The 230,081-nt window shown below is 58.2% G+C and carries 215 protein-coding genes, 4 tRNA genes, 4 pseudogenes and 1 CRISPR repeat array (2 of these 224 only partly in view); of the genes and pseudogenes, 127 read left to right on the top strand and 96 right to left on the bottom strand.

All coding sequences use genetic code 11. The features are described 5' to 3' along the window. The 3 genes in view from hemB to E2N92_RS02250 are tightly spaced (at most 26 nt apart) and all read right to left on the bottom strand, a layout consistent with a single transcriptional unit that may run on beyond the window. A protein-coding gene (gene hemB / locus E2N92_RS02260; RefSeq protein ID WP_220682083.1) for a porphobilinogen synthase crosses the window boundary here: on the bottom strand, positions 1-338 show its start. The gene continues 649 nt to the left of window position 1, outside the view; only the first 338 of its 987 coding nucleotides appear in the window; it begins with the start codon at positions 336-338; its stop codon lies off the left edge, out of view. Then, the gene (hemA, locus tag E2N92_RS02255) at positions 317-1,561 is read right to left on the bottom strand and encodes a glutamyl-tRNA reductase (protein WP_220682917.1); all 1,245 of its coding nucleotides are present in this window, start codon (positions 1,559-1,561) and stop codon (positions 317-319) included. The genes hemB and hemA overlap by 22 nt, the downstream gene beginning before the upstream one ends. Before the next feature lie 26 nt (positions 1,562-1,587). Next, positions 1,588-2,208: a precorrin-2 dehydrogenase/sirohydrochlorin ferrochelatase family protein gene (locus tag E2N92_RS02250; protein ID WP_220682082.1), complete on the bottom strand. Its 621-nt coding sequence runs from the start codon at positions 2,206-2,208 to the stop codon at positions 1,588-1,590. 111 nt (positions 2,209-2,319) lie between these two features. Here E2N92_RS02250 and E2N92_RS02245 point away from each other — a divergent pair, with 111 nt between their 5' ends. Together E2N92_RS02245 and E2N92_RS02240 are read left to right on the top strand one after the other, a co-directional pair. Beyond that, positions 2,320-3,294 (top strand): DUF7544 domain-containing protein, encoded by a 975-nt coding sequence (locus E2N92_RS02245; RefSeq protein WP_220682081.1) that lies wholly within the window; start codon positions 2,320-2,322, stop codon positions 3,292-3,294. A gap of 405 nt (positions 3,295-3,699) precedes the next feature. Beyond that, positions 3,700-3,771 (top strand) — tRNA-Gly (locus tag E2N92_RS02240). Between the two features lie 62 nt (positions 3,772-3,833). Here the strand turns inward: E2N92_RS02240 and E2N92_RS02235 are convergent. Then, positions 3,834-3,989 carry a hypothetical protein gene (locus E2N92_RS02235; protein ID WP_220682080.1) on the bottom strand — a complete coding sequence of 52 codons (156 nt, stop codon included), beginning with the start codon at positions 3,987-3,989 and terminating at the stop codon, positions 3,834-3,836. Positions 3,990-4,064: 75 nt separating this feature from the next. Here E2N92_RS02235 and E2N92_RS02230 point away from each other — a divergent pair, with 75 nt between their 5' ends. Beyond that, complete coding sequence (locus tag E2N92_RS02230) at positions 4,065-4,232, top strand: hypothetical protein (RefSeq protein WP_220682079.1); 168 nt, start codon at positions 4,065-4,067, stop codon at positions 4,230-4,232. Between the two features lie 585 nt (positions 4,233-4,817). Here the strand turns inward: E2N92_RS02230 and E2N92_RS02225 are convergent. The 3 genes from E2N92_RS02225 to E2N92_RS02215 all read right to left on the bottom strand — a co-directional run bounded on the left by E2N92_RS02225 (position 4,818) and on the right by E2N92_RS02215 (position 7,543). Next, positions 4,818-5,060 carry a hypothetical protein gene (locus tag E2N92_RS02225; protein ID WP_246589284.1) on the bottom strand — a complete coding sequence of 81 codons (243 nt, stop codon included), beginning with the start codon at positions 5,058-5,060 and terminating at the stop codon, positions 4,818-4,820. 358 nt (positions 5,061-5,418) lie between these two features. After that, the gene (locus E2N92_RS02220; RefSeq protein ID WP_220682078.1) at positions 5,419-6,825 is read right to left on the bottom strand and encodes a hypothetical protein; all 1,407 of its coding nucleotides are present in this window, start codon (positions 6,823-6,825) and stop codon (positions 5,419-5,421) included. Next, positions 6,818-7,543, bottom strand: a complete 726-nt coding sequence (locus tag E2N92_RS02215; RefSeq protein WP_220682077.1) for an ABC transporter ATP-binding protein — start codon at positions 7,541-7,543, stop codon at positions 6,818-6,820. The genes E2N92_RS02220 and E2N92_RS02215 overlap by 8 nt, the downstream gene beginning before the upstream one ends. A 699-nt stretch (positions 7,544-8,242) precedes the next feature. Here E2N92_RS02215 and E2N92_RS02210 point away from each other — a divergent pair. Then, on the top strand, positions 8,243-8,389 hold the full coding sequence (locus E2N92_RS02210; RefSeq protein ID WP_220682076.1) for a hypothetical protein: 147 nt from the start codon (positions 8,243-8,245) through the stop codon (positions 8,387-8,389). A gap of 77 nt (positions 8,390-8,466) precedes the next feature. Here the strand turns inward: E2N92_RS02210 and E2N92_RS02205 are convergent, their stop codons facing one another. From E2N92_RS02205 to E2N92_RS02155, 11 genes are all read right to left on the bottom strand, one after another. After that, on the bottom strand, positions 8,467-8,934 hold the full coding sequence (locus E2N92_RS02205) for a YbhB/YbcL family Raf kinase inhibitor-like protein (RefSeq protein ID WP_220682075.1): 468 nt from the start codon (positions 8,932-8,934) through the stop codon (positions 8,467-8,469). 68 nt (positions 8,935-9,002) lie between these two features. After that, on the bottom strand, positions 9,003-10,181 hold the full coding sequence (locus E2N92_RS02200) for a hypothetical protein (RefSeq protein WP_220682074.1): 1,179 nt from the start codon (positions 10,179-10,181) through the stop codon (positions 9,003-9,005). 677 nt (positions 10,182-10,858) lie between these two features. Beyond that, the gene (locus E2N92_RS02195; RefSeq protein WP_220682073.1) at positions 10,859-12,196 is read right to left on the bottom strand and encodes a pyridoxal phosphate-dependent aminotransferase; all 1,338 of its coding nucleotides are present in this window, start codon (positions 12,194-12,196) and stop codon (positions 10,859-10,861) included. Positions 12,197-12,509: 313 nt separating this feature from the next. Further along, positions 12,510-14,129 carry a thiamine pyrophosphate-binding protein gene (locus tag E2N92_RS02190; RefSeq protein WP_220682072.1) on the bottom strand — a complete coding sequence of 540 codons (1,620 nt, stop codon included), beginning with the start codon at positions 14,127-14,129 and terminating at the stop codon, positions 12,510-12,512. A gap of 45 nt (positions 14,130-14,174) precedes the next feature. Then, positions 14,175-15,818, bottom strand: coding sequence for a histidine kinase N-terminal 7TM domain-containing protein (locus E2N92_RS02185; protein WP_220682071.1), 1,644 nt, complete (start codon positions 15,816-15,818; stop codon positions 14,175-14,177). Between the two features lie 1,384 nt (positions 15,819-17,202). Continuing rightward, positions 17,203-17,601: a 4Fe-4S binding protein gene (locus E2N92_RS02180; protein ID WP_220682070.1), complete on the bottom strand. Its 399-nt coding sequence runs from the start codon at positions 17,599-17,601 to the stop codon at positions 17,203-17,205. 7 nt (positions 17,602-17,608) lie between these two features. Continuing rightward, entirely contained in the window at positions 17,609-18,688 is a 1,080-nt protein-coding gene (locus E2N92_RS02175; protein WP_220682069.1) for a hydrogenase large subunit, read from the bottom strand. Next, positions 18,673-19,053 (bottom strand): NADH-quinone oxidoreductase subunit C, encoded by a 381-nt coding sequence (locus E2N92_RS02170; protein WP_220682068.1) that lies wholly within the window; start codon positions 19,051-19,053, stop codon positions 18,673-18,675. Before E2N92_RS02170 ends, E2N92_RS02175 begins: the two co-directional genes overlap by 16 nt. Next, complete coding sequence (locus E2N92_RS02165) at positions 19,043-19,492, bottom strand: NADH-quinone oxidoreductase subunit B family protein (protein ID WP_220682067.1); 450 nt, start codon at positions 19,490-19,492, stop codon at positions 19,043-19,045. Before E2N92_RS02165 ends, E2N92_RS02170 begins: the two co-directional genes overlap by 11 nt. A gap of 4 nt (positions 19,493-19,496) precedes the next feature. Beyond that, positions 19,497-20,357, bottom strand: a complete 861-nt coding sequence (locus tag E2N92_RS02160) for a respiratory chain complex I subunit 1 family protein (RefSeq protein WP_220682066.1) — start codon at positions 20,355-20,357, stop codon at positions 19,497-19,499. Further along, positions 20,354-22,216 carry an NADH-quinone oxidoreductase subunit 5 family protein gene (locus E2N92_RS02155; protein ID WP_343222853.1) on the bottom strand — a complete coding sequence of 621 codons (1,863 nt, stop codon included), beginning with the start codon at positions 22,214-22,216 and terminating at the stop codon, positions 20,354-20,356. The genes E2N92_RS02160 and E2N92_RS02155 overlap by 4 nt, the downstream gene beginning before the upstream one ends. Before the next feature lie 377 nt (positions 22,217-22,593). On the opposite strand from E2N92_RS02155, the gene E2N92_RS02150 reads away from it, so the two are divergent. Both E2N92_RS02150 and hisH read left to right on the top strand, forming a co-directional pair. Then, entirely contained in the window at positions 22,594-24,003 is a 1,410-nt protein-coding gene (locus tag E2N92_RS02150) for a phosphoadenosine phosphosulfate reductase domain-containing protein (protein WP_220682064.1), read from the top strand. Further along, on the top strand, positions 23,981-24,583 hold the full coding sequence (hisH, locus tag E2N92_RS02145) for an imidazole glycerol phosphate synthase subunit HisH (protein WP_220682063.1): 603 nt from the start codon (positions 23,981-23,983) through the stop codon (positions 24,581-24,583). The genes E2N92_RS02150 and hisH overlap by 23 nt, the downstream gene beginning before the upstream one ends. A 1,181-nt stretch (positions 24,584-25,764) precedes the next feature. Here hisH and E2N92_RS02140 read toward each other — a convergent pair. From E2N92_RS02140 to E2N92_RS02125, 4 genes are read right to left on the bottom strand one after another with little or no spacing between them, the layout of a single operon-like run. Continuing rightward, complete coding sequence (locus E2N92_RS02140; RefSeq protein ID WP_220682062.1) at positions 25,765-26,385, bottom strand: ArsR/SmtB family transcription factor; 621 nt, start codon at positions 26,383-26,385, stop codon at positions 25,765-25,767. Continuing rightward, a complete protein-coding gene (alaS, locus tag E2N92_RS02135) occupies positions 26,378-29,119 on the bottom strand; it encodes an alanine--tRNA ligase (RefSeq protein WP_220682061.1) in 2,742 nt (913 codons plus the stop codon). Before alaS ends, E2N92_RS02140 begins: the two co-directional genes overlap by 8 nt. Before the next feature lie 54 nt (positions 29,120-29,173). Beyond that, positions 29,174-29,500 carry an SWIM zinc finger family protein gene (locus tag E2N92_RS02130; RefSeq protein ID WP_220682060.1) on the bottom strand — a complete coding sequence of 109 codons (327 nt, stop codon included), beginning with the start codon at positions 29,498-29,500 and terminating at the stop codon, positions 29,174-29,176. After that, positions 29,497-30,204 carry a Nif3-like dinuclear metal center hexameric protein gene (locus E2N92_RS02125; RefSeq protein ID WP_220682059.1) on the bottom strand — a complete coding sequence of 236 codons (708 nt, stop codon included), beginning with the start codon at positions 30,202-30,204 and terminating at the stop codon, positions 29,497-29,499. Before E2N92_RS02125 ends, E2N92_RS02130 begins: the two co-directional genes overlap by 4 nt. 89 nt (positions 30,205-30,293) lie before the next feature. Between E2N92_RS02125 and E2N92_RS02120 the strand changes: the two genes are divergently transcribed. From E2N92_RS02120 to E2N92_RS02100, 5 genes are all read left to right on the top strand, one after another. Then, a complete protein-coding gene (locus E2N92_RS02120; protein WP_220682058.1) occupies positions 30,294-31,802 on the top strand; it encodes a homocysteine biosynthesis protein in 1,509 nt (502 codons plus the stop codon). Next, on the top strand, positions 31,799-32,185 hold the full coding sequence (locus E2N92_RS02115) for a 4Fe-4S binding protein (RefSeq protein WP_220682057.1): 387 nt from the start codon (positions 31,799-31,801) through the stop codon (positions 32,183-32,185). Before E2N92_RS02120 ends, E2N92_RS02115 begins: the two co-directional genes overlap by 4 nt. A 760-nt stretch (positions 32,186-32,945) precedes the next feature. Beyond that, on the top strand, positions 32,946-33,122 hold the full coding sequence (locus tag E2N92_RS02110) for a hypothetical protein (RefSeq protein ID WP_220682056.1): 177 nt from the start codon (positions 32,946-32,948) through the stop codon (positions 33,120-33,122). 16 nt (positions 33,123-33,138) lie between these two features. After that, positions 33,139-33,867, top strand: coding sequence for a UPF0280 family protein (locus E2N92_RS02105; RefSeq protein ID WP_220682055.1), 729 nt, complete (start codon positions 33,139-33,141; stop codon positions 33,865-33,867). Between the two features lie 618 nt (positions 33,868-34,485). After that, complete coding sequence (locus E2N92_RS02100; protein ID WP_220682054.1) at positions 34,486-34,623, top strand: hypothetical protein; 138 nt, start codon at positions 34,486-34,488, stop codon at positions 34,621-34,623. A gap of 61 nt (positions 34,624-34,684) precedes the next feature. Here the strand turns inward: E2N92_RS02100 and E2N92_RS02095 are convergent, their stop codons facing one another. After that, positions 34,685-35,083 carry a hypothetical protein gene (locus E2N92_RS02095; protein WP_220682053.1) on the bottom strand — a complete coding sequence of 133 codons (399 nt, stop codon included), beginning with the start codon at positions 35,081-35,083 and terminating at the stop codon, positions 34,685-34,687. A gap of 67 nt (positions 35,084-35,150) precedes the next feature. Here E2N92_RS02095 and E2N92_RS02090 point away from each other — a divergent pair, with 67 nt between their 5' ends. From E2N92_RS02090 to E2N92_RS02070, 5 genes are read left to right on the top strand one after another with little or no spacing between them, the layout of a single operon-like run. Beyond that, positions 35,151-35,444, top strand: a complete 294-nt coding sequence (locus E2N92_RS02090; protein WP_220682052.1) for a MarR family transcriptional regulator — start codon at positions 35,151-35,153, stop codon at positions 35,442-35,444. Then, a complete protein-coding gene (locus E2N92_RS02085) occupies positions 35,441-35,968 on the top strand; it encodes a tRNA (cytidine(56)-2'-O)-methyltransferase (protein ID WP_220682051.1) in 528 nt (175 codons plus the stop codon). The genes E2N92_RS02090 and E2N92_RS02085 overlap by 4 nt, the downstream gene beginning before the upstream one ends. Next, a complete protein-coding gene (locus E2N92_RS02080; RefSeq protein WP_220682050.1) occupies positions 35,965-37,038 on the top strand; it encodes an ATP-grasp domain-containing protein in 1,074 nt (357 codons plus the stop codon). The genes E2N92_RS02085 and E2N92_RS02080 overlap by 4 nt, the downstream gene beginning before the upstream one ends. Next, positions 37,038-37,556 carry a transcription factor gene (locus tag E2N92_RS02075; RefSeq protein ID WP_220682049.1) on the top strand — a complete coding sequence of 173 codons (519 nt, stop codon included), beginning with the start codon at positions 37,038-37,040 and terminating at the stop codon, positions 37,554-37,556. The genes E2N92_RS02080 and E2N92_RS02075 overlap by 1 nt, the downstream gene beginning before the upstream one ends. Continuing rightward, the gene (locus tag E2N92_RS02070; protein ID WP_220682048.1) at positions 37,549-38,043 is read left to right on the top strand and encodes an HDIG domain-containing metalloprotein; all 495 of its coding nucleotides are present in this window, start codon (positions 37,549-37,551) and stop codon (positions 38,041-38,043) included. The genes E2N92_RS02075 and E2N92_RS02070 overlap by 8 nt, the downstream gene beginning before the upstream one ends. Before the next feature lie 1,766 nt (positions 38,044-39,809). On the opposite strand, the gene trpY is transcribed toward E2N92_RS02070, so the two are convergent. Continuing rightward, positions 39,810-40,310, bottom strand: a complete 501-nt coding sequence (trpY, locus tag E2N92_RS02065; protein WP_220682047.1) for a TrpY family transcription regulator — start codon at positions 40,308-40,310, stop codon at positions 39,810-39,812. 180 nt (positions 40,311-40,490) lie between these two features. Here trpY and E2N92_RS02060 point away from each other — a divergent pair. Both E2N92_RS02060 and E2N92_RS02055 read left to right on the top strand, forming a co-directional pair. Beyond that, positions 40,491-40,575, top strand: a tRNA-Leu gene (locus tag E2N92_RS02060). A 112-nt stretch (positions 40,576-40,687) separates the two neighbouring features. Then, positions 40,688-41,773, top strand: coding sequence for a DMT family transporter (locus E2N92_RS02055; protein WP_220682046.1), 1,086 nt, complete (start codon positions 40,688-40,690; stop codon positions 41,771-41,773). Positions 41,774-42,708: 935 nt separating this feature from the next. Here E2N92_RS02055 and E2N92_RS02050 read toward each other — a convergent pair. From E2N92_RS02050 to E2N92_RS02040, 3 genes are all read right to left on the bottom strand, one after another. After that, positions 42,709-43,632 (bottom strand): NAD(P)/FAD-dependent oxidoreductase, encoded by a 924-nt coding sequence (locus tag E2N92_RS02050; RefSeq protein ID WP_220682045.1) that lies wholly within the window; start codon positions 43,630-43,632, stop codon positions 42,709-42,711. A 745-nt stretch (positions 43,633-44,377) separates the two neighbouring features. Beyond that, positions 44,378-44,533, bottom strand: a complete 156-nt coding sequence (locus E2N92_RS02045) for a hypothetical protein (protein WP_220682044.1) — start codon at positions 44,531-44,533, stop codon at positions 44,378-44,380. A gap of 472 nt (positions 44,534-45,005) precedes the next feature. Then, a complete protein-coding gene (locus tag E2N92_RS02040; RefSeq protein WP_246589283.1) occupies positions 45,006-45,566 on the bottom strand; it encodes a CDP-alcohol phosphatidyltransferase family protein in 561 nt (186 codons plus the stop codon). 137 nt (positions 45,567-45,703) lie between these two features. Between E2N92_RS02040 and E2N92_RS02035 the strand changes: the two genes are divergently transcribed. Together E2N92_RS02035 and E2N92_RS02030 are read left to right on the top strand one after the other, a co-directional pair. Next, positions 45,704-45,946: a hypothetical protein gene (locus tag E2N92_RS02035; protein ID WP_220682042.1), complete on the top strand. Its 243-nt coding sequence runs from the start codon at positions 45,704-45,706 to the stop codon at positions 45,944-45,946. Between the two features lie 18 nt (positions 45,947-45,964). Next, entirely contained in the window at positions 45,965-46,525 is a 561-nt protein-coding gene (locus E2N92_RS02030; RefSeq protein ID WP_220682041.1) for a hypothetical protein, read from the top strand. On the opposite strand, the gene E2N92_RS02025 is transcribed toward E2N92_RS02030, so the two are convergent. Then, on the bottom strand, positions 46,526-46,708 hold the full coding sequence (locus E2N92_RS02025) for a hypothetical protein (protein ID WP_246589282.1): 183 nt from the start codon (positions 46,706-46,708) through the stop codon (positions 46,526-46,528). It abuts the gene before it with no gap. An 88-nt stretch (positions 46,709-46,796) separates the two neighbouring features. On the opposite strand from E2N92_RS02025, the gene E2N92_RS02020 reads away from it, so the two are divergent. After that, the gene (locus tag E2N92_RS02020) at positions 46,797-47,351 is read left to right on the top strand and encodes a diacylglycerol/polyprenol kinase family protein (protein WP_220682039.1); all 555 of its coding nucleotides are present in this window, start codon (positions 46,797-46,799) and stop codon (positions 47,349-47,351) included. Here the strand turns inward: E2N92_RS02020 and E2N92_RS02015 are convergent. Then, entirely contained in the window at positions 47,329-50,289 is a 2,961-nt protein-coding gene (locus E2N92_RS02015) for a PAS domain S-box protein (RefSeq protein WP_246589280.1), read from the bottom strand. The genes E2N92_RS02020 and E2N92_RS02015 overlap by 23 nt on opposite strands. Positions 50,290-50,469: 180 nt before the next feature. Here E2N92_RS02015 and E2N92_RS02010 point away from each other — a divergent pair, with 180 nt between their 5' ends. Continuing rightward, positions 50,470-51,261 carry a heparan-alpha-glucosaminide N-acetyltransferase gene (locus E2N92_RS02010; RefSeq protein ID WP_220682037.1) on the top strand — a complete coding sequence of 264 codons (792 nt, stop codon included), beginning with the start codon at positions 50,470-50,472 and terminating at the stop codon, positions 51,259-51,261. Between the two features lie 511 nt (positions 51,262-51,772). On the opposite strand, the gene E2N92_RS02005 is transcribed toward E2N92_RS02010, so the two are convergent. The 21 genes from E2N92_RS02005 to E2N92_RS01905 all read right to left on the bottom strand — a co-directional run bounded on the left by E2N92_RS02005 (position 51,773) and on the right by E2N92_RS01905 (position 75,568). Continuing rightward, positions 51,773-52,198: a hypothetical protein gene (locus E2N92_RS02005; RefSeq protein WP_220682036.1), complete on the bottom strand. Its 426-nt coding sequence runs from the start codon at positions 52,196-52,198 to the stop codon at positions 51,773-51,775. Positions 52,199-52,313: 115 nt separating this feature from the next. Then, positions 52,314-53,945 (bottom strand): serine/threonine-protein kinase, encoded by a 1,632-nt coding sequence (locus E2N92_RS02000; RefSeq protein WP_220682035.1) that lies wholly within the window; start codon positions 53,943-53,945, stop codon positions 52,314-52,316. Positions 53,946-54,040: 95 nt separating this feature from the next. Continuing rightward, positions 54,041-54,823 carry an FHA domain-containing protein gene (locus E2N92_RS01995; protein ID WP_220682034.1) on the bottom strand — a complete coding sequence of 261 codons (783 nt, stop codon included), beginning with the start codon at positions 54,821-54,823 and terminating at the stop codon, positions 54,041-54,043. A 42-nt stretch (positions 54,824-54,865) separates the two neighbouring features. Beyond that, entirely contained in the window at positions 54,866-56,068 is a 1,203-nt protein-coding gene (locus tag E2N92_RS01990; protein ID WP_220682033.1) for an ABC transporter permease, read from the bottom strand. Beyond that, entirely contained in the window at positions 56,068-56,742 is a 675-nt protein-coding gene (locus E2N92_RS01985) for an ABC transporter ATP-binding protein (RefSeq protein WP_220682032.1), read from the bottom strand. The genes E2N92_RS01990 and E2N92_RS01985 overlap by 1 nt, the downstream gene beginning before the upstream one ends. A gap of 15 nt (positions 56,743-56,757) precedes the next feature. After that, positions 56,758-58,008, bottom strand: a complete 1,251-nt coding sequence (locus E2N92_RS01980; protein ID WP_220682031.1) for a COG1361 S-layer family protein — start codon at positions 58,006-58,008, stop codon at positions 56,758-56,760. Positions 58,009-58,110: 102 nt separating this feature from the next. Continuing rightward, on the bottom strand, positions 58,111-58,959 hold the full coding sequence (locus tag E2N92_RS01975) for a methanogenesis marker 8 protein (RefSeq protein WP_220682030.1): 849 nt from the start codon (positions 58,957-58,959) through the stop codon (positions 58,111-58,113). Next, on the bottom strand, positions 58,959-60,620 hold the full coding sequence (ade, locus tag E2N92_RS01970; protein ID WP_220682029.1) for an adenine deaminase: 1,662 nt from the start codon (positions 60,618-60,620) through the stop codon (positions 58,959-58,961). Before ade ends, E2N92_RS01975 begins: the two co-directional genes overlap by 1 nt. Positions 60,621-60,622: 2 nt before the next feature. Further along, entirely contained in the window at positions 60,623-60,988 is a 366-nt protein-coding gene (locus E2N92_RS01965; protein WP_220682028.1) for a hypothetical protein, read from the bottom strand. 190 nt (positions 60,989-61,178) lie between these two features. Beyond that, complete coding sequence (locus E2N92_RS01960; protein ID WP_220682027.1) at positions 61,179-61,679, bottom strand: GTP-binding protein; 501 nt, start codon at positions 61,677-61,679, stop codon at positions 61,179-61,181. Between the two features lie 1,261 nt (positions 61,680-62,940). Then, positions 62,941-63,138 carry a hypothetical protein gene (locus tag E2N92_RS01955; RefSeq protein ID WP_220682026.1) on the bottom strand — a complete coding sequence of 66 codons (198 nt, stop codon included), beginning with the start codon at positions 63,136-63,138 and terminating at the stop codon, positions 62,941-62,943. Between the two features lie 28 nt (positions 63,139-63,166). Beyond that, on the bottom strand, positions 63,167-63,418 hold the full coding sequence (locus E2N92_RS01950; RefSeq protein WP_220682025.1) for a DUF7123 family protein: 252 nt from the start codon (positions 63,416-63,418) through the stop codon (positions 63,167-63,169). A gap of 130 nt (positions 63,419-63,548) precedes the next feature. Continuing rightward, positions 63,549-64,577 (bottom strand): DUF3821 domain-containing protein, encoded by a 1,029-nt coding sequence (locus E2N92_RS01945; RefSeq protein WP_220682024.1) that lies wholly within the window; start codon positions 64,575-64,577, stop codon positions 63,549-63,551. Between the two features lie 170 nt (positions 64,578-64,747). Next, complete coding sequence (locus E2N92_RS01940; RefSeq protein ID WP_220682023.1) at positions 64,748-66,613, bottom strand: DHH family phosphoesterase; 1,866 nt, start codon at positions 66,611-66,613, stop codon at positions 64,748-64,750. Between the two features lie 28 nt (positions 66,614-66,641). Then, entirely contained in the window at positions 66,642-67,832 is a 1,191-nt protein-coding gene (locus E2N92_RS01935; RefSeq protein WP_343222852.1) for a potassium channel family protein, read from the bottom strand. Between the two features lie 2,134 nt (positions 67,833-69,966). After that, on the bottom strand, positions 69,967-71,166 hold the full coding sequence (locus E2N92_RS01930; protein WP_220682021.1) for a magnesium transporter: 1,200 nt from the start codon (positions 71,164-71,166) through the stop codon (positions 69,967-69,969). 21 nt (positions 71,167-71,187) lie between these two features. Next, on the bottom strand, positions 71,188-72,126 hold the full coding sequence (gene rnz / locus E2N92_RS01925; RefSeq protein WP_220682914.1) for a ribonuclease Z: 939 nt from the start codon (positions 72,124-72,126) through the stop codon (positions 71,188-71,190). Next, positions 72,123-72,899 carry a sugar phosphate isomerase/epimerase family protein gene (locus E2N92_RS01920; RefSeq protein ID WP_220682915.1) on the bottom strand — a complete coding sequence of 259 codons (777 nt, stop codon included), beginning with the start codon at positions 72,897-72,899 and terminating at the stop codon, positions 72,123-72,125. The genes rnz and E2N92_RS01920 overlap by 4 nt, the downstream gene beginning before the upstream one ends. Next, complete coding sequence (locus E2N92_RS01915; protein ID WP_220682020.1) at positions 72,896-73,444, bottom strand: AAA family ATPase; 549 nt, start codon at positions 73,442-73,444, stop codon at positions 72,896-72,898. Before E2N92_RS01915 ends, E2N92_RS01920 begins: the two co-directional genes overlap by 4 nt. Beyond that, a complete protein-coding gene (locus tag E2N92_RS01910) occupies positions 73,441-74,187 on the bottom strand; it encodes an anaerobic ribonucleoside-triphosphate reductase activating protein (protein ID WP_343222873.1) in 747 nt (248 codons plus the stop codon). Before E2N92_RS01910 ends, E2N92_RS01915 begins: the two co-directional genes overlap by 4 nt. A gap of 82 nt (positions 74,188-74,269) precedes the next feature. After that, positions 74,270-75,568 (bottom strand): sensor histidine kinase, encoded by a 1,299-nt coding sequence (locus E2N92_RS01905; RefSeq protein ID WP_220682018.1) that lies wholly within the window; start codon positions 75,566-75,568, stop codon positions 74,270-74,272. 404 nt (positions 75,569-75,972) lie between these two features. Here E2N92_RS01905 and thiC point away from each other — a divergent pair, with 404 nt between their 5' ends. Continuing rightward, positions 75,973-77,247, top strand: a complete 1,275-nt coding sequence (thiC, locus tag E2N92_RS01900) for a phosphomethylpyrimidine synthase ThiC (RefSeq protein ID WP_220682017.1) — start codon at positions 75,973-75,975, stop codon at positions 77,245-77,247. A gap of 392 nt (positions 77,248-77,639) precedes the next feature. On the opposite strand, the gene E2N92_RS01895 is transcribed toward thiC, so the two are convergent. Continuing rightward, complete coding sequence (locus E2N92_RS01895; protein WP_220682016.1) at positions 77,640-78,413, bottom strand: hypothetical protein; 774 nt, start codon at positions 78,411-78,413, stop codon at positions 77,640-77,642. Positions 78,414-78,529: 116 nt separating this feature from the next. Between E2N92_RS01895 and E2N92_RS01890 the strand changes: the two genes are divergently transcribed. From E2N92_RS01890 to E2N92_RS01850, 9 genes are all read left to right on the top strand, one after another. Then, positions 78,530-78,922 (top strand): carboxymuconolactone decarboxylase family protein, encoded by a 393-nt coding sequence (locus E2N92_RS01890; protein ID WP_220682015.1) that lies wholly within the window; start codon positions 78,530-78,532, stop codon positions 78,920-78,922. Positions 78,923-80,150: 1,228 nt separating this feature from the next. Continuing rightward, the gene (locus E2N92_RS01885; protein WP_220682014.1) at positions 80,151-80,744 is read left to right on the top strand and encodes a 5-formyltetrahydrofolate cyclo-ligase; all 594 of its coding nucleotides are present in this window, start codon (positions 80,151-80,153) and stop codon (positions 80,742-80,744) included. Positions 80,745-80,815: 71 nt separating this feature from the next. Continuing rightward, on the top strand, positions 80,816-83,263 hold the full coding sequence (locus E2N92_RS01880; protein WP_220682013.1) for a CDC48 family AAA ATPase: 2,448 nt from the start codon (positions 80,816-80,818) through the stop codon (positions 83,261-83,263). Positions 83,264-83,485: 222 nt separating this feature from the next. Next, positions 83,486-84,274, top strand: a complete 789-nt coding sequence (locus E2N92_RS01875) for a tetratricopeptide repeat protein (protein ID WP_220682012.1) — start codon at positions 83,486-83,488, stop codon at positions 84,272-84,274. Between the two features lie 104 nt (positions 84,275-84,378). Continuing rightward, positions 84,379-85,296: a beta/alpha barrel domain-containing protein gene (locus E2N92_RS01870; RefSeq protein WP_220682011.1), complete on the top strand. Its 918-nt coding sequence runs from the start codon at positions 84,379-84,381 to the stop codon at positions 85,294-85,296. An 83-nt stretch (positions 85,297-85,379) separates the two neighbouring features. Beyond that, complete coding sequence (locus E2N92_RS01865; RefSeq protein ID WP_220682010.1) at positions 85,380-86,285, top strand: class 1 fructose-bisphosphatase; 906 nt, start codon at positions 85,380-85,382, stop codon at positions 86,283-86,285. Continuing rightward, a complete protein-coding gene (locus E2N92_RS01860) occupies positions 86,282-87,103 on the top strand; it encodes a fructose 1,6-bisphosphatase (RefSeq protein WP_220682009.1) in 822 nt (273 codons plus the stop codon). Before E2N92_RS01865 ends, E2N92_RS01860 begins: the two co-directional genes overlap by 4 nt. Before the next feature lie 500 nt (positions 87,104-87,603). Next, entirely contained in the window at positions 87,604-87,840 is a 237-nt protein-coding gene (locus E2N92_RS01855) for an LSM domain-containing protein (protein WP_220682008.1), read from the top strand. A 6-nt stretch (positions 87,841-87,846) separates the two neighbouring features. After that, positions 87,847-88,191: a helix-turn-helix transcriptional regulator gene (locus tag E2N92_RS01850; protein ID WP_220682007.1), complete on the top strand. Its 345-nt coding sequence runs from the start codon at positions 87,847-87,849 to the stop codon at positions 88,189-88,191. An 11-nt stretch (positions 88,192-88,202) separates the two neighbouring features. Here the strand turns inward: E2N92_RS01850 and E2N92_RS01845 are convergent, their stop codons facing one another. After that, positions 88,203-89,342, bottom strand: coding sequence for a WD40 repeat domain-containing protein (locus E2N92_RS01845; RefSeq protein ID WP_220682006.1), 1,140 nt, complete (start codon positions 89,340-89,342; stop codon positions 88,203-88,205). 183 nt (positions 89,343-89,525) lie between these two features. Between E2N92_RS01845 and E2N92_RS13760 the strand changes: the two are divergent. Together E2N92_RS13760 and E2N92_RS01840 are read left to right on the top strand one after the other, a co-directional pair. Next, positions 89,526-89,624 (top strand): annotated as a pseudogene (locus E2N92_RS13760) (archaellin/type IV pilin N-terminal domain-containing protein); the annotation flags it as partial. 6 nt (positions 89,625-89,630) lie between these two features. Continuing rightward, positions 89,631-90,122 (top strand): hypothetical protein, encoded by a 492-nt coding sequence (locus tag E2N92_RS01840; RefSeq protein WP_246589278.1) that lies wholly within the window; start codon positions 89,631-89,633, stop codon positions 90,120-90,122. Positions 90,123-91,445: 1,323 nt separating this feature from the next. Here the strand turns inward: E2N92_RS01840 and E2N92_RS01835 are convergent. Then, positions 91,446-92,036, bottom strand: coding sequence for an endonuclease dU (locus E2N92_RS01835; protein WP_220682004.1), 591 nt, complete (start codon positions 92,034-92,036; stop codon positions 91,446-91,448). Between the two features lie 38 nt (positions 92,037-92,074). Here E2N92_RS01835 and aglJ point away from each other — a divergent pair, with 38 nt between their 5' ends. After that, positions 92,075-92,998, top strand: coding sequence for an S-layer glycoprotein N-glycosyltransferase AglJ (gene aglJ / locus E2N92_RS01830; protein WP_220682003.1), 924 nt, complete (start codon positions 92,075-92,077; stop codon positions 92,996-92,998). On the opposite strand, the gene E2N92_RS01825 is transcribed toward aglJ, so the two are convergent. The 6 genes from E2N92_RS01825 to E2N92_RS01800 all read right to left on the bottom strand — a co-directional run bounded on the left by E2N92_RS01825 (position 92,965) and on the right by E2N92_RS01800 (position 98,339). Continuing rightward, the gene (locus tag E2N92_RS01825) at positions 92,965-93,510 is read right to left on the bottom strand and encodes an aldolase (RefSeq protein WP_220682002.1); all 546 of its coding nucleotides are present in this window, start codon (positions 93,508-93,510) and stop codon (positions 92,965-92,967) included. The genes aglJ and E2N92_RS01825 overlap by 34 nt on opposite strands. Then, positions 93,483-94,082, bottom strand: coding sequence for an endonuclease III domain-containing protein (locus E2N92_RS01820; RefSeq protein ID WP_246589276.1), 600 nt, complete (start codon positions 94,080-94,082; stop codon positions 93,483-93,485). Before E2N92_RS01820 ends, E2N92_RS01825 begins: the two co-directional genes overlap by 28 nt. A 77-nt stretch (positions 94,083-94,159) precedes the next feature. Further along, the gene (gene trxA / locus E2N92_RS01815; protein WP_220682000.1) at positions 94,160-94,438 is read right to left on the bottom strand and encodes a thioredoxin; all 279 of its coding nucleotides are present in this window, start codon (positions 94,436-94,438) and stop codon (positions 94,160-94,162) included. Further along, on the bottom strand, positions 94,416-94,733 hold the full coding sequence (locus E2N92_RS01810) for a thioredoxin family protein (RefSeq protein ID WP_220681999.1): 318 nt from the start codon (positions 94,731-94,733) through the stop codon (positions 94,416-94,418). Before E2N92_RS01810 ends, trxA begins: the two co-directional genes overlap by 23 nt. 1,294 nt (positions 94,734-96,027) lie before the next feature. Further along, positions 96,028-97,482, bottom strand: a complete 1,455-nt coding sequence (locus tag E2N92_RS01805; protein ID WP_220681998.1) for a preprotein translocase subunit SecD — start codon at positions 97,480-97,482, stop codon at positions 96,028-96,030. Next, a complete protein-coding gene (locus tag E2N92_RS01800) occupies positions 97,479-98,339 on the bottom strand; it encodes a protein translocase subunit SecF (RefSeq protein ID WP_220681997.1) in 861 nt (286 codons plus the stop codon). The genes E2N92_RS01805 and E2N92_RS01800 overlap by 4 nt, the downstream gene beginning before the upstream one ends. A gap of 173 nt (positions 98,340-98,512) precedes the next feature. Between E2N92_RS01800 and E2N92_RS01795 the strand changes: the two genes are divergently transcribed. From E2N92_RS01795 to E2N92_RS01730, 14 genes are all read left to right on the top strand, one after another. Next, the gene (locus E2N92_RS01795) at positions 98,513-98,827 is read left to right on the top strand and encodes a DUF2551 domain-containing protein (protein WP_220681996.1); all 315 of its coding nucleotides are present in this window, start codon (positions 98,513-98,515) and stop codon (positions 98,825-98,827) included. 48 nt (positions 98,828-98,875) lie between these two features. Next, a complete protein-coding gene (locus E2N92_RS01790; protein ID WP_220681995.1) occupies positions 98,876-99,139 on the top strand; it encodes a hypothetical protein in 264 nt (87 codons plus the stop codon). A gap of 2 nt (positions 99,140-99,141) precedes the next feature. Beyond that, positions 99,142-99,549 (top strand): archease, encoded by a 408-nt coding sequence (locus tag E2N92_RS01785; protein WP_220681994.1) that lies wholly within the window; start codon positions 99,142-99,144, stop codon positions 99,547-99,549. Between the two features lie 10 nt (positions 99,550-99,559). Continuing rightward, a complete protein-coding gene (locus E2N92_RS01780) occupies positions 99,560-100,993 on the top strand; it encodes an RtcB family protein (protein ID WP_220681993.1) in 1,434 nt (477 codons plus the stop codon). Then, positions 100,990-101,574 (top strand): type 1 glutamine amidotransferase family protein, encoded by a 585-nt coding sequence (locus E2N92_RS01775; RefSeq protein ID WP_220681992.1) that lies wholly within the window; start codon positions 100,990-100,992, stop codon positions 101,572-101,574. Before E2N92_RS01780 ends, E2N92_RS01775 begins: the two co-directional genes overlap by 4 nt. A 30-nt stretch (positions 101,575-101,604) precedes the next feature. Beyond that, a complete protein-coding gene (locus E2N92_RS01770) occupies positions 101,605-102,027 on the top strand; it encodes a DUF2111 domain-containing protein (protein ID WP_220681991.1) in 423 nt (140 codons plus the stop codon). A 5-nt stretch (positions 102,028-102,032) separates the two neighbouring features. After that, positions 102,033-103,013, top strand: coding sequence for a biotin--[acetyl-CoA-carboxylase] ligase (locus E2N92_RS01765; protein WP_220681990.1), 981 nt, complete (start codon positions 102,033-102,035; stop codon positions 103,011-103,013). Between the two features lie 9 nt (positions 103,014-103,022). Beyond that, positions 103,023-103,532 (top strand): biotin transporter BioY, encoded by a 510-nt coding sequence (locus tag E2N92_RS01760; protein ID WP_220681989.1) that lies wholly within the window; start codon positions 103,023-103,025, stop codon positions 103,530-103,532. Continuing rightward, positions 103,529-104,212, top strand: a complete 684-nt coding sequence (locus E2N92_RS01755) for an ATP-binding cassette domain-containing protein (protein ID WP_220681988.1) — start codon at positions 103,529-103,531, stop codon at positions 104,210-104,212. Before E2N92_RS01760 ends, E2N92_RS01755 begins: the two co-directional genes overlap by 4 nt. Next, entirely contained in the window at positions 104,196-104,894 is a 699-nt protein-coding gene (locus E2N92_RS01750; RefSeq protein WP_220681987.1) for an ATP-binding cassette domain-containing protein, read from the top strand. Before E2N92_RS01755 ends, E2N92_RS01750 begins: the two co-directional genes overlap by 17 nt. Beyond that, positions 104,876-105,520 (top strand): hypothetical protein, encoded by a 645-nt coding sequence (locus E2N92_RS01745; RefSeq protein WP_220681986.1) that lies wholly within the window; start codon positions 104,876-104,878, stop codon positions 105,518-105,520. Before E2N92_RS01750 ends, E2N92_RS01745 begins: the two co-directional genes overlap by 19 nt. A 54-nt stretch (positions 105,521-105,574) precedes the next feature. Next, positions 105,575-107,317 (top strand): sodium-extruding oxaloacetate decarboxylase subunit alpha, encoded by a 1,743-nt coding sequence (oadA, locus tag E2N92_RS01740; protein ID WP_220681985.1) that lies wholly within the window; start codon positions 105,575-105,577, stop codon positions 107,315-107,317. 26 nt (positions 107,318-107,343) lie between these two features. After that, complete coding sequence (locus tag E2N92_RS01735; protein WP_220681984.1) at positions 107,344-108,822, top strand: acetyl-CoA carboxylase biotin carboxylase subunit; 1,479 nt, start codon at positions 107,344-107,346, stop codon at positions 108,820-108,822. Between the two features lie 70 nt (positions 108,823-108,892). Next, positions 108,893-109,002 (top strand) — tRNA-Met (locus tag E2N92_RS01730). 293 nt (positions 109,003-109,295) lie between these two features. On the opposite strand, the gene E2N92_RS01725 is transcribed toward E2N92_RS01730, so the two are convergent. Both E2N92_RS01725 and E2N92_RS01720 read right to left on the bottom strand, forming a co-directional pair. Next, positions 109,296-109,466: a hypothetical protein gene (locus E2N92_RS01725; protein ID WP_220681983.1), complete on the bottom strand. Its 171-nt coding sequence runs from the start codon at positions 109,464-109,466 to the stop codon at positions 109,296-109,298. Between the two features lie 3 nt (positions 109,467-109,469). Next, the gene (locus tag E2N92_RS01720) at positions 109,470-110,828 is read right to left on the bottom strand and encodes a hypothetical protein (RefSeq protein ID WP_220681982.1); all 1,359 of its coding nucleotides are present in this window, start codon (positions 110,826-110,828) and stop codon (positions 109,470-109,472) included. A 741-nt stretch (positions 110,829-111,569) separates the two neighbouring features. Here E2N92_RS01720 and E2N92_RS01715 point away from each other — a divergent pair. From E2N92_RS01715 to E2N92_RS01665, 11 genes are all read left to right on the top strand, one after another. Next, on the top strand, positions 111,570-112,940 hold the full coding sequence (locus E2N92_RS01715) for an MATE family efflux transporter (RefSeq protein WP_220681981.1): 1,371 nt from the start codon (positions 111,570-111,572) through the stop codon (positions 112,938-112,940). A 228-nt stretch (positions 112,941-113,168) separates the two neighbouring features. Continuing rightward, entirely contained in the window at positions 113,169-113,450 is a 282-nt protein-coding gene (locus E2N92_RS01710) for a DUF7557 family protein (protein WP_220681980.1), read from the top strand. Next, on the top strand, positions 113,410-113,682 hold the full coding sequence (locus E2N92_RS01705) for a type II toxin-antitoxin system RelE family toxin (protein ID WP_220681979.1): 273 nt from the start codon (positions 113,410-113,412) through the stop codon (positions 113,680-113,682). The genes E2N92_RS01710 and E2N92_RS01705 overlap by 41 nt, the downstream gene beginning before the upstream one ends. Positions 113,683-114,395: 713 nt before the next feature. Next, a complete protein-coding gene (locus E2N92_RS01700; RefSeq protein WP_220681978.1) occupies positions 114,396-114,650 on the top strand; it encodes a hypothetical protein in 255 nt (84 codons plus the stop codon). Next, entirely contained in the window at positions 114,647-114,982 is a 336-nt protein-coding gene (locus E2N92_RS01695) for a hypothetical protein (protein ID WP_220681977.1), read from the top strand. Before E2N92_RS01700 ends, E2N92_RS01695 begins: the two co-directional genes overlap by 4 nt. Next, positions 114,979-117,807 carry a hypothetical protein gene (locus tag E2N92_RS01690; RefSeq protein WP_220681976.1) on the top strand — a complete coding sequence of 943 codons (2,829 nt, stop codon included), beginning with the start codon at positions 114,979-114,981 and terminating at the stop codon, positions 117,805-117,807. The genes E2N92_RS01695 and E2N92_RS01690 overlap by 4 nt, the downstream gene beginning before the upstream one ends. Beyond that, entirely contained in the window at positions 117,804-118,010 is a 207-nt protein-coding gene (locus E2N92_RS01685) for a hypothetical protein (RefSeq protein ID WP_220681975.1), read from the top strand. Before E2N92_RS01690 ends, E2N92_RS01685 begins: the two co-directional genes overlap by 4 nt. Before the next feature lie 207 nt (positions 118,011-118,217). Then, positions 118,218-119,243, top strand: a complete 1,026-nt coding sequence (locus tag E2N92_RS01680; protein WP_220681974.1) for a helix-turn-helix domain-containing protein — start codon at positions 118,218-118,220, stop codon at positions 119,241-119,243. Beyond that, positions 119,244-119,756 carry a PIN domain-containing protein gene (locus E2N92_RS01675; protein ID WP_220681973.1) on the top strand — a complete coding sequence of 171 codons (513 nt, stop codon included), beginning with the start codon at positions 119,244-119,246 and terminating at the stop codon, positions 119,754-119,756. Between the two features lie 198 nt (positions 119,757-119,954). Beyond that, positions 119,955-120,305 carry a type I restriction-modification system subunit M N-terminal domain-containing protein gene (locus E2N92_RS01670; protein WP_220681972.1) on the top strand — a complete coding sequence of 117 codons (351 nt, stop codon included), beginning with the start codon at positions 119,955-119,957 and terminating at the stop codon, positions 120,303-120,305. Beyond that, positions 120,295-120,585, top strand: a complete 291-nt coding sequence (locus tag E2N92_RS01665) for a hypothetical protein (RefSeq protein WP_220681971.1) — start codon at positions 120,295-120,297, stop codon at positions 120,583-120,585. The genes E2N92_RS01670 and E2N92_RS01665 overlap by 11 nt, the downstream gene beginning before the upstream one ends. Before the next feature lie 40 nt (positions 120,586-120,625). On the opposite strand, the gene E2N92_RS01660 is transcribed toward E2N92_RS01665, so the two are convergent. From E2N92_RS01660 to E2N92_RS01650, 3 genes are all read right to left on the bottom strand, one after another. Continuing rightward, positions 120,626-120,805 carry a hypothetical protein gene (locus E2N92_RS01660; protein ID WP_220681970.1) on the bottom strand — a complete coding sequence of 60 codons (180 nt, stop codon included), beginning with the start codon at positions 120,803-120,805 and terminating at the stop codon, positions 120,626-120,628. Between the two features lie 167 nt (positions 120,806-120,972). Continuing rightward, positions 120,973-121,959: an AAA family ATPase gene (locus E2N92_RS01655; protein WP_220681969.1), complete on the bottom strand. Its 987-nt coding sequence runs from the start codon at positions 121,957-121,959 to the stop codon at positions 120,973-120,975. A 67-nt stretch (positions 121,960-122,026) separates the two neighbouring features. Beyond that, a complete protein-coding gene (locus tag E2N92_RS01650; RefSeq protein WP_220681968.1) occupies positions 122,027-122,272 on the bottom strand; it encodes a hypothetical protein in 246 nt (81 codons plus the stop codon). A gap of 119 nt (positions 122,273-122,391) precedes the next feature. Here E2N92_RS01650 and E2N92_RS01645 point away from each other — a divergent pair, with 119 nt between their 5' ends. Together E2N92_RS01645 and E2N92_RS01640 are read left to right on the top strand one after the other, a co-directional pair. Further along, positions 122,392-122,895 (top strand): hypothetical protein, encoded by a 504-nt coding sequence (locus E2N92_RS01645; RefSeq protein WP_220681967.1) that lies wholly within the window; start codon positions 122,392-122,394, stop codon positions 122,893-122,895. Between the two features lie 143 nt (positions 122,896-123,038). Beyond that, positions 123,039-123,284 (top strand): hypothetical protein, encoded by a 246-nt coding sequence (locus E2N92_RS01640; protein WP_220681966.1) that lies wholly within the window; start codon positions 123,039-123,041, stop codon positions 123,282-123,284. A gap of 222 nt (positions 123,285-123,506) precedes the next feature. On the opposite strand, the pseudogene E2N92_RS01635 reads toward E2N92_RS01640, so the two are convergent. Next, a pseudogene (locus E2N92_RS01635) lies at positions 123,507-124,384 on the bottom strand (IS5 family transposase). 147 nt (positions 124,385-124,531) lie between these two features. On the opposite strand from E2N92_RS01635, the gene E2N92_RS01630 reads away from it, so the two are divergent. Then, positions 124,532-124,924 carry a hypothetical protein gene (locus tag E2N92_RS01630; RefSeq protein WP_220681965.1) on the top strand — a complete coding sequence of 131 codons (393 nt, stop codon included), beginning with the start codon at positions 124,532-124,534 and terminating at the stop codon, positions 124,922-124,924. Positions 124,925-125,056: 132 nt separating this feature from the next. Then, a pseudogene (locus E2N92_RS01625) lies at positions 125,057-126,188 on the top strand (IS630 family transposase). Between the two features lie 459 nt (positions 126,189-126,647). Here the strand turns inward: E2N92_RS01625 and E2N92_RS01620 are convergent. The 7 genes from E2N92_RS01620 to E2N92_RS01590 form a co-directional block, all read right to left on the bottom strand. Next, positions 126,648-129,305, bottom strand: coding sequence for a GAP1-N2 domain-containing protein (locus E2N92_RS01620; protein ID WP_220681964.1), 2,658 nt, complete (start codon positions 129,303-129,305; stop codon positions 126,648-126,650). Between the two features lie 34 nt (positions 129,306-129,339). Continuing rightward, entirely contained in the window at positions 129,340-130,485 is a 1,146-nt protein-coding gene (locus E2N92_RS01615) for a TRAFAC clade GTPase domain-containing protein (RefSeq protein WP_220681963.1), read from the bottom strand. Between the two features lie 61 nt (positions 130,486-130,546). After that, the gene (locus tag E2N92_RS01610) at positions 130,547-133,558 is read right to left on the bottom strand and encodes a hypothetical protein (RefSeq protein ID WP_220681962.1); all 3,012 of its coding nucleotides are present in this window, start codon (positions 133,556-133,558) and stop codon (positions 130,547-130,549) included. Between the two features lie 41 nt (positions 133,559-133,599). Beyond that, positions 133,600-135,774: an Hsp70 family protein gene (locus E2N92_RS01605; RefSeq protein ID WP_220681961.1), complete on the bottom strand. Its 2,175-nt coding sequence runs from the start codon at positions 135,772-135,774 to the stop codon at positions 133,600-133,602. Between the two features lie 46 nt (positions 135,775-135,820). Continuing rightward, positions 135,821-137,413, bottom strand: a complete 1,593-nt coding sequence (locus E2N92_RS01600; protein ID WP_220681960.1) for an Hsp70 family protein — start codon at positions 137,411-137,413, stop codon at positions 135,821-135,823. Between the two features lie 10 nt (positions 137,414-137,423). Continuing rightward, positions 137,424-138,236 (bottom strand): nucleotide exchange factor GrpE, encoded by an 813-nt coding sequence (gene grpE, locus E2N92_RS01595; protein WP_220681959.1) that lies wholly within the window; start codon positions 138,234-138,236, stop codon positions 137,424-137,426. 7 nt (positions 138,237-138,243) lie between these two features. Next, complete coding sequence (locus tag E2N92_RS01590) at positions 138,244-139,671, bottom strand: hypothetical protein (RefSeq protein ID WP_220681958.1); 1,428 nt, start codon at positions 139,669-139,671, stop codon at positions 138,244-138,246. A gap of 443 nt (positions 139,672-140,114) precedes the next feature. On the opposite strand from E2N92_RS01590, the gene E2N92_RS01585 reads away from it, so the two are divergent. From E2N92_RS01585 to E2N92_RS01560, 6 genes are all read left to right on the top strand, one after another. Continuing rightward, the gene (locus tag E2N92_RS01585; RefSeq protein ID WP_220681957.1) at positions 140,115-140,690 is read left to right on the top strand and encodes a carbohydrate kinase family protein; all 576 of its coding nucleotides are present in this window, start codon (positions 140,115-140,117) and stop codon (positions 140,688-140,690) included. Positions 140,691-141,081: 391 nt separating this feature from the next. After that, complete coding sequence (locus tag E2N92_RS01580) at positions 141,082-141,321, top strand: DUF7557 family protein (RefSeq protein ID WP_220681956.1); 240 nt, start codon at positions 141,082-141,084, stop codon at positions 141,319-141,321. Continuing rightward, positions 141,318-141,590, top strand: a complete 273-nt coding sequence (locus E2N92_RS01575) for a type II toxin-antitoxin system RelE family toxin (protein WP_220681955.1) — start codon at positions 141,318-141,320, stop codon at positions 141,588-141,590. The genes E2N92_RS01580 and E2N92_RS01575 overlap by 4 nt, the downstream gene beginning before the upstream one ends. Positions 141,591-141,735: 145 nt before the next feature. Next, on the top strand, positions 141,736-141,933 hold the full coding sequence (locus E2N92_RS01570) for a Fic family protein (RefSeq protein WP_220681954.1): 198 nt from the start codon (positions 141,736-141,738) through the stop codon (positions 141,931-141,933). A gap of 449 nt (positions 141,934-142,382) precedes the next feature. After that, positions 142,383-143,021 carry a DUF4062 domain-containing protein gene (locus tag E2N92_RS01565; protein WP_220681953.1) on the top strand — a complete coding sequence of 213 codons (639 nt, stop codon included), beginning with the start codon at positions 142,383-142,385 and terminating at the stop codon, positions 143,019-143,021. Further along, a complete protein-coding gene (locus E2N92_RS01560) occupies positions 143,018-144,454 on the top strand; it encodes a Fic family protein (RefSeq protein ID WP_220681952.1) in 1,437 nt (478 codons plus the stop codon). Before E2N92_RS01565 ends, E2N92_RS01560 begins: the two co-directional genes overlap by 4 nt. Before the next feature lie 157 nt (positions 144,455-144,611). Here the strand turns inward: E2N92_RS01560 and E2N92_RS01555 are convergent, their stop codons facing one another. Further along, entirely contained in the window at positions 144,612-145,925 is a 1,314-nt protein-coding gene (locus tag E2N92_RS01555) for an NCS2 family permease (RefSeq protein ID WP_246589274.1), read from the bottom strand. Positions 145,926-146,054: 129 nt separating this feature from the next. Between E2N92_RS01555 and E2N92_RS01550 the strand changes: the two genes are divergently transcribed. Further along, a complete protein-coding gene (locus E2N92_RS01550; RefSeq protein WP_220681950.1) occupies positions 146,055-148,196 on the top strand; it encodes a thioredoxin domain-containing protein in 2,142 nt (713 codons plus the stop codon). A 21-nt stretch (positions 148,197-148,217) separates the two neighbouring features. After that, positions 148,218-148,961, top strand: coding sequence for a fasciclin domain-containing protein (locus E2N92_RS01545; protein ID WP_220681949.1), 744 nt, complete (start codon positions 148,218-148,220; stop codon positions 148,959-148,961). A gap of 434 nt (positions 148,962-149,395) precedes the next feature. Here the strand turns inward: E2N92_RS01545 and E2N92_RS01540 are convergent, their stop codons facing one another. Beyond that, complete coding sequence (locus E2N92_RS01540; protein ID WP_220681948.1) at positions 149,396-150,784, bottom strand: MBL fold metallo-hydrolase; 1,389 nt, start codon at positions 150,782-150,784, stop codon at positions 149,396-149,398. A gap of 556 nt (positions 150,785-151,340) precedes the next feature. Here E2N92_RS01540 and cas10 point away from each other — a divergent pair. The 7 genes from cas10 to E2N92_RS01505 are packed head-to-tail and all read left to right on the top strand — an operon-like array spanning position 151,341 to position 158,375. After that, positions 151,341-153,770 (top strand): type III-A CRISPR-associated protein Cas10/Csm1, encoded by a 2,430-nt coding sequence (gene cas10, locus E2N92_RS01535; RefSeq protein WP_220681947.1) that lies wholly within the window; start codon positions 151,341-151,343, stop codon positions 153,768-153,770. Positions 153,771-153,772: 2 nt separating this feature from the next. Beyond that, entirely contained in the window at positions 153,773-154,282 is a 510-nt protein-coding gene (csm2, locus tag E2N92_RS01530; RefSeq protein ID WP_220681946.1) for a type III-A CRISPR-associated protein Csm2, read from the top strand. After that, a complete protein-coding gene (gene csm3, locus E2N92_RS01525; RefSeq protein ID WP_220681945.1) occupies positions 154,283-155,038 on the top strand; it encodes a type III-A CRISPR-associated RAMP protein Csm3 in 756 nt (251 codons plus the stop codon). Further along, on the top strand, positions 154,932-155,975 hold the full coding sequence (gene csm4 / locus E2N92_RS01520; protein WP_343222851.1) for a type III-A CRISPR-associated RAMP protein Csm4: 1,044 nt from the start codon (positions 154,932-154,934) through the stop codon (positions 155,973-155,975). Before csm3 ends, csm4 begins: the two co-directional genes overlap by 107 nt. Further along, a complete protein-coding gene (gene csm5 / locus E2N92_RS01515; protein ID WP_220681943.1) occupies positions 155,972-157,153 on the top strand; it encodes a type III-A CRISPR-associated RAMP protein Csm5 in 1,182 nt (393 codons plus the stop codon). Before csm4 ends, csm5 begins: the two co-directional genes overlap by 4 nt. Then, positions 157,147-157,647, top strand: coding sequence for a hypothetical protein (locus E2N92_RS01510; RefSeq protein ID WP_220681942.1), 501 nt, complete (start codon positions 157,147-157,149; stop codon positions 157,645-157,647). Before csm5 ends, E2N92_RS01510 begins: the two co-directional genes overlap by 7 nt. A gap of 2 nt (positions 157,648-157,649) precedes the next feature. Further along, complete coding sequence (locus E2N92_RS01505) at positions 157,650-158,375, top strand: CRISPR-associated endonuclease Cas6 (protein WP_220681941.1); 726 nt, start codon at positions 157,650-157,652, stop codon at positions 158,373-158,375. Here E2N92_RS01505 and E2N92_RS01500 read toward each other — a convergent pair. Next, on the bottom strand, positions 158,316-159,059 hold the full coding sequence (locus E2N92_RS01500; protein ID WP_220681940.1) for a CRISPR-associated protein Csx14: 744 nt from the start codon (positions 159,057-159,059) through the stop codon (positions 158,316-158,318). The genes E2N92_RS01505 and E2N92_RS01500 overlap by 60 nt on opposite strands. Before the next feature lie 79 nt (positions 159,060-159,138). Between E2N92_RS01500 and cas1 the strand changes: the two genes are divergently transcribed. From cas1 to E2N92_RS01485, 3 genes are all read left to right on the top strand, one after another. Further along, the gene (gene cas1, locus E2N92_RS01495) at positions 159,139-160,137 is read left to right on the top strand and encodes a CRISPR-associated endonuclease Cas1 (protein ID WP_220681939.1); all 999 of its coding nucleotides are present in this window, start codon (positions 159,139-159,141) and stop codon (positions 160,135-160,137) included. Beyond that, on the top strand, positions 160,137-160,448 hold the full coding sequence (gene cas2 / locus E2N92_RS01490; protein WP_220681938.1) for a CRISPR-associated endonuclease Cas2: 312 nt from the start codon (positions 160,137-160,139) through the stop codon (positions 160,446-160,448). Before cas1 ends, cas2 begins: the two co-directional genes overlap by 1 nt. 128 nt (positions 160,449-160,576) lie before the next feature. Continuing rightward, a CRISPR array of direct repeats spans positions 160,577-161,365; the repeat unit is 36 nt; unit sequence GTTGCAGAATTGTTCCATGAAAAAAAGGATTGCTAC. Positions 161,366-161,723: 358 nt separating this feature from the next. Beyond that, positions 161,724-161,957 (top strand): hypothetical protein, encoded by a 234-nt coding sequence (locus E2N92_RS01485; protein ID WP_220681937.1) that lies wholly within the window; start codon positions 161,724-161,726, stop codon positions 161,955-161,957. A 1,412-nt stretch (positions 161,958-163,369) separates the two neighbouring features. Here the strand turns inward: E2N92_RS01485 and E2N92_RS13535 are convergent. Further along, positions 163,370-164,260 (bottom strand): transposase, encoded by an 891-nt coding sequence (locus E2N92_RS13535; protein WP_246589273.1) that lies wholly within the window; start codon positions 164,258-164,260, stop codon positions 163,370-163,372. Positions 164,261-164,716: 456 nt separating this feature from the next. Here E2N92_RS13535 and E2N92_RS01470 point away from each other — a divergent pair, with 456 nt between their 5' ends. Beyond that, complete coding sequence (locus E2N92_RS01470) at positions 164,717-165,364, top strand: OST-HTH/LOTUS domain-containing protein (RefSeq protein ID WP_220681934.1); 648 nt, start codon at positions 164,717-164,719, stop codon at positions 165,362-165,364. Positions 165,365-165,756: 392 nt separating this feature from the next. Here the strand turns inward: E2N92_RS01470 and E2N92_RS01465 are convergent, their stop codons facing one another. Both E2N92_RS01465 and E2N92_RS01460 read right to left on the bottom strand, forming a co-directional pair. After that, a complete protein-coding gene (locus E2N92_RS01465; protein WP_220681933.1) occupies positions 165,757-166,068 on the bottom strand; it encodes a YbjQ family protein in 312 nt (103 codons plus the stop codon). Between the two features lie 232 nt (positions 166,069-166,300). Further along, entirely contained in the window at positions 166,301-166,858 is a 558-nt protein-coding gene (locus E2N92_RS01460) for a hypothetical protein (protein WP_220681932.1), read from the bottom strand. A gap of 299 nt (positions 166,859-167,157) precedes the next feature. On the opposite strand from E2N92_RS01460, the gene E2N92_RS01455 reads away from it, so the two are divergent. Next, complete coding sequence (locus tag E2N92_RS01455; protein ID WP_220681931.1) at positions 167,158-167,520, top strand: hypothetical protein; 363 nt, start codon at positions 167,158-167,160, stop codon at positions 167,518-167,520. A gap of 907 nt (positions 167,521-168,427) precedes the next feature. Further along, entirely contained in the window at positions 168,428-169,129 is a 702-nt protein-coding gene (locus tag E2N92_RS01450) for a winged helix-turn-helix transcriptional regulator (RefSeq protein ID WP_220681930.1), read from the top strand. A gap of 28 nt (positions 169,130-169,157) precedes the next feature. Here E2N92_RS01450 and E2N92_RS13755 read toward each other — a convergent pair. Beyond that, a pseudogene (locus E2N92_RS13755) lies at positions 169,158-170,152 on the bottom strand (IS256 family transposase); the annotation flags it as partial. Between the two features lie 338 nt (positions 170,153-170,490). On the opposite strand from E2N92_RS13755, the gene E2N92_RS01430 reads away from it, so the two are divergent. The 10 genes from E2N92_RS01430 (at position 170,491) to E2N92_RS01385 (ending at position 180,970) form a co-directional block, all read left to right on the top strand. After that, a complete protein-coding gene (locus E2N92_RS01430; RefSeq protein ID WP_220681926.1) occupies positions 170,491-170,970 on the top strand; it encodes a hypothetical protein in 480 nt (159 codons plus the stop codon). A 44-nt stretch (positions 170,971-171,014) separates the two neighbouring features. Further along, on the top strand, positions 171,015-172,058 hold the full coding sequence (locus E2N92_RS01425) for a hypothetical protein (protein WP_220681925.1): 1,044 nt from the start codon (positions 171,015-171,017) through the stop codon (positions 172,056-172,058). Between the two features lie 715 nt (positions 172,059-172,773). Then, complete coding sequence (locus tag E2N92_RS01420; protein ID WP_220681924.1) at positions 172,774-174,081, top strand: transglutaminase-like domain-containing protein; 1,308 nt, start codon at positions 172,774-172,776, stop codon at positions 174,079-174,081. Positions 174,082-174,123: 42 nt separating this feature from the next. Next, positions 174,124-175,047 (top strand): hypothetical protein, encoded by a 924-nt coding sequence (locus tag E2N92_RS01415; protein ID WP_220681923.1) that lies wholly within the window; start codon positions 174,124-174,126, stop codon positions 175,045-175,047. A gap of 682 nt (positions 175,048-175,729) precedes the next feature. Further along, positions 175,730-176,887 (top strand): iron ABC transporter substrate-binding protein, encoded by a 1,158-nt coding sequence (locus E2N92_RS01410; protein ID WP_220681922.1) that lies wholly within the window; start codon positions 175,730-175,732, stop codon positions 176,885-176,887. Positions 176,888-176,909: 22 nt separating this feature from the next. After that, entirely contained in the window at positions 176,910-178,037 is a 1,128-nt protein-coding gene (locus E2N92_RS01405; protein WP_220681921.1) for a FecCD family ABC transporter permease, read from the top strand. Next, entirely contained in the window at positions 178,031-178,786 is a 756-nt protein-coding gene (locus tag E2N92_RS01400) for an ABC transporter ATP-binding protein (RefSeq protein WP_220681920.1), read from the top strand. The genes E2N92_RS01405 and E2N92_RS01400 overlap by 7 nt, the downstream gene beginning before the upstream one ends. Before the next feature lie 38 nt (positions 178,787-178,824). Then, on the top strand, positions 178,825-179,316 hold the full coding sequence (locus tag E2N92_RS01395; RefSeq protein WP_220681919.1) for a hypothetical protein: 492 nt from the start codon (positions 178,825-178,827) through the stop codon (positions 179,314-179,316). After that, on the top strand, positions 179,313-180,323 hold the full coding sequence (locus E2N92_RS01390) for a PIN domain-containing protein (RefSeq protein ID WP_220681918.1): 1,011 nt from the start codon (positions 179,313-179,315) through the stop codon (positions 180,321-180,323). The genes E2N92_RS01395 and E2N92_RS01390 overlap by 4 nt, the downstream gene beginning before the upstream one ends. A gap of 5 nt (positions 180,324-180,328) precedes the next feature. Further along, positions 180,329-180,970 (top strand): HAD family hydrolase, encoded by a 642-nt coding sequence (locus tag E2N92_RS01385; RefSeq protein ID WP_220681917.1) that lies wholly within the window; start codon positions 180,329-180,331, stop codon positions 180,968-180,970. A gap of 365 nt (positions 180,971-181,335) precedes the next feature. Here E2N92_RS01385 and E2N92_RS01380 read toward each other — a convergent pair whose 3' ends face one another. Next, on the bottom strand, positions 181,336-181,668 hold the full coding sequence (locus E2N92_RS01380) for a DUF1622 domain-containing protein (protein WP_220681916.1): 333 nt from the start codon (positions 181,666-181,668) through the stop codon (positions 181,336-181,338). Between the two features lie 97 nt (positions 181,669-181,765). Here E2N92_RS01380 and E2N92_RS01375 point away from each other — a divergent pair, with 97 nt between their 5' ends. From E2N92_RS01375 to E2N92_RS01360, 4 genes are all read left to right on the top strand, one after another. Beyond that, a complete protein-coding gene (locus E2N92_RS01375; protein ID WP_220681915.1) occupies positions 181,766-182,044 on the top strand; it encodes a glutaredoxin family protein in 279 nt (92 codons plus the stop codon). Beyond that, complete coding sequence (locus tag E2N92_RS01370) at positions 182,041-182,544, top strand: ferredoxin-thioredoxin reductase catalytic domain-containing protein (RefSeq protein WP_220681914.1); 504 nt, start codon at positions 182,041-182,043, stop codon at positions 182,542-182,544. The genes E2N92_RS01375 and E2N92_RS01370 overlap by 4 nt, the downstream gene beginning before the upstream one ends. Before the next feature lie 640 nt (positions 182,545-183,184). Continuing rightward, positions 183,185-183,769, top strand: a complete 585-nt coding sequence (locus E2N92_RS01365) for a hypothetical protein (RefSeq protein WP_220681913.1) — start codon at positions 183,185-183,187, stop codon at positions 183,767-183,769. Between the two features lie 334 nt (positions 183,770-184,103). Continuing rightward, a complete protein-coding gene (locus E2N92_RS01360; protein ID WP_220681912.1) occupies positions 184,104-184,484 on the top strand; it encodes a hypothetical protein in 381 nt (126 codons plus the stop codon). A 231-nt stretch (positions 184,485-184,715) separates the two neighbouring features. Here E2N92_RS01360 and E2N92_RS01355 read toward each other — a convergent pair whose 3' ends face one another. Then, positions 184,716-185,504 (bottom strand): DNA-methyltransferase, encoded by a 789-nt coding sequence (locus E2N92_RS01355; protein ID WP_220681911.1) that lies wholly within the window; start codon positions 185,502-185,504, stop codon positions 184,716-184,718. 108 nt (positions 185,505-185,612) lie between these two features. Between E2N92_RS01355 and hxlB the strand changes: the two genes are divergently transcribed. The 7 genes from hxlB to E2N92_RS01320 all read left to right on the top strand — a co-directional run bounded on the left by hxlB (position 185,613) and on the right by E2N92_RS01320 (position 190,772). Next, positions 185,613-186,212: a 6-phospho-3-hexuloisomerase gene (gene hxlB, locus E2N92_RS01350; RefSeq protein WP_220681910.1), complete on the top strand. Its 600-nt coding sequence runs from the start codon at positions 185,613-185,615 to the stop codon at positions 186,210-186,212. A 5-nt stretch (positions 186,213-186,217) separates the two neighbouring features. Beyond that, entirely contained in the window at positions 186,218-187,330 is a 1,113-nt protein-coding gene (locus E2N92_RS01345; RefSeq protein WP_220681909.1) for a pyridoxal phosphate-dependent aminotransferase, read from the top strand. Positions 187,331-187,356: 26 nt separating this feature from the next. Further along, a complete protein-coding gene (locus tag E2N92_RS01340; protein WP_220681908.1) occupies positions 187,357-188,394 on the top strand; it encodes a M42 family metallopeptidase in 1,038 nt (345 codons plus the stop codon). Positions 188,395-188,463: 69 nt separating this feature from the next. Then, on the top strand, positions 188,464-189,036 hold the full coding sequence (locus E2N92_RS01335; RefSeq protein ID WP_220681907.1) for a flavin reductase family protein: 573 nt from the start codon (positions 188,464-188,466) through the stop codon (positions 189,034-189,036). Positions 189,037-189,465: 429 nt separating this feature from the next. Then, positions 189,466-189,789: a hypothetical protein gene (locus tag E2N92_RS01330; RefSeq protein WP_220681906.1), complete on the top strand. Its 324-nt coding sequence runs from the start codon at positions 189,466-189,468 to the stop codon at positions 189,787-189,789. 55 nt (positions 189,790-189,844) lie between these two features. Beyond that, positions 189,845-190,261 carry a hypothetical protein gene (locus tag E2N92_RS01325; protein ID WP_220681905.1) on the top strand — a complete coding sequence of 139 codons (417 nt, stop codon included), beginning with the start codon at positions 189,845-189,847 and terminating at the stop codon, positions 190,259-190,261. A gap of 130 nt (positions 190,262-190,391) precedes the next feature. Beyond that, a complete protein-coding gene (locus E2N92_RS01320) occupies positions 190,392-190,772 on the top strand; it encodes a hypothetical protein (RefSeq protein ID WP_220681904.1) in 381 nt (126 codons plus the stop codon). Between the two features lie 274 nt (positions 190,773-191,046). On the opposite strand, the gene E2N92_RS01315 is transcribed toward E2N92_RS01320, so the two are convergent. Both E2N92_RS01315 and E2N92_RS01310 read right to left on the bottom strand, forming a co-directional pair. After that, entirely contained in the window at positions 191,047-191,451 is a 405-nt protein-coding gene (locus E2N92_RS01315; protein WP_246589271.1) for a type II toxin-antitoxin system VapC family toxin, read from the bottom strand. After that, positions 191,436-191,696: a hypothetical protein gene (locus tag E2N92_RS01310; protein ID WP_220681903.1), complete on the bottom strand. Its 261-nt coding sequence runs from the start codon at positions 191,694-191,696 to the stop codon at positions 191,436-191,438. The genes E2N92_RS01315 and E2N92_RS01310 overlap by 16 nt, the downstream gene beginning before the upstream one ends. Before the next feature lie 326 nt (positions 191,697-192,022). On the opposite strand from E2N92_RS01310, the gene E2N92_RS01305 reads away from it, so the two are divergent. Next, positions 192,023-193,639, top strand: coding sequence for a putative manganese-dependent inorganic diphosphatase (locus tag E2N92_RS01305; RefSeq protein ID WP_220681902.1), 1,617 nt, complete (start codon positions 192,023-192,025; stop codon positions 193,637-193,639). A 1,486-nt stretch (positions 193,640-195,125) separates the two neighbouring features. Here E2N92_RS01305 and E2N92_RS01300 read toward each other — a convergent pair. The 4 genes from E2N92_RS01300 to hypD form a co-directional block, all read right to left on the bottom strand. Continuing rightward, positions 195,126-196,838 (bottom strand): CHASE4 domain-containing protein, encoded by a 1,713-nt coding sequence (locus E2N92_RS01300; RefSeq protein WP_220681901.1) that lies wholly within the window; start codon positions 196,836-196,838, stop codon positions 195,126-195,128. A 1,124-nt stretch (positions 196,839-197,962) separates the two neighbouring features. After that, positions 197,963-199,651, bottom strand: coding sequence for a CHASE4 domain-containing protein (locus tag E2N92_RS01295; RefSeq protein WP_220681900.1), 1,689 nt, complete (start codon positions 199,649-199,651; stop codon positions 197,963-197,965). Positions 199,652-199,913: 262 nt separating this feature from the next. Further along, a tRNA-Arg gene (locus E2N92_RS01290) sits at positions 199,914-199,985 on the bottom strand. Positions 199,986-200,031: 46 nt separating this feature from the next. Continuing rightward, entirely contained in the window at positions 200,032-201,063 is a 1,032-nt protein-coding gene (hypD, locus tag E2N92_RS01285) for a hydrogenase formation protein HypD (RefSeq protein ID WP_220681899.1), read from the bottom strand. 45 nt (positions 201,064-201,108) lie between these two features. On the opposite strand from hypD, the gene E2N92_RS01280 reads away from it, so the two are divergent. The 10 genes from E2N92_RS01280 to E2N92_RS01235 all read left to right on the top strand — a co-directional run bounded on the left by E2N92_RS01280 (position 201,109) and on the right by E2N92_RS01235 (position 213,332). Then, positions 201,109-202,140 carry a mechanosensitive ion channel family protein gene (locus tag E2N92_RS01280; RefSeq protein ID WP_220681898.1) on the top strand — a complete coding sequence of 344 codons (1,032 nt, stop codon included), beginning with the start codon at positions 201,109-201,111 and terminating at the stop codon, positions 202,138-202,140. 376 nt (positions 202,141-202,516) lie between these two features. After that, positions 202,517-203,050: a small multi-drug export protein gene (locus E2N92_RS01275; protein ID WP_220681897.1), complete on the top strand. Its 534-nt coding sequence runs from the start codon at positions 202,517-202,519 to the stop codon at positions 203,048-203,050. A 130-nt stretch (positions 203,051-203,180) separates the two neighbouring features. Further along, entirely contained in the window at positions 203,181-203,717 is a 537-nt protein-coding gene (locus tag E2N92_RS01270) for an HdeD family acid-resistance protein (protein ID WP_220681896.1), read from the top strand. A 50-nt stretch (positions 203,718-203,767) separates the two neighbouring features. Next, the gene (locus E2N92_RS01265) at positions 203,768-206,119 is read left to right on the top strand and encodes an arylsulfatase (RefSeq protein WP_220681895.1); all 2,352 of its coding nucleotides are present in this window, start codon (positions 203,768-203,770) and stop codon (positions 206,117-206,119) included. 34 nt (positions 206,120-206,153) lie between these two features. Beyond that, positions 206,154-206,708: a DUF1269 domain-containing protein gene (locus E2N92_RS01260; protein ID WP_220681894.1), complete on the top strand. Its 555-nt coding sequence runs from the start codon at positions 206,154-206,156 to the stop codon at positions 206,706-206,708. A 33-nt stretch (positions 206,709-206,741) separates the two neighbouring features. Continuing rightward, positions 206,742-208,289 (top strand): MFS transporter, encoded by a 1,548-nt coding sequence (locus E2N92_RS01255; RefSeq protein ID WP_220681893.1) that lies wholly within the window; start codon positions 206,742-206,744, stop codon positions 208,287-208,289. A gap of 554 nt (positions 208,290-208,843) precedes the next feature. Beyond that, positions 208,844-209,536 carry a PIN domain-containing protein gene (locus E2N92_RS01250; RefSeq protein WP_220681892.1) on the top strand — a complete coding sequence of 231 codons (693 nt, stop codon included), beginning with the start codon at positions 208,844-208,846 and terminating at the stop codon, positions 209,534-209,536. Positions 209,537-209,617: 81 nt separating this feature from the next. Continuing rightward, positions 209,618-210,991, top strand: a complete 1,374-nt coding sequence (locus E2N92_RS01245) for a DUF1254 domain-containing protein (protein WP_220681891.1) — start codon at positions 209,618-209,620, stop codon at positions 210,989-210,991. An 81-nt stretch (positions 210,992-211,072) separates the two neighbouring features. After that, a complete protein-coding gene (gene cooS, locus E2N92_RS01240) occupies positions 211,073-212,977 on the top strand; it encodes an anaerobic carbon-monoxide dehydrogenase catalytic subunit (RefSeq protein ID WP_220681890.1) in 1,905 nt (634 codons plus the stop codon). Between the two features lie 16 nt (positions 212,978-212,993). Further along, positions 212,994-213,332 (top strand): cupin domain-containing protein, encoded by a 339-nt coding sequence (locus E2N92_RS01235; RefSeq protein ID WP_220681889.1) that lies wholly within the window; start codon positions 212,994-212,996, stop codon positions 213,330-213,332. Positions 213,333-213,341: 9 nt separating this feature from the next. Here the strand turns inward: E2N92_RS01235 and E2N92_RS01230 are convergent, their stop codons facing one another. Beyond that, on the bottom strand, positions 213,342-214,757 hold the full coding sequence (locus E2N92_RS01230; RefSeq protein WP_220681888.1) for an MATE family efflux transporter: 1,416 nt from the start codon (positions 214,755-214,757) through the stop codon (positions 213,342-213,344). A 744-nt stretch (positions 214,758-215,501) separates the two neighbouring features. Continuing rightward, positions 215,502-216,959, bottom strand: coding sequence for a GNAT family N-acetyltransferase (locus E2N92_RS01225; RefSeq protein WP_220681887.1), 1,458 nt, complete (start codon positions 216,957-216,959; stop codon positions 215,502-215,504). A gap of 104 nt (positions 216,960-217,063) precedes the next feature. On the opposite strand from E2N92_RS01225, the gene E2N92_RS01220 reads away from it, so the two are divergent. Continuing rightward, the gene (locus E2N92_RS01220; RefSeq protein WP_220681886.1) at positions 217,064-217,867 is read left to right on the top strand and encodes an epoxyqueuosine reductase; all 804 of its coding nucleotides are present in this window, start codon (positions 217,064-217,066) and stop codon (positions 217,865-217,867) included. 90 nt (positions 217,868-217,957) lie between these two features. Here E2N92_RS01220 and E2N92_RS01215 read toward each other — a convergent pair whose 3' ends face one another. After that, complete coding sequence (locus tag E2N92_RS01215) at positions 217,958-218,128, bottom strand: CxxC-x17-CxxC domain-containing protein (protein ID WP_220681885.1); 171 nt, start codon at positions 218,126-218,128, stop codon at positions 217,958-217,960. Positions 218,129-218,273: 145 nt separating this feature from the next. After that, positions 218,274-218,936 carry a hypothetical protein gene (locus tag E2N92_RS01210; protein WP_220681884.1) on the bottom strand — a complete coding sequence of 221 codons (663 nt, stop codon included), beginning with the start codon at positions 218,934-218,936 and terminating at the stop codon, positions 218,274-218,276. A 117-nt stretch (positions 218,937-219,053) separates the two neighbouring features. Between E2N92_RS01210 and E2N92_RS01205 the strand changes: the two genes are divergently transcribed. Beyond that, complete coding sequence (locus E2N92_RS01205; protein ID WP_220681883.1) at positions 219,054-219,401, top strand: DUF5518 domain-containing protein; 348 nt, start codon at positions 219,054-219,056, stop codon at positions 219,399-219,401. 284 nt (positions 219,402-219,685) lie between these two features. Here the strand turns inward: E2N92_RS01205 and E2N92_RS01200 are convergent, their stop codons facing one another. The 3 genes from E2N92_RS01200 to E2N92_RS01190 form a co-directional block, all read right to left on the bottom strand. Next, entirely contained in the window at positions 219,686-220,501 is an 816-nt protein-coding gene (locus tag E2N92_RS01200; RefSeq protein ID WP_246589270.1) for a ZIP family metal transporter, read from the bottom strand. A 6-nt stretch (positions 220,502-220,507) separates the two neighbouring features. Beyond that, the gene (gene dps / locus E2N92_RS01195) at positions 220,508-221,059 is read right to left on the bottom strand and encodes a DNA protection during starvation protein (RefSeq protein WP_220681882.1); all 552 of its coding nucleotides are present in this window, start codon (positions 221,057-221,059) and stop codon (positions 220,508-220,510) included. A gap of 72 nt (positions 221,060-221,131) precedes the next feature. Then, entirely contained in the window at positions 221,132-222,235 is a 1,104-nt protein-coding gene (locus tag E2N92_RS01190) for a TolB family protein (RefSeq protein WP_220681881.1), read from the bottom strand. A 407-nt stretch (positions 222,236-222,642) separates the two neighbouring features. Between E2N92_RS01190 and E2N92_RS01185 the strand changes: the two genes are divergently transcribed. Together E2N92_RS01185 and upp are read left to right on the top strand one after the other, a co-directional pair. Beyond that, positions 222,643-223,845, top strand: a complete 1,203-nt coding sequence (locus tag E2N92_RS01185) for a uracil-xanthine permease family protein (RefSeq protein WP_246589269.1) — start codon at positions 222,643-222,645, stop codon at positions 223,843-223,845. Then, positions 223,842-224,471 carry a uracil phosphoribosyltransferase gene (upp, locus tag E2N92_RS01180; protein WP_220681879.1) on the top strand — a complete coding sequence of 210 codons (630 nt, stop codon included), beginning with the start codon at positions 223,842-223,844 and terminating at the stop codon, positions 224,469-224,471. The genes E2N92_RS01185 and upp overlap by 4 nt, the downstream gene beginning before the upstream one ends. A gap of 98 nt (positions 224,472-224,569) precedes the next feature. On the opposite strand, the gene E2N92_RS01175 is transcribed toward upp, so the two are convergent. Next, a complete protein-coding gene (locus tag E2N92_RS01175) occupies positions 224,570-225,358 on the bottom strand; it encodes a winged helix-turn-helix transcriptional regulator (protein ID WP_220681878.1) in 789 nt (262 codons plus the stop codon). Positions 225,359-225,651: 293 nt separating this feature from the next. On the opposite strand from E2N92_RS01175, the gene E2N92_RS01170 reads away from it, so the two are divergent. Next, the gene (locus tag E2N92_RS01170; protein ID WP_220681877.1) at positions 225,652-225,981 is read left to right on the top strand and encodes a PadR family transcriptional regulator; all 330 of its coding nucleotides are present in this window, start codon (positions 225,652-225,654) and stop codon (positions 225,979-225,981) included. 18 nt (positions 225,982-225,999) lie between these two features. Then, complete coding sequence (locus E2N92_RS01165; RefSeq protein ID WP_220681876.1) at positions 226,000-226,596, top strand: HAAS signaling domain-containing protein; 597 nt, start codon at positions 226,000-226,002, stop codon at positions 226,594-226,596. A gap of 51 nt (positions 226,597-226,647) precedes the next feature. Here E2N92_RS01165 and E2N92_RS01160 read toward each other — a convergent pair whose 3' ends face one another. Further along, positions 226,648-227,640 (bottom strand): hypothetical protein, encoded by a 993-nt coding sequence (locus tag E2N92_RS01160; protein WP_220681875.1) that lies wholly within the window; start codon positions 227,638-227,640, stop codon positions 226,648-226,650. 323 nt (positions 227,641-227,963) lie between these two features. On the opposite strand from E2N92_RS01160, the gene E2N92_RS01155 reads away from it, so the two are divergent. The 4 genes from E2N92_RS01155 to E2N92_RS01140 form a co-directional block, all read left to right on the top strand. Further along, positions 227,964-228,818 (top strand): bile acid:sodium symporter family protein, encoded by an 855-nt coding sequence (locus E2N92_RS01155; protein WP_220681874.1) that lies wholly within the window; start codon positions 227,964-227,966, stop codon positions 228,816-228,818. 68 nt (positions 228,819-228,886) lie between these two features. Then, positions 228,887-229,408, top strand: a complete 522-nt coding sequence (locus E2N92_RS01150) for a DUF1269 domain-containing protein (RefSeq protein WP_220681873.1) — start codon at positions 228,887-228,889, stop codon at positions 229,406-229,408. Positions 229,409-229,478: 70 nt separating this feature from the next. Then, entirely contained in the window at positions 229,479-229,937 is a 459-nt protein-coding gene (locus tag E2N92_RS01145; protein ID WP_246589268.1) for an LURP-one-related/scramblase family protein, read from the top strand. Between the two features lie 131 nt (positions 229,938-230,068). After that, a protein-coding gene (locus E2N92_RS01140; protein WP_220681871.1) for a PHP domain-containing protein crosses the window boundary here: on the top strand, positions 230,069-230,081 show its start. Its footprint extends 839 nt past the window's final position; only the first 13 of its 852 coding nucleotides appear in the window; its start codon is at positions 230,069-230,071; the stop codon falls past the right edge of the window.

Genomic DNA, 230,081 nt, shown 5'->3' with positions numbered 1-230,081 from the left:
ACCACCATTTTCGGGCATACGGCCTTGACCGCCGCCACGGCCTGCTGGACCACGCCGTTCTCGGCATAGGCCGAGTGCGCCCCGGCGTCTTTCGAGGCCGGGATGCCGAAGAGGATGACCGCCCGCACCCCGGCCTTCTCCAAGCGCCGCGCCACGGCGGCGGCGGCGTTGATGGGGTAGCGCCACTGGCCAGGCATCGATGCGATGGGCACGGCCTCTTCAATCGTCTCGTCGAAGAAGACCGGCATGATCAGGTCTTCTGCCGTCAGCCTCGTCTCCCTGAACAGGGGCTGGAGGTTTCTCTTTCTCAGTCGTCTCAGTCGTCTCTCCGGGAACATAATCGGTCACCTCGTGTGATCGCTCTCACCAGCTGCTCCGCGTCTTCGATCCGTCCTTGCTCCGCACACGACCGGATCGAGAAGGTTGCGTCGATGAGGAGTTTTTTGGTCAATACTCTCGAGAGGTCGTCGATGACGGCCTCGGTCTCCGGGCCGTATCCCTGCAGCCGCGCCAGGGCCCGGTCGCGTTCTCTGGTCCTGACGGCCTCGGCCCAGGTGTACAGGCCGCGGAGCACCTCGTCCGCGGAGGCGCCGTTGATCTGCGAGAGGAAGCGGTCGAGTTCCTCCTCGATGAACGCCTCCGCCCTGGCGGCCTCCGTCCGCCTCGTCTCGATGGTATGCTCGTTGACGTCCCTGAGGTTGTCGATGGTATAGAGGCTGACGCCGTCGACCTCCGCGGCACCCTCCTCGACGTCCCGCGGCTGGGCGATGTCGACGACGACGAGGGGACGCGGGTGGCCTTCGGTGGGCCAGCACCGGTCTCTCATCGCTCGGGCCAGGATCTCCCTGGTGAGGACCGGGTGCGGGGCCGAGGTACAGGTGATGACGACGTCGGAGAGGGTGATATATCTGGTGAGTTCGCTGAAATTTACCGCTTTCCCCCCGATCTTCTCGGCGAGGACGAGGGCGCGTTCGTAGGTCCGGTTGGCTACGTAGATCGCGGTCAGGTCCCTGGCGGCGAGGGCCTTGGCCACGAGCATCCCCATCTCGCCGCTGCCGAGAACCAGGATGTGGCGTCCGTCCAGGCTGCCGAGGAGATCTTCTGCCAGGGCGACGGCCGCCGAACCGATCGAGACCGCCCCGCGGTTGATCTCGGTCCTCCTGCGCACTTCGACCCCCACATGCACCGCCTTCTTGATGCAGAGGTCGATGATCGGGTCGCAGGCGCCGCTCTCCTGTGCGAGTGCCAGCGCTCGTTTCAACTGTCCGAGGATCTGGTCTTCGCCGATGATCATCGAGTCGATCCCGGCGGCCACCTCGAGGAGGTGACTGAGCACCTCGACGCCCTCGAGAATATCGAACGCTTCTCTCCCCTGTTCGTGGAGGAAGGCGGTGAGGCCCTGTGCGTCGCCATGGACCAGCACCTCGATCCGGTTGCAAGTCTGGAGGAGGAGGGCGCCCTTGAACCGCTCGCGGGCCGCGGCGAGGAAGGTCTCCTCGTCGGGGAACCGGAAGGTCTCCAGGTCGCCGAGGGCCGCGGTATGGTGGTTGAGCCCGGCCATGGCCAGGTCGGTATGGAGAAATCGCGTCACATGTACCGCTCCTGTATTCGTTCATATGCCCGGTCCTCGCCGTCGGCAAGCCATGTCCAGGCGTCGGGATCGTGGAGGACCGCCCTGAGCACCGCCGCACGTTTTGCCTGGTCGGGGACGGTCTGCTTGAGGGCGTCCCGCAGCCTGGCCTCGACCCTGATCATCGCGTCGAGATAGGGGTATGCCGCTTCGAGGTGCTCGCGCAGGAACCTGGGGACGGCCGGGCTCGCGCCGCCGGTGCTGACGGCGATGAGGTATTCTTCGCCCCTGACCACCGAGGGGATGAGCGTGTCCCCTCCGTCTCCCCTGGCATTGTTGAAGAGGGCGCCGGCCTCCCGCGCCGTCCGTCCGATGTGGTTGTTCGTCTCCTCGTCTGAGGTGGCGGCAACGACGAGGAACGCACCGTCGAGCAGGACGGCAAGGGCGTCGTCGTCCATATCGGAGAGGTCGGCCTCCAGGCATCTGACGTCGAGTCCTGAGAACTCCGGGAGAAACGATCTGCTGACGACGGTGACCTCTGCTTCACGGCAGAAATAGGTCGCTTTCCGCAGGCCCACCGCTCCGCCCCCGAAGATGACGACATGCCGGCCGGCGAGGTCGATGATGAGGGGGACCATCACTGATCAGTTGGAGGCGGCCGCAGATTAAGATTATGTATTATCCGGCACTCTCGATCGTAGCACCGGAGGGCCGCCTGCTATATATCGTCCGTCTCCCCACCCATGGGCATGAGTAATGACCTGTATGCTTTCAGCGCCATCGACGCGGCCATTTCGCGGACAAAGTCCCTGCTCTGGCCGTTCAACGCGGGAGTCTGGCTGAGGCTCGCCGTCATCGCCCTCTTCATCGGGGGGGCCGGTGGTTTCAACCCATTCTCCTACAACTTTGGAGGTGCCGACCAATTCGATCAGGCCGCGGTTCCGGCCGATCTCGGGCTTTCAGACCCGACCATTCTCCTGATCGTCGGGGCCGTCCTTCTCCTGAGTCTCCTCTTTCTCTATCTCGGGTCGGTCTTCCAGTTCGTCTTTGTCGATTGCCTCAGTTCGGGAGAGATCTCGCTCTCCCGTACCTTCGGGATGCGAACCGGGAAAGGTCTGCGCCTCTTTCTTTTCCAGCTCCTGCTCATTCTTCTCCTCATCGCGGCCATGGTTCTCCTCGTTATGCTCTTCATCGTGCCGGCCGCGACGGTTGGGAATGCGTCCATCCTTGTCGGGTTGATCGTTCTCATCCCGGCTATCCTCCTCCTCGCCATCCTCTTCGGCGTGGTCTTTCTCTTCACGACCGACTTCGTCGTTCCGGTGATGGTCGCCGAGGACTGCGGGGTCATCGCAGGGTGGAAAAAAGTCTGGGGTTTCCTCGTCGCCGACCTGAAAAACGCGGCGGTGTATCTGATCACCAGGTTCGTCCTCGGCATCGTCGTCGGGATCGCGATGTTCATCCTGGTGCTCCTGGTCCTGCTCATCGTCGGCATCCCCCTTGGCGGCATCGCGCTCCTTGCGATGGCTCTCGTGGGGGACGCGGCCCTCGCGCTCTTCATCCTCCTCCTGGTCATCGGCATGCTCATCGCAATCCCCCTTCTCCTTCTGGTGCAGGTGCCGTTCGTGACGTTCTTCCGGTACTATGCCCTCCTCGTCCTCAGAGAGTTCAGCCCGGAACATGATCTCCTCGCGGCCCCGGAGGGTTCCGAGGTGCCTGAGGCCTGAGATGGTCACACCTTTTTTTGTCGCAGGTGGGGTGGCGCGCCTCTTTGCCACCGTGATCATCGCCGACGCTCTCGCTCTGCGCGGTGCCGGGCGCCCCTGACCTCCTCTCTTCGGTCTGCGGCGGGGTGTGAGTCGGGGAGGAGTCACCGGATCGGCGATGAAGAAAAAATGATCTCCGCCCGCATTTGCTGAAAATATCTCCAATTGTCGCGACGATCCGGCGCTCTGCACTCCATGCCCGCGGCGAATATCCGTCATTTGGGAGATCGACAGGATGGCAGTGGCGGCCACCCATGAGTGGACCTCAGGGGTCGACGCCCCCCTCGGGCCCCCTCGACCTGGAAAACCCTTATATGTGAGTATAGCAAATATTGTAGAGCACTGCGGTGATACAACACCAGCAGAGCGCCGATAGTGTAGTGGTCATCACTAGGCGTTGCCAACGCCTAAACCCGGGTTCGAGTCCCGGTCGGCGCACTTCTTATTCATCCTTGATCGGTGAACTTATTTTTTGAATTTTTTTCAGGTTTTTTTGGATTCTAGAGTTTTGATTTTGGTTTTTCCAGAGCGCGAATATTGATCTGGTATTTTTCTGTGAGGTCATCCCAAAACTCTTCAGTCCTCCACCTCTCAGAAGATAACGGTGGATGTGGAGAAAATATCCTCCCCTTTTCGTTGAGCACCCCTGCATTCATGCCTTCCCACACCATCGCGCCGGGGGCTAGCACCCCGGACCCCCGGGATTGCGATTGGAGCGGGAAGGCAGAGCGATGATCGTGAAGACCGGATGCGATCCCCCGCCAATTTTCTGGAAGGAAGCGCTTCGGTTCGAGGAGAGGGCCACCCCGGAGGAGTTTTGGGATATGCTCTTTGTTATTGTGGATTCCCTACAGGCTTTTGTCACCGTGATGAGTCAGGATGGCGTCAGTTCTCCTTAAGGGGCTTTTTAAAAGCCCTCACTCTTTCCGCGTGTGAACGTGATTGGCGGTGACAATCTCTGGAATGTCGACGTTGATGAAATCATCTTGACGGGTATCTTAGCGGGAGGCGTTGCCCCCAGAACCCCTCACGGATGAAGATAGCCCGGGGGCGGCGATGAAACCAGATCTTCAAGATGCCCTGTCGCGAGGTAGGGATCCCCACACCCCCTGAAACGCTGCTTGGAGTAATTTTCATCGCGTATGCTTGAAACGAAGGTTCATGCAAAATTACCATGAAAATGATCCTGACGATCCTCTCTTCAGGTTTTCATGAGAGTTTGAACTCGCCATATCCCTTTGAAGCCTATACGCAGAGGATAGAAAATTCCTCTGATGGATCGGCCGCCCCGAATCGTCAAATCTTTCCCGCAATCTCGCGCCGGGGGAAACCTCGGACCCCCACGACGAAGATAGGTGGGGGCGGCGATGGAACACGATCCCCCCAGATTCTCCTGTCTTGAATAGAGAGAGCGATCAAACGACGAGAAATTTTCATCCCGTATGCTTGAGCCAGGGATTCATGCAAAATTCTACAGAGTCGAGTTATGATCTGATCTCTTCCATCGCCTTCTCAAGTGCTTCGACTCTTCTCTTCAGGTCCTCTATATCCATGGAAATTTCGGAGAGCGTTTTTGCCTTTGTCAGTTCACCGATGAGCGCCTGGTTCAGGTTTGGATAGTTCCGATCCGGGTGTTCCGAATCGCAGACCATTCCCTCCAGCCAGCGGTAGAGATGGAGGGGCAGTCTTCCTGATATCTGTCCTCTTTTGTCGTCGTTTGCCGGCACAATACAAAATTGACCGATACTCGATATGAACACTCCGAATTCCAGATGATGCAAATAGAATATCTTTTATGCTGTTGTGTCGCAGGGTGGATCATGACTCGATTGCGCGGCAACCTCTGTATGTCCGGCGGTGTGAAATGAATCCTGAAGAGGGGAGGTGTGCTCCTGTCTCCTCTGTCCGCCATGACACTCCCGGGGCGAGTAAGGAAGAAGGATCTCCCCCTCCCATTATAAAGCCCCGTGCAACGGCGATCGGTGAGACTCTCTCGGATATTATTCTTCGCGCACTGGACGAACGTCATCGCAATCGGGATGAAAGGGGGAGGTAGGAGAGACCTATAAAGTCCAATTTTTATTCTCAGAACGTCATCTGCTCTCTCCCTTCCCACTTCCGATATCCCCGCTGCACGAGCCACCGCGCCGGTATGAGGAGGAGCACCGACGCCGTCACGTACCAGGGGTTCATGAAGGAGAGAACGATGAGGAGGAAGACCGGCAGGCCGAGCGCCAGGAGATAGAAGGCGAGAACCCTGGTGTCATAGAGGAGGACATTCGGCGAGAGTCCGGTCAGGAAAACTGTCACCGCCAGTCCGTAGCATGAGACCGAAGAGCAGAGGATGAGTGCGGGCAGGAGATAGACCTCTGACCCGATCGCCAGGGTAAGGAGGGCGATGAGGGCGATCGGGATCATCTGCAGCACGGCAAAACTGCAGACCTTGCTTTTTATGACCATGGCGACGCTCACCGGGAGGCAGGCGTATGGGCCGAAGGAGTCGAACATGGTGAGCCAGACGTACATCGTCGAGGCGACCACGCCGGTGATGATCGCAAAGAGGAGGAGGATGCTGTGCTGCGGGAGGAAACCGCCAAGCACCGAGAGAAAACACCAGATGAGTCCGAGCGGGACGAGGAAGGAGAAGATGGTCTGCCCGACGGCGCTGCCGCTCCGGGAGAGATCGATGATGTCCTTTGCGGCGAGGACGGGGTACGGGAAGGGGGACAACCGGTTTGCCAGGGGTGCGAGTCGGTTGCGGTAGTATTTCGTCGTCGCGGCCGATTCGGGAGTGAGGAGCGCGATGGCGGCCGCGCTGAGGATGAGGATCTCAACACACGCGGCGAGGAGCGTCCACCATGAGAAGGCGTGGAAGAGTGTTAGCGGGAGGAAGAGCACTTCGGGACCGGCGCCGATGGTCACCGATGCCGCCGCTCCCGTGCCGAGGAAGAGGACGCAGACGAGTGCAAGGAGACGCTTCGAGCGGGTGTAGATCATCGAGAAGAAGAACGCGGCCGAGAGCCCGGTGAGGAACGAGAGGGAGAGGGTGAGCAGGAGGAGGAGCACTGTCTCGAACGGGACGCCGACCGAGGGTGCGGCGAGCGCGAACCCCAGGACGAAGGGGAGCACCCAGAGGAGGATGTAGTAGACCGTGTCCTTCACGACGAAGTTCAGGAAGATGAACCGCTCAGACAGAGGGAAGATCCGCGCCGAATAGGCAAGACTGCTCGACTGCCCGAACCTCCTCTCCATCACCTCGTTCATCAGGAGCCCGAATGCACCGACCATGAGGCCGAGGAGGAGGAAGACCGCGTGGATGACAAGGGCGAAGTCTCCGAAGGGGAGGATGGGTTCGAGGTAGGGGAGGAGGAACGAACCCATGAAGGCGATGGCGCAGATCAGCACCGGATAGAGGGCAAAGCTCAGGCTCCCGAACATCGTGGAGTGGATACGCCACTCCTCTTTCATCATGGCCCTGAAGAGTTCAAGCATGGACACCCGTCCTGACGAGCGAGAGGAAGTACTCGCCGAGGTGCCGACCGCTCTCCGTGACCTCGGAGATCCCGCCGGTGGCGAGGAGTTTTCCGGTATGGAGGACGGCGAAATCCGAACAGATCTCCTCGGCGATCTCGAGAATGTGGGTGGAGATGAAGACGGTGTTGCCCTCCTTCACATATGCCCCCAGATAGTCCTTCACCTTCTCCTGCATGATGGGGTCGAAGTTGATGAGCGGTTCGTCGATGAGGGCGAGGACCGGCCTGTGGAGAAATGCCTGGGCAAACATCAGTTTCTGCCTGGTGCCCCGCGAGAGGTCCTTGCAGAGTACGGTGCGTTTGTCCCCGAACTCCAGGAACTCAAACCACCATGCTTTCTGCTCCTCAATGTCGGGGATCGCTCTGACTTTCCCGACAAAGTCCAGGTACTCCTCTGCGGTGAGGAAACTGGGCGGCGTCTCCTGCTCGGGGATGATCCCCACCTGCGACCGCACGCCGACCGGATCTTTCTCCACATCGAGACCGAGGACCGTCGCCGATCCCGCCGTCGGCCTGATCTGCCCGGTCAGCATCTTGATCATCGTGCTCTTCCCCGAACCGTTGGGGCCGAGCAGCCCGAAGAGCGAACCCTGTTTGACGGACAATGTTATTTCGTCCACTGCTCTGGTCTCCCCGTAGACCTTCGTGAGATTGTGCACCTCAAGTATCGCGCTCATCGGATATCTCCGGGTGAAGATGGAGTCTCGCGGGTTATCAGTTTTTTTAATTTCTCTGGATTCTGATCGGGTAGAACAGATAGGATGCTTTATTTATGGGTCTGGAATCCTGGATCCCGCGCCGCCCCCTCCCCATGCCCGGGACCTCGCTCTCTCTCCTGTCCGGCCGCAGACTATGATTCATCGCAGAGAATGGCTTATGAAGCGAACGCACACCTCAAGCATACTGGATGAAAATTTCTCGTCGCTTGCTCTCTCTTTTTCAAGACCAAAGAACCGGTGAGGATCTCGTTCAATCGCCGCCCCCATCTATCCCCGTCGTGGGGGGTCCGGGAGGTGAAGATTCGACGATTGGGGGCGGCTGATCACTCTGAAGAATTTTTTTATCCTCTGCGTATTAACTTCAACGAGATCTGGTGAGTGCGAATTCTCATGCAAACCGAAAGAGGTGATCTTCAGGATCATTTTCATGGAGCATATCCCAAAAGTATCCTGTGCTCTCTCCCGCCGGGGGGAGACCCTCCGGACCCCCTACAACGAAGATAGGGGAGGGGCGGCGGCAATCTCGTGAACGATGCCGTACTTCAGAAACACATCTTCAGGTCACATATCAAGCCCGGAAAGTTTTGGGATGACCTCATGGTAATCCAACCAGAAAAATTATGCGATATTAATACACGGAATAGTTTGACTGAGTCCATGCGAAACGACTGGATTATCTTTGGCACCTGGCTCCTCATTATGGCTGTCTTCTTCTTCGATTTCCACGCACAGTTCTCGGGGGTCATAGGAGTTGTCGGGTTTGTGTCGGTCATCGTCGGCGCCCATGCCGAGGAGAAGACATAGCCGTTTCTTTTCTCGCCTTCCAGAGGGGCTCAGGATCTGAAGAAGACACGGGGCCCCGAAGGCCCGCCCCTCCCTCTTCACCGCGCCCTCAGTTCCGGTACCTCTCGGCGATACCCTGCCACCGTGCTTCCGCTGTACTGGATGGTATGCCCCTTGAGCGCCTCCTTCAACTCCGCTCCGCTCGCGCCGCCGGGAAGGTCGAGCGGTGCGTCGGTGCCGTAGAGATTGAAGTAATACTCATGGGCCGCTCCCTCGGGCAGGCACGGCCCGCTGTACCCGATCTTCCCGAGGTCGTTTTTTCCCTGCCGTGCAGAGATAGGGGACGAAACATCCGGCATCCCGGGAATCCCTTCAGGGATCAGGTCTGTTGCCGGGATATTCCAGATGAGCCAGTGATCGACCTTTGCACCGGGGTCTGTGAGAATGATCGCGAAGTAGGGCGACGCCAACCGGGAAATATGGATTTCTGGTGAAATGTCCTCGCCGTCACAGGTATGTCTCTTCGGAAAGACGTCGAATCCGATCTCTACAATAGGGTTTTCCATTCCTCGATACCTCCGCAGGAGATATCGTATGTACTATATGAAAGGAGGGTGCGGACCGGAACTGCTCTTCAGATCCTGATATCTTCCACACCCGAATTGTCGATGTGACGGTACACCCCCTCGATGTCGTAAGGGTGCTCGGCGATGTAGTGGTAGACCTCGAGATAGGTGTTGTACTTCTCGACATAGTCGTTGTGCTCATCGATGAGTTTGAGATAAGCCTGATGGTCCCGGTCCCACTCTGCACGAGACTCATAGGTCCCGCCGGTGAGTTTCCTCTCCATCTCTCTGATCTCGTCTTCCCATTCCTCCATCCTGTCATGCATGAAGGGGAGGCGCTCCTCGATCTTCTGATAGGTCCCGGTGATCCGGGATATGTAGTTCACCCGGTTGAAGCGACCGGTGCCGTCGCCGATAGGGACAACGACCGCCTCCGCACTCCCGAAAGGTTCGGTGTAAAGCCCGATGTAGGTCGGTTCGGTGCTCTCGATGTAGAAATACTTGCCCGTTTCAGGCCCCTCGAAGACCCGGAAAGACGGGGTGCCGCCGGTGCTGATCCTGATGCCGGCCGCTGCATGATGTTCATCGGGGAAGAGGATGAAGGCGGTGTCGTACCCCTCGTGGGCCAGGAGGCCGAGGAGAAGGAGACTTTTCTCGTCGCAGTCGCCGGTCCGGTCCCGGACCACCTCGACCGGATAGCGGGGATGGGCCGGGGCGTTCGGGTCGTACGGGATCTGCTGGACAAAGGTGATCAGAAACTCCAGGTACTCGCCGTCATTGAGCCCTTCCCGCGCCTTGACCGCCCTGAGTCCCCTGGCCATATCATCGAAGAAGATCGTCATCGCCGGGTCGTCGATGAACCGCCGGTAGTATGCCGTCATGACCGTGGGGTCGTTCCAGCCCGCGCCCGCCGGTAGGCCCTTGTCGACGCTCCGTGCCCCGGCATAGACGCTGCCGTTCACCTCCACCTCGACCGTATAGGTCTTCCTCTCGAACTTCGTCTCGAAGACCTGCGTCACCGTCGGTTGCCCGGCCACCGGCACGATCGTCTGGACGGCGACGCTCTCCCTGACCGGTGCCTTTTCGATGGTGAGTCGATCGGCAGACCCGGCCAGTGCCCCGGAAATGTCCGCCTGCTGAGGATGTTCTCCTCCGACTGCGTTCGTGCCGGTATCGGTGCACCCTGCGGCTAGAGAGAGGAAGAACAGGACGCAGAGAAGGAGAGAGATGATGCTCTGTCTGTTCATAGGGGGTACCTCGGGATAGACCCTTCTTGCATCGAGTATCTGCCTGCCGATGGAAAAGGTTGTCCTTCTTCGGTCAACCCCCTGTCGCCACACGGCGGGGATCTTGCCTGGTGTGCGTGAGAAGGCGTGATGATCAGGCGTGCCGCCCCTGATCAGAGAATCTTCACCGCCATCTCGCCGCGGCGGGCCGACTCGAAACACTCTGTGTTTCTCCTGATCGTTATCACTCGCATCTCGGCTGTGTAGAATCGCTCATGAAGTGAGAGCACGCTTCAAGCATATCTGATGAAAATGTCTCGTCGCTTGATCGCTCTTTTCAAGATTGGAGAATTGGTGGAGGCCGTGTTCCATCCTTCGGGTGATCTGTCGCGAGGAGAGGGAATCGATCTTTCCACGCCTCGAAACACATTCAGAATAATGTTCATCGGGCTCTGTAGAAAACCTCACCTTTTCTTGGTTCATGCATGATTCAGCTGCCTTCCCCCATGCTCGTGCCGGGGGCTCTGCCCCCGGGCCCCCGGGATGAAGATAGGGCCGGGAAGGCAAAATCAATCGCCATGAAGATCGTAATGCCGTCCACCGCCTATCTTCGCGCGGGGGGACCGGGGGGCGGCTAGCCCCCCGCAGAGATATTCAGTAAGAGGTTTTGCCCCTGAACAAAAAAATCGATATATTTCTCACCGCGCCTCCTTGCGCACCTCCTCCACAAACCGCCGCATCGCCCCGACGCCCTCGACCATCAACGGCGCCACCTCGTGGACGAAAGCCGTCTCGTCGAGGCTGGTGGCCGGGCGCTCCTCGCGGTACAGATCGAGGGCCCGCCGGCCGTCATAGTCGACGCAGGCCACCCTGATCCCGAACCGGTCCTGCGGGAGCATGACGGCGTCCCCGCCGATCGTCGCCACATGATGCGGATGGGCGAGGAGGGCGGTGCTGAGATCGTTCGAACGGGTGACCCCGTACTGTCTGAGGTCGTCGGCAAGGAGGTTGAAATCGGCGAGGAAGTAGAACCCGCCCTCCGGCACCGTCGCCATAACCCCGTCGATGGTGGAGACCGCCTTGCTCATATACCGGCAGATGATGCGGTGGACCCCCCGCGCCGCCTGCATGTACTCCTCGACCGCCGGATCTTCGGCGTACGCCGTGATCGCGGCGTACTGGACCGGGGTGGCGACCGAGGTGTACATCGTCGCCGCCACCTTGGTGAAATCGGCGATCAACTCTTCGGGGCAATCTTCCGGCAGGATGCATGTACCCAGGCGGTACCCCGCCGCCGAACGGTCCTTCGAGAGCCCGCCGGTGACGAAGGTCCCCTCAGGGTACACCGTGCCCATCGAGGTGAAGCGATCGAAGTCGTAGGTCGTGAGCGCGTAGATCTCGTCGGCGATTACCAGGCACCCGTACTCCCGGCAGACCTCCGCGATCGCCTCCAGTTCCTGTTTCGTGTACAGGGCGCCGGTCGGGTTGTTGGGGTTGTTGAAGATGAGGATATGGCGCTCGGCTGGGTGGGCGGCAAGCACCGCCTTCAAGTCGACCGGATCGAGCCGATAACCCCGCTCTGGCCTGGGCGGAAGCGTCCTGTACTCCTTGCCGAGCAACCTGATGATCGGGGCATACCCGATCCATGCCGGCGACGGGATCACCGCGGTCGCCTCCATCATCGAGAAGATGATGTAGATGAGTTCCTTGGAGCCGTTGCCCACGACGACCCGCTCGGGATCGGTCTGGATTCCAAAATGACGTGCATAAAACCCGGCCACCGCTTCGCGCAGTTCCCCGGTCCCGGCGGCCTCGGTATAGTGCCCGAGTGCGGCCTCCCGTTTCAACGATGTCACCAGTTCGGGCGGCACCGGGAACGGTGACTGCCCGAAGGCGAAATTAAAGAACCTGGCCTGACACCCCATCGCACTGCACCGTTTTCTCTGCTCCGCGACCATCAGGCCGACCCGCAGGTTCTCAGGGACGGCGACCGCATCGATCCGTGGATCTGTCCTGATCGCATACATCTGCTGCATTGCTCTCCCCCCACTCCGGCATCCTATGAACGACCCTCGCTATAAATCCCTTCTGTTGGGTCTGGAGAATTGGACATGAACATGGGGCCCAAGCATATGGGATGAAAATCGTTCAGAGAATGTTTCTTATCGCGACGGCGCACTCGGAGGACATTGCTCAATCGCCGCCCCTGCCGATCCTCGGTCCGTGGGGCAACCCCCCCGGCGCGAGATGACGGTGAAGATTCAACGATTGAGGGCGGCTGATCAAGATCGACGTGTCTTCCCACATCCTTGTGCCGGGGGCTCTGCTCCCGGAACCCCTCTCCTCCTCTCAGAACCGCTTCGGATCGGTCTCCACGTCGACGATCGCCGGGACGCCTGCGGCAAGCGCCTCCGCGACGGCAGGGGCCAGATCGTCGGGCCGCTCCACCCTGAAGCCCTGCCCCCCGCAGGCCTGTGCATAGTCCACGAAGTCGGGGTTGTGCAGTTCGGTCCCGAAGTTTGGGTAATGTTCCATCCGCTGCTCCACCAGGATCATCCCGAGTTCATGGTTGTTGAGGACGATGACCGTGACGGGAAGATCGTACTTGACCGCGGTGAGGAACTCAGCCATCGCCATCGTAAACCCGCCGTCGCCGGTGATGCAGACGGCCGGACGGTTCGGGTATGCCAGTCGGGCGGCCAGCGCCGCCGGGAGGGCGAAGCCCATCGTCGCCAGGTACCCGGACATCACGAACTTCTGGTGGGGTCGCATCCTGAAGTTCCGGCCGAACCACCATCCGTTCTCACCCACATCGATGGAAATGACCGCGTCCTCGGGGAGGATCTCAGAGAGCACCTGCATGATATAGGGCGGGCGGATCGGCACGGCGGTTGGGTCGGCCTCGGCCGCCGTCTGTGCCAGCCACTCCGCCTTCTGGCCGGCGATCCGCTCCTTCGCCCCGTTTTCCTCCCGTTCCTCGAGATGCTGCAGAAGACGCGGGAGCACGACGGCGCAGTCCCCCCAGAGGGCGATCGTCTCCCGGTTTTTCCCGAGTTTGACCGGGTCGAGATCGACCTGGACGAGCGGGGTCTCCGCCGGCACCCGCGTCTGACTGGAGAACCCGACCCCGCAGGTGAGGATGAGGTCGGCCCCGGTCGCCCACTCCCGCGCCGCAGGCGTGCCCACGCTCCCGAGCACCCCGAGATGCCAGGGATGGTCCTCAGGGACCAGTCCCTTGGCCCGGTAGGTGGTGAGGACCGGGGCCCGGATCCGCCCGGCGACTGCAAGCAGACTCTCCGTCGCCCCTCGTGCGCCCCACCCGGCGATAATCACCGGCCGCGTGGCGGCGTTGAGGGCTCTCGCCGCCTCCCGCACCTGGGTATCGTCGGGTGCGATCCTGACCGACGGCGGCGGCCCCTCCCGCGGGCAGCAGGTCGGGTCCAGGACCTCCTTCTGGATATTGTTCGGGACCGAGAGTTGAGCGACGCCTCGCTCCACGATGGCCCGGCGCACCGCCATATCGACGAGTTTGAGGGCGCGGGTCTTCTCGTGAACCGTATTGTTGAAGACCGTGACCGGCCTGAAAAAAGCGTCCTGATCGATCTCCTGAAACCCCCCCGGCCCGACATACTGACCCGCCACCTGCCCGCTGATGGCCAGGACCGCGGCCCGGTCCTCCTTTGCGTCGTAGAGCCCGGTCGCCAGGTTCGTCGCCCCCGGCCCTGCGATGGTCACGCAGGCCGCCACCTTCCCGGTCAATTTGTGGTAGGCCGACGCGGCCATCGCCGCGTTCTCTTCATGCCGCACCTGGATGAACCTGGCGTCAGGATGCTTCCTGACGGCGTCGATGATCCCGAGCGACGAGGTTCCCGGCACCCCGAAGTACAGGTCGATCCCCCACCTCGCCAGTTCCGCGACCATCACTTCGGCGACGGTCTGTTCGCCGGCAGGTGTACTCTTCTCGTCCATCGTAGCGTCCCCCCATGCTGCTGATCCTCCCTCTCAGATATATCTCTATCCCGCGTCTTCTCCCGCAGGGTCGGCCCGACGAGATCTCTCTGGCGGGACCAGGATCTCAAACCTCGCCCCCTTCCCGGGTACCCCGCACTCCCGGATCGAGATGCCGGTTGCCGAGAGGATCTCCCGGGTCAGGAAGAGGCCGAGGCCCGAGTGCGAGCCGTACTCTCTCTCGAAAATCTTTTCTTTCTCTGATGTGGCCACGCCTCTACCGTCGTCCTCGACGACGATGACCACCTGCCCGCCTGCATCCGAAGCGCTCACCCTCATCGTTGTGATGCCGCCGCCGTGCCTGATGGCATTCTCGTAGAGGTTGTAAAAGACTTTTTCGAAGAGAGGGTCGGCATGGATCTCGAGGTCTCCGGCCTCCACCTCAAGGGCGACGCCGTGGTTCTCGAGGATCCTGCCCGCCCTGGCTGCCCCCTCCGCCACCGACTGCCACTCGGGCGTCCTGATCCCGAGATCGCGGCAGTCCCTGGCGGCAGCGATGTGCTCGGCGATAATCTCCGAGGCGTCGAGGATCCGCCTGACGTATATCTTCTGATCCGAGTCGTCGGGTGTGATATCGTCGAGAACCCCACCGTACCCGGCGATCACCTCGAGTTGGTTTTTGATGTCGTGCTGCGAGATCTCGCTGAGGATCGAGACCTTTTTGTGGGCCGTGCGGAGGGCGTCCTCGGTCTCCTTGAGTCTGCTGATGTCCCTGACCAGGAGAAAGTGGCCGGTGGTCCTGGAGCACCAGTCGGTGATGGGAGAGATGCGCAGTTCGAAGTGTTCTGTGCTCCCGTCCGGCTTTTTCATGCTCTGGATATAGGTGGCCTCGTATTCACCTTCGTATCCCTTCTGGAGTTCAGGGAAATGATTGATGAACTCGGCCGCCGGCAGTCCGGTCAGTTCTTCCGAATGGTGCCGCACCATCTCCTCGCCCTTTCTGTTCGCCTCAACGAGCCTGAACTGCGGGTCGAGGACGAAGATGCCGTCGGTAAGGTTGTTGAAGTACCGGTCCTTGGAGAGGGGGATCGTGCCGAAGAGCCCGGCCTTGAGCGCCCCGGCCGTGGCGGCGAGGGCGGCGGTCATGATGCAGAGGACACACCAACTGGCGGTTGGTTCGAGGAGGGACGTCGTGAATGGGGGGGAGAGGACCACCACCCAGGGGATGAGGGCGCCCATCAGGACAAACCCGATCTGGCGTCTGTACGTCGCCGGCGCCGCGAGGAGCATCGCCACCAGAAAGATGACGCTGATGATGACGACGAGATACACCGAAGCCATCACGAGGAGGTACGGGGTGCCCTCCATGAGTTCGGTGACCGGCACGCTCTCAGAGAGAGAGAGCACGGCGGCGGCAGCGGGAACGACGGCAGCGGCGATGGTCGCGACCAGGGTGACCGTCCGCTCCTTGCCGGTATATTGCATGACAAATGCCATCCATGCCGGGACCAGCACGGCGATGCCGACAAACGCCGCCTTGACCCAGAAAACCTGCCAGTCAGGGCCGAGCGGGAGGAGGGCCGAGCCCTCGCCGAGCGACCAGACCAGGACACCGAGGGTGAAGACGAAAAACGCCCGTGCACCTGCCGCGTCGCGGCGTTTCCAGCTGACGCCGGCGATGACTGAGGCTATGACGAGTGATGCAATCATAACCAGAGTGCCGGGGATATAGGTGTACATTGTTGATCGCTGGTGGTGTGGTGTGCTGACTGAAAGCCCGTGACGGCACGATGCAACCGTCCGGAAGGCCCGGAGCGTGATGAATGATCTTTCTCTGATGAGATGAACTAGTTTTGGGCTCTGTAGAATCCGCCGTGAACCCCGGGTTCAAGCATAGGGGATGATAATTCTCCTTGGTCTCCGGGTTGTGAATCCTTGCTCTCCCTTCGGAGCAGGACACCATATGTGACCACCACTTCACGGACCCCCGGGAAGAAGAGAGGGGTGGGAAGGCAAAGTCCCTGAAAGTTTAGAGAGCGTTTTGGTCTCCGCATATTCGTTACGATGGCGTTCTATGCGGCCAGATCTCCATTCAAATCGATAGTGCCAATATTGGGGCTCTGTAGAATCGGGCATGAGCCTCGGGCTCAAGCATACGGGATGAACATTTCTCGTCACGTGCTCTCTCTCTTATCAAGACAGGAGAACTGGTGGAGACTTCGTTCCATCGCCGCCCCCACCTATCTTCGTCGTGGGGGGTCCGGGGGGTGCAATCCCCCGGTGCGAGATGGCAGGGAAATCTCGACGATGGGGGCGGCCGATCCATCAGAGGAATTTTCTATCCTCTGCGTATCGGCTTCAACGTGATATAAAGAGTTCAGACTCTCATGCAAACATGAAGAGAGGGTATTCTGGATCATTTTCATGGTAAACCATCCTCTTTTCATCACCTCACCTCCCCTGTGACCTTCATCCATCGCCTTCCCTCATCCTTATGCCGGGGGCTCCGCCCCCGGACCCCCACGACGAGGATAACCGGGGGGCGGCGATGAAACCAGATCTTCCAAAGGTTCTGTCGCGAGGATTGGGGTCCCGCCCACACACCGTAAAGCAACTCAGAAAATTTTCATCCCGTATGCTTGAGCCCAGGGTTCATGCCCGATTCTACAAAGCCAATATTGGAGATCATTTTCTTTGTGGGAGGCGGGTGATCTGAAGCCCTGAGCCCGGGAGGTGCCGCACCTCGCGCCGCACTCTCAGGATCTCTCCAGGATTGCAGGCCATTCCCGGGTGGCCTCGGGACCTGGTGCGAGGGGTTGGAAATACGCCTGAAATGGCCCGGAAAATCTCCCTATTGCGAGGAGATCGCGGAATTAAGCAAAGATATGACACAAGGTTTAAACCCGGAGATACGAATCTCTGATCAACGCACTCACAGGAGGTGAGGCACCATGGCAAAGAAGGGTGGCAAGAAGCAGCCGAAGGAACCCAAGCAGTGAACTCCTGTTCACAAAACCCCTATATTTTCATTTTTCGATGCTGCTCATCCGCGGCCGACGAAGCGGCCAAAAAAATAGGATGAGTCTTGCCCCATCTACTCTTCGGACTTATCTTCAGCCGGCTTTTTCACGGCCTTCTTCTCGGGCTTGACATAGGTGATCTTCACCACTTGCACGCCCTCGTGCTCGGCGAAAGCCGGGCGGTACTCCGTCTCCATCGTGAGGCAGTGCACCGGGCAGACCTCCACGCAGCAGTTGCAGACGTGGCACTTGAAGAGGTCGATCTCCCAGAGTTTCTCGTCGCGCCTGACGCAGATCGCATCGGCCGGACACTTGCGCATGCACATCCCGCAGGAGATGCACTTCGAGGGGTCGATGGTCACGTGCCCGCGTGAAGTCGGGTACTGCTTTGCCGGTTCGGCCGGGTACCGGATGGTGGACGGGCCGTGGATGAGCGACTTGATCGCCGTCTTTGCCATCTTGAAATAGACCATCTCTCACTCACCTCTCCAGGCACCCGATGCACGGGTCGATGGTCAGCGTGATCACCGGCACATCGGCGAGTTCGCAACCCTGCAGCATCTTGACCAGGGGCGGGATGTTCGCCATCGTCGGCGTCCGCACGCGGTGGCGGGCAAGGTTTCTGGTGCCGTTGCCCTTGACATAGTGGATCACCTCGCCGCGCGGCTGTTCGGCCCGCGAGAAGTACTCACCCTCGGGCTTGCCGGTCACCTTCACCTCGATCGGGCCGTCCGGGATCTTCTGGACCGCTTCCTTGATCAGGTCGATGGATGCGAAGAGTTCCTTCGCCCGCACCGCACACCTGGCATAGCAGTCGCACCCGTCCTCGACGACCGGTTCGAAGTGAAGGCGGTCGTAGGCGGCGTACCCGTTCATCCTGACATCAGAGGCGACATTGCTCCCGCGCAGCGTCGGGCCCACCGCGCCGAGTTCGTAGGCGTCCTCGGGGGAGAGCATCCCGATGTTTCTGAGCCTGGACTTCACCGAACTGTCGAAGAGGAAGACGTCCATCATGTCCTTGAGTTCGCCCCTGATCCCCTCCAGGCCGGTGACCATCTCGTCGAGTTTCTCGCTGCTGATATCGCGGCGGACACCGCCGACCTTGGCGCTCCCCTGGATCACCCGACCGCCGGTCGTCGCCTCCATGTCGTCGAGCACATGCTCGCGCAGGCGCCAGGCGTCCATGAAGAGGTTCTCGAAGCCCATGCCGTCGGCGAAGAGCCCGAGCCAGAGGAGGTGCGAGTGCATCCTGGAGTACTCCGACCAGATCACCCGCAGGAACTCGGCACGCTCCGGCACCTCGACGTTCATCATCGTCTCGATGCCCTGGCAGTAGGTCATCCCGTGGATGAAACTGCAGATCCCACAGATCCGCTCGGCGATATAGACATATTCAGGATATTCCCGCTTCTGCACCAGCGTCTCCAGCCCGCGGTGGATATAGCCGACGCCGGGAATCGCCTCCTTCACCTTCTCGTCCTCGACGACGAGGTCGAGATGGAGAGGTTCGGGGAGCACCGGGTGTTGCGGGCCGAAAGGCACGACTATTTCTTTTGACATGGTTCCTCCCCCCTGAAGGTGACGTTTGCAAAGGGAAACTTCTTCGCGGTCTTGAAGAGCGTGCCGTTGTAGTCAAGGCTCATGCCCTCGAACTCAAGACCGAAGAAGTCGTGGATCTCGTTCTCGTAGATGAAGGCCGCCCAGTAGATCCCTGAGATACTCTTCACCGTCGTCCCGGCCGGGACCATGACCCGCAGGCTCTCGAAGTGGTAGTCCTTGTCAAAGCTGTAACTGAGTTCAAAGGAGTCCTCGACCATCGAGCAACTCACCTGGACCAGGCGGAAGCCCCGGTTATGGTAGACCTGCACCTCCTTGTGCAGGTCTGCGAGGGCGGTCTCTTTGAGCACCTGTTCTTCAATTGCCATGCTGTTTCTCCTTTTCTTTCATCGCGGTCCGTTTCTCTTCAAGGATCCCCAGGGCCTTGACGACCCCGTCGATGATCGACTCAGGCCTCGCGGCGCAACCGGGGACGTAGACGTCGACCGGGATGACCTGGTCGACGCCGCCGGCCATGTTGTAGCACTCCCTGAAGACGCCGCCGGAGCAGGCGCAGATCCCGACGGCCACCACGACCTTGGGGTCGGGGATCTGTTCGTAGGTGTTCTTGACGACCTCGCGGTTGATCTCGTTGATTCCGCCGGTGATCAGAAAGACATCGGCGTGTTTCGGGTTTCCGGTATTGATGATCCCGAAGCGCTCCACGTCGTACAGCGGGGTGAGGCAGGCGAGCACCTCGATGTCGCAGCCGTTGCAGCTGGACGCGTCGTAGTGGAGCAGCCAGGGTGACTTTTTCAGATATGCCATGCTCTCAGACCCCCACATAGAAGTAGTATACAATGACGAGGTTTAGGAACCCCAGGGTCGCGGCAACGCCCCACCCGCTCTTCATGGTCCACTGCCACTTCATCCTGGAGAAGGTGTTGTCGATGAAGATCTCCAGGAAGTAGGCGAGGGCGATGACCACGATGGCCAGCACCGGGTTGAACCCGAAGAAGAGGTAGATCATCCCGAGGAGGACGACGTTCTCGTACCAGTGGGCGATCTCGACCTTGCCCAGCACCGGGCCGGCGAACTCGGTGGTCAGTCCTTTCACCAGTTCCTGGTGGGCGTGGTGCGAGGTCGAGATGTCGAAGGGCGACTTGCGCAGTTTGATGGTCAGGATAGTCAGGAAGCCCAGGAAGACACCGGGCAGGTACAGGATCGCCGGGACCGTCGAGGTGGCGATCTCGCTGATGTAGAAACTGCCGGTGACCAGGTACAGCCCGACGGCCGTGAAGATCACCATCGGTTCGTAGGCCATCAGGGTGATCAGTTCGCGCTCGGCGCCGATGTAACTGTACGGCGAGTAGGCGGCGTACGCACCCAGCACGATGAAAACGTGGGCCAGGGTGAAGGCGAAGATGACGAGCAGGAAGTCGCCTCCGGCGAAGAAGTACGCCCCGCTCACGACCATGAAGACGAGGTAGGCTATGATGTAGAGGTTCTGCGAGGGGGTGACGGTGACGTCTTCCTTCTCGAAGAGTTTGGCCACATCGTAGAAGGGCTGCAGAAGCGGCGGGCCGACCCTGCCCTGCATCCTTGCGGTGACCTTCCGGTCGATCCCGGCGACCAGCCCGCCGAGGATGGGGGCGAGGATGACGAAGGCGATGGCCGTGATGATCGAGGTCACATGACCACCCCCATGCTCATGCCCCACGCAACCAGGGCCGCAGCCGCCAGGATGAGGAGGATGCAGATCGGGTCGCCGAGGCGCAGGAGTTTCTTCTCGCCGAAGTACTCGTCGAAGTAGTAGTTCCTGGTGGTCATCTCGCGCTGGATGCCGAGAGACCCGGCGAACTTGAGGTCCGGTGTCGTGGCCCGGCCGCTCATGTAGACCGGCAGTTTCCGGCTCTCCTTACTTGAAGTGTACAGGGAGAGCGGGAGGAAGAGCAGGAGGAGGATCATCAGCAGCATGATAATGATGTTGTCCTGTGCAAGCCGCGCCGTCTCGCCGTAGACGCCGAGCACGTAGGGCTCGATGAGCACCGAGGAGACCAGCGGGAAGAGGAGGGCGGCGAGCACTGTGAGTGCGGCGAGCGAGGAGAGGACCACCCACTTGCCACGGGAGACCGATCCTTCGAGGTTCTCGCCGAACGGCGTCACCGAGAGGACTTTACCCATCCACTTGGCCCAGAAGAAGACCGTGACGGCACTGCCGAAGGCGAGGATGGTGACAAAGACGATGCCGAAGGGTGCGTCGATGAACCCCTCGATTGCGGCCCACTTGGAGATGAGCATCCCGAAGGGTGCGAGGAACATGCCGGCGATCCCGATGGCGATCATCACGGCGATCTTGGGGAACTTGACGATCAGGCCGTCCATGTCCTCGATGTCCCTGCTGCCGGTGCGGTGTTCGACCGTCCCGACGCAGAGGAAGAGGAGTGACTTCGCGACGGCGTGGAAGATGATGAGCATGATCGCGGCCCAGACCAGTTCGGGCGTCCCGACGCTGGCACACGCAACGATGAGCCCGAGGTTGGCAATGGTCGAGTAGGCAAGCACCTTCTTTGCGTTGGTCTGCGAGATGGCGATGGCCGAGGCGAGCAGGAAGGTCACGGCGCCGACCATGCCGAGGGCCACGCCGGCGAGGGTGCCCAGGAGTACCGGAGCGAACCTGACGATGATGTAGACGCCGGCCTTGACCATGGTGCTCGAGTGGAGCAGGGCCGAGACCGGAGTCGGGGCGACCATCGCGCCGACCAGCCAACTGGAGAAGGGCATCTGTGCCGCTTTGGTCAGGCCTGCGAAGCAGATGAGCACCGCGGGAATGATCGCGACGGACTGACCCGAGGCGATGAGGGCGTCGAGTTCGAAGAGCCCGCCTGAAGGGTCGACGGTTGCGAGGTACAGGAACGAAGCCGCAAAGGCGATCCCGCCGAGCAGGTTCAACTTCAGGGCGAGGAAGGCGTTGTTCGTCGCTTCTTCGGTCTCGGAATAGCCGATGAGCAGGAAGGACGAAAGCGTCGTGATCTCCCAGAAGAAGAAGACCCAGAGCAGGTTGTTCGAGAAGACCAGCCCGAACATCGCGGCCAGGAAGACAAAGACCACGAAGAAGAACATCCGTCTCCGGTCCCGTATCTCGGGGTGGTGCTCGTGGTAGGTGTTCATGTAACTGGTCGCGTAGACGGCGATAAGGCTCCCGATGATCCCGATGATCAGGGCCATGATGATGGAGAACTCGTCGATGAAGAGGTTCTTCACCGGTTCGAGTCCGCCGGCCATGGTCATCTCAAAGTAGAGCGTTATGGCGGTCTGTACAAGTACGAGCAGGACAGCAACGTACTGCTTGAACTTCATTCCCAGGTACAGCAGCAGGAGGGAGATGGCCACCTCGATGACAAACATCACCTGCGCCGTCGGTTCAAAGGGGAAGGAGAAGTAAACCGACCCTCCGGTGAAGGAGGTTGCGAAGAGGTAGATGGAGCCAAGGGAGATGACCAGACCTGCTAATGCAACGATTGCATCTTTGATCCGGTTATTAGGCAACAATAACAGGATGAATGCAATTATACAGGGAAAGAGTATCAGGAATATTAGTTCATTCATCCATATCCCTCACTCATTCGGTGGATTCTAAGGGTTTATTAACCATCCGAATCACGCACTTTGATCAGTAAAAAACCTGTCGATATTACGGGTTCTTGCATCTATTCTTGTGTTCTCCGTCTTCTGGCACAGTTTGAATCTATCGGTTTTGTGATATTCAATGGATTTTTTATGCAATATTTGAGCTTATTTTTCATTAGTCTCAATCCTGCGCGGTCCGATCTGCAAATAACCTTCATGATTAATATTTTACATGATTGAATCCGCGGTTCCTGCTCAAACCCTGGGCTTTTATTCTCTGTGCCCCTACGGTACATGCAATGCGTCCGTCATATCTGGGAAAGATCGCGTTGCACTGGTGTGACCGTTGTCATACACCGGTCCTCGGCGAGCAGTGCGCATGCGGGGCCGAGACGCGGCCGGTCGCCATCACCCCTCCGGGTGACGCCCGGCCCGCGATGGCCGCCGACGTCGAACTGGTTAATGCGATCTTTCAGGAGCACTTCGGGGTCCCGCTCATTCCCGGGGGACACCTCGCCGTTCTCAACAAAGTACCTGAGATCGACCGGATGGAGGAGGTGGTCCTCGGCGGGACCATCGTCGCCGCCATCCGTTATCTCCCCGAGGAAGGGGTCTGGGAACCTCTCCCACGGCCCGCGGCCGCCAGGTACTGTACGCCCACGAAGCGGTACGTCGTCGTCGACGACGGCGCCGTCTCCTTCGTGAAGGACGGGGCAAGTCTTCTCGCTCCTGGACTCGTCGAGATCGAGGACTCGGTGAAGGCGGGCGACGAGGTATTCATCCTCTCGCGTTCAGGCGAGTGCATCGGCGTGGGCCGGGCCAAGGTCGACGCCGCGGAGGCGCGCACGATGGAGCGGGGCCAGGTGGTGCGGACGCGCAAGACCGCTCCCGCGGAGGTCGTGCCCGGCCCGGCGACCTGGGACGATGCGGTGACGGCGAACCAGCGGATCCTCGACGCCTACGAAGGCGCCTCCATTGAGTTCATCAAGAAGGTCTGCGCCGATCACGAGGCCCTCCCGAAAAATACCTCGTACTCGGGCGGCAAGGACAGTCTTGCCACGCTCCTGCTGGTCCTCAAGGCCATCGGGAAGGTGCCGCTCCTGTATGCGGACACCGGCCTGGAGTTTCCCGAGACCGAGGAGAATGTCGCGACTGTCGCCGCGCGCTACGGCCTGGATGTGGTGCGGGCCGAGACCGGGGAGGCGTTCTGGAAACACTTCGCGGTCGAGGGGCCGCCTGCGGTCGACGCTCGCTGGTGCTGCCGGGTCTGCAAGCTCGAACCTGTCGGCCGGGTCATCGCCGAGCGGTGGGGCGAGTCGCTCTCCTTTATCGGACAGCGCAAGTACGAATCGCTGAACCGGAAGCGGAGTCCCAGGGTGTGGCGGAACCGTCGGGTGAGAAATCAGCTCTCCGCAGCGCCGATCCAGCACTGGACGGCCCTCCATGTCTGGCTTTACCTTTTCAGGGAGAAGGCACCGTACAACGTGTTGTACGACCGCGGCCTGGACAGGATCGGGTGTTTTATGTGCCCGTCTAGCGACCTTGCAGTGCTGGAAGAGATCAGGAGCGGTTACCCGCACCTCTGGCAGAACTGGGAGGAGCGCCTGCGGGCCTGGCAGGAGGCGCACGACCTGCCCGAGACCTGGGTGACCGGCAGCGAATGGAGAAAACGGGGGTCTGGCAAGGATGAAGAAGATAGTTATAATTGATTACGGCCTCGGGAACCTCCGGAGTGTCAGCCGCGGGCTTGAGAAGGCGGGCGCTTCGGCCGCCATCTCATCCGATCAGGACGCGATCGCCGCGGCCGACGCCCTCGTCCTCCCCGGTGTCGGGGCGTTCAGGGACGGGATGGAGATGCTCGGCCCTCTTGAGAGGACGGTGCGGGAGCAGGTCGGCGAGGTGCCGGTGCTCGGGATCTGTCTCGGAATGCAGATGTTGATGGAGAGTTCAGAGGAAGGCGGCCTGCGGGCGGGCCTGGGCCTGGTGCCCGGCACGGTGCGGCGTTTCCCGCGGGTGCCTGAGATGAAGGTGCCGCATATGGGGTGGAACACCCTCTCGGTCCCGGCCGACGAACCGCTCTTCGACGGGGTGGCGGACGGGTCGTACGTCTATTTCGTCCACTCGTACTATGCCTCGGCCCCGACGGAACATACGATGACGACGACCGAATACATCCACGAGTTCGCGTCCTCGGTGAAGAACGGGATGGTCTATGGGGTTCAGTTCCATCCTGAGAAGAGCGGGGAGACGGGGCTGAGGATCCTGAAAAATTTTATCGAGTTTGCGTGAAGGAGCCGGCGGGTCCTTTTCTATTTTTTTCTGCCGGCGCGGTGTGATGAATGCTCGGCTCGATTAAATCGCTTATGAAGCGAAAGCACGTCTCAAACATATGTACATAAATTGGGCTCTGTTGAATCGGGCATGAACGTGGGTTCAAGCATACGGGATGAAAATTTCTCGTTGCTTGATCGCTCTTTTTCAAGAGAGGAGAATCGGTGCGGATCGTGTTCACTTCGCCGCCCCCACCTATCTTCGGTCCGTGGGGGGTCCGGGGGGTGAAACCCCCCGGCGCGAGATGGCAGGGAAATCTCGATGATGAGGGCGGCCGATCCATCAGAAGAATATTCTATCCTCTGTGTATCGGCTTCAACGTGATATGACGAGTTCAAACTCTCATGCAAACCTGAAGAGAGAATCTTCTGGATCATTTTCATGGTAAACCCTGACTTTTTCCGGATGCGAGCGCGATTCAACCGCCCTCCACTATTTTCTTGCCGGGGGCTCTGCCCCCGGACCCCCGGGATTGCGATGGGGGTGGGAAGGCCACGCTAGAGATCCCGATCATCTCTCAAGACGGTAGAGCAGATTTAAGAATACAGCACCTTGCCGCTCCCCGGTTATCTTCGCCGTGGGGGTCCGGGGGCAGCGCCCCCGGCGTGAGATTAAGGAAAGATTCTCCGAACGGAGCGGCACATCCGATCACCATAGACCTGAGCAGTGATCAAATTTCAACTGCGTGTCCTTGAACCCGGGGTTCGTGCCCGGTTTACTATTTTGCACCACCTTTGCACCCGGGTGTGTAAAGAAATGAAGTGGGCGGGATGACGGCCGATCCGGCTATTCGCACAGGATATAGTACCTAACGCGCGTATATATTGATCTTTACACCAGAACAAGAAAACACAGAGCGTGACCAACGAAGAGGATCACATGGGTGTGTGTCTGTGTTTCCCGGTCGGGTGCAAACGATTCGATGAACCCTCATGAATAGGCGTGAAATCCCGGATGACAGGAGTGACGGCGGTGGATTGGTTTGCACACCCTGGTGAAAGATGGCGGAGACCGGGTGGAAGATGAAAGAGCGGTCTTCTTGCGACAGGGCGACGGCCAGAAATCTCTCCGCCTGCCGCCCCCGATCTGATCCTCAGTGAGGATGAAACAGGACGCCCTGCAAAAAATGGAAATTTCCTTCAGGCCCGCTCTTCTCTTTTCCGGTAATACGAGAAGTACAGATAGATCTCGTAGAGCAGGAGCAGCGCGATCACGCCGGCCCCACCAAGGAAGAAGGCGACGACCCGGGCATCTGGCACCGGGCCTGGCGCTACGCCGGCCTCGTCCATCGCCTCCATCCCACCGCCATAGTCGGCGGGCTCGGGGGCCATCATCACGCGCGGCATCGCCGGCGCCACCTCCGGCGCCGGTGCGAGGACCGGCAGGAGGAGCGCAGCGGCCAGACTCGCAACGACGACAAACCCGAAGAGAGACGCATATTTGAGAAGGATCGACTTGATGTCCTTCACCGGCGGCGCGACGATCAAAAGCCGCTCGGTGAGGCCGTAGACCTTCACCTCGCGCCCTTTCGTGCTCCACCTCGTCTTCACGATCTCGATCAACCCCGCATCCGCGAGGTTCTCGATATGATATTTGAGGGTGGTGATGGGGATGGAGAGACGCTCGGCGATCTCGGCGGCGCTCCTCGGGCCGTCCTTGAGCGCACCAAGGATGTCGTTGGCCGTCTGACTCGCCATGGCCTTTGCGATCTTCTTTGCCCGCTCGTCTCCGGGCTCCAGCACCACGATCTCTTCAGACATTGAGCTTCGATGCGATCAGTGCCCGGCCGCGGGCAAGGGCCTCGTCGATCATCGAGGCGTCCTGGCCGCTCCCCTGGGCAAGGGTTGGTTTTCCGCCGCCTTTCCCACCGAGTGCCGCGCAGACCTCACGGATGATCTCGGCGGCGTTCAGGTCGTCGGTCGGCGAGGCCACGACGGCGTGGACCCGGTCGGTCCCGCCGGCGAGCACGGCGACCTTCCCGCTCTCCGCGACCCGCGAGGCAAGGGCGACCAGTTCCTTGGGCGGGAGGTCGATCTCCTTGATCACGGCCTCGAACCCGCCGATCTCCTCGCCCTTGAGCTGGTTCACCTCGAGTTCGACGACCTTCTCCTGCAGCCGCTCGATCTCCTTTCTCTGCTCCTTCCACTCGGTGAAGAACCTGGTCACGCTGGAGGGGAGGTTCTCCTGCTGGACGCTGAGGGTCTCGGCCGAGGCGCTGACGAGATCTTTGAGGTGCTGCATCGCGTAGATCGCCGCGATGCCGGCCGAGAACTCCAGACGCTCGAACCCGTCCTGGATGTGCTCGACCCTGAGGACGGCGATCGGCCCGACCTCGCCGGTGGACCGGCAGTGCGTGCCGGCGCAGGCCTGGACGTCGCCGGCCATCTGGACGACCCTGATCTCCTTGCCGGGCGGGACACCCCCCTGGTAGAGCCCGAAGCCGTATTTCTGCTCGGCCCTGGTCCGGTTCTCAAGGCTGATGTAGACCGGATAGTTCTCCATCACGATCTCGTTGGCGCGGACCTCGATCCTGGCCAGTTCTTCGGGCGTGATGTGCTTGAAGTGCCTGATGTCCAGGCGCGAAGTCTCGCTCCCCTTCTGGGCGCCGGCCTGGTGGATGTGGGCCCCGAGCACCTCCTGTGCGGCGCGGAGGAGGATGTGGGTGGCGGTGTGGTGGCGCATCAGCGACCGTCTCCGCTCCTCGTCCAGGATCCCCTTCACCCGCTCGCCGCGCTTGAGGGGCGCGCCCTGCACCTTGTGGAGGATCACGTTGCCGAGTTTGACGACGTTCTCCACCCTGGCGACCGTCTCGGCGGTGACGAGGGTACCGGTATCCGAGGGCTGACCGCCGCCTTCAGGATAGAAGAGGGTCTGGTCGAGGACCACATACCCCTCGAAGGCGTCGATGACCATCGCCTCGAACTCGAAGGAGGCGGGCTGCTCGTAGTAGAGCGGTCTCGTCTCCGGCAGGCCGCCGGCCCGCTCGCGGAACTTCGCCATCGGGTCTTCGGCCTTCTCGGGCCGGTTCTCAGAGTGGATGTCGGCGATCTGCGAGTAGAAGTCGTCCGGGATCTCGACGACCGCCCCTTCCTGGGCGGCGATCTCCTTGATCATCTCGGGCGGAATACCGTGGGAATCGTACAGGGTGACGACCTCCTGGAGGGGGATCCGCTCGCTCTTCTTCTTGTACGACTTTGCGAGACGCTGGACCGTCCTGGCGCCGCGCGCGAGGGTGGCGGCGTACTTCTCGGTCTCGCGGTCGATGATCTCCCTGACCACGGCCACGCTCTGTTCAAAAGAGTCGGGGCCGATGGTCCGCATCTGCATCTCGACCAGGTCGGCGAGGGTGTCCTTGAGGTCCAGGTCGCTCATCATCCGCAGGGTCCGCCTGATGACGAGACGGGCGAGGTAGCCCTCTTTGACATTGGACGGGACGACGCAGTCGCCGAGCATGTAGGCCAGGCAACGGGTGTGGTCGGCGATGGCGTAGATCTTCTCGATGGGAGTGATCATCCGGTCGAGTTTGTCGAGGGGGACGTCGATGGCGTCGGCGACCTTCCGGCGGAGCTGGTAGAGGTTGGCGCCGCTGATGTCCATGAGCCCGGCGAACTTGGCGTTGAGCCCGAGGATCTTGGTGAACTCCTTGTTGTCCAGAAGGTGTTCGAGCCCTGCCGACTGCATCAGGTGGCTGACCATCGAGGGGAAGACGGCGTCGTAGACGGTCGGCGAGCCGCGGGAGGCCCAGGTGATCCGTTCCAGTCCGTAGCCGGTATCCACGATCCGCATCTTCATCGGGTAGTAGAGTTCGCCCTCGAGTTCGACCGGTTCCTGGTCGTTGGGCTCCCTGGTGTAACTCATGAAGACGAGGGTCGCCACTTCGAGCCCGGCGATGAGCACCTCGACCGATGCACCTGCGTTGCCGCCGCCGATCCAGGGGTGCTCTTTGAAGGTGACCATTTTCAGGTCGGCACCGATGGAGGCGAGGAACTGGTCGCAGAATTCGACCGTCCGGTCCTTCCAGTAGATGTCCTCGGTGGGTGAGTTGAAGGCATGGTGGGCCATCATCTCAAAGAGGGTGAGGTGCCTGCCTGACCGCCCGACCGAGTCGAGGTCGTTGAGCCTGATGCATGGCTGGGAGATGGTGAGCGGGTTGGCCGGGGGCGGCACGAGCCCGCTCGTCACAAAGGGCTGGAAGTCGGCGATGGATGCGATGGTCAGGTAGATGTCGTCTCTCCAGCGTGCGACGACAGGATACCGCTCGATCCTCGTATGGCCGTGGCGCTCGAAAAACGAAAGAAACGCCTCTCTCATCTCGTCAAGGGTGTGCGGTTCGAAGACCGGGTTGCCGATGAAGGAGTACGGCTCGCAGGGGGCGTCGCCGCAGGTCTCCCTCTCCGGGTCCCGTGTCCAGTATGCTGCACCGCACTTGGTACAGATCTTGCGCACAAGTCCCTGGGATTTAAAATAATCAAGTTGATACTCTTCTTCGAGCATTCAAAACCACGTCTTGGTATTCTATTACTCGCCAATGATTCATAATAGTGTTTATCAGGTCCACCGATTCTGCCCCAGGGTGTCGAGATACCAGGCGTCTTTCGGGGTGTATTGGCCGGTAAGGGCGGCGATCTGGACGGCCAGGATATGCCAGCAGCACCGGCCCCGGTAGGTGAAGTCTTTGCAGGTGCAGAAGTCGTCTTCCACGATGTAATCTTCGTTGCGTCCTTTGACCACGAAAAAGTCGTTGTATTTCTCGACTCTGCCGCTTTCGACCGCGTCGAGGGCTTTCTGTCCGCGCATCCGGTAGCGCTTGCGAAGGCCCTCGCGGATCTCGGGGGTGAGGCCGGCCTCCTTCACCGCTGCCCAGAAGTCGTTCATGGGAGGGTGGTGAGGCGGGGTGCGTCCCCGATATATTCCCAGCCTTCGCGCAGGGCGAGCGCCTCCATCGCCGGGGCTTCGAGGGCGTAGTGGGTCGACTCGATGCAGGGGACGGGGGCGGTCCTGGCCACGTGGTGCTTCAACTCCGCGGAGAGGAAGGCGTCGGCGCCAAGGGCGACCGCCTCCTCGATGAGGTCGGGGTCGAACCCGCTCCCGCCGACGACGCCAAGACGCCCGGGATCCTTTGCCTCGCCCCAGAACCGGACGTTTCCGCCGATCCGTTCGACCATCTCTGCGAGCGGGAGGGTGCACCGGCCGACGACGCCAAGCGACATCCGCTCCGTCTCTTCGAGGCCGAGGATCTCCGCGAGGGTGTCGTTCACCCCGCCGGGGGCACGGTCGAAGTTGGTGTGCATCACGTAGAGGTTGATGCCGTGACCGAGGAGAGGGGCGAGCACCTTCGCGTCCTGTCCCCGCACGCCGGTCACCGGCGTCCAGAGAGGGGTGTGGTGGACGACGAGGAGGTCGGCGCCCATGGCTGCGGCGTTTTTCGCTACGGCGGGCGTGGCGTCGAGGGCGCAGCAGACCGTGTCGATCTCCTCTCGCCCTTCGACGATGAGGCCGATCCGTCCCTCGTCGAACTCTTCCGCAAGGTCTGGCGGTGCGATCTCTTCGAGACGCGCAACAAGGTCTGCGATATGCATACCCAGGAGTCGCCGTCTCCGGTAATGAAACGATGTATTACTCGAGGTAATTGGAAAGACCTATTAATATGCTCAATCAATATCACGATATGGAGAAGTCCATCGAAGAGATCAATACGAGAATACGCGATGGCAATGCCCGGGTCGTCACGGCCGAGGAGATGCCGGAGATCGTCGCGGAACTCGGCGAGGAAGAGGCCCTCAGAGAGGTGGACGTCGTCACCACCGGTACCTTCGGTGCGATGTGCTCATCAGGTGCCTTCCTCAACTTCGGCCATGCCGACCCCCCGATAAGGATGGAACGGGTCTGGCTCAATGATGTGGAGGCCTACAGCGGACTGGCGGCGGTGGACGCCTATCTCGGGGCGACGAGCGAGTCGACGACGCAGGGGAACGCCTACGGCGGCGCCCATGTCCTCGAAGATTTTGTCTCGGGCAAATCAATCGAACTGCGCGCCATCTCCAAGGGCACCGACTGTTATCCGCGCCGGACGGTGACGACGACCCTGCTCCTCGAAGACCTCAACGACGCCGTCATGGTCAACCCGAGAAATTCTTTCCAGTGTTATGACGCCGCCACGAACATGACCGAACGTGTTCTCCATACCTATATGGGGATGCTCCTCCCCCACAGCGGCAATGTTTCGTTCTCGGGTGCCGGCGCCCTCTCCCCGCTCGCAAACGACCCCGCATACCGGGTGATCGGGAGCGGCGTGCCCATCTTCCTGGGCGGCGCCCAGGGGATGATCGTGGGCCAGGGGACCCAGTCCTCGCCGGCGACCGGGTTTGCCAACCTGATGACCACCGGGAATCTCAAGGAGATGAGCGCGGACTTCCTCCGCGCCGCGACGTTCACGGGGTACGGCGTGACGATGTACGTCGGCGTGGGTGTGCCGATCCCGGTCGTGGACCTGGATGTGGTGCGGAGCACGGCGGTGAGAGACGAGGAGATCATGACCGATATCGTCGACTACGGTACGCCGAGCAACAACCGTCCGACCATCGCCCGCGTCAGTTATGCCGAACTCAAGAGCGGGAAGGTGGAGATCGACGGCGAAGAGATCAGAACGTCCTCGCTCTCCAGTTACCGGAAGGCACGGGAAGTCGCCGAGAGCCTCCGCACCTGGGTGGAGGCGGGTTCGATGGAACTCGCACTCCCGACCCGCCGGTTCAACGCTGCGAAGCGGACCGGACCGATGCGGGAGACGAAGGTGGTGCCCAGGGTGCGCGAGATCATGGACACGCGGGTCGTGGCCGTCACCGAGGACGAACCGATCAGTACGGCCGCGGCGAAGTTGCTCAAGGGCGAGACCAACCATCTCCCGGTCCTCAACGGGGACGGGCAACTCGTCGGGATCGTGACCACCTACGATGTCACCAAGGCGGTCGGGAGCACCCGCGACCTCACGGTGGTGCGGGATATCATGACCAGACGGGTGGTGCGGACGACGCCCGAAGAGGCGGTGGACATTGCGGCCCAGAAACTCGAACGGCACAATATCAGTGCCCTGCCGGTGGTTGACCCGGCCAACCGGGTGATCGGGATGCTCTCGGCGATCGATCTCGGAAAGCTTCTCGGCGGGAGGTGGCAGGCATGAAACTGCTGGTCTCGTTCTCCCGCAAGAAGGTCAGCGAACCGATCATCGCGATGGTGGTCAGGGAGACCGGCGTGCTCATCAATGTCGAGCGGGCGCGGATCGAACCGAGCGAGGGAAAGGTCCTGATCGACGTCCCCGACGAGAGTGCGAGGACGGTCTGCGAGAGGATGCGCGAACTCGGGGCCGCGGTCGAGGTGCTGGAGCACGCCGTCATGCACGACGACGACGAGTGCGTAGACTGCGGGGCGTGCGTCAGCGTCTGTCCGCAGGAGGTCTTCTCCTTCGACGAGGAGTGGAAACTCACCCTCGACCAGAGCAGGTGTGTCCTCTGCGGCCGGTGCGTGCAGGCCTGCCCGCACGGGGCGTTGACGGTGCAGAGGTAACTCTCATACTTTTTTTGTCGAGGCAATCCCCGTGCGAGAGGGCGGTGTGGAATTTTTCATGAGGGGAAAGCACGCCTCAAGCATACGGGATGAAAATTTCTCGTTGCTTGATCGCTCTTTTTCAAGAGAGAAGAATCGGCGGGGATCGTGTTCCATGGCCGCCCCCACCTATCTTCGTCGTGGGGGATCCGGGGGGCACTTGCCCCCCGGCGCGAGACGCCGGGGAAGATGCTGCAATTGAGGATGGCACGTCTGATCATCACGCCTTCCCACATGGTTGTGCCGGGGGCTCTGCCCCCGGAACCCCCGGGATTGCGATTGGGGCGGGAAGGCCACGTCAGAGATCTGATCACTTATCTCACAACAGAACAACGTACGAGAAACATCACCCCTCGCCGCCCTTGCCTTCCCTCTCTCCGAGGGGGGTCAGGGGGCAACGTCCCCAGTGGAGGCGGCACATCTGATACCGGTCAGATTTATGTTTGAACGGCCCTGTAGAAACCCTCACCTTTTCTGGGTGTGAGCGTGATTCAACCGCCTTCCCCATCTTCTCGCCGGGGGCTCTGCCCCCGGACCCCTGGGATGAAGAGAGGGCTGGGAAAGCGAAGAGATGATCATGAAGAGGGGGTGCCGTCCACCGCCTATCTTCGCGCGGGGGGACCGGGGGGCGGCTAGCCCCCCGCAGAGATATTCAGCAAGAGGTTTTCTACAAAGCCGTTTGAACACACCGAACACGAACCATCAACGGGAGGCACCGGTCATGCCGACACCATTCGAGATCTATCATGACGGCCAGTGGTGGTGTGCCCGTGGCGTAGGAGCGGACATCTTCACCCAGGGCGTCACGCTCGACGAACTCATGAAAAATATCGACGAGGCCGCGGCCCTCCACGGTGCGTCCCCAGACTTTTTTGAAGAAGAAGACCCAACTCGGTGATCGAGAGAGATTTCTCATGATCAGAGAGCACTTCGAGTACAAACAGACGATCACGACCGTCCTTGCCGACGAGGAGGCGCACGTCGCCGCGGCAAAGGAGGGGATGCTCCGCGCGCGGGAGGAACTGGAACGTTTCATCGCCGCCGACCCCTTCTTCGGGATGACCTTCGAGCCCTATGCACCCGATGCGGAGAGTCTGACGGTGCGGCGGATGGGCGCCGCCTCCCTGGAGGCGGGCGTCGGGCCGATGGCGGCGGTGGCCGGGACGATCGCCTGGGCCGGGGCCGAGGCGATGCAGGAGGCCGGGGCGAGGTTCGGGGTGGTGGACAACGGCGGCGACATCGCCCTCTTCTCGAATCGCGAGGTGCGGGTCGGTGTCCATGCCGGGGCTTCGTCCTTCTCCGACAGACTCGCCTTCGTCGTCCCGCCGCAGGAAGAGATCCTCGGCATCTGCACCTCGTCGGCGACGGTCGGGCCTTCCATCTCCTTCGGGGTCGCGGACGCCGTCTCGGTCTTCTCCCGTGACGTCTCGCGCGCCGACGCCTGGGCCACCTCGCTCTGCAACACCTTCGCCCCCGGCGACGAGCGTTCTTTCGCCGCGCTCAAGGGTACGGCGGTGGAGGGGGTGCTGATGATCATCGGGGAGGAGGTCGGCATCTGGGGGGAGGTGCCCGAGATCGTCGGGGCGACGGTCGACCCCTCTCTCATCACCAGGGGTGAGTCGAGACCGGAAGGTCGCCGATAAAGTGCGATCTCGGGGGCGGCGCCCCCCCGCTGAAAAGAGATCGACTCTCTCCGGTCCGGGATCTATCTTCGGGGCCATGACGACGAGAATGCGTAATGGTCCGATAGGCCGTCCCCGATCACTGAATCTTTTCTGTTCTTTCGCGAGAAGATAGAAAAGGGGACAGCATCACGCGTGTTCCCTCCGAAAATAGATCAACTCTCTCCGGTCCGGGTTCTATCTTCGGGGTCATGAAAACGGGACGGCGTGATGATGATCCAACGTGCCGTCCTCCGTCACCTGATCTGTCTTGCCGTTTCGCGAGAAGATAGGATGGGGGACAGCAAGGTTTGGTGTGCTCCCGCTGAAAAAAGATCAACTATCTCCCGTCCAGGTTCTATCCTCGGGGTCATGACAACGGGACGGCGTGATGATGATCCAACGTGCCGCCCCCCATCACCAGGTCTGTCCTGTCATCTCGCGAGAAGATAGGGTGGGGGCGGCACGGGCGGCGTGATCCTGCTGGATAAAGATCAACTATCTCCCGTCCAGGTTCTATCTCCGGGGTCGGGACGACAGGACAGCGTCGTGATCAGCACATGCCGTCCCCTCATCATGGAAACTGTTCTGCCGTCTCGCATGAAGATCGGTTGGGGCACGGCACGGGGTGATGTGCTCCTCCGCTGTTCTGTTGGAAGAGCATGGATCTGGATCGCCGGCGTGGCCGCTCCCCTCTATCTTCAGGGTTTTGGATCGTGGGCGGCGTCCCTGGCGTGACGAAAGGAGAGGTGGGGGGGGTCAGAACATGCCGCCCCGATTCACCGGATCGGTTCCGCCATCACGCGAGTTTTTCGTAGACGTAATCGACCGCCCGGTCCCGCGCTCCCTTCCCGGTGAAGCGTTCGTAGGTCTGCTCCCCGTCGGTGACCTCCACCACCGCCCCGTCCTTCCCGACCAGAAAGACCAGTTCGAAGATATCGGCCTCGTCGAAGAAGACTCCTCTGAGGGTCTCGGAGGCGGGAGTGAGCATCAACCGTTCGGCCTGGAGTTCGCCGCCCGGTTCTTCCCTGAAGAAATAGAGGTATGCCTGGTAGGCATTGAGGAGGTCTGAGGTGAGGAGTTCGAGTCTCAGGTCTTCGGAAAGACCGTCGAGGAGGCGGACAAGTCGTTCGTCGTCTTCGTCGGCCTCTTCGAGCAGTCGGTCGGCGATCTCTGCAAGTTCCTGGTAATCGGTCATACTCTCACTCCTTCTCTCCTCGTCCTTCTGGATAAAGTATATTGTGGCATCACGCACAAAATATGGTGTGAAAACCGAAGAATTCGACTGGATGGTCTACCACGTCATCGTCTGGGGCCAGGCCGCGACCATCCCCGATCTTGTCGAGCACGCCGGGGGGGACGCAAAGGCCGTCAAGGAGTCGGTCGACCGACTCGTCTCCTATCTGCTCCTCGAGAGGGACGGCGAGAAGGTGCGGGCGCTTTCGGTCGAAGAATCGATTCTGAAATGTCAGTTGAAAAATACCGCCGGGATCCCGCTTGAGATCGAGAACGGCGTGATTAAGATACCAGATTTTGCACGGAGCGGTGACAAACAATGAGAAAAGTATGCATCCTCAGGCTCGGTCACCGGCCTGAACGTGACCACCGGGTCACCACCCATGTCGGGCTCACCGCGCGCGCCCTCGGCGCCGACGGGATGTACCTCGTGGGCGAAGACCCGGTGATCGTCGGGTCGATCAGAGACGTCGTCGAACGCTGGGGCGGAGAGTTCTTCATCGAGGACAAGGTGAAGTGGAAGCAGTGCATCAGGCAGTGGAAGGAGCGGGGCGGGATCGTCGCTCATCTCACGATGTACGGCCTTGAGGTCGGTGAAGTTGTTGCCGAGATGCGGGAGCGGACCGAAGACCTGCTCATCATCGTCGGTGCCGAGAAGGTGCCCGGCGACGTCTACGGGATGGTCGACTACAACGTCTCCGTGACCAACCAGCCCCATTCCGAGATCTCAAGCCTTGCCATCCTCCTGGACCGCCTCTTCATGGGTCAGGAGATGGATAAGAAGTTCGAGGGGGCAAAGATCCGTGTCGAGCCCTGCGAGGCCGGCAAGCGGGTGATCGAGCTGTGAAGCGGGTCCTTGTGGTCGGCTTCGCCACCAGGCATGTGGTCCAGTCGGCACGCCGGGCCGGATACGAGGTCTATGCCGTCGACCATTTCTGCGACCAGGACCTCTGCCGGGACGCTGAGCGGCACCTGAAGTTCGAGGAACTCGACGAGATCCCTGACCTGGTCTCCGAGATCTGCAACGGGCACACCGTCGACTGGCTGGTGACCACGTCAGGAGCCGAAGAACTCTCGGTCCCGGTCCCGCATGCCGGTCCATCGGCCGAGTGCTCGGCGAAGTTCTTGGACAAACTCGAAATCCAGCATTTCCTCGAAGATGCCGGGATCCCGACTCCCCCCCTTGCCGACGGGCGTTTCCCGGCGATGGTCAAGCCCAGGCACGGAGCCGGAGGCTGGCGGAACCGGCTTGTTCGGTCGGCAGCGGAGTTGCGGGCCTGGGAGGAGGAGTGGCCCGACGTCCCGGCGATAACCCAGCAAGTGGTCGAAGGCGTCCCGGCCAGCGTCTCCTGTGTCTGCGACGGGAAACGTGCCGTGGCGCTCGCGGTCAACGAGCAACTTCTCAGGGGCGGCGACGGAGACCGGGCGTACGGGTTCTCGGGCTCGGTTACCCCCTTCGTCCACCCGCTCGCCGCGCGGATGATGGGGATCGCCGAAGAGGCGGTGGCGCGGAGCGGGTGCGTCGGATCGGTCGGCGTGGACTTTGTCGTCGGTCCAGACGGCCTCTGGGCGATCGAGATCAACCCCCGTTTCCAGGGCACCCTCGACACCGTCGAGGCCTCGATCGAACAGAGCGTCTTCCTGCATCATCTCAATGCCTGCACCGGCCGTCTCCCGGCGGCCCGGCCCGCGCCCTGCCGGGTGGCGGCACGGGGGATCCTCTTTGCCGACCGTGACCTCGTGGTGAAGCAAGACCTATCCTCGCTCTCCTCCTGCATCGCCGATATTCCATGGCCGGGCACCGAGGTGGAGGAAGGGAGTGCGGTGGTCAGCGTCTACGGCTCCGGGCCCGACCGGGCCACCGCCCTTGCGTCGCTGGATAGAAATATAACACGCGTCCGTCAATATATGTCCTGATGGTTGGCATTGGCGAAATGTTGGGGGATCCGGCGGTCCGAGCCTATCTTCTCCGCCTCATCGAGGCGGACGGGCTCGAACTCCTGGAGAAGTTCCCGCCTGAGGGCGAGTACTCGGACGAGGAACTCGCGGAGAAGACCGGGATCAACCTCAACACGGTCAGGCACACACTCTATACGCTCTACGAGAGGCGGCTTGCCGAGTACCGGCGGATCAAGGACCCGGACACCGGATGGCTCACCTACCTCTGGACCCTGCGCTCCGACCACTTCTATCCGGTCATCGGCCAGGAACTCGAACGGGTCCTTGAGATCCTGCAGAAGCGTGCAAAATACGAGGAAGAGAACGATTTTTACATCTGCGACGAGTGCGGGATTTTCACGTTCAACGACGTCTCCGACACCAACTTCACCTGTCCGGTCTGCGGAGGCGAGGTGAAGCACTTCGACAACGAGATGTTGCTTGTCGCCCTGAAGCACCGGATCGAAGAGATCCGTTCGATGATAGGGCATGCATGAGGATATCCTGAGAAAAGCGGGATGCGACGAGGGGGTCGTCGCCCATTGCCGCGCGGTGACCGCCGCCGCTCAGGAGTACGCAGGGTCGTCGGCGGTCGACTGCGATCTCCTCCTCGCCGGCGGGATGCTCCATGACCTGGGGCGGTCGAAGACCCATGCCCTCGGGCACGCGCGGGTCGGCGGCGACCTTGCGCGCGCCCTCGGTCTCCCCGACGACGTGGTCAGAATCATCAGGCGGCATATCGGGGCCGGGCTGACGGTGGAGGAGTGCGCGCTCCTCGGTCTCCCGCCCGCGGACGCCGTTCCGCAGAGGCTCGAAGAACGGGTCGTCGCCCATGCCGACAATCTCACGAAGGGGACCAGGCAGATCACGATGGAGGAGCGGATGGACCGTTCGGTCGTTCTTGGACGGAAGGCGGCGGTCCGGATCTTCAGGCTAGGCCTCGACCTCGAACCGCTGAAACACCTGCCCGGCAGGGAGTCATAAAAGATGATGGCCCTCTTCTCCTGACGGAACGGCAGGAAGGACCACCACTCTTTTCAATTTTTGGGCTCTGTAGAAAACATCCTCTTTTCATCACCTCAACCCCCTTGTGAACTGAATCCATCGCCTTCCTTCATCCTCACGCCAGGGGGAGAGTCCCCGGACCCCCAGGATGAATATCGGGGCGGAAGGCGGAGCAATGACCCTGAAAGGGGGGTTGCAGTCCGCCGCCTATCTTCGCGCGGGGGGTTCGGGGGGCGGCAAGCCCCCTGTCGAAGAGAACCATCACGATGATTTACCATGAAAATGATCCTGACGATCCTCCCTTCAGGTTTGCATGAGAGTTTGAACTCGCCATATCCCTTTGAAGCCGATACGCAGAAGATAAAAAATTCCTCTAATGGATCGGCCGCCCCGAATCGTCAAATCTTTCCCGCAATCTCGCGCCGGGGGGTTTCACCCCCCGGACCCCCACGACGAAGATAGGTGGGGGCGGCGATGGAACACGATCCCCCCAGATTCTCCTGTCTTGAATAGAGAGAGCAAACGACGAAAAATTTTCATCCCGTATGCTTGAGCCAGGGGTTCATGCCTGATTCTACAAAGCCAATTTATGTGGTTCCGGAGAATTTCGCCGGGTCTTTCCTCGGTGGCGAGCGGGCCGGGTGCATGTTAGAAAAACGATCGCTTCTTTCACAGCAGAGGGGCAGACCGCTTCATCGCCGCCTCATTTCTATCTTCTCACGATATGACGAAAAGGTTCTACAAAAGGGGACGGCACACCTGATCATCACATGGGTCTGTTTTCATGACCCCGAAGATTAGGGTGGGACGGTAGAGGGCCGATCATTCTTCAACGGGATCACGCGTGATGCCGTCCCCTCCCTATCTTCTCGCGAGACAGCAGAACCGTTCCCATGATGAGGGGACGGCATATCAGGATCAGTACGCTGTTCCGTCGTCATGACCCCGAAGATAGATCCCGGACATGAAAGGGCCGATCATTCTTCCGAGGAGCACACCGCCCCGTGCCGTCCCCCGTTCTATCTTCACGCGAGACGGCAGGACAGATCATGTGAGGTGGGACGGCACGTTAGATCATCATCCCGCCGTCCTGTTTTCATGACCCCGAAGATTGGAACGGAACGGAAGAGCGGAGATCCCTCTTCTGAGAGAGCACGCGTGGTGCCGTCCCCCGCACGATCATCTCGCGAAATACCAGAACAAATTCAGTGATCGGGGACGGCTTTTCTGATCACCATGCCGTCCCGTCGTCATGACCTCAAAGATAGAACCCTGATGGCAGTGAAGTCATGCACCCTCCGTCCTGTCCTATCTTCTTGCGAGATGGCAGAAAAGATCCAATGATGACAGGGACGGCACATTTGGATCATTACGCCATCCCGCATTCATGACCCTGAAGATTGGAGCAGGACGAGAGAAGGGCGATCAATTATTCTGACACGAAAACCACCCCGTGCCGCCCACCGCCCGGGGATAATCACTCAGAATTCCGAAGGAACCGTTTCCATTTCGGTCCGGGTGGAGGGGCGGGCCGCCGAGCGTTTCGGGAGATGCTCCTGATGAAAATTTCGTCTCGCCGTAGATCCTGAGATGGGAATGGGATCGCACCGTCCCTGTCTATCCCCCGGGGCCGGGAGGCGATTATGAAAAGAATAATCTCGATCCCGACGACCCCTTCACGCAAGATGATGAGATTCCCTCCTTCGAACGCATCGCGGTGGCGCCACCGTATTCCTGACCCGCCCCTAAATAACCAGTTTCTGCACCTGCGGGAGAGCCCGCAGTTCCTCGATCACCCCGATCGGGAGGGGGTCGTCGAGGATGATGACCAGTCTGGGTGACTCGGCGAAGTAGGGGTCGGTCACGAAGATCTGTCTGATCGCAAGGTCGTGTTCTGAAAGTACCCTGACCGCGGCCCCGACGATCCCCTTCTCATGGGCATCGGTCGGGAGGATGGTGATGACCGTCAGGCCGAGGGCCTCGGCGACCTTTGAGAGGTCGGGGGTCGCCCGCATGGAGGAGAAGACCTTGCTGGTCCAGTCCATGCTCAGGATGCGGCGCGCCGTGGCGTCGACGACCCGCCGGTCGGTCCCGATGGTGCGTGCGATATGGGTGGCCGGGATCTCGATGTCATTACAGGTGATACGCCCTTTTTCCGAGACGCCAAAGCCGTTTTCAAGTAAAAATTTCACGACTCTGACCTGTGCAGGCGAATCGGCAAATTCCTGCATGAGTGCTGCCCACATATTCATGAAGAATACACGCATACCCTTTATTATCCTTGGGGTCCGGGATCCCTGCGCTCGCCCCTGGATCCTGGGCATTTTTCCGGTTTTTCGGATCGTCCCGGAGAAAGAGGGGGCGGGACGGGCCATGATTGAGCGATAGATTCAATTACTTTGATATCCTTCTTTATAGGGTAACAGGCGAGGGTTGCCGAGCCAGGTCAAAGGCGCAAGGTTGAGGGCCTTGTCACGTAGGTGTTCGAGCGTTCGAATCGCTCCCCTCGCACTCACTTTTGAAAATTCACTCAGGGATGAGCCCGGGCGCTTTGTTCTCGCCGTCCCGGCCCCGCAGCTATAACTGCGTGCAGGGCACACCTGTATATTCATCTCAGAGAACCATGACCCGCGAAAATCTTCTCCCTATCCTGTATGGGTTGACATCGGCGCTGCTCTTCGGCATCACGGCGCCGTTCTCGAAGCTGCTGCTCGAGGGTGTCGGGCCGATCACGATGGCCTCGCTGCTCTTCCTCGGGAGTGGGACGGGTCTGTGTCTTTATCTGCTGGGAGGATCGCTTCTCGGGCACGGGCGCGACGGGGTGGAGGCCTCTCTCGCCCCGACCGATCTCCCGTGGCTTGCAGGAGTCGTCCTCTTCGGCGGGGTGCTCGCCCCGGTCGCCCTGATGATCAGTCTGGCCCAGACGCCGGCGGCGACAGCGTCCCTTCTCCTCAACTTCGAGGCGGTGGCCACGACGGTGATCGCGGTGCTCTGGTATCGTGAGCCCGTGGGAGGACGGATTTGGGGTGCGCTTTCCCTGATCACGCTCTCGTGCGTCATCCTCTCGTACGTGCCCGACCAGCCGTTCGGCCTCTCGGTCGGGGCGCTCGGGATCATCCTGACCTGCACCTTCTGGGGGATGGACAACAACTTCAGCAAACAGATCTCAGCGAAGGATCCGATCCCGATCGTGATGATCAAGGGGTTCGGGGCGGGCGCGGTCACCTTCGTCATCGCCCGCCTCTTCGGCGAGGCGATGCCCGACCCGGCCACCTGTCTTGCGGCGATGGCGATCGGGTTCCTGGGGTACGGCGGAATGATGAGCGTCTTTTTCATGATGGCGCTGCGCGGGATCGGGTCGGCGCGGACGAGTGCGCTGGTCTCGACCTCGCCGTTCTTCGGGGTCTTTGTCTCGTTCCTCCTCTTCACCGAGGAACTGCGGCCGGCTTTCTTCGTCTCCCTGCTGGTGATGGCCCTCGGGGCGTGGCTTCTCATCTCGGAGCGGCATGCCCATCCCCACCGGCACGAACCGATGGCTCACGAGCACCGGCACCGGCACGACGATCTCCACCACGACGGCCACGATCATCCGCCGGGCACGCCGCCGCTCGATGCGAAGGGCTACCACTCTCATCCCCATGCCCACCCGGAGATGGTCCACGACCACCCGCACTCGCCCGATCTCCATCACCGGCACGCCCATGACTGAACGGTGAGTGCCGTGGAATCGCCGATGAAATGGCTGTGAAAAATTTTTGATCACTCCTCTCACCACAGGGCGGCAGGTGTGAACACCGGACTTCGCCGTCCCCCCGGACTCGAAGACCTCCGGTCTTCTCGAACTCGCTGATGTTCGTTCCCCCCACTGACGAAGATAGCCAGGGGGCGGCGATGAAACCAGATCTTCCAGATGCCCTGTCGCGATTGAGGGGGATCCGCCCACATGCTGAAACGCTACTCAGAATATTTTCATCGCCTATGCTTGGGCCCAGGGTTCATGCCTGATTTTACAGAGTCCGATTTTCGGCTATGTAGAAATGCTCTGGGTGGCTATTTCTTCGGGGGGCTGGCCGCCCCACAAACCCCCCGCGCGAAGATAGGTGGCGGATTGCACCCCCCTCTTCAGGTCATCTCTCCACCTTCCGACCCAATCTTCATCCCGGGGGTCCGGGGGCAGCGCCGCCGGCGGGAGGATGGGGGAAGGCGTGCTGATCAGGCGTGCCGCCCCCCCTATCGCACGATCGTTCCTGCCATCTCGCGAGAAGATAGGGCGGGGCGGCGATGGAGCGGGGTATCAACCAGTTCTCCTGTCTTGAAAAGGAGCGATCAAGCGACGAGAAATTTTCGTCCCGTATGCTTGAACCTCGGGTTCATGCCTGATTCTACAGAGTTCTCTGAAAGACTATCTCTGGCCTTGATCGGCGAGTGGAAAAAGTTTCTGAAGCACGGTGTCGTTCAAGAGATTGGTGCCGCCCCGCCCCCACGGCCGAAGATTGCGGGGGGGCGGCGATTGAATGATCCCTCCCTGCAGCAAGGAGAGAGAGCCGTCCAAACCCTGAAACGCTGCTCCGAGCACTATTCACCCGCGTATGCTTGAGCCCGGCGTTCATGCCCGATTCTACAGGGGCCAGGCCCCCCTCTTTTTCACCGGGCAAGGATCTTGAGTATGAGACCGGCAGCTGAGGCCATGCCCACCCTGATGCCGAGGCGGGAGGTGTCGACCTCGGCAAGCCACGCTGGTGAAGGCCGGCGTCCTCCCTTCATCCTTTCCAGGAGCGCGCGTTCTCTCTGCATCGCGGGGAAGGCGTCGAGGACAGCCCGGGTGTAACCCGCGGGGTCTTCGAAGTGGTCGAGGAGGAGGCGGGCGGAGACGAGGGCCGGGACGATCCCGTCGCCGACCAGGGGATAGGTGCACCCGATCGCCTCGCCCACCCCCCAGACCTTCCCGGAGACGAACGGCAGCGCTCTGTACGGCGAGGTGACCCGCAGCCTGCTTCTGCACGCACAGAGCCGTTCGCCGTCCAGAAATCCGGTCTTCCCGATGAGCCCGGACGGGTCGGCGAGATGGCTGAGGCACCCGACATGCCGCTCGTCGGAACCGAGCGGGAAAGACCAGGCATACCCGCCGCGGACATAGCGCACCGCAGGAAGAACCTCGCCCTTCCCGCCGCGCACCCTGAACTGGACGCACCTGCAGAGGTCGTCCCCCCCTATCGGCGGGAGATAGGCCCGCGCCGTCCCGGTGGCGTCGACGATCCGGTCGTATCCTGCCGGGTCAAGTGGCCCGGTCCTCACCCCGGCTCCCTCCCGGAGGTCGGCAATAAGGGCAGGTTTCTGAATGGTCATCAGGTCGGCCGTCACCCGCTGCCCCTGGAAGAGGAAGGCATCGAAACGTTCGGTCACATAGTCCTCAGGCTCCAACCCCTCGCCCTCCAGCACGGCGGGGAAGTCCCGTGTTGCCATCCAGGCGCACGGAGCGGCCCCGCACGCCGTCTGCACCGGGCGGTCATAGAGGTCAACCGCATGCCCTGCATCCGAGAGTCGGGATGCAAGAAAACTCCCGGCCACACCTGCACCTGCCACGGCCACTCGCATAACCCCTCATACGCCGCAGGTCTCATCAACATTGCGCCCTGTCCGGTCCCGGGGAATTCTTCTCTCTGAATGATCACGGGTCTGCCTTCCCGTCCCAATCGCTATCCTAAGGATTTGGAGAAACGAGCGCCAGCAAGTTGGAGAAGATCTTTGATCTTCGATGTGCAAGCGTGGGGAGCTTGAGAATACGGAAAATCGGGGGGGGATCGTGTTCCGTCGCCGCCCCCACCTCTCTTCGGTCCGTGGGGGGTCCGGGGGGTGCAACCCCCCGGCGCGAGATGGCAGGGAAATTTCGACGATGGGGGCGGCCGATCCATCTGAAGAATTTTCTATCCTCTGCGTATCGGCTTCAACGTGATATGACAAGTTCAAACGCTCATGCAAACATGAAGAGAGGATCGTCTGGATCATTTTCATGGTAAACCATCCTCTTTTCATCACCTCAACCCTCTGTGACCCTCATCCATCGCCTTCCCTCATGCTTATGCCGGGGGCTCTGCCCCCGGACTCCCAGGGTGAAGATTGGGGCGGAAGGTGGAGGAGTGACCCTGAAAGGGAGGTTGCCGTCCACCGCCTATCGCCCGTGCGGGGTGTTCGGGGGGCGGCAGGCCCCCCCGTCGAAGAGGAACCATCACGATGATTTCTACAAAGCCTTTCAGAGCATTTTTTCAAAGCCGGGGCTCGAAATATCTGGAGAGTGGATATATTGAATAATTTCTCAAAAGAGTTCTCTGACCTCGATCTCCTCGGCACGGATGCCGTCCATCTTCTGCATGACGGCGTGATAAAGGTTGACGTTGCGCATGCACTCGCGGAACTCGCCGTTGTACCACTCTTCGAGGGACTCCCGGTACATCATCATCTTGGTCTGCATGGTGCTGTCTTCGCGTTTGGCCGAGGGAGATAAAGATGTTCTGAATTCGATCCGCGGAGTTATTGACGATCTTTCATGATAATCTGCACAGTGTGAGGACGGGTTTTCCCCTCTGCAGTTTTTCTAAGACACCGTCCCGACCCGACATCTCTCGCCGTGGGTTCTTTGAAATCCTGATGGTTTCGATGGATTACGATCCCCTCGCCTCTGTCGGGGGGTGCGTCGACAGAGGATGAAATACGCCCATATCGGCTTTAATCCCGGGGATCAGGCTTATGATCCGGGGCCGGAACGGGGATATTTAGAACTCTCGTGAAAATGGGAGAGGATCGCCAAATGCAGGAAATATCGCGGAGTCTCCTGGCCGAATGCCGGCCTGTATGACCGGGAGAGATAGGAATGTGCTCCCCCTCATGGAGCGCCGGTTCTCGGCCGGGATAAAATGGCGGAAAATGACGCGATTCCGGGCGTCTCACCCTTCTTTCGTCACCAGCCAGACATGCCACATTCGCTGTACGGCGGTAAGGTTGGTGAGAACGGCGAGGATCCAGAGTGCCGGAACCAGAAAACCGGTGAGAAGGCCGAGGATGAGGACGAGCATCCGTTCGATTCGGGTGAAAAGCCCGGTTTTGCACTCTGCACCCAGCCCCTCCGCCCGCGCACGGGTGTAACTCACCATCAGGGAGCCGACCAGGGCCGCGAAGGTGAGGGCCCGGGCTGTCTGGTCGCCGGAAAAATAGAGGAAGAGCCCGCCGAAGAGGAGAGCCTCCGCATATCGGTCCAGCACCGAGTCGAAAAACGCCCCGAAACGACTTGCCTGCCCGTTGGCCCTGGCCACCGCCCCGTCGAGCGCATCGAAGAGGCCGCCGAAGGCCAGCACCAATCCCGCGCTTATGAGACGCCCCGAGGCGATGAGCCCGGCGGCGACGGCGGTGATAAGAAGCCCCATGGCCGTCAGAGCATTCGGAGTGACCCCGGTTCTCCCCAGGACCGCAGCCGCCCGCGAAAGAACTCCATCAGTCCGTTCCCTCATCCACCCGTCGATCATGCCGCCTCAGATCAATCTGATATCTGAATGGAACCGACATCAACTTTTCTTCGCTGTACCGTCCTGATTTATATATTCGTCTGCCAATAGAAGATCTGCACATACGCACAGGGGGGAATTTCGTGAAACGTGTAGGCATCAGGCTGGAGAGCCTCGCAGCGATCATCGAGGACCTCAACAACAGCGAGGAACTCAGGGCCATCTTTGGCGATCCCGTCACCGGGCACCTCGCCATCGTTGCCGAGTACGCCGACGGCGCCGTCGACCTCAGGATCGAGGAGATCAGAGACGTCCCGCTCAACGACGACGAGAACAGCAGATTTGTGGAAGTCACCGACCGCATCGTCTACGCAAACATTCTCTGAAAAATGGGCAGGATAGGAATGCATCTCGTATCCGCCTGTCTCCTTCTCATCTCTCTCGTCGCCGCGGTCGCCGCCGGGGCGGTCATGGGGGAGGAGGTGGAACTCATGGGCACTGCGACCGAAGGAGAAACCGTCTATCTCTTCTTTACCGGCCCAAACCTCCCGGCAGGAGGAGTCAACCTTGAGAACGCCGCTACGGTCGAGACCGGCAACCCGGACACCTTCACCACTGTCACCGCCGACGATAAGGGAAGATGGCGATACCGCTGGAAGACCGCCGGCCTCGGCATCGATCCCGGCACCTACACCGTCTACGCCTCCGACCATCCGGCCGCACGAGACGACCTTAGTGCGAGCGGGGCTGTCTATTCCATGCTCTCCGTCACTCTCCGGCGCCCCGGACTCTTCCTGGAGACCGGAGAGGAAGAGAGAACAGAGACCGAAAAACAAGAGACTCCTGAGGATCTGGAACCGGAACCCCGGGAGCCCGGAGAGCAGGAGACCCCGACCACCCGCGCGGCACCCTCGATCATCGGCGTCGCGGCCGCCCTCGCCCTCCTCATCAGGCGGTGCGTTTGATCAATCGTACTTCCCTTTTACCCCGGCCCACCCGGTGTAGCCGCAGTAAATACACCCGATCCCATCGCACCGCTCGCAGAGTCGGGCAGGTTTTCTGACCAGCACCTTCCCGGTCTTCTCGCAGTACATACAGCCCGCACCCTCGCAATGGTTGCAGACGACCTCCTCGTATTCAATCTCCATACCCTTCATTTGCCTCAGATGAGGGATTAACCCTTCGAAGAAGAGAGATACCGCAAGAATATATCAGATCACCCCCCCATTCTCCCGCATGCGCGAACTCGGGCGCCAGGCCGTCCACCTCCTCTTCGGTCTCGGCATCGCCTCAGTCCTCCTCATCCCGGTGCCCGGGGTTGCGTCGAAGATCTATGCCGCCTTTCTCATCGCCGGACTCGTCATCGCCGAAGCGCTCCTCCACGGACGACACGTTCCCATCTTCTCCGAGGTTGTCGGCGCCTTCGAGCGCAAGGAGACCTTCCCGGGCAAAGGCGCGGCGTACTTCGTGGCCGGCGCCCTCTTCTCGTCCATCTTCTTCACTCCCGGCACCGCTTTCGTCGCCGTCCTCTCCCTCGCCGTCCTCGACTCCGCTGCCACCGTCGTCGGGATCACCTGCGGCCGACATCCTCTCGTCAACGGCCGGACCCTCGAAGGCTCGGTCGGAGGATTTCTGGCACTCGCCGCCGTCCTCCTTTTCATCATGCCGCCGCTCCCCGCCCTCATCGCCGCGGCCGCCGCCATGCTCGCCGAACTCCTCTCGCCGGTCGACGACAACCTCGTCATACCCCCCGTCGTCGGGGCCGTCCTTACGCTCCTGCCCTGCTCCTGAACTTCCCCTCAGGCACCGAGATCTCGAACCTCGCTCCCTCACCATCGCACCCGGTCTCGACGATCGCCATCCCCGTGATATCCAGGATCTCTCTCACCAGAAAGAGCCCGTATCCCGTATTCCTCCCGAAACCCGCATCGAAGATGTTGGGCTTGTGCTCGACCGGCACCCCGGCCCCGTCGTCCTCGATGACCAGGGTGCCGACCTCGCCGTTCTCCCTGAACGAGACCCTGATCTCCGAAACACCATTCCCGTGCCGCACCGAATTTTCGAGCAGATTGAAGACCGCCATCTGGAACATGGGGTCGGCATAGATCTCCATCGGTCCGGCGGCGACCGTCAGAGCGATCCCGTCGAGCGCCAGGTCGCTCGCCGCCCCCCGCACCACCGTCTCCACGTCCTGCCACTCAGGGGCCTTCACGCCCATGTGCTCGTAATCCCTCGTGAACGAGATCTGTCGCTTGATCTTCTCGGTGAGGCCATTACACGAGTCGACACGACCGGCGAGCGCCCGGTCGGCCCCGGCGGACTTTTTGATGAGGTACAGGTACCCCTGGAGTGCCACAATCTGGTTGACAATATCGTGCCTGGTTATCCCGTTGAGGATATTCAGTTTCTTGTTCGCCTTCTTCAGCGCCTCCTCGTACTCGCGGACCTCGGTGATGTCCTGATGGATCCCGGTCATCCTGAGCGGCATATCCACGCCGTTCCTCTGCACCACCTTCCCCTGGCTCCGGATCCATGCCCAGCGGCCGTCTTTTCTTCTCATCCTGAACTCGGTATGATAATACGGAGTATCCCCGTCGAGATGGATTTGCATGGTCTCATGGACACGCGGATAGTCCTCCGGATGGATGAGGCGCGACCACAGGAGATCGTTCCTCTCCAGTTCGTCGGGATCATATCCGAGCATCTCCTCATAGATCCCGTTGAAGAGCAGTTCGCCGGTGAGAGGGTCCCAGTCCCACATGCCCAGGTCGGCCCCCTTGATGACCAGGTTCATCGTCTCCTCGTTCTCCTTCAGCGCCCGCACCGCCTCGTTGCGCCGGGTGACATCCCTGGAGATCGCGGAGAAACCCATGATGGAACCATCTTCATCCCTGACCGGCGAGATGGTGATGGAGACCTCGAGTTCTTTCCCGTCCTTTTTCACCCGCCTGCTTTCATAATGACCTGTCGTCTCTCCCTTCTTGATCCGTTCGACGACCCCCATGAACTCGTTCTTCCGGTCTTCAGGGGCGAACATCGAGACATGACGACCGATCACCTCTTCGGGAGCATACCCGTAGATCGCCATAGCGGCGGAGTTCCAGCTCGTGACAAACCCCTCCAGGTCGGTCCCGAAGATCGCGTCCTCCGACGACTCGACGATGGCCGCAAGCCTGAGACGATCGGCCTCAGCCTCTTTTTCCGCGGTCACATCACGGAAGACGAGCACCACCCCGATGATCCCACCGTCCCGGTCCCTGATCGGTGCGGCGCTGTCCGCGATCAACCGTTCGCTCCCGTCCCTCGCGATGAGTGCAGTGTGGTTTGCCAGGCCAACCACCCGTCCGGTCTCGATCACCCGCCTGACCGGGTTCTCGGTCGGTCTGCGGTTTTTCTCGTTGACGATGACGAAGACCTCGTCCAGGGGCCGCCCGGCGGCCTCTTCTTCAGGCCACCCCGTCAACTCCTCGGCTACCGTATTGAGCATCACCACCCGTCCTTCCGCATCGGTCACGACCACCCCGTCGCCGATGGAACGGAGCGTGACGTTCAGGCGCTCTTCGCTCTCCCTGAGTGCCTTCTCGGCCTGCTTCTGCCGGGTGACATCGCGCATGATGCTCTGAATCCCATAAATCTCCCCGTCTGTGGTATAAACCGGGCCGCCGTTCATCTCGATATCGATAAAGTCTCCGTCCTTTTGCATCACCTGGACCTGCAACCCTTCAAAGCACTCCCCTCTGACCGTCTTCCTGAAATGTTCCTGGATCCTCTCGATATCCGGGCCCCTGATAAATTCGGCATATGACCGTCCGAGCATCTCCTCAGGACGGTAGCCGGAAAGCCGTTCCATCGAAGGGGATGCGAAGATGATCGTCCCGTCCGTCCCGCCCACCGTGACACCGTCGTAGATCCCCTCGGCGATGATCTGGTACCTGAACTCCACCTCTCCGAGAGCTTCCTGTGCCCTTTTTCTCTCGGAGATATCGACCGCAATTCCCTGGAGACCGACGAACTGATCCTCACTGTCCCAGAGCGGCGTGAAGGTGAGAAGGGCCGGGAACGCCTTTTTTTCGTCTCTTTGCGGCAGAACTCTGGCCTCATGGTTGATCACCGGTTTGCCGGTCCTGACCATCTCGACCCCCCGTTCCCACGCCGCCTTCCGGTCGTCAGGGTGGAGGTAGAGGTTCCAGTTCTGACCGACCGCCTCGGCGTCGGTCACCCCCAGCGCTTCGAGGCCGCAACTGTTGAGATAGGTGATTTTTCCTTCCCGATCGGCCTTGAAGAGGATGTTCTGGAGATTCTCCACCAGGTCACGGTAGTTCTTCTCGGACTCCCTGAACGCCCGCTCGGCCCTCCTCCTGTTCACCGCCTGCCTGACCTTATGGGTTAGTTCGGTGAACTGGGCCGCCGCGTCCCCGCCCTTCTGGAGATAAAAATCCGCGCCGCTGTTCAGCGCCTCGATCACCACCTCCTCCCGTCCCTTCCCGGTGAAGAGAATGAACGGCATCGCGGGACAGAACCGTCGGACTGCCTTGAGAAACGTGATCCCGTTAGTCTGCGGCATCTCGTAATCGGAGACGACGACATCGTACTTGCAGGATCTGAGGAGGTCCATCCCCTCCCCGGCCGACCCCGCAACATCGACACATATTCCTCCTTGATCTTCAAGGAACACCCTGCCCACCTGTAAAATTGCGGGCTCGTCGTCAACCAACAGCAGATGAATCATATATTTTCACCAACCCCACCGGATTCAGATCGACCATTCTGCCAATATAATATATTATTTGTTCGATACGATTCCATCGAGATTCTATCCTGACGAAGAGGATGATTTGAGGATATTTTTGATATTTCAAAGCCGTGTGAAAAGAGTCATCACCCTTCGGTACCTATCTATCTCCCTGACATGCGCCGCCCGCACCGCACCCCATACCCGGAACTCGTGACAGGAGCTTTCTCAACTCATAGTGCAGGCCGACGTTTCCTGGAGATCGACCTCCTGCGCGGCGTCGCGATCCTGATGATGGTCCTCTTCCACTTCCTCTTCGACCTCTCCTTCTTCGGGATCGCCGACGTGGAGGTGCACACCGGGTTCTGGAAACTCTTCGCCCTCGCGACCGCTTCGCTCTTCATCGCCCTCGCCGGCATCTCGCTTCCGATCAGCTATGCCCGCCGGCGGGACCGACTGTCGGGGAAGGCGCTCTGGGCCGACTACGCGCACCGCGGCGGGAAGATCTTCCTGTACGGCCTCCTCGTCACCCTCGCCACCTGGCTCTTCCTCGGCGACGGTTTCGTGGTCTTCGGGATCCTCCACCTCATCGGCTTCGCGATCATCGTCGCCCCCTTCTTCCTCAGGTTCGGCCGCTGGAACCTCCCCATCGGCGCGGCGTTCATCCTCGCCGCCGTCCCGCTCAGCGGAATCAACGGTCCGTACTGGCTCCTCTGGCTCGGCGTCCACCCGGCATCCTTCTACAGCGTCGACTACGTCCCGGTCATCCCGTGGCTCGGCGTGGCCCTCATCGGGATGGGGTTCGGGTTCTGGCTCTACCCTGAAGGAAAGCGGCGCTTTTGTTTCCCGGAGATGAACGGCTGGTGTGCGGGCCTTCTCTCGCTTTTTGGCAGGAACTCGCTCTTCATCTACCTCGTCCACCAGCCTGTGATCCTGGGGCTGCTGATGGCCCTTGGGCTTGTATCGTGAGAGGATGAAAGCCGTGATATCTGGGGCTTCGTCGTCACTTGAGATGAATGGCTCTCTTAGAGCATAGCCCGGAACTCTCTGAGGATTGAACCTTCCCTCTAACCGAAGCACTTAGAATTCCTCTGGATAACTATCTCTGTGCAGGGCTAGCCGCTCGAAGACCTGCCGTTCTTTTCATGTTCGCTCCGCTCACACTCGAAAATCGGAGATTGTCTCGACTCCCTTCGGTCTTCAGCGAAGACTTCGTCTTCTCGAACTCGCTAGCGCTCGTTCCCCCACGGATCGAAGATAGGTGGGGGCGGTGATGGAGCGAGGTCTCCACCAGTTTTCCTGTCTGAATATGGGAGAGCAAGCGACGAGAAATATTCATCCCGTATGCTTGAGGCGTGATCTCGCCTCATGCCGAATTCTAAAGAGCTAAAAAAATGTACTTCTGTCCTGGTGAATGAGCAAACCCGGCATACTTCCGGGACGCTCTCTCAGAAAAATAGGGGGAGGGCTCTCTCCCCACTCAGGCAGACCTGAAGCAGTGGCCGTGCTTGAAACCGCACCTCTCAAAACCCACTGCAATGCCGCTTTCATCGACGGCGGTCTTCAATTCGGTTCTGAACTCCTGCATCGTCTCGAATGCCGTCTCGCAGTCTCCGTTCTCACGGGCCTCCTGTGCGGTGTCGAGGAGGGCCTGCAGTTCTGAGGTGTCGTACCCGCTCTCATCGAGGGCGGCGAGGACCGGGGCCGCAGGGTGTGCGCCGTGGTTGCCCGCACCGAACCCGCCGAACCTGTTCTCCTCGCATGCAGCACTCAATGCACCCCCCTGGGCATAGTGCATCCTGGGGGCATGGCCGGAGTCTCCGCCGAAGAATGCGCTTGCCGGCATGGCCAGAAACGCACCGACACAACAGAGGCATATGATGCCGATGATGCCGATCTTTCTCATCTTCTTCCTCCAGATATCGGGTGCCGGATGGACACCCTGATCACCAGTCTGCAGGTGCGGATAAATATTCCCGAAATACCTGGAGTGCAATGGTTGAACCGATTGGTTCAACGATTCACTCCTCCTCCACCTCGTCCAGGGCAGCGAGGAGGTCTGCGACCGAGCGGTACCGGTGCTTCGGATCTTTTGCCAGACACCTCTCCACGACCCTGTCCCAGCAGGCAAGGGAGGGGTCCAGCGTTGAGGGGAGGGGAGGGTCGGCAGTGAGGATCGCCATGCTCACCTCGCCGATCCCCTCACCAGGGAACGGGCGCCTGCCGGTGAGAAGTTCGTACAGCACCACCCCGAACTGGAAGATGTCGGTCTCCTTGCCGGGAGACCCGAACTGCGAGGGCGAAACCTGTTCGGGGGCTGCGTAGTCCAGGGAGAAGGCGACCACCGTTGTCGTCCCGGTATCGGCGACCTCCTTGCCCAGGCCCCAGTCGGTGATCTTCGGGACCCATCCGGGTGCGATGAGGAGGTTTGCCGGTTTGATGTCCCGGTGGATCACTCCCCTCTCATGGGCGTAGCCGAGTCCTGCGGCGACTCCTCTCGCGATCTTCAGGGCCACCGTCGGGCTCACCGGTTTCTCGATCTCCTGGAGCGACTGTTCCACATATTCCATCTCGACGAAGGGGACGGGCAGGATGTTGAGGGCGTACAGCCTCACGATATTCGGGTGGTCGAGCCCCTCCCAAATCCGCATCTCCTTGAGGAAGTAGCGGCCGGTCAGTTCGTCGGTCCCGAGGGGGATCTTGACCGCGACCACCTCGCCGTCGGTACGGCGGACCGCCCGGAAGACGCTCGCGTTCCCACCTCTGCCGACGTACGTCACATCGGCGTACCGCCCCGAAAACCCCGCGGGAAAACCGGACGGCGATCTCGGAGGCACCGCCTCTTCGTCCCCGACGACCGTCAGAGGCCCTTCGTCCCCGCCGGTGATCGTCGCGGATCCCCGCTCCGTGACGGTGAGACCCCGCATCTGGAGAACCGGAAAGATCGCAGACGCAAGGAGCACCGGCACCGCGAGGAGATCGCCGCCCGGCCCGCGGAAGAGCGGCACGGCTCCGACCAGACCGACCAGGAGAAGGGTCAGGGCCGGGAGCGGGTGGGCCCTGAGAAGGTAGATCACCGGGAGACGCCTGAAGGATGCATACGCGAGGGCGAAGGAGGAGAAGGCAAGGTAGACAAGACAGATGCCCACGAAGGCGACAGTCAGGTCGGGCGCTCGTCCCCCGCCGGAGATGGAGTTCATCGTCACCAGGTTGAAGGTCGAGAGAGCACCGACGGCAAAGATGGCGGAGAACGATCCGGAGATACCGTACGCCGTTGCGAGAAGCCCAAAACCCCCTCGGGGGAGGGCATATCGGTAGCCCCGAGACGTCCCCCTGCCAAGGGTGAAGAGCACGGCGACGACCAGGATGGAGAGGCCGACGCTGAAGAAGGCGGTGAAGTAGGCCATCACCGTCGTTGCCAGGGCTGCCTGATTCGCCGCCGGATGGAACCCGGCCCTCGCCGGCTGGAAACCTCCCGCGTCCCCGGTGACATTCCCCTCCCTCCAGGGGTGCTGCATCTCCTGGACGTCCATATGCGGCCCTTCGACGGGGATCATCACCTCCGCCGCTCCCATGACCGGAGCGACCACTCCGACGAGGAAAAAAAGGAGCAGACACCAGATGAGGGCCTCAGGGGATCGCATGCATGTCATCGTCGGGGTACCCCCGGAGAGAGCGGGGATATTTTGACCAGAAAAAGTATGGGAGAGAGGAGGGTATGAAATCGACGGAATGCGACCCTGCCGCCTCAGGCCCCTGGCAGGGTGACGACGAGACGTGCGCCCTTCATGCCCTTCCCGAGACCGATGAGGTCTCCGTCACTGAGGGCGACCTTCTGTTTCCCTTCGAGCGGGACACTGTTGAGCACCGTCCCGCCGGTGCTCCCGCAGTCCTCCAGGTACCAGGTACCCTCCTCCAGCGTCAGCAGGGCGTGCGGGCGCGTGACCCTGGTCACCGCGGCGTAATGCTCGGCGAGGACGATATCGACCACCTCGTCGTACTCTCCCGCCCCGGCAGGGTCCTCGCGGCCGACGGCGACCCGCTCCCCATGGAGGGGGAAGACCTTCCCGTCGTCTGGACCGCCGAGGAGCATCAGCACCGGCACGGCCGTCGCCAGTTCCTCCGAGACCTGCTCCTGCACCGCAGCAAGACGTTCGGAGAGCACGGCGTCGGAGGGCATGAGCCCGATATTGCCAAAAAGACTGAGACTCCTGACAATCCCCTCCATCCCGCCGGGAACCACCGAATACTTCCAGACCGGATGCACCCCTTTCACCGTCGGCCTGCTCATCCCGGCCTCCTTCCTGATCACCCCGATCCTGAGCAGTTTGTCGATGTGCTTCTTGGTGTTCTCATAACTCGTCTCGATCTCGCGCGAGATTTCTCTGACATCTTTGGGCCGCCGCTCGATTGCCTTCAGGATCTTCAGGCGCGTCCCGCTCCCGAGCACGTCGAGATACTCGGAGAGTTCGGCGAGGAAGTCCTCGTCGCGCTCGACCAGGAGTGTGTGAGTCCCTTCTTCGTCCTCCATCATCCACCTCATTCCTCCATGCGCCTTGAGAGTATGAAACCTTCACTCCGCCGCCAGGGCCATGACCGGATCGAGGTCGGCCGCCTTCCATGCCGGATAGAGCCCTGAGAAGACACAGACCGCGACTCCGATGCACATCCCGTACGGAACATAGATCAGAGCTTCAGGCGTGAAGAAGTACGCCGCATCCCCGATCATTACGAGCACCGCGAGGTACCCGGCGACCAGACTCAGCACTCCGCCGATCACCGCACCCACGCCGCCGAGGATGAACGCCTCGTACAGGAACATCCTCCTGACGATGGTTCGTCTCGTCCCGATACTCCGGAGGATCCCGATCTCGCGCGTCCGCTCCGTCACCGACATCATCATCACATTGAAGATACTCACCGCCGCGACCAGCAGCGAGATCCCGCCGATCGCCATGATAAACCCGGTCATCGTATCGAGCGTCGAGGTGATCGACTCAAGCATCTGCCCTGAGTCCCAGATCCTCACCTCGTCATCCTTCTTGTTCAGGTGCCGGTCGATATCGTCCTTGACCTGATCGATATCCTCGATCGCCCCGACAACCACGTTCACCTGGTCGTACTCCCCCTCACCGCCGAAGACGGAGGTGAACCACCGGTCAGATGCGATGACGGCATTGTCGGTGTTGAGGTCCATCGACATGCCCCGCTCTTCCAGGATCCCGTTGACCCTGACGGTGTGCTGGCCCTCGTCGTCCGGATCGCCGATCTTGATCCTGGTCCCCACCTTCAGGTCCAGGTTTTCGGCAAGCGTCGGACCGACGAGCACCCCCGAGGTGCTCCTGGGATAGTCGCCCTCGGCGACCTCGAAAAGGTCAGGGAGTTGGTCGGTGTCGAGGCCATAGATGGTGGCCCGTCTCTCCTCCGAACCCGCCCGGATCTGCTCGGTCTCTGAATAGATCGGGACGACCTCATTGGAACCCGCGGCCCTGACGATATCCCTGACCTGATTCTCCGAGATGTACTCGTCCTCGTCGCCCCCTGACGGCCCGCCCATCTTGCCGCCGCCGTCCCCGCCTGAGTCCGGATAGATCACCAGCACATTTCCGGTCTCGGTGAGCGAGTCGGTCACCGAGAGACTCATGCTCGTCCCCATGATCCCCATCGAGGTGATGGCGACCACCCCGATGACGATCCCGACGGCGGCGAGGAGCGAGCGGAGGAAGTGACGCCGCACACTCCTCACCGAGAGGTCGAAGAAGATATCGGCGGCCATCACTCGACCCTCCCGTCCCTGATGACGATCGTCCTGTTCGCATACTCGGCCGTCGCCGGGTCGTGGGTGACCATCACCACCGTCTTGCCGCGCCGGTTCAGGTCGGCCAGGATCTCCATGATCTGGGTGCTCGTCTTCGAGTCCAGGTTCCCGGTCGGTTCGTCGCAGAGGAGGATCTTCGGGTCATTGACCAGCGCCCGTGCGATGGCCACCCGCTGCTGCTGCCCGCCCGAGATCTCGGTCGGGGTATGCTCGATCATCGCCCCTTCGAGCCCGACCATCTTCAACAACTCCGTAGCCCGTCCACTCTCGTCCCGCTTCCCGTACTTCAGGATGAGCGGATACTCCACGTTCTCATAGAGCGTGAGGAGCGGGATGAGGTTGAATTTCTGGAAGATATAGCCGATGGAGTCCCGCCTGAGATCGGTGAGTTCGTCGTCGGTCATCTCCCTGGTGTTCCTCCCGTCGATGAAGAGGTCGCCTGAGGTCGGGACGTCCAGGCTCCCGATCTGGTTGAGCAGGGTGGACTTGCCCGAACCCGACGGCCCCATGATCGCCACGAACTCTCCTTCCATGATATCGAGGGAGACATCGTCGAGGGCCACCACGTCTCCTGCAGGGATGGAGTAGACCCTGGTCACCCCGTCCAGTCTGATCACCGGAAGATCGTTCATTGTCCTGACCCCGGTTCAGTCCTCGTCCCGGTCCCGACCCAGACGCGCCCTGCCCTTCCGTACGGCGGCGGCAAAGAGCCCTTTCCGCCAGGCGACGAGGGCACCGACGACGACCAGGAGACCGACGAGGATCTCGGTGATCGGAAGGTTTTGCAGCCCTCCGCCGAAGGTGCCCATCGGGTTGCGCCCGCCTGACTTCGAAGCCGCCATGTTCTCGACATCGCCGTTCGCCGGCGCCGCGGTCCCGGCCCCCCTGAGATCAACCGAACAACTCGTTTCATAGGCATTCCCGTCCCCGTCCTTGTACTGGACCAGAAGAGGGACCGGTGAGGTGCCGGACGCCGTGAAGGTCACTTCGAAACTGGAAAAGTCGTCAGGCTCGAGGGCCCCGACGACATAGGCCGGGTAGGCGCCAGAGGGGATCGCAGGCTCGGCGACGGTCACGACGACCGACTTCGCTTCCTCAAGGCCGGCATTGTTCACGTCCCCGCTGACCGTGAACTGTCCGCCACTCTGTACTACGTTGATGTTGTTGACCACCGGTTCGGCGCGGACCTTCCCCTCGCCGACCTCCACCGGCACCGTCGTCGCGGCGGTGTGAGAGTTCATCCCGTTCCGGTAGGTCGTCTCGAAGGTGAGGTCGGTCGACTGCGAGGCGCGGAGGTCGAAGGTCACCTCGGCCGAGCCGCCCGGCTGGAGGTCGCCGACAAAGGCGCTGGTCTGGGTCGTCTCGATCCCCTCCCCCACCGGCCTGACGGTGACGCCGCTCACCATGTTCTCGCGCGGGTTGCCGATCAGGAGCGTGACGGTCTCGGTCCTCTCCTCGGCATAGACCTCAGGCTGCTGAAGCACCGAGACCTCGAGTCCGCTGCTTTCCACCTTCACCGGCACCGGATAGCGCAGGCTTCCTGCGTCCCGGTAGTCGAGATAGAAGGAAGGATAATAGATCCCGTCGGCGGTATCGGCCTGCACGGTGAAGGTGAAGTCCATCGAATTTCCCGCACCCAGGTTGCTCACCGACGAGTAGATCCCCGAGTCCTGGACCGAGAGGTCGTTGCCCAGGAGGGCGGCACGCGCGATCGGGACGCTGGTCTGGCCATTGTTGGTGACCGTGACGGTGACCGTCCCGGTGTCGCCCTTCATGAGCACACCCGGATCGACGGCAACCCCGGTGATCGCAACCTGGGCCGCCGTGTTCTCCTCCGCCGTCACCGCACCGGTACATACGGCGATGAGGAGGAGCATGACATATAGTCTGATTCTCATGGTATCGTTTGGAGAATAAGAATGAAAAAAAGATAAATTGGAAAAATTGCAGGGGTTCGATGGTTGAACCCCGGAGATAAACCCTTGAACCCTCTGGTTATCTCACACCAGCGGCTCGGGCCCCCGCGTTCCCGCGACCGGGAGATGCCCGCCGGTGACCAGCACCTGCCGGTCGGTCTCCCTGATCTTTGCCAGGATGATCTCTTTGCCTGCTTGCGTCAGGGCAAAGACCGGGACCACGGTCCCGGCCTGAAGGAGAGCCCGCCGTCCGGCCGCCTCGCGGAGGTGTCGTGAGGCGCAGACCGCCACGATATCAGCCACCGCCGCGATCCGTTCGGCCTCCTCGGCCGACAGCCCGGTCAGGTGCACCCCCACGATGAGGGCGTCGGGGTAGCGTATCCTCACCTCCTCGGCCATGTCGGGCGAGGCGACGGTCACCGCCACCGTCCGGTACCCGGCCTGCACCGCCGCTTCGACCCCGGCGACCGGATCGATCCGCGCCGTCTCGGGGTCGAGCACCATCCCGCCGTTCTCCTCGATCCTGCTGATCACTGCGGGGATGGGCGAGGTCTTCACCAGTCCCGACATCCGCCCGCCTATCCCCTGGACCAGCCGCGGGTTTATGGCGACGACCGTCCCGGCCCCGTCGCAGGCGACGACTGCGGCGTCGAGGTCGCCCCGCCGCACCGCTGCGCTCATCAGTTCCGAAGCCCCGAAGAGGACGAAGTCCGGGTCGGCAAGTACCCTGCGTTCAGGCGTGCACATCCCGAAGGTGCGGATCCGCTCCTCGATGTTCTTCTGGATCTCTTCTCTCGTCATCTCCATGACCGGATAGGAGAACCGTTCGGCGAGCGGGCATGACCGGATCACCGGTTCGCCCACCTCGACGACCTTCCCGTCCCTGACGACGACTCGCGCCTTCCCGGCGGCCTCGATGATATGTTCGTCCATTACTTTCCCTCCTCACAGAAGAGCGGGACATCGGCGAAGGCCGCCGCATCAAAGACCCCGCGGTCGGTCACCCGGAGGTGCGGGATGACGGTCAGCGCAAGGAACGAGAGGTACATGAACGGGTGCTCGACCGCCCCCATCGCCCTGGTCTCCTCCGTGAGGGCCTCGAGCCTCCGGCAGACCTCCGGGTAGGGCTCGGTTGCCATCAACCCCCCGCACGGCAGGGGAAGGACAGTCACCCGCTCGCCCCTCACCGTGACCATCGCGCCCTGATGGGCGATCACCGACCTGATCGCCCGGCAGATCTCCTCGTCCGAGACCCCGACGGCGACGATGTTGTGGGTGTCGTGGGAGACGCTTGCGGCGATCGCACCCTCTTTCATCCCGAAACCGTGGACCAGGCCAACCCCGCACCCGCCGTTCCGGTACCGGTCGCAGACCGCGACCTTGAGGATGTCATGCTCCAGGTCAGGGACGTCCTCCACCCTGCACCGCAGGTCGTCGGTGACGATCTGCCCCTCGGTCAGGCCGATGACGCGGGCGATGCCCTTGCCCCCGATCGCAAGGTCCTCAGGGACGGGCGGGCGGCACCTGAAGACCGGCGGCGGGCACGCCGGCGTCTGATAGCCGGGATCTTCGTAGTGTACTCCCTGTACGTAGGTCGTCTCCACCTCGAACTCCGGCGAACCCCTGAGCACGCAGAAGTCGGCCCGCCGGCCCGGTGCGATCGCACCCCGGTCATCAAGCCCGAACCGCCGGGCGGAGGAGAGGGTCACCGCCCTGAGCGCCAGTTCCAGGGACACCCCGCACCTCACCAGTTTCCTGATGCAGTCGTCGATATGCCCCTCCGAGAGGAGCATGTCGGCGTGCCGGTCGTCGGTCGCCAGACAGCAGCGCGACGAGGTGCAGGGCGTGAGCAGGGGCGCGAGGGCCCGGATGTTTCGCTCGGTCGAGCCCTCCCTCATCATGACGTACATCCCGAGGCGGAGTTTCTCCTCACCCTCCTCAAGCGTCGTGGACTCGTGGTCGCTCTGTATCCCGGCGAACACATAGGCGTTGAGGTCTTTTCCCGAGAGCATGGGTGCGTGCCCCTCCCTGACCCGGAAGAGCCCGAGCTTTTTCCAGACCTCGGGATCGCCGTTCAGGACGCCGGGGACATTCATCACCTCGCCCAGTCCCACCACTTCATCTCTCCCGACAAATTCCGCAAGGTCGTCTGCCGTGAGCACGGCCCCGCCCTCGTCCAGGGGAGTGGCCGGGACACAGGAGGGGAGGGTGACCAGGACCGAGAGGGCTGAGCGCGATCCCTCCGAGAGGACGAACTCGATCCCCTCTTTCCCTGATACATTGGCGATCTCGTGGGGGTCGGCGACGACCGTCGTCGTCCCCCGCGGCAACACTGCCCGCGCGTATTCGCCGGGTGTGAGCAGAGAACTCTCGATATGCACATGAGCGTCGATAAGGCCGGGCACGACCCTCGCGCCCTCCAGGTCGACGGTCTCCAGGGCCTCGTAACCCTCGCCCACCCCGACGACCGTTCCGTCCTTCACCGCAAAGGAGGTCTCTTCCCAGGTGCAGGTGAAGGGGTTGTACAGGGAGAGGTGGGTGAAGAGACGATCGGCAGGTACGCTCCCGCGTGCGGCGTCCAGACATTCGTTCATGGTCACACCTGCAGGTCCCTGATCACGGCGGCCGTCCGTTCATCCCCTTTCAGGAGATAGAGATAGAGTTTATAGGTGCCTGGTTCGAGGGCCACCGGGAAGGAGAAGATATTGGTGCCTTCCTGAAAGTGTTCGATTTTGACAAAGGTATCGACCTGTTCCTGTCCGAAACCGCTGGTCTTCACAACCGTCACCTGGAGGGTGGCCTCCGTGGGTTCTGACGGGTTGTCCACCTCGAGCTGGAGGGCGCCGTCTGTGTAGGTCGCCTCTCCAAACCCGATGCCGGTACATCCTGCGGTCAGAGCGAGAGCGAGGATGCAGAGGCAGGAGAGCCCGATAAAAGGTGTGGTGGGGGGAGTTGCTGCCATTACCAGAGTGTGACCATTAAGAGAAGATATAGTATTTGTTTCCGGTTTCCTGGAGAAGATCCGGGGGGTTGAGAGGTAAGGGATTGATCTGAAGGGAGGGGTTATCGATTGGGTGAGTAGAGGCGGTGTTATAGAAAAGGATCGATATCTTTGCGGGGGGCAGCGCCCCCGGCGCGACGTGTGAGGCCTTCTACAAAACGGGATCGGCGTCCTCGACGATGCCGCTGACAAAGGAGACAAGCGCTTCATGCACATTCTCGCCTGTCCGGGCGGAGACGAGGTGGACCGAGGCGTCGCCGATCACGTCGGCATAGAGCGAGGGCCTGGACTCGGGGAGGTCGCACTTGTTGAGCATGAAGACGACCGGCAGCCCGGTCCCCTTCAGCCACGAATACAATTCACGCGTCATCTCGTCGGGTGCATAGGTCGAGTCCACTACGATGATCGCTCCGTCCATCCCCCTGGAGAGGATCTTTCTGGCAAACTCAAACCTGTCCTGCCCTGGTGTCCCGAAGAGATAGACCTGCTGCTCCCCCACCTGCACCCGGCCGAAGTCGAGGGCGACGGTCGTCGACCCGCCGTCGCAGTCGGCCTCGACATGCCTGGAAGAGGGATCGAGGGCGGTGATAAGAGAAGTCTTCCCTGCATTGAAGGACCCAAATACGCAGAGTTTGAGTTTCTCGCGTGCCATCACCAGTGTATATGGTATATCGGTATTTTATCATTACGATGTTGATTTTTCACGAAATAACTTCATTTTGTCGAAATTGGGAGTATTTGTAAACCTCCATGGGGATTTTGATCATTTGTCCTGAGATGGAGAGGTGCAGGGCTTTGTAGAATCGGACATGAACCCTGGGCTCAAGCATACGGGATGAAAATTCTTGGTGGTCTCTAGTGAGTGGATCCTTGCTCCCTCTTCGGAGCAGGACACCACATAGGGCGACCACTTCATTGCCGCCCCCACCGATCTTCGTCGTGGGGGGTCCGGGGGGTGAAACCCCCCGGTGCGGGATTCCAGGAACGATTCTACGATGGGGGCGGCACATCGGATCATCACGCCTTCCCAAACATCGGTGCCGGGGGCGCTGCCCCCGGACCCCCGGGACGAAGATAGGGCCGGGAAGGCAGAGGCCCGATCATTCAGGAGATGCATCTGCAATATCTGTATCTGTCCTGAAGGCGGGTGGTGGATTCAAACCATTATGGAAACCTGGAGAGATGATCGTCAGGATCATTTTCATGGTAATTGCTCATGAGGCGAGATTACGCCTCAAACATACGGGATGAAAATTTCTCGTCGTTCGATCGCTCTTTTATTCAAGACTGAAGAACCGGTGGGGTCTTGTTCCATCGCCGCCCCCGTCTATCCTCGTCGTGAGGAATCAGGGGTGCAACCCCCCGGCACAAGACAGCGGTGAAGATTCAACGATTGGAGCGGCTGATCACTCTGAAGAAGATTTTATCCTCTGTATATCGGCTTCAGCGAGATTTGGTGAGTTCGAATCATCATGCAACATCTATAGACACAATTTTAGCGATCATTTTCATGGAGCATATCCCAAAAGTATCCTGGGCTCGGCTCTGTAGAAAACATCCTCTTTTCATCACCTCAACCCCCTGTGACCTTCATCTATCGCCTTCCCTCATGTTTATGCCGGGGGCTCCGTCCCCTGACCCCCAGGATGAAGATTGGGGTGGAAGGCGGAGCAATGACCCTGAAAGGGGGGCGGCCAGCCACCCGTCGAAGAGAACTATCACGATGATTCTACAAAGCCGAAGGAGGATTGATTTCTTCAGGGCAGAAAAAAGGGCATTGTTTTTTCTGAAGAATCGCTCATGAAACGTCTGTTTCAGGCGGTTCTTTGAAATCCACCGTCACCGATGGTTTTCATGATCGATTCCGATCGCGCCTTTGACACCGGCACACCGGAACCTCGCTCTTCATCAGTTCAGATCTTCTCGACGGTGATCCGCACGCGGTCGCCCGCCTTGAGTCCGTGGCCCTTCGGGATATCGATGTTGAACCAGAGTTGCTCGGGATCCTGTTCTCCCCCGCTCTCCGGGCCCTGCTGCATGATGCAGTCCTTGAACTCGTTGATCCTGGCGACAAATTCGATCTCAGACTCGAAAGAGACGATCGGTTCCATACCTAAAAATTGTGGCCGTGTATATTAATCATGCCGCCCTGGGGCTGACCATCCATGTCGTCGAGTTCGAGTAACTCCACCTCTTGATCTCGAGTTCTTCACAGATCTCTGAGAGGATAGCGAGGTTGGTGCCGACCTCTTTTGCCGAGAGTCCAAGGTCGTGAGCGATATACTTCGACTTGAAGTAATGTTTGCCTTTTCTTAAACCCCCCATGAGATATTTGACAATCCGGTTCTGTGTATCGTTATAGTTTTCCCGGATACTCTTATTGTTACTCATATCGATACCTCGGCTTGTTAGACCTATCAGCACTTCTTTATATATATCTTGTGTTTTTCCCTGCTTCTCTCCCTGTAAATGAGTATTTCTGGCTTCTAAGTCGGTTATAGTTCCATAAAAAAAGATGATTCTATTCTCTCGTCATCACAAGGATGCCGAGCAAAAGTGCGGCGAAAACGGGGATCAATGTCAGCGGGGTCGGCGCAGGCGTCGTGGCCGGGACCGTCGTGGTCGTCTCCGGAACCGAAGTTTCAGACACTGTTGTTTCGGCTGTAGTCTCCGTTGGTACAGCCGTTGTCGGTGCCGCCGTCGGGGTTCCGGTGACGGTCGTGGTCGGCGTTGTCACCGTCGTCACCGTCGGCGTCGGCAGGGGGGTATTGACCCCGATCCTCTCGCCCGAATAGATGGTAATGATATTCGAGTCCTCCGCATAGTCGGCAAAACCCTGCGGAGAGTGCCACCGTGCCTGGACTTTATACTTCCCTTCCTCAAGTCCTTCGAGTCTGATCGGACCCGGCATTCCCGGATCGTCGGTGTAGAAGTTTGAGGCAGTGAGCGGGAGATCCGTAAGATCGCGCCCTTCGAACGTCGTCAGTTCGGCTCCGCCAGGTGTCGTGACCACGATGTCGACCGAGGCGTGCTCGTCGCCGGCGACGTACTGGGTGCCCACATAGGAACCGATCACCTTGAAGGCGATCGCCGTCCCGGTCGGGATGGTGATCCCCTCGATCCGGTCGGCATGGTTCGGGGCGGCGAGGACGGGTTCGATCCTGACCTCGGGGTACCTGACCATGATCCTCTTCCCGGTGCGGGCGTTGTCTTCCTTGCTGTAGGCGTAGTACAGTCCGGTGTATTCACCGACATCGGCATCGTCGAGGTCGAAGTCGGTCTCGTCCGGGACCGAGATGCGGTTTATCTCACCCTTATCGAGGTCGTCGTCCGTGTACTTGACCAGCGCGGTCACCGGGGTATCGGTCGTTTCGTTTCTCAGGGCCGAGAGGTCCAACCCTTCTTCATAGACAAAGACCGTGTCTCCAGATTCGATCTCGGCGATCGTATCTCCCCGTGCCGCGGCCGGTGCGATGACGACCAGGGCCAGCAGGAGAAGAGCGCAGACGATGCCGACCCCGGAGATCCTGGCATATATGCTTCGTACCATAGCAATCCCTCCGATGAAGTACTACCTCAGGGCCGCCGCATATATCCCTTTCGCCGGAAGTGAGCGTTAGGAGAAGACGGCACGACAGGAGAAGAAAAGAGTACCAGAAGGGTACTGTATGACCCCGACCTCTTGTTCCGTGCGAGGGAAGAAGAGGGCCTGAGCCTTATTCAGTCCTCGGATTGTGCGGGCAGGGACGATTCCACCGGCACGCGTCCGATCTTCTCGACCAGACCGGCGAGCGCCGCCTCGCGCATCCCTTCGACGAACTTGATCGACCCGACCACCAGGTGGCCGCCGCCGCTGATCCCGCCGCCCCGGATCTCCTCGTGGAGTTCCCGGACCATCTGCGGGATGTTCATCATCACGCCGCGGGAACGGAGCACCGCGAAGTCCGGGCCGAACCCGAGCGTGACCACCGGTTCGCCGGGGTGCTGCTTGCAGAGCCGGTCGTGGATCTCGCCCGACGTCTTGCCCGGGGGCGGGAAGGTGAAGCGGTGGGCGAAGATCTCCACGTCGATCCTGAAGAGATGAGCGCCGTTCGGGAGGATCTCCTCGGTGACATGGGGCATGGAGGCTTCCATCTGGCCCTCGATGGCGGCGTTCGCCTCGTCGACCAGGAGGTTGACGAACTTGTCCTGCAGGTCCCGCTCGCCGTCCACATTCAGGATGTCCTTGACGATCTCCCTGCCGTCGTTGAACCGGAGCCAGAACTGCTCGTAGTCCAGGGCGAGGGCGATGTCCTTGCACACGTCCTCGGAGTACTCCTCGGCGATGAGATCAAGGTAGCGCTGTCTCTCCGGCGCCTCGCTCCGGTCGCCGACCGCGGCGACCGCCGGGAAGTGTTTGATCCGGTCGCTCACGCCCGGGAAAATGAGCCGGGCTACCTCGGTCCCGAGCATCCCGGCCGTGATCCCGAAGTCGGCACCCACATGGTAGGGGTTGACATGGGCGACCAGGTAATCGTCGACGATCGCGTCCGGGTGGTGGTGGTCGACGACGATCATCGGGATGTCGTAGACACGGGCCACCTTCATCGCCGGGATGTCCTCTTCGGTGGATCCGTTGTCCATCAGGACGATCAGCGGCATCTTCTGCCCGAACCGCACATTGTCCTTCAGGGCGAAGTCGAGGTCCCTGGTGATGTCCTCGATCTCATAGAAGGGCGCCTTCGACGGCGAGCGCTTGAAGAGATAGTACGCCGTGTCCAGGTCGTTGCCTTCCTCCTTGATGAGAGAGACGACCGCCTGCTCGACCGCGACCGCCGCGCTGATCCCGTCGGCGTCGGCGTGGTGGCGGAGGATGATCGGTTGGGCTTCGAAGACCGCACGCCGGATCCGCTTGGCGACCTTTCTCATCTCAGGGCGCAGCTGTTCCATCGCCTCGCTCTCGATGAGGAGCGGGATCTCTTCGGGCTCTGCGCGCGCGTCGAGTGCCGCCTCGATCCGGTCGTGGACCCTTTGAGCGTCCTCGCCGGTGAGGGCTTCCATGGCGCTGACCTCGATCTGGAGCTGGTTCTGCCGCCGCATCACCTCGCCGACGACAAAGACCGAGTCGCCGAGTTCGACCTCGGGGTAGGCGCGCACGCCGGCCTCGACAAAGGCCGCGGCGTTCCCGCTCCCGGTCGCGTCGACCAGGGTGAAGATCGTCGGCCCGCTCGTCTGCTTGATCTGGGCGACCGTCGCCTCGAGGGTGACGTCGCGCCCGACCCGCGAGGCCAGTTCGCCAAGTCCGGTCACCTTCGCCCGTCTGGTCACGGTCTCCAGACGGAAGACGGTGGGGGCGACCTCGGCAAGGTCGATGTTGCCGTTGTTCCTGATGTTGATGACCTGCACGAAGATCTGCTCTTTCTCCTCGTGGGTGCCGATGATGTTGCTCTTGTGGACCAGACCCTTGAGCCTGGCGTTCAACTGGACAAAGGTGCCGAAGTTTGCAAAGCCCTGCACGATCCCGGCGTAGACCTTGCCTTCTTCGACCTCCTCCAGCCCGCAGCCCGGGCCGAGGGAGTACACAATCATATCTTCCTGGTTCGCCATTTCCTTAACTCACTTGACTGTACAGTGTTTATGTATTCTCACCTGAACAAAGGGAGGCAAGCCGTTCTTCGCCGTCTCGTCTCCCTTTTGCGATGATGCGATCGCCTGCGTGAAGCCGTTCGTCGCGGCCAGGACGGTACTTCCAGCGTTCGCCGCCGCGTTTGACCGCCAGCACCACCATGCCGGTGACGGTCGCCAGCGACGCCTCCTTGAGGCTCCGGCCGGAAAGGGCCGAGCCTTCTTCCACCGTGAGGTGGGTGATGATCTCGTCGGACTCGCGCACGATCATCCTGAAGACCGGCGGAACTTCGATGTCCCTGAGGAGCACCTCGGCGATCGCGGAGGCCGCCCCCGAGATGGTCTCGGCAAAGGAGGAGAGGTAGAGGAGGCCGCGGAGATATTCCACGTTCTCGATGCGCTTGGCGGCCTCGAGCACCCAGAGGTCGAACTGGTAGCGCATGTCCTCCATCTTCTCGTCGAGGGCGACGACCTGCTGGGCCACGTCCTCGTTGGTGAAGAGGAGCGAGGTGTATGCAAGCCCGACCGCGAGTTCGGAGAGGTTTTTCATCTCGATCATCAGGGCGACGGCGCGATCGAGGTCGTCGACGCATCCGGCCTTTGCCGCTTCTCTTTTCGCTTCCTGGACCACTCCGGCCATGATGCGGAAGGGGGGGATGCCGGCTTCAAGTCCTTTGGCAAGGAGGATGTCGCCGGCGGCGACCCGGGAGTACTTGTCCGGGTCGTAGATCCATCCGTTCCCCCGCCTGATCGCGATGACGCGCATCCCGGACCTGCTCTGGAGTTTCACCTCGCCCAGGGTCTGGCCGTCGAGGACCGAGCCGTTCTGGACCTCGACGCGCGCCGTCACCTCTTCAGCCGCGGGGAGAGCGTCTCTGAGTTTCTGCGGGAACTTGGCCCCTTTGAGGATGAGTTTTGCAACCTCTGAGGCTGAGTTCGAGATCCGCTCGGCCGACTCCGCAATCTGCAGCAGCCCGCTCATCGACTCGGCTTCCTCTACCCTGCGCGCCCCGAGCATCGCCGAGATGCGGGCCTGGTAGACATGCCGGTTCATGATCTCTTCGAGGTTCCCCACCTCGCCGGCGATGTCCCGGCTTTCAAAAAGAATGGCAGAATAGGCGAGGTCAACCATCAGTTCAGAGATATCCTTCATCTCGATGAGGACATCCTTGAGGCTGGTCGGCTGATATTCGACTTCCATCATGGTCAGTACCGTCTTCCCTTTCGATATTGTCCCGAGGGTATATTAACTCCTAGTTGGGCGCACCGTCATGAGGTACGCGAAGGGTTCCATTACCCCTCGGCCTGGGGAGCCCGGGCAGCGGTGAGGGAAGGACATGATCTTCTTGCGGTGGAGGGGATGTCGGTTTCTTTCGGGGTGGCGACCGGGATGGGAAGGCCCCACCAGCGATCCCGACCGTTTATCACGACAGATCAGCGGACCGGGATCACCTACGCCGCCGCCCCCCGGCTATCTTCGCGCGAGACAGCAATACCGTTCTGCGATGGGGGCGGCACGATCGTGATCCTCGCGCCATCACGAAGCCCCTCACCGGGGACATCGCCCTCGATTCCAAGCATGAAGATAGGAACAGGGTCGGCACGTCTGATCGTCACACCGGCCTGTCATCGTGACCCCGAGGATTGAACCAGGATGGGAGAGGGCCGATTATTATTCAGCAGAGGAGCACAACGCCCCGTGCCGTCCCCAACTCTATCTTCTCGCGAGATGGCAGAACAGATCCTGCGAAGGGGGACGGCACACCTGATCACCACGCCGTCCCCTTGTCGCGACCCCGAAGATAGAACCGGGAAGGCAGAGGGCTGATCTTTTTTCAGCAGAAGCATCCCCAACCCGTGCCGTTCCCCGTCCTATCTTCTCGCGAAATAACAGAACAGATCAGGTGATGGGGGACGGTATGTTTGGATCATCACGCTTTCCCCCTCGTCGTGATCCCGAGGATTGAACCCGGACGGGAGAGGGCTGATCTTTTTTCAGCAGAGGCACCCCAATCCGTGCCGTCCCCTGTCCTATCTTTTCGCGAAATAACAGAACAGATCAGGTGATGGGGGGACGGTATGTTTGGATCATCACGCTTTCCCCCTCGTCGTGACCCCGAGGATTGAACGAGGACGGGAGAGGGCTGATCTTTTTTCAGCGGGAGCACACCACCCTGTGCCGTCCCTGCTCTATCTTAGCGCGAAACGGCAGAACAGATCAGATGATGTGGGGGACGGCATTTTCTGATCACCACACCTTTCTCGTCGTCATGACCCCGAAGATAGAACCCAGACACAAGAGAGTTGATCTATTTTCTGAGGGAACACGCGTGATGTCGTCCCCCGTCCTATCTTCTCGCGAAATAACAGAACAGACCCGGTGATGGGGGGACGGCACGTTGGATCATCATCACGCTGTTCTGTCGTCATGACCTCGAAGATAGAACCTGGATCGGAGAGAGCCGATCACATTTCGGAGGGATCACGCGCTCCGTGCCGTCCCCCATCCTATCTTCTTGTGAGATGACAGAACAGACCTGGTGATAAGGGACGGCACATTCTGATCAGTACGCTGTCCTGTCGTCATGACCCCGAAGATAGAACCCGGACGGGAGATCGTTGATCTTTTTTTCAGCGGGAGCATACCAACCCCTGCCGTCCCCCGTCCTATATTCTCGCGAAATGGCAGAACAGATCATGTGAAGTGGAACGGTATGGTTTGATCACGACGCCTCCCTGTCGGCATGACCCCGAAGATTGGAGCGGGACGAAAAGGAGGTGATCTATTTTCGGAGGGAACACGCGCCCCGGCCGCCTCCCGTCCTATCTTCTCGCGAGACAACGGGAAAGACTCGATGATCGGGGATGGCACATTCGGATCGTCACGCCACCCCATTTTCATGACCCTGAAGATAGACCCAGGACAGAAGAGCGCCGATCTTTTTTCAGCGGGAGCACACCATCCCGTGCCGTCCCCCGCTCCATCGTCTCGCGAGACGGCGGGACAGGTTCTGCAATAGGGGACGGCACATCAGATCATCACCCTTGTCCTGTTATCATGACCCCGAAGATAAATCAAGGACAGGAGAAGGGCACGTATTCTCGCCGCCCCCTGCCCTATCCCCTCGCGAGATGCCGGAAAAGATCCTGCGACGAGGGGGCGGCCGATCTGATCGTGACGCCGTCGCGTCATCGCGACCCCGAAGATAGAACCCGGACGGGAGAGAGTTGATCTTTTTTCAGCGGGAGCACATCGCTCCGTACCGTCCCCACCTATCTTCGCGCGAGGGGACCGGAGGGGACGAGCATCAGCACGATCAGGGCAGCCGTTCACTTCACAGAAACAGGTTGATCACCGAGATGAGCACCACCGCGCCCAGCAGGTCGATCACCGAGGTGATCACCGGGATCCCGAAGTTGTCCGGGTCGAAGCCGTACCTGAACGAGATGCTGGCCGTGAGGTAGGCAATCCCGTTGACGATGCTCATCACGACGACCCCCGCGCCGAGGGCGATCCCGACCATGGTGAGCAGGCCCGGCGAGGCCGCCCCGAGGAGGAGGGCGGCGCCGTGGGCGAGGGCGGCCATCAGCGGGAGGAGGAGGAAGGTGAAGAGGTAACTCTGGACGAACTGCACCCCCACGGCGCGGGAGGGGCGGATCGACGGCTCGATGAGGCCGAGGTGCATCCAGGTGCCGAGGCGCGAGCAGAGGATCCCCCCGATCGATCCGCAGATCCCGGCGAAGGGCGGGATGAGAATGAGCAGCGCCCCGACGGCGACGAGGCGGTCGAGGTCCATCGTATAGGTGACGCCGGCGACGGTGCCGAGGACCGAGAGCCCGACCAGGAGGGGCAGGATCTCAGAGACAATATCTCTGGCCCGCGCCCCGTGCATCCATGAGTACACCGACGCACCCGCGGCGATGACGAGGACACCGGCGAGGAGGGTCATCCTCCATCCCATGGGAAGAGCGGTGACCGTCACCGCCGTGACGGCCAGCACCGGGATGGTGACCAGGTCGCCGAGGGTCGTCACCGCCGGCGCGGCGATCATGTCCATATCCACCCCGCGCCGGTACGAGAGGACGGAGACCAGGACCGTGAAGCCCATCACGATGAGGCCTGAGAGGATCCCGGCGATCACCGAGATGAGAACAAGATCGCCGGCCGCGATCACCTCGATCCCGAATGCCCAGGCTGCAAGCTTTGCAATGAACCCGAGGGCAAGGGCGGTGGCGACCGTGAGGATGAACGCCGCGTGCAGATTCTCGGTGAGGACGCCGCCCCGGCAGTCGGGGGCGAACTCGCCCAGGTGCATCGAGGAGGAGAGACGGGAGGCGAGCACCCCGGAGATGCTGCCGCGCATATTGATCGTCGGGGGGACGAGGACGAGCAGGCCCGGGATGAGGGCGAGGGTCTCACGGATCGAGGAGAGGTACGATCCGGCGACGACGGCGATGGCTGTGCTGACCAGGAGTGCCAGAAGGCCCGTCAGGAAGAGGCGCTGCTCGCGCCCCAGTCCGTTTCCCGCACTCATCTTCGCCCTCCGCCATTGTCATCACTCTCTGAAAGGAATCTCGACCATTGTCAGGTCGGGTGGTGCGATCACTTCGCCTTCAAATCTCTTTCGTGCATCCTGTATATGGTTTGCCGTCGATGTGTAGCGCGAACTGATATGGACGAGGGCCAGCATGTGCGCCTTCAGCGCCGCCGCCGCCTCTCCGGCCTCCCCCGAGGTGGAATGGTAGACCTCGGCCGCCCGCGTCCGTTCGGTATCGTCGAAGGTGGCGTCGTGGATAAGCAGGTCGGCGTCTTCCAGGCCGTCGAGCGGGCCGTGGTGGAGGGGTCTCGTGTCGCCGGTGTAGATGAGCGTCCGGCCCGGGCGCGCCCGGCCCATGATCTGGTCGGGCGTGACCGTCACCTGTTCTCCCTCGCGCTCCACCGTCACCTCGCCGCCCCGCTGGAGACGGCCGAAGAGGGGACCGGGGGGTACGCCGAGTTCGATCGCCTTCTCCCGGTTGAACCGGCCCGGCCTTCCGTCCTCCCTGAGCACATACCCGAGACTCGGCATCCCGTGGCAGGTGGCGAAGGCCTCCACCCGGTAACCGTCGTAGCGCACCGTCGAACCGGGCCCGAGTTTCACCGGCTGGAGGTCGAACCCGAGTTTGGTCTTGCCGAGGTGCTGGGTGTGCTCCACGAATTCGTGGACGCCTTCAGGGCCGTAGATGACGAGCGGTTCGGTCCTGCCGTTGAACGACATCGTCTGGACCAGACCGAGCACGCCCAGGAAATGATCGGCATGCCAGTGGGTGATGAAGACGGCGTCCACCAGGAACCCGGTCCGCGCCCGCATCATCTGCTGCTGCGCACCCTCCCCGCAGTCGAAGAGGAGGGTGTCCGAACCCCGCCTCACCATGATGCAGGGTGGGTTGCGGTTCGGTGTGGGAAGCGCCCCGGCGGTACCGAGGAAATAGATCTGTAGTGTTTCGCCGGCTATACGAACCGCCTCCTGAAGACTGCAAGGCTCCGGGCCGCCTCTTCGAGGTTGCGCCCCTCGACGACGGCGACCTTTCCCCGATACCCTGCTGCGACGGCATGCCCGACCTTCTCCCAGTCGATGATCCCGTCGCCGAGGGCGAGGTGCTCGTCCGAACTGCCGTGATTGTCGTGGATGTGGATATGGTCGGCGGCGCCGATCTGCTTGAGGAAGCCGTCGACCGCCCTGACCGTGTTGGCGTGGCCCAGGTCGAAGGTGACGCCGACGCCCTCGATCCCGTCGGTGATCCCGAGGAGTTCGTCGGCGTCGTGGCAGAGGAACTCGGGGATATTGATCATATTTTCAAGGCAGGCCTTCACCCCATGTTCCTCGCCGCACGCCCCGATCAGACGGAGCGCCTCCTTCTGCAACGCCCAGGTTTTGCCTGGCAGGAGTTTGCCTGCGGGCGAGAGATACCCCGGGTGGAGGGTGACGCGGTCGGTGAGGTCGGCGGCGTGCTCGATGCATGCACAGATCTGGCGCACCGACTCCCGCCAGATGGGGTCGTTGATGGAGGCGAGGTTGAGGTCGGCGTAGGGCGCGTGCACGGTCACGTCGAGGTGCGTGCTCTCGACGACATCGAGAATCGCGCGTTTGTTCTCCGGCTTCTCGAGGCGGTAGTTGCCGTCGGCCGAGATCTCCCACCCGGTATACCCGACCTCTTCGATCCCGAAGACCCACTCGATCGATTCCCAGACCGTCGAGGATGAGGAGAAATAGGGGACGACGCTCACCGGCATCCCTCCATCGCCCCGATAAGTCTGGCGACCTTTGCTGCGTATTCTTCCATGCCGCCCTCGTTTGCGATCTCGACATCGGCCATGGTCATTGCCTCGCCCAGGCCCCACCCGAGTTCGCGCTCGTCGCGTGCACGGAGGGCTTCGGCAGAGTCGACGTCGTCGGCGCGGCCCCGGTTCTTCAGGCGCCCGAACCTCGTCTCGAACGAGGCCGTGACGGCGACGAGGAGAAAAGTGGGGAAGTGTTCCCTGAAGATCTCGACTTCCGCGCTCCCACGGATCCCGTCGATGATCACGACGGGTGCGTCCTGTTCCTCGACGAAGGGGATGCTCTTGAGGGCGATCGCCCCCATGCCGTGTTCCGCGCGGAGGTCCGAGGAGACCTTCCCCATGTTGGCGTCGGTCATCTCAAGTCCGGCCTCGACGACGGCGGCCCTGATCACGTCGCCCATCACCACGACCGGGATGCCCCTGGCCTCTGCGATCTTTGAGAACTCTCCTTTTCCGCTCGCCGGCATCCCGACGATCCCGATGACCTTCATCTCACGTGCTCCTGCTCGATCCTGCTGACATCAATGCTCTCTGCTCTGACGATCCGTCTGCCCTCGTAGACGACCTCGCCGTCCTCTCGCGTCCTGATCTTCACGGTTCGGCCCAGGCCGTCGGCGATGGCCGCAAGTTCGGTGAAGGTGAGGGGGGCGACGCCGGCGATGACGCCCTGCTGGAGGACGAAGTCGACGCCTTTCGCGTCCTGTGCGATATACCGGATCTCGTCCTCGCATCCCCTGAAGGTCGTGACCACCACCTCGAACTCAGGAAGGGCGCCCCGACGGTATGCCTCGGTGCAGAGTTCGAGCGACTCCTGCACGCGCTCCTTGAAGTCCTGTTTGAGGAGGTTGTTGTACCGGCGCCAGGTGGTCTTGACGTCGAGGGCGATGTGGTCGACGAGGCCGTTTTCGAGGAGGGCCCGGATGGTTCCCGGATAGACGCCGTTGGTCTGGAGGCCGACGCCGAGGTCCATCTTCTTCGCACCGGCGGCCAGGGCGAGGAGGGCCTCCTTCTGCATCGTCGCCTCGCCGCCAGAGAAGACGACGCCGGTGACGAGGAGAGTGGACTCGCGGACCATTCCGAGCACCTCTTCGATCTCCCGCTCGTCTTTTCCTTCGAGGATCGCGGTGTTCTGGCAGTAATGACACCGTACCGGACAGCCGCGCAGAAAGACCGTGCAGACGGCCTTTCCTCTCCAGTCCACTGTGCTGAGCGGGACAAAGCCCCCGAAGTTCACCTTCAAAAAATCACCGTTGTGTATTATGGGCGAGCGGTTTTATAGAAACTATCGAACATTCCATCAAGGGGGCGGGCGGCCCCTACCGGTGGTCGGCCCTGAACGCTCCGGCGGGCACGACGATCTCGAACCTCGCGCCCGCCCCCTCTTCCCCGGTCTCTTGAATGGTCATCCCGGTGATCCCGAGGATCTCCCTGACAAGGAAGAGGCCGAGCCCTGAGCCTTCCCGCCCGAAACCCCGGGAGAAGATATGTTCTTTGATGCCGGAGGGGACCCCCCTCCCGTCGTCCTCGATGACAAGGATGCCCTCGTTGTTCTCATTATGGAACGAGATGCAGACCTTTGTCGCTTTCTCCCCGTGGCGGATAGTATTGTCAACGAGATTGAAGATGACCTTTTCGAAGAGGGGATCGGCGAAGACTTCCAGTTGGCCGGTGCGTACGTCGATCGACAGGTTCCCCCGGGATGCCTTTGCCCCGGCAACCCTGGCGATCTCTTTTACACACAGCCATTCCGGCGCTTTCACGCCCATGCTCTCGTAGTCCTGCATGAAGACGATCTGGTCCCTGATCGTCGCGGTTGCGGTGGTTACGTGTCCGGTATATTCCCTGAGCCTCCTGTTTTCCACCGTTTCCTCCTCGATGAGTCCTGTATATGCGGCAATGATGCTGACCTGGTTGAGGAGGTCGTGCCTGGTGATGCTGTACAGGAGGTCGAGTTTTTTGTTCGCCTCTTCGAGGGCCTCTCGGGTTCGGTGCACCTCGGTGACATCCCTGGTTATACCGGTCGCTCTGACGGGACGGCCCTCCTCGTCGCGGGCCGTCACCTTCCCGATGACATGCACCCATCGCCATGTTCCGTCCTGGCGCTGTTCCCGGCACTCGGCCTCATAGTACGGCATGGCATCGTCTCTCACCTCTTTCATTTTTTGTATCAGGAGGAGGTGGTCGTCGGGATGTACGCACTCTTCGAAGATCGAGACGTGCGTCTCCTCCGGGTACGGGGCGGTCCGGTCATGTATCCAGTCATGAATGATCGACAGCTTACCGGTTGCGACGTTCCAGTCCCAGACCCCGAGAGAACCACCTTCGATGGCGAATTTCAATCGCTCCTGTATTTCTTTCCGTGCCTGTACCTCGGTCTTGAGTTCATTCCATCTCCTCAAGGAGAATATGGTAAACCCGCCCGATAGGAGGAGAACCGCGGTGAGGAATTCGTCGATCTCCCATTCTTCGTATGTTCTGGTGAACCCCACCAGTATCTCGAAGGCGTCCGTGAACGAGGCGATCAAAAAGAGCGCGGCTCCGACTATGAGAAGGACCAGCGCATCGCGTCCGGTGGGTGTACGGCAGATATTGGATTGGAGCGAGGGGATGTTCACGTAAGATAACTATGTTCATGACAATAAATATAAAGATTTTTAATTATCATATCTTTTAAAAGAAGATAATAATGAAAAATTTGTATTTATAAATGCATTAATCTTATTTAGTAGGCCCTGTAGAAATCTTCACCCATTCTCGGGCCTGACTCATTCCTTCTCTCATCTTCACGTCGGGGGCGCCGCCCCGGATCACCGGGATGACAATTGGGCAGGAAAGGCACAATTGATGAACATAAAGAGGGTGTTGCCGTCCCCGGTCCTTCCCGGATCCGGGGGCGGCACGCCCGGGTAATCCCACTTGTCCAAACGTAAACAAATTTACTTGTTCGCAAAACAAGCAAAATTTAACGGGGGTTTGGAAAACAGAGGGTTTATCTTGGTGCTTCTCCAAGCTTAAAGGCATGGGACTAATTGAGGACGCAAAACGCGGCATCGTCACCGAAGAGATGAAGATCGTCGCGGAGAAGGAAGGCGTCACCGAGGACTTCGTCCGCCGCGGCGTGGCCGGCGGCCACATCACCATCCCGGTCTCCCCGTACCGTGAGATCAAGATCTGTGGTATCGGCGAAGGTCTGCGGACCAAGGTGAACGCCTCCATCGGCACCTCCTCCGATATCGTGGACATCGAGCAGGAGATCGAGAAGGCGCGGCAGGCCGAACTCGCCGGCGCCGACACCCTGATGGAACTCTCCACCGGCGGCGACTTCATGGAGATCAGGCGCCGGGTCATCGCCAACACCACCCTCTCGGTCGGGAGCGTCCCCCTGTACCAGGCCTTCATCGAGGCGGCGAGGAACAAGGGCGGCGTCGTCTTCATGGACCCCGACGACCTCTTCAGGATCACCGCCGAGCAGGCGAAGGCCGGCACCAACTTCATGGCCATCCACACCGGCATCAACCTGGAGACGATGAAGAGGCTCCAGAACCAGGGCCGGCACGGCGGCCTTGTCTCCCGCGGCGGTGCGTTCATGACCGCGTGGATGCTCCACAACGAGCAGGAGAACCCGCTCTACGCCGAGTTCGACTACCTCCTGGAGATCCTCAAGGAGCACGAGGTCACCCTCTCCTTCGGCAACGGCATGCGGGCCGGCGCCGTCCACGACGCCACCGACCGGGCGCAGCTCCAGGAACTGATCATCAACGCCGAACTCGCCGACAAGGCCAACGACTTCGGCGTCCAGACGATCATCGAAGGGCCGGGCCACATCCCCCTCGACGAGGTCGAGGCAAACGTCATCGTCCAGAAGCGCGTCACCAACCGCAAGCCCTTCTACATGCTCGGCCCCCTGGTCACCGACATCGCCCCGGGCTACGACGACCGGGTCGCCGCAATCGGTGCTTCCCTCTCCTCTGCCTGCGGCGCCGACTTCATCTGCTACGTCACCCCGGCAGAGCACCTCGCCCTCCCCACCCCCGAGGAGGTCTACGAGGGTGTGATCAGCTCGCGGATCGCCGCCCACGTCGGCGACATGATCAAACTCAAGAAGCGCGGCGACGACCTCGAGATGGGCCATGCCCGCCGCGACCTCGACTGGGACCGGCAGTTCGCGGTCGCCATGAACCCCGAGCGTGCGAAGAAGATCAGGGACGAGCGGATGCCCGCCGACACCGACGGCTGCACGATGTGCGGCGATTACTGCGCCCTCAAGATCGTCAACAAGAACTTCCACTTCTAATTTCTTTTCTGAATCTTTTTTTCGGGCCGTGTAGAATTTTGCATGAGGCGGGAACACGCCTCAGGCATACGGGATGAAAATTTCCTGTTGCTTGATCACTCTTTTATAAGACATGAGAATTGGTGTGGATCCTGTTCCATCGCCGCCCCTCGGCTATCTTCGCCGTGGGGGGTTCCGGGGGGCAAAGCCCCCCGGCGCGAGACGGTGGTGAAGTTTCTACACAATCGAGGGCGGCACGTCTGATCATCATGCCTTCCCAAATCCTCCCGCCGGGGCCCCTGCCCCCTGACCCCCGGGATGACGATAGGGGGGAAGGCATCTTTGATGATCCTAAAAAAGGGATTGTCGTCCTCCTCCCTATCTTCTGCGGGGGAGAGTCCGCGGTGCCCTCCTCAACCGGCACCGGACTCTCGAAAATATGGACATGCCGTCAGGCACCGGCTGCAGACCATCTCTGCGTCCCAGGCCATGCAGTTGATCAGCCACTCCGCCAGGGGTGCTCCGGCGCGACTCTTGAACAGGACGCCGAACAGGGGTCGCACCGGCGCCGGGATCGCATGGGTTACATTTCTGCAGCGGAGGACATCCACTCCCTCTTCAGTCAGCGCCCCGGTGGGGCAGGCCTTGATGCACCGGTTGCACCGGCGGCATTGGGGCGGCGGCACCGCCGGGCCCTCGAGGTGCAACTCCTTCTCTGTCACCACCGCACCGAGCGCCACGCGATTTCCAGACCGCGCGGTGATGAGGAGCGTGTTCTGCCCGATACTCCCCAGACCTGCTTCTGCGGCCAGATGCTTCAGGGAGAGATACCCCCCGATCCTCCTGTCCCGTACCCGCACCGGGAAGAAAGACGGGACGGCGATGGAAGAGTATCCCTCCTCCTCAAGTGCTTTCACAAGCAAAATAGCGATCTCGTCAAGGCGTCCGATGACGCGGTGCAGTCGCTCGGTCTTCTCTCTGCTCGCGAGTGAGAATGTCTCCGCCGGGATTTCGAGTCCGAAGATTATGACGGTTTTTGCGGAGGGCAATACGTTCCTGGGATGATACCCCTCCGGTGCAGAGCATTCGGCCACGGCCAGGGTGGCGGAGAACTCTACTCCTTCGGTGTGAAGGATGTACTCGAGGGATTTTCTGGATTTCTGGAGGGGAGGGGATCCGGAGTGCATGGTGGTATCAGGATCGGCATGTGTTTTTGTTTGTTTGGTCTGGACGGTGACACGGGAAGTCCCTATCGCACGGCCAAAAAGACAGAAACATAACTCCCGCTCTCCAATATCCTCTCATGAAACCGACGACACAGAAAACCATCGACGACTTCCTCTCCCACGCCGACGAGATGGCCGACGACGTCCTTGCCGGGACCGAAGAATGGCTCGGTACCGTCCCCTTCATCTTCAAACTGATGCGCGAACGCCCCGAGGCCTTCGTCTTCTCGGCCCTCGGCGACTACAAGACCGCCCGTCCTGCGAGCCTTGACGCCAGGACCGCCGAACTCGTGGCCATCGCCGCGGCCGCCGGTGCCGGCGCCGACAAGTGCGTGAGGGTCCACATCGGTGCGGCCCTCAAGGAAGGCGCCACCCGCGACGAGATCCTGGACACCATCCTCATCGCCGGCATCCTCGGCAAGACCAAAATCCTCGCCGACTCCCTCAGGGTCTTCAAGGATTCGTTCTGAACGGCGGGTCTGAAAAAAATCCCTCAACTTTTTCCTGGTTGCGGATGATTGGGATGCCTTCACCCATCGGTTGTGCGTGGTAGGCGCCCTCGAAGGATCTGAGAATCATTCCTCACACGAAGAAAAAAGCGATCATGATGGGCATCATGTGTCGCTTCCACTCTTTCCTCTCGCGATACTATAGAACACTTCACTCTCGCGAGACGATAGAACAGGTTCTACACGGGGGGGTGGCACACCTGGATCGTTACGCCGTCCCGTTGCCATGATCCCGAAGATAGAACCTGGACAGGGAAGGGCCGATCATGATTCAGTGGGAACACGCCAACCCGTGCCGTCCCCCGCCCTATCCTCTCGCGAGGCTGCGGGACAGATTCGATGATGAAGATGAGAGGGCGGCATGGGCTGATCATCATGCCTTTCTCGACGGCATGACCCTGAAGATAGAACCCGGACGGAAGTGTGGTGATTGATCCCCTCTCAGCGGGATCATATGCGGTGCCGTCCCCCACCCTATCCTCTCGCGAAATACCAGAGAAGATCCGTTGATGAGGGGACGGCAAGATATGATCGTCACGCTGTTCTGTTTACATGGCCCCGAAGATAGACCGCGGACGGGGAAAGGCCGATCATTACTCAACGGGATCACCCCTCCTCGCCGTCCCCATCCTCTCCTCTCGCGAAATACCAGAACAGATTCGGTGATGAGAGGACGGCACGTTCGGATCATCAGGCGGTCCTGTTTTCATGATCCCGAAGATAGAACCGGAAGGGAGAGAGTACACCAAATCGTGCCGTCCCCCGCCCTATCTTCTCGCGAAATACCAGAACAAATTCAGTGAAGGGGAACGGCATCTTTGGATCACGACGCCGTCCTGTTTTCATGACCCCGGAGATTGGAATGGGATGGAAGAGTCGCGATCATCGCTCCGCGGGAACGCCGCCCCCAATCCAAAACCCTGAAGATAGATGCGGACCGGTGCCGCCGGAGACAGAGATCATTTCTTTCGGAGTAGAACCGCAGGGGAGCACGTCACTCCCTGCCGTCCCCAACCGATCCTCTCGCGAGACGACAGGACCGTTCTTCGATAAGGGGACGGCAGATCTAATCTCCAGAGGCAGATTTGAAAAAATCTCCGGAGATCTTCATGGCACGCTCCTGACTCGTGCCCGATTTTTTGCAGCCTGAACAACGGATTTATCCCGGTTCTCATCCAACGCCTCAGTGATGAGCGCTGTGCCGGAACCGGAGAGACGGGCCGTAGAGAAGAAGGAGTTGAGAGAGCAGGTCAAGGGACGCAGGGCCGCCCTCTCCACCGACGAGATCAGAGCGATGAGCGGGGCCATCGGAGAGCGCCTCTTTCCCCTCCTCGACGGAGCCGGGACGGTGATGCTCTATGCCTCCAAGCCCCCTGAGGTCGAGACCGCCGGACTCATCGACGCCCTCATCGCGGAGGGCAGGAACGTCGTGCTCCCGATCATCGAGAAGGAGACCCACACCCTCCGCCTCTCTTCCATCCCCGACCGGAGCGTGTTGGTCGAGAGCACCTTCCATGTCCCCGAACCCATCGGCCACGAAGTCCCGGTCGACCCCGCCGACCTCGACGCCGTGGTCGTCCCCATGGTCGGGTTCGACCGTGCCTGCAACCGCCTCGGCTATGGCGCCGGGTACTACGACCGCTTCCTCGAAGCCAACCCCGACCTGACCGTCATCGGGATTGCCTTTTCCTGTCAGGAACTCCCGTCCATCCCGAGCGAACCCTTCGACCGGCGGATGGACTGGATCATTACCGAAGGTGAGTGCATCGCCTGTCCTCCCTGAAAAGGGCTGCCACAATTTTTAAATATTGGTTGCACTAACTTGTAGTAAATCGCTCTCAACGAGGTGCAACTATGCCGAAAGACCAGGTTGAAGTCATCGTCAAAGAAGCATATCACGAGGACGCAGGTCGGGGGATTGCGCGCGTCGGGATCGACGTGATGAAGGCCCTCAACCTCGTCTCCGGAGATGTGATCGAGATCCAGGGCCGCGAGAAAGCCGCGGCCATCGTCTGGCCCGGCTATCCCCAGGATACCGGCCAGGGGATCGTCAGGATCGACGGCAACATCAGGAGCGACGCACGGGTCGGGATCGACGACACCGTCAGGATCAAAAAGGTCGAGGCAGGCTACGGCCAGAAGGTGGTCATCCAGCCCACCCAGCCGATCCGGCTCGTCGGCGGCGAGCAGTATCTCCGCCGGTTGATGGCCGGCCGGCCGGTTTTCGAGGGGCAGACCTTCAGGATCAACGTCCTCGGCAACCCCCTCACCTTCGTCATCTCCAAGGTAACCCCGCGGGGGATCGCGATCATCACCGACACGACCGAGATCGAACTGAAGGAGACCCCGTACAAACCGGAGGAAGGAAAACGCAAGCCGGTCTCCGACGTCCACTACGAGGACATCGGTGGGCTCGGCCGGGAACTCGACATGGTCAGGGAGATGATCGAACTCCCGCTGCGTCACCCCGAGATCTTCGAGCGCCTCGGGATCGAGCCCCCGAAGGGCGTGCTCCTCTACGGCCCACCCGGCACCGGCAAGACGCTCATCGCCAAGGCCGTCGCGAACGAGGTGGACGCCCACTTCATCTCGATCTCGGGCCCCGAGATCATGAGCAAGTACTACGGCGAGTCTGAGGAACGGTTGCGTGAGGTCTTTGAGGAGGCCCAGGAGAACGCCCCGACGATCATCTTCATCGACGAACTCGACTCCATCGCCCCCAAACGGGAGGAGACGAAGGGCGAGGTGGAACGCCGCGTCGTCGCCCAGCTCCTCGCCCTGATGGACGGGCTCGAAACCAGGGGGCAGGTCGTGGTCATCGCCGCCACCAACATCCCCGACGTCCTCGACCCGGCGCTGCGCCGGGGCGGACGGTTCGACCGCGAGATCGAGATCGGGATCCCCGACAAGAAGGGGCGGCACGAGATCCTCCAGGTACACACCAGGGGCGTGCCCCTCGCCGAGAACGTGGACCTCGAACACCTGGCCGAGATCACCCACGGTTTCGTCGGCGCCGACGTCGCCCTCCTGGTGAAGGAGGCGGCGATGCACGCCCTCCGCAAGGTGATCCCCAAGATCAAGGCCGAGGAGGAGATCCCGGCCGAACTGATCGAGGAACTGAAGGTGACTGGCGAGGACTTCGACGAGGCCCTCAAGCACGTCGAACCCTCGGCGATGCGCGAGGTGCTCGTCGAGGTGCCCGACGTGAAGTGGACCGACGTCGGCGGGCTCGAGGAGGTGAAGGCCGACCTCACCGAGGCGGTGGAGTGGCCGCTGAGATACCCGGAGGTCTTTGCCAGGATGCAGACCAAACCACCCAAGGGCATCCTCCTCTTCGGCCCGCCCGGCACCGGCAAGACTTTGCTTGCCAAGGCGACCGCAAACGAGAGCGAGTGCAACTTCATCTCGGTGAAGGGGCCCGAACTCCTCTCCAAGTGGGTCGGCGAGTCTGAGAAGGGCGTGCGGGAGATCTTCAGGAAGGCGAGGCAGGCGGCGCCGTCGATCGTCTTCTTCGACGAGATCGATTCCCTGGTGCCGCGGCGCGGCTCGTACGCGGACTCGACGCATGTCACCGAGAGCGTCGTCTCCCAGCTCCTCACCGAACTCGACGGCCTGGAGGAGCTCAAGGACGTCGTGGTCCTCGGTGCGACGAACCGGCCCGATATGCTCGACGAGGCCCTGATGCGCCCGGGCAGGCTCGATCGCATCGTCTATGTCCCGCCGCCCGACAGAGAGAGCAGGAAGAAGATCTTCGACGTCTACCTCCGCGGCACCGAGGGACTCCTTGCCGCCGACGTTGACGTCGACGCCATGGTGGACCGGACCGAGGGCTTTGCCGGTGCCGATATCGAGGCGCTGGTGAGAGAGGCGAAGCTGGCGGCGATGCGCGAGTTCATCGACGCGATGCGGGAGAAGTCGCCGCAGGAACGCAACGACGCCGTGGCGAACGTGCGGGTCACGACGAGACACTTCGACGCGGCCTTTGCGAAGGTGAAACCCTCCCTCCCGAAGGAGCGGCTCGAAGAGTTCGAGCGGCTCTCCTGGGAGATCCTGTACCCCGGCGAGCAGCGGGCCGCACTCGAGAAGGCCTCCTCCCTCGTCAAGCGTGCCGGCCTGGTGAAGGAGGCCGGGAAGGATGAGGAGATCAAGGACCTGGTTCAGGCACTGGAGACCGCGACCTTTGCCAGGAAGAAGGACTTCGCCAGGATCCGGCAACTCACCGAAGACCTGGAGACAAAACTCGAAGCGGTCAGGAAGAAACCGATCATTACAGGCATCCCGACCCCGCTGAGCGGAGCCTGAAGGGCACCCGCCAGATCCTCCTTTTTTCAGGTGTTTTTGATCGGGATATACCTCTCCAGGCGATGGTCCCGAGGCGAAACTCGCACCACGAAGTACTGCGCCGCATCAATTCGGCCATATGGCACAACCCCGAGCACTGAATTGAAAATATCATATAATGCCGCTTAAAAATTGATTTAAAAACACTAAATCTATAAATAGTATTGTTTGTGATTACTGGGTATGAAGGTGAAGTGGGTCGTCATCCTCGCTCTCCTCCTCGTCGGAACCGCCTTTTTCCTCTCCGACAGGATTGCAGAGGATCCCGAGTACCTCAACAAACACGTCGCCGGTACCGGGGCCACCGTCGCCGGCGTCTTCCTCTCGTCCGGCCACGCAGAACCTGCCCTCGACTGCATCGAATTTTTCGCCGCCGCCGACCCCGACAACCCCGACCTCCTCTGGGTGAAGGGCGACGCCCTCTCTGCCGCGGGCCGGTATGAGGAGGCGGTCGTCTGCTACGACACCGTCCTCCTCAATGACCCCGACGATCCCAGGATGCTGGTCGGGAAGGCCGAGGCCCTCTCGATGGCCGGCGAGCTGGAGGAAGCCCTTGAGGCCTGCGAGCAGGCGCTCGCCAGCGAACCCGAGGCGATGGCCGCCCTGGACAAGGCAGGGTATCTCAACCTGCGCCTGGGCAGATATCTCGAGGCCGCCGACTACTATGACACCATCACCGAGGCGCGACCCGAGAACGCAGCGGCCTGGATCAGACGCGGGGACGCCTTCCTGTACATCTCCATCAGGCAGGAGGAAGAACTCAAAGAGACCTACCGCACCCTCGGCACCCCGGGGGCCAGGACCGCCGTCGCTCCGCTCAACGTCGATCCCTATATGGAGGCGATGGAGTGCTACAACCATGCCATCGCCCTCGACCCCAAGACCGCCCCTCTCCTTGCCGCCAGACTCGTGGCGCGCTCAGAGATTACCATGAAGACCTGCGAGGAGATCCTGGAGAACCTCGGTAAATAGGACGGCATTCCGGTATCCTGCTCCACGCTCTTTTTATCCGGAGAGGTGCCCGCCCCCGTCCGGGCCAGTAAGACATAAGTACGGGGTGAAATGATTGAGTCTGTATGTCTTCACAGGTTTCCATTTCCGTCCCCGCCGACGTCCCTGAGACGGCGCGGGAGACCTATATCCAGAACATTACCGCCATCACCCACGGCACCGGGCGCCTGATGCTCTTTGCCGGGGATCAGAAGGTCGAACACCTTAACGACGACTTTTATGGCGAGGGGATCCCGACCGACGACGCCGACCCCGAACACCTCTTCAGGGTCGCGAAGCAGGGACGTATCGGCGTCTTTGCAACCCAGATCGGGCTCGTCGCGAGGTACGGACCCGACTACTCCGAGGTTCCCTATCTCGTCAAACTCAATTCCAAGACCCATCTGGTCAAGACCGCCCAGAAAGACCCGGTCAGCCCGCTCCTCACCACCGTCGAGCAGGTCGTCCGCTTCCGCGACCAGAGCGGCCTGAAGATCGCGGGCGTCGGCTACACCATCTACCTCGGCTCTGAGTTCGAGGACCGGATGCTCAAAGAGGCGGCCGAGGTCGTCAACGAGGCCCACCAGCACGGCCTGATCACCGTGCTCTGGATCTACCCCAGAGGCGCGGCGGTCAAGGACGAGAAGGACTCCCACCTCATCGCCGGGGCGACCGGTGTGGCAGCGTGCCTGGGCTCGGACTTCGTCAAGGTGAACGCCCCCAAGAAAGAGGGCGCCTCCGCGGCCGACCTTCTCAAGGAGGCGACCCTCGCCGCAGGCCGGACCTCGGTCGTCTGCGCCGGGGGGTCGAGCGTCGACGAGGAGACCTTCCTCAAACAACTCTACGACCAGATCCACACCGGCGGTGCCCGGGGGAACGCCACCGGCAGAAACATCCACCAGAAGTCCCTCGACGAGGCGGTCAGGATGTGCAATGCCATCTCGGCCATCACCCTCGACGACGCCTCTGTCGAGGACGCCCTCGCGCTCCTGAAGGGCAACTAAAACCCTCTCTTCTTTTCGGCCCTCGTGAAGGGGGCGGTCTACTTATAGGGGATCTGATATAGAGAATCTCGGAGTTGTGGATTATGACGACACTGCGCGAATATCTGGAGTCCGCAGGCTGCGAGGCCGCCCTGCAGGATCTCATCATGCTCATCGGCAGACAGGCGGCCCCGATCAGGGAGGCCTTCATCACCCATCAGGCCTATGTCGATACCGAGAATGTCTTCGGGGAGCAGCAGGCCGCGATGGACACCTGGGCCGACGCCTGGATCACCCGCGTCCTCGGCGAGTCCGGGCTGATCCGGGAACTCGCCTCCGAAGAGCAGGAAGAGGTGTCGGTCTTCCCCGACTCGACCCATGAGTATGCGGTCGTGATGGACCCGATGGACGGGTCGTCGCTGATCCAGACCAACCTCTCGGTCGGGACGATCATCGGGATCTTCGGCGGCGGCACCGTGATGCAGTCGGGACGAAACTTGAAGGCCGCCCTCTATATGCTCTACGGCCCGATGACGACGCTCACCCTCTCGGTCGGGCAGGGCGTGCAGGTCTTTGCGATGGACAAAGACGGCGAGTACCGCCTCCTTCACCAGGACATGAAGATCCCGGAGGGGAAGAACTACGGTACCGGCGGGACGCGTCCGACCTGGGTCGCACCCCACCGCGCCTTCATCGAAGCGATCGAGGAGGAAGGGGCGAAGATCCGGTACACCGGATCCTTCGTGGCCGACTTCCACCAGATCCTCACCTACGGCGGGATCTACTGTTATCCGGCCCTCAACGAGAAACCGAAGGGCAAACTCCGTCTCCTCTACGAGGCGATCCCTGTCGGGTTCATCGCCGAGCAGGCGGGAGGGAGAACCTCGGACGGTCACCAGAGTCTTCTCGACATCGTTCCCGAAGAACCGCACCAGCGCACTCCCATCTATGTCGGGAGCCCCGGGATGATCCGGAAGGTGGAAGCGGCCTTCGAAGGGACCGGAAAATGAACAAGGTTACGGTCCTCACCGCCGACCTCGGCGGATACCCGGCCGGGATGCGGGCCCACCCCCTGGTCGTCGAACGGGCGGCGAAAGCGCTCAGGGCCGAGCACGGCGGGGTGATCGCCGACTCGTTCGTGACGCGGGCCGGCGGGAAGATCGCCTGTGTGGTCACCCACTCTGACGGCGCGGAGGTCGGCGCCCTCTTTGGCGGCGTGCTCTCCGCATGCCGGGAGACCGCCGAAGAGACCGGGCTCATCGGGCCCGGCGATACCGAGACGGTCACTCTGCCCCTCGAGGAGGAGGCCGGGGCCGAGGTGCTGGTCTTCCTCACCGCCGGCGCAGGGGCCGGGGCATGGGACCATGTCCTTGCCGGACTCTATGCCGACCCCTTCACCTCTCCCGGCCTGGTCGGCGACTCCCTGATGCGTATCGGGTTCGAGTTTGTCTGCGAAGGCGGCGCGGCCTTCCGCTCCCCTGAAGAGACCTACACCCTCCTCGCCCATCTGGAAGATGGCGGGAGGGTGCGTGAGGTCAGGCGAAAGGACAGGGAGACGGCCGCTACCGCTGGGGCCGGTACCGACCCGGCCCTCCTCCTCAGGGCGGGCCCGGGCCTTCCCGACGTCGTGACGGCCCTCGGCGTCGCCGCGGCACCTCGTTCAGGGCTGATGCCGGTCAGCCTCTGCGACCTCGCTCCGACCCGCCCCAAGACCGCCTGCCTTGGGTTCTCGGTCCGCGACCTGATGCTCATCGGCCCGGCCGACCTCTACGACGACCCGGCCTACGAGCGGGTGCGGGCACACTCCCGGCCGCCGCTCTGGTCGTGAGGGTTCTGCCCCGGATCAGAACACATTTTTTCCGCTCTGGAGAATCGGTGGGGATCGTGTTCCCTCGCCGCCCCCGCCTATCGTCGTCGTGGGGGGTTCCGGGGGATGCAACCCCCCCGGCGTCAGAAGACGGGTAAGACTCTGCGATTGGGGGCGGCACATCCGATCATCACGCCTTCCCACACCCTCACGCCGGGGGCCCTGTCTCCGGACCCCCGGGAAGGCAGTGGGTGATCGTTCAGAGGAAGAAACTGGAAAAAAGTTTTGGTACGTTATGTCTGAGACATGCGTTCGCGTCATGCCCGATCCAGCAGAACCATTGTACCCGCGGCGAAAAAGAATTCCAAAGGGCGCCGCCGCTTCACGGCCCCATGGAGATGCGCCTCCCGGGCACAACCGTCGATTGTGCCGCGTCATCGCCGCGCCTGTCGGCCGGCGACTTCCCGCTCCGCCCTCTCCCACCCATAAATTAAATACTTTCCACCTCCACATAACCTCAGATGGTCAACAGTATCGTTCTGCCGGTCAAGAAGGTTTTTTCGCTTGTCGATTCTAAAATCGTCGTTGAAATCAAGGACGAAGGGAAGAAACTTCAGGGCAGGCTCGTCGCGGTCGACGAACACATGAACCTGCACATGGATGAGACGATCGAGTACACCGGCGACCAGCGGGGGCGCACCCTCGGCACGGTCGTCATCAGAGGGAACAACATCCTGACGATCTCACCTCTCGTCTGATGGGCCATGCCGTCTATCGAAGAAGAAGCGCTGAAGGTCATCCAGTCCAGGCCTGACGGAGTGCTTCAGAGCGAACTCTGGAAACTCCTCAACATCGACAGCCGCAAGTGCTCGAGGGTCGTGCGCAGGCTTGCCGATGCCGGCCTCATCGACCGGCTCGAGTTCAGGGAAGAAGGGATCAAGACCTATCGTCTCAAGGCCAAGCAGCAGGCGGCCAATCCCTCGCTGCTCCTTGCGGGGGACGAACTGATCCCCTGCATCGCCTGCGAGCTCGACTGCAATGTCGAACAATGTCCGCTTCTTATGGACTGGATGTACGAACTCGCAATCGCTGAAATGAGCAGTGAGTGAAGAGGGAGGATTTACTCCCTCTTTCTCCTGCCAAGCAGAAGCAGCACCGCGCCGACCGCAACCAGGACTCCCCCCCCGGCCACGAGGGCCGGGAAAGGAAGGCCTTCTTTTATTTCTTCAAGCTCTGCAGCCGGCACCAGTTTGCTTTCCGGTTCTTCGGCCGCCGCTGGCAGAGGAGGTTCGGTCGTGGTGATCGTCCTGATGACTGCGGTCGGTGCGGGCTCTGCAGCGGCCGGGATCCCAAGAGTATACAGGAACCCGCTATGGTCGCCGCTGCCGGTCGAGGCGGCGAGCACCGATCCGTCTCCTGAAAGAGCGACTCCGCTGACCGTCGCGGGCATCGCCTCATCCCAGAGCACATCGCCGTCCTCGGAGAAGAGGTAGACCCGCCGGTCCTGCGACCCGGCCGCGACCGTCCCGTCGTCTGCGACCGAGACGCCGTGGATCCGGTTCTCGGTCGTATGCCGCCACCTGATTTCGCCGCTGGCCCGGTCGTACAGATGGACCCGGTAGTCCTGCGACCCGGCGGCCACCAATCTGCCGTCGGGCGAGATCGCCACCGCCGTGACTCCTTTGCCGGTCGGTTGCTCCCAGAGGAGGGTGCCGTTTCTGGCGAAGAGATAGACGTTGTTCCCTGCGCATGCGGCAATATACTCACCGTCTCCGGATATCGAGACCGAAAGCACATCGTCAACGGTCTCTTTCTTCCATTTCTCTCCTTTCCCTCTCTCCAGCAGGTAGACCTTTTTGTTGTCGCTCCCGACGACGATGTAAGTGCCGTCAGGGCTGATCGCGACCGAATAGGCAAAAAATCCCGAGTCCCACTCCCAGTCGAGGTCTCCCTCTCTCGTGAAGACCCGCACCTTCTCGGCACCCTGGACGACATAGTCCGCGTTCTCCGAGATCGCCGAACCAAAGACCGGACACCCGGTCATATGTTCCCAGAGGAGGGTGCCGTCCTTCTTGAAGAGGTAGATCGCCCCCTTATCTTCGGTCCCGAAGGCCGCGTATGAACCGTCCGGAGATATGGACGCGGTCAGGACTTTGCTCCCGAACGTCTCCTCCCATGCCATCTCGCCCCGCAACTCCTGAGCACCCGCACCCCCGCCTAGCGAGAGCAGGAGCAGTACAATCAGAACCCTTCCTGTCAATTTCGTCCCCCCGGAAGACTCAGCACCATCGATGGTCTGAATGTCAGGGGGTCATATCAGAGTTAATATATATTTTTTGCGCTCACGCCCGGGCAGGCAGAGATCCTGTCATCTGATTCTGTTGAGTGTCCACCTGTGGCTGGCGAGAGAACATATATATAGAGTCTGTGTGATTCCTGCCTGATGGCTCGTCTATGCAAAGATGAGCAAGGGGGATCCGATCTGATCGGCTCCATTCTTCTCGTAGCACTGGTAATAATCCTTGCCGCTGCCATCGCAGCCTTCTTGATGTTTATTCTGTTCTCTCTGGATATTTTCCCTGAGGAGGAGCCCTGCATCTTCGAGATCGAGAAGGTCACTCATGTCAATAAAGAGGGGGAATACAAGTTTGCCAGCAGGGTCACCCTCTGGTACAACACCACCCCGCCTCAACCGGTGATCGACGGGATGTATCACCTGAGAAAAATATGTGGGCAGGAACAGAAGGAACCTGACCGGAAAAAACCATACCGAACAGACGACCTCTGGGCACAATTTTATCGGAACGGCGAACCGGTCGCCACCAGACTATCGACCCTGTACGGTTATACTTTCATTCCCTCGCACCATTACGGCATCCAGACGATTAACGGCCGGGAAATGTGGGACCCGAACGGCCGGATCACCGTCGACTTCACCGACGGCACCTTCAGGCCCGGCGACACGGTGCGGGTGGAGATCTACTCGAAGTCAGAGGAACGCCTCATCTCTGCCGACAGTTATGATATCGCGGCGGTGTAAAAATTCTTGAATGTTCTTATTCGAGAGAAGATGGCCGGAAGCGAACGTCTCACCGCCGCCTCATTGCCGGCCCACCTTTCTTGGCGCGAGAAGGCGGAACAGACACGGTGATGGGGAGGCGGAACGTTGAATTATCACACCGTCCCGTTTTCATGATCCCAAAGATAGAACCGGGACGGGAGAGGGCCGATCGCTCCTCAGCGGGATCACCCTACCCCGTGCCGCCCCCGTCCTATCCTCTCGCGAGACGGCAGAACAGACGCGTTCACGGGGGGCGGCACATGATCACCACACCGCCCCCCCTTCGTCGCGACCCCGAGGATAGAACCCGGACGGGGGAGGGCCGATCATTTTTTAGCGGAAATACCTCACTTCATCGCCGTCCCCCGACTATCCTCACGCGAGACGGCGGGAAAGATTCGGTGATGGGGGAACGGCATGTTTGGATCATCACACCGCCCCCATCGTCGTGACACCGGAGATAGATCTCGGACGGGAGGTGATGATCTCTTTCCAGCGGGATCACACACCATGCCGACCCCCGATTATCTTCTCGCGAAAGAACAGAAAAATTCAGTGATCAGGGACGGCTCAGTCGATCATCACGCCGTCTCGTTTTCATGACCTCGAGGATAGAACCTTGATGGGAGAGGGCGATCGTTTCTCAGCGGGAGCACACCAATCCTCGCCGCCCCCGCCCTATCTTCTCGCGAGACGGCAGAACAGATCGTGCGATAGAGGGCGGCACATTCGGATCACCACACCCGTCCCGTTGTCATGACCCCGAAGATAGAACACAGACATGAGAGTGCCGATCGTTTTTCAGCGGGATCACGCGTGGTGCCGTCCCCTGTCCTATCCTTTCGCGAAACGGCAGAACAGATCGATGACGAGGGGACGGCATGTTTGGATCATGACGCCTTTCTGTTTTCATGACCCCGAAGATTGGGGTGGGACGGTAAGAGGCGATCATCATTCAACAGGATCACGCGTGGTGCCGCCCCCCGTCTTATCTTTTCGCGAGACGGCAGAACAAGTTCGGTGACGGGGGACGGCACGGTCTGATCACCATACCTTTCCCGTACCCGTGACCCCGAGGATAAAACCCGGACAGAAGAGGGCTGATCATTTTTTAGCGGAAGAACCTCACTTCATCGCCGTCCCCTCTCTCCTCGCGCGAAAGGACAGGGAAAATTCGATGATCAGGGACGGAACGTTTTGATCACCACGCCGTCCTGTCTTCATGACCCCGGAGATAGATCTGGGACAGGAGAGGGACGATCCCTTCTCAGCGGGATCACGCCGTTCCCCGTCGAAGAACCATCACGAGGATTTCTCCAGAACAAAATTTTCCCGACATCCGTATCGCATAGCCGCGCGTGCGGCGAGTCTGGCGGTCCTGAGGGGTTCGGGGATCTTTCCCTCCAGCGTGAAGGCGTCGACCAGCGTCCCGGCTTCATGCACGTCGATCCCCGCCGCCCGCAGGTAGACGGTGTGGCCGGTGCGGAGGAGGCGTGCGGTGCGCGCTCCCAGACGGTGGTACGCCTTCAGGCGTCTCTCGTCACCGGGAAAATGCGCGCGGATCTCCTCTTCGAGCCCTTCTGAATCCTCGTAGGTGACGACGACGACCGGCACGCCGGTCTCCTGCCAGACCTTGTCGGGATCGATGATATTGTACCAGGCGATGACGCACCCGCTCAGCATGATGAGGTTGACGTCTTCCCTCTCGAAGCCCTTGAAGAGCGCGATGACCGCATCGGTGGCGTCCATGCCGCCGACCGCCACCTCGCCGAACCCGAATCCGTCGATGATCCCGTCTCTGCGCATCACCACGCCGGCCAGCGTGGAGCGCTCCCGCCCCCTGAAACTCTCGGCGATCCCCAGGGCCCGCAACCCCTTCTTCGCCACATGCATGGAAGCACTTATGATTATGGCTTTTTAATAGTATTTCAATGGAGATCGAGAGAGACCAGGTGTGCATCCTGATTCCGACACTGAACGAAGCCCCCACTATTGCAGGACTGATCCACGCCTTTCATTCCCTGGGCTACCCCCACGTCATGGTCATGGACGGCAACAGCACCGACGGCACGCAGGACCTGGCCAGAGAGGCCGGCGCCGCCGTCCATGTCCAGACCGGGAAAGGCAAGGGCAATGCGGTCATCGAGGCCGCCGACCTCATCGATCTCCCCTATGCCCTGATGCTCGACGGCGACGGGACCTATCGGCCCGAAGACGCGGAAAAAATGCTTGAACCCCTCTTCACGGGCTACGACCATGTGATCGGGGACCGCCTGGCCTACCCTGATTCAGGTGCCTTCACCGGTCTGAACCTCTTTGGCAACAAGGTCATCAACTTCTTCTTCAAAATCGCCCACGGCCACGACCTCCACGACATCCTCTCCGGCTACCGGGCCTTCACGCTTCCATCGCTGCGGGAGATGAACCTCCAGGAGGCGGGCTTTGAGATCGAGACCGAGATGGCCGTCCAGTCGGTCAAGTGCGACCACCGGGTCGCGGTTGTCCCGGTCAGATATCTTCCGCGGCCGGGCACGCCCACCAAACTCAACCCCCTGCAGGACGGGTTCAGGATCACCTCGGCCATCTACCGGCTTGCAAAAGTGAACAACCCGCTCTTCTACTTCGGGCTGATCGGCATCGGGATCTCGACGGTCGGCGGGGTGCTCGCCCTGTACGTCCTCTTCGAGTGGCTCAACGGTATCGAGCACCTCCCGCTGACCGTGCTCACCGTCCTCCTCATCGTGGTCGGCTTCGAGATCTTCATGTTCGGGGTGATCAGCGACATGCTCCTCTCCTTCCACCGCGAGGTGATGAGGGAGATTCAGCGGTTGCAGCCGCCGAAGAAACCCGAGTAGGCGAGCACCCGGCACGAGTGCTCGGCAAGCGAGGTGAGGAGGTAGGCCCGGTCGAGGTCGGCGGCGGCCGCAAAGGTGCCGTGGCCCCTGGCGATGACAAGCGGTCTTTTCTCCAGGGCCTCCGCCACGTTCTCCGCGAGTTCTTCCGTCCCCGGCGCTCCGCCGACGACCGGGATCTCAGGGCAGAGCATCTCGCCCTCGCTGTCCACCGGTACAATTGTAGAGAGGACGACCGAGGCCGCGACCGCGTGGGCCGGGTGGGCATGGACGATCGCCCGGTGCTCGATCCGCCGGTAGATCGCCTGGTGGACCCGGTACTCGCTGGACGCCCCGGCGGGTGCCGGACCGTCGAACGGGACCAGGACGGGCGCGCCCGGCACGTCGAGGTACGCCCCGGTCCGCGTGATATAGAACCCTTCCGCGGTCCGCAGGCTGATGTTCCCGAAATTTCCTCCGACAAGCCCCTCAGAGAAGAGCCTCTTTCCTATTCTGACAAATTCCTGATCCGGCATCGTTCACACCTGTTCTCTGTCCTGCAGAACTCCTTTGCATACTCGACGATCCAGGCGTGCGCCCGTGCGTACGCCTCTCCGTCTGCGGGTAGCGCCCGCTCAAAGATCCGTCGCAGTTCGGGGTCGCTCACCGTAACACCCAGACACCGGCAGACCCGTCTGGTGTAGGCGTCGATCACAAAGGCCGGTCGGCCGAAGGCATAGCAGAGAATGCTGTCCGCGGTCTCCTCGCCGACGCCGCGGACCGCCAGGAGTTCCTCGCGCACCCTTGCCGTCGGCATGGCGGCGAGGGCCTCGATCCCGCCGAGTCCCTCCACCCGTCTGCAGAGCGCCTTGAGGCGTTCGGTCTTCACCCGGTAAAACCCGGTCGGCCGCACCGCCGTCTCGACGGTCTCGCGCTCCGCCCTGACGATCCCCGTGACCGAGCAGCACCCGGCCTCCTTCAGGTTGGCGATGGCCCGCTCCACCTGCTCCCAGCGCGTCTGCTGGGTGAGGACGGCGCCGATGAGCACCTCCTCGGGCGGCGCCTCCCACCAGGAGATCGCACCGTACCGCTCTTTGAGCTCATGCAAAAGAGCCTGAATTCTCGCGTCTATGTCCATGGAAAAGAAAAAAATAATTGCCTGCACCTGCAGGGGCCCGTCCGGCCTTATTCTTCCTCGATCAGAGGCTTGAGGAGCTGCTCCAGGGCGTCGGCCCTGGTCACACCTTCCAGTTTCTCTTTGACTTCGCCGTCTTTCTCGATGATCAGCGTCGGGACAACCCGGATCCCGTACTTCATTGCGGCTTCCATGTTCTGGTCGACGTCGACCTTCCTGATCTCGACCTGTTCGCCGAGCTTTTCCTTGAGTTCTTCAAGAATGGGCGTCTGCATCTTGCAGGGGCCACACCATGTCGCAAAAAAGTCAGTCAGCACTGGTCTGCTCATAATCTCTCCCTCGCGTTTCATGATCATCGGTCAGGGAATTTAAAAGACTTTCGAGCGTCTCCGCGTCGGCGGGTCGTTCAAGCCTTTTGACGACTTTTCCGTCCATCTCGATGACGATGGTCGGCACGGTCGTGAGGCGGTAGGCCGAGACCAGGTCCCGGCGTTCGGCGACATCGACCTTGCGCACCTCGACCGCCTCGCCCAGGCGTCCGGCCACCTCATCCACCGCTGCCGTCTGCTCCCTGCAGGGTTCGCACCACGCCGAGTAGAAGTCGATGAGCACAAGCCGTGGCATGGTGGGTGGTAGGCAGAAGAGAGATGATATAGGTTCTGGTGGTTGTGGCGAGAATGCCACACCGGAGCACCGGATGAGCACACTACTCCTCGCCGCCCCTGGCTAACCTCTTGTTTGTGGGGATTCCGGGGGGCAACGCTCGCTGGTAAAGGATAGCAGGTCAGCATTCCACACCCGTCGGCAGGGGTGGCTATTTGATCCCGCACTGTCCACATCTTCGCACTCTTTAATCTCATGCCTTCCCTTACTCTCATGCCGGGGGCTCTGCCCCCGGAACCCCCGTGATGGCGATTGGGTTGGGAAGGCTACACCGGAGATCCTGATGAAAATATCTGGTGAATTCTTCGTTCCCTTTTTAATGAGTGAGCAATGATTGGAAACATCTACGATCGCCGCCCCCACCTATCCTCAGTCCGTGGGGGGTCCGGGGGTGCAACCCCCGAGGGGACGGCATGGATTGATCATGACGCTGTCCTGATCTCATGACCCTGAAGATTGAACCGGGCGGGGAAGGGCCGATCATTCTTCAACAGGAACCACGCGCTGCGTGCCGTCACCTGTCCTATCTTTTCGCGAAATGGCAGAACAGATCCGAAGATGAGGGGGACGGCGCGTTCTGATCATCGTACTTTTCCTGTCGGCATGACCCCGAGGATAGAACCGGGATCTTTTTTCTGAACGATCACGCGCTGCGTGCCGTCCCCCGCACTATCTTTTCGCGAAATAGCAGAACAGATCCGAAGATGAGGGGACGGCATGGTTTGATCATGACGCCTTCCCGTTAACATGACCCCGAAGATAGACTCCGAACGGGAGAGAGCACACTACTTCATCGCCGTCCCCCGTCCTATCCTCTCGCGAGACGGCAGAACAGATCGATGATGAGGGGACGGCGTGATCCGATCACGACGCCTCCCCGTTAACATGACCCCGAAGATTGAACCGCACGGGAGAAGGTCGATCTTTGTTGCCGTCCCCCGCTCTATCCTCTCGCAAAATGACAGAGAAGATTCAGTGATCGGTGCAAGATTACAGGAAAGATCCTGCGGTGGGGGCGGCCTTTGGATCAACCCCGCGTCTCCAACCTCATAGCCTGTCTGATCCCGCGCTCGTCCGATCCTCACGCCGATCGATCGCATGCATTCCTGGTCCTTCAGTGAAGGCCGCACGCCTGATCGCCCGCCGCTATTCACCCCAGACAAAAAAATTCCAGAACAAAAAAAAGATCTCTTCCCCTCTCCGGCGACAGCCCGAATTCCGGGCCCCCGCCAGAGAGGAGTGTTCCACAATGCTCTTACTTCGAAAGGATCGCCATGATGATCTTCCCGTACGCCGGCCTGGTGATGAGCACACCGACGAAGACGCCCAGGATCGTGATGATGGCGAACCCACGCAGCGTGGAGAGGTCCATCAGGGCGAGCGGGAGCATGGCGATGATCGTCGTCGACGCCGCGACCATGATGATCCCGAGCGCCCGGCCGAGCCGCTTCATGTACACGCTCGGCGAGGGCACCCGTCCCTCATGGAGCACCTCGTCGGTGATCACCACCAACTGATCGATGCCGGTACCCATCACCGCGATGATACCCGCAATCGAGGCGAGATCGAGTTGCTGGATGAACCTCGCGATGCCGAGCAGGATCAGGATCTCGGCGAGGTTGGTTGCGATCATCGGCAGCACGATGCTTGGCTCGCGGTACCGGTAGTAGACCACAACACCGACGACGACAAGGGCGAGCAGCGCCGCCACAAAGCTGAGGATCTTGAAGTAGTCCCCGAGCGCCGCCGAGACCGAGCCCGAACCCGCGACCTTCACGTCCACCGGGAGCGAACCGGCCCGCAGGTGGATCTCGAGGGCCATCGCCTTCTCCATCCCGTCCTCGCCGACACCGGTCGAAGCGCTGAGTTCACGCACCGGGTTGGCCTTCAGGTTGTTGGCCAGTTCTGGGTTGAGCGGGGCCTCGTAGACCGTCTCGTTGTCCAGATACATGATCAGCGGGTGGCTCTGCGGGTCGTTGACGGCGTTGGACGAGATTGCCGCCTTCTGGAAGGCTTCCGCACCCGCCGCGTCGAGGGTGAACCCCACGCCCCACTGACCGGTCCTGGGGTTCTTCTCGGGCAGACCGACGCTGGTGATCGAGTCGCCGAAGATGACGTGCTCGGTCTTGTCCCCGGTCGTCTGGACCCTGATCTCGAACTTGCCCTGCTTGCCGACGATCTCGTTGGCCGTCTGCATGTCGACGCCGGCGAGTTCGACCCTGACATACCTGGTGATCCCGTTGAGTCCGGTGAGGATGTTCACCCGGGCGTCCTTGGTGCCCAGGCTGTTCACCTTCTCGTCGAGGATCCGTTTCACGTCCTCGGCCGTCTCCTTGGAGACGCCGGGGTTGACGGAGACGATCTCGGCCCCGGCCTGCTCGAAGAGCGGCCGCAGTTCGGCCTCGGTCATCGGTGTCCTGACTTCAAGCTGGTCTTGAGAGACCACGATCACTTCGGCGTCCAGTTGTTTGGTGAGGTCGTTGGCGACGTCCTGGATCGCCCGGTCGGTCTGGACCGTGACCACCTCGGCCTGGAACTCCATCTGGAGCCAGGAGCCTTCCTGGAGGTCGAGCCCGTACTGGAGATTGGTCGTGAACTTCCCGTCCTCAAAGTGCGGCCCGATGGCGATGACCGAGAAGACCACCAGCACGGCGAGGAGGACGACCCGCCAGTCGGTGTAGAGTTTCCTGAGAAGACTGTCCTCTTTCATGCGCGCCTCCCGTTCTTTTGCAACAGATATCCCTTGAGAATGCCGGCATTCAGCACCCAGGTGTTCATCAGGTCGACAAAGAGCCCGATGAGAAGCACTGCCGCGATCTGGGCGATGACCTCGACCTGCCCGAAGGCCGTGACCGCAAACATCGCCGCGATCGCCGCGATCGTCGTGGTCGTCATGATGATCCCGGTCCGGTAGGCCCCGGCGAGTTTCTCATCAAGTTTACCCTGCCGTTTGAGGAGGCGGGTGGTGAGGAGAATATCGCTGTCCACCGAATAACCGATGAGCATCAGGAGCGCCGCCGTCGTCGCGAGCGTGAGCTGGATCCCGACAATGTCCATGATCGCCGCGGTGATGGCGATATCGGAGAGGGCCGAGAGCACCACGGCGATGGATGGGACGACGTCCCTGAAGGCCAGGAAGACGACGATGGCCATCCCGATGAAGGAGAAGATCAGGGCGAGGAGTGCCTGTTGCTGCAGGGCTTCACCGAAGGCCTCGCCGATCTGATCGATCTTCGGGTCAGAGTATCGGTCATTGACCTTCTCGACAAGGTTCTGATACTCATCGTCGCTCATCGGACCGAACCTGATGTATTTTCCGCCGTTCAACCCTTCACCCACCGAGGTCAGGGGGAACCCGGCAAAGTACGCCTCAATATCCTCGACACTGTCATCGGTCATGACAGTGACCGCCGTCCCGCCGGCAAAGTCTATGCCAGGCGTGACCGGCATCCCGGTGCTCAGCCAGTTGAATCCCAGCAGGCCGAGTGCCAGGAAAAGCAAGATGAGCGGCACCGCCACCATCTGCTTTGGGGCATATTTATTGACATCGTAGATATCAAAACCCATAACTACATAATCTGCAGAAGAGGGGATTAATATTTGGATAATATCTTCTGGCTCTTATTCCAGGTGTGATCCCATCAGTCCCGGTCGACCATATCATCTTTTTTTCTATGGGATGGCAACCGATTCAGGAATAAATCGGAACATTTATATGATGTTCCATTCAACACCCGATTATGCGGTCGCCGGCCGATATCAGGACGGAGATTGAGGCCCGCCTGAAGAAGTACCTCTCCAGGGACAACACGGGTATCAGGCACGAAGTGCTTTCTTTCTTCGTTAAAATTAAGACGACGACAATCCCCGAACTCTACGAGACTATCTCCGGGAGTTTTGATATCAGTTATCACTCAGTGGCCTCGATGGTGGGCATCATCGCCTCCAGGATCGGGATCCTCCATGTGAAACGGGATCCCGAGGGGCCGAACGCAGTCTATGAGATCAAAGAGGCGTATCTCGGGATGGTCACCAGCCTCCTGAGGTGTGCCTGATTTCGCGAACACAATGGTTTTACCTTCTCCGGCATCGAAGTATATGGGATGATGCAGGGCGGAAGGGACCTCTCTCCTGAGAGGATCACGGTTTCGGAAGACGTGGTCTCCTATGTCGAGGGGCGCGACTGTGACTTCAGGGTCTGTACCTCCTGCGGGGGGCCCATTCTTCTTCCGATCGCAGTCAAATCCCCGAAATATACCGACGTCCAGGTGCGGGCCGGGCGGCGTACGATCTATATCTCCATGTACCAGGCGCCGTACCTCGACACCATCGGGATGGAGATGGTGCCCTCGTACTACCGGGAGTGAGCATGCCGTTCATCGAAGTGCCCCATCAGGCAGACGTCAAAGTGCGCGTCTGGGCGGACGACTGCAACGCCCTCTTCGCCGAGGCGGCGCGGGCGATGTTTCTGGTGATGTACGTCGCCGCCGAGGACCGCGGGGTCGAACGCAGTTTCACGGTCTCCTCCGACGACCTCACCTCCCTGATGGTCGATTTCCTCTCAGAACTCCTCTTTATCTCCGAGGTCGACCGGGTGGTCTTTTCCTCTTTCGAGGTCACCATCGACGGGACCGAACTCAGGGTCAGGGCCTCAGGCGAACCCTTCGACCCCGCGCGGCACCTCGGGGGCATGGAGATCAAGGGGGTCTCGTACTCAGGGCTCGGGATCGTCAGGGATGGAGAACAGTTTTCTAGTGAGATACTCTTTGATGTGTGAGATGGGTCCGATGCTTGAGGGGATTGAGAGAATCAATGAGGTGGAGTGCGAGGTGCCGGTCGGATACGTGCCCGGGATGCGGGTGTCGGCCAGGTTCTTCCTCTCCGAAGACCTTGAAGAGTCGCTGGAGGAAGGGGCCGTCCACCAGCTGGCCAATGTCGCCACGTTGCCCGGGATCGTCAGGCACGCACTCGCCATGCCCGACATCCACTCGGGGTACGGCTTCCCGATCGGGGGCGTCGCGGCGTTCCGGGAAGAGACCGGGATCATATCGCCGGGCGGCGTCGGCTACGACATCAACTGCGGCGTCCGTCTTCTTGCGACGCCGTTGCGGGTCGAAGACCTCACGCAGATGCGCGCGCTGGTCGAAGAACTCTTCAGGACGGTGCCGACCGGCGTCGGCGCCGAGAGCAGGATGCGCCTCTCGGCCCAGGGGCTCGAGGAGATGCTGGTCGAGGGCGTGCCCTGGGCGGTGCGCGAGGGTTACGGCATCGAGGCCGACGCCGTCCACTGCGAGGAGAACGGCCAGATGCAGGACGCCGACGCCGTGCCGGTGAGCAAGCGGGCCAGAAAACGCGGTATGCCCCAGGCCGGCACCCTTGGTTCGGGCAACCACTTTCTCGAAGTCCAGGTCATCGACAAAGTCTTCGATCCCAAAGTCGCCGCAGTCTACGGCCTCGAAGAGGGGCAGGTCTGCTGCATGATCCACTGCGGCTCCAGGGGCCTGGGCCACCAGGTCTGCACCGACCACCTCCGGGTGCTCGAGTCGGCGACCAGGAAGTACGAGATCGCCATCCCCGACCGCCAACTCGCCTGCGCCCCGATCCATTCGCCTGAGGGCGAGGCGTACTTCGGGGCGATGGCCGCCGCGGCCAACTATGCCTGGGTGAACCGGCAGGTGATCACCCATGAGGTGAGGAAGGTCTTCTCCAGGCTCTTCGGGATCGAGTACGAGGAGATGCCCCTCGTCTACGACGTCGCCCACAATGTCGCCAAGCGCGAGGAGCACGATATCGACGGGAGACGGGAGACTCTCTACGTCCACCGGAAAGGGGCGACCAGGGCCTTCGGGCCGGGACGCCTCGAGGTGCCGGCGGACTACCGGGCGGTCGGCCAGCCGGTGATCATCCCGGGGAGCATGGGCAGTTCATCCTATGTCCTCCACGGCACCGACACCGCGATGGAGCGGACCTTCGGGAGCACCTGTCATGGTGCCGGCCGGGTGATGAGCCGCACCAAGGCAAAGAAATCGATGCCAGGCAAAGAGGTGCGAGAGGCGCTCATGGAGCGGGGGATCTATGTCAGGGCAACCAGCGACGCTTCGATCGCCGAAGAGGCCCCGGCGGCGTACAAGGAGAGCGACAAGGTCGTCGACACCGTCACCCGCGCCCGCCTCTCCCTGCCGGTCGTCCGTCTCCGCCCCCTCGGGGTGATCAAGGGATGACGACGAAGGCGGCGGTCCTCTGGGACCAGCCCGGCACCTTCAACCGGTACGTCGACGAGTGTTGCGGGGTCTGCTGCGAGCACCTCACCCAGCACCTCATCGCCGCCCCCTTCTTCCGCGGGCGGTACGTCGCCATGGTCATCCCGACCGGGTTTGCGAACCAGGCCTACTCCCGTCTTCTGCCCGGCCTGCGGGCGGCCTCGAACCGGATCGAGCGGTTCGTCGAGAACGGTGGAAGGCTCCTCGTCTTCGGTGCCGCCGACGAACGGCCGGGCGCCTACGACTGGCTCCCCTTCGAGGTGGAGTACAGGTTCGAGTTCGGGCAGAGGAGCCTGGGCTTCGCCGACGGCGAGGAGCGGTATGCTCCGATCCTCGACGGCTACGACCTCGCCGCCGTCGAAACCGACGGCTTCTTCCCCACTCACGATGCCGAGGTCGTCGCCGGAACCCCCGGGGGTCAGGCGGTGATCCTCAGGAAAGCCGTGGGCGACGGTGAGATCCTGGTCACCAGCACCCACGAATATCCATCTGCAAAATTTATGGGCACTTTCTGCACCGCGGAAAGAGAAACCTTATTCTAGAAGAACGTAATGGAGTGTACTGGTGGGACCATGGACCAGTATATCATCTCTGCCTCGTCCACGTCCGACGACCTTCTGCCGGTGGTGATGGCGCTCCACCATCTCCTCGGCGGGCTCCCGGTCACGGCACGTTCCAGAGAGGCTCCGGGTCTGCGGATCGAAAATAAACAGGTGCTCGACGACCGGTATACCGGGCCGGTGCTCGAGGCCGTGATCCAGGGGAACGAACTGAAAAAGACCGTTCCCCTTTCAGGACCGTACCGGGGGGTGCCGGTCGTCGTCGCCCCGCTGCGGGACGGTGCCGGCACGGCGATCGGCGCCATCGGCGTCGTCGACATCACCGGCATCTTCGACCTCGCCACGCTCATGGAGCACCAGTCTGCGATCCTGCAGCAGGTCTGTGGAAAAGATCCCTGTCCACTCCCGACAGAATCTGTCGCTGCGAAAAGGTAATGGCCATGAATGAACTAACCAAAAAAGTTCTTACGACACTTGAGGCCGCCGAGGGGCCGGTCACGCCCGAGGCGCTCGGCAAGGAACTCGGGATCCCCATCTCCTCGGTCACCAGACATATCAAAGACCTGAGAGAGGCGGGGTACGATATAGAGTCATCCATCGAGACAGGATATCATCTGGTCAGGGTCAGCGATGCCCTCACCCCCGAGGCGATCCGCAAGGTGCTCAAGACCACGACCATCGGCAAAGAGATCGTCTATTATGAGAGCACCACCTCCACGAACTGGGCGGCGAAGAAACTCTGCGCCGAGCAGGACGCGGCCTCGCTCCACGGGACGATGGTCATCGCCGGGGAACAGACCGGCGGGTTCGGGCGGCTCGGCCGTGCGTGGGCCTCGCCGAAAGGCGGGATCTGGGCGAGCGTGATCCTCACGCCGTCTCTCCCCATCGACTCCCTGCCGATGATCATGATGGCCGCCTCGGTCGCGGTCGCCCGGGCGATCCGGAGAAAATACGATCTCGGCGCCCTGATCAAATGGCCCAACGACGTATATATCGGGGACAAAAAGGTCGCCGGTCTCATCCTCGAACTCTCCAGCGAGGGCGAGGCGGTGCACTACTGTCTCCTGGGCATGGGCATCGACGCCAACGTGGACCTCGACGAACTCTCGCCCGAACTGCGGCGGATGGTCACCTCGATCTCGGCCGAACTAGGTCACGAGGTCGACCGTGCCTCGCTCCTCGCGATGATCATGCGCGAGTTCGAGAGCAGATACCGGATCCTCGAGAGTGGCGAGTTCGACCCGATCATCAGGGAGTGGAAGAGTCTCTCGCTGACCCTCGATACGCGGGTCTCGATCCGTACGATGCGAAAGACCTTCGAGGGGGTTGCCATCGATATCGATCAGCACGGCGCCCTGATCATCAGGCGCGACAACGGACGGGTCGAGAAGGTCGTGGCCGGCGACATCGCACATCTGTAGGGGCGGCTGATGTACGGAGACGAACGTCGTTCCAGGATTATCGCAGAGTCCGCCGGGTTCATCGCCCTGATCGCGGCGGGGTCATGGATCTCTTTCCCCTTTATTCCCGTTCCCATCACGCTCCAGACCTTTTTCGTTCTCCTTTCGGGCGCGGTGATGAAGCGCTGGGCGGTGGTGCCGGCAACGCTGTACCTCGTCCTCGGGGTGCTCGGCCTCCCGATCTTCCACAACGGGACCGCGGGCCTGGGCGTCCTCCTCGGCCCGACCGGCGGATATATCCTCGGCTTCATCGGGGCGGCGCTGGTCGCCGGCCTTGCCTACGAGCATGCCTCAGAGAAGGTGCGGATCGCCGGTCTCGCCCTGGCCACCGGGGTCATCTATCTCTTCGGCGTCCCGTGGCTCGCCCTCTCGACCGGCATGAGTGCCTGGGCGGCGGTCGTCGGCGGCATGCTCCTCTTCCTCCCCGGCGACGCGGTGAAGGCGGCGGCAGCCTACCTGGTGGCCAGACGGTTGGCATGATCCGGATCGCCGCCCTCAGGCACCAGGTCCTCGCCATCCCCACCCTCACCCTTGACGAGGGGTATACGGCGGTCATCGGTCCGAACGGCAGCGGCAAGTCGACCTTCCTCTCGCTGCTCGCCGGCCTCGCGCTTCCCGCGGCGGGAGAGATCCTGATCGACGACCGCCTGCCGCGAGGGGTGGAGGTCGGGTGGGTTGCTGAGTTTCCCGACCAGAGTCTTCTTTTTACCAGGGTCTACGATGAGGTGGCCGGGCCGTCGCGGTTTGCTCATCTTTCCTGTGCGGAGGTGGAGCGGCGGGTCGAGGCGGTGGCGGCCCTCGTCGGGATCGAGTCCCTTCTTCCCCGCACCTTCCGGGACCTCTCCGGGGGAGAGCGTGCCCTCGTCGCCCTTGCAACCGCCCTCTCCTCGCGGCCAGAACTCCTGGTCCTCGACGAGTTCGACTCGCACCTCGACGCCGAGACCGCCGGGAGGGTCGGCGAGGCGCTCGCCGCGTCGGGCGCCCGGTACTGTGTTCGGTGCACCCAGGACATGGAGACGGCGGCGGCCGCCGATACGGTTCTCTATCTCCAGGGCGGAAGGGTGCGGCACGCCGGACCCCCCGACCAGGTCTTTTCGGCGCTGAAGGAGACCTGTTTCTATCCCTATTCACGGAGGGTGCGCGATGCAGGTCGTCTGTGAGGACGTGCGTTTTGCAAGAGGGGCGTTCGTCCTCACCTGCACCGGCACCTTCGGCCCCGGCTTCCACCTCGTCACCGGCCGCGTGGGAAGCGGGAAGACCACCCTCGCCCTCCTGCTTGCCGGCCTCCTCGACCCTCTTTCTGGAAAGGTCCGCCGGGACGGGGTGGCGCGGCTCACCCTCTCCTTCCAGAACCCCGAGTACCATGTGACCGGGGCGACGGTCAGGGCCGAGATCGGGTCGTACGGTGCCGACGTCGCCGAGGTCTCCGCAGAGACCGGGCTTGCCGACCGCCTGGACGACGACCCCTTCTCCCTCTCGCGGGGCGAACTGAAACGCCTCCACCTCGCCTCTCTTCTCGCCGGGGAATACGACCTCCTGGTCCTCGACGAACCCTTCAGTTCCCTGGACTGCGTCCAGAAACGCCGGCTCTGCCGGGCCCTCGAGGAACGGCGCGGCGGGATCACCGTCGTCTTCACCCACGAACGCCAGGTTCTCCCCGCGGTCGACCGCCTCTGGGAGGTCGAGGAAGGAAAGGTGCTCGACCTCGGGGCGGTGCCGGAGGCGATCCCGCGCTGGCGGCATGCCCCGCAGTACCTTAGAGACGCGCTGGCGCGCGGGGACGCACCCGAGAACGTCACCTTCAGGGACGTCATGGAGGCACGATGCAGGACGCGCGACTGAGACTCCTCTGCACCCTCGTCCTCTCGGTGGCAGCCTTCCACTCGGTCGCCGGTGCGGCCCTCGTCTACCTCTGGTGGCTGATCTTCAGCAGACGGTCGGCCTCCCTCCCCTCTCCCAGGACCGCCGGCGTGCTCCTCTTCACCCTCGGGCTCACCGCTCTGGTGACGGAGTTCACCGGGGGCGACGGGCTCTCGTACTTCTTCAGGCTCCTGGCCGTTTTTCTCGTCGCTTTCTGGGCATACTGCGAGCGGGTGCCCGGCGAACTCCTCGCGGTCGGGACTGCCCTCTTTGGCCGCGGCCCTGGTTTCGATCTCGGACTCGCCGGTGAGATGGGGATGGAGGCCCTCGCCTCCCTGGAGACCGATGTCGTCAGGACAAAAATGGCCCTGCAGTTGAAGGGAAAGACCTGGGGTTTCCGGGCCCTGGTCCCGTTTGCCCTCACCGTGCTCCACGCACAGATGCGGCGCTCGACCGAACGTGCCGCTCTGCTCGCCATCCGGGGCTACCGGGGCGGGGGCTCGATCTGTCCCGAGTTCAGGCCAGATGCGGCCGGGTACGGCGCCGCAGCTCTCGCCTGTATGGTCTTTATTCTCTCTTTTGTTCCCCTTGGTGATGTATTTATATGATCATGATGAAAAATTGAGAGGCTTATGGATGTTTGAGAGCCCCGAGGTATTCAGATGAGTGCAGCCAACCCTAAACGAGTATATATTACCGATACAACGCTCAGGGATGCCCATCAATCGCTCATCGCCACCAGAATGAGGACCGAGGACATGCTTCCTCTGGCCCGCAAGATGGACGATGTGGGATTTTTTTCCCTTGAAGCATGGGGTGGTGCGACCTTTGACAGCGGTATCAGGTTCCTCAACGACGATCCCTGGGAACGGCTCAGGGACCTGAAAGCCGAGCTTGCAAAGACCCCCATCCAGATGCTGCTGCGGGGGCAGAACCTGGTGGGGTACCGGCACTATCCCGACGACGTCGTCGAAAAATTCGTCGACGCGGCGTACAAAAACGGCGTTGATATCTTCAGGGTCTTCGACGCCCTCAATGATATCAGAAATATGGAGAAGGCCTTCGCTTCGGTGAAGGCGCAGGGTGCCCATCTCCAGGGCACGATCTCGTACACGACGAGTCCGGTGCATACCACCGCGAAGTTCATCGAGATGGCCGAGGACCTGGCGGCCCACGACTGCGACTCGATCTGTATCAAGGACATGGCGGGCCTCATCATGCCCGAGGCGACCCGCAGCCTCATCGCCGGGATCAAGGAGCGGGTCGACATCCCGATCTGTCTCCACTCGCATTCGACGAGCGGGATCGCCTCGATGAGTTATCAGGCGGCCATCGAGGCGGGGGTCGATATCCTGGACACCGCGATGTCGCCCTTCGCCCTCGGCACCTCCCAGCCCCCGACGGAGAGCGTGGTCGCCTCCCTCAAGGGCACGACCCGGGACACGGGGATCGACCTGCATGCGCTCAGGGCGGTGCGGGACCTCTGTGTCGGGCTCAGGGAGAAGTACGGCGGGCTCCTCGATCCGATCTCGGAGCGGGTGGACAGCGACGTGCTCATCTACCAGTTGCCTGGCGGGATGATATCGAACCTGGTCTCCCAGCTCAAGGAGCAGGACGCCCTCAACCGCCTCGACGAGGTGCTCGCCGAGATCCCGCGGGTGCGCGAGGACCTCGGCTACCCCCCCCTGGTCACCCCGACGAGCCAGATCGTGGGGACGCAGGCGGTCCTGAACGTCCTGATGGGCAAGGAGCGCTACTCCAACGTGACCAAGGAGGTCAAGGACTATGTCAGGGGGCTGTACGGCCGTCCGCCCGCCGGGATCTCAGACGAGATCAGGCGCCTGATCATCGGCGACGAGGCGGTGATCACCGTGCGGCCGGCCGACCTGCTGGAGCCCGCGTACGAGAAGATGCGCGAGCAGGCCGTGAAGGACGGGCTGGTCAGGAAGGACGAGGACGTCCTCACCTACATCCTGTACCCGGCGATCGCGCCCTCCTTCCTCAGGGGCGAGCGTAAACCCGAGCCCATCCCCGAAGCGGTCGCGGCGGTGCCGGCGGCGGCCGAGGTGCCGGGCTTCATGGAGGTCGAGGTCGACGGCGAGGTCTTCTCGGTGCGGATCCTCTCGGTGGAGGGGAGTGCGGTCGAGTCGGCCGCCCCGGGAGCGGGCAAGGAGATCCCGCGAGGCGAGATCGCCGGCGGGGTCAAGTCCAACATGCAGGGCATGGTCCTTGAGGTGCGGGCGAGTGTCGGCGCCGCGGTGAAGAAGGGCGACGTCCTCCTGGTCCTGGAGGCGATGAAGATGGAGAACCCCATCTACGCCGCTGCAGACGGGAAGGTCGCCGAGATCTTCGTGGACGTCGGCGACGTCGTCCAGAACGGCGACGTGCTCATGGTGGTCGAGTAGACCGCCCCATCATCTCGTGAGGTTGTATGAGGTATTTTGAGAAGGTACTCATCGCGAACAGGGGCGAGATCGCGATCCGGGTGATGCGCGGATGCCGCGAACTCGGGATCGAGACGGTGGCGGTCTACTCGACTCCGGACAAAAACGCCCTCCATGTGAAGTACGCGGACGAGGCGTTCTTCGTCGGCGAGGCGCCGCCCCAGAAGAGTTACCTGAATATGGAGCGGATCCTCGAGATCGCAAAGATGTCCGGGGCCGAGGCGGTCCATCCGGGCTATGGGTTCCTGGCCGAGAACGCCACGTTCGCAAGACGTGTCGAGGAGGAGGGGCTCACGTTCATCGGGCCGTCCTCGAAGACCATCGAGATGATGGGCTCCAAGATCGAGAGCAAGCAGGCGATGAAGGCGGCCGGCGTCCCGGTTCTTCCGGGGACCGAGGGCGGGGTGCGGAGTCTGGACGAGGCGGCGAAGGTCGCCGAGGAGATCGGCTACCCGGTCATCGTCAAGGCGAGCGCGGGCGGCGGCGGGATCGGGATGCACATCGTCAACTCGCCGGCCGAACTCGAGGAGGCGATCAAGGGGAGCATGAAGATCGCGGAGTCGGCCTTCGGCGACCCGACGGTCTTCATCGAGAAGTACCTGGTCAAGCCGCGCCACATCGAGTTCCAGGTGCTTGCCGACCGGTACGGCAACACGCTCCACCTGTACGACCGTGAGTGTTCGATCCAGCGCCGCCACCAGAAGTTGGTGGAGGAGGCGCCAAGTCCGATCATGACCGAGGAGCTCCGCGAGCGGATGGCCGCCTCGGCGGTGACGGTCGCCAAGACCTCGGGCTACAAGAACGCGGGGACGGTGGAGTTCCTGTACGCCGACGGCGAGTATTATTTCATGGAGATGAACACCCGTCTCCAGGTCGAGCACACGATCACCGAGATGATCACCGGCATCGACCTCGTCAAGCAGCAGCTGGCGGTCGCGGCCGGGCTCGACCTCCCCTTCGGCCAGGAGGATGTCAGTATCCGCGGGCACGCGATCGAGTGCCGGATCAATGCTGAGGATCCGCTCAACAACTTCATGGCCGACCCCGGCAAGATCGTGCGGTACCGCTCGCCGGGCGGCCCGGGGATCAGGGTGGACTCAGGCATCCACATGGGCTACTCGATCCCGCCGACCTACGACTCGATGATCTCCAAACTCTGCGCCTGGGGGCAGACCAGGATGGAGGCGATCGAACGGATGCGTCGGGCGATCTACGAGTACGTCATCCTGGGCGTGAAGACGACCCTGCCCCTCCACCACGCCCTGATGCACAACCGCGAGTTCGTGCTGGGCAACACCCACACGCACTTCCTCAAGGAGGAGCATATCGCCCAGGCGCTCAGCCGTTCGCTGCGTGAGGAGGAGACACGCATGCAGACGCTGGCGGCTTCGTTGCGCCAGGGGAAGGAGATGGCGGCGATTTCGGCCGCGGTCAATGTCTACATCAACCAGCGGCGGCGGGGATAAGTCCCGCCCCACAATAACCTTTATTAACTCATCCGTCATTGTTATACTGCACTTAGGTGCAAACACTCATGCTGCGGTGGCCTAGTTGGTTAGGGCGCCAGACTCATAGGGTTTAGAGTGTCACGGAGCGCCCAGATCTGAGATATCTGGAGGTCGGGGGTTCGGATCCCCCTCGCAGCACTTTTGGGATGTTTTTTTGTGTGATTGTTGTTGATTGAGCGAGAGGGCTTTTTTGCGATCTGATCGGGCGACATAGATCTGAGTTTCACCAGCAGAGAGTATGTCGATGCCTTCAGCGAGGTGTGTCTGATATAAAGACGAGGGCTGTGTTTGCAGGTGTTGAAACACTAAAAGACAAACTAAATGAAACCATTAGAGAAAGTGCGTTATCGAAGGACCAATGGTCATCTACGAGGCAGAGATCTAAAAATTGAGTACAGATTTTACTGCAAATTTATCCAAATGCTAAAAAATTACAACTCTAATGAATCAAACAATGCTTTAGCCAATTTTTCTGCGCATTTTTCAGAATTTAATGACATATAATCTACATTTCTTTGTAACCGAGAGTGAGGGAAATACTTTTTTTCAAATGCATCCACCGAATCGTAGACATTATTATCATCCCCAAGCTGCTCCCTCATATATCACCTCTTGTTATAGTAATTAGTTTCAAAGTGCGAGTTCAGTTGTATGTCAAAATATTGTTTTCGTTTCATCCAGATGAATCCATCTCCTTTTGAGATCACAGCAACATCAATGGGTCCACCAACAGATTCTGCGTCATTTGAGACTCTTCTCTTTAATGAAGTTAAATGCACAAGAGATTCAGCCAATTCTGCAAGTTCCTCTTTGGGAAGATGTGAAACAATATCCATTACTGGATCTACATGTGTGTGTTTTTTGAAATCCTGTATTTCATAGAAATATTTTTCAATAATGATTTTTGAAATCTCAGTCAATTTTCTTTTCAGTATATCTAACTCATTTCCATCGAGATTTACTAATCCAACTACTTTGTCTGTATATTCAGTGAACAAAGAAGGAATTAAATGAATAAACAATCTATTTAGATTGGGAGAGATTCCTTCCATAAAAGTTTCAATAACATCGCCTTGGGCAAATGAAGACATGGTGGCAGAATTTTCAAAAGAAATAGAATCATATTTTGCTCCCTTATACTTTAATGTATTATTTATATATCCATAAATATAAAATTCCTGATAGGATGGGAATATCTCATTTTTTCCAAATCCAACAAACACTAAGCCTGAATATAGATCCTTATATAATGCTCCCATGAGATAAATTTTTACAACCATGCTCTTTAGATCATTTGTATATCTAGAAATATCGAGATTTTCAAATGTACCTTTGATTGCAGTATTAATCTCATCATCGTATTTTTTTGTTAAATATTCGCCATCCAACGAATTTATAGGTTCAGAATAGAGGACAGATTTCCATGAGTCAATGTAATATGACATCACCTGATCTGTGATCTCAGTGATCTCCCTCTCAGAAATATTTCCTTTCTGTCTTATGGTATCATCCACTTTTCTACGAATATTTTCTTTAATATCATTCAATACTCCCCAAAGAGTTCCATTAAATATATGAAAAATATTGTCTTCAGAGAAAAGAGATCCATTATTACTTATGTAGTCAAAAAATTTTGAGATGTATTCATTTAGAGAATCATAACCGGTGTTGCCTAAGTCATTTCTAAAATTCTTTATAATGGTTTCCCAAGGAACCCCCATAAACTGAGTGTTCCCATAAAACATAATACCAACCGGATGATATTTTGAGAGAGTAAATATTTTGTTGGCATTGAATATTTTCTCACCCGTCACTGTTGCAGCACTATCTGCAGCAATGGCAACAGATAATTTATTCATTACCACTATTTCTGAAGTCATTTTTCTCCTAACAGTATATAGATCCATAGGAATAAGATAATATTTTTGATTTATTTTTCTTACAACAACATCAAAATGACCCAACACCAGTTTAAACCAATATATTTTCCCAAATTTTGAAAATTGCGAGTATATTTGTCAATCTTTTACCAATGAACTGATCCTTGTTGCCACCACTGCCAACCGCAACGTGAACGCCGCAATGCTTGCCCATTATGGCATCACGGACCCCGCAACAAGGAGGCGGCACAGGAGGTCAACTTGGCACGCCAAGAGATCATCCCTGAACTGATCAGGTAGATGATTCGGTAGTGCCCCCGGCAATAACTGATAACAAAAAAAACTCTCTCTGCACCAGTTTCTGTTATGAATACAGGTCACTGCTCAACAGAATTCGGCCAGATTTTCAGAAATAGATTTTCAGTTCTATTCTGGGGCACTACCGATGATTCGGGAAGAGATGGAGAAGGGGTACCATCCCCCCGATTGGATCGTAATGACCGAAACAACCGAACCAGACATCACTGGAGAGGTGTATAAAAAAAGGTTAACAAAACATCCAATTCAGAGATCATAGTTGAATGACCCCAAGAAGCATTTTAAGATCACCCGATCATCTCTCGGGGGCATCCGACCGCCTTCCTCTCCGGGGGAAATCCTTGAAGATCCCTTTTTCCTCGAGATATCTCATATAAGAGACGCTTCTCTCCCCGAGTGGGGATCCGATCCATGATCAGAATAAAATGGAAGCATTTTTCGTCAAATAATTCCCCAATGTATGCCCATTATGCATTCTGGTGATTTATCGTGTCGATTTATCAATCAATGAAAAACCAGTGGGAGATCATCACGCAGGCCTATCCGTGGCACTTCATCGGCTTTTTGGTCCTCGCAATGTTCATCCCCAAACTCTACGAACTCACCAACGTCTACTGGATCGGCCAGATCAGTTTTGACGCCCTGGCAATCACGGAGCAATACGAGTTCATCGCCGTGACGATCGAAATTGTCAACGAAGCGATACCATTCGGGATACTGGCTTTGATCGCACAGAACTATCACGACCGTGAAAGAGTCATCTCCATCTTAAAAGCAGGGCTGATCCTGCATGTGACCTTTGCCCTGATCGTCACCTCGATCGTCCTCCTCTTCACATCGGAGTTCGTGTCGACGATCGGGACACCCGTCGAGATCGTCCGGATGACCACACAATATCTTGTGCTGAAGTCGGTCGCCCTCCCATTCGAGGCCGTGGCCTACCTCCTCCTCATCGCCATCAAGTCCATGCAGAAGGGCAGGGAGGCACTCTACCTCGTCCTCGTCTCGGTCATCCTCAACATGATCCTCGACCTCTTCCTCATCTCGAACACCTCCCTCTCGCTCCACCTCGGCATACAGGGCGTGGCAATCGGGTACGTGATCTCGAAGATCGCCCTGATGGTGATATCGCTCCTCTATACCCTTCACCTGTTGCATCTGGACTGGGCGACCCTCGCCTCGACGACGTGGAAGGAAAATGTCGTCCCGCTGTTCAAAATCGGAGGGTGGACCGGTCTCGACTCCCTCGTGCGCAACGTGGGGTACATGGGCCTGCTCCTCGTGCTGAACGTCATCGGCACCAACGAGTTCGGCGGCTACGGCCTCGCCATGTGGGTGATGTGGACGCTCCTCATCCCGGTCCTCGCACTCGGGGAGGGGACGAGCGTCGTCGTCGGGAACTACTTCGGCGAGAAAAAGTACCGTGAGGCCAAGAACGTCGTGATCACGTCGATGGTCCTCGTGATCGCGATCATGACCGCGATCGCATTGATCGGGGTCCTGTACTGGGAGAACATCTCCGCCTTCTTCAATCCGAACCCCGAGATGGTGAAATACTCCACCGAAACATTCTGGTGGCTGATCATCCCCTATATCGGCTTTGGAATCGGCACGGTCCTGAGAAGCGTGTTTTACGGGACGGGCCAGACACGCTACATCTTCTATATCGCCTGCTTCGTGAACATCGGCATGATCCTGCCCTATGTGGCCCTGGTAAAATGGGGTCTTATTCCGGCCACCTTTACGAGCGTGATGATGTTCTACATGATCTCCTTCCTCGCCGATCCGGTGCTGGCCTATATCGGTGTACGGAGGGTGATCACGCGAGTATTTCCAGCGAACGAGGGCGGTTCGACACAGACGGATGTATCTTCCTGACCTCCACCCATTCCTTCCCCGCCCCGAATTACTAACGAACTACTAATCTGTGTACAATGAGTATTTCATCTTCAACAAAGACCGCAACCTCCGGGGAGAGGCGGACAGAGAGAACAGTTCTTCAGGACGGTGATCGAGAGGCGTCATGCCTCTCCGTAGCGTGAAAAAAGAGAAGGATCACGAAAAACGATCCTAACCTCCATCACGTATACCTCCGTATACTCAGGTATGCCCACTGCCGCCGACACCACCACCATCAAGATCAGGGTCCCCCTCAAGCACCGCCTGGACTCTCTGAAGATCCACCCCGGGGAATCCTACACCGACGTGATCGAGCGGCTCGTGGAGATGGCAGTCGATGACGAACCCCTCAGCGACGCCACCATCAAAGCCATCGAAGAATCTCTCGAAGATATCAAAGCGGGCCGGCTCTATACCCTTGAGCAGGTCATGGCGGAGCTGAAAGACGATGAACTATCGCGTCTTCTTCTCCGCGACGGCCCGCCGTAACATCAAGCGTATCCCGAAGGACGACGCCCTCGCGATCGATGAAGAGTTGATGTCGCTCGCCGGGGAGACAGACCCGAAAAGGCATGTGAAGAAGATACAGGGAGGACAGAACCCTCCTTTTTACTCTCTCAGGGCCGGCGAATACCGCGCCATTCTCACCATCGTGGATGAAGTGATGGTCATCCACGCGATCGAAGTGGGGCATCGGAGTAAGGTGTATCGGAAATATTGACACCTCCTTCATTCAACTGAAAAAGAACCCTGAATAAAATAATCTTCTATCTTTTCTTAGTCGGCACCGGGCCACGGAGAAAGGACGTGCTCTGATCGGAGAAGATCGATCATGAACGCCGCCCGATCGGTGTCTGAACCGAGATGAGATAATTCAGTCTGGTCGGCGACGCATCGGAAAGACGGCGTATCTTCACCGAGTTCGTACAGGAGAAACGAGCGTCCTCTCCTTCTCAGAAGATATCGTCGCCCCGAGAAAAGGTGCCTATGTGGCCCTGGTAAAATGGGGTCGCATGGACGAGTGCATCACCATCGCAAAAGGTCCCCCGGAGTACGACCTCCTCCTCAAACAACTGCGGGCCGACCCGGACCGGGCGGGGTGATCCTCCCCCACTATTTATAAGGTCACCACGGAGTGTACCACTCGCGCCAGGTGATACTTAACCGTGTCCTATACATCCGACTTTCCGACTTTCGGAGCAATCACCTCTTCTTTTTATACTCGCCCGTCCACCCTCTCCTCAGTGCGGTGCCGCCGGTCCCCCCGACCTGTTCATTACACAATGCGGCCCGCACAGGAGGTATACAGACAATGAGAGAAATCTCTCAGGAAACCCTCGACCACATCCCCGGCCCGCTCGCGAAGCTGGTCCGGGATAAGTGGATCGAAGACGGAAAAGCCAGATTAAAAACCCCCCACGACGAGGTGCAGAAATGTCAGGCGACGGCCCGATAAATGGCAGCCCCCATATCGAACCATGCTCCAACACGAGTTCACGGAGGTCTGCCACATTCCCGTCGTCGCGGGAAGAGATAAAATCTGTCGGTCCGGTGCCGCTCTACCTGGTGCCGCCGGTGGTGACGGCGGCGGTGAACCGTATCGGCGGGGCGCTCTCCGAACTGCACGCCTGGCGGAGCAGGAGGCACTTCTACGAGGTGACGCTGGTGATCCGGGAGGAGAAGTCATGAACGGCACGCTCTGTTCCGGCCCTGACGGGACGGCGCACATCTTCGTGGGCCGCGGGCATTTCCGGATCGCCGCCGACGATCTCAGGACGTTGCTTGCCGGCGGCCGCGTGGTACCGGTGACGATGGAGGAGAGGGAGACGGCCGCCGACGGGACGGTCACCGGGCGGACGGCGATCGTGGGCCATGCGGCGATGAACGTCTTCGAAAGGTCGGTGAAGGTCTTCACGGTCTCCGGGCACTTCATCGTGCCGCTGGTGAGCGTGCAGCGGGTGGTGAGAGGCGAAGCGGCATCGGCCCCGCTCTTCCCGATGATCCCGGAGGGATGCCCATGATCCCCGCGGCCCTCGTCACCCTTTTTCCCGAAGGCGGCGTGGTGGAAGTCAGGGCGCTCGCCGACCGTTTCGCACACTCCGGGTACTTCGACGATTTTGCGAAGTTGGCAAACGCCGCCGAAGCGCTCGACGCCGACCTGGAGGTGAAGGGGACGTACGTCACGCTCAACGTCGTCGACCCGGCGCTCCTGGCGAGGCGGGCAAACCGCGTGAAGATGCGGTTGACGCGTTCTGACCCGACGACGAGCGACGCCGACATCCTCAGGCGCCGGTGGCTGCCCATCGACCTCGACCCGGTGCGGCCGAGCGGGGTGTCGTCGACGGAGGCGGAGCACGCGGCGGCGCTGCAGCGGGCCGAGACGATCGCCCGCTGGCTCGCGGAGCAGGGCTTTTCTGATCCGATCATGGCCGACTCAGGCAACGGCGCCCACCTGCTCTATGCGATCGATCTCCCCAACGACGAGGCGGCGACCGCCCTGGTGAAGCGGGTGCTCGTCACCCTCGACGCGTTGTTTTCGGACGATCTGGTGACGGTCGACACGGCGAACTTCAACGCCGCCCGCATCTGGAAACTCTACGGGACATGCTCGCGCAAAGGCGACCACACCCCCGACCGCCCACACCGGCGTGCGAAGATCCTCCTGGCCCCCGACCACCCCGAGGTCGTCGGCGCCGGACTGCTCAGAGAGATCGCCGGCCGCCTCCCCATCGAGGCCCCGGTACCTCCCCGGAAGGGGAAGGCGGGTATCGACCTTGGTGCGTGGCTCCGCGAGCACGGTCTTGCCGTGCGAAACACCCGGCCCTGGCAGGGCGGCACGCTCTACGTCCTGGAGGACTGCCCGTTCAGCGGGGCGCACCACGACGGCGCCTTCGCCGTCCAGTTCCCCTCCGGCGCCATCTATGCCGGGTGCCACCATGCGAGTTGCGGCGGCGGGACGCAGCGGTGGCCTGAGTTGCGGGACCGCTACGAACCCAGGGAGAAACGCAGCCGGAAAAAACGGGAGGAGGTGCCCCCACCCCCACCCGTCCCGCCGGCACCCGACCCGGCCTACCGCGAAGAGGCGATGGAGATTTTAGAGCACGGCGATCCGCTCGCCTTCCTCCTCGACACCTTCGCCCGCGAGCACGTCGGCGACCGCATCGTCGCCGAGTGCCTGGTGATGTCCCTTGCGTCACAGTCGGTGGAGAACACGAGCGGGCTGCACGTCTCGGTCTCGGGCAACTCAGGCAAGGGCAAGAGCCATGCCTGCACCACGATGCTCAAGCAGGTCCCGGCGGCGTACCGTCTCGCGGGCACGGTGAGCAACAAAGCGCTCTACTACCACGACGACCTGCGGCCGGGCACGGTCTTCCTCTTCGACGACGTCTCGTTATCCGACGATCTCCAGGAGGTCCTCAAGGCCGCGACGGCGAACTTCAGGGACCACATCGAGCACCACACCGTCTCCCCGGACCGCAAGATCCAGGTCTGCCGCCTCCCCGAGCGCTGCGTCTGGTGGCTGGCGCGGGTGGAAGACCCGGGCGACGACCAGGTGATGAACCGGATGCTCACCGTCTGGATCGACGACTCGCTCGAGCAGGACGAGCGGGTGCTCGAGCATATGAAACATGCCGAGGCCCGCGAGGCGGCGGAGGGCGACGCCGAGGACCCGGGGCTCCCGGTCTGCCGGGCGATGTGGGAGGTGCTCAAGGAGGAGCGCCTTCACGTCTCCATCCCGTACGCCGAACAGGTGCAGTTCTCGGCCACGGCCAACCGCCGCAACCCGGGCATGCTCTTCGACCTCATCAAGGCCTCCGCCCTGCTGCACCGGTTCCAGCGCGAGCGCTACGAGGGCGGCATCCGGGCCAACCGCGAGGACTTCGAGACGGCGGCGAGGATCTACGTGGCGATCAACGGCGAGGCCGGCGGACAGGAGACGAAGGTGACAAAGAACGAGGCGGCCGCCCTGGAGACCGTCGCCACGATGGGCTGGGACCAGTTTACGGTCCGGATGTTGCAGGAGGCGCTGGGGTTGTCGTACCAGCAGACGTATCGGATCCTCCACGGTTACGCGAGCCGCGGTTCGACCTACTCCGGACTCCTGGAGAAGTGTCCGGCGATCAGTTACCTGGATACCACCGTCACCGAAGACCAGGACGGATGTGTGGTGCGGCGGCGGGAACACCTCTTCCTCTTCGACCGCGGGGGCTATCGGCGGTGGGCCCGTGGAGCAGCGGTCTGGATCGCCGGCGGCGGCGACGATGAGGGCCATGACCGGGACGATGATCCCGGTCCCGGACCCCAGGACACTTTCAGCATTCCAGCAGGTTTTCAGCAGAATTTCAGCAGGTGCCGCGAGGATCAATCGATGCAGGACGACGTTCGATCTGACAGTATTAGTACAGATAGAGAGACGCGTCTCTCTCTCAGTACTAAATTACAGCAAAACCCACACCCACCCACTCCCCCTGGATCTTCTGTGTCCGGGTGTGGGGGTGGGTGCGATCCCCGGAATGTTGAAAGTGATCTTATGATCTTGCCGGGGGAGGGAGCAAAACGCGATCTCCCGGAGTTATGCAGCCCGTTGAATGTCGGCACCTTCCGAAAGCTGCTGAAAACTGCCGAAAAGAAAGGGTCTGTGCTGAAAGAACGGTCGGGAGCGATCCCCCTCCCCGGCGTCCTGGACCACCGGGAGTTCACGCGGGTGAGCACCGACCTGGGCCGGTGCGATGTGTGTGCCGAGGGGAAGGCGGTGCACCGGTCTGGTGATGGGCGGGTGGTGCTCTGCGAGGGGTGTTATGCCCGGCTGGTGCGGGAGTGGAACATGGGGAAGGGGATCTCATGATCCCTTTTGATCCTCCCCTCGCGCTGGCGGTGGTGCTCGGGATGGCGGGCGCGGTGTTGGTCGCGTGTCGGAGTGCGAGGGCGCGGACGGCGGGGTTTGGCGTGTGGGTGTGTGGGAATGTGTACGTGACGGTGATGTTTGCGTTTTATGCGGTGACGGCGGGGGTGGGGATGGTGAATGCGGGGGAGGGAAGGAGACGATAAGGCAAAACAAGGGAGAACGTCGTAAAAATGTATCCCAGCCCTCTAAATCACCAGAAAATCCCGATGCCGATTGAAATAAGGCAAAAAGGAAATATCGCAATGTTCAAATATTATTGTTTCCTCTATACCATAGTTTACAAAATGTTGTTTCATGTACGTTTTGTAAACTTTTACTGAAACCACCGATGGAATGGATGTGTGAGTCGTATGAGCATTGCCGAGCGAATTAAGGTGGCCCGAAAAGGTGCTGGAATGAGCCAGCGGGATCTCGGCGCTGCGATAGGTGTAACTGCGCCGGCGATTTCAAAGTATGAAAAAGGGGAGGTGATTCCAAATTCAAGAGTGCTCATCCTGCTGAGCGAAGCTCTGAACGTGAATATTGATTTCTTCTTCCGGAAAGTTGCGGCAAATTTGTCCGAACCCCATTACCGGTGCCGGAAATCGCTCAAGAAAAAAGAGGAAAATATTATTCACGGGAAGGTAACCGACTGGCTCGAACGCTACCTTGAGGTCGAGATGATCTCCGGCATCACGGCCAGTCTTGTTCTGCCGTCACGCGAAGAGTGTCGGGTATCCACCCTCGAAGATGTGGAAGCGATTGCCCAGAAGGTCCGCGATGAATGGGACCTTGGCCTGGACCCCATTGAGAATGTGATGGACGTGCTGGAGCAGCATGGCATCAAAGTTGGAATCTTTGAAGCGCCCGATTCGTTTGATGCCCTGACGTTTTATCACGATGAAAAGACGCCGGTGATTGCGATCAACAAGTCCATGACCGGGGATCGCCAGCGCTACAACTGTGCCCATGAACTGGGACATCTGATCCTTCAGGTTGAGCCCTCCCTCGATGAGGAGGATGCGGCGCACCGTTTCGCCGGCGCATTTCTTGTGCCCCGTGAGATGGTATGGAAGGAACTGGGAAAAAAACGTCGTGTAATCGATCTGCGGGAACTCTACCTGCTCAAACACAAGTACGGGATGAGCATGAAAGCCTGGATCCACCGTGCCCGGGATCTCGGGATCATCACTAAAGGATCTGAGAAAGGATTGTATATCCGGTTGAACCGGGTTATGGTAGGTAAAGAAGAACCTGCAAAGCAAGTAAAACATGAAATGCCCACGTACATGCACCTTCTCATCTTGCGAGCCATGAACGAGAAAAAGATTACCCTGTCCCGGGCCCGTGAACTCTTCGGCGGGAACCTGCCTGAGATCGCAACGGAGGTCGAGTAGGTGCAACACACGCAGGATCTTCCGCCGGCCTGTGTCATCGACACGAATGTGCTCTTTGACGCGGTCGCCGGAGAGTACCTGCCCGATCTCTTCCGTCTTGAGTGTATAATTTTGACCACCGACATTGCAGTTCATGAGGTCAAAACAATCCCATTCATGGATCTGCACAATCTTGGACTCAAGATCCAGGATCTTTCCGGTGAACAGATCCTCGAAATGGTTGAACTCAGGGAGAGATATCCCGCACTTTCTATGGAAGATATTTCAGTGATGGTCCTTGCGCAGCACACCGGCGCATTCCTCCTGTCTGGGGACGGCCCTTTACGAAAAGCCGCCCGGCAGGAAGGAGTCACGTTCCACGGCACCCTCTGGATTCTGGATAACCTTGTCGCAAGGAGGATCCTGTTACCGCGCAGAGCGGCAGAGGCGATCGAGATGATGCAGGAAAAAGGAAGCCGATTGCCTGGAGAGGAGTGTGAGCGCAGAATTCGGGAGTGGAAAGAGAGGAGGTAGTAGGTACCCGAACAACTGCAGAACACGATTTTCATCACTTTACCATCTCTGTTATTCATAATTCTCGCAATTTTCACCGATTCATATCGTATTGTTTTCCCGGTCCTGATCGACATCTTGACAGATACAGGTGAATACAATCGATGTATCCAGACGAACAGAACACGATTTCACTTTTAGAACTGGAATCATGGCTCTTTGAGGCCGCAAAATATTCTCCGCGGCCCGATCGATGCGGCCGATTTCAAGACCTACATCTTCCCCCTCCTCTTCCTGAAGCGGATCTGCGATGTTTTTTACAACGAAGATTACGCGATCGCTCTTGCAGAAGCCGGTGGAAATATCGATGAGGCAGAATACCGGGAGAACTTCAGGTTCGTAATCCCCACAGGCTGCCACTGGAACACTATCAGGGGACAGAGCGAGGATATCGGGAAGGCGATCCAGGACGCAATGCAGTGTCTCGAGCACGCAAACGAGAAGTCGCTCAGCCAGATCTTCGGGGATGTGCAGTGTTATTCAACTCGCACGCGATGTGGTGAAGGCTGAGCGAGAAGTTGAAGCCGTTGAGGAACAACAGCAGGCGAAGGCTGCTCTGACCGAACTCTTTGAGGAGGCACGGACCAACACGACGCCGGTGATCATCGAGAGAATTGTCAATGATATCGACGCGGTGGTGCGGGCGGTCAGGTTCGAGAGTTGGCAGCAGAGCAACCCGGGCGAGCGAGATGTGAAGAGGGCTCTCCGGGGGGCGCTCAGAAAATACCAGTTGCAGAACGACCAGGATCTCTTCGACCGGGCGTATGAATATATCAGGCGGTATTATTGAAGGAGAGAGACGTCCTGAGTTTAAACCCCTGCCTGCCCCCTCACTTTTTCCGATACACATTCAACCCGATCTTGATCTCCTCATGCTCAGGCACCGAGACGTTCCCCTCGGTCGAGGCGATCGTGATCGATTTGCCCGACTTCGACGCTCCAAACTCCTTCGCGAGGTCGACGGTGATCACCAATGTCTCCCCCTCCAGTCTCATATCGACGTTCTTCATCTCTCAGCAACGCCGCGATGACAATACAGAGCGTGCGACGACTCCCCCGATGAATCTGCCGAAACCACATTGGAACCCCCTCCCGCACCAGGATCTCCCGCGTCCGCCCCTTCCGCTGCCGCACATACAGCCCCACCAACCGCAGCGCCTCCAACCGCTTCAACCGATCATGAAACGCCGTGTAACACATCTCCTTCTCCCGGCAGACGCGGTCGTACACCCGCCCCGAGACCACCGGCCCGCCCGCCCGGGCCTCGGCCACGATCGCCTCGAGCACCGTCCGCTCCGGTGCTGAGAGCGACTGCACCGCCGTGGAGATATGGAGGTGCCTGGAGACGGCAAAGGCCGTGCGCACGTCCTCGGCCGTCACGCTCGTCCGGCCCGCCTTCTCGGCGTTCAACGTCGACCGCTCGATGAGGTCCAGGCCGACGCATCACCCGCTCGACGACGAGGTCGAGGACGGCGGGCGGCATCACGCCGGGGTACAGCCCGGCCCGCACGCGGTCGGCGAGGATGCCCCGCACCTCGTCGGCGGTGTAGGGCGGGAAGAAGACCTCCGACGCCTGGAGCACCGACCGGGTGGCCGGGTCGAGGGCGCGGGAGAGGTCGGTCTCAGGCGAGGAGAGGGTGAGAAACACCCCGGTGCGGACCGCCGGCCAGACCTCGTGCATCCTGAGCAGGGGGCCGAGGACGATGTCGAGCATGCCGTTTGGCAGGAGCCAGTTGGCGTCGTCCAGGCAGACGACGAGCACGGCTTCCCGCTCGATGAGGGCCTGGGCGATCCCGGAGAGCAACCGTTCGTTCGAGACCCCGGAGGTCGGCGGGGAGTAGCCGAAGAGGACGTGGAAGATGTGTCTGAGTACGGCGAAGAGCGTCTTCTCGGTCTGGCAGGAGACGAGGACCGGCACGACCTGGTTCGTCGTCTCCTCCACTTCGGCGAAGATCCGGCGGACGGTGGTGGTCTTGCCGGTGCCCGGCGGCCCCTGGAGGAGGGCGTTGAGCGGGCGGGCGCCGTGGAGGGTCGGTCTGAAGGCGAAGGCGAGTTCTTCGAGTTGGGCGTCGCGGTAGTTGAAGACCTCGGGGAGGTGGCGGGTCTCGAAAAGGGAGGGGTCGCGGAAGAGCGCCTGGTCGGCCATGAGATACCATGGTGTCATGCGGGAGGGGTGGGCGGCAGGGTATATAGGGGCGGGCCGGGCACGGGGTGAAAGTGAAAAGGGGCGGTCACCCCCACCCCATCACCTTCACCACCACCGCGACGATCCCCCCCACCACTCCCCCGGCCCCGACGGCGGCCCGCCGCTCCCTGACCTCCTCGCCGGCCCGCTCGCTCTGCCAGTTCTCAAGCACGCGGAGGCGCCCTTCCATCTCGGCGTCGCGTTCTTCCATCCGCTCCAGCGTCCGGCAGATCCACTTCACGTCACGGTTCGTCTCGACGATCTTCTCCCGCAGGTCACGCTCGGCGGCCATCCACATCACCCAAAGTCTTTATAGTAGTTTTTGCGATAAAGCCAGATTAATATTGCTTATAGGAATACTATTCTGTAGCCTGCGAACATTCCCGGGAGTTTCCAGGCAGGAGAGAGCATATGGCAGACTTTGTCCTGTCCACCACGAACAAGACGTCGGTGCGCAAACTCACCGCACCGATCGCCGATGCTGCCGCGTTCAACGGCATCATCGAGGACATCCTGACGAACAACCCGTGGGGGTGCACCCCATGGGAGGGAGCCGGCGTCTCCCACGACGCCGTCGAGAAGGCCACCGAGAACTACACGGCCCGGATCGTCTACGAGGACGCGTTCGGCGACGTGCTCGGCAACGCTTCCGCCCGTGCGCCGAACAAGGCCGGGTTCGATGCCGCAAAGGCCGAACTCCTCGGCAACGCCGACCTCGAAACCGCCATGGGCGGCACGGCCGTCGCCGACTCGGGCCGCGAGTCGTACACCTGCCGCCTGCGGTGCCACGACGCCGGCGGCGAGGTCTACTTCGTCGCCTTCACCCGCACTTCGGTGCGGATCTCGTCCTACGAGGACGATGCGATTCGGGACGGCATCGAGACCTGGGCTGATGGGGTTGCGGCCCTCGCGTGAACGGGGGAACAAAGGGAGGAGGGGGTCTCCCCTCTTCCGGGGTCTGGCCGATCTGGGCTTTGGATACTACTATTTTGAGATTTTTTTGGAGGACCGGGCGGGGCACGTACTGGGTTCTTCGTCCCGACCTTCACCACCGGCTGATGGCGGCGGGCCACCCTGACCGCGACCGACGGATCGACTGGGAGGCGGCGAAGACGCGGTGCTTGAGCGTGCTCAGGCAGCGGGCCGAGCGCGGTGAAGCGGGGTTGTCGAACGCGGAGATCCGGCAGTTTACCCGTCTGGACCGGTATCAGGTGGTGCGGTTGATGAAAGAGTTGCAGCGCGAAGACCCGGCAGTTGTCCGTGAGGGTGTGGGGAAGGGCAGTCGGTATCGGTACCATGGGTGAGGGCGATCCCCGGTGTTTTGTGATCGATTTTGTGATCTGCACATATCGTTCACATATGTCTGGATTTATGTGATCGGTTCTGTGATCTGCACATATCTGTGCTCAATGGTGGGAGGGGATCGTGCGGTTCGTGATTGGAGAGAGAAGTGCAAAGAGTTGGAAGTGCTGTGTTGCATAACTCCATCCTGTGTTCCCCCTCCCCCATTTTCTCTGCTGTCTCGCTCATTCCACCATCGTAACCAGCATATTGTAGCAGTTCATTTTCATCTTCACCCCCATTATCATACCCTCCTTTGAATTAACCCTCACAGACTCCCCGAATATTCTTTTTGCACTGGAAAGCACGCTTTCAACCTTCCATCTCATCCCATAGCCATTCTCTTCTGCCCATTCTTGATATCCCCCAAATCGTACTCGCTCCCGTACGCATTCGGCACGATAGGGCGATCCCGTGGATCTGGTCGCTGTATCGGCCAGCGTCTCGATGCCCAAGCGGATTTGCCGTTTTTCGAGAGTATTGAAGATCTCGTTTCGGTCATAGGCCCCGTCTGCAAGGATCTGGTGGATGGAATGCTCACCGCCACAGTGCTGCTGGACCTGATCGAGGAGAGGAATACACGGTGTATCATCCTGAACTGATTCATCGGGGACCTCCAGGCCAAGGATCTGATTCGTCTTGACGCCGATCATGACATGGACCTTGATCCATCCGCGCCGGACCCTCCACTTCTCCCGCATCCGCTCCCCGTGATTGGTGACTTTGATCCCGGTGCTATCGACAGCGATGATGACATTGCGTGAGAGGATCGTCGGATCGACCGGAAGGGAGAGATCAAGACGTTTGATCCAGCAGAAAAGGATTGTATAATCGGCTGAAACAAACAAGGGAATAAAGACCGAAAGTTTCCAGGTAATACCCTCCATCTGGCGATAGGGCATCTGGAGAAAGACATGAATCAAACCCATCCACATGATGAAGGGTTCGGGATAGCGAAACGGACAACCAAACTTACCGGCGTTCATCAGGGAAAGAAGAGCATCCCACCGGTCGATGAAGTCAAGTGAGAGGTAAAATTCACCCCGGCGAACCAGACGCTCATTATATATACTCCAGTCACGTGTATGGGTATACGGGGGGCTCCATTGTTCGTTCTTTGGCACGCGGGAAGGACAGGGCCTCTGGCATATTCGATCTTTGGGTCACGTAACGGCACTTCTCAAGGAGATTCGCAAAGGAGGTTAAAATGATGAATAATTGGAGAGATCTCAAAAATTGGCTCATTTCTGCTCTACGTTCTGCCAAGGGACAGACAGCAGTGCTCTATAGAAAACTGCTTAACTGGATTAAGACCGCTGAACCCATGACAGTTGTGGGAGAGTCGATCAAACAAATTTTAGAAACTTATAAGCAGAACCCGGCCCAGGCAATCCTTCTCATGGGTACCGTTGGCTTGACAGCATCAATAGTGCCTGTCTGTGTGCCTCTAGCGCTTCAAGGCACATTTGTCCCAGAAATCATTCAGAACTATGTGCGGGCGTATTTGCTTCTCTTCGCAGCCAGCCGGATTGAGATGGCTCTCAGCTCGAACTCTTCGTCGGGCTATGGTCTGAATTCAGGTAAATTTTTCACGAACCCATAGGGCGAGGATCACAGGATCGAATTATCGATCCTCTCTCTTCATCCTTGGAAGGAGGGAGGGTATACCCTAGTGTCAAGTCAATGACGAAAGGTCGCAATTATAATATGCAATGAACAATAGAATATTTTTACCGTGGCAAGATATATCGTGACCCTTAGCCGTGATGAACGTGAGCATCTTTCATCAATTTCCTCTAAAGGGCAGCATTCATCTCAACAAGTTTTGAACGCTCTGATTCTCCTTGGTTGCGATGAAGGCGAATATCAGCCACATCGTTCTACAAACGAAGAACTTTCGCGTGTCCTCAATATCAGCACGCGGAAGATCGATCGGGTGAAGAAGCGTTTTGTCTTTGGCGATCTTGATGACGCGCTGACAAAGAGAAAACCTGATCGAACCTATGATACAAAAATCGACGGTGATTTCGAGGCAAAGTTGATTGCATTAAGTTGCAATGAACCCCCCGAAGGCCATGCTCGTTGGACTCTGCGCTTATTGGCTGACAAAGCAGTTGAACTTGAGTACATCGATGCTATTTCACACGAATCTGTTCGTCAGGTTTTAAAAAAACGAACTGAAACCCTGGAGAAATGAGGGTTGGATAATACCTCCGGGACAAAATAGTACCTTTGTTGCCCACATGGAACAGGTTCTGGATGTATATAAACGTCCCTGGGATCCACGACATCCTATCGTCTGCATGGACGAATCCCCAAAGCAACTCATCGGCGAAACAAGAAAACCCATTCCCTGTTCGCCTGGGAAATCAGCCAAATATGATTTTGAATATCGTCGTTGTGGTACGTGTAATATCTTCCTTGCGTGTGAACCCCTTGCCGGGAAACGGATGGTAAAGATCACCAAACGGAGGACAAAACAAGATTGGGCGCGATTTCTCTAGGAGATTGCCGATGAATATAGGGATGCGGATCAAATCACCCTGGTGATGGATAACCTGAACACACACGCACCGGGATCATTTTATGAGACATATTCCCCTGAAGTAGCAAAAGAACTTTGGGATCGGTTTGAATTTGTTTATACACCGAAACATGGAAGTTGGTTAAATATGGCGGAGATTGAATTGCGCGTACTCTATGGACAATGTCTAAACCGAAGAATCGAGGATATTAATCATGTCCGAAGCGAGGTAAAAGCATGGGAAGAATACAGGAATAACAAAATAGCGCGAGTTAAGTGGAGGTTTACAAAAGATGATGCTCGAATAAAGTTATTGAGACTTTATCCGACATTTGAGGGATGACTGGACACTAGGTTGGAGGCAGGGCCTGATCAATTTTTACAGAAGATTCGTTACACTATCAGCATATCTATGAATGTACATGATTCAACGACGCCACTGTGCGAGAACGGTACAGACAGAGTTCTTGCCCGTCAATGGAACGCCATTGACTGGAGCATCATCAGAGCAACTGTGAATAGACTGCAGATCCGGATTGCAAAGGCGACTATCGAAGGAACTCACTTTCTTCGCGGTTAGCCGCCCCAAACTGGGGTTATGAAGTGCTTGAGCCGTATGAATCGAAAGATTCACGTACGGTTCTTAGAAGGGGAGGGCCGGGCAACTGGCTCTCCCTATTCGACCTATCGATTCAGATCCCAAATTCCTTACAGCTTGCTCTCCCCATAAACCACCAAAAAAACCGGATCATACTTCGGGTTTTTCATCGCGTATGCTTGAGCCCCACGTTCATGCCCGATTCTACAGAGCCGATTTTTTCAGGATTTTCTTAAACCGTCCGAGTAAAGTACTTTCTTCACGTTCCCTGATAGTATCAGATATCAATTTTAAATATTTTTTTAATTGATCATTATTTTGCTCTACTCGGTGCATCTCCTTGAATAGCATATCACGCTTACTGTCGGATAAACTATACAGGGTGTCTATGATATACTGTCCAAAGGGGGAATGAAAATCTCTGTTGCTGTCGGCACAGTATTCTATAAACGAGGAAATGGGTTGATTGTCGAAGCCATGAGTGACGACATGATCCAACTCTTCAAGAAATTTTGTTTCAAATGCAACATTATCCTGAATAAAGTCACCAACGATTCGGAAAAGATCCCGATAATCCTCTTTACTTCGCATATACCATACCAGATTTGGCAAAATCCAGTTGAGAAAATCCATTTTGTCTTCTTTGGAGATATCTCCGATGTGAGGCACCGATAATAACCCTAATCGCTCTTTAAACCTCTGGGCCAATTCCCCGGATTCCCTTTCCCTCTCAATTACCCTCCCAACATCAATTAAGTAAAATTTGGGGGAAACATCACTCTGATTAAGATCATTATTTCCATTGTAGAGTGTGTTGATGAAAGTTAAGGAGTCTCTATCCGGTTTACTTATGGGTAATATTGAACAAACATGTAAAACCAAATCTCGCTTGAGATTGGCATCTGCTATCATCGTATAAATGAGATCAACAGTTTCTTTGAGTTCATGGATTTTTTCGGGCTGCTTAGAAGTTGAATTGATAGAATCTATCCTTCTTGAGAAGATTTTACCTGAATATTGCCAGGAGTAGTCGGTATTCCCATTGACATATCGGTATACATGGTGTAAAAATACCTCCTTTTTAACCAAGGATCGATCATATTGGTATTGATACAGAAGATACATCAGATCGGTCTGCTTATGTGAGAGGAAATAATCATACGCCCGATCATATCCAACATTATCTGCATTTTGCATAACGTCGGTATACATTCTCCAGGTGTAGATTTTCAATTCATTGTTCTCGGAGAAGTATGACATAATACGGCTGATAATCGATAGAAATATCTGTCGGTTTTTCAAGGTAGTTATTGTAATTGTCATACAATGAGATGCAGAATCTGAAGACATCTGACCAACATTCTCAAAGATACGGTCTATCAATCGGGAATACCCGTCTGTTTTTTTCAGATCATCCATCGTGGCGTGTTTTTCATCAATCCCAATGAGGGCCCAGCTGAGGAAAAATGCATTTGGAAATACTTTTTTCGAACCTGTAAGTTTAGAGATCAAATCATCAATCCTGTCGAGGGAGGTGAGGTGATTAATGAGACTGCCATTTAATGTTTTATCAAACGCGAGAATATCATTGTAAACAGACCATATCGTACGATAGATTTCATCTGACCCGGCGGTATCCAGTGTCGAGAGCAGCATGTCAATGAAGAATGTATATGCCTGTGAGGAGTATGTAGTATTATCATCACTTTCTATAGCGGTGCGAATTAATAATTTACATAATTCTTGTTTTGATGCAAGATCATACTCATGAATGATTACATTCCTCGCTGATAACAATCCATTAAACAGACCGATTCTTGTCTTTCCCGTGCCATACTTTGAATCAAAATTAACAGCGCCAGAGATCTTTTCTTTTTTCATCTCACGTTCTTGCGAATTCACGATCTCATAAAGATAGAATGCATCATGCAGTTCTTTATCGGCTTTCGTGTATTGGTAATCGGATAAGAATTCCTGAAAATGCTCAAGATTTTTATATGATAGTGTTAGTGATAAACCCAGTAATTTGAAAAAGCCTTCATCTGTTGGTAGTTCCGGCCATACATGATTCAGGCAGTCAAAAACATGGAAATACCGGATATTGTCAGCAGAGTCCGGAATAAAGGATGTCCCGGTTGGAAGCACTCCATTAATAAGGAAATTCGTACTTCCGGGGGAATATGTATAAGTGCAAAACGGTATCGTATCAAGATTCCGGACAGGAAATGCAAAGTGTATCGCAGCAATCCATTTCGCAATATTCGCCCCCTCATCGAGGATAAGGATCTTCTTCTTCGAGGTATTTTCCGGATTGTTGTATTCAAGGACCGCGGCGATCATCGCAAGATAGATCTCTTCACGGTCATTTCCGATAAATTCCATAATTGAATTAATATCAAGAATCTCGCCGGGTTGAAGATTTGGTATTTCAGGTAAAAAATCGGGTTTTTTAGGCTGGTTTACCTCATCAAATTCTAACCGCTCCCGGAATGTCGGGCTTGAGTAGAGAGAGCAGGGATATTGGTTGAATTCGGATTTATCAATAACAAGAAAATGACTCATGAAGTTCCCGCTTCTTCCGGATTCTCCCATATAATCATGACCAAGATAGGTGGAGAGGCCGATGCAGTATTTCCCCGAAGACAATGTGGTAAACAGGAATGCTTGGGGGAAAAGGGTTTTAATCTCTTGAGGTGTCGGGTTGTTGGGCCGGTCGATGGGTGCACGATAGCCGGACAAAAGACTTTCCAGTTCCCCCATGTCTGTCAAATCGAGCTTCGCTGAATATGACAGGACCTGAAAGCCGGCATTCCTGTCATGTATACCGGTCTTACAGGAGGTGTAAATAATTTGGTTTATCATACGGTTTCCTTCAGCAATGTGATGAGGATTGTGTTCATTTTTTATTTCTCGGGATAACGTTATGGTATGATAACAGCCATAACATCGGGTCTTCAATCCGGTGTGGCCGTATCACATCGATACTCTGACCATTTGGAGTTTTACCCAGAGCAGATAATCCGAAATAAGCGTGCTTTTTAAAATTTATAGACAGTTGTTGGGGGAAGTCCCACCCGCTCCAGTCACTTAGCATTGATTCGATTTCTGCGTGGATATTGTCAGAGTCTGTCTGATCAAATGCATGCAATGATTTATGAGGACTATCTTCAAGGACAATGCACCCCGGCGGTAATAAGGGTTTGAGGGCATCAATTTTCGTAAAGGTTGCTGCGATTGGAATGGGAATCATTTCTGAATCACCAAGGTTATTGGCATCCCTGATCAGGTTACATACCCTGCGAAGGATATCTGCAGGATCTGCCAGGTCTTTGATATCTGTCCCGGAAGATGCATTCACAACAGCAGGATCGGTTTTATCGCGCACATCCTGGATCTGCATCGGGTCGAGGAGAAAAATAATTCCTGATGATTGACCGATATACTTGTTAACAGTGGACATGGTATCCTCATCACTAAGGTCCTCACCTGCTGTATCGAAAAATGTAATATAAACAATTGTGTTATTCCTTTTAAATAGCGATTTGTCGCTGATTGTCATTGCATAAATCAGTGGTCGTTGAGCAGTACTACCAGATACGGTTGAGTTCAGGAGACGGTGAGAGGCAAACAGCGGAGTGTAAAAGTCATTTTTATACCGCTTCTCATGATCGGTATTGATCGGGGAAAAGGATGCATTAAATGAACTTGAAACGTATCTTCTCATCTGATCGATTAGTACTGCAATAAAATGTGATTTTCCGGTATTTTTTGCTCCAATAACTGAGATGATAATTCCTTTGTGCTGATCGATCTCCCGGGGTAATTCGTTATGGCATTGGGGACAGATTCTCTTATAGGATTTCTCATGACATCCCGGACAGACTGCATCTGTCGGCATACTGAAAAATCCTTTTGACGAAGGGGCAATAACCTTGCCAAGCAATCGGGCAGAATTCTCATTACCGGTCTCATACAATGCAATTTTTTTGTCCTGTTCAGCTGGACAGTTGGTATTCCCACACCGGAAAAGGACATCGGTCATCTTGTTTTTTGAGAAACAATATGGACATATATACGTCGCCATTTAGGTACTCCTCCTGAACTTAATTGGTACGGTGTTTCTCCGGATTTTTTGCAATCAGAGAAAAATCGTTGTAATCCTCATTCTTTTCAAAAAATAACTTCAGCCTCATATCCCGTGCCCCGTCTTCAAAGGTGAAATCATAGATTTTGTTTTTATCCGATAATTTACCTGCCGGAATCGTAGCGAGCATGGTTCCCTGCTCTTTTTGCAAGGGAGCTACCCGATCTCTCCCGACTAATACCATCACAGGCAATTCCCAGGCTGGCTGATCGCATTCTGCTGTAATCGAACAAGAATATTTTTTTGAAAAGAAACCTTTGGACAGTGCGATATCATATTTGACGAGGGACTTTTTTGAGCCTTTCAGGGTATACTTTATCGCATCAGAATAGACTTCTTCATTATTCTGAACATATACTGAGAAAATGCTGATGAAGAATCTCTTGCCTTCTACATATCTGAATTTTATTGCATTTTCTCGCCCATATTGCTCTTTGGTGGTGGGAATCTTAACAGCTGCCGGATCATTTACATCAACGGGATACGTATCATTGCGATATAAACAACAGACTTTGGTAATTTTTTCCGGCCATTCGAATTCAATCAATATCCTGTTATTATAGATCTTCCCGGTAAGATTCCTGACACATCCCACTTTCGATACCCGCAGAGATACTCCAACGACCGAACTATTCGGTGTCCTGATCACTGGGACGATATAATTAATGAAATCAACCAACCTGAACCTGGCGGAAGTGGGGGTATGTGACAGGAAAGGAATGTGTGTGTAATGCAGGGTAAGTTCCTCATCTGAAATGACGGATCCCGCCCGGGATTCCGCGGTTTTTGATAAATAGAAACTGACCTGTCCAGGGGAAACAGGAGCCCAGGTTGCTTCATACGTATCACCATCGATTTTCGTAATATTTTTTATTTCAACCGGATCTGGAGGTTGCGTTGGCGTTGCAGAGAATCGGTATCCCGGCGACCAGACCTCGTTTTTCCCATCCGAATACTTCACACAGACAATGTAACCGTAGGTTACATCATTTTCAACTGAAGTGTCAGAGAAACTGCTCTTTGATATACATCCTATGGGGGTCCCGTCTCTGGCCATAGCGGGGGGGGCGTTTTGCTTTCTCCAGATACCTATACTCTGAGAATTATTCGGAACCTTCCAGGTTACGGTGATTTTCCTGCTTTCTGGCGATATGCTCACATTGGAAACATCAGCAAAATTGACCACTGCGGTACTTGTCGATACAGGTGATGAGTATATCCCCGCCCTGAATGAGAAAACCGAATAAAAATACCGTATTCCCGGCTCAGTTTTTTTATCAAGGAAATGGCATGAACGCTCGTCCTGAATTAAATCCCCGTCAGTGGGTGAGAGAGGAAGGGTGTCCTGTTTGCGAACAATGTGGTAAATAACATTTCCTGCAGAAACGCTCGCTTTCCAGGAGAGTGTATTAGTACACTCACGTGTATCCGATACAGAGGTTAGCGCTGTCGGGGGAGCCACAGGATACTGTTTGAGAACGAGGTTGATTTCAGGATGATCTTTGCACTCTTCAAAGGCTTTTGAACAAAAATCGATAATTTCTCCCTCATCGTTTGTACTACGGGCCTTTCGAATCCACTCTTCAGCGGTTTTTATATGTTCATTAATTTCATTCTCGATTGAAGTATCTGAATAACCAGGAACCGTTTGTTGGATTGTTTTAAGCTCTGCTTTTGCACTATGATATTGCTTTTCACGAATTTTTTCTTTTAAACCCTTTACTTTATCTTCACATCTTTTACGCAGGACTGCAAGGTTTTCAATGATTTTCTTTGTCCGATCATTTCCCGGCCAATATTCATCTGCCTTTTTTAATTTCAGGTTGGCATTATCAAAATCCATCTGCTCTAATGCTCTCTCAGCAGCATCACATAACCCGCCTACGAGCCGCATCTTTGAAATTTCAAAGGCACACTTTTTACAATTATTGTTACTGTGATCGTTAACTGTCCCGCATTTCGGGCAGCTGATCACGAGCGGATTACCACATTTTGTGCATATTATCGCCGTTTGATCCGGGATATATGCTACACCACAAAAAAAACACTGATGGATTTTTTGTACGAGGTCATCAGTTGGAAGGGCAAAAGTGTATCTTTTCTTTATACAATAGTCAACAAATACGCTTCTTGCTTCTTCACTGGAATTAACTACCTCTGTTAATTTTTTGATGATACTAAAAACAGTGTTCCCATTCGTAAGATTGTTATCACTGATTTTTCCGAGGTCATCTATCTGGGCATAGATCCCTTTCAGTTTCTGCCCCTCCAGATAATTATCATATTTTTTCTTCTCAGTTTCATTGGTAAACAGGACCACGCATTGGGCACACAAGTTCTTGATAATAATATTTTCATCGGATGCTATCCCCAGCCGCTGGTATTCCTGGGTCTTTGCTACCGCATTTTTCCGTAATTCGTCGGCTGATGCTCCCTTCAGTTCGGGTTTATTGGTGATGAACACTATGAATTCATATAAGGTATTGATCGGGGGATTTGCACAATGGAACTGGTTGTAATTTTTCAGATTATCCTCTACCTGCCGGATAATGACCGGATTGGGTTCCTGTTTTGAATCTCGGCTTGTTGAGGCCTGATTCTCAGTAATCTTAACAGTGATTCGCTTTTCAATGGTTTTTTTGTTAAATCCGAATTTTTTGGATAATCCATCAATCTCTTTTTGTTCAATATATCCTTTTACTGAAAGCTGGGCCAGAAGGGAATCCAGTTCAGCGAATTCGATCTTGTTAATTTCGTTGAGATGATTCAACCGGGAATTCGGATCGAGCATTACTTTCTTGATTTCATCGAGTTTGCTGATGAGCAGAGAATATTTCTGGGGATTCGGACTGCTTAAGGTCAACTGGTTCCATTCTGCCCGTTTTTTTTCGATTGCTGCATTAATCACTGCTGTATCAGTTTCCGGTGGATCGAAGGTTAATCCCAGCAATTTGAAGTAATTATCTTTCATTTTCACACCAGAGGGAGGATCAATTACTTTCAGTCCGTTCTTCAATTCAGCAATTGTACATTGTTACCAGGTTCATGTTCTGTAATCGCTTGTGCTATCTTTGATAATGACGAAGAGAGATCGTTCAGATTTGTGAATAATGCACTTTCATCAGTCGATGATATCTTTCTGAGAAATTCTTTATCCGCACTTCCAAAACCGATAGCGATTACCTGAATTCCTGCCTTATGACAGTTATTTGCCTGTACGATAGCATGCCTCTGGCATTGCCAGACACCATCTGTCAGGACAATGACGAAGACCGGGTGTTCATCCGCAGATCTCAGCAGCAGCAGGTTTTTCATAGTTGAACGGGTCTGCGTACCGAGACACTGTGTAAATGGCTCCGCAGAATTACCATACCCTACCATGGACATTCTCCATGAATCGATGCCACGTGTTATTGCTTTGATATCATGGGTTGGCTCCAGGATAACCCGGACAGAGTCTGCAAACACAATTAATCCAATATCCGTACAGGAAAGATCCATCTCCTTAACAAAATTATGGGCAGCTTTTTTGGCTTCAGCCAGAGGCTGACCGGACATGCTTCCGGACAGATCAATGGCAAAGAAGACGGTAGTCATCTCACTTTTTCTCTGTGCAAGCGCTAATTCCTTCGGGGACTGATTAACCCATGACATGTCGGCGGGAATTTCTTCGATCCGAAGAGCAAGGGGCTTTCCGGTCTCACGTTGAACTGCAGATACCTCCACCGTTCCATTCTGGGTATAATGATAGGATATATCCAGAACAGACTTTGATTTTCCTGTGTATTCAATGCCAGAAAAAACATATTTTCCTAAAATCGAGCAGTCCATGGGGCATTCACTCTCACCCTGAAGCATGAAAACCTCAACCTCGTGCGTCCCACTTTTTTTTGTACTGATGGAGAACGGTCGCGTCTGAGTACCAGGAATCGGATTATTCTTCTTTAAAATAATCCGGTTAACAAATTTTGTGTTATCTTCATTTGCGGCGATTATTCCAAGACTATGGGAAATTACATCCCGTATGGCCTTTGCCCCGGGAAGGCCGTACGATGTTGGACCGGAGGTACATCTCATGGATGTACCTGAAGGAAGAGACATAAGGGACTTCCCGTCCAGATCGATGTTTGCCCGAATGGCTGCTCCCAAGGCAACGGCTTCATCAACATTAACACCGGTTAACGGTTCCCTGCCCATCATCTTCCGGATATACTCAGGAACCATCGGCATACGTGTAGAGCCGCCAATAAGGAGGACCCCGTCGATCCCGCTCCAGGTCAGAGGCCCGTTATGGGAAAGATTTGCTTCTTCAAGTAATCCCTCGGTCAGACTTCGGGTCTGGTTCATGAGATGTGAAGTGATGTTTGCAAACTGGGCCCGGGAAATCTCATACGTACTGGTTTTTCCGGAACAGGAGAGTGAAATTATTGTGTTTTCTGCCGAACTTAATCGCTTTTTTGCTTTTTCAATGGCGACCATCAGTTCATTATAATCGACATGTTCCTCGAAAATATCGATATTATATTCTTCGAGAAAGCAGTTCGCAAGATATCGTGCAATTGCATCGTCCCAGTTTTTACCACCAAGTTCATGATCCCCGTCTGTTCCAAGGATGGTGATCGCATCCGCGGATACCTTTGCAAGGGTGACATCAAACGTTCCTCCCCCCAGATCATAGACCAGGATTGTCATATCATGGTTCTGCTTGTTCAGCCCATACGCAAATACAGCTGCCGTGGGTTCGTTGACAATACAGATCACATTTACTCCTGCACGTTTCCCGGCGCGGATAGTGGCTTTCCGTTGGCTGTTGTTGAAATATGCCGGGACAGTTATAACGGCATCCGTGATCTTCTGGGAGATTACGTCCTCCGCTTCCTTAATGAGGTGTTCAAGAAGGATGGCTGAAAGTGCTTCAGCATCATAGGTTTTCCCATGATATGTTACCTGGAAGTGCGGATCTCCCATCCGTCGTTTAAAAAAAGCAATTGCATCGGGATCACCGTCAGACTGAAGATCCTTGGCTTCTTCGCCGCAGATGACACCGGTATCATGGAAGCATAATACCGATGGTGTAATATTGTTGTCATATCTGTTTTTGATGATCCTGGGACGACCTGATCTTTCGTCAACATACGCAACGGCGGAGAACGTTGTCCCCAGATCAATTCCAACCCGCAAGCCCATAGATATACCTCTTTATGGGTGAAAATTTCGATAAAGTGAAGAGGGATCAGATAACCTTGATACCTTTATTGCGCTCCTTGATCTCATCCAGCTGGGCCTTGGAAAGGCTGCTCTTCCGCTCTATCGTTGCAGTCACTGAACGATTTCCGGTAAGATCCAGTGCAAAAATTTCCAGAATCCCATTTTCATTGAGTTTGAAGGTGATTTTTATAGGTGCACCCTCGGGCAGGTTCGGGGGAAGGGAAAGTTCTGTCTGACCAATTACGAGACTTTCAGCGTCTTTGGGGAGATCGATCTCGGTTTCATAACTTGAATGTTCGTAAATTTTAATGCTTGCAGAAGCCTGGTTCGGATCTTCGGTCCCATAAGTTCGACTCGCATCTATCGGAATGGAAGAGTCTCGCATAATCAGGTTTGAGATAATGGGTTTTTTCTGTTTATCGAGTGCCTCAACACCAAACGTCTTACTTGTCACATCAGTGATTGTGGGTAACTGATCGCCGTTTCCGTACCGAATGGGGGGCAGGCTTTGCATCTGTTCATCACCTGTCGTCGGGGGAGTAGGATCAACCTTCTTCTTCATGACCGCATATAACGCAGCACCTTTGGCAACGGCCGCATCAGGATCCTGCAGTTTGGGCTCCATGCCATATTTTTCTTTCACAGCCTCCATAACCTGGGGCATCCGGCAAGACCCTCCTACCAGGATGACTTCATCGAATTTACTGATCCCTTTTTCCTTCGCTTGTTTGATTACATCATCTGTAAGGGAAATTACCTGGTTGAGTAAGTTAGCCGTAAGGGCATTGAATTTCTCCCGGCTCAGTTCAACTCTTGCACGTGTCCCATCATGCTGGACGGTTACTGTTGTTGTTTCTTTTCTGCTTAACTGGATCTTAGCCTTTTCCGCGGATCCCCGTAACGATTGCAGCGTTTCGAGATTCTCGGTAATATCATCAGTGCATCCAGTCTGGTTTGAAAACTCATCTGTGAGATATTGTATGATACTGTCATCCCAATTCTTGCCACCGAGGTAATAATCCCCACCGGTGCAGATGGTGTCAATGGATTTTCCGACCTTCAGAACGGTCACATCAAATGTCCCGCCACCAAGGTCCAAGACCAGGAGCACTTTTTCTGCTCCTCCTAATGTTGCGCCATAGGACAGAGCGGCCGCGGTGGGTTCATTGATGATTGCTAGGACATTGAAACCCGCAAGGATCCCGGCTTGTATCGTAGAATTCTTTTCCGCATCACCAAAATATGCCGGACAGGTAATTACCACATCCGTCACCGGTGAGCCCAGTTCCATTTCTGCATTCTGGGCAACCTTTTTGAGAATATATGAGGAGATCTCTTCAGGAGATATCGGTCTTCCTTCGAGGTTGTATACTTCCTGAATCTTACCAATCTGCCGTTTTACGAATTGGACCGTCTTTTGTGGTTCGATCTCTGCGATATCCTTTGCGACCTCGCCCACGACAATATTTTGTGCAGATTCAAAGTACACAACCGACGGGGTTGTAGGCGTTCCTTCGGAATTGTTCACAATTACAGGCCTTCCAGTTTCATCGACATATGCAATACAGGAATAGGTAGTCCCAAGATCAATGCCAAACAGCTTTAGTAATTCAGACATGTTTACCTCCCTAATTCGATTGTGTTGTTTCAGGACCAGGATCAGCGCTTTGTGTCTTCGATTCTTCGAAATAATACACATCTACTTTCTGTGGAGAGATTACCTGACCATTATATATGTAGCCACTGCATATACTCCGGGCAATAATCCCCGCGAGATCCTTGTTACTTGTTACCAGACGATTGATCACTTTCTGTTTTACCGGAATGAAATGGGTTCCAGCCTTTTCTTCAAAAATCTCAACACCGTGCTCTTCCAATAAATCTGCCAGATCAAGACTGTAATCCGAAAAAGCTTTGATTGGAACCATACCGTCAGGATATTTTTTATTGAGATCAGTCTCCATCCTGTGCATATTATCCCTGATACGAAGTATATCAACCAGAACAGGCCGGACCAGGTTTTTGTAGAGATCTGATTTCAGCTTCTGTAATTCTTCATGCATTTTATCGATCAGCTTCTCTTTTTGTTCATCCTGGGAGAAACGGGTCTTGAATAATATGTTCTGTTCTTTTACTAGCTCAATCAGCTGCTCTTCACGCCGGGCAGATTCTGCCAGTTCATGCTGTAACTTTTGGATCTGTTCGAAAATTTTCTCTTCATTACCTGAGACTCTGCCAGACAATCCCGGATCAGATTTTGTACCCGGGGCAAAACTTATGTCAGGATCGCCATTCTGTGTGGGGGATCCAGGTGTCCTCCCCGGATCTGCGTTATCTTGGATCGAAGAATAGGTGTCCTCGTTTTCACGAGAGAGTACGCTCTTATCGGGCAGAATCTCCACATCCGTCGGACTCTGTCGTAAATGGTTTTGTTCAGTCATTTTCAGGTTACCTCCAGCCTTTTGCAATATCCCGATCAATAAATGAGAAGAGCCATCTCATAGGGACCATTACATGCGATGGTCTCATGGGCCCTTGCCCGATCGAATGACCGAGAGCACTACAATCGAAGAATTTATTGGTCTTGAATTTCATCTCTATTGTCTGGACCAGATTCCCCAGCCCGTTCTGGCGGAGGAACTCTCTGCAGGCAATATCCTGCGCGTCACTTTCTGTGAGCTTCTTTTTTGAATTCCGTGCGATAATCTCTGCTAACGCCGTATTATCAAATAATTTTTGTAATCCGCCAATGTCAGTTTTGTTAATTACCACTGCTATAGGTACTTTTGAGAGAGCACTTGGTGAAAGTCCTGCAATATCCTGAAGTTTCTGAATAAAAATGTCCAGTGCATCATTTGGATTAGTCTGGCTTATCTGAGCCCTATCAGCAGGAGAAATTTTTGAGAAGTAATCATTTAGGATATCCGGGCAGGAAAATGGATCGATAAGAAAGACAATCCCATGACAATACTGGTATTGCTTCTGCAACCGGTCTTCTGTTTCACCTCCGAATACTTCACCGGCAATGTCATAAATGAAGAATAATTTTTCGGGATACCAGAGGTTATCTTTGCTCTTCAAAAAAAAATTGATTGATATTGCACTTTTATCCGTAGTTTTTCGTACATTTCCTTTAGAATAGTTTTCGACAATATTTTCCAGAAGTAGTTGCTTTTCTTTACTGTAATGCTCAATCTCCCAATTGCTTGCAGGAACAACGGATACAGCAAAATCTCTTATAAACGCGGTGATGAACATCGTTTTTCCAACCGCAGAACCACCAATAACCGGAACACAAATTGGTTTTGATTCCTTACCATAAATGGGAGAGCCGCAGGCAGGACAGATCGCTTTCAGGTCACGTCTCCCGTTGAAAAACGTGGTAGGAATTATTGTGCCACATTGGCATTCGCGTTTGAGGATGCCATAGACTCCGGGAGTTAACCGTGTGTGTTCCACTCCGCAGTTGGGGCACAGATATGTCGGAATCAGGTACTCAGAACATTTCGTGCAGACCGTGCATGGTGAAAAGATTTTATTCCAGATAAGATAGAGTCGGTCTACCCCCCACATTATTAAAAAAGCAATATATATAATGACCATGACGCAGAGGAGGATAAGTATGTGCACGAGACTTAAAAATAGAGTCACAATTGTACCTACGACAATAACAGAAAGTATTGCAATAACGTACATAACAATGTAGAATAATTTTTCCAAGGCCCCAGTATCCGTATCACTTAATTTCTGTGATAATTTTGACCAGAAACCAGTTATGGATATCTTGTTATTTATCCAAGCACCTTTAATTGAATTATATAAATCAGAGTATCCTTTCTCAAAATAATAACTTTTGCGTGCAGGTTGGACCATCATAATCGCACCAAAAATGTGGGTTCTCACTTATCTGACTGCCACATTGCTTCTGAACGATTTATAATAATTTGACATCGCGGTTCCGCCGCCAAAAAGGGCACCGGCAATCGAACCAATAGTAAGTATCACCGAGATCAGGATTATGATAGCAATCGCAATGATAACGAGGAGTATCAATAACCCTAATCCCTCACCTCCGCCATCTCCCATGAGTGTTCATTTTACTTTCTCTTATTTATACATTTTTAAACATTTTTTATGAGAAGATAAAAAATGGAAAAAACTGCTGGTATGAAAACTGCTCTATGGGTGTGCAAAGCATCCGCTCGACCGGGGTGGCGTAACGAAATTTCTGTAAAAATTGAATTGGCCCTGAATCTAACCTGTCGAGTAGGGACATAGGATTACTCCCACGCGTCCTAACCCGAATTTTGGGCGGCAATATGCGAAAAGTGATGGTCGCGTTTGGCTCTAGGGCGTCTGCCTTCTCATTCTCTCCTTTCGGGCGAGGGGTTTGCATCAAGTTTCACCATGTAGTGTCCACAAATCTTCGTGTCGGCAAATCGGACGAGTTCGATACTCCCATTGAGGTGCTTGAAGCGGGGATTGTTCATTGTTGCAGAGATTTTACCGGAGCAGTGAAGCAGATCATCCAGAAAAGCAATGCTCCCCTCTCTTTTAACCCTGGCTACGGTCTGGATGAGATAGCATATAGTGACCTTAAACATATCCTGCGGCATACGATGATTCTGTTCATTAATGAACATGAGGAGGAGTATATCGCCAGACTCTTCGGTCTGGATGCCTCAGATATCAGGGATCTTGGCCCTGACATTGTCGTAACAACTCTAGGGTCACGGGGGTGCAGAGTCATAACAGAGAGTCATGATGCCCATGTCCCTGCAGTCGCGGCGAAGATGGTCGATCCAACAGGCGCCGGAGATTCGTTCGCTGCTGGATTTCTCTTTGGGTATCAATGGAGCGGATCAGGAATGGTGTTTCTCCTTCCCCACCTGTGAGGGATGTCTGAAGGAAGGGAAGTGCCCGGGCCTCTCCGAAGTCATGGGGTCGGACACGTCCATCATTACTAATCCAGATTAGTACTAATCAGGACTAGGGATTTCGTCGACCAGGAGGAGGAGCGGCAGATACTTGATGAGGAGTGGCATGACTCGCCTCGGCATCGTGGAGCACAAGCTGCCGATCCGGGTGTACGACTGGCCGACATCGAGGGTTTCATGAGAGGTGAATGATGCCTCCTGACGATACCAGAGTGTGATCTCATCAGGTTCGATGAACTCAGCGAAGGCGTCCTCACCTCAACGTCTTCGGCATGAGGACCGACCCGGAATCACGTAGGGATCAATAAAGATCATAACCTTCATCACGTATACCCCCGTATACTCAGGTATGCCCACCGACACCACCGCCATCAAGATCAGGGTCCCCCTCAAGCACCGCCTGGACTCTCTGAAGATCCACCCCAGGGAATCCTACACCGACGTGATCGAGCGGCTCGTGGAGATGGCAGTCGATGACGAACCCCTCAGCGACGCCACCATCAAAGCCATCGAGGAATCCCTCGAAGATATCAAAGCGGGCCGGCTCTATACCCTTGAGCAGGTCATGGCGGAGCTGAAAGACGAATGAGTTATCGCGTCTTCTTCTCCGCGAAGGCCCGCCGTGACATCAAACGTATCCCGAAGGACGACGCCCTCGCGATCGGTGAAGAGTTGATGTCACTCGCCGGGGAGACGGACCCGAAGAGGCATGTGAAGAAGATACAGGGAGGACAGAACCCTCCTTTTTACTCTCTCAGGGTCGGCGAATACCGCGCCATCCTCACCATCGTCGACGACGTGATGGTCATCCACGTGATCGAAGTGGGGCATCGGAGTAAGGTATATCGGAAATATTGACGCTTCTATCATTACCATGGAAAAACTTTTCATGCGGTATGCTTGAGGCGTGCGTTCGCTTCATGCCTGATTCAACTGAAAAAGAACACTGAATAAAATAATCTTCTATCTTTTTCGGGAGAGTATCGAGATCCTGCGTGCGTGCATGACAGAGAAGCCCATGATCGAACTCCTCACCGTTGCCGGCAGGACAAAACGCACCAGGTCCAGGGACCAGATCCTCTGGCCTCTGCTCAATGCCGGGCCTGTCGAGATGACCATCCCCGAGAAACCAGGAAGCGGCAAACGGAGATACCGGGCCACGAAGAATGGACGTGCTCTGATCGGAGAAGATCGTTCATGAATGAACGAATTCCCGGATAAATCTGTTTCAATCCAGAGGATTGTTCAGGCGCCGGATACTTCTGGGATATGCTCGATGTGATCTGTAGTCATCCGTCAAACCGACAGGTCTAAGAAAAGACAGAACAAGATTCATTTCATCAATACTGTCGATGAGGTCGCCTGCGAGATCAGGTCCGGAGTCTCCCCGTCAGGAAATATATTGGATGTGTGATGACACCCAGGATGATTCAGGTGACACGCTACAACCGGTGAAAAGATCTGTGGGCAATAATATCAGTCTCCCGTCGTCACTCATACCAATACCGAATCTGTGATGGCCCCCCCGAAAGAAGCAAGCATCCTTCTGGATGGATTCTCGGTGTGTCTGAATGATTCAATCGATCGAAATGATTGAGGTTTTCTCAAAAAGGAGTCTATCAGAGGAACTCTGGATTCAGCGGAGGAAAGATGGAGAGCAGTAAAAAACTCACGGTCATGGTTTCATCCACGGTCTATGGCATTGAGGAACTCCTGGACCGGATATACACTCTCTTAACGGCATTTGGTTATGAAGTCTGGATGTCGCACAAGGGAACCATGCCGGTCTTTTCAAACTGTTCAGCTTTTGATAACTGCATCGCGGGGGTAACGAACTGCGACCTCTTTCTCGGGCTGATCACTCCTCATTACGGCAGCGGGAAAGATGAGGACGGACTCTCCATCACTCATCAGGAACTGAGAAAAGCCATTGAACTTAACAAGCCCCGTTGGCTTCTAGCCCATGATTATGTGGTTTATGCCAGATCGCTCCTGAACCATCTCGGGTATAACGGAGAGGACGGTCGAAGACAACTTTCACTGAGAAAAAATCAGATCCTGGATGATCTCCGTGTCATCGACATGTATGAAGAAGCCATTCTCTCCCAGAAACCCCTGCAAGACCGGCAGGGCAACTGGGTTCAAAAATTTCGTTCCGATGATGACGCTGCTCTTTTTACCCTGGCACAGTTCTCTCGCTACCAGGAAGTCGAGGCGTTCGTGCATGAAAACTTACGTGACAGTGCACATATTTCTCAAATCATCCATGATAAGGGAGAGCATCCATGAAAATAGAGAATATCAGAGAGGTTCTGCTGCTTGGAGATGACCAGAGCATTGAGATTTTGTCCCGGTGCCGGGATCTTGAACTCATCGGCGCAATAGTCTGTGGTTTTCTCAATACGTCCGGCGGCTCTATTGTATGTGGAGTGGACGATAAGGGGAACATTATCGGCATCGATGACGCCGAGAATGCGGCGAGGGATCTTGAACGTGGACTGTTACATGGTCTTTCTCCTACGGCGCTGGTTTCTGTTCAGGTATATAGAATTGAAGAGGAGACCTTGCTGGTTGTCGAGGTGCCGGCCGGTAAGGATCTGCCATACGCATTTGAGAATGTGATTTTTCTTCGCGAAGGTCAGACCACCCGAAGAGCAAACGTCGAAACGATCCGCGACATGGTGCTCCGCAAACAGGTTGAACCAGAGAGATGGGAAAGGCGTTTTTCTTCCGCCGACATGAAAATCGATCTGGACAGAGATGAAATTCGTTCCGCTATCCATGCTGTGAATAAGACTTCTCGGTTTCAGTTTCGAGATGGTGACAATACGGTCATGGTTCTTGAAGACCTTGCAGTGTGCCGATATGGTCGCCTGACCAATGGCGGCGATGTACTCTTTGGAACCAATCCCGCGATGCGTAACCCCCAGGTCAGGGTACGTGCCGCCTGTTTTACGGCAGACAGGACCGACGACACCTACAGAGATATGAAGTCCTTTGAGGGGCCTCTGGTCCCGGTTTTAGAGAATGTATTCCGTTTTATTCAACGAAACACTCCCACAATATCGCGTTTTGGGAAAGGCAATCTGGAACGCCGGGACGACTCCCTCTATCCAGTGGCGGCGATCAGGGAGGGGTTGGTGAATGCCTTTGTCCACCGGGACTATAGTGATTTTTCCGGAGGGATTGCTGTTTCCATCTATCCCGACCGCCTGGAGATCTGGAACTCCGGTACATTCCCTGAGGGGGTAACCCCTGATGACCTCTCGACCGGTCACATCTCGGTGCTGCGTAACCCGGATATTGCCCATGTACTTTATCTGCGTGGCTTGATGGAGAAGATGGGTCGTGGGAGCGTGATGATCAGGAAGGCCTGTGATGAACACGGTATACCGCTGCCGCGGTGGTCGGAGGACGACCACGGGGTCACTCTAACTTTCTATGCCCCGGAAGTCACCCCGGAAGTCACCCCGGAAGTCACCCCGGAAGTCACCCCGGAAGTCATACGGATGCTTGATGCCTTTGAAGGAGAGATGTCTCGGAAGAACCTCCAGGATATTCTTGGTCTGAAGGACAATGAACACTTCAGGAAAACCTATCTGCTGCCGGCAATCCACGATAATCTGATTGAAATGACGATCCTGGATAAACCTAAGAGCAGTAAGCAGAAATATCGCCTCACTGAGAAAGGACGTGCTCTGATCGGGGGGGACCGATCATGAACGGTTGCCTGATCAGTTCTTGATGGATAATCGGGCGTACTGCCCTCATCGCAGAATCTTCACCGCCATCTCGCGCCGGGGAGCCACAAGAATGTTCATCACGTCTGCTTGAGCCCGGGGCTCACGCCCGTTTCAACAGAGTCCAAAAAAGAGTGATTTAGTAAGGATAGAAGATGAAGAAAGCCAGACAGAGCAGGAAGAGCACCCATGCCGCCGGCCTGACGTCACGCACCTTCCCCTGCACGATCTTGAGGAGCGGGAAGAGGACGAAACCGGCGCAGAGCCCGACACCCATGTTGTAGGTGAAGCTCATCAGCACGATGACGGCAAACGCCGGGATCGCCTCGGCATAGTCCTCGAAGTCCAGGTCCTTCACCGCCGACATCATCAGGATCCCGACGATGATCAGCGCCGGGCCGGTGGCCGCGGCCGGAATGGCGGCAAAGAGCGGGGAGAAGAAGAGCCCGAGCGCGAAGAAGGCGGCGACGACCAGCGCACAGAGCCCGGTCCGTCCTCCCTCCTCGATCCCGGCCGCCGACTCGACGAAGGTGCCGCTCGTCGTCGTCCCGGCGACGGCGCCAAAGACCGTTGCGAGCGAGTCGGCGAGGAAGGGCTTCTCGATCTCAGGCAGGTTTCCATTCTCGTCCAGGAACCCTGCCTTTGCCGAAGCCCCGATGAGCGTCCCCATCGTGTCCAGGAAGTCCATCGTGAACATCGTGAGGATGACCGCAAAGAACCCCCAGGAGAGCGCACCCATCACGTCGAGCTGGAGGAAGACCGCCGAGACGTCGGGGGGCATGCTGACGATCTGTGCAGGGGCCCTGGCGACCCCGGTGGCAAAGGCGAGCAGCGCCGCCGAGAGGATCCCGATGAGGACCGCGCCTTTCACTTTCCGGATCATCAGGGCCGCCATGACCAGGAAGCCGACGACGGCGATCAGCACCTCGGGCGAGGTGACCGGCCCGATGTGGAGCGGCGCCCCTTCGACCCCGAGGACGACGATCTTCGAGTTCACCAGCCCAATGAAGGTGATGAACATCCCGATGCCCACGGCAAAACTGATCTTGAGGTTGTGGGGCACGGCCGCGGCCATGATGTTCCTGGACTTCGTGAGCGTGAGAATGGTCAGGAGCACGCCCGAGATGAAGACCGCACCAAGGGCCGTCTGCCACGAATAGCCGAGGACGCCGCAGACCGTGTAGGCGACGAAGGCGTTCTCTCCCATATAAGGAGCGATCGCAAACGGCCGGTTGGCGTAGATTCCCATGATCACTGTCCCGAAGATGGCCGAGAGGATCGTCGCAACCATCGCCGGTCCGAAGGGCATACCCGCCGCCTCAAGGATCGCCGGGTTGACGACGATGATGTAAGCCATCGTCATGAATGTGACAAGGCCGCCGACAAACTCTTTTTTGACCGACGTGCCCTGTTCGCTCAGTCTGAAATGACGTTCTATGAAGTTTTTGCCCATACTTGAAACCACCATACTGGTTTTCAGTGTTTTTCATACCATTTCAACGAGATGGTGATTAAGGGTGTCGGGGCCGACGGGAAAGACTGATATAGAGAGTGTGGCAGGAGGTAGGTGAGGGGGGCAGACATGGAAGGGGAGAAGAACCGGCCCAAGCCGAACCATCTTATCGGAGAGAAGAGTCCGTACCTGTTGCAGCACGCCTATAACCCGGTGGACTGGCATCCGTGGGGCGAAGAGGCGTTCGAACTCGCACGGCGTGAAAACAAACCGATCTTTCTCTCGATCGGGTACTCGACCTGTCACTGGTGCCATGTGATGGCAGAGGAGTCGTTCGAAGATCCCGAGGTGGCAGCGTTGCTCAACGAGACCTTTGTCCCGATCAAGGTCGACCGGGAGGAGCGGCCCGACATCGACGCCGTCTATATGGAGGCATGTCTCTCGCTCACCGGGACGGGGGGGTGGCCCCTGAACGTCATCCTGACGCCTGAGAGACTTCCGTTCTATGCGGCCACCTATATCCCGAAGGAGTCGCGGTTCGGGATGACCGGGCTCTTCGAATTGGTCCCGCGGATCCAGAAACTCTGGGCCGATCAGCGCAAAGACGTCGTCGCCTCGGCCGATGAGATCAGGGAACGGCTGATCCGTGCGCAGACGGGCAGGAAGACCGGTACCGAACCCGGGATCGACCTTATCCACCGGACCTACCGGGAGTTGATCCGGCGATACGACCAGAACAACGCAGGCTTCGACAACGCCCCGAAGTTCCCGGCACCGCACACGCTCCAGTTTCTCATACGCTACTGGAGCGAGACCGGAGAGGAAAAAGCGCTCGATATGGCCGAAGAGACGCTGCGAGCGATCCGGAGGGGCGGGATCTTCGACCAGATCGGCTACGGGATCCACCGCTACACCACCGACGCCGAATGGGTGGTGCCTCATTTCGAGAAGATGCTCTACGACCAGGCCTTCCTCGCCCTTGCCTGCACCGAGGCATATGAGGCGACCAGGGAACCGTTCTACCGGGAGGTCGCCGACGAGGTCTTCGAGTACGTGCTCAGGGACCTGCAGTCGCCGGACGGAGCGTTTTATACGGCCGAAGACGCAGACAGCGAGGGCGTCGAGGGGAAGTTCTATCTCTGGACCGCCGAGGACGTGGAGGCGCTCCTCGGCCCCGCCGACACCGACCTCTTTGTCAGGGCATACGGCATCGGCCATAGCCTCAAGAGCGAGGGACCGGTGCCGGGGGTGAACATCCTGCACCAGCGGGTGCCGGTGGCCGACCTTGCGGAGGAGTTTGCGATGCGGGAGGAGGAGGTGCGGACCAAACTCGAGGACGCCAGGAAGATCCTCCTCTCGGCACGCTCCCACAGACCGCGGCCCTCAGTCGACGACAAGGTGCTCCTCGACTGGAACGCCTTTATGATCGCAGCGCTGGCCAGGGCCGGGGCGGTCTTTGATGAGGAGCGTTACATCGAGGCGGCCGAGACCGCAACCGGGTTTCTGATCGGCCGGATGCGGGATGAAGACGGAAAACTCTTCCACCGGTACCGGGACGGCGAGACGGCGGTCCCCGGCATGCTCAACGACTATGCCGCGCTGGTCTGGGCACTCACCGAGCTCTATCCGGCCACCTTCGACGGGACGTACCTGCGGGAGGCCCGCCTTCTTGCCGACCGCATGATCGACCTCTTCTGGGACGAAGCCGAGGGCGGGTTCTTCACCTCGCCAAGAGGCGGCGAAGCGTTGATCCTCAGGAGAAAAGAGGCATACGATGGGGCGGTGCCGTCAGGAAACTCCCTTGCCCTCACCGCGCTGCTCACCCTGTACCGCCTGACCGGCAGCACCCGGTACGCACAGATCGCCTCCTCGGGCCTCGGGGCCTTCTCGACGATGGCCTCCGAGCGGCCGTCGTCCTATGCCGGGTACATGGACGCCCTGCTCTCGGCTCTCTCTCATTCCTATGAGGTGGTGGTCGCCGGAGAGAGAGACGACAAAAGGACGACGCAGTTCCTCGACGTCCTGAAAGGTTATTATCTCCCGTACACCTCGGTCGTCCTGCGAGACCGCCAGAACGAGACGGTGCTCAACGAGGTCGCCCCCCACACCCGTGAGATGGATCTCGACAGAGGGAAGCCGGTGACCTATCTCTGCAGGGGGCCGGCATGCGAACAACCGGTGACCGACACCTCGACGCTCAGGGAGGTCATCGCAGGCGAGCGGGTCCCATGGGGGAAAGACTATATGGAGCAAATTATGAAGAGAGGATAACCCTGTGGGGGGGACACATCCATGAGTGGGAAATGGACACTCCTGGTGCTTGCAGCACTCGTAGCCGCACTGATGGTCTGCGGGTGTACGAGCACCTCGCCGGAGGGCCAGACGCCGTCGCCGACCGAGGTTACGACGACTGTGCCCGTCGGAGAAGAGACTGAGACAGTGACCGAAACAGAGACCATGACTGAGACGGTGGCTGAAACAGAGACCATGGCAGAGAACGAGACTGAGGCCGTCAATGAGACCGGGACCGAAGCTGACAACGAGACCGCGACAACCGCTGATATCATCGGGGTCGCCACCGATGCCGGAACCTTCACCACCTTGCTGACGGCGCTCGATACGGCCGACCTGACGACCGCACTCCAGGAGGAGGGGCCGTACACCGTCTTCGCACCGAACGACGCGGCCTTCGAGGCGTTGCCTGCCGGCACCCTCGATGATCTCCTGGCCAACACCACCGAACTCACCAGCGTGCTGCAGTATCATGTGGTGCCCGGCGAGTACGATGCAGCGTCTCTCGAAGGTCTCGAGACGCTCGAGACCCTCGAGGGCGAGATGCTGAATGTCTCGATCACCGACGGTGTCGTGACGGTGGACGGTGCCACCGTGATCACGGCCGACATCGAGGCGAGCAATGGCGTCATCCATGAGATCGATGCCGTGATGCTCCCGTCGTCGGTTGCGGTCGTCGAGGAGGCTTCCGAGAACGAAACGACCGAGAACGAGACAACAGAGAACGAGACGACCGAGACCTGAATGGGTCAGGTCGGATGATTGACGGCGCGGCGTGTCGCCTCATCGGAACGGTGCCTTCGGCACCGTTGTCGGGCGTGTCATGCCGGGAGTGGCCGCCACTCCCAGCCCGCGCCTTTTCTGGAGTGCGCGGGGTACATCCTCGGATGCCAGAAACGTTCGCTGATTCTATTCCCGGGCTCTGTAAAATTATTCATGAGCCGAGAACACGCCTCAAGCATACCGGCTGAATATTTCTCGTTGCTTGCTCTCTCTTTTCAAGACTGAAGAGTCGGTGGGGATCTCGCTCCATCGCCGTCCCTCGGCTATCTTCGTCATAGGGACTCCGGCGGGTCTTACCCCCGGCGAAGAGAACCGTCAAGATGATTTCTACAAAGCCCAATCTTCGGGATCATTTTCATGGGAATCAGGGATGAACCCGGCGTTCGTGCCTGACCCTACACAGCCGGCAGTGCCTCTTTTCCGGTCTCTTTCCGGATCTCGCGCCCGGCCTCGATCCAGGCGCTCATCCCGCCCAGGATGTTGGTGACGTCCTGGTAACCGTTCCTGAGAAGGACCGAGGCTGCAAGGCTTCCTTTGTACCCGGTGTTGCAGTAGACCAGGATCTTTTTGAACCTCGGCACCTCCCTGATCCTCCCCGCGATCTCCTCGACCGGGATGGAATGAGATCCGGGAATCGCCCCGACCGCCAGGCGGGTGGCGGTCTCCCTGACGTCGAGGACGAACTGTCCTTCCGCCGCAAGGTCGACCTCGTGGACCGAACAGGTCCCGCACCTGCCGATGGGGCGGCCACTGCGGTACCATGCTCTCATCCCGCCGCCCAGGTAGCCGTCGATGGTGTCGAACCCGAGGCGACGGGCCTGCGTCTCGGCGTTGCGCGGGGCCGGTGCTGCGTCGTCGATGAGGATGATGGGCCGGTCGTATCCGGCATAATATCCGAGATATGCCGAAATTCCGGTCTGCCAGATGTTCAGGCTCCCGGGAACGTGGCCCCCGGCAAAGGCGGAAGGCCCTCTGAGGTCGACGAGGGTGGCACCCCGCCCGGCCGCTTTCTCAAGGGCGTCGGCGGTCATCGGCCGCATCGGTGGGGCCTCTCCGAGGGGCGGCGGGCCGGTGAGGTTGTAGCGCTCCATGGTGGCGAAGTACGGAGGGATGGGGTGGTGCTCGGCGATCTTGGCGGCGATGAAATCGGTCCTGCTGCGTTGAAGGAGCGGGTTCGTCCTCTTCTCGTGGCCGACGGTGGTGAGCGGGCGGGCACTGATCGCACCGCCGCAGACCGACCCGGCGCCATGGGCCGGGCAGACGATGACGCCGTCGTCGAGGGTGAGTATTTTGGTGTGGAGCGAGTCGTAGAGTTTGCCGGCCATCTCCTCCAGGCGGTCTTTGAAGAAGTCGGTCCTCCCCACGTCACCGGCAAAGAGGGCGTCGCCGGTGAAGACCATGAAGGGCGTCCCGTCATGCCCGGCCTCGGCGAGCGCGAGGGAGATGCTCTCGTCGGTGTGGCCGGGCGTCTCGATCACCCGCACCTCCAGCGGTCCGACGCCGACGACGTCCCCCTCCTTCACCGGGCGGCCGAAGGCGAAGTCGAGGGCCGACCCGTGAAGGATCTCCGCACCGGTCTTTCCGGCGAGTTCGAGCGCACCGGTGCAGTAGTCCTCGTTGCGGTGGGTCTCGAAGATGTGAGTGATCCCGACGCCGTGCTCCGCGGCGAGAGCGAGATAGACGTCCACGTCCCGCCGCGGATCGACGACAAATGCGGCCCCCCCTGCCCCGATGAAGTACGAGTAGTGGGCCAGTCCCTCAGATTCGATCTGCTCGAAGATCATGTCCCTCCCCGGGTGGGAGGTGGGGGTTGCGGTATATAAGGGTGTCTGGGGAGGCGGGTGCCGCAGGGGAAGGGTACGTCTCCGACCGGGATCTCCCCGGAGTACAGAGATCCACGGACGATCAAAAGCCTTCCAGGTCTCTGTTTTCCATCCCACTGCAATGAATTTGTTTTTTGTTCACCACCCATGCGCCATATGCAGAAATATAGTCTCAAATATGTCTATTTTTTATTTGGTGCCCCAAAAAAGGCGAAAAATTTAATTAAATTGACATATATGTAGTATTGTCCAGATTGTATGTCAATACAATCGGAACAACTTCTAAAAGGCTAGAGTGAGGGGTCCGTTTGGCCTGAAAAATGTTAGGAGTTTCATAGAACACTCCAGATACGGTTGATCCTCATGACCCCATGACCTCCGTGCATCTTATTTTCACACTACATCAGAAGCAGCCACTGCTATTTCCTAAGGCACACGATTGTGGCTTGCGTGCCTCGCTGTAGCCCGTACATATTTTGCCAGGATTGTGATACGACCATGAAAGAACGAGACCGACATGAATACAGAGTGCAACGTTGACCAAATCGCTCTTGCAGCTCTCCTGCACGACATCGGGAAATTTTCCTACCGTGCCGGGGTGCGGCCTGACAGCCAATATAACGTGCTTTCAAAGGAGGACTTTGGCAGAAACGGTGCCCATGCAAAATGGAGTGCAGACTTTGTCAGAGCGTATGTGAACGACCCGGTCGTGGAAGATCTCGTCCTTCACCACCATCTCCCGGAGAGGGCCCGGTATCACGCCTCCTCCCGTATCATCCGGGACGCAGATCACCTCTCGTCGGCAGTGGACCGCAAACCCCGCGAAGGGAAAGGAGACCCGAGACATGACCCTCTCATCAGTGTATTCCCCTCTGTCCAACTCAGCGGGATGCACGACCATTCGGAGAGTCTGTATCAGTGGAACCATCTCCTGAGACCTCTCACCCTTGAACGGGAAGACACATTCCCGACGAGAGAGAGCCATGCCACATCATACAAGGAGGGGAATCCCTACAGAAATCTCTGGGATCACTTTGTCAGAGAGTTTGAGACCGCAGGTCACCCGCCGACCTTTGGGACGGCCCTTGCCCTCCTCAGGAAGTACACCAGCCTCATCCCTTCAGCGACCTATGTAAACGTCCCTGACATTTCGCTTTACGACCATGCAAAGACGACCGCCGCCCTGGCAGTCTGCCTCCATTTCAGGGAGAAGGCCTCTCCATTTCTCCTTGTACAGGGTCGACTCTCAGGGATCCAGTCGTTCATCTTTGGCGTGGCCACTCCTCAGGACGCACGGAAAGGGATGGCAAAACGCCTCAGAGGTCGGTCATTCTGGCTCAACCTCCTTGCAGACGCTACGGCCAGGGAGATGGTGGAGGCCGCTGATGCCACCGAGGCCAACATCCTCTGGAACACCGGCGGGAACTTCCTGCTCCTCCTCCCAAACACCAGCAGAGTGCATGACGCAGTCGGCCAGATCACCAGGAAGATCAATACGACGCTCCTGCAGAAGAATGGGGGAAGCCTCTCGCTTGTGGTGGGATCTCTGCCCTGCTCGCGCGAGGAGATGAAAGATTTTCCGTCACTTCTCGATCATCTCAACGCCATTGTCGGCAGAAAGAAGTTCCAGAAGTTCATCGACTGTGATCCTCTCTTCAGGGCACATGGCAGAGTGTACGAGATCGCAGACCTCTGTCCGGTCTGCGGTCTGCCCTTGACACCTAACGGCACCTGTGCCGAGTGCAGGACGCACGAAGCTCTTGGAGCAGCCATCGCAAGGGCTCGATATCTTCTCAGAGGGACAGGGCTCAGGTTTGCATTCGATGAATTCGGCCTCTCCACCACCTACGACCTCACCGAGGGGCCGGACTGCAGCCCTGGCGAGGCGGTGATCACGATCAACTCCACAGAGTTCCTGATCGACGGGGTGGAAGAGACAGGATTTATGTACCTTGGCAACACCGTCCCCCTCAGCGGCACCCGGATCCTGACTCTCAGTGACCTTGCCTATCTTGCCACCGGCGACAGAAAGATCGGGGTGTTCAAGGCCGATGTGGACAGGCTTGGTCGGATCATGGCGGCTGGCCTTCCCAAAGATGACCGGAGCATCTCACGGATCTACACCCTCAGCACCCGGTTCCAGTACTTCTTTGCCGGATATCTCACCACGCTCTGCCAGGAGTTCGGGGTATACCGGAGACTCTGCCCGGAATGCAGGGAGCACGCGCAGAAGATCGAAGTACCGGACAGCGATCGTCCAGGAGATCCTGCGGTCTTCTATACCTGGATCGACTCTGAGGCCGAACCCTGCCCTGAATGCAAGAAACACTTTGTCCCGAGTCTCTACGTGATCTACTCGGGCGGCGACGACCTGCTTGTTCTTGGCCCATGGGACCATATCCTCAGGTTTGCGCAGCGTTTTCATGACGAATTTACCTGTTATGTCTGTGCCAACCCGGCGATCACCCTCTCAGCCGGGATCGCTGTCGTCCCGCCGCAGTTGCCGGTGTCGATCGCAGTCGAAGAGGCAGAGAGATCTCTGCAGCGGGCAAAGAAAGACGGACGGAACCGGGTCGTAATCTTTGGGGAATCGCTCAGGTGGGAGGACAACGGCTATGAGAAAGGGTTCTCGACGTTGATGGACTCTGGACTGGCACTTGAGACCTATGTGGATGAGCAGATCGTCTCACGATCATTTGTCCATACCCTCAACGACCTCTGGGAGGACACCTTTGCAGATCTTGGTGAGAGGCCCCTGGACAAACAGTGTCTTGAACGGATACGCCGGAAGCGATACCTGCCGTACCTGAAGTATCAGGTGGCGGGAAACGTCAGAACAAATGGAAAACCACGTACGCGAGATGAGGTGGAGAGAGCGATCGTCCCGATCTTCGGATGGGCACGGCTCCCTCTCCTCTGGACAATTCTGCGGACAAGGGGTGTGTAAAGATGGGATATTACAACAACAATCAGGGAAGGAATAATTCGACAGAACGTACAGGCGGCCGCTCTTCCTATGGAGGTCCTGGGAGAAGAGACGCCCCACGAGGAGAGAAAGAATATATCAAAAAAATTCAGGGGGTCACCTCCCTGAACGAGATCACCGTCGACGAGATCGCCAGAGAGGACGGTATTGCTGAGAGAGCCGCAAAGGACTTCGGCTCACTCAAACCAAGTCAGCTCAGGCGGTTATTTGGCGTCGTCAAAAAGATCGAGAATACTCTTACCGACAGGGCGTGGCCAGACGTTGAGGCCGAATTTTACATGATCAGGCCGTTGCTTGCCTATGCAAAGGGCCGCGATCTGATCCCCCAGGACTTCTATACCCTGGTCACTGTTGCGATGCAGAAGGTGCCGGTCGGGGATGACGTACAGAAAAAAGCCAACTACAAGACCTTTGTCTACCTGCTTGAATCGATTGTTGCCTATCATAAATACTACCACAAGGAGAGAGCGTGAATGCAGTTCCTGAAAAATTATCAGATCTCTGGAAAAATTTCGTGTCTGACCGGCCTGCACATCGGAGGGAGTAGTGACAGCCTCGGGATCGGCGGGGCTGATCAGCCGGTGATCCTCGACCGGATCAGGAATGTCCCGATTGTCCCTGGGTCCTCACTGAAGGGGAAGATGCGGTCCTCCCTTGAGTTGAAGTACAGCGACCAGTGGCTCACGAGAGACGGGAGCCCACATACCTGTGATGAAGACGACTGCGACCTCTGTATCGTCTTTGGCCGGGGGGCAAAGGACAATCCGCGAGACGGCAGAGAGTCCGGGCCGACGAGGCTGATCATCAGGGACGCCTTCCCAGACAGAGAGACTCAGACACAGTGGGAAGAGAGAGAGGGGATCGTTCATGGGACTGAGATCAAGGGTGAAAATTATCTGAACCGGATCAACTCGGTGGCAAAACCCAGGTTCATCGAGCGGGTTCCTGCCGGGTCGGCCTTTGATTTTGAGATGGTCTTCTCGGTCTATAGCGAGGAGGACGAGGCACGGCTTGCATATCTTTTTGAGGCGCTCTCCCTCGTCGAGGACACCTATCTTGGCAAGGCGGGGTCGCGTGGATATGGGAAGGTGGCGTTCGAGAAGATCTCTGTAGGATGGAAGAATGCCGGGTCCTATCGGTCAGGGGACGACTGGACGCCCGACGACCGGTTTGTTGAGGCGACGACTCCTCGCGCCATCCTCAGGGCTCTCAGAGAGAAGAGGACATGAGGGAGCGGGCGATATGCGTGCGGTGTATCTGACGCCACGGTCTGGCTTCCCGGCTGAAATCCCATCGCATACCATCTTTGGTGCGATCTGCTCGGCGATGGCAGAACTGGGCGGGCCGGTGGGGGAGATGATCGAGGCTTTCGAGACCGAACCGCCATTCCTGCTCACGTCAGGGTTCCCATATGTCAGGGGCGATCGGACGCGGCATTTCCTGCCTCCTCCGATCCTCCCTCTTCCCCTGGTCCCTGAGGAGGTCATGGACAGGGTCAAAGACTATAGGCGTATGCACTACATCGATGCATCCCTCTTCAAGGCCTGGGCAACCGGGCGGTGCTCGGCCCTCGACGTTATCGGCAGGATGGACTCCCTGAATGAACGGTGCGGGCTGGTCTGGGAGGGAGATGATGAGGATTTCATGATCCATGAGTATCAGCGTCCTCATAACCGGATAAACCGGATGGGTTCCTCTTCGGAGGCGTTCTTCTCTTCTGAGGGGGGATATTTCGAGAATGCCGGGATCTATTTCCTTCTTGACATCAAGAAGAGGGCATTTGAGTCAGAGGTGGGTGCAGCACTCAGGTTCCTTGCCGACCGAGGGATCGGCGGCAGAATTTCGGCGGGGATGGGGGCGTTTGATCTCTCTTTCGGTGAGGTGGACTTCCTGCCTGCCGGGAGGGAGGACCATCTCCTGACGCTCTCCAGGTTTATTCCCGGCGACATCAGCGCGTTTGGCGGTGAGGTGTATTATGAGATCGTGCCGGTGAGGGGACGGTCAGGAGACGGGAAGGTGAAGAAGTCGGTGCTCACTCTGAAGGAGGGGTCTGTCTTCAAGGATCTCGGTGACGAGTTCTACGGATCTATCGAGGCGGTGCGCGACGACGTACCGGTGGTCGAATATGGGATGGCGTTCCCGGTGCCGTTCAGGTGGTCTGAGTGAAACTCATACTGAAGACGAAGACGCCGGTCCACATCGGGACCGGCCAGAGATACGGCCCCAGCGAGTTCTTTGCTGTGGGCGGCACGGTGAACCGGGTCTCGTCTGAGCAGATGTACCGGGCCCTCCCTGAGGCGCGGAAAGATGCATTTTTCATGGAGATCGAGTTGAACGGCGAGCGGTTCAATCTCGACCGTTTTCTCCTTCCTGGAGAACGTGAGGGGATCGCTCGGTATGGGCTCAGGAACCGGTATGGGGTGGCGGTCCATGGGATCCGCGAGGTCAGGGAGTGTATTAAGACCGGTTTTGACGAACCCTATCTCCCTGGTTCGAGTATCAAGGGTGCGATCAGGACGGCTCTGCTCTGGGATGTGGCACGGAACGACCCGGAATTCATCGAGGCCATCAGGCGTGATCTCTCCACTGGCGACAGGAGGATGAAAGAGCGGATCGGGAAGGGGTATGAGAACCAGATCTTCTCGACGAAGTGCGGGAGGAATGGGAGACCTGATCGAGACCCCAAATACGATCTTCTCAAGTTTCTCCAGGTCTCTGACGCCCATGCAGTCCAGGCCTCTAAGGGGCTCAAACAGATCCTGCGGCTGGACGGCATCGAGACGATGTCTCTTGGCACCAGGGGTTTTACCAGAAAGCCGTTTCTCACTCATGCTGAAACGGTGATCGGGGAGTATGAGTGTGAGATTACGCTTTCGCCGGCGATCCAGGGGGCGTTGCGTCGTCGGGATCTCGACCGGCTTTCAGACCGGCTCGGGGTGCTCGGGATCACGGCCCATGACCTTGACGACCTGGCGGCGGCAGAGGAGAAGGTCGTTGCTCATATCAAGAAGGCGATGCGGCGGTTTGTGGATGCCGCGCTCACGAAGGAGCGGGCCCTCGTAGAACGCGGGAATGATCCAGATTGCAGGAAGGGGCTTGAGATGATCGAGGCTGAGCACCAGAAGACTGACATGTTCAGGATCGGGTTTGGCGTCGGCACGATCTATCAGACGCTCTTCAACCTCGTTGAGGAGAGGGATCCCGACCTTGCTCTGGAGATTGTCACGGAGCAGCGTCTCGGGAAGTACAGGCGTGCTCTTTCTGGGGGGAGGCTTGAGTTGCCATATCCAAAGACCCTTGAGTTTACCCTCAATCATTCTCCGATGGGGTGGGTGCGGTGGTGACGCTCTTCATGACGGTCGGGACTGGCAGGCCTGACCCCAGAACCGGGAGGGCTTCCATTGCTCATGGCCTGGCATATTCCGTCGCTTGTCACCGACCAGGGGAGGTGGTCTTCTTTGGGTCTGATCAGAGCGCGGCGACGGTGAGGGGGATTGCGGAGGAGTATCAGGAGATGACCGGTGAGGTGCTCCCTCCTTTCAACTCTGTGGTCCTGCCCGATGTCGACGATCTCGCCGCCTGTATCGAGGTGATGGACGCAGCGGTGAAGGGGGTTGCCGGGAGAAAGGCGATCGATTATACCTCAGGGACCAAGTCGATGACCGCGGCGGCGGTGATCGTTGCCGCTCTCCACCAGGTCCCTCTCTCTCTTGTCGAGGCCAGGCGGGGCGTGGACGGGATCGGGATCTCGGGGACTGAACATCTGCGTGAGCAGAGGCTCTCGCCGGCATATACGCGTGTCCTTCGCGAGCAGGTGGGAGCAGATGCACTGGAGTAACTATGAAACTGAAGACCTGTTATCTGGTCCTGGAGACTGATCGGCCGGTGACAAAAGATGCCACTCACCTGAGAGGGTATGTGGCGGGGATGTATCCTGACCGCCCGATCCTCCATCATCATGCCCCGGCTCTGTTGTATACGTATCCTCGCGTGCAGTATCGGGTGGTCGAGGGGACGCCGGCGGTCCTCGGGATCGAGGAGGGGGCGGAGACGTTGCGCGAGATCGGGGGGTCGATCGCCGAACTCAGTCTTGGCAACGAGACCTATCAGGTGACGAGGCGGGTGGCCTATGAGCAGGAGGTCGGCCTCCATCCCACTCGTGGGATGTGGCATTACCGGTTTGTGACGCCATGGTTGGCGCTGAATGAGAAAAACTATGAGCGGTACCAGAAGGCGGAGACCTGGCCTGAGAAGAAGGACCTGATCAACCGTATCCTTGTCGGCAATGTGCTCTCGATGGCAAAGGGCCTTGGGTGTGTCGTCGACCAGAGGTTGAGAGCGGCCACGCACCTGGAGCAGGTGCCGGTCACCTACAAGGGGATCGGGATGACTGGGTTTGTCGGGGAGTTCAGGGTAAATTTTGCCATTCCGGAATATTTCGGTCTGGGGAAGGGGGTCTCTCGGGGGTTTGGAGCGGTGAAGCCGATCCCGCCACTGAAAAAAGGGTCAGGGGCGCCCAAGGAAGGCGGCAAGGAACCGTTCCCCATATGGAGTGAGGACCGTTGACGAGCGGCCTGGTTCAAGGATGCCGTGTCTGGCGAGGAGGTCGCGTTCGTCTGAGGTGAGTGCTTCACCGGTGGTGAGGCCGAGAATAAGGTGGTGGAGGTGGTCGGGGGGGTAGGGGAGGGTCGGGATCCTGATCACCTCATAGGTGTCACGCGGCGGGAAGAGGAGGTGGTCGTATTCGGTGGATTTTTCCTCGTAGAGGCGGTTACGCTCGTCGTCGTCAGCGGTGGCGAACGCTTCGATATCCTTACGGAGGTGTTCGAGGCGGGTGTTGACCACGTTGATCTCGGTGTTGATGACATGGAAGACGCCGTCGGTCTGGAGAAGGGGGGCGAGGAGGGAGAGGGAGACGCACATGTTCTTGCGTCCGCCTGAGATCGAGAGGTAGACGTGGTCGCATCCGAAGGTCTCCTGCTCCTGTCTGATGATGCGAGCGGCTTGCGTGATGAAGGCGAAGGTCTCCTCTTCTGTTCCGATGTCCTCGAAGGGGAGGACTTCGTGGTGGATCCTCATCCAGGGGAAGCGGCGGTGCAGGCCGGTGGTGAGGAGGCCGACTGAGGCCTGGACTGCAGGGTTTTTGGTGGCGAGGAGGATGCAGTCGGTGACTGGGACTCCTATTCCGTCGATGAGTGTGCTGATTGCCGGAGGGCTCATGCCGACCGGTGCGATGACTGCGGTTTTCATTGATGGTGATTATTCTGGTGAGATGGATGGATAAAGTGCACGGATGGTTCTATGGCGGTCTCCTGGGGGAGAGGAGGGGATGAAAAAGATGCATCTTGTCCTCAATGGGTATGGGACGGTGGTGCGGAGGTGTTCAAACCGGATCGTGGTGGAGTGTGACGGCGAGACAGAAGAGTTTGCGGTTGACGAGGTCGAGCAGGTTCTGATAGCCGGGGCGGCGACGGTTACCTCGGGGGTCGCTGCTCTTGCGGCGGAGCATGGGATCGATATTACAGTGCTTGGGCAGGACGGGATGCCGGTGGGCAGGTTTGTCTCGTGCACGCCTTGCGGGACAGGTCTCACCAGAAAAAATCAGGTCCTTGGGTCGATGGGGTGCGAGGGGTATGTGTTCTGCGCGGGGATCCTCAGGGCAAAGATCGCTCATATGGGAGGGTTGGTCAGGGTTCTTGGGAGGAACCGGAATGATCAGGGGTTGAAGGAAGAGGGGAAGAAGATCGAGAGAGTCGCGGAGAAGATGCCAGGTCAGGGGTCGTTGCCTCAATCGGCACAGGTGATGCGGGTGGTCGAGGCGGAGGCGTCCCGGCGGTACTTCGCGGCGCTCCGTCTGGTGATCGGTCCAGAGGTCTACCATGGCATCCGCCGGCACCGGCCTGCCGGTGATGTCTTCAATGCCTCTCTCAACTATGGCTACGGGATCCTGTACAATGAGGTGGAGCGGGCGTGTCTGATCGCAGGGCTTGATCCTTTTCTTGGGTATCTTCACGCTGATCGTGCGGGGCGCCGGTCGTTTGTGTACGATGTGATCGAGCAGTTCAGACAACCGGTCGTCGATCAGGCGGTGATCACGCTGGCGGTCAGGAGACGGATCAGGGCGGCGGATCTTGATGGGCGTGGGTACCTGACACCTGATGCTCGCCGCAGGGTGGCGGCGACGGTCATTGACCGTCTGACTGCCGACCGGGATCTTGGCGGGAGGGTTTCTTCCTTCTCCCGTGCGATCACTGAGAATATGCGGGATGTGGTGAGGTACCTGAATGAAGGGCGCCCCTACCACCCCTTCCGTTACCGGTGGCGTTGATGTTTGCGTGGGTGATCTACGACCTCACCGACGCCCGTATCAGGAGGAGGGTCGTCGAGACTTGCAAGGATTTCGGGCTTGTCAGGTTCCAGAGGAGTGTCTTCTTCGGGGAGGTGTCCTCGTCGGGGTTTGATCAGATTGCAGAGGCGATGAACGAGGTCACCAGACCGCGTGAGGGGGAAGTACGTACTGATACCGATAGTGTCCTTGTCCTCCCCCTCTGCGAGCGTTGTCTCTCGCGCAAAGTGGTGATCGGGAAACCCTTTGATGAGGAGAGGTTCAGGAAGAGACGTTACAGGATCATAGGATGATAGTCTCTGATCTCGGTGCGGGTGAGTATAGAAAGGCGAGGGCCGCAATATCCTCACCCGCTTTATATACGCGGGGGAGAAGGAGGGGTTTCGAAAGGTATTTGGGGATTCAGAGAGAATATGATACTGTTGCAGAATTGTTCCATGAAAAAAAGGATTGCTACCGAGGTGGTCGGCGACCTTTCGTCCTTTCCTCCATCCGCACTGTTGCAGAATTGTTCCATGAAAAAAAGGATTGCTACTGTTCATCTAACTGTTCATAGATGTCAACGAGATACGTTGCAGAATTGTTCCATGAAAAAAAGGATTGCTACTCTGAAAGAGTGCTGTTCTCATGCCTCTGCTGACATAGTTGCAGAATTGTTCCATGAAAAAAAGGATTGCTACGTTCCCGGAAGATGCCGAGTTGGTCTGGTGCTATGAGTGGTTGCAGAATTGTTCCATGAAAAAAAGGATTGCTACCCTGCGCCCACATCGAAAGCGAGTTCATAATACTTGTTGCAGAATTGTTCCATGAAAAAAAGGATTGCTACAGTTTCCTAAGTTCTGCGAGCGATTCACCTTCAAGACGGGGTTGCAGACTTGTTCCACGAAAAAAAGGATTGCTACTGCGACATGATATCACTTTTTTCAGAGAGATAGATATTTGCAGACTTGTTCCACGAAAAAAAGGATTGCTACTTCAAAAAGGTTCTCTTGCGTCATAATGCATCAAGATTTGTTGCAGACTTGTTCCACGAAAAAAAGGATTGCTACTCCGCTTCAGTCTTCTCTAAGAGTTTCCGGAGTCGTGCGAGTTGCAGACTTGTTCCACGAAAAAAAGGATTGCTACCATATCCAATGAGGGACGCGGCAAATTCGTTGTGCGATTCCGGTACCGTGTTGCAGACTTGTTCCACGAAAAAAAGGATTGCTACTAGCCATTGTATTCACGTCCTAAAGTCCGAAAAAAGTTGCAGACTTGTTCCATGAAAAAAAAGGATTGCTACGGTATGTAGTAGTTCGAGATTTCAGCGTCTTCTCGACAGAGTTGCAGACTTGTTCCATGAAAAAAGGATTGCTACTTCTCAAAGGGGGCTGGTCGAAAAGGTGCCGGGTTGTCCTGTCCTTTGGCACGGGGTTCAGGACACAGAACTGAGAGAATCAATCCTGGCGGCACGCAAGAATATCCTTTCACTGCCTCTACGAGGCAGTATAGAGTGAGTTAAACAGGCTTAATACCCTGACTCTCACTCTCAGGACAGAGATGTCAGATAAGATTTGGAGGTAAAGATTATGGCAACAGATTTGCTGGAAAACCAGGTTGGTAAGCCTGTTAAGGTGACGTATTCTGACGATGGAGAGATTAGGGTTCTCCGTGGCACCGTGGTGAGATGTTTTGGGTTTGTGGAGTTAGAACTCCCCGACGGACACCATTTCCTCGTGAACCTGGCGAAGATAGATCGTATTCTTGAAATCGACGAAGATCGGCTCAGCCGGCGGAGAGATCAACCCACGGTCATCGATTGAACGGCCCCCAGAACACATCCAATTTTTATTCGGAGCATTTGGATATGGTTGCAGACTTGTTCCATGAAAAAAAGGATTGCTACATCCATTCTCCAGCCTTCAATAATTTATTCTGCTTGATGCTGCAGAATAGTTCCATGAAAAAAAGGATTGCTACTTTGCCTATGCTTAGTGTATCACGCTCCTTTGCATGATAGTTGCAGACTTGTTCCATGAAAAAAAGGATTGCTACACAAGGATGCGGATATATTTCTTTACGGTTTGCCATGTGTTGCAGAATTATTCCATGAAAAAAAGGATTGTTACTCTCATGATCGACTTCGGGTATTTGCGAAGCGGTAAATATTGCAGAATTATTCCATGAGCATATCCCAGAACTCTCCTGGGGCGAACATCCCCTCGGACCGACGTGCTTCCTTCCAGAAATGCTCAACGCACTCCTCCACCGGCGGGCTCGCCGCCCCCCGCACCCCCACGGTGAGGATCGGAGGCGGCACTTGAGCAATGTTCTCCTGGTGCGCTGTCGCGATTGATAGGGATTCTCTGAACAATTTTCATCCCATGTGCTTGAGCCTCAGGTCCATGCCTGACTCTACAGAGCCCAAAAATTATATCTGGTCTGCTAACAGAGATGGATATGCAATCTATCTCCTTGCCCTTCGGGTAAGATTTCCCCACAGGGGGCGAGTTCTGGCTTGCTCTCGCCCTCACCGTGGGGATGAGCCGCAGGGGGTTCCACACAAAAAGGATCGCATCACCTCGTATTACTTTTGTCTTCACCTCTCAGCACCTCATTGCATGCTGGTTCCACGAAAAAAAGGATTAATGCCTTTGAAATGGTCTGCTCGCATGATTCCTATCTCCCTGGTGCAGATATGCTCCACACAAAAAGCAGATCCCAGCTCTGTAGAATTGGGCATGAGGCGAGAGCACGCCTCAGACATACCGGGAGTATATCCCAGAACTCTCTGAGGCTTGACCATCTCCTCTGACCGAAGCGCTTCCTTCCTGAAATGCTCAACGCTCTCCTCCGCCGGGTGCCTTCCCGCCCCAGATACCCCCGCCGATGAAGATTGGCGGAGGATCGTAGCCCCTCTTCATGGCTTCTTGCTGTCTTCCCGCCCCTATCGCCATCCCGAGGGGTCTGGGGGCGGAGCGAGCCCCCGAGCGCGGGCGTGGAGGAAGGCGACGAATGCATGGGTGTGCAGTGAATCATGATCATCCATCGCTCTCATCGGTGAGGAGGAGGGCTGGAGAGTTTTGGGATATGCTCGGGGAGAGAGATCGAAATATTCATCGTCCCATTTTTATTATCATCTTCGGGTAATGCCGGTGAACCGATTGGATGAGAAGAATGTTGCAATCTACCTGGACTGTCAACTACCCCGCCCTGAAGGACGGAGCTTGAGACTCTATCCTGTCGATAGTTCTCGTTTGGGTGGTTGACTGCACCCCTGCACCTCCAGGGTATACCTGTAGGTGCGTGCTCTGGACTCGATGTTCCGAGCACCGATCAGGTCGGCATGAAGCGAGTGTCCGCAACATTCGCAGACAAACGACTTCCTGTGCCTGTTGTTCTTGCTGATATGGTTGCATTGAGGACAGGTCTGAGAAGTATAGGCCGGATCGACATAGACCGTCGATATGCCTTTTTCCCCCGCTTTGTACTCGATAAAGGACTGAAGTTCAAAGAACGCCCAGGAATGATGAGTGTACCTCTGCTTCTTCGAGGTTTCTGTCCGGTCCCTGATCCCGGAAAGATCCTCCAGTCCAATCACATCGACATTGTTCTGAACGGCAAACTCAACAATCTCCTTCGAGACACGGTGGTTCATATCAGTCATAAGCCGTCTCTCCCGGCCGGAGAGGTGCTTGAGCATCCTCTTTGCCGACCGGGTGCCCTTCGACTGCAACCGTTTCCGCATGGTAGAATAGATATTTCGGAGATCCTTGGCTTTCCCGCCACAGAAGAACCGACATTTCTTGTCGGTCGTCGAGGCAACCGCAAGGAAGTTCTGGCCCACATCAACCCCATGAAAGTCGAAGACTCCGTGACCTCGCGGGTCCTGGACTCCCTCTCGCAACAGAGGTGGAAGTAATACGTCCCGTCCTGGTGTTTCACCAACTTTGACGCTCCAAACTTCCACGATCCGTCGAGATATTGCTCCATGTAAGGGTACCGGAGGAAATGATACTTTCTTCGGCCTTCGAGGGTCGTAAGCCCGATCTCGTCTCTGTCGAGAGAGAAGTCCCGTCCGAAGGAGAAGGTCATTGTGGTGGGAGCGTACGTGATCTGCTGCCATTCGGTCTTTTTCGTCTTGACCTGCGCCTGGAGTGTCCGGTAGGTTCCCGTGACCTGTCGGACGACGTTGCAGGACATCTGGGACTTGAGACCAAGATGTTCCCGGAGAGTAGGATAGACGATCTTTTGGAGGGCGGCGGAACCCCTGGGTTTCCCGAGTTTGTACACGACCGCAGAGACGTAGTTCATCCCATTAGTGTAGGTCTGTACCGTCCGGTCAAGGAGATCGGTATCAGGACAGGCCATCTTGAGGATGATCGTCTTTGTGGTGAGCACAGATATATATTTCAACCAATATTATTTAGTGATATGTGTGTGAAACGCAATTCCTCCCCGGCCTGAAGACCGGGGACTCCTTGCGGAGATGGTTGAAGAGCTGATCGGGTTTGAGGATGAACCGGCCGATGACGGTGAGGCCGAAAAGGCCTCGTTCCTGGCCATGGACATGAACAGAAAGATGGGCAGGGACCTGCTGATCCGATATCTGAAAAACCGTCCCTCCGACGAACCAATATTGCTGGCACAGTTGAAGCCTCTCCTCGTCAGGTTGCAACCGTCTTTTTCTGAGAAACAACTCGGGTTCAGGTCGTTCAAAGATTTTATCACCTCCATGAAGGGAGACGTCGTGAAATCGATCGAACCTGATCCCAGGACCGGTCATCATCGCGTGATCTTCTCTGATCTCGATGAGATCCATCAGTCTGCGTGCGACGAGAGAAGTGAGATCTGTGGATTTTTAACAAAGAATTTGCGTTATCAGAACGATCCTGCAGTCAGAAAAAAGTTGTCTGAGATCCTCTACGCCTATTTGCAGGAGCACAGCCCCGCGACCATCCATGAGATGGTCGATTATATCGCGGGTCACTCCTCGTTCGGACTCCCTAAGATTGCAATCCGGAGATTTGTCTTCCCTCTCGGCGAGGACAGGGTCTTCCATTATGCCGATAAAGATTATTCAGGTTCTCTGGTGGACCGGCCGCAGGTCATGAATGATTTCATTCACTCGGCAGATGATATCGAGAGGGTGTACGTCGAAAGAATCCGGACCATCATGAAGAACAAATTTTCAGATATTGAGGATGATCTCCTGGACTCATTGCTCTGAGAGAGAGCATTCATAGAATCTGTTGGCTTTATGGAATTGCTCCAGATAGGTCTCCCTGGGGGGACTCGCCACCCCCCGTGCGAACCGGCGGACGGCACGACCCTCTCCATGGTCTTGATGGTGCCTTCCCGACCAGGATCTCGGCGGATCAAACCCGGTTTCGGGATCGAACCCTCAGATCCGGCTCCATATCGGGCTTCTCTCACGATCTCGCCAGACCAAAACCTGTTCACGAAAAAAAGAGCGGAATCATGGCCGTTCAAGCCCTTTTTCCAGGCCGAAAGAGCACGAGAGATACAATCCCTCTCTCCAACCCATACGGGCCATCCTGGACCCGGAGAGATCGTAGGAAATCGGCGCGATTTTGAGGGCACAGAGGCCCCCTCGGGTGCTCACTTCAGCCTGACCGCCGTTCCGTAGGCCATCAGTTCGGCGGCGCCGGGCATCGCCTCCGCGGTTGAGAACCTGAGAGCGATGACGGCGTCGGCACCGAGTTTCTCGGCCTCTTTCTCCATCCGGTCGAGTGCGATCTCCCGTGCCTCGGAGAGCATCTCGGTGTAGGCGGTGATCTCCCCGCCGACCACGCCTTTGAGTCCGCTCAGGATGTCGCGTCCGATGTTCTTTGCCTGTACCGTGTTGCCCACGACGAGGCCGAGCGCCTCGAAGTCGTGGCCGGGGATGGTGTCGGTGGTTGTGATGATCATCGATGTTCACCAGATCTCTGAGCATATCTTTTTTCGAAGCAGACATATCACCTTACCGGATGATCCACTCTCCTTATATGGGCCTGAGATGAAAGGAGCGACCCATTTCTTCATGCGTATGAGATCCCCATTCCGAGATCGTTCGCCACCCATACAATCTCATCGATCTCCTGCAGAAAATGAGGACTGGAAAACCGATGTCGTAAAAAAGAATGAAAATTATCGATGGGGTCTATACCACGTCGATATTCACCTGAATCTGCTCATATTCCTGCCAGTTGCGGTCGCCGCTATATCCTGCATACAGGCTGATATAGAGTGTAGCATCTGAATAATACCGATTACTCCATGAGAGGTATCTGTGTTCCCCATCATCCGTACTGCCCCAGTCACAGATCTCGTCCCGGGCTAAATCAGTTCCCAGATTGCGCATAAAAAATGTCACCCAGTTGTCTCCACTCTGCGTCCGCTCGTCGGTAAATGCATATTCCATCTGAAGTTCAACAAAGTCGCCGGCATTGATCTGGATGGTGTAAGGGTCTTGCTGGCAGAGATTGACGAGTCCGCTGGTGACGCTGGGTCTGTCCCAGATCCATGCCTGCCCCAGTTCAACGACATGCGTCGTTGCACTTACGGGCTGTATCGTTACTGCAACTGCAATTATCAGAAGCAGGACCATCCACTTGCTGTGAGAACCAATTTTTTTCTCCATTTTTTTCACCTCATGAAGCCTCTCGATACGTTCTTTCTCCTCCGGTATTACGACTTTTATGCCGCTTTCGAAGGACACATTTTAAATTGGGCGGATTAACGCACCCAGACAGAGATAAATTCCATTATATTTAATATGTAGTATATTGTGTGCTGGCGGCGGATCGATAGAATCTGGTGAAGATAAACCAAAAATCAGTAAATACTTCTTCATCGCTCTCTACTCGGATAACTGACAGGTCATCAATTTGGATTTTTTGATTCAATAAATTCTAGAAAAAAATTTGAAGCGACAAAGATAGGTTTCTGACTGCGAAAAAATTCGCGGTTAAAAAAAGCACTATATCCTCTCAGGCCAACCTCAGGGTGGTGGAAACAATGCATGGCAGATCATGGCCAGCCGTCCTGGCACTCGTCGCACTCCTCTGCGGCGCAATGCTCATTACAGGGTGCACCGGCACCGACGGCGGCGAAAAACCGAACGAGACAGTGAACGAAACTCCGAACGAGACACCGGCGGCCGGGATCACCGGCACCGGCACCGTGACCTACATCGACCTCGAAGGCGGGTTTTACGGGATCGTCGCCGCCGACGGCGCACGTTACCTTCCCCTTGATCTCGACAGGACATTTGAGAAGGACGGATTGAAAGTGCGCTTCACGGTTGAACCGGCAGAAGACACGATGACCATCCAGCAGTGGGGCACCCCGGTCCATATCGTCTCCATCGAGGAGATCTGAGACCTGAGACCTGCTGAGAATTTTTCTCTTCTATTTTTGGCCCCGAGATCAAATCCTCTAACCTGGCCGTTTAGAAATGTCGATGAAACATTTGTCTCAGACATTTCTTTGAAAATACACCACAGTTTGGCTCTATTGAAACTCTTATCCTGGAGTATAAACTGCGGGGGCACTACCCCGGATCCGGCACGCAAAACGACAGAGTCAACGACGGCACCAACTTCTTCACGTTCGCCCTCGCCTTCCCACCTCTTGATGGAAGAGAGAAAGCCTTCTCCCCTGTTTCCGATTTTCTTCAGAGAGACGGATAAGACCGATCGTATCTCTCAGATCGATCCCCATCCAATTCCTATCCACATCAGAGATTTCAGAAAAACGAAGTTGCAACCGTGAAGAACCGATCTGTTCTGATGATTTTCGTCCTCAATGAATATGCCGTCAAGAGGCAGTTCAGATATTCCAACTTCGGAAGATGATCCCGGTGCTGTGGGGCCCCATATGAAGGTCAATGTCGAGGCAAATCCAAAGATAAGGGCCAACCTTCATGTAGGCGGTTGGTGACCCACAGTGTTACATCATAGGCGATCACAGGAAGCGCACGGACTGTCGTGGCAATGCGTCTGTGGAGCATTGGCATACTCAGGGTCGGGATCTTTTCCCTTAAATTTTGTGGAATGATCGCCTAATTGTCCCTTAATACGCATAGTAATAGCTCACAACAGTTATATGTATTTTAAAATATATCATTGGTCGTGGATGCCAAAATGGTTGTCCCAAAGCGGTTAGACATATCAATTTGCACATGAGGCCAGGTTCCTCTGCTGCCTAAAAGCTTGGTTCTGTTGGTTATTGTCAAGGATAGCCATTGCTATCCTCCGCTTAGCAGGAAGAAAATGGATGAGATAAAATGGTATCTGATAGAAGAAAAATAAGGATTTTTGTTGTACTGATCACCATTGGGTACTTAATTCTCATTAAATCTGTTGCAGACATGCAGATGTGCAGGATTATATTTTTAAGATATATGCCAAAGGACTGTGTTTTTTTTCCTGCTGGACTTCATTTTCTATTCAACCATATGGTTTTTCTCAATTTCCGGCAAATTTCCCGGAAAAATGTATTAAACAATGATTCCAGAAAAAGATTATATGAAGCCATTAATCAGAATCCAGGTGTTCACTTCAAAGCCCTGATCCAGCACACGGGCATTAATAGAGGGACAGCCAGTTATCACCTGAACTATCTCACAAAAATAGGTATGATCTTTGTGATCAAAAAGGGAAAAAAATCTAGATATTTCAAAAATAGCAATAAATTCAAATCGAGAGAGTGGAATCTGCGACTTTACCTCCAGGAAGATACCACGCGAAAAATCCTTTTATTGTTATTAGAGGAGTATAAACCATCCCAATGTGAGATAAGTGGGTTCTTAGGTCTTTCCACTCCCTCAGTTTTCTGGCAGATGAAACAACTCATTAATGTGGGAATTGTCAAATCTTATCGAGAAGGACAAACAGTAAGGTATAGAATCAAAACAGACTATGGAAATATTCTCAAGGATATAACCAAACACACAGATACAGAGGCTAGTGTTTCATATCTTCTTTAATTTGTCTGAGCCCTGTCTCCTTGTTTGATCATTCCTTCTCCATCGTCAAATACCTTCTACCAGTCACCCACTCCTCATTGATGCCCATCAAGATGGATCCTGCCAGTCTGAGGAGCGACTCTTCATTGAAAAATGCTCCTCCGACCTTGGTTCTCCGTTTCAGTTCCTTGTTAATTCTTTCCATCATGTTCGTTGTTCGAATCCGTTTTGCGTGTTCTTTCGGGAATGCCGTGTAACTCATGAGTCCTGGGAGGAATCTCTTGATGTTATTCGCTTTAGTCCGATATTATCGATCGTTCAGGCCATCTCCAAATCCCTGAAGTCTTTCTTCATTCCCCTATGTCTCCTTCAAACTCTCAGCAGCTTCTTTCTGGCGTTTCCTTGGAATATTCCTCAAAAACGCGCCCGTACAGTGGACTGAACACATCTGCCATGATGCACCGAGGAAAGCAGTTTCTGCTGCCCTCTGGATCCTTGCATGACCATCTGAGACGATCAGTGTGACTCCAGTTAATCCTCGTTCTTTGAGTTCCTCGAACAGACCGAACCAGAACTCTTCATTCTCACAGTCTGTGATTCTGGCTCCCAGGATCTCCCCGCAACCATCCGCCCGCACGCCGGCGATCACCAGAAGAGCTTTGTTAATGGCCGTGGTCCATCTCGGATTTTGAAATAGGAGGTATTGACAAAGAGATAGGGAATCTCCTCTTCAATTGGTCACAAGAGAAATGCATGGACCTGTTCGTCGAGGTCGTGTGCCATCCGAGAAACCGAAGAAGGAGAGAGTTGATCGATCCCCAGATGAGCAACGATTTCCTGGATCCGGCGAGTTTAAACACCCTGAAGATGAGATTCAGAGATCGCATTCACAAGAACTTTCTCAACCTAGGAATAACGTCCAAATACCTGGGTTTCGAAGGGAAATTCACGAAACTGAGGTTTCTCGAAATCTCCATACCGGGTTTTTAGAGAGCGAGACTTGTACCTATTTCGGTGCGCCTGCCGCACATCAGTTCGTTCATACCACTCTCATTATCGGAAGATAATTTTCGATGAACGCTAAGGGATCCATGACCCTGTTATTCCTTTCTGCAAATTTAGGTTGGAGACAGGGCCAGATCAATTTTTACAGAAGATTTGTTACACTATCCAGTATGCCTAAGGCATGCCTATAATATAGTCTGATTTTACAGAACGTGAATATTTTTAATTGTCTTTGATGATTAGATGAACGACACACAAATGATTTAATAAACTAAAGGAACGGGAGAATGTGGACGCTAGAATAGCGCCCCAAAAGGATTGGTAGTAGATAGTACTATCTCTCAGTCTCTAAACTCCCAATCCATACACTGTCCAAGATGGTGGTAAAAATGGAAAGATTGAAAAAAATTGGACTAAGTGTTGCACTCTTTGGGTTACTACTGGTTTGTGTAACCATTGTACCCGCGAGTGCTCAGCCAGTAACTACATATGTGGTAATCTCTGACGACCAAAATCAAATGATGCCAAAAACACCTATTTCATGGAAAGCGAATACGATTCTGTCAAAAGACTCTTCGAACAAAGTATCCTGTCGTCATTTCTCAACTTCAAGAACTGAATCTGGAGATGATTTCCCAATCGGGAAGATCGGTGTTCGTGCAAAAGTATTACATGGAAGTATAGTGAAATTTGAGAGAAATTTGATCAATGAGAATTCTGCAACAGCAGAGTTGAATTATAACTCGGGAAGTGAATCAACAAGCGGGACATGGACGGCGGAAACGCATCATGTTTTTGAGGCTCCACAGTACAACCAATATCGGTATCCAGTGACTGATGATACATTGAGTGTCTAAAAACCAATTTCTTTTTTTAAGAGGACAGTATGATTGATCCAAAAATGCACGACAGAACAATTATCTTTTTGAGCATTTTGATAATATTTTCTGTTTTCTCCTTTGCGATCGGTATTTTAGTGCTGAGTGCCGAGGAGGGAGTTACATGGACTGAAAGTTTTGATTTATCTAAAAAGTCAGAAAACACCACTTTATGTAACTCTGAGAGTGGAGAGGAAAATTTTTGCATTGGATTGTATACTGCTCCCACCTATGATCCAAAATACTTTCTCCAAAAAGAAATATATTTGAATGAAAGTGAAAATTTTGAGGGCTATTTCTGTATTGCCAATAACATGCATAATGGCAATGATTATCTTGTTTTCTGTTTAATGGATTACAAGCAGGTTCCGTTTTCATTTAATGAAAATAATCCCCAGACATTGCACATGGCCCATCTTGAACCATTTGAAGAGAGATTTTATCATTTTGATCTCGGTCCAACAGAAAAAGGAACTCATGAATTTGAGATATTTCTTATCCTGAAACCCTATGAGATATCGCTTGATCAATCATTCAGATTATCAACTGATTTAGTTAATCTTGGAAGTGTCAGGTTGAACGTATTTGTTGATGATCAGAATATGCCACCAATTTCATATACAAACTTCAGCTCTCTTCACTGCCGTCAGTGTAATTCTCAGTACCCAGTAAACGATGGTGTGATGATAACAAAAGAACCCTGTTCAGCTATAGCATGGACCTCATCCAATGTGACATCTGGTGAGACATTACACTACTGGATAAATGTTGCAGCTGATGATGACTATCCAGTGACTTTTGGGCTGATTACACTTATGGATTATATTCAGGTACCAATTAATACAAAATCGTCTCAAGATGTTGTTTTTGGCAGACTTAATGCCGGAGAGAAACTTTCATTCCCGGGGAGTACTGTTGTTCCAACTGATAAAGGAGTACACCAATTGATGGTTATATGGATCCCTGCACCAAATCACAGATTAAATCAACCATATGATTTAAAGGCAAATCCAGAACAATGGGCTTGGGCACAACCAAGTATTCGGGTGGAATTGAATGTAACATAAGTAGGGGTTCTTCAAACGTGTTATTTAGACATAAAAATCTTTCATTATATATCATCCATTTTCTGAAATATATGTCACGATTTAATAACAAAAGAATTAAAAATATAACCTTCCCCATGTATCCAAGCACTATTATTCAGGAATTCAGAACACATTTCTCCCACTGGATGAGCCTTAGATTCCCCATAATGAAGATAAACAGCGATCCACACTCCGCTCTTAGCGCTGGATCGCTAAATGTTATTATGAAATAAAATTCTTTGGATCGATGTATCCTCTTTATGGAGTGATAACCTATTCTAAGGCTATCTCCCCTTGAGTGTAGCAACTGCTTCTAGGGGAGGGGATTTTGGAATGCCCCCCAATTAGATTTCTTTACATTCCTCTACCCATAGAGGGGGATGAATAGGATCTTATTGCCAGTATATATTCTTGGAGAGCGCGGCTGATATCTAAGAGATAATTCCTGAGTTCTGTGTTTTTAAATAAGTTCCATGTGAATTGTCGGTTTTTCTCATTCTTGGAACTTCAACAATGTCCAGATGATTAGTTGATCATCACAGAAATCGTTTAAAGAATATCAAAAAGATCACCAAATGTGGACACCACTATGGTGTCCTGCACTGGTCTGGAAGTAATCTAAAGGCTTTCTTCATTATTATGTACTAAGCCTGTTTCACTTCCAGATTTTAACAATTTAGGAGGCATATTGACCATGAAAAGTAAGAATGCTGTGAGAATACTCACACTGCTGCTGCTGACAGGTGCATTCATTGTGCCTGTTATGGCTGAAGAAAAGGATGTTGCATCACTCAACACGTTCGAAATTCCAGGATGTATAAATGGTAGCCCAAACTGGGTAGGTCCACAAGATCTGTCTGAGTATAGCAGGTATGATCCTCCTTTTGAGGTGACAGAACCATCGAAAGAAACACAGAAAAAATTGAATCCTAACGTCATTTTTATCAATACGTCAGACATGCCCACGGATGCTAAAGTTTCTTCTGAAGAAGTAATATTCAATTCAGATGGAAGTTATTCAGTGATGAGGACACAAAGAGATCAAAATGTAGAAAATGAACTAAAATCAACAGCGGATGTTCGGTTCGTAAATGCTCAAATATCGTGGTATTGGGTTCAAGATTCCATAGTCAGAAACCTGATCACCATTCATAATTCTGGTTCGGCACCTGCCAGTGGCAAAGTCATTGTAATTTCTACAGAGGATAGAATCGGATATTATAATACTTTTAGCAATATTCCACCCTCCGCTAACGAAACTGTATTGGTGGCATTTAAAGTGCCTACAGCCAATTCTGTTGGAAGAAAACCTATTGCTTTAGAGGTTCGAGTGGATCCAAATGATGCACGGACTGACTATTGGTCAATGCCATTCGATGGAATCGAAACGTACAGCAATAACGTAGATCATTATCCTGATCCTGATGGAGGCACCAACCTTGAAGCAAGCGGTCTTTACCACATCCCTGATGGAGCTTTGTCAGGCGAATCTTATGGACAAATAATTGAAGCTGCAACTGCTGGAGATGATACAACCACACCTTATGATACAGCGAGTCAGATCATACCATATGTTTATGGTGCAATGAATTATACGTTAGGCTATCCTGAAGGTCATTATACCGCATCTGACATATGGATCAAGGATCATCAGTATTGTGGAGTCTGTGATGAATACGCGACTTTATTTAATTCATTTACACGGGGTCTTGGGATTCCAACACGGCAGTATTATATGGGCATGATCAATAGTACTGGCGTACCCACTGCTCATGGGTTGGCAGTGATCTGGGATGGTGGAGATTGGATTCACGCAGATCCTACATGGAACGTATTTGACAATCCAGAGGTATATACTGAGAGTGGATATTCTAATATTACTCTGAGCAATATGATCCACGCTGATGATAACCGTTACACCGGCTCCGATGATCCATTCATCAATGATCAATTATTGCATTTTTGGAATGATTTTGAAGTAATACCCATAGATAATTTTTAAAACTATTTTTTCATATGCATGTCAATAAAGGGGGTATTACCTATGAAAAATGCTAATGTTATAATATTGCTGATGTTAGTGACAGGCGCATGCATTGTACCAGTCGCAGCCGAAGAAAAGGGCGCTGCATCATTCAACCCCGACGAAAGTATCTCGGTGAACGGGACACATCATGTCACTCCCACCCAGACGACTCCCATCCCTCCCGGTATGAATCCCTGGGAAAGTCTTCGAGGTCGTCACCCGAATGTGGAGAGCAATGCCGAGATCATGGAATATATACACACCTGTGGTCTCTCCAGTTGGTACGAGAAGCACTATAACACAACCTGCCGGTACGTCTATCTTATCCCCGGTCCGGCATGTACCCAGAAGTTGGTATATCTGAACAGGAACGTGAACGAAAGGGAAGACAATGATAGTATCGTATGGGTGCGTCTCATCGATCTTGACGAAGAACTCCCTGTAGAAGTGCCCGACCCTCTTGCAGGTTTCTATGTCATGTACCCGGAGGCACGGGATAACCCTGCGATAAAAGCGTTCGTCAAGGAGTATAGACCAGAGCGCTGGAGCGAGTACAGAGTAAATGAAACAAGCGTACAGGTCTACCTCGTCGCCGAGAACAGGACCTTCAGGCAACTGATCGCCACCGTCGAGGGCACGTCCATCACGGGGGTGACAGTCCTTGACGAGACTGATTTGGAGGTGAATAAAACCGAAGCTCTGGCACGTGCAAGGCAGCAGGTCTCTCCTACCGCTGAACATATCGACATCCACCTCCGGTTGAAGGACGAGAGAGTGGTGTGGTTCATCTCGTATATGGAAGGCCCTGTCTTTACATCGATTAAGGTTGATGCCGGAGAAGTACCTGTCTCTTCGGAGAAACTCCCGGGCTTTTCTCTCGGATCAGCTCTAGGGTCTCTTCTTCTTCTGTGGGGGATCCGTCGGAAGAAAGATGGCGAATAATACAATTTTTCGGTAGTGCCCCCGGCAATAACTGATAACAAAAAAACTCTCTCTGCGCGAGTTTCTGTTATGAATACAGGTCACTGTTCGACGGAATTTGGTCAGATTTTTAGAAATAGATTTTCAGTTCTATTCTGGGGCACTACCAATTTTTCGCGATCCTGCTGGTACATGCGCACTATTATTGTGAAGGGTCCGATAGTGCAGTGGTCGGGGAAGAGGGTTGATCGTTCTGAAAGTGTTTCTGTCCTCTACTTATCAAGTCCATGCGGGGGATTAGTGTGGTCAAATCTTCATTCACCACTACAGAGTCGATCTTCGGGATCATTTTCACAGTAACTCCTCGCACCTCAAACTTCAGGAGGAACATGGATAACCACATTCCCTCTCATTTGGGATTCTTCGAAGAACCCTCTGCGAAAACAAAAGAAAATACAGGAAGTTCATGTTCACGCATAAATTCTCGGCAGAATAACTACCCGGATGAGAACGCCCACGTATGCCACCCTGGAGCATTGCTCATAAAAATACATTTTTGGAGTGATTCTTCAGACATTCAATCCCTTCATGAAGAATTATTCTAAAAGATCATATTTCAAAACCATATTTTTCATACCAAAATTAACAACGATAAGATTTAATAGCGCACCTTCAGAGATATATCGTATCGAGTTGATGTATTGTGTCAAGACGTACGCTTCTGTATCTCTGTTTATCGGCAGCCCTCCTGGCATGCCTCTGTATCGCAGGATGCACCGGCACGCAGGGCGGCGCTACCGTTCAGGACAACCCATCGGCCCCTGAGACCGTCACCATCACCGACGGCGCGGGCCGCACCGTGACCGTCCCGACCACCGTCGAGCATGTCGTCTGCTCAGGCGCCGGAAGCCTGCGCTACCTCACCTACCTCGGCGCCCAGGACCGGATCGTCGGGGTCGACGACATCGAGAAACGCGAGCAGTCGATGGACGCCCGCCCCTACTTCCTCGCCAACCCCCAGTTCAAGGACTATCCCCTCATCGGTGAGTTCAGGGGCCACGACGACCCCGAGAAGATCCTCGCCCTCCAGCCTGACGTGATCTTCAAGACCTACAGCACCTCAGGCTACGACCCCGAAGAACTCCAGCAGAAGACCGGCATCCCGGTCGTCGTCCTCAACTACGGCGACCTCAGTTTCCACCGGGACGACTTCTACCAGTCGCTGCGGACGATGGGGAAGGTGCTCGGCACTGACGACCGCGCCGAAGAGGTGATCGCCTTCTTCGACGAGCGTATCGCCGACCTGGACACCAGGACCAAAGACGTCCCTGACAGCGAGAAGACCCGCGCCTATGTCGGCGGGATCGCCTACGCCGGTCCGCACGGCCTGCAGTCCACCGAGACATCCTACGCACCCTTCTGCTTCGTGAACGCCGTCAACGTCGCCTACGACACCTCGAAGGGTCCTGACGAGCAGCTCAAGAGCGGCACGCCGGTCGCGAAGGAGAAGATCCTCGAGTGGGACCCTGAGATCATCTTCGTCGACCTCTCCACCCTCCAGCTCACCGACGGTTCCAACGCCATCGGCGAACTGAAGAACGACCCCTCCTACGCCGGGCTCTCGGCAAAGAAGAACGGCGAGGTCTACGGTGTCCTCCCGTACAACTGGTACACCCAGAACCACGGCTCAGTCCTGGCCGACGCCTACTATGTCGGCAAGGTGCTGTACCCCGACCAGTTCGCCGACGTCGACCCTGCCGCCGAAGCCGACGAGATCTACACCTTCCTGGTGAAGAAACCGGTCTTCGGTGAGATGAACGACGGCTTCCAGCAGATGGCGTTCACGAAACTGGACATCTGAACACAGAGGAGATTGGTGAAGGATGCATCTCGCTGACGGGGAGGTACCCCGGGAGTACCTCCAGTACACCGGCCGGAAGATCTCGGCCATCCTCGGAGGAGTGCTCCTCCTCATTCTCCTCCTCATCCTCTCCATCTCGGTGGGTGCGGTCTGGATCCCGCCGGCCGAGGTGGCGACCGCCCTTGTCTCCGGACTGATCGAACGGGTCAACGGACTTTTCAACCTCTCGCTTCCGAACGTCTTTGCCGGCCAGGTGCCCCAGATGGAGGACTCGATCATCTGGAACATCAGGCTGCCGCAGGCCCTCGCGGGCATCGTGGCCGGGCTCGGGCTCTCGGTTGCGGGCCTTGCGATGCAGTCGATCCTCAGGAATCCGCTCGCCTCGCCCTATACCCTCGGAACCTCCCATGCCGCCGCGTTCGGGGCGGCCTTCTCGGTGATGATCCTCGGGGCCGGGACGATGCAGAGCACCGGCACCTCGGTGAACATCTCCAACCCCCTCCTCACCACCGTCTCCGCCTTCGTCTTCGCGCTCCTCGCCACCATCGTGATCCTGGCCATCTCGAAGATGCGGCAGACTTCCCCCGAGGTGATGGTCCTCGCCGGCGTCGCTCTCGGCTCTCTCGCCGTTGCGGGGACGATGTTTCTGCAGTACTTTGCCGACGACAACCAGCTCGCCGCGATGGTCTTCTGGACCTTCGGCGACCTGGGCCGGGCAAGCTGGAACGAGCTGCCCATCATCGCCGTGCCGGTCGCCCTCGCGGCGGTGTACTTCTATCTCAACAGCTGGAACTACAATGCCATCGACGCCGGGGACGAGACCGCAAAGGGGCTCGGCGTCAATGTGGAGCGGATCAGGCTCGTCGGGATGCTCCTCGCATCCATGGTCGTTGCGATCGTCGTCGCCTTCCTCGGGGTGATCGGGTTTGTCGGCCTGGTCTGCCCGCACATGGTCAGGCGGGTCATCGGCGACGACCACCGCTTCCTCATCCCGGGGGCCTGTGTCGCCGGGGCGGTCCTCCTCCTCGCCGCCGACACCGTGGCCAGGATCATGCTCGCCCCCCACATCCTGCCGGTGGCGATCCTGACGGCGTTCATGGGCGCCCCGGTCTTCCTGTATCTGCTGGTACGGGGGTATGCACGATGTTGATCGAAGTATCTGATGTCAGGTTCGAGTACAACTCGCGGGCCGTCCTCGAGGACGTCGAGTTCTCGGTGGAGAACGGGCAGGTCGTCTCGATCATGGGGCCCAACGGCGTCGGGAAGACGACGCTGCTCAAGTGCATGAATGCCATCCTCCGTCCCAAGGCCGGGTCGGTGATGGTCGCCGACGAGGATGTCCTCACCCTCGAGCATCTGGAGATCGCAAAGCGGATCGGCTATGTCCCCCAACGGTGCGAGACCGGGCGGCTCACCGCCTTCGACGCCATCCTGCTGGGCCGGCGGCCGTATATCCGCTGGAAGGTGACCGAGCACGACCTCAGACTGGTGGACGCGGCGATCAAGAGGCTCTGCCTGGAAGACCTCGCGCTCAGGTTCATCGACGAGATGAGCGGCGGCGAACTCCAGAAGGTGAGCATTGCACGGGCCCTGGTCCAGGAACCCCGGGTGCTCCTCCTCGACGAACCGACGAGCAGCCTCGACCTGCGCAACCAGATCGATATCATGGACACCGTGCGCGAGGCGGTCGCCACCCACAACGTCGCCGCCGTCCTCACGATGCACGACCTCAACACCGCCCTGAGATACTCGGACCGCTTCATCTTCCTCAAGGGTGGGACGATCTATGCCGCAGGCGGGACCGAGATCGTGACCCCCGAGGTGATCGCCGCCGTCTACGGCGTGCCGGTCGACGTGGAGACTCACCGCGGGTTTCCGCTCGTGATCCCGGCCGCGTAGACGACAACCTTTTGTGCCCCCGGACCTCATCCGGGGGTATGTCTCAGGTGCGGGCACAGGCCTACATCACCCTTGCCGGGCGATCGGGCTGGGCGCTCCTCAACACCTACCATGCGGTGCTGCGCGAGCGCGGCTACCGCCCGGCAGAGGTGCATCTCGTCGCCTGGGAGGAGAGCGCCCTCGGCACGGTGCTGGAGGGGATCAGGCTGATCTCTGAACGTTACGCTTTTTCCCCCAGAATTTCGGTCGTCAGGGTGGCAGAGGGTGACTATGCCGCCGCCGGGGAGCGGGTGCTCGGGCTGGTCCGCGCCTTTGCCGCCAGAGGGTTCGAGACCGCCCTCGACATCACCCCCGGACGGAAGGCGGCGATCGTCTCGGTCTGCCTGGACCTCGCCGCCGCCGATCTGCGGGTCGACCACATCTATTATCTCGGCCTCCCCATACCCGACCCCCCGGCCAGGCCGTACCTGCTCATCCCTCTCCACATCCAGCCGCTCAGAGATCTCATCGAGGAGGGGGGGCCGGGATGAGCGAGATGCTGATCCGAGGCCAGGAGATCCCGGCCCTTGTCAATTATTTCGGCGGCGAGGTCACCATCTCATATCCCATCTACGGGATCCGCCTTCTCGAGGCGCGGCCTGAGGGCACCGGCTACCGGATCTCCATCCTCTCCAACCCCGACGAGTTCTATGCCGCCTCGCTCAGGTTCGGCGAGCACGCGATGGAGATGCCCTTCTTCTCTGACTTTGAGGAGTGTCTCCTTGCCAGCGGGGTCACCACCTATGCGAACATGGAGGAGTTCAGGGAGAAGGCGAAGATCTACCGAGGGCTGAAGAAGGAGATCTCCTTCGGGCTCGACACCAACCTCATGTACCACCGCTTCTTCACCACCAGCCGCGCCCTCCGTCCCGACGAGGTGATCCTCACCGGAATCGTGCGCCAGGAGATCGAGTACGTGCTCAACCACAAATACTCGGCCCGCTTCATCGCCGAACTGCGGGAGAGTGCGCCCGAGGCGAGTTGGTACATCGCCGAGTTCGAGAACCGGCGGAAAAAAAAGTCGAGAAAGGCGGCGTACCTCGCGATGCCCGAGTACAAGGCTCTTCGCGACCGGGCGATCCTCGTCGACGAGGGGGAGAAGGCGGTGCACGCCACCCGCGAGAACGACCAGATGATCGTCGAGGCACTCCGCCGGTTCGAGGAGAAGCGGTTCGGCCTGCCGGTCCTCCTCACTGCGGACGGGGCGATGGCCGACCTCTGCGACGCCGAGGGGGTGGAATATTTTCTCTTCAGGGCCCCCTACCACCCCAAACCCCATCACGCCTCGCCCGAGACCTTCTTCAAACTCGTCGCCCACCTCGCCCTCTCCTTCGGGGTCGTCACCATCGAATCGGCCGTGCTCTTCGGCGAGTTCGGGGGGAAAGGCGACGACCCCGATGCCTTCAGGCTAACCTTCATCGGCGATGACCGCCATACCGAGTGCGAGAGGGACATCGAGCTATGCAGGAAACTTTCGGCCCTGGGGATCAGACGATAAGGCACGTGCTCTTCGACATGGACAACACCCTCTGGGACTTCGTCGGTGCGAAGAGAGAGGCGTGTCGGGCGGTCATCGAGGACCTCGGGGCCGGCGACGCCGAAGAACTCTACCAGCACTTCAGGCGGCCCGGCGTCGGATACGAGGACCTGCAAAATATCAGGGACTATCTCGCCGGGCTGGGGGCCGGAAGAGGGGCCTACGGCCGCTCGTGCTGGGTCTATGAGCGGACAAAACTCACCTCCATCAGGCTCTTCGACGGTGTGGAAGAGACCCTGGCGGCCATCGCCGGTGCCGGGATCACCATGGCCGTCGTCACCGACGCCTACTCCTTCCAGGCGGTGACGCGACTGGAACAGACCGGGCTCAGGGACTATTTCTCATATATCGTCACCCCTGACCTCACCGGCCGAAAAAAACCCGACCCCGCCCAGTTCAGGTGCGCCCTCAACGCCCTCTCGGCCGCCCCGGCCACGACGATGGTCGTCGGCGACAGCATCCGCCGCGAGGTCGCACCCGCCAGGGCCCTCGGGATGCAGGCGGCCTATGCGCTGTACGGCGACCACAGCGAAGGCCCGGAACCCATCTGCAGGCCCGACTTTGTGCTCGAGGAGATCAGGGACCTCATCCCGGCCCTGGGAATCTGATCCGTCGAATACAAATCTCTCTTAATGGCGCTTTCCGGAAAGGGGAGGACGGCAACATCCTCTTCACGATCAATAGTGCCTTCCCGGCCCTATCGCAATCCGGGGGTTCCGGGGGCAGCGCCCCCGGCGAGAAGATGGAGGAAGGCGTGATGATCAGGCGTGCCGCCCTCATCGTAAAATCTTTTCTGGAATCTCGCGCCGGGGGAGACCCCCGGACCACCCACGGCGACGATAGGTGGGGGCGGCGATGAAACGAGGTCTCCACCAGTTCTTCTGTCTTGAAAAAGAGCGATCAAGCGACGAGAAATTTTCATCCGGTATGCCCGAGACGCACTCTCGACCCATGCCAGACTCTCCAAAACCGATCAATCGAAGACAAATTCCTGTGCCTCTTTTGTGAGAAAATATCCAAGGATCGTCCTGATGATGACCGTCGCCCCGAGGATGAGCAGTTCTTCCTGGGTCGGGGCGATGAGGGTGAGGAGGATGTCTGAGGCGATGAGAAAGTCGAGGCCGAAGACGATCTTGGCGGTGAACCCCAGCCTGATGTCGTGGTATTTGAACGGTTTTCTGAGCACCTCCTTCTGGAACGTCCTCACCGCCGCCCTGATCCCGCCGTAGATGATCACGATCGCTCCCACAAAGCTGAGGCTCTCCGCGGCGAGGCGATAGACCTCGATGAGGAACTCAAGACTCATCGACGGAGATGGGGGACGCCGTCGGACATCAACCTTCCGCCCGGTCCGATCCGGAACACAACGCTTATGGGGAGGGGCGGCAACTCACGCATATCCTATGGACCCGATACATGTCGACGGCAAGAAGAAAGGGCGGATCATGCTCTATGCCCTGAGCACCTGCGGCTGGTGTGCGAAGACCAAAGATCTCCTCAACTCTCTCGGCGTGGAGTATGACTACCTCTTCGTCGACCAACTCCCGAAGGACGAGATGGAAAAAGTCTACACCGAGATTGTCCACCGCTACAACCCGATGGGATCGTTTCCCACCCTCGTGATCAACGGGAAGGCGATCGTGGGCTACCAGGAGGACGAGATCAGGGAGGCGCTGGTGTGACCGACAGAGTCACCGACGAGGAGGTCGAGGAGACGTACCGCCGCCTGGACCGCGAGGCCGAGGCCGGGGGCTACCATCTCAACCCTGACACCGAGTTTGTGAAAGAACTGGTCAGGGGTCTTCTGGCCAACGAACGGCGGTATGGATACCCCTCGTGCCCGTGCCGCCTCAGTCTGGGAGAGAAGGAGGCCGACGCCGACATCGTCTGCCCGTGCGACTACCGCGATCCCGACCTCGCCGAGTACGGCGCCTGCTACTGCACCCTCTATGTCACAGGGAAGGTCGTCGCCGGCGAACAAAAGATCTGCCGGGTGCCTGAACGCCGTCCGCCCGGCGGCCCCACGAAGAGCACCGCAAAACGGCCGGCCCCGCTCTCGGGATCGCTCCCGTACCCGGTCCACCGTTGCCGGGTCTGCGGGTATCTCTGTGCACGTGATGAGCCGCCGGAGATCTGCCCGATCTGCCGGGCGAAGAAGGAAAGGTTTGAGAGGTTTTTGTAGTCTTGATCTCAACCTGGGGGGGCGTCGAAGATCGTCAATGGTGATGGACCGGGCCCCCCTCAATAGAGCGTAAACGATTTTTCCAGAATCCAGGAGAGGAATATTCGATACCTGTGCCTCTCATTACCCTGGACACATGCGCCGCCCCTCATTGATTCCCATTTGAGTGGAACGACTCAACCCGGACCGAAAGCGAGATCATGCAGGTATGATCTGGCAGAATAGAGGTTTTTATTTCCCTGACAATTAGAGGCCCCACACAGAAACCACATATACAACTCTAGATATATTTCAGGTCATGGACCCCTGAACGAGCGTCCCGCCGGGGCCGGAGAACGTGACCAGTGTACTTCCCGACCCCAACGTACCGCCCGAAGGCTATGATGAGATCATAAAGGCACTAGAAAGTCGAGGCCATGAAAGCGACGGGAGCGCTATTCTCGTCTGGAAGTCATGCCTCCAGACAATGTCATGAGAGTGTCCTATGTGGCAGTGTGGGACAACAGATGGTGAAATCAAGCATGTCTGGTTTGATCGATGGACTGGAGAGATCACTGTCTATGATGAGTTGACAGAGAAAAAGAAGATGGGATGATTTATCCCATTTTTCTGAATAGTATGTGATTTATGGAGAGAAACAATGAAAAAAAGTGTCATTGCAGGAGTCGTTCTGGTTGTAATAATCGGGATTCTGCTTGCAGCACTTCTCCTCTTTCCAGGCCGGGGAGGTCCGCAGGTTTCACCTGAAACCTTACCTACTCAAGATATCCCGGCATTTGTCGCCGAGGCAGAGCGGCATGCCGCGCCAAACCTCACCGGTGCCGTCGCTGGCGACGCGGTCATGGTGACGTCGCTGGACCATACCATCCGTGACTTCTACCTCATCCCCTTCTCTCAAGAGGGCGAAGTCGTCGCCGTCGCGGAGATCTCAGTCGCCGAGAACAGCACACCGCACTTCCAGCAATGGAGATCTGGCCACTCCGATCCTGCCGCCTCACAGACGCGCCTTCCCTTCGCAAAGGCGACGCGAGCGCTCGGCGACGCGGGGTATACGGAAGGGAATTGGACGGCCCGCGTGGTGAGTATGTTCTGCGACGAACCGATCGGGCCGTACTTCTGGGAATGTGAGGAAGAGAAAGGAGAGAAGGTGTACGTCGGGTACGACCGGTACGACGATCTCGTCAGGGTCTATGCTAAGGTGACGCCGAAGTCGAAGGCAGGATGAGGGAAAAAGCGGAGAGGAGTGAGAGATCTCAAAATAATATGATCCAATGAACCAAAACGTTCGGAACGATTCTGATCTTCCTTGCGGTATTGGTCCTTCTCTTCCTGTAGGTCTTCAGCCCCGGAGATGGTGGCGTCGCGAGCCATCACCCAGCCTCTGATATATCTGAACATGCATGGCGCCCCGGAGGGCCCAGGTCACATTTCGGCGACGAGACGCCGAACTATGATGAGATCTCCAGCCGCCTCTGGAAGAATATCGTCGCGCTCTTCCTCGGATTTGCCTACGTGCGCTTCCTGAGAATAGACCTCAGGTAAATTTTCCGGAGAAAACCATGACCAACGAAAAAAGAGATCGAAATGTCAGAAGAGGGCTGCTCATCATCGGCATCGCCTTTCTCCTCTTCGTGGCCTACGCAGGATACGGGCTGTACCGGGAAAGTACCGATCCTCCTTATTCTATCCATCTCTTCCCTGTGAATGAGAGCGAGACAGAGGACGGCGTCATCGTCCACCTCACTGAGGAAGACTTTGAGAGGTGGCCGTCTCTTGAGAAAGCGATCAAGGAAGACAGGAGTCCGTCTGCACCGGAACTGACAAACTCCTCAAGGCGTAGTGAGTTCGGTGATGAGTATATGCACAACGATACCGTTGACAGGCCGATTTACGTCGAATATGAGGGGAAATATTTCAGAATCAGGATATCAATTCGATAAAATTACATCTGCTGTCTTTTAGTTTTCAGTTCAACCTAGTGGTGATGCCGGGGTCGAAAATGGGACTCTCCTGCCTTCCCACCTTCATCACGATCAGGGGTCCGGGGATTCTGTCCCAGGCGCGAGGATATGATAGGGCAGTTGATTCATGCTCCCACCACACCATCGCGAGCATTTCCATCCTCGGCCGCCTCAACAGAAACACGCGTCGAGGCCCATGCAACAGTGCTCTCAGTCCATCAACGCCCGAAACCGCCGGACCGAGAGATCGAGGTACTCCTTTTCCCGCTCGATCCCCAGGAAACGCCGGCCATGCATCACGGCCGCAAGCCCGGTCGTCGAACTCCCGGCAAAGGGATCGAGGACCAGGTCGCCCTCCTCAGAACTTGCGAGCACCACCCGCTCCAGGAGGGCGAGCGGCTTCTGGGTCGGGTGCTTCCCCTCCCTCTTCTCCGAAGGCTTGGGGGCCGGGACCGACCAGACCGACCGCATCTGTTTTCCCGGCCTCTTGATGACGTCGTACTCCCACTCGCCGTTCTTCATCTCGTCGTAGTTGAAGGTGTGCCGTTCCTCCCCCTTCTTCGCCCAGATCAGGGTCTCGTGGCTGGCGGTGAAGTAGCGAGTGCTGAGGTTGGGCGGAGCGTTGGGTTTGTACCAGCAGATATCGTTGAGGATCTGGAAACCCAGGAGTTGAAGGGCGAAGCCGCAGGCATAGATGGAGTGATATGTCCCACTGATCCAGATCGTCCCCCCGTCCCTGAGCACCCTGCCGCAGGCCTCGATCCAGCGGCGATGAAATGCAAAGTCTTCCTCGATCCCTGCACTCTGGTCCCATGCACCCTTGTCGACCGGCGCCCGCTTCCCGCCCTGGCAGGTGAAGCCGCCGTTGGAAAGATTATACGGGGGATCGGCAAAGACGAGGTCGACCGAGCCGTCGGGTATGGACGCCATGCACTCGACCGCATCGCCGTGCAGGAGCGTCGCCCCGTCACATGAAAAATAAGGCTCTATCCGCTTCATCTCTTTGCCCGGATACATGTCGTCTTCAGGTGTGATGACGTTTCCTATCCGGCCGTGCCTGCCACGATATTCTAATGTAGGAAGCACGACCACCTTTCATGTGGGATCATGGAGAAACACGTAGTTCAGGATATGATGCGGCTGATGGCCTCGAAGATTGCTTCAATCGCCGATACGATCGCAGACGCCGAGGTCGAGTCCTTCCTCCAGGAACTCCTCTGCGCCAAGAGGATCTATGTCATCGGCGCCGGGCGCTCCGGACTGGTGGCAAAGGCCTTTGCCATGCGGCTGATGCATCTCGGGCTCCATTCGTACGTCGTCGGCGAGACCGTCACCCCGGCCATGGGCGAGGGCGACGTGCTGGTGGTCTTCTCGGGCTCTGGCAGGACCAAGACCGTCGCCGAACTCGCCGAGACGGCGAAGGGGATCGGTGGCCGCGTCTGCCTTATCACCTCCAACCCGGACTCCCGGATCGGAAAGATCGCCGACTGCATCGTCGAGATCGAGAGTCACCGCGACGAGGTGAAGGACGAGTCGGCCGAGTTCGAGATCAGGCAGATGATGGGCCAGCACAAATCGTTCGCTCCGCTCGGCACGATCTTTGAGACGACCTCGATGGTCTTCACCGACGCGATCGTCTCGCGGCTGATGGAGATCACCGAGACCAATGTCGAAGACCTCAAGTGCAGGCACGCCAATATCGAGTGACCGATATGGCTGGAGACAGGTTTGCAGAGCGGGTCCGCGGGATCGAGATCTCAGGGATCAGAAAGATGTTCGAAGGGGCGGGCGAGGACGCGATCAACCTCGGCCTCGGCCAGCCCGATTTCCCGACGCCGGTGCATGTGCGTGAGGCGGCGAAGGAGGCGATCGACCGCGGGATGACGGGGTACACAATGAACTCCGGCATCCCGGAGCTGCGCGAGGCGGTCTGCGAGAAGTTCAGGCGCGAGAACGATCTCTCGTACTCGCCTGAGCAGGTGATCGTCACGGCCGGGGCGAGCGAGGCCCTGCATATCATGATGCAGGCCCTGGTGGAGAGGGGCGACCGGGTGCTCATCGCGGACCCGGGTTTTGTCTCGTACGCGGCGCTTGCCACGCTTGCCGGCGGCCGGGCCGAGGGGCTCAGCCTCGACGCCTCTCTCCACCTTGACGTGGAGGCGGCGAAGGAGCGGATGGACGGTGCCCGTCTGCTTGTCCTGAACACGCCTGCGAACCCGACCGGGATGGTCGAGAGCGAGGAGTCGGTGAAGGCCCTCGTCGAGTATGCCGAGGATAAGGGCGTCACCGTCGTCTCTGACGAGGTCTACGAGCACTTCACCTACGGCAAACCGCATGTGAGTGCGGCGCGGTTCGGCGAGGACGTCGTGACCCTCAACGCCACCTCGAAGACCTACTCGATGACCGGCTGGCGGCTTGGTTATATGGCCGCACCCGATGCGGTGGTGGAGGAGTGCATCAAGGTCCACCAGTACTGCCAGGCGTGTGCCACGTCCATCTCGCAGTCTGCGGCACTTGCGGCGCTCACCGGGGATCAGGCGCCGGTGGCGGCGATGCGCGAGGAGTATCGGGCACGCCGCGACCTCCTCTGTTCCGGGCTCGCCGATATGGGGCTGAAGTTCCCGACGCCCGAGGGTGCGTTCTATGCGTTTGTCCCGATGGGCCGCGACCTCTTTGCGAGGATCGTCGAGAAAGGCGTGATCATCGTACCCGGTTCGGCCTTCGGCACCTGCGCGCCCGATTACGCCAGGATCAGTTATGCGGCGTCGCAGGACGACCTGCGGCGGGCGCTGGCCAGGATCGCCGAGGCGGTCCTTGAAGGTTAAGGTCTCAGAAGAGAAAGGTGAATGATATGGTACAGGAAATCTTGAAAAAACTCTCCGATGCCCACGGGATCTCCGGGAACGAGGGAAGCGTCGCCGCGGTCATCAGGGCCGAGGTCGCACCCTTCGTCGACGAGGTCAGGGAAGACCCAATGGGCAACCTCATCGCCGTCAAGAAGGGCGACGATTTCTCGATCATGCTTGCGGCGCACATGGACGAGATCGGGCTGATGGTCAAATACGTCGATGAGAAGGGCTTTGTCAGGTTCGTCACCATCGGCGGCTGGTACGACCCCACGCTGTACGCCCAGCGGGTCGTGCTCCACGGGACGAAGGGCCCGGTCTACGGCGTGGTCGGCGGTAAGCCGCCCCATGTGATGAAAGAGGAGGACCGCAAGCGTCCGCCGAAGGTGGACGATATGTTCATCGACGTCGGTGCAAAGTCTGCTGAAGAGGCCGCAGCCCTCGGGATCGAGGTCGGCACGCCGGTCAGCATCGACCGGGAGTTTTGCGCCCTCGCAAACAAGCGGGTGACCGGGAAGGCCTTCGACAACCGTGCCGGGTGTGCGATGCTCATCGAGACGCTCAAGACGGTCGAGTCGCCGCACACCATCTACGGCGTCTTCACCGTGCAGGAGGAGGTCGGGCTGAAGGGGGCAAAGACCGTCGCCTACAACCTCAATCCCAACTGCGCCATCGCCACCGACACCACGATCCCGGGCGACCACCCTGGCATTGAAAAGAAGGACGCTTCCCTGGAGATGGGAGCCGGTCCGGTGATCACCATCGTCGACAGCAACGGCCGCGGGCTCATCGCGAACCGCAAGGTCGTCGCATGGCTGCGGCAGGCGGCCGAGGCGAAGGAGGTGCCGTTCCAGCTCGAGGTCGGGAAGGGCGGGACCACCGACGCCACTTCCATCCACCTGGAGCGGGGCGGCATCCCGTCGACGACGCTGAGCATCCCGACAAGGTACATCCACTCGCCGGTCGAGGTGCTCGACCTCGCCGATATCGAGAACGGCATTGCCCTCCTTGTCGAGGCGCTGAAGTCCGAACCGGACTTCTGAATCTTTTTTTATCTCTGTCCTTCCCTCGCCGGCGCAACAACCTTACCCTCCGCCGTCCAGTAGAGAGGCATGAAGAGATCAATCGGTGCAAAGACCCTTCTGTATCCGCATCCGGTGCTGATCGTCTGCACGTACGACACCGAGGGCACCCCCAACGCCATGAACGCGGCGTGGGGCGGGATCTGCTCTTCGAACCCGCCGTCGGTCGCGGTATCGGTGCAGAAGTCGAGGAAGACCTACGAGAACCTGACGGCAAAGCAGGCCTTCACCATCTGCATCCCCTCCGCAAAGTATGTGGCGGAGGCCGACTACTTCGGGATCGAGTCAGGCAAAAACACCGACAAGATCGCCGCCGCGGGCCTGACCGCCGCGAAGGCGACGCAGGTGGACGCCCCCTACATCGAGGAGTTCCCGGTCGTCCTGGAGTGCCGGCTCACCCAGACGGTCGAGATCGGCGTCCACACCCAGTTCGTCGGCGAGATCGTCGACGTCAGGGTGGACGAGTCGGTCCTTGGTGAGGACGGCAACCCCGCGATGGAGAAGGTCATGCCCTTCCTCTACGACTCGGCGTGCCGCACGTACCACGGCGTCGGCCCCGAGATCGCAAAGGCCTTCTCGGCCGGGCGTGCCCTGAAGAAATAATATCTCTTTCAATTTTTTTTCTGGAGTATTCATCGGGGATTGGTCGTCCCCCGCCCCCTGTCTAAATGATAGGAGGGGAGGACGGCAGCTCCCTCTCTATGTTCGTAGATTATGCCTCCCCAGCCCTATCGTCATCCCGGGGGTCCGGGCGGCATTCGCCCCCGGCGAGAGCGTAGGGGGAGGCACGAGTTCAGAAGTGTTTGAGCGAGAAGATGGAGGGATCAGACATGCTGCCCTCCCCACAAAATCTTCATCGCCATCTCGCGCTGGGGGGCCACCTCAAAGCGAGATCATGCAGGTATGATCTGGCAGAATAGAGGTTTTTATTTCCCTGACAATTAGAGGATCCGCACAGAGCCCATATATATATCCCGGAACATATTTCGGGCCGTGGACACCTGAACGAGTGTCCCGCCGGGGCCGGGGAACGTGACCAGCGTGCTTCCCGGCCCCAACGTATCGCCCGAAGGCTATGGTGCTGTTGGTTATTGGGCCACTGCTCACGCACGAAGATGTGTCTCGATTCATGAAATCGGGCATATTTTTGATGCGCACCACGAGAACACGGGAGGTTATAACCAGGCCTATTCATACTGGACGGCCGACCTGATGCATACCGTGATGTGGAGTTATTTCTTTGAACACCAGAGTTCACCTGCATTTTCGTCAGATGATTACCAGGGTGACGCCACCCACGACAACGCCCGTGCCATCAGGAAAGCAAAATTGAATGTGTCCCAGTATGTCACATAGACATTACCCATCTTTTCATTTTTTGAGGATAGAACCTCATGTCTGCTGATTGCTAATGAAAAAAGACCCGGAAATCCGGGAGGCATCCATGACCAACGAAAAACGAGACCGAAATGTAAGAAGAGTGTTTCTCATCTTCTGCATCGCCTTTATCCTCTTCGTGGCATATGCAGGATACGGGTTGTACTGGGAGAGTACGAACCCTCTGTTTCTCACGTTATATCCCATAAATGAGAGCGAAACAGCAGATGGTATCATCGCCCACCTCACCGAAGAGGACTTCGAAAAGTGGCCATCCCTCGGGAAAGCGATCAGGGAAAAAGATCACAGTGTCACTGCATTGGATCTGTATGAAAACCGTTCCGCACACCGAGAATTTTATCAGGAGTACATTTACAACGAAACTGCTGAAAAACCAATTTATGTTGAATATGAGGGAGAATACTTCTATATCAGGACAATTTACCAGTGATGCTGTACCTTGTTGATCATAGAGGTCATCCCAAAGTTCTCTAGTGCCCACTCCCCTCCGAAGATAGATGCAGATGATGGGGTAAAATTCACAATGATAAAAAAAAGACCCGGAAATCCGGGAGGCATCCATGACCAACGAAAAACGAGACCGAAATGTAAGGAGAGTGTTTCTCATCTTCTGCATCGCCTTTATCCTCTTCGTGGCATATGCAGGATACGGACTGTACCGGGAGAGTACTGATCCTCCCACTCTCAGGGTATTCCCGGTAAATGAGAGCGAGACAGAGGACGGCATCGTCGTCCACCTCACTGAAGAAGATTTTGAGAAGTGGCCGTCACTCGGGAAAGCATTCAAAGAAAATGATGATAGTGTACCGGCACCAGAACTCAAATCATCTCCAGCGCTTGAAGAGTTTGGTCGGGAGTACGGCTACAATCATACAGCCAATAAGCCCATTTATGTCGAATATGAGGGGCAATATTTCTACATCCGGACATCTATCCACTGAGATCGCATCCATTGCCTATTGTATTCGATTCTATGCGGAGGTGAACCCTCATGTCCAGGGCAGAGGAGGACACCCGGATCTGTTGATAAAAAACTCGGCTTTGTAGAAATTATCTTGATGGTTCTCGTCGACGGGGGGGCCGGCCGCCCCCCGAACGTGAGCATGAGAGAAGGCGATGAATTCAGTTCACCGAGGGGGTTGAGGTGATGAAAAGAAGATGGTCTCTACAGAGCCGATATTCCACTGATTTATACATTTTCACCCCGGCCTCAGGTCATTCTTCTTTGTTGAACGGATTCACTATCTCAAGTGTACATATCCTGGAAAAGTCATCCTCGTTCCGGGTGACAAGTGCACAGTCGTGAACCACTGCAGTGGCCGCAATAACGGCATCAGCAAGTCTCATCCCATATGTTCGGCGCAAATGGATAGAAGTGTCCGCAATTCTTTCTGTCAAAGGGTATACCTCTGCAGATCGGATGAAATCTTCAGCCATATCGTAGCCTGTCGGGGTGTGCTTTTTCCATCCAAGAAACTCGATCTTTGTGATGATCGAGATGCGAAACGAGGAGGTCAACATATCGTCAACCTCATCCAGGCTCTCAGATGGTATGGCATCTGCAAGATAATAGATGAGAATATTGGTATCGAGGAGGAAACGTCTCATAGTCGGTCCCATTCATCCCGCATCTTTCGAAGTTCATCTTTCAGATCGACCTTGAGGGATCGATATATTCCTCGATATTTTTCGGGTTCCCTGATCCCGCACTCTTTTTCTACAGATTTTTCAATACCCAGTGAGTACCAGAGATCAATAGGTACAATCACTCCAGTCCTTCGTCCCTCTGCATCATAGATATACTGCACCCGCATGCCCGGTTCCTCCTCATTATAGGGCAATAGTTCTTCCATGCTGATTATCATATCCCTATGGTGAATCAGAGGAGGAACCAGATCTTAATATCTTCCATTGAACGCAGATCCCAGAGACACTCAATCTACGGCTTTGTAGAAATGATCTTGATGGTTCTCTTCGCCGAGGGGGTCGGCCGCCCCCGGGTGTGAGCATGAGGGAAGGCGACGGATTCAGTTCACCGAGGGGGTTGAGGTGATGAAAAGGAGATGGTTTCTTGCCGCCCCACCTGAAGGGATCTCACCTGCTCCCTCCTGCCACCCGCCAACGAGGGGGAAGGTGATATGAGCGCGAAGCGGCAAGATTATGAGGCCAACCATCCCGAGGGAAGATGCAGATGAACAAAGTCTATGTGATCGGGCACAAGCACCCTGATACCGACAGCATATGCAGCGCCATCGGCTATGCCGAACTCCTCAACCAGAGCGAACCCGGAAAATATGTCGCGGCCCGATGCGGCGGCGTCAACCCTGAGACCAGGTTCGTGCTCGACCACTTCGGCGCAGAAGAGCCGTATTTTATCGAGAGCGTCGAGCCGAACGTCTCCGACCTCCCGTACACCTACCCGATCAGCGCCCGCGCCGACGTCCCGACCATCGAGGTCGTCGCGAAAATGGACGAACAGGGCGTGCGGAACATGCCGATCGTCGACGACGACGACCGTCTCCTCGGTCTGGTCAGTGAACACGGCCTCGCCCGCGCCTATGTGACCAGGACCAGGATCGAACAGCTCTCCATCACGCCCATCAAACTCGAGACCCTCGCAAAGATCCTCAGCGCCGAGATCGTCGTCCCCGGCCCAGACCTCCTGGAGGGGAAGGTCTACATCGCCATTGACGCTCTTCATGTCTCGCTCTCCAGACTGGGCGCACGGGACGTCGCCATCGTCGGCGACAACGAGCCGGCGCAACTCGCTCTCATCTCGGCCGGGATCGCCGCCCTCATCATCGCCGACGCCTCGCCGGTCGGCGACCGCGTCATCCATGCCGCCCAGGCCGGCAACATCGCCGTGCTCTCGACCGCTCTCGACGCCTTCGGCGTCGGGAAGATGATCAACCTCTCCCTCCCGGCGAGCATGGTGATGGCCACCGATATGCCCAGGGTGGGGATGGCCGACCCCCTCGAGTACGTCAAAGGCATCGTCTCCAACTCCAAGTACCGGACGGCCTGCGTGGTCGGGGCCGACGACCGTCTCCTCGGGATGATCTCGCGCAACACCTTCGTCGACGAGATCAACAAACCGGTGATCCTGGTCGACCACAACGAATATTCGCAGGCGGTCGACGGGATCGAGAAGGCTGACGTCCTCGAGATCATCGATCACCACCGCATCGGGGCGTTCACGACCCTCAAGCCGATCCGGTTCCTCAACGAACCCGTGGGTTCGACCTCGACGATCGTCACCCGCAAGTTCATCGAGGCGGGAGTCGAGCCCGACTCACGGATGGCCGGCCTCCTCCTCTCCGGCATCCTCTCCGACACCCTGGTGCTGCGGATGTCCACGACGACGCCCGAGGACCGGAAGGCCGTCGACTATCTTGCCGGGATTGCCGGCGTCGACCCCGAGGAGTACGGGACCGAGATGGTCCAGCAGGGGATCGAAATCAGGGACGTCCCGCTCCACGACCTCCTCCTCAGGGACACCAAGCACTACAACCTCTTCGACCGCACGGTAGTCATCGCCCAGGTGATCGTCCCCTCCTTTGAATACAGCACCGAAAGGGCCGACGAGATCAGGGGCGTCCTCGAGGGGCTGCGGGCCGAGGCCGGGGCCGACATCTTCGTCGCCCTCTTCACCAACGTCTTCGAGAACGCCAGCGACCTCTTCGTCGCCGCCGACGAGGTAACCCTGGCAAAACTGGGAATGACCGGCCAGCCCCTCCGGCTGGAAAACGTGATGTCGCGCAAGAAAGATTTCCTCCCGCAGTTTGGGAATATGCTGCGGGGGCTCTGAATATTTTTTCTCCCGCGTTCTCTTCCCGAGAGTTTTTGGCCGGGTTCGCAACCGCCCGGCGCAAGGTGGGCGTGTCGATAACGGTTCAGTGTTCCTGCTGACTCCAACCGATTTCTCGCACCATTGGTGCGAGTTTTTTTGGAAACCGTTCCCGGCTTACACCTGATACCAGGGCTCTGTGGAATTGTTCATGAAGCGAAAGCATGCCGCTTCATCGCCGCCCCTCTGCTATCTTCGTTGTGGGAGGTCCGGGGGTGCAACTCCCGGCGTGAGACGACGGTGAAGATCCTGCAAGAAGGGCGGCACATCGGATCATCACGCCTTTCCAAACATCGGTGCTGGGGGCGCTGCCCCCGATGCCGGGATGAGGATGGGACCGGGAAGGCAAAGAGGGGGAATCGTTCCCTCCCCCACAGAAGATAGGTCTGAGGACAGGGTATCGTCTTGCAACACAATATGATGATGAGCGTGTGGATCCCGCTGATTTCTCCAACCAGTGGTTGGAGTTTTCGCGTTCATGGTACTCCAGGAAAACAAGAGAAGATTTTGGCCTTGTAGAATTGCTCATGAGGGGAAAGCACGCCTCAAGCATACGTGATGAAAATATCATACCAGAACTGGATCGATTCTTGATCCTCATCCTTGCGTTCGAGGAGTGAATCGAAGTCGAGCATCATGCCGCCCCTCGGCTATCTTCGTCGTGGGGGTCCGGGGGGTTTCCCCCCGGCGCAAGATGGCAGGGAAATCTCGACGATTGGGGGCGGCCGATCCATCAGAAGAATTTTTCTATCCTCTGCGTATTGGCTTCAACGGGATATGGCGAGTTCAAACTCTCATGCAAACACGGAGAGATAATCATCAGGATCATTTTCATGGTAAATCCTCACCTTTTCTTCGTTTGAGTAGATTCAACCGCCTTCCCCCATGCTCACGCCAGGGGCTCTGCCCCCGGATCCCCGGGACGAAGATTGGGCCGGGAAGGTGCCATCAATGACCATGAAGAGGGAATTGCTGTCCTACGCCTATCTTCGCGCGGGGGGTTCGGGGGGCGGCCAGCCCCCCGGCGAAGAGAACCAGCAAGATGATTTACCATGAAAATGATCCAGACGTCAATTCTGGAGTTATGGATGAGAATTCGAAGACACCAATTTCCTTCATACCCGATATACGGAGAACAAAACCACCCTCAGAACGATCAGGCGCTCAGCCTTCACAAGCCCTATCGTCATCCCGGGAGTCCGGGGGCAGCGCCCCCGCCGCGAGGGTGCGGGAAGGCGCGATGATCAGGCGTGCCGCCCTCATCGCACGATCGTTCCTGCCGTCTCGCGAGAAGATAGCCGAAGGGCGGCGATGGATTGAGGTCTCCACCAATTTTCCGGTCTTGAAAAGAGCGATCAAGCGACGAGAGATTTTCATTCCGTATGCTTGAGCCGCGGGTTCATGTCCAATTCTACAGAGCCAGGATTTTCCTCCTTCATCCTCTCAGTTAGTCCTCTTTCTCCCCGATTTCGTAATGTTTCCTGAGAAACTCCCGCACCTTGTCTGACTCGATGTACCCGGCGTCCAGGTCGTCGACGAGGCGGTTGATGCACCTGACCTGCTGCATCACGATCTCGGCGTCATCGCAGGCATTCATTTCGGCGACGGCCAGGATGACCTGGAGGGGGTTACGGATCTCGTCGTTGAGGATGGCAAACTGCTCGAGGTTCTGTTCTATCCGGGCGAACGCCTCTGCCTTGAGATGTTCGGTCTGCTTCTTCTCGGTGATGTCCCTCGCGATGGCGAGGAGATAGGGGCCTGATTGCAGGTCAAACCTGGTGAGAGTGACTTCGGTATCGGCATAAGAACCGTCACTCCTCTGGTCGCGCCACTCGAACGTGGGAGATGCCCCCGCGCATGCCATTGCATAATACTCTTCGATCGCCTCGGCGGACCGTCTGCCGTCAGGCTGAAATTCGGGAGCGAAGTCGAGAGGAGAGCGAGAGATCGCCTCATCTCTCCGGCACCCGAGCATCTGCAGCGCCCTCTGGTTGCACCTTGAAAACCGTTTCTGGTGGATGACATAGATGGCATCGTTGGCCGAGTGGAACAACTGCCGGTATTCTTCTCTGGACTCCTTGAGTTCCTCTTCGTATCGGTTTTTTTCAGCGGTATACTCCTCGAGGAAGGAGAGGAGGTCGTTGACCGATGCTGAGAGCATGGTCATCTCGTTGGTCTTACCGGGAGGAAGGCGGCGGGAGAAGTCCTGGTCTTCTCTGATCGCCGCAACGGTTCTGCTGATATCTTCGAAACGGCGGATAACGGAGTAATAGATGATGCCGACGAGAAGAAGGCCGGATCCTGCGCTGATTGCGATGATGACACCGATGAGGGAGGAGACGACAGCAAGATGGCTGGCGTACAGGTCTCTTGGGACGTCGATCCGTGCGAAGAGTGCCGGTCTACCGGCGATGTCGGTGAAGAGCGTCATCCCCGTGATCGTCGATCGGTCGGCCGATCGGATGACCGCCGGGGTGTTCTCCTGGTCGGGGAGTTGGGGTTCAGCAATGCCGGCGAATGCAGCAGGATCGTCGGGCGGGAAGAATACGACCGGCAGGCCGGTGACCTCCCGGATCCTGGCGATCTCGTCCTCGGTGAAAAACCGTCCGAATACGAGCATCCCCTTTGCCGGACCGTCCCCTGAACTCCTGAGAACGGGTGCGGCCGAGAACATCATCGGTCCCTGGGGGAGGAGGACCAACCCGGAAGCGACCTCTCTGGAAGAACCGTGTGCTGTGGCAAGGTTGTTCGCACGCAGGTGCGTGAGGAGGGCGGGGGCCGGCCGGACAATGCTCTCGTTTGAACGGTTGTATCCGGCCCCATAGATGAGGGTGCCTTCGGCGTCAAAGATCAGGATCGTATCGAGGCGCGATGAGCTGAAGGTCTCGGGGACCATATTCGAGGTGAGATAGGACTTTTCCTGACTCTGTACAAAGGCATAGGTATCGTCCCAGGTAGCGTAGTCCTGACAGAGGAGTGCAAGGTCGTCCTGCAGGGCTTTGAGCCCGTGCTTCACAAGGGTGCAGTCCTCGACCATCGCTGACGTCTCGGAGGTCTCAAGGTTCTCGTCGAGGAGAAGGTGGGTGGCTCCGAAGATACCGGTGACCAGGGCAAGTGCCGTACAGATGGTGACAAGGACAATGAATGTCAGGATCTTCATGATATCTCTGATGCGGCGCACCGATGCTGACAGGCCGGTTTTCAGAGGGGATCGCTGTCAGCAGTGCCGCCTGCCCCCAATACGTCTTAATCGGAGGTTATACTATTTTAAGAATCCGCATATTTTTTCTGGTGATTTAATAGAATTTATATCATATTTGTTGGTATTTGATGTCCCTTCAGAGGATAACTTATAGATCTTCTCGGATTTTCAGGATGCTCGTTCTTCCAGGGGGTCCAGGGGCAGAGCCCCCGGCTAGAAGATGGGTGAAGGCGATTGAATCATACTCGATCCAAAAAATTGAGGGTTTACCAGGAGATCATCCCAAAACTCTTCGGCCTTGCTATGTGACGAGAAGACGTTTCAGAAGTACGGTTTCGTTCAAGAGCGTGCTGCCGCCCCACTCCTATCTTCTTCGGGGGGGTCCGGGGGGTCCCCCCCGGCGGGAGAAAGCAAGGAAACATGCTTTCTTCTCTCGGTGGGTGGCACGCCTGATCAGTCCAGATACTTTTGGGATATGCTCTATGAAAATGATTCAGAAGATCCTCTCTTCAGGTTTGCCTGAGCGTTTGAACTCGCCATATCCCTTTGAAGCCGATACGAAGAGGATAGAAAATTCTTCTGATGGATCGGCCGCCCCAAATTGTCAAATCTTTCCCACAATCTCGCACGGGGGAAAAACCCCACGACAAGATAGCCAGGGGGCGGCGATGGAACACAATCCCCATCGGTTCTTCAGTCTTGAATAAGAGCGATCAAGCGACGAGAAATTTTCATCGCGTATGCTTGAAGCGTTCTCTCGCCTCATGCAGAATTACCATGAATATGATCCTAGCGATGAACCCGAGAGGTCTGCATGGGGATTTCTTCTCACCGGAATCCCTCACAACTGATATACGAAGTACAGAATCTCCCTCAGAATGATCGGCCGCCCTTCAATCGCAGAATCTTTTCCGGTATTTCGCGAGAAGATAGGGCGGGGGCGGCAATGAAGTGACGGTCCCATCTGGTGTCCTGCTCTGAAGAAGGAACACGGATCCAAACACCCTGGAAAACCACGATCATTTTCATCCCGTATGCTTGGGCCCCAGGGTCATGCCCGATTCTACAGAACCCCAGAACCCTCACTCCTCATTTTCTCCGATCTGATAGTGTTTTCTGAGGAACTCCCGCACCTTGTCGGACTCGATATAGCCGCGGTCCAGTTCGTCGACGATCTCGTTGATCGCCCTGACCTGTCTGAGGACCGCCTCGGCATCATCGCCGCCGTTCAGTTCGGTGAGAGCCTGGATGACCTGGAGAGGATTCCTGATCTCATCGTTGAGGACGGCGAACTGCTCGAGATTCTCTTCGATCCTGGCAAATGCCTCTGACTTCAACTGTTCGAGTTGCTTGCGCTCGGAGATGTCCCTGTTGATCGCAAGGAGGTACGATCCGGACGTCAGGTCGAAGCGACTCAGCGTTACCTCGACATCGAGAGGGACGCCGTCTATGGTGAGGTACTGCCACTCAAAGCATGGGGACTCCCCATTATAGGCCCGGGCGATGTACGCGTCCAGAACCTCTTTTGATCGCCTCCCGTCTGGCTGCTGATCAGGTCCGTAGGCAAGCGGCGAGGTCTGGATCATACTCCCCTTCCTGCGCCCGAGCATCTCTGCGGTCATGGAGTTGCAGTCGATGATCCGCTCCCTGTCGATTATGCAGATGGCGTCCTTCGCCGACTCGAAGAGAGTGTGGTACCGCTCCTCGGACTGCCGGATCGTCTGCTCGTAGTTCTCGCGCTCGGCAAGATGGTTCTCCAGATCTGCAAAGAGTTCGTTGACCGAGGAGGCAAGAAGGTTCATCTCCTTCACCTTTCCCACCGGAAGGCGACGTGAATAGTCCCGGTCCGCCCGCACCGCCTCAACGACAGCGGACATCCTCCTGAAATGGGAGATGAGCGAGCGGTCGAGGATCAGGATGATGAGGATCCCGCCGATCGAGGAGATGAAGATGATCAAGAGGACAAAGGTGTAGATGGCATCCAGCCCTCCGAAATAGAGGTCCCGCGGGAGATCGATCATCACGATGAAGTCAGGGGATCCCCTGAGGCCCGGCACGGTGATGACGCCCGATATATTCTTGCGGTCGGCCGATATCCCGATCTCGGTCCTGTTGGTAACCCGTGAACCGGGATGAGCGACACTGAATGTGGTCCGCTCGCCCGGGCTGACGAGAGAGATCGGCATCATGGCGGCGTCCGAGATCTGCTGCACCATCTCCCTGTCGAGTTGCCGCCCCATGACCAGTGTTCCGACCTGAGGGCCCGCACCCGAACCCCTGAGCACCGGTGCGGCGGCGACGATCGAGGGGCCCTGCGGGAGGACGACGATCCCTTCGGTGCTCTCGTCGACCGCCGTCAGGTTCAGACGCCTGGTTTCGGAGAGGAGGATCTGGCGGTCAGGCGTCTCGTTCACCTCCCCGAAGGAGAGATGGACTATCAGCATCTCATTTCTGTCAAAAATAAGGAGCCAATCGATCTGTGATTCGATAAAAGTCTCATTGAGAAAATGATATTCAAAATCGGAGGTTTCGGCATAACCCAGATGGGTATAGGTCTCGTCCCACGTCGCGTAGTCGCCCGCAAGGAGACCGAGATTCTGCACCTCGCTGTCGATATGACTCTCAAGCAGGTCGCAGGCTCTCTCGACTGCGGCCTTCTCGACATCGTCCAGATCTTCGAGCAGCAGATAGTGTGAGGCCAGGACGATGCCGCTGATCAGGGAGAGCGTGATCAGGACGATCACGAGTGCGACATGGGTGCGCAGTTTCATTGAACTGTTCCTCGATTATGAATGCTCTGTCTCCGCCTCCTTTTAGAGAGGATCGACACGACTGCGGGGCGAGTGCGGACGCATCAGCTTAACAGTGCGGGTTTCTGATACTTAATTGAAGTGATCTGAGGGGCTCTGAATATTCCCGGATTCGAGAAAGTCAGCTCAATTCTGCGGATGCATAGGCCCTTTGCACGGGTATCAGAGATCGAAAGAACGAGAAATAACCTCGATGTTCTGGAGAAGAGATCAAAAACACAGACGCCCCGGCTGGGATTCGAACCCAGGTCGAAAGCTCCGGAGGCTCTCAGGATATCCACTACCCTACCGGGGCCTGCTTATACTAGTTGTCTCGCCGAATATAAAAAGTAGTGGGCCACTCAGAGGTGGCGGACATGATAGAGGTTCCAGATCTTGCAGGCGCCCTCGTGACTGACCATGCACGGGCCGACCGGCGTCCGTGGCGTGCAGACCTTCCCGAAGAGTTTGCAGTCGGTGGGTTGGGCCACGCCGCGCAGCACCCGGTCGCAGATGCACCCCGAGTGTTTTTCCACGTGTTTGATCTCGATCCCGAACTTTTCCTGCGCGTCGTACTGCCTGAACCCGGGCTTGAGTTTCAGCCCTGACTTCGGGATCACCGGGAAGCCGCGCCATTCCACGTCGACCGGTTCGAAGACCTCGTACATCAGGTCCATCGCCTTTCTGTTCCCCTCGCGGTCGACCGCGCGCGGGTAGGCGTTCTCGACCTCGTGGCGCCCTTCCTTCACCTGCTTCACCAGCATCAGGAGACCGAGCAGGATATCTTCGGCCTCGAACCCGGCGACGACCTGGGGGACCGGGAAGTGTTCGTATTCCTCGTAGCCGGTGACCACACAGACGTGACCAGGGAGCATGAACCCGTCCAGGGAGGCCTCGCCCTGTTCGAGCAGCCACTGCATCGCCGGCGGGACGAGGCGGTGACAGGAGAGAATAGAGAAGTTCGCCGGAGGGCGGGCGAGGATCGTCGCCGCGACCGTCGGCGCCGTCGTCTCGAACCCGACCGAGATGAAGACGACCTCTTTGTCGGGGTTCTTCTCCGCGATCTCCACGGCCTTGTGGATGCCCTGCACCACGCGCACGTCTCCGCCGCACGACTCAAGAGAGCCTTTCGTGCCCGGCACTCGGAGAAGGTCACCGTAGGTGGCGACGATGCACCCTTTTTCCACAAACTCGAGGGCGGCGTCGATCTCGCCCTGCGGGGTGATGCAGACCGGGCAACCGGGCCCCATCACAATCTTCAATCCCTCGGGGAGGACGCTGCGCAGTCCGGTCCGTGCAATGGCCGCCTCGTGCGTGCCGCAGATATGCATGAAAGTGTAGTCGCGGTCCACCAGGTCATGGAGCGCGGCCTTCAGTTCGTCTCCTGTTGCCATGGAATCCTCATAGTTTAATATGCCTTCCAGAGCATAAGTGTACCTATGGGAAACGCCCTGTACGCCATTCTTCTCCTCTTTACCGGGCTGATTGGATCGGTAATCCTTTACTGGACCTATCACCTGCTGCTGAAGCGTGCCGAGCGGACGGAATCGAAGATCGACGACATCCTGGTCGCGGCGATGGGTAAACCCCTGGTCATCACCGTGCTTGTCGTCAGCATCTACTTCTCGGTCCTCTTCTCGGATCTCATCCCGGCACAGTACGCCTATATCCTGGACTCGAGGTACCTCAACGCCTTCTATATCGTCATCGGTGCCTGGGTGGCCTCGAGTTTCTCGTACAACTTCATCCATCTCTATGGCAGGTGGATGTCGGCGCGGACCGAGAGCGAGATCGACGACCGGATCATCGAGGTGCTCGAGGTCGTGGTGAAGTACGTCATCTGGTTCATCGCCTTTCTTCTCATCCTCAGCACCCTGGAGATCGATATCACGCCGCTCCTCGCGGGCGCCGGGATCGCCGGTGTCGCCGTCGCCCTCGCGGCGCAGGACATCCTCTCCAACTTCTTCGGCGGTGCGCTCATCGTGATGGACAAGCCTTTCCAGGTGCGGGACCGGATCAAGATCGACGGATATCTCGGCGATGTGGTCAGCATCGGGCCGCGCAGCACCCGCATCCAGACCCTGGACTATCAACTCGTCACCATCCCCAACTCCATGGTTGCAAACTCGGTCATCACCAACTACGCCCTCCCTGAGACGCGGCTCAAGATCAAGATCCCGGTCTCGGTGGCGTACGGCACCGACGTCAAGCGGGTCAAGGCGATCCTCCTCGAGATCGCCGACGAGGCCGTGGATAGGTCGGCGGCGGTGCTCAGGTACCCCCCACCGAGCGTCTACTTCCTGGAGTTCGCCGATTCAAGTCTGAACTTCGTGCTGATCGTCTGGGCGAAGGCCTTCAACATGAGCTGGGAGGTGCAGGACTTCATCAACACCAGGATCGACGAGCGGTTCAGGGAAGAGGGGATCGAGATCCCGTTCCCGCAGATGGACGTGCATTTCAGGAAGGACTGAAAGGAGGCTTTATAGAATCGGGCATGAACCTGGGGTTCAAGCATACTGGATGAAAATTTCTCTTCGCTTGCTCTCTTTTTTTCACGACTGGAGAACCCGTGGAGACCTCACTCCATCGCCGCCCCCGCCCCTATCTTCGTGTGGGGGGTTCCGGGGGGCAACGCCCCCCGGCGCGAGACGGCGGTGAAGGGTCTGCGATGGGGAATGGAAAGCGGAAAAGAGATCATGAAGCGTAGGTTGTCATCCCCGTCGCCCTCTTCGTGCGGTAGAATGATGGGCGACGAAAATCCAGGAAGAACGATCGATCAGGACGGTCTCGTCCGGCGCCACCCAATCCTTTTATATCATCGGGACTTCCCATGAACCGGCGAGTCCGATGCACCGTCTCATCAGGCTGCTGGTCCAGGTCTCGAGAGCGCTCTCCTATGTCCTCGTCTTCTCTCTTGGCGTCCCGATTCTCCTCGACCTGGCGCTGGGTCTCCAGGGTGCTCCGCTGCTCGCCCTGGTCACCTCGAGTCTGATTTTCCAGGCGGCCGCGGCCGCCGTCGGGGTCTCGCTCGGCCTTCCCCCGGCCCTCATCCTCCTGGTCATGACCTCCTTCGCCCTCGGGATGGTGCTTGCGATCTTCCAGATCTGCGACACCTTCTCCGAACAGTCCGAACGGGTCAACCGGTGGATCGAGGGGATCGGCGAGAAGGCGAAGAAGATCACGATCCTGGACAAATACGGCGCCTACTCGCTCATCTTCATCTCCTGGCTCCCGGGCCTGGGGCTGTACGCCTGCCCGGTCATCGCCTGGATCTTCGGGTGGGACCGGAGATATTCGGTGCTCTTCATCCTCATCGGATGGATCCTCGCTTCCCTTGCCGTACTCGTCACTTCTCTCGGGCTCGTCAGTATCGTCTTCTGAAGCCGAAGGGCGGAAAGATTTATTCACGGGCATGACCCAGTGAGGCCGTCCATCACCAGACCCGACCGGCACACCGTCTTTCAGCGCTCGACACACCGTTCGTCTGGAAACAGGACGTCGGAGGGAAAAAATGGAAGAAACCGGTGGTCCTCCAGGATACGAGGGCTTTGAACTGCCGTGGTGGGCCGTGGTGCTCGAGGGGATCGCGGCCCTTGTCATCGGGATACTCCTCCTGACCAGTCCGGGCGTCACGATGGTCGTGATTGTCCAGTTCCTCGGGATCTTGTGGCTCTTCGGAGGAGTCCTGGCGCTCATCGGCGCGGTATCGAACCGTGAGAACAGGGGATGGAACATCCTCTCGGGGGTACTCGGGATCCTCGCCGGGATCGTGATCCTGCTCTATCCCATCTATGCCCCGTTCGTGCTCCTGGCCTTTCTGATCATCGTGCTCGGGATCTGGGGGATCGTGTACGGGATCACCAGACTCGCCTGGGCCATGCGGGGCGGGGGCGTTGGGACCGGGGTCCTCGGTCTTCTGAGCCTGATCTTCGGGATCATTCTCATCTTCAACCCGCTCATCGGCGCCGTGACGCTCCCGTTCGTCTTCGGGGCCTTCGCCGTCGTCGGCGGGATCGTGGCGATCGCGGCCGGGATCAGGGCGAGGTGAAAAGATATATGAGATGACCGCATGGCAGAGGCGATCGCGGAGGAGAGACCATGCCTGAACCGTTCAAAGGAGTGATCAACCTGGACATCAGGGACTCGGTCCCTGACTGGACCCCCTACGAAGCCCCCACAGCGCCGAAGGATGCACCGAACGTCCTGATGATCGTCCTCGACGACGTCGGGTTCTCAGCGTTTTCCTGTTACGGCGGCCTGATCGAGACGCCGAACATCGACCGCCTCGCCGGAGACGGACTTCTGTACACCCAGTGGCACACCACCGCCCTCTGCTCGCCGACCCGCGCCTGCCTGCTCACCGGCCGCAACCACACCACCGCCGGCATGGCCTGCATCGCCGAGGGGACCACCGGATTTCCGAACTCGAACGGACACATCCCCTTCGAGTGCGCCACCCTTGCCGAGGTGCTCGTCGAGGCGGGGTACGGCACCTGTATGCTCGGCAAGTGGCATCTCTGTCCCGAGGAGGAGATGCACCTCGCCTCGACGCGGCGCAACTGGCCGGTCGGCCGGGGGTTCGAGCGGTATTACGGTTTCCTGGGCGGCGAGACGAACCAGTATTTCCCGTCTCTCGTCTCGGACAACCAATCGGTCGACCAACCCGCGACGCCTGCGGAGGGGTATCACCTCACCGAAGATCTCACCGACGAAGCGATCACGTACCTCCGCGATCTCAGGCAGATCGATCCGCACAAGCCCTTCTTCATGTACTACGCTCCCGGCGCCACCCATGCCCCGCACCATGTCCCGAAGGACTGGATCGAGCGGTACGCCGGGAAGTTCGACGAGGGCTACGAGCACTACCGGGAGGAGGTGCTGGCGCGCCAGAAGGAGATGGGGATCGTCCCGCCTGAGACCGAACTCCCGCCCATCAACCCGATCGGCACGCCCGAGAGCAGAGAAGGGCCTGACGGAAAACCCTTCCCCGAGACCGACCACACTCTCCCCTGGGACTCGCTCGCAGACGAGGAAAAGCGACTCTTCTCAAGGATGGCCGAGGTCTATGCCGGGTTCCTCAGCCACACCGACCACCAGATCGGCAGGATCATCTCATACCTGGAGGAGGCCGGGGAACTGGAGAACACGCTCATCGTCCTGGTCTCTGACAACGGGGCCAGTGCCGAGGGCGGCCCATACGGTTCGGTCAACGAGAACAAGTTCTTCAACGGGATCCCGGAGAGCCTGGAAGAGAACCTCACGATGCTCGACCTCCTCGGCGGCCCGGAGACCTACAACCACTACTGCAACGGCTGGGCGATGGCCTTCAACACGCCCTTCAAGATGTGGAAACGCTACTGTTATGCCGGCGGAATCGCCGACCCCCTCATCATGCACTGGCCGAAGGGGTTGCGGGCAAGGGGCGAGGTGAGGCACCAGTACCACCATGCCGTCGACGTTGCCCCGACCATCCTGGAATGCATCGGGCTCAAGATGCCGGAGGCCGTGAAGGGCGTCACCCAGTGGCCGCTCGAAGGGGTGAGCATGCGCTACTCCTTCGACGCACCGGGTGTTGAGAGCCGCAAAGAGACCCAGTATTACACGATGCTCGGGAGCCGGGGGATCTGGCACCGGGGCTGGAAGGCGGTCACCACCCACCCGACGCTCTCGGGCTGGGGCCGGTTCATGGAGGACACCTGGGAACTCTACCATACCGATATCGACCGTTCGGAGGTGCGAAATCTCGCGGAAAAATACCCTGAGATGCTCGAACACCTCAAGGCCCTCTGGTTCCATGAGGCCGGGCGGTATGGCGGGCTTCCGCTCGACGACCGGCCGGCGATCGAGGTGCTCACCTCGCCCAGACCACAACCGGCGCCGCGGCGAAACCTCTTCGCCTACTATCCGGGGACAAACCCGGTGCCCCAGGCGGTGGGGGTGAATATCCGCAACCAGTCGTACGCCATCGCCGCCGATGTGGAGATCCCGGACGGCGGCGCCGAGGGCGTGCTCTTCGCCCAGGGCGACACCTTCGGCGGGCATGCCCTCTATATCAAGGACAACCATCTCCATTATGTCTACAATTTTGCGGGCAGCACCGTGCAGCAGGTCAGCAGTTTCGTTGAGGTGCCGGAGGGAGCGGGCATCCTCTCGGCCGTCTTCACCAAAACCGGCGAAGAGCCGAAGGGGACGGCCCACGGCCGACTTGCGCTGTACATCGACGACAGGATGGTGGGCGAAGGGGAAATCAAGACCCAGCCCGGAAAATTCTCGCTCAGCGGCGGCGGGATCAGTGTCGGGCTCCAGCGGGGAAGTCCGGTGACCGCGGACTATCCGGGCGAGCGCCCCTGGCAGTTCACCGGGACGCTGAAGAAAGTGCTGGTGGACGTGAGCGGGGAGCCCTATGTCCACCTGGAGACCGAAGGTGAGGCGATGATGAGCCGTGAGTAAACGGCTCGGAGTCTTATATGGGGGGAATGAAACGATGGCATTCGGACCGGTACAGCTCTTCGTGATCGGGTTCAAGGACCCCGACTTTCACGGAGAGATCCTGGAACAGTTGAGAAAAGTGCGAGAGGAGGGGTTGCTCAGGCTCATCGATCTCCAGTTTGTCTGGAAGGACGAGGACGGGAATATCTCCTCCTTTGAGGCGACTGACCTCACCGACGAGGAGGCGGCACGCTTCGGCGCCGTCATCGGCGGGCTCATCGGGTACGGCGCCGCCGGCCGGGAAGGGGCGCGGGCCGGCGCGGAGGCCGGCGCGATGGCCGTCTCAGAGCGCGACCTCGGGCTCACCGAGGACGACCTTGAGGACATCAGTCTCTCGATCCCGTCGAACTCCGCCGCGGCGATCATGCTCGTCGAGCATAGATGGGCGCTCGAGCTGCGGGACGCGATCAAGTCGGCGGGCGGTGTGGTCCTCACGCAGGGGATGCTGACGCCCGAAGTCCTGATAAGCGTCGGCGCCGAACTCGCCGAGGCGGTGGAGGCGGCCGAGGAAGAAGAGAAGAAGATGAAGGTCCCGCTCGCCGCACGGTGAGGGGGCCGCACGGTAAGGGCCGGGGGGGGAGAGATGGAAGGGCCGGCGGGACTGAAGAAATGGGGCGTTCTCGTCGTCGTCTGCCTGGCCATCTTCATCATGGTCATCGACACGACCATCATGAACGTCTCGATCTCGGCCCTCGTCGTCGAACTGGACACCACGGTCCCGGCGATCCAGTCGGTCATCGCGATCTATGCCCTGATCATGGCCTCCTTCATGCTCTTCGGGAGCAGGATGCAGGACGTGATGGGGCGAAAACGCGCCTTCCTCTTCGGGGTGGTGCTGTACGGCATCGGCACCTTCGTCGCCTCGATGAGCTGGAACCTCGGGGTGCTGCTCGTCGGGTGGTCGATCTTCGAGGGGGTGGGGGCGGTCTTCATGATGCCGGCGACGGCCACCTTCCTCACCGCCGCGTATACGGGGCGGGACCGGGCCGTCGCCTTCGGGGTCTGGGGCGGGGTCGCCGCGGCCGGGGCGGCCTTCGGCCCGATCATCGGGGGGTACCTCACCTCCTTCTATTCCTGGCGCTGGGCCTTCAGGCTCGAACTCCTGGTCGTTGTCGTCATCCTCCTCGCCTCGGTCCTCCTCTCGGGCTCGAAGCCGACCGAGCGATTCAGGAACCTCGACTTTGTCGGGACTTTTCTCTCCTCCGCCGGGCTCTTCCTCATCGTCATCGGGATCCTCCAGCTCAAAAACCTGGGGGTGTGGCGGGTCATCCCCATCTTCATCGGGGGCGGCCTCCTCCTGCTGGCGATCTTCTTCTGGTGGGAACGGCGGCTGAAGCGGACCGGGCGCACACCGCTCGTCGAGATCGATCTCTTCTTCGACCGGATGTTTCTCGTCGGCAACATCGTCGGCAGTCTCCAGACCGCGGTGCTCGCCGGCTTCCTCTTCATCATCCCGGTCTTTCTCCAGTCGGTCACCGGCATCGGGGCCTTCGAGACCGGGATCGCTCTGCTCCCGATCTCGATGGCCGTCTTCATCGTCTCGATCGGAGGGGCCAGACTCTCGACGGCGGTCGACCCGAAATATCTCGTCCTCATCGGGATGGGACTCGGGATCTGGGGTACGGTGATGCTCAGGGACGTCTTCGGCGTAGAGACGACGGCCGCCATGATCGTTCCCGGTTCCGTGGTCTTCGGGGTCGGGATGGGGCTCGTCCTCTCCCAGATCACCAACCTCACGCTCTCGGCCGCCCCTGAAGAGGAGCAGACCGACGCCTCGGGCGTGTTGAACACGACCAAACAACTCGGTACATCGGTGGGGACCGCCCTTATCGGGGTCATCCTCCTCATCTCGATCTTCTCCGGCCTCCTCGCCTCCCTCGACGCCTCCGGGTACTTCGAGGGGATGGAGAAGGAGGAGATCGCGGTCGAGATCGATCGGTGGGTCGAGAAGATGGAGACCGGAACGCCGGAAGAGATCCCGGCGCCGGTACTTGCGGAGGCCGAGCGGGTCGCGGACACCTCCATCAGTCAGGCGATGCGTTCCTCGTTCGATGCGATCGCGGCCCTTCTTTTCATCGGATTTTTTGCCTCTCTCCTGATCCCGCGGGTGGGGAGGGAGAGGGGGCGGTAAGGGTTTGAGTGTCGGCGGAAGGTGCGGCCGGATACCGTTTGAGATGTCACCGGGGAGCTATCGGCTCAATGGATTTACATGACGATTTGAACTCACGCAATCTCATTGAGACCACTACACAGAGGATAGAAACCCCTTCAGAATGATCGGCACTCTGCCTTCCCTCCCCTATCGCCATCCCGGGGGTCCGGTGGCTGCGAGCGATAGCGAGTTTGAGAAGATCTTTGATCTTCGAAGAGCCCCCGGTGCGTATGGTGTGGGAAGGCACGATGATCAGACGGGCCGCCCCCATCGCAGATTCTTTCCTGGAATCTTGCTCCGGGGGGCGTTGCCCCCCGGCCCCTCCCACGACGACGATAGGGGGAGGCGGCGATTGAACACGATCCCTACCGGTTCTTTAGTCTTGAAAAAGAGCGATCAAGCGACGAGATATTTTCATCCGGTATGCTTGAGCCGGGAGTTCGTGCCCGATTCTCCAGAGCCAATCGAGCGATCGTCTCCAGACCCCTCAAAAGTCTTATCACTCCGTGATCCCATTGGACACTTCGAAGAGGATGACCAGGATCTTCATCGACACCAACCTGTTCCTCGGGCTGTACGGATCGGACGAGGATTTTCAGACGGTCATGGGAGAGATCGAACGGCTGAAACCCGACCTGATCCTCCCCGAGACCGTCCTCGACGAGTACCTCCGCAACAGGGACCGGCTCCTCGCACACCACGCGAAAGAGCTGAGGGCCGCGGCTGGGGCCGTCCTGAAGCCGCCCTCTTTTCTCAGGGACTCACCGGAGGTCGCCGTCTTCGAGGAGGCGGCCGATAGGTACAGCCGTTCTCTCCTGGCACTCGCCGACGAGGTCGAGGCGATGATCGCCGAGAAGAGGAACGACCCGGTCTGGGCAGCCATCGAGCACCTCGCCACCGACCCTGAGGTGCGGGTGATCCGGTGGAGCGGCGAACACCTGAGCCGGGCCCAGAGCCGCAAACTCGTCGGCAACCCCCCGAAGAACGAGCGGGGCCAGACCGTTGGGGACGAGGTGATCTGGGAGATCCTCCTCGACGAGGCACACGACGACCTCGTCGTCATCACCCGCGACCAGACCTACAAGAACCACCTCTCCTTTCTCATCCACGAGTTCAGGCAACGGACCGGCCACTGCCTCACCATCGACGACCGGATCTCTGCGGCGCTGCTGGCGACCGGCAGGGAACCGTCCGGGGCGCTGCTCAGGCTCGAAGGTGGCGGGTGAGACCCGACCGTCATCCCCCGCCGCGGTCGGTGAACATTCATATACTCCGGCGTCAAGGCTCTCACACCGGGGGGATGGAATATGAGAGCGGTACTGGCAGAAGAGAGGAGATATGAGGAACTTGTCGACCTGGCAGGGGAGGCCTATCTGTACGGCTACCCGCTGACCGAGTGCGTCCGCACCATGATGAAGATGGCCCGCGGGGTTGAGGGGGGGATGGGTGCCCCGGTGAACACCTTCTGGCACGCCGACCGGTTGCTCGATCCTGCGTTCAGGCAGGTGGTCTCGCCCAACAACGACACCCTGTACTCGGTCGCGGTCGTCGACCTCGGGCCCGAACCGATGGTCCTCCATGTCCCCGACACCCAGGGGCGCTACTATGTCATGCAGTGCGTGGACGCCTGGACGAACAACTTCGCCTATATCGGCCGGCGGGGGACCGGGACAGAGGAGGGTGCCTATGCCCTTGTCGGGCCCGGATGGGAGGGAAGTCTCCCGGAGGGCATGACCATGGTCAGGGCGCCGACCGATCTTGTGGGCATCATCGGGCGGACGGCGGTGAACGGACCGGGGGACGTGCCCGCCGTCCGTGCCCTTCAGCAGCAGTATACCCTCGCCCCGCTCCGCGCCTGGCCCGGGCCCGCCCGGGACGCCGGAGAACGGCGCCCCGGAGACTGGCCACTGCCCGCCCCCCGTCCGGGCGTCAGGGCCGACCTCCTGGTCTGGGAGGAGATGCGGGTCTGGATGCAGGCCTACCCGCCCCCTGCCGGGGAGCGCGAGTTCCTCGACCGCTTCGCTCCCCTGGGGCTCACCGATCCGAAGAGCCCGTACCTCGATCCCGAACCCGAGATCGCCGCGGCGCTGACGATGGGCCGGATGGCGGCCGAGAAAGCGATCCGGGCGTACATCAGGACCTCCCTCCCCAAGATCAACGGATGGCTGTACACCACGCACCTCTGGGACTACAACACCCGTTTCTTCGAGGTCGGGACGGTGCAGGAAGAGTCCTGGACCACCGAGGACTTCATGCGCCGTGCGGCGGCGGCACGGGCCGGGCTCTTCGGCAACCACGGCTACGAGGCGGCGTATCCATGGACCTACGAGGACGTCACCGGCGAACTCCTCACCGGCGAACGCCGCTACCTCCTCCACTTCGACCGCCTCCCGCCGGTCGGCGCCTTCTGGTCGGTGACGATGTACTCCTCGCCCGACTATATGCTGGTCGAAAACCCTCTCGGCCGCTATTCCATCGGCGACCGGACACCCGGACTGAAGTATCATGACGACGGTTCGCTCGACATCTATATCCAGCACGACTCGCCGGGCCCGGAGAAGGAATCGAACTGGTTGCCGGCGCCGGAAGAGGCGTTCAGGCCGATCATGCGGATGTACCAGCCGGACCGGGCGGTCCTGGACGGTTCATACCTCCTCCCCCCGATCCGCCGGGTCGGGTGAGAGGACATCCTGCCGCCGGGTGCAGCGAAACAACCATCATCTCCCCCGCCTCTTCTCCACCATCATGGGGGGACTTCAAGTATGGAACCAGAACGGATCTCATATCATGCGTCGGTGAAAAAGGCGTACGAACGCCTGAAAAAAGACGGCATCTCGAATGTCTGGGACCGGTACGAGGCCCAGGGGTTGGGCGGCGATCCGGACCAACGGTGCGCCTTCTGTACCGGCGGCGTCCGCTGCGACTTCTGCTCCAACGGCCCCTGCCGGGCCGACGCGGCACAGGACAAACGCGGGGTCTGCGGGATCTCGGCCGACGGGATGGCGATGCGGATGATGCTCCTGCGCAACGTGATGGGCGCTTCGACCTACCACTATCACTGCGAGCAGACGGTGCGGACGTTGCGGGAGACGGCCCGCGGCAGGACGCCGTACCGGATCCGGGAGCCTGAAAAACTCGCAGATTTTGCTAGAAGACTTGGCGTCCTGACCGGCGGCGAGGATGCGGAGGTGGCGTTGCGCCTCTGCGACTTCCTGGAGAAAGACTTTCACCGGCACTCTGAGGAGGAGAGCGTGATCGTTGAACGACTGGCGCCGCCCGAACGGAAGAAGGTCTGGCGCGACCTCGGGATCTTTCCTGGCGGGATCTATGGGGAGATGATGCGCACCACCAGTTCGTGCCTCACGAACGTGGACGGGTTCTATCTCTCCCTCGCCAAAAAGGCGCTGCGCCTCGGGGTGGCGATGGCCTACCAGAGCCAGGTCGTCCTCGAAGCCCTGCAGGACTGCCTCTTCGGGACGCCGAAGCCCCACCCGATCCGGGTCGACCTCGGCGTCCTGGACGCCGACTATGTAAACATCCTCCCGAACGGCCACGAACCCTTCCTCGGGTTCGCGCTGGTGGAGCGTGCCAGGGACCCGGCCTGGCAGGCGGCGGCAGAGGAGGTCGGGGCGAAGGGGATCCGGGTCATCGCCAACATCGAGACCGGGCAGGAGATGGTCCAGCGTCTCAAGATGGACGAGGTCTTCTGGGGGTATACCGGCAACTGGATCATGCAGGAGGCGGTGCTCGCCACCGGGGCGGTCGACGTCTTTGTGGCCGACATGAACTGTTCGCTCCCGCTCGACCCGGCGTATGCGGAGAAGTACCGGTTCAGGCTGGTCCCGGTCTCCGAACTCGTCGCCTTCGAGGGGGTCGAGGAACGGGTGGACTATGACCCGGTGCTGGCCGATGCGCAGGCGGCCGGGTTGCTCCGGATGGGGATCGAGAATTTCAAAGAGCGGCACGGCACCGTCGAACCGCTCGCCGGTCTGCCGGTGGGCGAGGCGGTCGCCGGGTTCTCGCCGGAGAGCATCGTCGCCGCCCTCGGCGGAAGTCTCGCTCCGCTCCTCGACGCGATCAAGGACGGGAGCATCCAGGGCGTCACCGCCCTCGTCTCCTGCACCACCCTGCGGGACAGCGGGCAGGACGTCCACTCGGTCGCGGTGGCCAGAGAACTGATCAAGCGCGACATCCTCGTCCTCTCGATGGGCTGCGGGAACGCGGCGATGCAGGTCGCGGGCCTCTGCTCGCCTGAGGCCGCCGCGGAGGCCGGGCCAGGGCTGAAGAAGATCTGCACCGCGCTCGGCATCCCGCCGGTCCTCTCCTTTGGCACCTGCACCGACACCGGCCGGTGCGCCGACCTCGTCGCAACGATCGCCGACGCCCTCGGGGGGGTGCCGGTGACCGCTCTCCCGGTGGCGGTGGCGGCGCCCGAATACATGGAGCAGAAGGCGACGATCGATGCCATCTTTGCCCTTGCCTTCGGGATGTACACCTACGTCAACCCGGTCCCGCCGGTGACCGGTGCGCCGGACCTCGTGGCCCTGCTCACCGACGGGATCCGGGATGTCACCGGCGGCGTGCTTGCCCTCGAGAAAGACGCCGCGGCGGCGGCCGAGGGGATCGCCGGACACATCAGGGAGAAGAGAGCGGGGCTTGGAATCTGAGAGGAGGTGAAATGAGATGAAGATCGTTAATATCGCAGAAGTGCCGGTCCACCCCAACCCCCATCAGGTGGACGCCAGAAAAGTCTATGACTCCAAAGACGCCGTCGGTGTCGTGATCACTCTCAAACCCGGGGAGGCCCTGAAACGGCACATCACGCCGGTGGACGTCTTCTTCTACGTCCTCGAGGGGACCGGCGTCGTCGAGATCGGCGACGAAGAGGCGCACGTGAGCAAGGACCATCTCGTCGAGAGCCCGGCCAAAGTCCCGCACCGGTGGTCCAACGACTCCGGCCGGGACTTCAGGGTGCTGGTGGTCAAGGTGCCGCGGCCGACCACCGGGACAAAACTGCTCTGAGCGTCGCGTTCAGAGGTCGCTCTGGCGGGCGGGAGCGGCGGTCCGCGCGGACGGGGAGCGCCCGGCGGTTGCGGCATACTCCCGCTCCTCTCTTCTTACCGCCAGCGTCTCGAGGTCGTGCCTCATCCAGAGGAACCCGGCCGCATTGCCGAGCACCTCGCCGACGACGATCCCCCACCAGACCCCGTCCACGCCGAGGCCCATGACGTTCCCGAAGAGGTAGGCGAGGCCGCCCACCATCCCGACGCCCAGGGAGGTGACGATAAGCGAGGCGGTCCCCCGGCCCGAGGCCATGAAGAACGCACCGGCCATCACTCCCAGCGGGACGGCCGGGAAAAAGAGGCAGACAGTCCTGAGGAAGGCGACGATCTCGGGGGCGATGGCCGCACAGGCCTCTGAGTAGGTGAAGATCAGGGTGATCTGCGGGGCGAAGAGGAAGACGCCGACGCTCATCAGGACGCCGATCCCCACGCCCAGGCGTACGGCGTACCTGAAGACCTCTTCCACGCGCTGATAGAGCCTTGCCCCGACCGCGGCGCCGGCGACCATCATCACCGCCGAAGAGATCGCAAAGAGCGGGACCAGCGCGAAGGTGACGACCCGCCACCCTGAGGTGTAGACCGCGATGGCCGCATCCCCGGCGATGGAGGTGAGGATGGCATTGATCACGACGACGGTGCCGGAGACCAGGAAACATCCGAGGGTGTTGGGGATGCTGACCCTGACGATCTCAGAGACGACCGGCCACCTGACCGGGGTTCGCCGCAGAGAGAGGGTGACATAGGTATCTTTTCTGACGACAAACCAGAAGATCATCACCAGAAACTCGACGACCAGGGAGATCACCGTCGCCCACGCCGCTCCGGCGACGCCCATCCCGGCGCCGTAGATGAGCACGGGGTCGAGGAGGAAGTTGATCACCTCGGCGGCCACGATGACCTGCATCACCCGTCCGGTGTCTCCTTCGCCTTTCAACACGCCGTAGGCAAGTTCGGAGAAGAAGACGATCGTCGAAGCTCCGAAGATGATCGTCGCGTACTCTGCGGCAAGGACGGCGGCCTCGCCCTCCCCGAAGAGGCCGAAGATCGTGTCGGAGAAGAGCAGCACCGAGAGCGTGAAGACCACGGCGAGGAGTGCCGCCAGGAGCATACCCTGCGCCGCCGCACCGTCGGCCTCGTCTCGATCGTTTCTGCCGATCCGTCGGGCGATCGCGGTCCCGACGCCGACGCCCAGGCCTTCGCCGCACCCGACCATGATCATATAGAGCGGGAAGGCGAGGCCGACGGCGGCAAGGGCCTCCTCACCGAGACCTGCCACCCAGATGGCGTCCACGATGTTGAAGGCCGAGAGGAGGAGCATGGAGATGATCAACGGACCCGAGAGTCTCCGGATCGCCGTTCGAGGATCTCCTTTCAGGAGAGCCACACCTTTTGTCTCGAAATTTTCCTGGTTTTTTTCTCCGTTCCTGGTATCCCTCTGTATCAGAATTTTTCATACCTGACGACATGGACAGGACGGAAACGATCAGGACAGAATGACCGCTTTATGAGGTCTGAAAAATATCGCCGGGTATGGTGAATGTTCTCCTGGATGCCGGAGGTGCAGGGAGACGCACGGGCGTCAAATAGACCTGGACCATGCCACCAGACAGAACTATTGGCAGATGTCTATCGCTATATTTGTGGCTGAACCCATATAGTGATTGCGGGCTTCTCTATCGAGCGGAATTTATTCAGGGGAGGTCATCCCGGGACTCTCCGGCGCGAAGATGTGGGAAGGTGGTTGAGTCACCCTTGTGCCTGGAATAGGTGAGGGCCTCTGCAAAGCCCAAAAATCAACCCTGTAGAATTCGACATGAAGGGAAAGCACGCCTCAAGGATACGGGATGAAAATGTCTCCTTGCTTGATCGCTCTTTTTCAAGAGGGAAGAACCGGTAGGGATCGTGTTCCATCGCCGCCCCCTGACCCCCGGGACGAAGATAGGGCCGGGAAGGCAGAGAAATAATTGTTCAGAAGGCGCCTCTATTCTTTGCGGATGGGTCGTGCCTGGTGCAGGTGTTTTCAAATCTCCATCAAAATCTCAAGGGTCGATATTCGGGATCATTTTCATGGTAATTCAGCATGAGCCCGGGGTTCGTGCCTGATTCTCCAGAGCTGAGATCCGCTCATTCACCGAAGCGATCCGATCGATCGCTCCTCACCCCTCTCGGCGGGGTCGCACCGGCGTATGTACTCCTTCATCTCTTCCCCGAACGCAGAACCGAGAAACACCCGGTCATAGTCGACGACCTGGTTGTTAAGGTACTGCAGGAGGAGACGGTCGTCGCCGGTGGAGGAGGGTTCCACCCCGGCGAAGAAGAAACCCATCTCCTCGATCGTGTCGGCGATCCATCGGGTGATCGGGTCGGTGAGCGGGAGGGAGAGGTAGACGACCTCCCGCCGTCCGGTGCAGAGGTCGCGGAGGGCGGCCCTGAGAGCGGGGAGGGTTCCGGCACCATAGGACCGGACACGGATCCTGGCCGAACCGTAGGGTTCGGTCTCCACCTCGAGGTCGGTGCCGGCGTCGTTCCCCGGCGCCGGACACTCCCATGCCGTCCCGAAGATGGGCGCGGCCCCGAGGCGCCGGTAGATCTCCTGAACCATCTCCTCGTGGCGGGCGGGCACAAAAAAGGTCTGCCGTTCAGGTCTTCTCAGGTACCGGTACAGGACCACGACACTCTCCCTGACCCGATTCTCCGTGGCGATTCCCGTAAACTGCATCGCCGGATAATGGGAGAGGAGGAGGGAGCACTCGCTCATGCCGAGGAAGGCGACCGACTTCTGCGAGTACGGGTGCGTGCAGACGCCCTGCCCGGTCACCCCGAGGAGGCCCCGCCGTTCGGCCTCGTGCACCGTCGTCGCCATCAACCGCTTGAAGATCCCGTGCTTGCGGAAAGGCGGGTCCACGAACCCGAGCGACAACTCCGCAATGCCGGGATCGTCCCCGAAGAGCAGACCGGCGTGGCCGATCACCGTGCCCTCGTGCACGGCGACGAACGAACTGAGTTGTCCGCTCCTGATGAGATCTTTGAGGTGGTCGGGATAATAGACCTCCTCGTAGCCGTACGAGTAGCCGTAGCAGGTGTAGGCGCGCCGCGTGATCTCCACGGCCTCGTCGATGCGCGTCGGCCTGATCTCGCAGGCGAACGGGCGGCCGGGTTCATGTGCCTCTCCATGCTCCGGCTCGGTCACTTCCTTTCGTGTCGGTGGAGAGAGGCGTTTCCAGAGCCGCGTCTCTTTTCCCGCCGTGCCGAGGTTGTGGAACGAGACACCGTCGAGCACCTCCCGCCACCTTCCGAGACCATCGGGATGCGGCTCGACGGCGGGGTCGTAGGGTGCTCCCTTCTCCCTGAGAGAGACCTCAAGCATCTCGCCGGACCATACACAGGCGAGCGTGAGGGAACTCCCCTCGCCGGCAGGGAAGGCATGGGCGATGATATGGGCGGCCGCTTCCTCGACACTCCGGGCAATCTCCCGTGCCTCGTCCTCTTTACATCCGGCACGGGACGAGATGTGGACGACGGCGGACCTGACCAGCGGCAGATATGCCCGATCGTTGGGGATGCTGAATATACACTGCTCGGGCACACGACCACCTTCTGCCCTTCTTGGGTATGAGGGTTCATGAGTGTTTGGTTTTGCCGGTGGCGGAGCACAATACCTTTCATCCCCGGGAGAGAGATCGGATCATCATGAGCAGCGACCTCAAGACCGCCCTCCTCCGGCGGTGCCGGGCGATGGAGATACCCCTTGTCGGGGTGGCGGATGTCGAACGGTGGGAAGAACCGCCTTTCCAGCCCTGGATGCCGGAAGATTTCTACCCGCAGCGTATCTTCCCGGAAGCGCGGTCGGTGGTCGTGATCGGCATCCCGGTCCACCTCCCGGCCCTGGAGAGCGCTCCCTCCATCTGGTACCGCGAGACCTACCTGACAGTGAACGCCCTCCTGGACCAGTACACCTACCGGCTGGCCCAATATCTCAACGAAGAGGGGTATCCTTCGGTCTTCGTGCCGCGGGACGGGTACGGGGGTATCGGAGCGCTCCTGAAAAATCCGGTCGCGTTCTTCTCACACCGCCACGCCGCATACTTCGCGGGGCTCGGGACCTTCGGCGTGAACAACATGCTCCTCACCCCAGAGTATGGTCCGCGGGTCCGCTTCGGCTCGGTGCTCACCGCCGCACCTCTTCCCGCCGATCCCGTGATGACCGAAGCGGTCTGCAACCGCTGCATGCGGTGCGTGGAGATGTGCCCGGCCGATGCTCTCGGCCGCGAGGACTATCCCGCGAGCCTGACCGACAAACAGGCCTGCGCGAGAAACAGTGCCGAACTGGAGAAGCGGCGCCTCGCCCCCTGCGGGATCTGCATCAAGGTCTGCCCGATCGGGAAGGACCGGGCATTTTACGATCGGGAGGACGCCTCGGTCTATGCAAAAGGTGAGCGCCGGCCCGACCTGCACCGCGCCTGGGAGCATGTGCGCTCTTATGGCGGGAAGTGATGCGGGCGGTGAAAACGTGCGGATCAAAATCGGGAAGCGGTCTGGTGAACCGCTTCATCTCAAAAATCTCTGAAATCAGGCGATTTCAGATCAGTACCTGGGCTTTCTGTGCTTGGGGAAGCAGTCGTTGCAGTAGACCGGTCTCCCCTCGGTGGGCTTGAACGGAACTTCGCACTCTTTGCCGCAGTCAGAGCAAACTGTCTTGTGCATCTCACGGGGGCCGAAGTCTCTCCGCCCACCAAAATTGCCTCTTCTCTCCATACGATTAACTCATGCAGACGTGTGTGCTGCACATGAGTGAATGCTCGCTGAGGTTATGAAGGTGTGCATCGGGATCAGGGCCTGAGTGCCGGACGGCCGGGACCGCTCAGCAGATGAAGCGGCTTCGGCCGCCTATTTCCCGTCTTCATCCGCCTGAATGCCCGCCTTCCTCCTCCCCGCCGATATACTGCCCGTGCCAGGTGTGCACCCAGACCTGCCCGGTCCGGTCGTTGACGCTGAGCATCCCTTCAATCTCGCCGCGCCCGTACTCGAAGGTGTGGTAGCCCGGGAAGGTCCGGTTCTCGAGAAGTGTCGCTCCGGGCAGGAACTCTTCCAGAAAGGTCGCCGCGATCGCTTCTGCGGCGTGCAGGTCGTACGTGGCCGCGCCGTTCGGGACCGAGCGCCGCCAGGTCAGGGCGGGGCCCGGGTCAGGGCCGGCCTCGCCGGTGTAGCGGTCGACGACAGCCTCGCCGACTGCCAGGCCGGTGGCGCGGTCGACCAGCACCGCATAATAATTCTGCGTGAAGGGCGTGAAGTCCCTCACCTCCACCTCTGGCCCGAAGGCTTTCGCATAGGTTTCCAGGCGTTCTCGCGCCTCGGCCTCGGAGACGGGGCGGGCATCCGCCTCGTAGAGTGCCACCGCCCCGCCGCCCGCCGACCCGGGCCCGAAGAAACCGGGGGAGGGCGGTCCCCCGCCGATCTGTTCCGGGCTCCCCCAGACCGCGGCACACCCCGGACCGGGCAGGAGCGCGAGCAGAAACAGAGAGATGATCAGAATGACCGACACGGCCCCCCGCCGTTCTTTCATGATACTCGCACCTCAGGGGATGGGGTGTCGGCCATCCATATAAAACACCGGGCACGATGCCCGACTCCGCATATCTTTATATCCGCACTCACCCTATCGGCGTCCGGGTGATGCCATATGGCAGCAAATGAGGGCAACTTCTGGTGGGGTGTCGTCGTCGGATGGGTGCTGATGATGATCATCAATATCTTCATCCCGGTCATCGGGCCCCTGATCGGCGGGTTTGCGGCGGGCTACATCGCGAAGGGCGGGTTATGGAACGGGGGCAAGGCCGGACTGGTCGCCGGGATCATCGGGGCGGTGATCATCGCGATCCTCATCCTCGTCGGGGCGACCGCCTTCCTGGGCGGGATCGGCCTCCTCTCCGGGTTCGCCGTCGGGACGCTCCTGGTCATCAGCGTCTTCATCGTCAACGGGATCCTCGCCTTTATTGGGGGGGCGATCGGGGGAGCGGTTGCGGGGTGAGTCCTCATTTTTTTCTGGATCGGTGGCGATGATTCAGTAGCCTAATGGCCGTCCGATCGGGGCGATTTCCGGCGTTTTTTGAGGGGTCGTGCGTCCCCTCTCCGGGGTGTGGGGTAGCAAAACATCCTGCTCATCTTTTCAGGGCGTCAGGGGGCGTGGAGAGTGCAGGGATTTTAGGAGGTTTTGGGAATGGGGTTAAGAATGGGGGGATTCTTGATCTCGGCGAATTGGGTCGGGATCGGATCGCTCTTTCCCGGAACGGGGCATGATATGCCTGTATTCAACTACCCAAGCGCCACGTCCAGCACCATCATCACCGCAAACCCGGCAAGCACCCCGAGCGTCGCAAGCCGCGGACTCCCCTGCGCCTCAGGGATCACCTCCTCTGCCACGACGAAGATCATCGCCCCGGCCGCGAAGGCGAGGGCGTACGGGAGGACCGGTGCGGCGACGATGACCGCCGCCGCTCCGACGACCGCGGCCACCGGCTCAACGACGCCGGAGAGCTGGCCGTACCAGAAACTCCGCAGACGCGAGACGCCCTCGCGCCGCAGGGGCATCGAGACGGCCATCCCCTCGGGAAAGTTCTGGAGCCCGATCCCGACGGCAAGCCCGACCGCCCCGGCAAGAGTCGCCGACGGGTGGGCGGCGGCCAGGGCGCCGAAGCCCACCCCGACCGCCAGGCCCTCCGGGATGTTGTGGATGGTCACCGCAAGGATGAGCATGAGACTGCCCCGCCGCAGTCCCGGGTTCCCGGCGCCGGGGGCACCGTCGACGGCGTCGAGGTGCAGATAGGGGAGGAGCGCCTCGATTCCCCACATCACCAGGCCCCCGGCGAGGAACCCCGCGGCCGGCGGGAGCCAGACCGGCACCCCGAGTCCTGCCGAGAGTTCGATTGCCGGGGCCAGGAGCGACCAGTAACTCGCGGCGATCATCACGCCAGCGGCAAACCCGAGCATGAGATCGAGCGCCCGCCGGTCCACCCCGCGCGTCAGGAAGACCGTCCCGGCCCCGAGAGCGGTGAGCCCCCAGGTGAAGCACCCGGCAAGCAAGGCCTGCCAGAGAGGGCCGAGGCCCTCCAGCAGGGGCATCATCTGCATCGAATCTCAGCGCATGAACTTCGAGACGAAAGGCGACGTCTCCCCTCTCCTGAGAAAATGACCCGACGGTCCCTCGCCCAGGAACTCAGAGAACCAGGACTCGTGCTCCACCTCCTCGTTGAGGATCGCCAGCGCCAGGTCATAGGTGCGGTGGTCCTTGCCCGCGGTGTAGTTGCAGATCTCGGTATACCCATGGACCGCACACCGCTCGGCCTCGACGAGCACGGTGAGCATCGCCGTGATGTCCGATGGGTCAGGGGGCAACCTCGCCGGCCGGCAGGCCGAGATGTTGTGGAACTCCACCATGTCGTCGGGAAGCTTCCCCCCGAGTTCGTAGATCCGCGGGACCAGCGCCTCGAAGTGATTCCTGTCCTCGATCCGTGCGGTCTCCGCGATCTCCTTGATCGTCTCCCCCTCCAGGCCGATGAGGTTGGCCCGCAGGATGGTGTAATAATAAAAGGTGGTCAACTCGGCCGCGGCGTTCTTGACCAGCATCTCCAGCAGTTTGTCGACGTCGATGCCGGCCTTCTCCACCATTTCCCGTGCAACTTTTGCCACTTCATTCCCCTCCCGTGTCCCTGACAGGACTGGAGGTGGAGAGGTGGCCGCCGGATATATGGGTTGCGGCGTTTAGCCCTGCCGCCGGGCCGCGAAGACGAGGGCCAGCGCGGCCATGAGGGCGGCGAGCGAGGCCGGGGACTCCGTCGTCGGCGCCGGCGGCGGCGTCCCGTCGCGCTCATAGGTGAAGAGCATGACAGAATTTCCTTCTTCCCAGACGATGCGGTTGCCCGAGATGGGGTCGTCGCTCATGGAATGAGAACCAAAGGGATGGACGATCATCTCCTCGCCGGTCGCGAGGTCGAAGAGATGGGTGTCGGCGTCGGGGACGTCGCTCTCCCTGAAGACATACTCGGTCCAGACAACCAGGTCGCCCGAGATGGAGGGGCCGCTCTTCGTGGCCGACGAATTCGCGAGCACGCACGTCCCGCCGGTGGTGAGATTGTGGAAGCGCACTTCACCTGACGATGATACCCAGACAACCCGGTCGCCTGAGATGGAGGGTCCGCTCTCGTCGGTGGGCGCAGAGGTGAGCGCCCGCTCCTCGCCGGTCGTGATGGTATAGAGATAGACGTCGTCATTCTCACAGCGCCGGTCGGTCCAGACGATCCGATCGCCTGAGACATCGGGACCGCTCTGCGAGGCCCAGTCCGTGCAGACCGCCCGCTCCTCCCCGGTGCTGATCTGGTAGAGATAGATATCCCCCTGCCGGTCTCGCAGGTCTTCCCAGACAACATAATCCCCGGAGATGGCAAGACTCCGCGGCCCGGCGGTCTCGGAACTGATGCAGGTCGTCTCCCCGGACGAGATATTATAGAGATAGACGTCCTCTCTGCGCCCCGGCGGGTCGCGCTCGCGCTCGCTGTCGTCGATCCGGACGAGAAAATCTCCCGAGACGCGGGGATTGTTGTTCGCACGGAACCGCCGGGAGAAGTTCACCTCCTCGCCGGTCGAGAGGGTCCGGAGGGCGATGCCGGTCCGGTCCTCTCTGTCGTACCATGTCCAGACCACATGGTCGCCGTCGATCGCCGGCCAGTGCCTGCCGACGAGGTCGTCGCCGTCGGTGAGGGCGACGAGGGTGCCCGGCGCCTGAGGCAGGTCGCCGGCGGCAACAGTGCCGACCAGACCAGCCAGCAGGATGAAGGCGGTCCAGATGAGAATGATCTTCATACCCATACGCTTCAGAGTGCCCTCTGCCCGCAGCACCATATATCTTCTGAAATCGACCCGCAGTTCTTTCCCGCCCCTGCGCGGGGATGAGAAGAACTCCGGTGAGGGGTCGGTCTCCGGCCCCCCCCGCCGCCGCCCGGATCCGGGCGATCTTTCAGGGTCGGATCCACCTGCATGCCCGGAGAAGCGCACGCCATGCCGGCGGCCCGGCCCGCCGATCAGACCGATAATCAGGGAGGTTCCGGCAAAGAAGATGCATAGCTATATTCATCACGAATCGTAAAAATTTCAGCAGGAAGTATGGGAGCACCGCGTCTGATGCGTCATGCCGGTGCAGACTCGTTCCTATTCACAGTTCATCAGACTGAGGTAATCCTATGGGCCACGAACGAGTGACTATAAGTATCAAAGAGATGTGTCTGGGGGTTCAGATCCTTTTCGTCGCCTTCGGTGCGCTTGTCATCGTCCCGCTCCTCACCGGGCTGGATCCGAATGTCGCGCTCTTCACGGCGGGTATTGGAACCCTGATCTTCCAGTTGATTACACGAATGAAAGTACCGATCTTTCTTGCCTCCTCTTTTGCGTTCATTCCGGCGATCTCCTATGGTGTCGCGGCATGGGGCATACCCAGCACCCTCTGCGGCCTTGCCGCGGCCGGTCTGTTCTATGTGGTGCTGAGTTTTGTCATCAGGTTCTCCGGCGTGGGCCTCATCAACAGGCTCTTCCCGCCGGTGGTGGTCGGTCCGGTCATCTGCGCGATCGGTCTTTCCCTCGCTCCGGCCGCCGTGAACATGGCACTCGGGATCGCCGGCGGCGTCCAGATCGTGCCGGTCGAGACGGCGCTGCTCATCTCAGGGTTCTCGCTCCTGACGACGCTGGTGGTCTTCACCTTCACGAAGGGATGGCTCAGACTGATCCCGATCCTCTGCGGGATTGCAGCGGGGTACGCCCTCTCGGCCGCGCTCGGGATCGTCAACTATTCGGGGATCGTCAAGGCGGCCTGGTTTGCCGTCCCAGCCTTCACCCTGCCTGAGTGGAATCTTGAGGCCATCCTCTTCATCGTCCCGGTCGCGATCGCCCCGGCCATCGAGCACTTCGGGGACATCCTGGCCATCGGGTCAGTCACCGGCAAGAACTACCTGGAGGATCCCGGTGTCCACCGTACCATGCTGGGCGACGGGATCGCTACCTTCGTCGCCTCGTTCATCGGCGGACCGCCGAACACCACCTACTCCGAGGTAACCGGTGCGGTGGCGCTGACCAAGCAGTTCAACCCGCTTATCATGACCGCCGCAGCCGTCTTTGCGATCTGCTTTGCGTTCGTCGGCAAGATCGGCGCCGCCCTGCACAGCATCCCCATCCCGGTGATGGGCGGCGTGATGATCCTCCTCTTCGGGCTCATCGCAAGTCTTGGTATCAACCAGCTGGTCAGGAACCATGTCGACCTGACGACCCAGAAGAACGCGGTCATCGCCTCCATCGTGCTGATCACCGCAATCGGCGGGCTGTTCATCCCGTTCGGCGAATTCAAACTGGCCGGGATCGGGCTCGCGGCGATCATCGGCGTCGTCCTCAACCTGGTGATCCCTGAACCCCAGGGGGTGGCGGCAGAATGACCGTCAGGCCAGTCTCCCACCCGGTCATCACACACAAGATCAATATGCTCCGTGACGCCGGGACAAGGCCCAAGGACTTCAGGCAGATCGTGACCGAGGTCACCTCCCTGCTGACCTACGAGGCGACCCGCGACCTCGAACTCGAGACGACCACCATCGACGGGTGGCAGGGCCGGAAGATGGAGGTCGAGATGTTCCTGGAAGAGGATCCTTCCATCGTCCCGGTCTTCCGTGCCGGTATCGGGATGCAGGAGGGGTTCCTGAGCATCATCCCGAGTGCCAAGATCAGCTACATCGGCTATTACCGCGACGAGGACACGCTCGAACCGCAGCTCTACTATGCGAAACTGGCCGAGAACGTGCATCTCAGGAGGAACTATGTCCTCGACCCGATGCTCGCCACCGGCGGGACCACCTCCGCGGTCTGTTCGATGCTGAAGAAGGCGGGCGTGAAGAGCATCAAGGTCCTCTGCATCCTGGCGGCGCCCGAGGGGCTTGCCCGGATGAAGGCCGACCATCCCGACGTCGAGATCATCCCGGCGGTGGTCGACGACCACCTCAACGAGAAGGGCTACATCATGCCCGGTCTCGGCGATGCCGGGGACCGTCTCTTCGGGACAAAATAATCTTTTTTTGGCTCTACCGAATTGCCTGAAACAAAGGTTTCATGAGCGGTTCTCCGGGGCCCTTTTTCCTGAGATCGAGTGCGGGCTCACTGCACTATTCAGGCCGCCGCAGTCCCTGCATCGTCCATCTCTTCGTCTGTGCCTCCTCTCATCTCTCTCTTAATCATCTCCCCGGCGTCGGGCGCAAGCCGGTAGTGCAGCATCCGTCCTTCTCTCCTGGCCTCGACGAGCCCGTCTCTGATGAGCCGCTCCATGTGCCAGGCGACCGTCGGCCTCGAGACCTCGATCGCCTCTGCGGCCTCAGACTGGGAAATCCCCGGTGCCTCCAGCAGGAGAGCGAGAAGGTTCTTTTTGGTCCGGTTCTTGAGGTGCATGAGAAGGTGCTCCTCTGTTGCGTCGAGGTCGTCGGTGTATGCAAAGTAGCCGAAGGTGTTCCCCTGCCCCTTCCGGTGGACAAGGCCCCTCCTTTGCAGACGGAAGAGATGGTAGTTCACCGTGCCGCGACTGAACGCGGTTGCACCGGCGATCCCCGGCACCGTGATGCCCGGGTTCTCCCTGATGCAGGCAAAGATCTGCTGGCGGGTGGAGCTTTCGGAGGGGCGTTGACGCGAGGCGCGACGGTAGCCGAGGAATGCCAGGATGCCGGATGAATAGAGGAGGCAGACCGGCACGGCGAGGGCGGGGCAGTAGATGAGCGTGTAGTACGTGAGCAACCGCATCGGCGAGACCTGCCAGAGCGGTACGAACTCCTCGTCGTCGATGTTGATCCCGTCGGTAGGGATCTCCGAGGGTCCGGGTTCGACGACGATCTTCGCCGCCGCCGGGCTCCAGACGAAGACGAGTGTCAGGAGGAGGGCAAAAACGGCGGCGGTACTTCTATGATGCATGGCTCTATTCCCGGTGTTGGGGGGGGGCGGTCGCGGCAAAGGGTCTGCGCGGTATCGGCATACTCTGAGTCGGGACGTCGGCCCTTAAACTTTATGGGCCGATCGTCTAATTGTTCCCTGATTGATGGAGAGCGTTCTCGGGAGAGAGATATTCTTAAAATTATATCTCCCGCGCCGGCGCGTCGAGAAAAGGAAGGTATTCATATGGCACCATCACACATTAGTGTGCAATGCACGATACTGTGTCTCGCACGCAACAGTGCATTGCACGGATATGAGCACGAGATGAGTCCATGAATGTCCAGTTTAAGAAAGGAGTCCTCGACCTCTGCGTCCTCTCGCTCCTCTCCAGGAGAGCGTGCTACGGGTACGAGATCGTCCAGGAGATCTCTGAGACCGTGGAGATCTCGGAGGGTACGATCTATCCGCTCCTGCGGCGCCTGAAGAAGGAAGGGCATCTTGAGACGTACATCCGGGAATCGACCGGAGGGCCGCCCAGGAAATATTACCGCCTCACCGAGAGCGGGAGCGCCTTCGAGCATCGCCTGCGGGAGGAGTGGTTCTCCTTCGTCGGAGAGGTCAACCGATTTCTCGGGGATGAAGATGAGAGAACCTTCGAGTGATACTGAGAGATGAGATAGATGGAAAAATCCGAATTTCTTGAAAGACTGAAGTCGCGCCTGAACAGTCTTCCCGACGACGAGGTGCAAGAGATCGTCGCCGATTACGAAGAACACTTTGCCGCCGGCGTCGAGGCCGGACGGACCGAGGCGGCGATCGCCGCCGCCCTCGGAGACCCGGACGAACTCGGGAAACAACTGCTCGCCGCCTCACATATCGAGACCGCCGAGCGGACCGGATCGTTTTCCGCCCTCTGCCGCGCCGCACTGGCGACGCTCGGCCTCGGGCTCTTCAATTTCTGTATCGCCCTGGTGCCGATCGTCGTCGTCGCCTCCATTATCTTCGCGATCTTCATGACCGGCGTCTCCCTCGTATTCGGCGGCATCGTGGCTCTGGTCGTCACGGCCGTGCCCGCGGCCATACCGGCCGGCATGACGGTGGTCATGCCCTTCGAGACGCCGCTTGCCAGGGTTGCAACGGCCGTCGGGCTCATCGCCCTCGGCCTGCTGGTGAGCGTCGGGAGCATCTACCCGGCACGCTCCTTCGTGCGGGCAATGGCACGATACGCCGGGATGAACCTCTCGGTCGTCAGGAGGGCGTACGGCAATGAACGGTGACCCTGCTGCGATCGAGTCCGAACGTCAATCGTCTCGTGATCTGAGGGGGTTTTATCCCCTCGCCGCCGTCCTGCAGGAGTGATCGTCTGGGGGAGGGATCGGGACGGCGAGGTACACCTGACCCGCGCTCTCCCGCCAGACCAACCTTCCGTCGGCGATCGTCAACGCCCTGACCGTGCCGTTCCGTGTGATCCTGCTCTCCGCACCGTCAGAGATCCGGCGCACCACGATCGCGGAGGTGCTGGTTTTGCCTGCATACGCTCTCAGCACCCATGCGGCATGGTCGCCCTCGATCGCGGCATACCCCAGGTCGGCCCCGTTCATCAAAAAATCTCCCGGCCCTCTGCCCTCGCCGGAGAGCGAGGCGGCTGCCAGGTCAATGATGCCGCCGTCAGGGAGGGAGATGAGGGAGAGAACCGAGTCTATCGAGATCCTCTGGACGGCGCATGGTTTCCTGCTGAAGAGTCCGTTGATGTCTTTTTTCACCCAGAGCACCCGTCCTTCTGAGATCGAAAAATCTTCGGGGTTTCGAACCGGGCCCGAGAGGACGACTTCGCTCCGGTCCGTGATATTGAGGGCCACGACCGCGTTTTTCTGTTCCGGGTCCGTACAGACGACCCATTCTCCCTCGATCTCGCCGAGGGCCGCAGAGCCCTTGAAGGTCTTGACGCTCCAGGTCCGATTCTCCCGGATCCCGTGCACCCTGAGCGTCGAGACGACGTCCGTTCCCGAAGACTCGCGTTCCATCCAGCAGACGCGATCGCCCGCGATCCTGACCCGCCCGTCGTACCGGTGCCCCTCGTCGATCACCTCCTGCGTGCCGTTCACGAGGTCGGCGAGGACTACTTCGCCGCCATCGGTCGTGACGTTCCCGGGAACCCTGACCCAGACGGCATAGTCGCCGGAGATATCGGGCGCACCACTCTCGAAGCCGTCGGTCTCCCGGTCGAGGTACTGAATCTCGCCGGTCGAGAGGGAGCAGAGGACGATCCCGTCGGCCGGAAGCGAGGCCTGTCCGACAAGGCGGTCGCCGGAGACCGCCACCTCATCCCAGGCATAATCGTGTGGGGAGAGTCTGGTGACCTCCCAGGGGTCTGCCGCTCCGGGGGATATCAGAACGATTGAGGCGATAATGCAGGCGAATAGAGTTTTCTTTGATGAAATAACAGGTGAAAAGTACCGCTCCGGCGATCGCATTGATTAGAAAACAATTATTATGATATTTATTTGGATCGATCGAATATCCCTTACATCCATAGAAGTTCAGGGGCCACCGTCCCCTGCACCGATGATACGTACCTATAAATGCACGGCCATGCACCGTCCCTCCACTGCGGACCGAACACCAGAAAACGAGATGACGAGAGATGGTCGAAACCGTGAGTTTCACCCAGTTTCTTGAGAGTATCGGGTATCTCGCCGTACTCGTCTTTGTGGTCTGCAGCATGCTGGCGATGGGGTTCACCCTGACTGTGCCTGAAATCCTCGAACCGCTCAGAGACCTGCGCCTGGTGGCGAGGGCTTTGGCGGCAAACTTTGTGCTGGTCCCTCTCCTTGCGGTGGTGCTCCTGGTGATCTTTCCACTCACCGAAGGCCTCGCCGTCGGTCTGCTCCTCATCGGGTGTGCCGCAGGTGCGCCGTTCCTGCCCAAACTCGCCGAGGTGGCGAAGGGGGACCGCGCATTCTCGGTGGGTCTGATGGTGCTCCTGATGGTGGTGACCATTGCCTACCTCCCCCTCGTCCTCCCGCTGGCATTGCCTGGAATCGCTGTCAGCCCATGGGAGATCGCACGGTCACTTGTTTTCCTGATGCTCCTCCCTCTCGCTCTCGCCCTCGGCGTCAGGGCCAGGTATCAGGCGATCGCGGAGGGTGTGGCGCCGGTCATGTCCCGGGCGTCAGGCCTGGCCCTGGTCGTGCTGATGGTCGCCTTCTTTGTGGCCTATCTCAGCGACCTCGCCGGAGTCGTCGGCAGCACCGCCGTCCTCGCCGCGGCGATCTTTCTCCTCATCTCCTGCGCTGTCGGGTATGTCCTCGGCGGGAGGAAGGGCGAGATACGGCGGGTGCTTGCCGTCGGGACGGCGCAGCGAAACCTCGCGGCGGCGACGGCGGTGGCGGCCGTCAACTTCACCGACCCCGACGTCATCGTCATGGTGCTGGTAGTCGGACTGATCGGACTCGTGATCCTGATGGTCGTCGGCGGCGAGATGGGCAGGCGGGCCTGAGAGGCATATGCCTATATATCGTGCCGGCGCGATCCGCATTCCTATCCGGGTTGACCGGAGGGGAGATCATGAGTGATTTAGTGGTCGTCGCATTCGACGACGAACAGACGGCGTTCCGGGTCAGGGACAAACTTGCCCGGATGAGCAAGGAGCATCTCATCGGGCTCGAAGACCTGGTCGTCGTCGTCCGCCACCAGGACGGGAAGACCGACGTCAAACAGTCGATGAGTCTTGCCGGCCTGGGGGCGCTGAGCGGGAGTTTCTGGGGACTTCTCATCGGGATCATCTTTCTGATGCCGCTCCTGGGCCTGGCGATCGGGGCCGTCACCGGGGCGCTGGCCGGGCACCTCACCGACTACGGGATCGACGACGCCTTCATCAAGGAGGTCTCGGAGACCGTGAAGCCCGGGGGTTCGGCGGTCTTCATGCTGATCAAGGAGGTCACCCCCGACAAGTTCCTCAAGGAGATGGAGGAGTTCAGGGGCACGGTGATCAAGACCTCGCTGACCGACGAGAGCGAAACAAAACTCCGCGAGGCCTTCGGGGAGGCGCCCGAAGAGAAGGAGAAGGTGGCCGCACCTGCGGTGTGAGCGGATCATGAGAGGAAGGGAAGGGAGAGGCGCGCTGGTCCGCCGCTCACGGGGAAGTCATCGGTATAAGATGCGCGAGAGACTCGTCTCCATCGGAGACGACTATTTCATCGAGGACGACGCGGGTGCGCGGGCCTATTCTGTGGACGGCAAGGCCCTCAGACTCAGGGATATGCTGGTCTTTCGCACCGTGGCGGGAGAGGAACGCTACACCATCAGGGAGGCGGCGCCCGGGGTGCGGGAGACGACGGCGATCTATCGGGGCGACGAGGTCGCGGCCACGGTGAAAAAAGTGCTGGTCTCCCCGCTCCGCCACCGCTGGACGGTTGAGATCGCCGGCGGGCCCGACCTGACGGTGCAGGGCAATATCCTGGGCCACGAGTACCAGATCAAGCGAGGACGCGAACGGGTCGCGGAGGTCTCCAGGAAATGGTTCCGCATGAGGGAGACGTATGGCGTGGAGGTGGCGCCCGACGAGGACGCCGCCCTCTTTCTCGCCGTTACGGCGGCGCTGGACCTGATGCAGTGAACGAGACGCGGAAGAGAAGGGGGTAGGCAGGTCGCCTCCCTTCCATTTCATCGTCAGAAGCTCACGGACCGGTACGATGAGACCTTTTTTCTCGCCCCGAGAACAGATAGATCGATCGACGGACCACGCCGATGACCGCACCTC

This window comes from Methanofollis formosanus, assembly GCF_019633745.1.
Classification (GTDB): domain Archaea; phylum Halobacteriota; class Methanomicrobia; order Methanomicrobiales; family Methanofollaceae; genus Methanofollis; species Methanofollis formosanus.
This window is presented reverse-complemented; position numbering and strand designations above follow the sequence as displayed.

What these genes read in the sequence shown, in the direction of transcription:
- E2N92_RS01485 (WP_220681937.1), top strand. Translation starts at nt 161,724, where the DNA reads ATGGCAACAGATTTGCTGGAAAACCAGGTTGGTAAGCCTGTTAAGGTG.
- E2N92_RS01345 (WP_220681909.1), top strand. Translation starts at nt 186,218, where the DNA reads ATGGCTGGAGACAGGTTTGCAGAGCGGGTCCGCGGGATCGAGATCTCA.
- E2N92_RS01715 (WP_220681981.1), top strand. Translation starts at nt 111,570, where the DNA reads ATGAAAAACCAGTGGGAGATCATCACGCAGGCCTATCCGTGGCACTTC.
- E2N92_RS01200 (WP_246589270.1), bottom strand. Translation starts at nt 220,501, where the DNA reads ATGCAGATGATGCCCCTGCTGGAGGGCCTCGGCCCTCTCTGGCAGGCC.
- E2N92_RS01150 (WP_220681873.1), top strand. Translation starts at nt 228,887, where the DNA reads ATGAGTGATTTAGTGGTCGTCGCATTCGACGACGAACAGACGGCGTTC.
- E2N92_RS02170 (WP_220682068.1), bottom strand. Translation starts at nt 19,053, where the DNA reads ATGGCAATTGAAGAACAGGTGCTCAAAGAGACCGCCCTCGCAGACCTG.
- E2N92_RS01980 (WP_220682031.1), bottom strand. Translation starts at nt 58,008, where the DNA reads ATGAGAATCAGACTATATGTCATGCTCCTCCTCATCGCCGTATGTACC.
- E2N92_RS02075 (WP_220682049.1), top strand. Translation starts at nt 37,038, where the DNA reads ATGGTTGGCATTGGCGAAATGTTGGGGGATCCGGCGGTCCGAGCCTAT.
- E2N92_RS01570 (WP_220681954.1), top strand. Translation starts at nt 141,736, where the DNA reads ATGACAGAGAAGCCCATGATCGAACTCCTCACCGTTGCCGGCAGGACA.
- E2N92_RS01540 (WP_220681948.1), bottom strand. Translation starts at nt 150,784, where the DNA reads ATGATCTTCGAGCAGATCGAATCTGAGGGACTGGCCCACTACTCGTAC.
- E2N92_RS01250 (WP_220681892.1), top strand. Translation starts at nt 208,844, where the DNA reads ATGACCAGGATCTTCATCGACACCAACCTGTTCCTCGGGCTGTACGGA.
- E2N92_RS01500 (WP_220681940.1), bottom strand. Translation starts at nt 159,059, where the DNA reads ATGAAAACCGCAGTCATCGCACCGGTCGGCATGAGCCCTCCGGCAATC.
- E2N92_RS02190 (WP_220682072.1), bottom strand. Translation starts at nt 14,129, where the DNA reads ATGGACGAGAAGAGTACACCTGCCGGCGAACAGACCGTCGCCGAAGTG.
- E2N92_RS01810 (WP_220681999.1), bottom strand. Translation starts at nt 94,733, where the DNA reads ATGCCACGGCTTGTGCTCATCGACTTCTACTCGGCGTGGTGCGAACCC.
- E2N92_RS01420 (WP_220681924.1), top strand. Translation starts at nt 172,774, where the DNA reads ATGAAAAGTAAGAATGCTGTGAGAATACTCACACTGCTGCTGCTGACA.
- E2N92_RS02010 (WP_220682037.1), top strand. Translation starts at nt 50,470, where the DNA reads ATGCGCCGCCCGCACCGCACCCCATACCCGGAACTCGTGACAGGAGCT.
- E2N92_RS01750 (WP_220681987.1), top strand. Translation starts at nt 104,196, where the DNA reads ATGCAGGTCGTCTGTGAGGACGTGCGTTTTGCAAGAGGGGCGTTCGTC.
- E2N92_RS01765 (WP_220681990.1), top strand. Translation starts at nt 102,033, where the DNA reads ATGAATGAACTAACCAAAAAAGTTCTTACGACACTTGAGGCCGCCGAG.
- E2N92_RS02210 (WP_220682076.1), top strand. Translation starts at nt 8,243, where the DNA reads ATGCGAAACGACTGGATTATCTTTGGCACCTGGCTCCTCATTATGGCT.
- E2N92_RS02250 (WP_220682082.1), bottom strand. Translation starts at nt 2,208, where the DNA reads ATGGTCCCCCTCATCATCGACCTCGCCGGCCGGCATGTCGTCATCTTC.
- E2N92_RS01205 (WP_220681883.1), top strand. Translation starts at nt 219,054, where the DNA reads ATGGCAGCAAATGAGGGCAACTTCTGGTGGGGTGTCGTCGTCGGATGG.
- E2N92_RS01685 (WP_220681975.1), top strand. Translation starts at nt 117,804, where the DNA reads ATGATCCCTTTTGATCCTCCCCTCGCGCTGGCGGTGGTGCTCGGGATG.
- E2N92_RS01255 (WP_220681893.1), top strand. Translation starts at nt 206,742, where the DNA reads ATGGAAGGGCCGGCGGGACTGAAGAAATGGGGCGTTCTCGTCGTCGTC.
- E2N92_RS01835 (WP_220682004.1), bottom strand. Translation starts at nt 92,036, where the DNA reads ATGCATGTGGCGAAGAAGGGGTTGCGGGCCCTGGGGATCGCCGAGAGT.
- E2N92_RS01605 (WP_220681961.1), bottom strand. Translation starts at nt 135,774, where the DNA reads ATGGGCTTGCGGGTTGGAATTGATCTGGGGACAACGTTCTCCGCCGTT.
- E2N92_RS01305 (WP_220681902.1), top strand. Translation starts at nt 192,023, where the DNA reads ATGAACAAAGTCTATGTGATCGGGCACAAGCACCCTGATACCGACAGC.
- E2N92_RS02140 (WP_220682062.1), bottom strand. Translation starts at nt 26,385, where the DNA reads ATGTCTGAAGAGATCGTGGTGCTGGAGCCCGGAGACGAGCGGGCAAAG.
- E2N92_RS02045 (WP_220682044.1), bottom strand. Translation starts at nt 44,533, where the DNA reads ATGCAGACCAAGATGATGATGTACCGGGAGTCCCTCGAAGAGTGGTAC.
- E2N92_RS01630 (WP_220681965.1), top strand. Translation starts at nt 124,532, where the DNA reads ATGAATAATTGGAGAGATCTCAAAAATTGGCTCATTTCTGCTCTACGT.
- E2N92_RS02205 (WP_220682075.1), bottom strand. Translation starts at nt 8,934, where the DNA reads ATGGAAAACCCTATTGTAGAGATCGGATTCGACGTCTTTCCGAAGAGA.
- E2N92_RS01415 (WP_220681923.1), top strand. Translation starts at nt 174,124, where the DNA reads ATGAAAAATGCTAATGTTATAATATTGCTGATGTTAGTGACAGGCGCA.
- E2N92_RS01965 (WP_220682028.1), bottom strand. Translation starts at nt 60,988, where the DNA reads ATGGCAGCAACTCCCCCCACCACACCTTTTATCGGGCTCTCCTGCCTC.
- E2N92_RS01565 (WP_220681953.1), top strand. Translation starts at nt 142,383, where the DNA reads ATGGAGAGCAGTAAAAAACTCACGGTCATGGTTTCATCCACGGTCTAT.
- E2N92_RS01985 (WP_220682032.1), bottom strand. Translation starts at nt 56,742, where the DNA reads ATGAACGATCTTCCGGTGATCAGACTGGACGGGGTGACCAGGGTCTAC.
- E2N92_RS01155 (WP_220681874.1), top strand. Translation starts at nt 227,964, where the DNA reads ATGGTCGAAACCGTGAGTTTCACCCAGTTTCTTGAGAGTATCGGGTAT.
- E2N92_RS01505 (WP_220681941.1), top strand. Translation starts at nt 157,650, where the DNA reads ATGAAACTGAAGACCTGTTATCTGGTCCTGGAGACTGATCGGCCGGTG.
- E2N92_RS01735 (WP_220681984.1), top strand. Translation starts at nt 107,344, where the DNA reads ATGAGGTATTTTGAGAAGGTACTCATCGCGAACAGGGGCGAGATCGCG.
- E2N92_RS01375 (WP_220681915.1), top strand. Translation starts at nt 181,766, where the DNA reads ATGGACCCGATACATGTCGACGGCAAGAAGAAAGGGCGGATCATGCTC.
- E2N92_RS02195 (WP_220682073.1), bottom strand. Translation starts at nt 12,196, where the DNA reads ATGCAGCAGATGTATGCGATCAGGACAGATCCACGGATCGATGCGGTC.
- E2N92_RS01870 (WP_220682011.1), top strand. Translation starts at nt 84,379, where the DNA reads ATGTCTTCACAGGTTTCCATTTCCGTCCCCGCCGACGTCCCTGAGACG.
- E2N92_RS01655 (WP_220681969.1), bottom strand. Translation starts at nt 121,959, where the DNA reads ATGACACCATGGTATCTCATGGCCGACCAGGCGCTCTTCCGCGACCCC.
- E2N92_RS01855 (WP_220682008.1), top strand. Translation starts at nt 87,604, where the DNA reads ATGGTCAACAGTATCGTTCTGCCGGTCAAGAAGGTTTTTTCGCTTGTC.
- E2N92_RS01210 (WP_220681884.1), bottom strand. Translation starts at nt 218,936, where the DNA reads ATGAAAGAACGGCGGGGGGCCGTGTCGGTCATTCTGATCATCTCTCTG.
- E2N92_RS01355 (WP_220681911.1), bottom strand. Translation starts at nt 185,504, where the DNA reads ATGAAGCGGATAGAGCCTTATTTTTCATGTGACGGGGCGACGCTCCTG.
- E2N92_RS01405 (WP_220681921.1), top strand. Translation starts at nt 176,910, where the DNA reads ATGCATCTCGCTGACGGGGAGGTACCCCGGGAGTACCTCCAGTACACC.
- alaS (WP_220682061.1), bottom strand. Translation starts at nt 29,119, where the DNA reads ATGCTCGAAGAAGAGTATCAACTTGATTATTTTAAATCCCAGGGACTT.
- E2N92_RS01705 (WP_220681979.1), top strand. Translation starts at nt 113,410, where the DNA reads ATGAACTATCGCGTCTTCTTCTCCGCGACGGCCCGCCGTAACATCAAG.
- E2N92_RS01650 (WP_220681968.1), bottom strand. Translation starts at nt 122,272, where the DNA reads ATGGCCGCCGAGCGTGACCTGCGGGAGAAGATCGTCGAGACGAACCGT.
- E2N92_RS02120 (WP_220682058.1), top strand. Translation starts at nt 30,294, where the DNA reads ATGGAGAAGTCCATCGAAGAGATCAATACGAGAATACGCGATGGCAAT.
- E2N92_RS02095 (WP_220682053.1), bottom strand. Translation starts at nt 35,083, where the DNA reads ATGACCGATTACCAGGAACTTGCAGAGATCGCCGACCGACTGCTCGAA.
- hemA (WP_220682917.1), bottom strand. Translation starts at nt 1,561, where the DNA reads ATGGCCGGGCTCAACCACCATACCGCGGCCCTCGGCGACCTGGAGACC.
- E2N92_RS02230 (WP_220682079.1), top strand. Translation starts at nt 4,065, where the DNA reads ATGATCGTGAAGACCGGATGCGATCCCCCGCCAATTTTCTGGAAGGAA.
- E2N92_RS01170 (WP_220681877.1), top strand. Translation starts at nt 225,652, where the DNA reads ATGAATGTCCAGTTTAAGAAAGGAGTCCTCGACCTCTGCGTCCTCTCG.
- E2N92_RS01805 (WP_220681998.1), bottom strand. Translation starts at nt 97,482, where the DNA reads ATGAAAGAGGACAGTCTTCTCAGGAAACTCTACACCGACTGGCGGGTC.
- E2N92_RS01660 (WP_220681970.1), bottom strand. Translation starts at nt 120,805, where the DNA reads ATGAAGAACGTCGATATGAGACTGGAGGGGGAGACATTGGTGATCACC.
- E2N92_RS01590 (WP_220681958.1), bottom strand. Translation starts at nt 139,671, where the DNA reads ATGATGGTCCAACCTGCACGCAAAAGTTATTATTTTGAGAAAGGATAC.
- E2N92_RS01465 (WP_220681933.1), bottom strand. Translation starts at nt 166,068, where the DNA reads ATGATCATCACAACCACCGACACCATCCCCGGCCACGACTTCGAGGCG.
- E2N92_RS01550 (WP_220681950.1), top strand. Translation starts at nt 146,055, where the DNA reads ATGGAAGGGGAGAAGAACCGGCCCAAGCCGAACCATCTTATCGGAGAG.
- E2N92_RS02020 (WP_220682039.1), top strand. Translation starts at nt 46,797, where the DNA reads ATGCGCGAACTCGGGCGCCAGGCCGTCCACCTCCTCTTCGGTCTCGGC.
- E2N92_RS01945 (WP_220682024.1), bottom strand. Translation starts at nt 64,577, where the DNA reads ATGGTACGAAGCATATATGCCAGGATCTCCGGGGTCGGCATCGTCTGC.
- E2N92_RS01400 (WP_220681920.1), top strand. Translation starts at nt 178,031, where the DNA reads ATGTTGATCGAAGTATCTGATGTCAGGTTCGAGTACAACTCGCGGGCC.
- E2N92_RS01790 (WP_220681995.1), top strand. Translation starts at nt 98,876, where the DNA reads ATGATGCAGGGCGGAAGGGACCTCTCTCCTGAGAGGATCACGGTTTCG.
- E2N92_RS01915 (WP_220682020.1), bottom strand. Translation starts at nt 73,444, where the DNA reads ATGAAGGTCATCGGGATCGTCGGGATGCCGGCGAGCGGAAAAGGAGAG.
- upp (WP_220681879.1), top strand. Translation starts at nt 223,842, where the DNA reads ATGACCGTCAGGCCAGTCTCCCACCCGGTCATCACACACAAGATCAAT.
- E2N92_RS02070 (WP_220682048.1), top strand. Translation starts at nt 37,549, where the DNA reads ATGCATGAGGATATCCTGAGAAAAGCGGGATGCGACGAGGGGGTCGTC.
- csm4 (WP_343222851.1), top strand. Translation starts at nt 154,932, where the DNA reads ATGCCGGGTCCTATCGGTCAGGGGACGACTGGACGCCCGACGACCGGT.
- E2N92_RS01560 (WP_220681952.1), top strand. Translation starts at nt 143,018, where the DNA reads ATGAAAATAGAGAATATCAGAGAGGTTCTGCTGCTTGGAGATGACCAG.
- E2N92_RS01680 (WP_220681974.1), top strand. Translation starts at nt 118,218, where the DNA reads ATGAGCATTGCCGAGCGAATTAAGGTGGCCCGAAAAGGTGCTGGAATG.
- E2N92_RS01795 (WP_220681996.1), top strand. Translation starts at nt 98,513, where the DNA reads ATGCGGTCGCCGGCCGATATCAGGACGGAGATTGAGGCCCGCCTGAAG.
- E2N92_RS02200 (WP_220682074.1), bottom strand. Translation starts at nt 10,181, where the DNA reads ATGAACAGACAGAGCATCATCTCTCTCCTTCTCTGCGTCCTGTTCTTC.
- E2N92_RS01745 (WP_220681986.1), top strand. Translation starts at nt 104,876, where the DNA reads ATGCAGGACGCGCGACTGAGACTCCTCTGCACCCTCGTCCTCTCGGTG.
- E2N92_RS01885 (WP_220682014.1), top strand. Translation starts at nt 80,151, where the DNA reads ATGAGCGCTGTGCCGGAACCGGAGAGACGGGCCGTAGAGAAGAAGGAG.
- E2N92_RS01315 (WP_246589271.1), bottom strand. Translation starts at nt 191,451, where the DNA reads ATGGGACCGACTATGAGACGTTTCCTCCTCGATACCAATATTCTCATC.
- E2N92_RS02085 (WP_220682051.1), top strand. Translation starts at nt 35,441, where the DNA reads ATGAGAAAAGTATGCATCCTCAGGCTCGGTCACCGGCCTGAACGTGAC.
- ade (WP_220682029.1), bottom strand. Translation starts at nt 60,620, where the DNA reads ATGAACGAATGTCTGGACGCCGCACGCGGGAGCGTACCTGCCGATCGT.
- E2N92_RS01455 (WP_220681931.1), top strand. Translation starts at nt 167,158, where the DNA reads ATGCATGGCAGATCATGGCCAGCCGTCCTGGCACTCGTCGCACTCCTC.
- E2N92_RS02100 (WP_220682054.1), top strand. Translation starts at nt 34,486, where the DNA reads ATGAAGATCGGTTGGGGCACGGCACGGGGTGATGTGCTCCTCCGCTGT.
- E2N92_RS01185 (WP_246589269.1), top strand. Translation starts at nt 222,643, where the DNA reads ATGTGTCTGGGGGTTCAGATCCTTTTCGTCGCCTTCGGTGCGCTTGTC.
- E2N92_RS01395 (WP_220681919.1), top strand. Translation starts at nt 178,825, where the DNA reads ATGTCTCAGGTGCGGGCACAGGCCTACATCACCCTTGCCGGGCGATCG.
- E2N92_RS01325 (WP_220681905.1), top strand. Translation starts at nt 189,845, where the DNA reads ATGAAAAAAGACCCGGAAATCCGGGAGGCATCCATGACCAACGAAAAA.
- E2N92_RS01220 (WP_220681886.1), top strand. Translation starts at nt 217,064, where the DNA reads ATGAGCAGCGACCTCAAGACCGCCCTCCTCCGGCGGTGCCGGGCGATG.
- E2N92_RS02105 (WP_220682055.1), top strand. Translation starts at nt 33,139, where the DNA reads ATGATCAGAGAGCACTTCGAGTACAAACAGACGATCACGACCGTCCTT.
- E2N92_RS01260 (WP_220681894.1), top strand. Translation starts at nt 206,154, where the DNA reads ATGGCATTCGGACCGGTACAGCTCTTCGTGATCGGGTTCAAGGACCCC.
- E2N92_RS02165 (WP_220682067.1), bottom strand. Translation starts at nt 19,492, where the DNA reads ATGGCATATCTGAAAAAGTCACCCTGGCTGCTCCACTACGACGCGTCC.
- E2N92_RS01850 (WP_220682007.1), top strand. Translation starts at nt 87,847, where the DNA reads ATGCCGTCTATCGAAGAAGAAGCGCTGAAGGTCATCCAGTCCAGGCCT.
- E2N92_RS01640 (WP_220681966.1), top strand. Translation starts at nt 123,039, where the DNA reads ATGGCGGCGGGCCACCCTGACCGCGACCGACGGATCGACTGGGAGGCG.
- E2N92_RS01695 (WP_220681977.1), top strand. Translation starts at nt 114,647, where the DNA reads ATGAACGGCACGCTCTGTTCCGGCCCTGACGGGACGGCGCACATCTTC.
- E2N92_RS01725 (WP_220681983.1), bottom strand. Translation starts at nt 109,466, where the DNA reads ATGAGGGAGCAGCTTGGGGATGATAATAATGTCTACGATTCGGTGGAT.
- E2N92_RS01775 (WP_220681992.1), top strand. Translation starts at nt 100,990, where the DNA reads ATGACGACGAAGGCGGCGGTCCTCTGGGACCAGCCCGGCACCTTCAAC.
- E2N92_RS01710 (WP_220681980.1), top strand. Translation starts at nt 113,169, where the DNA reads ATGCCCACTGCCGCCGACACCACCACCATCAAGATCAGGGTCCCCCTC.
- E2N92_RS01700 (WP_220681978.1), top strand. Translation starts at nt 114,396, where the DNA reads ATGTCAGGCGACGGCCCGATAAATGGCAGCCCCCATATCGAACCATGC.
- E2N92_RS02055 (WP_220682046.1), top strand. Translation starts at nt 40,688, where the DNA reads ATGACCCGCGAAAATCTTCTCCCTATCCTGTATGGGTTGACATCGGCG.
- hisH (WP_220682063.1), top strand. Translation starts at nt 23,981, where the DNA reads ATGAAGAAGATAGTTATAATTGATTACGGCCTCGGGAACCTCCGGAGT.
- E2N92_RS01175 (WP_220681878.1), bottom strand. Translation starts at nt 225,358, where the DNA reads ATGCATCATAGAAGTACCGCCGCCGTTTTTGCCCTCCTCCTGACACTC.
- E2N92_RS01265 (WP_220681895.1), top strand. Translation starts at nt 203,768, where the DNA reads ATGCCTGAACCGTTCAAAGGAGTGATCAACCTGGACATCAGGGACTCG.
- E2N92_RS01215 (WP_220681885.1), bottom strand. Translation starts at nt 218,128, where the DNA reads ATGGAGAGAAGAGGCAATTTTGGTGGGCGGAGAGACTTCGGCCCCCGT.
- E2N92_RS01610 (WP_220681962.1), bottom strand. Translation starts at nt 133,558, where the DNA reads ATGAAAGATAATTACTTCAAATTGCTGGGATTAACCTTCGATCCACCG.
- E2N92_RS01270 (WP_220681896.1), top strand. Translation starts at nt 203,181, where the DNA reads ATGGAAGAAACCGGTGGTCCTCCAGGATACGAGGGCTTTGAACTGCCG.
- E2N92_RS02125 (WP_220682059.1), bottom strand. Translation starts at nt 30,204, where the DNA reads ATGCATATCGCAGACCTTGTTGCGCGTCTCGAAGAGATCGCACCGCCA.
- E2N92_RS01880 (WP_220682013.1), top strand. Translation starts at nt 80,816, where the DNA reads ATGCCGAAAGACCAGGTTGAAGTCATCGTCAAAGAAGCATATCACGAG.
- E2N92_RS01165 (WP_220681876.1), top strand. Translation starts at nt 226,000, where the DNA reads ATGGAAAAATCCGAATTTCTTGAAAGACTGAAGTCGCGCCTGAACAGT.
- E2N92_RS01450 (WP_220681930.1), top strand. Translation starts at nt 168,428, where the DNA reads ATGGTATCTGATAGAAGAAAAATAAGGATTTTTGTTGTACTGATCACC.
- E2N92_RS01895 (WP_220682016.1), bottom strand. Translation starts at nt 78,413, where the DNA reads ATGCACTCCGGATCCCCTCCCCTCCAGAAATCCAGAAAATCCCTCGAG.
- E2N92_RS01800 (WP_220681997.1), bottom strand. Translation starts at nt 98,339, where the DNA reads ATGGGTTTTGATATCTACGATGTCAATAAATATGCCCCAAAGCAGATG.
- E2N92_RS01770 (WP_220681991.1), top strand. Translation starts at nt 101,605, where the DNA reads ATGGACCAGTATATCATCTCTGCCTCGTCCACGTCCGACGACCTTCTG.
- E2N92_RS01280 (WP_220681898.1), top strand. Translation starts at nt 201,109, where the DNA reads ATGGGAAACGCCCTGTACGCCATTCTTCTCCTCTTTACCGGGCTGATT.
- E2N92_RS01990 (WP_220682033.1), bottom strand. Translation starts at nt 56,068, where the DNA reads ATGGCCGCCGATATCTTCTTCGACCTCTCGGTGAGGAGTGTGCGGCGT.
- E2N92_RS01295 (WP_220681900.1), bottom strand. Translation starts at nt 199,651, where the DNA reads ATGAAACTGCGCACCCATGTCGCACTCGTGATCGTCCTGATCACGCTC.
- E2N92_RS01360 (WP_220681912.1), top strand. Translation starts at nt 184,104, where the DNA reads ATGACCAACGAAAAAAGAGATCGAAATGTCAGAAGAGGGCTGCTCATC.
- E2N92_RS01430 (WP_220681926.1), top strand. Translation starts at nt 170,491, where the DNA reads ATGGTGGTAAAAATGGAAAGATTGAAAAAAATTGGACTAAGTGTTGCA.
- cas1 (WP_220681939.1), top strand. Translation starts at nt 159,139, where the DNA reads ATGAAAAAGATGCATCTTGTCCTCAATGGGTATGGGACGGTGGTGCGG.
- trpY (WP_220682047.1), bottom strand. Translation starts at nt 40,310, where the DNA reads ATGTGGGCAGCACTCATGCAGGAATTTGCCGATTCGCCTGCACAGGTC.
- E2N92_RS01960 (WP_220682027.1), bottom strand. Translation starts at nt 61,679, where the DNA reads ATGGCACGCGAGAAACTCAAACTCTGCGTATTTGGGTCCTTCAATGCA.
- E2N92_RS01580 (WP_220681956.1), top strand. Translation starts at nt 141,082, where the DNA reads ATGCCCACCGACACCACCGCCATCAAGATCAGGGTCCCCCTCAAGCAC.
- cas10 (WP_220681947.1), top strand. Translation starts at nt 151,341, where the DNA reads ATGAATACAGAGTGCAACGTTGACCAAATCGCTCTTGCAGCTCTCCTG.
- trxA (WP_220682000.1), bottom strand. Translation starts at nt 94,438, where the DNA reads ATGAGCAGACCAGTGCTGACTGACTTTTTTGCGACATGGTGTGGCCCC.
- E2N92_RS02185 (WP_220682071.1), bottom strand. Translation starts at nt 15,818, where the DNA reads ATGATTGCATCACTCGTCATAGCCTCAGTCATCGCCGGCGTCAGCTGG.
- E2N92_RS02005 (WP_220682036.1), bottom strand. Translation starts at nt 52,198, where the DNA reads ATGAGAAAGATCGGCATCATCGGCATCATATGCCTCTGTTGTGTCGGT.
- E2N92_RS01235 (WP_220681889.1), top strand. Translation starts at nt 212,994, where the DNA reads ATGAAGATCGTTAATATCGCAGAAGTGCCGGTCCACCCCAACCCCCAT.
- E2N92_RS01995 (WP_220682034.1), bottom strand. Translation starts at nt 54,823, where the DNA reads ATGGAGGACGAAGAAGGGACTCACACACTCCTGGTCGAGCGCGACGAG.
- E2N92_RS02025 (WP_246589282.1), bottom strand. Translation starts at nt 46,708, where the DNA reads ATGGAGATTGAATACGAGGAGGTCGTCTGCAACCATTGCGAGGGTGCG.
- cas2 (WP_220681938.1), top strand. Translation starts at nt 160,137, where the DNA reads ATGTTTGCGTGGGTGATCTACGACCTCACCGACGCCCGTATCAGGAGG.
- E2N92_RS01940 (WP_220682023.1), bottom strand. Translation starts at nt 66,613, where the DNA reads ATGGCGAACCAGGAAGATATGATTGTGTACTCCCTCGGCCCGGGCTGC.
- E2N92_RS01865 (WP_220682010.1), top strand. Translation starts at nt 85,380, where the DNA reads ATGACGACACTGCGCGAATATCTGGAGTCCGCAGGCTGCGAGGCCGCC.
- E2N92_RS01645 (WP_220681967.1), top strand. Translation starts at nt 122,392, where the DNA reads ATGGCAGACTTTGTCCTGTCCACCACGAACAAGACGTCGGTGCGCAAA.
- E2N92_RS01425 (WP_220681925.1), top strand. Translation starts at nt 171,015, where the DNA reads ATGCACGACAGAACAATTATCTTTTTGAGCATTTTGATAATATTTTCT.
- hxlB (WP_220681910.1), top strand. Translation starts at nt 185,613, where the DNA reads ATGGAGAAACACGTAGTTCAGGATATGATGCGGCTGATGGCCTCGAAG.
- E2N92_RS02040 (WP_246589283.1), bottom strand. Translation starts at nt 45,566, where the DNA reads ATGAGGGAACGGACTGATGGAGTTCTTTCGCGGGCGGCTGCGGTCCTG.
- E2N92_RS01840 (WP_246589278.1), top strand. Translation starts at nt 89,631, where the DNA reads ATGTTTATTCTGTTCTCTCTGGATATTTTCCCTGAGGAGGAGCCCTGC.
- E2N92_RS01935 (WP_343222852.1), bottom strand. Translation starts at nt 67,832, where the DNA reads ATGGAAGTCGAATATCAGCCGACCAGCCTCAAGGATGTCCTCATCGAG.
- E2N92_RS13535 (WP_246589273.1), bottom strand. Translation starts at nt 164,260, where the DNA reads ATGGCAGCAGATCACGTACGCTCCCACCACAATGACCTTCTCCTTCGG.
- E2N92_RS01955 (WP_220682026.1), bottom strand. Translation starts at nt 63,138, where the DNA reads ATGGAACCGATCGTCTCTTTCGAGTCTGAGATCGAATTTGTCGCCAGG.
- E2N92_RS01585 (WP_220681957.1), top strand. Translation starts at nt 140,115, where the DNA reads ATGCGAAAAGTGATGGTCGCGTTTGGCTCTAGGGCGTCTGCCTTCTCA.
- E2N92_RS01975 (WP_220682030.1), bottom strand. Translation starts at nt 58,959, where the DNA reads ATGGACGAACATATCATCGAGGCCGCCGGGAAGGCGCGAGTCGTCGTC.
- E2N92_RS01365 (WP_220681913.1), top strand. Translation starts at nt 183,185, where the DNA reads ATGAAAAAAAGTGTCATTGCAGGAGTCGTTCTGGTTGTAATAATCGGG.
- grpE (WP_220681959.1), bottom strand. Translation starts at nt 138,236, where the DNA reads ATGACTGAACAAAACCATTTACGACAGAGTCCGACGGATGTGGAGATT.
- oadA (WP_220681985.1), top strand. Translation starts at nt 105,575, where the DNA reads ATGAGTGCAGCCAACCCTAAACGAGTATATATTACCGATACAACGCTC.
- cooS (WP_220681890.1), top strand. Translation starts at nt 211,073, where the DNA reads ATGGAACCAGAACGGATCTCATATCATGCGTCGGTGAAAAAGGCGTAC.
- E2N92_RS01930 (WP_220682021.1), bottom strand. Translation starts at nt 71,166, where the DNA reads ATGAGTGCGGGAAACGGACTGGGGCGCGAGCAGCGCCTCTTCCTGACG.
- E2N92_RS01310 (WP_220681903.1), bottom strand. Translation starts at nt 191,696, where the DNA reads ATGATAATCAGCATGGAAGAACTATTGCCCTATAATGAGGAGGAACCG.
- E2N92_RS01950 (WP_220682025.1), bottom strand. Translation starts at nt 63,418, where the DNA reads ATGAGTAACAATAAGAGTATCCGGGAAAACTATAACGATACACAGAAC.
- csm3 (WP_220681945.1), top strand. Translation starts at nt 154,283, where the DNA reads ATGCAGTTCCTGAAAAATTATCAGATCTCTGGAAAAATTTCGTGTCTG.
- E2N92_RS01335 (WP_220681907.1), top strand. Translation starts at nt 188,464, where the DNA reads ATGAAGAGATCAATCGGTGCAAAGACCCTTCTGTATCCGCATCCGGTG.
- E2N92_RS01470 (WP_220681934.1), top strand. Translation starts at nt 164,717, where the DNA reads ATGGGCAGGGACCTGCTGATCCGATATCTGAAAAACCGTCCCTCCGAC.
- E2N92_RS01875 (WP_220682012.1), top strand. Translation starts at nt 83,486, where the DNA reads ATGAAGGTGAAGTGGGTCGTCATCCTCGCTCTCCTCCTCGTCGGAACC.
- E2N92_RS01190 (WP_220681881.1), bottom strand. Translation starts at nt 222,235, where the DNA reads ATGGGTATGAAGATCATTCTCATCTGGACCGCCTTCATCCTGCTGGCT.
- E2N92_RS01825 (WP_220682002.1), bottom strand. Translation starts at nt 93,510, where the DNA reads ATGCCGGATCAGGAATTTGTCAGAATAGGAAAGAGGCTCTTCTCTGAG.
- E2N92_RS01545 (WP_220681949.1), top strand. Translation starts at nt 148,218, where the DNA reads ATGAGTGGGAAATGGACACTCCTGGTGCTTGCAGCACTCGTAGCCGCA.
- E2N92_RS02220 (WP_220682078.1), bottom strand. Translation starts at nt 6,825, where the DNA reads ATGCTTGAACTCTTCAGGGCCATGATGAAAGAGGAGTGGCGTATCCAC.
- E2N92_RS01890 (WP_220682015.1), top strand. Translation starts at nt 78,530, where the DNA reads ATGAAACCGACGACACAGAAAACCATCGACGACTTCCTCTCCCACGCC.
- E2N92_RS02115 (WP_220682057.1), top strand. Translation starts at nt 31,799, where the DNA reads ATGAAACTGCTGGTCTCGTTCTCCCGCAAGAAGGTCAGCGAACCGATC.
- E2N92_RS01600 (WP_220681960.1), bottom strand. Translation starts at nt 137,413, where the DNA reads ATGTCTGAATTACTAAAGCTGTTTGGCATTGATCTTGGGACTACCTAT.
- E2N92_RS01340 (WP_220681908.1), top strand. Translation starts at nt 187,357, where the DNA reads ATGGTACAGGAAATCTTGAAAAAACTCTCCGATGCCCACGGGATCTCC.
- E2N92_RS01390 (WP_220681918.1), top strand. Translation starts at nt 179,313, where the DNA reads ATGAGCGAGATGCTGATCCGAGGCCAGGAGATCCCGGCCCTTGTCAAT.
- E2N92_RS01690 (WP_220681976.1), top strand. Translation starts at nt 114,979, where the DNA reads ATGATCCCCGCGGCCCTCGTCACCCTTTTTCCCGAAGGCGGCGTGGTG.
- E2N92_RS02175 (WP_220682069.1), bottom strand. Translation starts at nt 18,688, where the DNA reads ATGTCAAAAGAAATAGTCGTGCCTTTCGGCCCGCAACACCCGGTGCTC.
- E2N92_RS01145 (WP_246589268.1), top strand. Translation starts at nt 229,479, where the DNA reads ATGCGCGAGAGACTCGTCTCCATCGGAGACGACTATTTCATCGAGGAC.
- E2N92_RS02000 (WP_220682035.1), bottom strand. Translation starts at nt 53,945, where the DNA reads ATGACATGCATGCGATCCCCTGAGGCCCTCATCTGGTGTCTGCTCCTT.
- E2N92_RS01320 (WP_220681904.1), top strand. Translation starts at nt 190,392, where the DNA reads ATGACCAACGAAAAACGAGACCGAAATGTAAGGAGAGTGTTTCTCATC.
- E2N92_RS01860 (WP_220682009.1), top strand. Translation starts at nt 86,282, where the DNA reads ATGAACAAGGTTACGGTCCTCACCGCCGACCTCGGCGGATACCCGGCC.
- E2N92_RS01780 (WP_220681993.1), top strand. Translation starts at nt 99,560, where the DNA reads ATGCTTGAGGGGATTGAGAGAATCAATGAGGTGGAGTGCGAGGTGCCG.
- E2N92_RS01275 (WP_220681897.1), top strand. Translation starts at nt 202,517, where the DNA reads ATGCACCGTCTCATCAGGCTGCTGGTCCAGGTCTCGAGAGCGCTCTCC.
- E2N92_RS01380 (WP_220681916.1), bottom strand. Translation starts at nt 181,668, where the DNA reads ATGAGTCTTGAGTTCCTCATCGAGGTCTATCGCCTCGCCGCGGAGAGC.
- E2N92_RS01615 (WP_220681963.1), bottom strand. Translation starts at nt 130,485, where the DNA reads ATGACCGATGTCCTTTTCCGGTGTGGGAATACCAACTGTCCAGCTGAA.
- E2N92_RS01575 (WP_220681955.1), top strand. Translation starts at nt 141,318, where the DNA reads ATGAGTTATCGCGTCTTCTTCTCCGCGAAGGCCCGCCGTGACATCAAA.
- thiC (WP_220682017.1), top strand. Translation starts at nt 75,973, where the DNA reads ATGGGACTAATTGAGGACGCAAAACGCGGCATCGTCACCGAAGAGATG.
- E2N92_RS02030 (WP_220682041.1), top strand. Translation starts at nt 45,965, where the DNA reads ATGCATCTCGTATCCGCCTGTCTCCTTCTCATCTCTCTCGTCGCCGCG.
- E2N92_RS02215 (WP_220682077.1), bottom strand. Translation starts at nt 7,543, where the DNA reads ATGAGCGCGATACTTGAGGTGCACAATCTCACGAAGGTCTACGGGGAG.
- aglJ (WP_220682003.1), top strand. Translation starts at nt 92,075, where the DNA reads ATGGAGATCGAGAGAGACCAGGTGTGCATCCTGATTCCGACACTGAAC.
- E2N92_RS01620 (WP_220681964.1), bottom strand. Translation starts at nt 129,305, where the DNA reads ATGATAAACCAAATTATTTACACCTCCTGTAAGACCGGTATACATGAC.
- E2N92_RS02180 (WP_220682070.1), bottom strand. Translation starts at nt 17,601, where the DNA reads ATGGTCTATTTCAAGATGGCAAAGACGGCGATCAAGTCGCTCATCCAC.
- E2N92_RS01245 (WP_220681891.1), top strand. Translation starts at nt 209,618, where the DNA reads ATGAGAGCGGTACTGGCAGAAGAGAGGAGATATGAGGAACTTGTCGAC.
- E2N92_RS02150 (WP_220682064.1), top strand. Translation starts at nt 22,594, where the DNA reads ATGCGTCCGTCATATCTGGGAAAGATCGCGTTGCACTGGTGTGACCGT.
- E2N92_RS02235 (WP_220682080.1), bottom strand. Translation starts at nt 3,989, where the DNA reads ATGAATGCAGGGGTGCTCAACGAAAAGGGGAGGATATTTTCTCCACAT.
- E2N92_RS01755 (WP_220681988.1), top strand. Translation starts at nt 103,529, where the DNA reads ATGATCCGGATCGCCGCCCTCAGGCACCAGGTCCTCGCCATCCCCACC.
- E2N92_RS02130 (WP_220682060.1), bottom strand. Translation starts at nt 29,500, where the DNA reads ATGAACGACTTCTGGGCAGCGGTGAAGGAGGCCGGCCTCACCCCCGAG.
- E2N92_RS02110 (WP_220682056.1), top strand. Translation starts at nt 32,946, where the DNA reads ATGCCGACACCATTCGAGATCTATCATGACGGCCAGTGGTGGTGTGCC.
- csm2 (WP_220681946.1), top strand. Translation starts at nt 153,773, where the DNA reads ATGGGATATTACAACAACAATCAGGGAAGGAATAATTCGACAGAACGT.
- hypD (WP_220681899.1), bottom strand. Translation starts at nt 201,063, where the DNA reads ATGGCAACAGGAGACGAACTGAAGGCCGCGCTCCATGACCTGGTGGAC.
- E2N92_RS01785 (WP_220681994.1), top strand. Translation starts at nt 99,142, where the DNA reads ATGCCGTTCATCGAAGTGCCCCATCAGGCAGACGTCAAAGTGCGCGTC.
- E2N92_RS01555 (WP_246589274.1), bottom strand. Translation starts at nt 145,925, where the DNA reads ATGGGCAAAAACTTCATAGAACGTCATTTCAGACTGAGCGAACAGGGC.
- E2N92_RS02245 (WP_220682081.1), top strand. Translation starts at nt 2,320, where the DNA reads ATGAGTAATGACCTGTATGCTTTCAGCGCCATCGACGCGGCCATTTCG.
- E2N92_RS01760 (WP_220681989.1), top strand. Translation starts at nt 103,023, where the DNA reads ATGTACGGAGACGAACGTCGTTCCAGGATTATCGCAGAGTCCGCCGGG.
- E2N92_RS01300 (WP_220681901.1), bottom strand. Translation starts at nt 196,838, where the DNA reads ATGAAGATCCTGACATTCATTGTCCTTGTCACCATCTGTACGGCACTT.
- E2N92_RS02015 (WP_246589280.1), bottom strand. Translation starts at nt 50,289, where the DNA reads ATGATTCATCTGCTGTTGGTTGACGACGAGCCCGCAATTTTACAGGTG.